Annotated in this window: 235 protein-coding genes, 8 tRNA genes and 6 pseudogenes (1 of these 249 only partly in view); 91 read left to right on the top strand and 158 right to left on the bottom strand. The window is 39.3% G+C overall.

Going from position 1 to position 230686, the window contains the following annotated elements; genetic code table 11:
• The first annotated feature begins 7 nt into the window (after positions 1-7).
• Positions 8-1180 carry an acyl-CoA dehydrogenase family protein gene (locus AC52J8_RS02270; RefSeq protein WP_017386981.1) on the top strand — a complete coding sequence of 391 codons (1173 nt, stop codon included), beginning with the start codon at positions 8-10 and terminating at the stop codon, positions 1178-1180.
• 50 nt (positions 1181-1230) lie between these two features.
• Here AC52J8_RS02270 and AC52J8_RS02265 read toward each other — a convergent pair whose 3' ends face one another.
• From AC52J8_RS02265 to AC52J8_RS02120, 30 genes and pseudogenes are all read right to left on the bottom strand, one after another.
• A complete protein-coding gene (locus tag AC52J8_RS02265) occupies positions 1231-2721 on the bottom strand; it encodes a flavin-containing monooxygenase (RefSeq protein WP_002116796.1) in 1491 nt (496 codons plus the stop codon).
• A 181-nt stretch (positions 2722-2902) separates the two neighbouring features.
• Positions 2903-3280, bottom strand: coding sequence for a 50S ribosomal protein L17 (rplQ, locus tag AC52J8_RS02260; protein ID WP_002049717.1), 378 nt, complete (start codon positions 3278-3280; stop codon positions 2903-2905).
• An 18-nt stretch (positions 3281-3298) separates the two neighbouring features.
• Positions 3299-4306, bottom strand: a complete 1008-nt coding sequence (locus AC52J8_RS02255) for a DNA-directed RNA polymerase subunit alpha (protein WP_002116730.1) — start codon at positions 4304-4306, stop codon at positions 3299-3301.
• Between the two features lie 17 nt (positions 4307-4323).
• Entirely contained in the window at positions 4324-4950 is a 627-nt protein-coding gene (rpsD, locus tag AC52J8_RS02250; protein WP_000135204.1) for a 30S ribosomal protein S4, read from the bottom strand.
• A gap of 12 nt (positions 4951-4962) precedes the next feature.
• On the bottom strand, positions 4963-5349 hold the full coding sequence (gene rpsK / locus AC52J8_RS02245; protein ID WP_001040166.1) for a 30S ribosomal protein S11: 387 nt from the start codon (positions 5347-5349) through the stop codon (positions 4963-4965).
• A gap of 19 nt (positions 5350-5368) precedes the next feature.
• Positions 5369-5725: a 30S ribosomal protein S13 gene (gene rpsM, locus AC52J8_RS02240; protein WP_000090816.1), complete on the bottom strand. Its 357-nt coding sequence runs from the start codon at positions 5723-5725 to the stop codon at positions 5369-5371.
• Positions 5726-5831: 106 nt separating this feature from the next.
• Positions 5832-5948 (bottom strand): 50S ribosomal protein L36, encoded by a 117-nt coding sequence (rpmJ, locus tag AC52J8_RS02235; RefSeq protein WP_000867907.1) that lies wholly within the window; start codon positions 5946-5948, stop codon positions 5832-5834.
• A gap of 20 nt (positions 5949-5968) precedes the next feature.
• The gene (gene secY / locus AC52J8_RS02230; protein ID WP_014207743.1) at positions 5969-7288 is read right to left on the bottom strand and encodes a preprotein translocase subunit SecY; all 1320 of its coding nucleotides are present in this window, start codon (positions 7286-7288) and stop codon (positions 5969-5971) included.
• 45 nt (positions 7289-7333) lie between these two features.
• Entirely contained in the window at positions 7334-7774 is a 441-nt protein-coding gene (rplO, locus tag AC52J8_RS02225) for a 50S ribosomal protein L15 (protein WP_002116985.1), read from the bottom strand.
• 3 nt (positions 7775-7777) lie between these two features.
• On the bottom strand, positions 7778-7954 hold the full coding sequence (gene rpmD / locus AC52J8_RS02220) for a 50S ribosomal protein L30 (RefSeq protein ID WP_000849088.1): 177 nt from the start codon (positions 7952-7954) through the stop codon (positions 7778-7780).
• A gap of 6 nt (positions 7955-7960) precedes the next feature.
• Positions 7961-8458, bottom strand: coding sequence for a 30S ribosomal protein S5 (rpsE, locus tag AC52J8_RS02215; protein ID WP_001141025.1), 498 nt, complete (start codon positions 8456-8458; stop codon positions 7961-7963).
• A 2-nt stretch (positions 8459-8460) separates the two neighbouring features.
• Entirely contained in the window at positions 8461-8811 is a 351-nt protein-coding gene (gene rplR / locus AC52J8_RS02210) for a 50S ribosomal protein L18 (protein WP_002049741.1), read from the bottom strand.
• A 14-nt stretch (positions 8812-8825) separates the two neighbouring features.
• On the bottom strand, positions 8826-9359 hold the full coding sequence (rplF, locus tag AC52J8_RS02205; RefSeq protein WP_002116801.1) for a 50S ribosomal protein L6: 534 nt from the start codon (positions 9357-9359) through the stop codon (positions 8826-8828).
• A gap of 13 nt (positions 9360-9372) precedes the next feature.
• Entirely contained in the window at positions 9373-9768 is a 396-nt protein-coding gene (gene rpsH, locus AC52J8_RS02200) for a 30S ribosomal protein S8 (protein WP_002049732.1), read from the bottom strand.
• A gap of 11 nt (positions 9769-9779) precedes the next feature.
• Positions 9780-10085, bottom strand: coding sequence for a 30S ribosomal protein S14 (gene rpsN / locus AC52J8_RS02195; protein WP_002049689.1), 306 nt, complete (start codon positions 10083-10085; stop codon positions 9780-9782).
• Positions 10086-10094: 9 nt separating this feature from the next.
• Positions 10095-10631, bottom strand: a complete 537-nt coding sequence (rplE, locus tag AC52J8_RS02190; RefSeq protein WP_002116961.1) for a 50S ribosomal protein L5 — start codon at positions 10629-10631, stop codon at positions 10095-10097.
• A gap of 15 nt (positions 10632-10646) precedes the next feature.
• Positions 10647-10964 (bottom strand): 50S ribosomal protein L24, encoded by a 318-nt coding sequence (rplX, locus tag AC52J8_RS02185; RefSeq protein WP_002116820.1) that lies wholly within the window; start codon positions 10962-10964, stop codon positions 10647-10649.
• Positions 10965-10973: 9 nt separating this feature from the next.
• Entirely contained in the window at positions 10974-11342 is a 369-nt protein-coding gene (gene rplN / locus AC52J8_RS02180; protein WP_001982634.1) for a 50S ribosomal protein L14, read from the bottom strand.
• Between the two features lie 92 nt (positions 11343-11434).
• Complete coding sequence (gene rpsQ, locus AC52J8_RS02175) at positions 11435-11692, bottom strand: 30S ribosomal protein S17 (protein WP_002116661.1); 258 nt, start codon at positions 11690-11692, stop codon at positions 11435-11437.
• Entirely contained in the window at positions 11689-11886 is a 198-nt protein-coding gene (gene rpmC, locus AC52J8_RS02170; RefSeq protein ID WP_000849928.1) for a 50S ribosomal protein L29, read from the bottom strand. Before rpmC ends, rpsQ begins: the two co-directional genes overlap by 4 nt.
• Positions 11886-12299, bottom strand: a complete 414-nt coding sequence (rplP, locus tag AC52J8_RS02165; RefSeq protein ID WP_002049688.1) for a 50S ribosomal protein L16 — start codon at positions 12297-12299, stop codon at positions 11886-11888. The genes rpmC and rplP overlap by 1 nt, the downstream gene beginning before the upstream one ends.
• Positions 12239-13055, bottom strand: a pseudogene (gene rpsC / locus AC52J8_RS02160) (30S ribosomal protein S3). Before rpsC ends, rplP begins: the two are co-directional and overlap by 61 nt.
• A gap of 1 nt (position 13056) precedes the next feature.
• A complete protein-coding gene (gene rplV / locus AC52J8_RS02155; RefSeq protein WP_001982638.1) occupies positions 13057-13386 on the bottom strand; it encodes a 50S ribosomal protein L22 in 330 nt (109 codons plus the stop codon).
• A gap of 11 nt (positions 13387-13397) precedes the next feature.
• A complete protein-coding gene (rpsS, locus tag AC52J8_RS02150; protein ID WP_001138119.1) occupies positions 13398-13673 on the bottom strand; it encodes a 30S ribosomal protein S19 in 276 nt (91 codons plus the stop codon).
• 13 nt (positions 13674-13686) lie between these two features.
• Positions 13687-14511 carry a 50S ribosomal protein L2 gene (rplB, locus tag AC52J8_RS02145; RefSeq protein WP_002049686.1) on the bottom strand — a complete coding sequence of 275 codons (825 nt, stop codon included), beginning with the start codon at positions 14509-14511 and terminating at the stop codon, positions 13687-13689.
• 11 nt (positions 14512-14522) lie between these two features.
• Complete coding sequence (gene rplW / locus AC52J8_RS02140; RefSeq protein WP_002049693.1) at positions 14523-14843, bottom strand: 50S ribosomal protein L23; 321 nt, start codon at positions 14841-14843, stop codon at positions 14523-14525.
• On the bottom strand, positions 14840-15442 hold the full coding sequence (rplD, locus tag AC52J8_RS02135) for a 50S ribosomal protein L4 (RefSeq protein WP_002049755.1): 603 nt from the start codon (positions 15440-15442) through the stop codon (positions 14840-14842). The genes rplW and rplD overlap by 4 nt, the downstream gene beginning before the upstream one ends.
• An 11-nt stretch (positions 15443-15453) precedes the next feature.
• Positions 15454-16092, bottom strand: a complete 639-nt coding sequence (gene rplC / locus AC52J8_RS02130) for a 50S ribosomal protein L3 (protein WP_002117051.1) — start codon at positions 16090-16092, stop codon at positions 15454-15456.
• Between the two features lie 58 nt (positions 16093-16150).
• Positions 16151-16462: a 30S ribosomal protein S10 gene (gene rpsJ / locus AC52J8_RS02125; RefSeq protein ID WP_000070912.1), complete on the bottom strand. Its 312-nt coding sequence runs from the start codon at positions 16460-16462 to the stop codon at positions 16151-16153.
• A 253-nt stretch (positions 16463-16715) separates the two neighbouring features.
• Entirely contained in the window at positions 16716-17444 is a 729-nt protein-coding gene (locus tag AC52J8_RS02120; protein ID WP_044099980.1) for a type 1 glutamine amidotransferase, read from the bottom strand.
• A 168-nt stretch (positions 17445-17612) separates the two neighbouring features.
• Here AC52J8_RS02120 and AC52J8_RS02115 point away from each other — a divergent pair, with 168 nt between their 5' ends.
• From AC52J8_RS02115 to AC52J8_RS02085, 7 genes are all read left to right on the top strand, one after another.
• The gene (locus tag AC52J8_RS02115) at positions 17613-18803 is read left to right on the top strand and encodes a PLP-dependent transferase (protein WP_032036725.1); all 1191 of its coding nucleotides are present in this window, start codon (positions 17613-17615) and stop codon (positions 18801-18803) included.
• A 42-nt stretch (positions 18804-18845) separates the two neighbouring features.
• Entirely contained in the window at positions 18846-20393 is a 1548-nt protein-coding gene (locus tag AC52J8_RS02110) for a helicase HerA-like domain-containing protein (protein WP_086399325.1), read from the top strand.
• Positions 20383-20535 carry a hypothetical protein gene (locus tag AC52J8_RS02105; RefSeq protein WP_014207750.1) on the top strand — a complete coding sequence of 51 codons (153 nt, stop codon included), beginning with the start codon at positions 20383-20385 and terminating at the stop codon, positions 20533-20535. The genes AC52J8_RS02110 and AC52J8_RS02105 overlap by 11 nt, the downstream gene beginning before the upstream one ends.
• Positions 20536-20537: 2 nt before the next feature.
• Positions 20538-21302, top strand: coding sequence for a globin domain-containing protein (locus tag AC52J8_RS02100; protein ID WP_014207751.1), 765 nt, complete (start codon positions 20538-20540; stop codon positions 21300-21302).
• Positions 21303-21389: 87 nt separating this feature from the next.
• Positions 21390-21827, top strand: a complete 438-nt coding sequence (locus AC52J8_RS02095) for an RrF2 family transcriptional regulator (RefSeq protein WP_002116968.1) — start codon at positions 21390-21392, stop codon at positions 21825-21827.
• A gap of 100 nt (positions 21828-21927) precedes the next feature.
• Complete coding sequence (gene yihA / locus AC52J8_RS02090) at positions 21928-22704, top strand: ribosome biogenesis GTP-binding protein YihA/YsxC (RefSeq protein ID WP_002116788.1); 777 nt, start codon at positions 21928-21930, stop codon at positions 22702-22704.
• Positions 22705-22828: 124 nt separating this feature from the next.
• The gene (locus AC52J8_RS02085; protein ID WP_080973545.1) at positions 22829-23779 is read left to right on the top strand and encodes a metal-dependent hydrolase; all 951 of its coding nucleotides are present in this window, start codon (positions 22829-22831) and stop codon (positions 23777-23779) included.
• Between the two features lie 45 nt (positions 23780-23824).
• Here the strand turns inward: AC52J8_RS02085 and AC52J8_RS02080 are convergent, their stop codons facing one another.
• Positions 23825-25090 (bottom strand): dicarboxylate/amino acid:cation symporter, encoded by a 1266-nt coding sequence (locus tag AC52J8_RS02080; RefSeq protein ID WP_032006483.1) that lies wholly within the window; start codon positions 25088-25090, stop codon positions 23825-23827.
• Between the two features lie 109 nt (positions 25091-25199).
• Entirely contained in the window at positions 25200-26072 is an 873-nt protein-coding gene (locus AC52J8_RS02075) for an acyl-CoA thioesterase (protein ID WP_002116924.1), read from the bottom strand.
• Between the two features lie 275 nt (positions 26073-26347).
• Here AC52J8_RS02075 and plsB point away from each other — a divergent pair, with 275 nt between their 5' ends.
• Positions 26348-28921 (top strand): glycerol-3-phosphate 1-O-acyltransferase PlsB, encoded by a 2574-nt coding sequence (plsB, locus tag AC52J8_RS02070; protein ID WP_032004809.1) that lies wholly within the window; start codon positions 26348-26350, stop codon positions 28919-28921.
• A gap of 46 nt (positions 28922-28967) precedes the next feature.
• On the opposite strand, the gene AC52J8_RS02065 is transcribed toward plsB, so the two are convergent.
• Together AC52J8_RS02065 and AC52J8_RS02060 are read right to left on the bottom strand one after the other, a co-directional pair.
• A complete protein-coding gene (locus tag AC52J8_RS02065; RefSeq protein WP_032006482.1) occupies positions 28968-29951 on the bottom strand; it encodes a putative solute-binding protein in 984 nt (327 codons plus the stop codon).
• Positions 29952-30030: 79 nt separating this feature from the next.
• Positions 30031-30846, bottom strand: a complete 816-nt coding sequence (locus AC52J8_RS02060; RefSeq protein ID WP_086611357.1) for an NAD-dependent epimerase/dehydratase family protein — start codon at positions 30844-30846, stop codon at positions 30031-30033.
• 20 nt (positions 30847-30866) lie between these two features.
• Between AC52J8_RS02060 and recG the strand changes: the two genes are divergently transcribed.
• Positions 30867-32912, top strand: coding sequence for an ATP-dependent DNA helicase RecG (recG, locus tag AC52J8_RS02055; RefSeq protein ID WP_046811835.1), 2046 nt, complete (start codon positions 30867-30869; stop codon positions 32910-32912).
• Positions 32905-33534 carry a ComF family protein gene (locus tag AC52J8_RS02050; protein ID WP_032006478.1) on the top strand — a complete coding sequence of 210 codons (630 nt, stop codon included), beginning with the start codon at positions 32905-32907 and terminating at the stop codon, positions 33532-33534. The genes recG and AC52J8_RS02050 overlap by 8 nt, the downstream gene beginning before the upstream one ends.
• Before the next feature lies 1 nt (position 33535).
• Here the strand turns inward: AC52J8_RS02050 and AC52J8_RS02045 are convergent, their stop codons facing one another.
• Positions 33536-33937 (bottom strand): NUDIX hydrolase, encoded by a 402-nt coding sequence (locus tag AC52J8_RS02045; protein WP_002116701.1) that lies wholly within the window; start codon positions 33935-33937, stop codon positions 33536-33538.
• Positions 33938-33951: 14 nt separating this feature from the next.
• Entirely contained in the window at positions 33952-34533 is a 582-nt protein-coding gene (locus tag AC52J8_RS02040) for an LOG family protein (RefSeq protein WP_005804599.1), read from the bottom strand.
• A 158-nt stretch (positions 34534-34691) separates the two neighbouring features.
• On the opposite strand from AC52J8_RS02040, the gene AC52J8_RS02035 reads away from it, so the two are divergent.
• Positions 34692-35705, top strand: a complete 1014-nt coding sequence (locus AC52J8_RS02035) for a magnesium and cobalt transport protein CorA (protein ID WP_002116978.1) — start codon at positions 34692-34694, stop codon at positions 35703-35705.
• Positions 35706-35777: 72 nt separating this feature from the next.
• On the opposite strand, the gene AC52J8_RS02030 is transcribed toward AC52J8_RS02035, so the two are convergent.
• The 9 genes from AC52J8_RS02030 to dxs form a co-directional block, all read right to left on the bottom strand.
• Positions 35778-36065, bottom strand: a complete 288-nt coding sequence (locus tag AC52J8_RS02030; protein WP_005078357.1) for an STAS domain-containing protein — start codon at positions 36063-36065, stop codon at positions 35778-35780.
• An 11-nt stretch (positions 36066-36076) separates the two neighbouring features.
• On the bottom strand, positions 36077-36718 hold the full coding sequence (locus tag AC52J8_RS02025; RefSeq protein ID WP_002116826.1) for an MlaC/ttg2D family ABC transporter substrate-binding protein: 642 nt from the start codon (positions 36716-36718) through the stop codon (positions 36077-36079).
• Between the two features lie 26 nt (positions 36719-36744).
• Entirely contained in the window at positions 36745-37425 is a 681-nt protein-coding gene (mlaD, locus tag AC52J8_RS02020) for an outer membrane lipid asymmetry maintenance protein MlaD (protein WP_005067241.1), read from the bottom strand.
• A complete protein-coding gene (gene mlaE, locus AC52J8_RS02015) occupies positions 37425-38201 on the bottom strand; it encodes a lipid asymmetry maintenance ABC transporter permease subunit MlaE (protein ID WP_002117010.1) in 777 nt (258 codons plus the stop codon). The genes mlaD and mlaE overlap by 1 nt, the downstream gene beginning before the upstream one ends.
• The gene (locus AC52J8_RS02010) at positions 38198-39016 is read right to left on the bottom strand and encodes an ABC transporter ATP-binding protein (RefSeq protein WP_002116999.1); all 819 of its coding nucleotides are present in this window, start codon (positions 39014-39016) and stop codon (positions 38198-38200) included. Before AC52J8_RS02010 ends, mlaE begins: the two co-directional genes overlap by 4 nt.
• 90 nt (positions 39017-39106) lie before the next feature.
• On the bottom strand, positions 39107-39316 hold the full coding sequence (locus AC52J8_RS02005) for a hypothetical protein (RefSeq protein ID WP_005067237.1): 210 nt from the start codon (positions 39314-39316) through the stop codon (positions 39107-39109).
• Between the two features lie 106 nt (positions 39317-39422).
• Positions 39423-41285: a DEAD/DEAH box helicase gene (locus AC52J8_RS02000; RefSeq protein ID WP_016143582.1), complete on the bottom strand. Its 1863-nt coding sequence runs from the start codon at positions 41283-41285 to the stop codon at positions 39423-39425.
• A gap of 406 nt (positions 41286-41691) precedes the next feature.
• Positions 41692-42522, bottom strand: a complete 831-nt coding sequence (locus AC52J8_RS01995) for an inositol monophosphatase family protein (protein ID WP_005078362.1) — start codon at positions 42520-42522, stop codon at positions 41692-41694.
• 121 nt (positions 42523-42643) lie between these two features.
• Complete coding sequence (dxs, locus tag AC52J8_RS01990; RefSeq protein ID WP_086399327.1) at positions 42644-44548, bottom strand: 1-deoxy-D-xylulose-5-phosphate synthase; 1905 nt, start codon at positions 44546-44548, stop codon at positions 42644-42646.
• A 303-nt stretch (positions 44549-44851) separates the two neighbouring features.
• Between dxs and ribA the strand changes: the two genes are divergently transcribed.
• The 3 genes from ribA to aroE all read left to right on the top strand — a co-directional run bounded on the left by ribA (position 44852) and on the right by aroE (position 47501).
• Positions 44852-45454: a GTP cyclohydrolase II gene (gene ribA / locus AC52J8_RS01985; RefSeq protein ID WP_002116908.1), complete on the top strand. Its 603-nt coding sequence runs from the start codon at positions 44852-44854 to the stop codon at positions 45452-45454.
• A 128-nt stretch (positions 45455-45582) separates the two neighbouring features.
• Complete coding sequence (gene hemF, locus AC52J8_RS01980) at positions 45583-46533, top strand: oxygen-dependent coproporphyrinogen oxidase (RefSeq protein WP_086399328.1); 951 nt, start codon at positions 45583-45585, stop codon at positions 46531-46533.
• Between the two features lie 179 nt (positions 46534-46712).
• Positions 46713-47501, top strand: coding sequence for a shikimate dehydrogenase (gene aroE / locus AC52J8_RS01975; protein ID WP_086399329.1), 789 nt, complete (start codon positions 46713-46715; stop codon positions 47499-47501).
• 46 nt (positions 47502-47547) lie between these two features.
• On the opposite strand, the gene AC52J8_RS01970 is transcribed toward aroE, so the two are convergent.
• The gene (locus tag AC52J8_RS01970) at positions 47548-49896 is read right to left on the bottom strand and encodes a hypothetical protein (protein ID WP_086399330.1); all 2349 of its coding nucleotides are present in this window, start codon (positions 49894-49896) and stop codon (positions 47548-47550) included.
• 257 nt (positions 49897-50153) lie between these two features.
• On the opposite strand from AC52J8_RS01970, the gene AC52J8_RS01965 reads away from it, so the two are divergent.
• A complete protein-coding gene (locus tag AC52J8_RS01965) occupies positions 50154-51977 on the top strand; it encodes an acyl-CoA dehydrogenase C-terminal domain-containing protein (protein ID WP_086399331.1) in 1824 nt (607 codons plus the stop codon).
• A gap of 69 nt (positions 51978-52046) precedes the next feature.
• On the opposite strand, the gene AC52J8_RS01960 is transcribed toward AC52J8_RS01965, so the two are convergent.
• On the bottom strand, positions 52047-52694 hold the full coding sequence (locus tag AC52J8_RS01960; protein WP_078224980.1) for a hypothetical protein: 648 nt from the start codon (positions 52692-52694) through the stop codon (positions 52047-52049).
• A gap of 248 nt (positions 52695-52942) precedes the next feature.
• Between AC52J8_RS01960 and AC52J8_RS01955 the strand changes: the two genes are divergently transcribed.
• On the top strand, positions 52943-53197 hold the full coding sequence (locus tag AC52J8_RS01955; protein ID WP_002116779.1) for a PspC domain-containing protein: 255 nt from the start codon (positions 52943-52945) through the stop codon (positions 53195-53197).
• A 63-nt stretch (positions 53198-53260) separates the two neighbouring features.
• Here AC52J8_RS01955 and AC52J8_RS01950 read toward each other — a convergent pair whose 3' ends face one another.
• The 4 genes from AC52J8_RS01950 to AC52J8_RS01935 all read right to left on the bottom strand — a co-directional run bounded on the left by AC52J8_RS01950 (position 53261) and on the right by AC52J8_RS01935 (position 57082).
• Entirely contained in the window at positions 53261-54361 is a 1101-nt protein-coding gene (locus AC52J8_RS01950) for an HPP family protein (RefSeq protein ID WP_002117107.1), read from the bottom strand.
• Between the two features lie 132 nt (positions 54362-54493).
• The gene (locus AC52J8_RS01945) at positions 54494-55291 is read right to left on the bottom strand and encodes a TIGR03915 family putative DNA repair protein (protein ID WP_086399332.1); all 798 of its coding nucleotides are present in this window, start codon (positions 55289-55291) and stop codon (positions 54494-54496) included.
• 2 nt (positions 55292-55293) lie between these two features.
• Positions 55294-56556 (bottom strand): putative DNA modification/repair radical SAM protein, encoded by a 1263-nt coding sequence (locus AC52J8_RS01940; RefSeq protein ID WP_086399333.1) that lies wholly within the window; start codon positions 56554-56556, stop codon positions 55294-55296.
• Positions 56557-56665: 109 nt separating this feature from the next.
• On the bottom strand, positions 56666-57082 hold the full coding sequence (locus AC52J8_RS01935) for a lysozyme inhibitor LprI family protein (RefSeq protein ID WP_019767444.1): 417 nt from the start codon (positions 57080-57082) through the stop codon (positions 56666-56668).
• Positions 57083-57111: 29 nt separating this feature from the next.
• Between AC52J8_RS01935 and AC52J8_RS01930 the strand changes: the two genes are divergently transcribed.
• From AC52J8_RS01930 to AC52J8_RS01915, 4 genes are all read left to right on the top strand, one after another.
• Complete coding sequence (locus tag AC52J8_RS01930) at positions 57112-57537, top strand: hypothetical protein (RefSeq protein WP_080777121.1); 426 nt, start codon at positions 57112-57114, stop codon at positions 57535-57537.
• An 89-nt stretch (positions 57538-57626) separates the two neighbouring features.
• Positions 57627-58604, top strand: coding sequence for a glycine--tRNA ligase subunit alpha (glyQ, locus tag AC52J8_RS01925; protein WP_002044989.1), 978 nt, complete (start codon positions 57627-57629; stop codon positions 58602-58604).
• The gene (gene glyS / locus AC52J8_RS01920; protein ID WP_086399334.1) at positions 58604-60673 is read left to right on the top strand and encodes a glycine--tRNA ligase subunit beta; all 2070 of its coding nucleotides are present in this window, start codon (positions 58604-58606) and stop codon (positions 60671-60673) included. The genes glyQ and glyS overlap by 1 nt, the downstream gene beginning before the upstream one ends.
• A 223-nt stretch (positions 60674-60896) precedes the next feature.
• Positions 60897-61727, top strand: coding sequence for a hypothetical protein (locus tag AC52J8_RS01915; RefSeq protein WP_032036677.1), 831 nt, complete (start codon positions 60897-60899; stop codon positions 61725-61727).
• A 57-nt stretch (positions 61728-61784) separates the two neighbouring features.
• On the opposite strand, the gene AC52J8_RS01910 is transcribed toward AC52J8_RS01915, so the two are convergent.
• Positions 61785-62069, bottom strand: coding sequence for a YciI family protein (locus tag AC52J8_RS01910; RefSeq protein ID WP_086399335.1), 285 nt, complete (start codon positions 62067-62069; stop codon positions 61785-61787).
• A gap of 67 nt (positions 62070-62136) precedes the next feature.
• A complete protein-coding gene (locus AC52J8_RS01905; protein ID WP_086399336.1) occupies positions 62137-63039 on the bottom strand; it encodes a DMT family transporter in 903 nt (300 codons plus the stop codon).
• 108 nt (positions 63040-63147) lie between these two features.
• On the opposite strand from AC52J8_RS01905, the gene AC52J8_RS01900 reads away from it, so the two are divergent.
• The 3 genes from AC52J8_RS01900 (at position 63148) to AC52J8_RS01890 (ending at position 65111) form a co-directional block, all read left to right on the top strand.
• Positions 63148-64014 (top strand): LysR family transcriptional regulator, encoded by an 867-nt coding sequence (locus AC52J8_RS01900; RefSeq protein WP_086399337.1) that lies wholly within the window; start codon positions 63148-63150, stop codon positions 64012-64014.
• A gap of 147 nt (positions 64015-64161) precedes the next feature.
• Positions 64162-64581 (top strand): hypothetical protein, encoded by a 420-nt coding sequence (locus tag AC52J8_RS01895; RefSeq protein ID WP_017481690.1) that lies wholly within the window; start codon positions 64162-64164, stop codon positions 64579-64581.
• A gap of 95 nt (positions 64582-64676) precedes the next feature.
• Positions 64677-65111, top strand: coding sequence for a hypothetical protein (locus AC52J8_RS01890; RefSeq protein ID WP_068530122.1), 435 nt, complete (start codon positions 64677-64679; stop codon positions 65109-65111).
• 102 nt (positions 65112-65213) lie between these two features.
• Here the strand turns inward: AC52J8_RS01890 and AC52J8_RS01885 are convergent, their stop codons facing one another.
• Positions 65214-66569, bottom strand: coding sequence for a S8 family peptidase (locus AC52J8_RS01885; protein WP_057068771.1), 1356 nt, complete (start codon positions 66567-66569; stop codon positions 65214-65216).
• Between the two features lie 35 nt (positions 66570-66604).
• The gene (locus tag AC52J8_RS01880) at positions 66605-66913 is read right to left on the bottom strand and encodes a hypothetical protein (protein ID WP_046811856.1); all 309 of its coding nucleotides are present in this window, start codon (positions 66911-66913) and stop codon (positions 66605-66607) included.
• Between the two features lie 586 nt (positions 66914-67499).
• Between AC52J8_RS01880 and AC52J8_RS01875 the strand changes: the two genes are divergently transcribed.
• The gene (locus tag AC52J8_RS01875; RefSeq protein ID WP_086399338.1) at positions 67500-68261 is read left to right on the top strand and encodes a hypothetical protein; all 762 of its coding nucleotides are present in this window, start codon (positions 67500-67502) and stop codon (positions 68259-68261) included.
• A gap of 60 nt (positions 68262-68321) precedes the next feature.
• Here the strand turns inward: AC52J8_RS01875 and astE are convergent, their stop codons facing one another.
• The 8 genes from astE to AC52J8_RS01835 all read right to left on the bottom strand — a co-directional run bounded on the left by astE (position 68322) and on the right by AC52J8_RS01835 (position 79973).
• A complete protein-coding gene (astE, locus tag AC52J8_RS01870) occupies positions 68322-69296 on the bottom strand; it encodes a succinylglutamate desuccinylase (RefSeq protein ID WP_496538858.1) in 975 nt (324 codons plus the stop codon).
• A gap of 12 nt (positions 69297-69308) precedes the next feature.
• Complete coding sequence (gene astB, locus AC52J8_RS01865; protein ID WP_086611355.1) at positions 69309-70652, bottom strand: N-succinylarginine dihydrolase; 1344 nt, start codon at positions 70650-70652, stop codon at positions 69309-69311.
• A gap of 18 nt (positions 70653-70670) precedes the next feature.
• On the bottom strand, positions 70671-72140 hold the full coding sequence (gene astD / locus AC52J8_RS01860; RefSeq protein ID WP_086399341.1) for a succinylglutamate-semialdehyde dehydrogenase: 1470 nt from the start codon (positions 72138-72140) through the stop codon (positions 70671-70673).
• Complete coding sequence (gene astA, locus AC52J8_RS01855; protein ID WP_002116871.1) at positions 72140-73171, bottom strand: arginine N-succinyltransferase; 1032 nt, start codon at positions 73169-73171, stop codon at positions 72140-72142. The genes astD and astA overlap by 1 nt, the downstream gene beginning before the upstream one ends.
• Before the next feature lie 18 nt (positions 73172-73189).
• Positions 73190-74404: an aspartate aminotransferase family protein gene (locus AC52J8_RS01850; RefSeq protein WP_086611354.1), complete on the bottom strand. Its 1215-nt coding sequence runs from the start codon at positions 74402-74404 to the stop codon at positions 73190-73192.
• 136 nt (positions 74405-74540) lie between these two features.
• Positions 74541-75812 (bottom strand): Glu/Leu/Phe/Val family dehydrogenase, encoded by a 1272-nt coding sequence (locus tag AC52J8_RS01845; protein ID WP_017481698.1) that lies wholly within the window; start codon positions 75810-75812, stop codon positions 74541-74543.
• A 1036-nt stretch (positions 75813-76848) separates the two neighbouring features.
• The gene (locus tag AC52J8_RS01840; protein ID WP_086611353.1) at positions 76849-78282 is read right to left on the bottom strand and encodes an amino acid permease; all 1434 of its coding nucleotides are present in this window, start codon (positions 78280-78282) and stop codon (positions 76849-76851) included.
• A gap of 413 nt (positions 78283-78695) precedes the next feature.
• Positions 78696-79973, bottom strand: a complete 1278-nt coding sequence (locus AC52J8_RS01835) for a hypothetical protein (RefSeq protein WP_086611352.1) — start codon at positions 79971-79973, stop codon at positions 78696-78698.
• Between the two features lie 127 nt (positions 79974-80100).
• Between AC52J8_RS01835 and AC52J8_RS01830 the strand changes: the two genes are divergently transcribed.
• The gene (locus AC52J8_RS01830; RefSeq protein ID WP_086611351.1) at positions 80101-80889 is read left to right on the top strand and encodes a class I SAM-dependent methyltransferase; all 789 of its coding nucleotides are present in this window, start codon (positions 80101-80103) and stop codon (positions 80887-80889) included.
• A gap of 26 nt (positions 80890-80915) precedes the next feature.
• Positions 80916-81446, top strand: a complete 531-nt coding sequence (locus tag AC52J8_RS01825; protein WP_086611350.1) for a hypothetical protein — start codon at positions 80916-80918, stop codon at positions 81444-81446.
• Between the two features lie 53 nt (positions 81447-81499).
• Here the strand turns inward: AC52J8_RS01825 and AC52J8_RS01820 are convergent, their stop codons facing one another.
• Together AC52J8_RS01820 and AC52J8_RS01815 are read right to left on the bottom strand one after the other, a co-directional pair.
• Entirely contained in the window at positions 81500-82063 is a 564-nt protein-coding gene (locus tag AC52J8_RS01820; RefSeq protein ID WP_086611349.1) for a hypothetical protein, read from the bottom strand.
• A 139-nt stretch (positions 82064-82202) separates the two neighbouring features.
• Positions 82203-82670, bottom strand: a complete 468-nt coding sequence (locus AC52J8_RS01815) for a Holliday junction resolvase-like protein (RefSeq protein WP_046811866.1) — start codon at positions 82668-82670, stop codon at positions 82203-82205.
• A gap of 158 nt (positions 82671-82828) precedes the next feature.
• Between AC52J8_RS01815 and AC52J8_RS01810 the strand changes: the two genes are divergently transcribed.
• The 4 genes from AC52J8_RS01810 (at position 82829) to yccS (ending at position 87765) form a co-directional block, all read left to right on the top strand.
• Positions 82829-83473 (top strand): ParA family protein, encoded by a 645-nt coding sequence (locus AC52J8_RS01810; protein WP_005804567.1) that lies wholly within the window; start codon positions 82829-82831, stop codon positions 83471-83473.
• A gap of 124 nt (positions 83474-83597) precedes the next feature.
• Positions 83598-84716: an AI-2E family transporter gene (locus AC52J8_RS01805; protein WP_032006332.1), complete on the top strand. Its 1119-nt coding sequence runs from the start codon at positions 83598-83600 to the stop codon at positions 84714-84716.
• Between the two features lie 125 nt (positions 84717-84841).
• Entirely contained in the window at positions 84842-85411 is a 570-nt protein-coding gene (sodC, locus tag AC52J8_RS01800) for a superoxide dismutase family protein (RefSeq protein ID WP_081309682.1), read from the top strand.
• A gap of 203 nt (positions 85412-85614) precedes the next feature.
• On the top strand, positions 85615-87765 hold the full coding sequence (gene yccS, locus AC52J8_RS01795; protein WP_086611348.1) for a YccS family putative transporter: 2151 nt from the start codon (positions 85615-85617) through the stop codon (positions 87763-87765).
• Positions 87766-87805: 40 nt separating this feature from the next.
• On the opposite strand, the gene craA is transcribed toward yccS, so the two are convergent.
• Together craA and AC52J8_RS01785 are read right to left on the bottom strand one after the other, a co-directional pair.
• Entirely contained in the window at positions 87806-89035 is a 1230-nt protein-coding gene (gene craA, locus AC52J8_RS01790) for a chloramphenicol efflux MFS transporter CraA (RefSeq protein WP_005067162.1), read from the bottom strand.
• A gap of 368 nt (positions 89036-89403) precedes the next feature.
• Positions 89404-89772 carry a hypothetical protein gene (locus AC52J8_RS01785; protein ID WP_081309085.1) on the bottom strand — a complete coding sequence of 123 codons (369 nt, stop codon included), beginning with the start codon at positions 89770-89772 and terminating at the stop codon, positions 89404-89406.
• Between the two features lie 237 nt (positions 89773-90009).
• On the opposite strand from AC52J8_RS01785, the gene AC52J8_RS01780 reads away from it, so the two are divergent.
• Both AC52J8_RS01780 and AC52J8_RS01775 read left to right on the top strand, forming a co-directional pair.
• Positions 90010-90597 (top strand): NAD(P)H-dependent oxidoreductase, encoded by a 588-nt coding sequence (locus tag AC52J8_RS01780; protein ID WP_002117050.1) that lies wholly within the window; start codon positions 90010-90012, stop codon positions 90595-90597.
• Between the two features lie 13 nt (positions 90598-90610).
• Positions 90611-90925 (top strand): putative quinol monooxygenase, encoded by a 315-nt coding sequence (locus AC52J8_RS01775; RefSeq protein WP_086394127.1) that lies wholly within the window; start codon positions 90611-90613, stop codon positions 90923-90925.
• 46 nt (positions 90926-90971) lie between these two features.
• Here AC52J8_RS01775 and AC52J8_RS01770 read toward each other — a convergent pair whose 3' ends face one another.
• Both AC52J8_RS01770 and AC52J8_RS01765 read right to left on the bottom strand, forming a co-directional pair.
• Entirely contained in the window at positions 90972-91340 is a 369-nt protein-coding gene (locus tag AC52J8_RS01770) for a hypothetical protein (protein WP_057068796.1), read from the bottom strand.
• 93 nt (positions 91341-91433) lie between these two features.
• On the bottom strand, positions 91434-92843 hold the full coding sequence (locus tag AC52J8_RS01765; protein WP_002116692.1) for a D-2-hydroxyglutarate dehydrogenase: 1410 nt from the start codon (positions 92841-92843) through the stop codon (positions 91434-91436).
• 378 nt (positions 92844-93221) lie between these two features.
• Between AC52J8_RS01765 and serA the strand changes: the two genes are divergently transcribed.
• From serA to AC52J8_RS01750, 3 genes are all read left to right on the top strand, one after another.
• On the top strand, positions 93222-94454 hold the full coding sequence (gene serA, locus AC52J8_RS01760) for a phosphoglycerate dehydrogenase (RefSeq protein ID WP_068526928.1): 1233 nt from the start codon (positions 93222-93224) through the stop codon (positions 94452-94454).
• A gap of 98 nt (positions 94455-94552) precedes the next feature.
• Positions 94553-95437 (top strand): EamA family transporter, encoded by an 885-nt coding sequence (locus tag AC52J8_RS01755; protein ID WP_069037134.1) that lies wholly within the window; start codon positions 94553-94555, stop codon positions 95435-95437.
• A gap of 90 nt (positions 95438-95527) precedes the next feature.
• Complete coding sequence (locus tag AC52J8_RS01750) at positions 95528-96391, top strand: EamA family transporter (protein WP_005067148.1); 864 nt, start codon at positions 95528-95530, stop codon at positions 96389-96391.
• A gap of 7 nt (positions 96392-96398) precedes the next feature.
• On the opposite strand, the gene AC52J8_RS01745 is transcribed toward AC52J8_RS01750, so the two are convergent.
• The 3 genes from AC52J8_RS01745 to truB form a co-directional block, all read right to left on the bottom strand.
• The gene (locus AC52J8_RS01745) at positions 96399-96842 is read right to left on the bottom strand and encodes a hemerythrin domain-containing protein (protein ID WP_001019905.1); all 444 of its coding nucleotides are present in this window, start codon (positions 96840-96842) and stop codon (positions 96399-96401) included.
• 210 nt (positions 96843-97052) lie between these two features.
• Entirely contained in the window at positions 97053-97829 is a 777-nt protein-coding gene (locus AC52J8_RS01740; RefSeq protein WP_000525218.1) for a sulfite exporter TauE/SafE family protein, read from the bottom strand.
• Positions 97830-97848: 19 nt separating this feature from the next.
• Entirely contained in the window at positions 97849-98754 is a 906-nt protein-coding gene (gene truB, locus AC52J8_RS01735; protein ID WP_086399352.1) for a tRNA pseudouridine(55) synthase TruB, read from the bottom strand.
• 153 nt (positions 98755-98907) lie between these two features.
• On the opposite strand from truB, the gene AC52J8_RS01730 reads away from it, so the two are divergent.
• Together AC52J8_RS01730 and AC52J8_RS01725 are read left to right on the top strand one after the other, a co-directional pair.
• A complete protein-coding gene (locus AC52J8_RS01730) occupies positions 98908-99939 on the top strand; it encodes a lipase secretion chaperone (RefSeq protein WP_086399353.1) in 1032 nt (343 codons plus the stop codon).
• Positions 99940-100054: 115 nt separating this feature from the next.
• Complete coding sequence (locus tag AC52J8_RS01725) at positions 100055-100996, top strand: lipase family alpha/beta hydrolase (RefSeq protein WP_080777126.1); 942 nt, start codon at positions 100055-100057, stop codon at positions 100994-100996.
• A 52-nt stretch (positions 100997-101048) separates the two neighbouring features.
• Here the strand turns inward: AC52J8_RS01725 and rplS are convergent, their stop codons facing one another.
• The 13 genes and pseudogenes from rplS to ispH all read right to left on the bottom strand — a co-directional run bounded on the left by rplS (position 101049) and on the right by ispH (position 112432).
• On the bottom strand, positions 101049-101417 hold the full coding sequence (gene rplS, locus AC52J8_RS01720) for a 50S ribosomal protein L19 (protein WP_002116654.1): 369 nt from the start codon (positions 101415-101417) through the stop codon (positions 101049-101051).
• A gap of 219 nt (positions 101418-101636) precedes the next feature.
• Entirely contained in the window at positions 101637-102392 is a 756-nt protein-coding gene (trmD, locus tag AC52J8_RS01715; RefSeq protein WP_086399354.1) for a tRNA (guanosine(37)-N1)-methyltransferase TrmD, read from the bottom strand.
• A gap of 42 nt (positions 102393-102434) precedes the next feature.
• Positions 102435-102983, bottom strand: coding sequence for a ribosome maturation factor RimM (gene rimM / locus AC52J8_RS01710; protein WP_002116736.1), 549 nt, complete (start codon positions 102981-102983; stop codon positions 102435-102437).
• 20 nt (positions 102984-103003) lie between these two features.
• Positions 103004-103255, bottom strand: a complete 252-nt coding sequence (gene rpsP, locus AC52J8_RS01705; RefSeq protein WP_000260334.1) for a 30S ribosomal protein S16 — start codon at positions 103253-103255, stop codon at positions 103004-103006.
• 147 nt (positions 103256-103402) lie between these two features.
• Positions 103403-103828, bottom strand: coding sequence for a type IV pilin protein (locus tag AC52J8_RS01700; protein WP_014207809.1), 426 nt, complete (start codon positions 103826-103828; stop codon positions 103403-103405).
• The gene (locus AC52J8_RS01695; RefSeq protein ID WP_086399355.1) at positions 103825-104307 is read right to left on the bottom strand and encodes a type IV pilin protein; all 483 of its coding nucleotides are present in this window, start codon (positions 104305-104307) and stop codon (positions 103825-103827) included. Before AC52J8_RS01695 ends, AC52J8_RS01700 begins: the two co-directional genes overlap by 4 nt.
• Before the next feature lie 10 nt (positions 104308-104317).
• Positions 104318-107329, bottom strand: a pseudogene (locus AC52J8_RS01690) (pilus assembly protein); the annotation flags it as partial.
• A gap of 444 nt (positions 107330-107773) precedes the next feature.
• A pseudogene (locus AC52J8_RS01685) lies at positions 107774-108466 on the bottom strand (hypothetical protein); the annotation flags it as partial.
• An 11-nt stretch (positions 108467-108477) separates the two neighbouring features.
• Positions 108478-109287, bottom strand: a complete 810-nt coding sequence (locus tag AC52J8_RS01680; RefSeq protein ID WP_068526925.1) for a PilX N-terminal domain-containing pilus assembly protein — start codon at positions 109285-109287, stop codon at positions 108478-108480.
• Positions 109284-110285: a PilW family protein gene (locus tag AC52J8_RS01675; protein ID WP_005804547.1), complete on the bottom strand. Its 1002-nt coding sequence runs from the start codon at positions 110283-110285 to the stop codon at positions 109284-109286. Before AC52J8_RS01675 ends, AC52J8_RS01680 begins: the two co-directional genes overlap by 4 nt.
• Entirely contained in the window at positions 110285-110845 is a 561-nt protein-coding gene (pilV, locus tag AC52J8_RS01670) for a type IV pilus modification protein PilV (protein WP_078210318.1), read from the bottom strand. The genes AC52J8_RS01675 and pilV overlap by 1 nt, the downstream gene beginning before the upstream one ends.
• A complete protein-coding gene (locus tag AC52J8_RS01665) occupies positions 110839-111312 on the bottom strand; it encodes a pilus assembly FimT family protein (RefSeq protein WP_005067119.1) in 474 nt (157 codons plus the stop codon). The genes pilV and AC52J8_RS01665 overlap by 7 nt, the downstream gene beginning before the upstream one ends.
• A 169-nt stretch (positions 111313-111481) precedes the next feature.
• Positions 111482-112432 (bottom strand): 4-hydroxy-3-methylbut-2-enyl diphosphate reductase, encoded by a 951-nt coding sequence (gene ispH, locus AC52J8_RS01660; RefSeq protein ID WP_002116992.1) that lies wholly within the window; start codon positions 112430-112432, stop codon positions 111482-111484.
• Positions 112433-112554: 122 nt separating this feature from the next.
• On the opposite strand from ispH, the gene gmk reads away from it, so the two are divergent.
• The 5 genes from gmk (at position 112555) to AC52J8_RS01635 (ending at position 116380) form a co-directional block, all read left to right on the top strand.
• Positions 112555-113184: a guanylate kinase gene (gmk, locus tag AC52J8_RS01655; RefSeq protein ID WP_005804544.1), complete on the top strand. Its 630-nt coding sequence runs from the start codon at positions 112555-112557 to the stop codon at positions 113182-113184.
• A gap of 72 nt (positions 113185-113256) precedes the next feature.
• Positions 113257-113535, top strand: coding sequence for a DNA-directed RNA polymerase subunit omega (rpoZ, locus tag AC52J8_RS01650; protein ID WP_002116990.1), 279 nt, complete (start codon positions 113257-113259; stop codon positions 113533-113535).
• Between the two features lie 38 nt (positions 113536-113573).
• Positions 113574-113729, top strand: coding sequence for a hypothetical protein (locus tag AC52J8_RS01645; RefSeq protein WP_014207816.1), 156 nt, complete (start codon positions 113574-113576; stop codon positions 113727-113729).
• A 15-nt stretch (positions 113730-113744) separates the two neighbouring features.
• Positions 113745-115850, top strand: coding sequence for a RelA/SpoT family protein (locus AC52J8_RS01640; protein ID WP_002116807.1), 2106 nt, complete (start codon positions 113745-113747; stop codon positions 115848-115850).
• 146 nt (positions 115851-115996) lie between these two features.
• Positions 115997-116380, top strand: coding sequence for a RidA family protein (locus AC52J8_RS01635; protein WP_002116996.1), 384 nt, complete (start codon positions 115997-115999; stop codon positions 116378-116380).
• Here AC52J8_RS01635 and AC52J8_RS01630 read toward each other — a convergent pair.
• Positions 116370-116497, bottom strand: a pseudogene (locus AC52J8_RS01630) (hypothetical protein). The gene AC52J8_RS01635 and the pseudogene AC52J8_RS01630 overlap by 11 nt on opposite strands.
• 102 nt (positions 116498-116599) lie before the next feature.
• Here AC52J8_RS01630 and AC52J8_RS01625 point away from each other — a divergent pair.
• Positions 116600-116794, top strand: a complete 195-nt coding sequence (locus AC52J8_RS01625; protein WP_000289091.1) for a bacterioferritin-associated ferredoxin — start codon at positions 116600-116602, stop codon at positions 116792-116794.
• A 243-nt stretch (positions 116795-117037) separates the two neighbouring features.
• Positions 117038-117502, top strand: a complete 465-nt coding sequence (bfr, locus tag AC52J8_RS01620; protein ID WP_044103194.1) for a heteropolymeric bacterioferritin subunit Bfr — start codon at positions 117038-117040, stop codon at positions 117500-117502.
• Positions 117503-117545: 43 nt separating this feature from the next.
• Here the strand turns inward: bfr and AC52J8_RS01615 are convergent, their stop codons facing one another.
• From AC52J8_RS01615 to AC52J8_RS01540, 16 genes are all read right to left on the bottom strand, one after another.
• Positions 117546-119174, bottom strand: a complete 1629-nt coding sequence (locus AC52J8_RS01615; protein WP_086399357.1) for a PglL family O-oligosaccharyltransferase — start codon at positions 119172-119174, stop codon at positions 117546-117548.
• Between the two features lie 290 nt (positions 119175-119464).
• The gene (locus AC52J8_RS01610; RefSeq protein ID WP_000993727.1) at positions 119465-119974 is read right to left on the bottom strand and encodes a pilin; all 510 of its coding nucleotides are present in this window, start codon (positions 119972-119974) and stop codon (positions 119465-119467) included.
• A 349-nt stretch (positions 119975-120323) separates the two neighbouring features.
• Positions 120324-120884, bottom strand: coding sequence for a TPM domain-containing protein (locus tag AC52J8_RS01605; RefSeq protein ID WP_086399358.1), 561 nt, complete (start codon positions 120882-120884; stop codon positions 120324-120326).
• A complete protein-coding gene (locus tag AC52J8_RS01600) occupies positions 120878-121960 on the bottom strand; it encodes a TPM domain-containing protein (protein ID WP_086399359.1) in 1083 nt (360 codons plus the stop codon). Before AC52J8_RS01600 ends, AC52J8_RS01605 begins: the two co-directional genes overlap by 7 nt.
• Positions 121961-121984: 24 nt before the next feature.
• Entirely contained in the window at positions 121985-122575 is a 591-nt protein-coding gene (locus AC52J8_RS01595; RefSeq protein ID WP_002117090.1) for a LemA family protein, read from the bottom strand.
• 130 nt (positions 122576-122705) lie between these two features.
• Entirely contained in the window at positions 122706-123593 is an 888-nt protein-coding gene (locus AC52J8_RS01590) for a metal-dependent hydrolase (protein ID WP_086399360.1), read from the bottom strand.
• 174 nt (positions 123594-123767) lie between these two features.
• Positions 123768-125189, bottom strand: coding sequence for an FAD-dependent oxidoreductase (locus tag AC52J8_RS01585; RefSeq protein ID WP_086399361.1), 1422 nt, complete (start codon positions 125187-125189; stop codon positions 123768-123770).
• 69 nt (positions 125190-125258) lie between these two features.
• Positions 125259-129734, bottom strand: a complete 4476-nt coding sequence (gene gltB / locus AC52J8_RS01580; protein ID WP_171293773.1) for a glutamate synthase large subunit — start codon at positions 129732-129734, stop codon at positions 125259-125261.
• A gap of 461 nt (positions 129735-130195) precedes the next feature.
• Complete coding sequence (locus AC52J8_RS01575; RefSeq protein ID WP_086399363.1) at positions 130196-131065, bottom strand: hypothetical protein; 870 nt, start codon at positions 131063-131065, stop codon at positions 130196-130198.
• A gap of 16 nt (positions 131066-131081) precedes the next feature.
• Positions 131082-132164 carry a 3-dehydroquinate synthase gene (gene aroB, locus AC52J8_RS01570; protein ID WP_005067096.1) on the bottom strand — a complete coding sequence of 361 codons (1083 nt, stop codon included), beginning with the start codon at positions 132162-132164 and terminating at the stop codon, positions 131082-131084.
• Between the two features lie 28 nt (positions 132165-132192).
• Positions 132193-132762: a shikimate kinase AroK gene (gene aroK, locus AC52J8_RS01565; protein WP_002116987.1), complete on the bottom strand. Its 570-nt coding sequence runs from the start codon at positions 132760-132762 to the stop codon at positions 132193-132195.
• Positions 132763-132773: 11 nt separating this feature from the next.
• Positions 132774-134939, bottom strand: a complete 2166-nt coding sequence (locus AC52J8_RS01560; RefSeq protein WP_086611346.1) for a type IV pilus secretin PilQ — start codon at positions 134937-134939, stop codon at positions 132774-132776.
• Between the two features lie 62 nt (positions 134940-135001).
• Positions 135002-135529, bottom strand: coding sequence for a pilus assembly protein PilP (locus AC52J8_RS01555; RefSeq protein WP_086399364.1), 528 nt, complete (start codon positions 135527-135529; stop codon positions 135002-135004).
• A 10-nt stretch (positions 135530-135539) separates the two neighbouring features.
• Positions 135540-136292 carry a type IV pilus inner membrane component PilO gene (locus AC52J8_RS01550; protein WP_060464993.1) on the bottom strand — a complete coding sequence of 251 codons (753 nt, stop codon included), beginning with the start codon at positions 136290-136292 and terminating at the stop codon, positions 135540-135542.
• Positions 136289-136930, bottom strand: coding sequence for a PilN domain-containing protein (locus AC52J8_RS01545; protein ID WP_086399992.1), 642 nt, complete (start codon positions 136928-136930; stop codon positions 136289-136291). Before AC52J8_RS01545 ends, AC52J8_RS01550 begins: the two co-directional genes overlap by 4 nt.
• Positions 136930-137988 (bottom strand): pilus assembly protein PilM, encoded by a 1059-nt coding sequence (locus AC52J8_RS01540; protein WP_005067078.1) that lies wholly within the window; start codon positions 137986-137988, stop codon positions 136930-136932. The genes AC52J8_RS01545 and AC52J8_RS01540 overlap by 1 nt, the downstream gene beginning before the upstream one ends.
• Before the next feature lie 161 nt (positions 137989-138149).
• Between AC52J8_RS01540 and ponA the strand changes: the two genes are divergently transcribed.
• Positions 138150-140711 carry a penicillin-binding protein PBP1a gene (ponA, locus tag AC52J8_RS01535; protein ID WP_032052651.1) on the top strand — a complete coding sequence of 854 codons (2562 nt, stop codon included), beginning with the start codon at positions 138150-138152 and terminating at the stop codon, positions 140709-140711.
• A gap of 53 nt (positions 140712-140764) precedes the next feature.
• Here ponA and AC52J8_RS01530 read toward each other — a convergent pair whose 3' ends face one another.
• From AC52J8_RS01530 to AC52J8_RS01490, 9 genes are all read right to left on the bottom strand, one after another.
• Positions 140765-141589 (bottom strand): putative RNA methyltransferase, encoded by an 825-nt coding sequence (locus AC52J8_RS01530; RefSeq protein ID WP_086399991.1) that lies wholly within the window; start codon positions 141587-141589, stop codon positions 140765-140767.
• Positions 141590-141591: 2 nt separating this feature from the next.
• Complete coding sequence (locus tag AC52J8_RS01525) at positions 141592-141924, bottom strand: DUF7709 family protein (RefSeq protein WP_068563962.1); 333 nt, start codon at positions 141922-141924, stop codon at positions 141592-141594.
• 59 nt (positions 141925-141983) lie between these two features.
• The gene (gene mraY / locus AC52J8_RS01520; protein ID WP_002116751.1) at positions 141984-143102 is read right to left on the bottom strand and encodes a phospho-N-acetylmuramoyl-pentapeptide-transferase; all 1119 of its coding nucleotides are present in this window, start codon (positions 143100-143102) and stop codon (positions 141984-141986) included.
• Entirely contained in the window at positions 143102-144502 is a 1401-nt protein-coding gene (locus tag AC52J8_RS01515; protein ID WP_086399990.1) for a UDP-N-acetylmuramoyl-tripeptide--D-alanyl-D-alanine ligase, read from the bottom strand. The genes mraY and AC52J8_RS01515 overlap by 1 nt, the downstream gene beginning before the upstream one ends.
• A gap of 8 nt (positions 144503-144510) precedes the next feature.
• Entirely contained in the window at positions 144511-146010 is a 1500-nt protein-coding gene (locus tag AC52J8_RS01510; protein WP_086399989.1) for a UDP-N-acetylmuramoyl-L-alanyl-D-glutamate--2,6-diaminopimelate ligase, read from the bottom strand.
• 3 nt (positions 146011-146013) lie between these two features.
• On the bottom strand, positions 146014-147846 hold the full coding sequence (ftsI, locus tag AC52J8_RS01505; RefSeq protein ID WP_002117016.1) for a penicillin-binding protein PBP3: 1833 nt from the start codon (positions 147844-147846) through the stop codon (positions 146014-146016).
• A gap of 11 nt (positions 147847-147857) precedes the next feature.
• Positions 147858-148190 carry a cell division protein FtsL gene (ftsL, locus tag AC52J8_RS01500; protein WP_002116847.1) on the bottom strand — a complete coding sequence of 111 codons (333 nt, stop codon included), beginning with the start codon at positions 148188-148190 and terminating at the stop codon, positions 147858-147860.
• Positions 148190-149113, bottom strand: a complete 924-nt coding sequence (rsmH, locus tag AC52J8_RS01495) for a 16S rRNA (cytosine(1402)-N(4))-methyltransferase RsmH (RefSeq protein WP_002116998.1) — start codon at positions 149111-149113, stop codon at positions 148190-148192. The genes ftsL and rsmH overlap by 1 nt, the downstream gene beginning before the upstream one ends.
• A 231-nt stretch (positions 149114-149344) precedes the next feature.
• A complete protein-coding gene (locus AC52J8_RS01490) occupies positions 149345-150346 on the bottom strand; it encodes a sulfate ABC transporter substrate-binding protein (protein WP_086399987.1) in 1002 nt (333 codons plus the stop codon).
• 399 nt (positions 150347-150745) lie between these two features.
• Here AC52J8_RS01490 and AC52J8_RS01485 point away from each other — a divergent pair, with 399 nt between their 5' ends.
• From AC52J8_RS01485 to AC52J8_RS01450, 8 genes are all read left to right on the top strand, one after another.
• On the top strand, positions 150746-151045 hold the full coding sequence (locus AC52J8_RS01485; protein WP_016142869.1) for a hypothetical protein: 300 nt from the start codon (positions 150746-150748) through the stop codon (positions 151043-151045).
• Positions 151046-151161: 116 nt separating this feature from the next.
• The gene (gene gltX, locus AC52J8_RS01480; protein WP_208753412.1) at positions 151162-152670 is read left to right on the top strand and encodes a glutamate--tRNA ligase; all 1509 of its coding nucleotides are present in this window, start codon (positions 151162-151164) and stop codon (positions 152668-152670) included.
• 57 nt (positions 152671-152727) lie between these two features.
• A tRNA-Ala gene (locus tag AC52J8_RS01475) sits at positions 152728-152803 on the top strand.
• Positions 152804-152828: 25 nt separating this feature from the next.
• Positions 152829-152904 (top strand) — tRNA-Glu (locus AC52J8_RS01470).
• Positions 152905-153032: 128 nt separating this feature from the next.
• Positions 153033-154454, top strand: coding sequence for an amino acid permease (locus tag AC52J8_RS01465; RefSeq protein ID WP_496538857.1), 1422 nt, complete (start codon positions 153033-153035; stop codon positions 154452-154454).
• A gap of 120 nt (positions 154455-154574) precedes the next feature.
• On the top strand, positions 154575-155474 hold the full coding sequence (locus AC52J8_RS01460; RefSeq protein ID WP_208753414.1) for a PGAP1-like alpha/beta domain-containing protein: 900 nt from the start codon (positions 154575-154577) through the stop codon (positions 155472-155474).
• Between the two features lie 121 nt (positions 155475-155595).
• A tRNA-Glu gene (locus tag AC52J8_RS01455) sits at positions 155596-155671 on the top strand.
• A gap of 28 nt (positions 155672-155699) precedes the next feature.
• Positions 155700-155775 (top strand) — tRNA-Glu (locus AC52J8_RS01450).
• A gap of 90 nt (positions 155776-155865) precedes the next feature.
• Here AC52J8_RS01450 and AC52J8_RS01445 read toward each other — a convergent pair.
• Positions 155866-156813, bottom strand: coding sequence for a hypothetical protein (locus AC52J8_RS01445; protein WP_199977039.1), 948 nt, complete (start codon positions 156811-156813; stop codon positions 155866-155868).
• A 273-nt stretch (positions 156814-157086) separates the two neighbouring features.
• On the opposite strand from AC52J8_RS01445, the gene AC52J8_RS01440 reads away from it, so the two are divergent.
• On the top strand, positions 157087-157425 hold the full coding sequence (locus AC52J8_RS01440; protein ID WP_002117013.1) for a hypothetical protein: 339 nt from the start codon (positions 157087-157089) through the stop codon (positions 157423-157425).
• A gap of 20 nt (positions 157426-157445) precedes the next feature.
• On the opposite strand, the gene AC52J8_RS01435 is transcribed toward AC52J8_RS01440, so the two are convergent.
• The 9 genes from AC52J8_RS01435 to AC52J8_RS01395 all read right to left on the bottom strand — a co-directional run bounded on the left by AC52J8_RS01435 (position 157446) and on the right by AC52J8_RS01395 (position 166520).
• The gene (locus tag AC52J8_RS01435) at positions 157446-158402 is read right to left on the bottom strand and encodes a cation diffusion facilitator family transporter (RefSeq protein ID WP_208753415.1); all 957 of its coding nucleotides are present in this window, start codon (positions 158400-158402) and stop codon (positions 157446-157448) included.
• Positions 158403-158535: 133 nt separating this feature from the next.
• Complete coding sequence (locus tag AC52J8_RS01430; RefSeq protein WP_208753416.1) at positions 158536-161694, bottom strand: efflux RND transporter permease subunit; 3159 nt, start codon at positions 161692-161694, stop codon at positions 158536-158538.
• Entirely contained in the window at positions 161684-162889 is a 1206-nt protein-coding gene (locus tag AC52J8_RS01425; RefSeq protein ID WP_199992208.1) for an efflux RND transporter periplasmic adaptor subunit, read from the bottom strand. The genes AC52J8_RS01430 and AC52J8_RS01425 overlap by 11 nt, the downstream gene beginning before the upstream one ends.
• Positions 162889-164298, bottom strand: coding sequence for a TolC family protein (locus AC52J8_RS01420; RefSeq protein WP_208753417.1), 1410 nt, complete (start codon positions 164296-164298; stop codon positions 162889-162891). The genes AC52J8_RS01425 and AC52J8_RS01420 overlap by 1 nt, the downstream gene beginning before the upstream one ends.
• Before the next feature lie 57 nt (positions 164299-164355).
• Positions 164356-164748 (bottom strand): cation efflux protein, CzcI-like, encoded by a 393-nt coding sequence (locus AC52J8_RS01415; protein ID WP_333725059.1) that lies wholly within the window; start codon positions 164746-164748, stop codon positions 164356-164358.
• A gap of 196 nt (positions 164749-164944) precedes the next feature.
• Positions 164945-165118, bottom strand: a complete 174-nt coding sequence (locus AC52J8_RS01410; protein WP_204085560.1) for a hypothetical protein — start codon at positions 165116-165118, stop codon at positions 164945-164947.
• A gap of 144 nt (positions 165119-165262) precedes the next feature.
• Positions 165263-165880 (bottom strand): methyltransferase family protein, encoded by a 618-nt coding sequence (locus AC52J8_RS01405; protein WP_086399978.1) that lies wholly within the window; start codon positions 165878-165880, stop codon positions 165263-165265.
• Complete coding sequence (locus AC52J8_RS01400; protein WP_005067033.1) at positions 165871-166065, bottom strand: hypothetical protein; 195 nt, start codon at positions 166063-166065, stop codon at positions 165871-165873. The genes AC52J8_RS01405 and AC52J8_RS01400 overlap by 10 nt, the downstream gene beginning before the upstream one ends.
• 56 nt (positions 166066-166121) lie before the next feature.
• On the bottom strand, positions 166122-166520 hold the full coding sequence (locus AC52J8_RS01395; protein WP_197738961.1) for a cation efflux protein, CzcI-like: 399 nt from the start codon (positions 166518-166520) through the stop codon (positions 166122-166124).
• 147 nt (positions 166521-166667) lie between these two features.
• Here AC52J8_RS01395 and AC52J8_RS01390 point away from each other — a divergent pair, with 147 nt between their 5' ends.
• Positions 166668-167360 carry a YidX family protein gene (locus tag AC52J8_RS01390; protein WP_086399976.1) on the top strand — a complete coding sequence of 231 codons (693 nt, stop codon included), beginning with the start codon at positions 166668-166670 and terminating at the stop codon, positions 167358-167360.
• 340 nt (positions 167361-167700) lie between these two features.
• Positions 167701-168084 carry a tetratricopeptide repeat protein gene (locus tag AC52J8_RS01385; RefSeq protein WP_002116715.1) on the top strand — a complete coding sequence of 128 codons (384 nt, stop codon included), beginning with the start codon at positions 167701-167703 and terminating at the stop codon, positions 168082-168084.
• Positions 168085-168127: 43 nt separating this feature from the next.
• Here the strand turns inward: AC52J8_RS01385 and ettA are convergent, their stop codons facing one another.
• The gene (gene ettA / locus AC52J8_RS01380) at positions 168128-169789 is read right to left on the bottom strand and encodes an energy-dependent translational throttle protein EttA (RefSeq protein ID WP_005067029.1); all 1662 of its coding nucleotides are present in this window, start codon (positions 169787-169789) and stop codon (positions 168128-168130) included.
• Between the two features lie 295 nt (positions 169790-170084).
• Here ettA and AC52J8_RS01375 point away from each other — a divergent pair, with 295 nt between their 5' ends.
• Together AC52J8_RS01375 and AC52J8_RS01370 are read left to right on the top strand one after the other, a co-directional pair.
• Complete coding sequence (locus AC52J8_RS01375) at positions 170085-171362, top strand: O-acetylhomoserine aminocarboxypropyltransferase/cysteine synthase family protein (protein WP_017481748.1); 1278 nt, start codon at positions 170085-170087, stop codon at positions 171360-171362.
• Between the two features lie 274 nt (positions 171363-171636).
• The gene (locus tag AC52J8_RS01370; RefSeq protein ID WP_002116932.1) at positions 171637-172527 is read left to right on the top strand and encodes an SDR family NAD(P)-dependent oxidoreductase; all 891 of its coding nucleotides are present in this window, start codon (positions 171637-171639) and stop codon (positions 172525-172527) included.
• A 69-nt stretch (positions 172528-172596) separates the two neighbouring features.
• On the opposite strand, the gene AC52J8_RS01365 is transcribed toward AC52J8_RS01370, so the two are convergent.
• Together AC52J8_RS01365 and AC52J8_RS01360 are read right to left on the bottom strand one after the other, a co-directional pair.
• Positions 172597-174783, bottom strand: coding sequence for a SulP family inorganic anion transporter (locus tag AC52J8_RS01365; RefSeq protein WP_086399975.1), 2187 nt, complete (start codon positions 174781-174783; stop codon positions 172597-172599).
• A 296-nt stretch (positions 174784-175079) separates the two neighbouring features.
• Positions 175080-177428 (bottom strand): Tex family protein, encoded by a 2349-nt coding sequence (locus tag AC52J8_RS01360; protein ID WP_032036587.1) that lies wholly within the window; start codon positions 177426-177428, stop codon positions 175080-175082.
• A 657-nt stretch (positions 177429-178085) separates the two neighbouring features.
• Here AC52J8_RS01360 and ompR point away from each other — a divergent pair.
• The 5 genes from ompR to AC52J8_RS01335 all read left to right on the top strand — a co-directional run bounded on the left by ompR (position 178086) and on the right by AC52J8_RS01335 (position 182593).
• Positions 178086-178850 (top strand): osmolarity response regulator transcription factor OmpR, encoded by a 765-nt coding sequence (gene ompR / locus AC52J8_RS01355; protein ID WP_000060753.1) that lies wholly within the window; start codon positions 178086-178088, stop codon positions 178848-178850.
• Positions 178851-178867: 17 nt separating this feature from the next.
• Positions 178868-180325 (top strand): ATP-binding protein, encoded by a 1458-nt coding sequence (locus tag AC52J8_RS01350; RefSeq protein WP_086399974.1) that lies wholly within the window; start codon positions 178868-178870, stop codon positions 180323-180325.
• Positions 180326-180358: 33 nt separating this feature from the next.
• Positions 180359-180481: a hypothetical protein gene (locus AC52J8_RS01345; protein ID WP_014207857.1), complete on the top strand. Its 123-nt coding sequence runs from the start codon at positions 180359-180361 to the stop codon at positions 180479-180481.
• A 35-nt stretch (positions 180482-180516) separates the two neighbouring features.
• Entirely contained in the window at positions 180517-182031 is a 1515-nt protein-coding gene (gene scpC, locus AC52J8_RS01340) for a succinyl-CoA:acetate CoA-transferase ScpC (protein ID WP_002116671.1), read from the top strand.
• 130 nt (positions 182032-182161) lie between these two features.
• Positions 182162-182593: a GNAT family acetyltransferase gene (locus AC52J8_RS01335; RefSeq protein ID WP_017481752.1), complete on the top strand. Its 432-nt coding sequence runs from the start codon at positions 182162-182164 to the stop codon at positions 182591-182593.
• Positions 182594-182760: 167 nt separating this feature from the next.
• Here the strand turns inward: AC52J8_RS01335 and AC52J8_RS01330 are convergent.
• The 3 genes from AC52J8_RS01330 to AC52J8_RS01320 form a co-directional block, all read right to left on the bottom strand.
• A tRNA-Phe gene (locus AC52J8_RS01330) sits at positions 182761-182836 on the bottom strand.
• A gap of 126 nt (positions 182837-182962) precedes the next feature.
• Positions 182963-183038 (bottom strand) — tRNA-Phe (locus AC52J8_RS01325).
• Positions 183039-183144: 106 nt separating this feature from the next.
• On the bottom strand, positions 183145-183528 hold the full coding sequence (locus AC52J8_RS01320; protein ID WP_002116928.1) for a GNAT family N-acetyltransferase: 384 nt from the start codon (positions 183526-183528) through the stop codon (positions 183145-183147).
• A 102-nt stretch (positions 183529-183630) separates the two neighbouring features.
• Between AC52J8_RS01320 and hisB the strand changes: the two genes are divergently transcribed.
• The 5 genes from hisB (at position 183631) to hisA (ending at position 187093) form a co-directional block, all read left to right on the top strand.
• Positions 183631-184224 (top strand): imidazoleglycerol-phosphate dehydratase HisB, encoded by a 594-nt coding sequence (hisB, locus tag AC52J8_RS01315; protein ID WP_002116767.1) that lies wholly within the window; start codon positions 183631-183633, stop codon positions 184222-184224.
• Positions 184224-184841, top strand: a complete 618-nt coding sequence (gene hisH, locus AC52J8_RS01310) for an imidazole glycerol phosphate synthase subunit HisH (protein ID WP_060465017.1) — start codon at positions 184224-184226, stop codon at positions 184839-184841. Before hisB ends, hisH begins: the two co-directional genes overlap by 1 nt.
• A gap of 149 nt (positions 184842-184990) precedes the next feature.
• Positions 184991-185539, top strand: coding sequence for a DUF805 domain-containing protein (locus AC52J8_RS01305; RefSeq protein WP_086399973.1), 549 nt, complete (start codon positions 184991-184993; stop codon positions 185537-185539).
• Between the two features lie 86 nt (positions 185540-185625).
• Complete coding sequence (locus AC52J8_RS01300) at positions 185626-186267, top strand: 3'-5' exonuclease (RefSeq protein WP_086399972.1); 642 nt, start codon at positions 185626-185628, stop codon at positions 186265-186267.
• A gap of 94 nt (positions 186268-186361) precedes the next feature.
• Positions 186362-187093 (top strand): 1-(5-phosphoribosyl)-5-[(5-phosphoribosylamino)methylideneamino]imidazole-4-carboxamide isomerase, encoded by a 732-nt coding sequence (hisA, locus tag AC52J8_RS01295; RefSeq protein ID WP_000905538.1) that lies wholly within the window; start codon positions 186362-186364, stop codon positions 187091-187093.
• Between the two features lie 54 nt (positions 187094-187147).
• Here the strand turns inward: hisA and AC52J8_RS01290 are convergent, their stop codons facing one another.
• Complete coding sequence (locus AC52J8_RS01290; protein ID WP_206235890.1) at positions 187148-188839, bottom strand: ATP-binding cassette domain-containing protein; 1692 nt, start codon at positions 188837-188839, stop codon at positions 187148-187150.
• 206 nt (positions 188840-189045) lie between these two features.
• A complete protein-coding gene (locus AC52J8_RS01285; protein ID WP_197738998.1) occupies positions 189046-189597 on the bottom strand; it encodes a helix-turn-helix domain-containing protein in 552 nt (183 codons plus the stop codon).
• A gap of 97 nt (positions 189598-189694) precedes the next feature.
• Here AC52J8_RS01285 and AC52J8_RS01280 point away from each other — a divergent pair, with 97 nt between their 5' ends.
• Positions 189695-190597: a DMT family transporter gene (locus AC52J8_RS01280; RefSeq protein ID WP_086399969.1), complete on the top strand. Its 903-nt coding sequence runs from the start codon at positions 189695-189697 to the stop codon at positions 190595-190597.
• Between the two features lie 35 nt (positions 190598-190632).
• Here the strand turns inward: AC52J8_RS01280 and AC52J8_RS01275 are convergent, their stop codons facing one another.
• The 4 genes from AC52J8_RS01275 to AC52J8_RS01260 are packed head-to-tail and all read right to left on the bottom strand — an operon-like array spanning position 190633 to position 192963.
• Complete coding sequence (locus tag AC52J8_RS01275) at positions 190633-190938, bottom strand: antibiotic biosynthesis monooxygenase family protein (protein WP_086399968.1); 306 nt, start codon at positions 190936-190938, stop codon at positions 190633-190635.
• A 3-nt stretch (positions 190939-190941) separates the two neighbouring features.
• Positions 190942-191334 (bottom strand): DUF4870 family protein, encoded by a 393-nt coding sequence (locus tag AC52J8_RS01270; RefSeq protein WP_005078529.1) that lies wholly within the window; start codon positions 191332-191334, stop codon positions 190942-190944.
• A 36-nt stretch (positions 191335-191370) separates the two neighbouring features.
• A complete protein-coding gene (locus AC52J8_RS01265; protein WP_046812843.1) occupies positions 191371-192000 on the bottom strand; it encodes a DUF1294 domain-containing protein in 630 nt (209 codons plus the stop codon).
• Positions 192001-192012: 12 nt separating this feature from the next.
• Positions 192013-192963, bottom strand: coding sequence for a homoserine kinase (locus AC52J8_RS01260; RefSeq protein ID WP_086399967.1), 951 nt, complete (start codon positions 192961-192963; stop codon positions 192013-192015).
• 112 nt (positions 192964-193075) lie between these two features.
• Here AC52J8_RS01260 and hisF point away from each other — a divergent pair, with 112 nt between their 5' ends.
• The gene (gene hisF, locus AC52J8_RS01255) at positions 193076-193834 is read left to right on the top strand and encodes an imidazole glycerol phosphate synthase subunit HisF (RefSeq protein ID WP_000880078.1); all 759 of its coding nucleotides are present in this window, start codon (positions 193076-193078) and stop codon (positions 193832-193834) included.
• 40 nt (positions 193835-193874) lie between these two features.
• On the opposite strand, the gene AC52J8_RS01250 is transcribed toward hisF, so the two are convergent.
• On the bottom strand, positions 193875-194513 hold the full coding sequence (locus AC52J8_RS01250) for a hypothetical protein (protein WP_086399966.1): 639 nt from the start codon (positions 194511-194513) through the stop codon (positions 193875-193877).
• A 109-nt stretch (positions 194514-194622) separates the two neighbouring features.
• Between AC52J8_RS01250 and AC52J8_RS01245 the strand changes: the two genes are divergently transcribed.
• The 3 genes from AC52J8_RS01245 to AC52J8_RS01235 all read left to right on the top strand — a co-directional run bounded on the left by AC52J8_RS01245 (position 194623) and on the right by AC52J8_RS01235 (position 196655).
• Positions 194623-195627 carry an AraC family transcriptional regulator gene (locus AC52J8_RS01245; RefSeq protein WP_086399965.1) on the top strand — a complete coding sequence of 335 codons (1005 nt, stop codon included), beginning with the start codon at positions 194623-194625 and terminating at the stop codon, positions 195625-195627.
• A gap of 132 nt (positions 195628-195759) precedes the next feature.
• A complete protein-coding gene (gene aqpZ, locus AC52J8_RS01240) occupies positions 195760-196449 on the top strand; it encodes an aquaporin Z (RefSeq protein ID WP_001045987.1) in 690 nt (229 codons plus the stop codon).
• A gap of 41 nt (positions 196450-196490) precedes the next feature.
• Entirely contained in the window at positions 196491-196655 is a 165-nt protein-coding gene (locus tag AC52J8_RS01235; RefSeq protein ID WP_086399964.1) for a hypothetical protein, read from the top strand.
• 10 nt (positions 196656-196665) lie between these two features.
• Here AC52J8_RS01235 and AC52J8_RS01230 read toward each other — a convergent pair whose 3' ends face one another.
• The 3 genes from AC52J8_RS01230 to AC52J8_RS01220 form a co-directional block, all read right to left on the bottom strand.
• Positions 196666-196908 (bottom strand): hypothetical protein, encoded by a 243-nt coding sequence (locus AC52J8_RS01230; protein ID WP_000476055.1) that lies wholly within the window; start codon positions 196906-196908, stop codon positions 196666-196668.
• Between the two features lie 45 nt (positions 196909-196953).
• The gene (locus AC52J8_RS01225; protein ID WP_198912092.1) at positions 196954-197553 is read right to left on the bottom strand and encodes a LysE family translocator; all 600 of its coding nucleotides are present in this window, start codon (positions 197551-197553) and stop codon (positions 196954-196956) included.
• Between the two features lie 98 nt (positions 197554-197651).
• Entirely contained in the window at positions 197652-198731 is a 1080-nt protein-coding gene (locus tag AC52J8_RS01220) for a DNA/RNA non-specific endonuclease (protein ID WP_025469778.1), read from the bottom strand.
• Between the two features lie 255 nt (positions 198732-198986).
• Here AC52J8_RS01220 and AC52J8_RS01215 point away from each other — a divergent pair, with 255 nt between their 5' ends.
• Positions 198987-199430, top strand: a complete 444-nt coding sequence (locus tag AC52J8_RS01215) for a hypothetical protein (RefSeq protein ID WP_060465025.1) — start codon at positions 198987-198989, stop codon at positions 199428-199430.
• 55 nt (positions 199431-199485) lie between these two features.
• On the opposite strand, the gene AC52J8_RS01210 is transcribed toward AC52J8_RS01215, so the two are convergent.
• Positions 199486-201363, bottom strand: a complete 1878-nt coding sequence (locus tag AC52J8_RS01210; protein WP_032038678.1) for a potassium transporter Kup — start codon at positions 201361-201363, stop codon at positions 199486-199488.
• 118 nt (positions 201364-201481) lie between these two features.
• On the opposite strand from AC52J8_RS01210, the gene AC52J8_RS01205 reads away from it, so the two are divergent.
• The 3 genes from AC52J8_RS01205 (at position 201482) to elbB (ending at position 203271) form a co-directional block, all read left to right on the top strand.
• A tRNA-Ser gene (locus AC52J8_RS01205) sits at positions 201482-201571 on the top strand.
• A 135-nt stretch (positions 201572-201706) separates the two neighbouring features.
• Positions 201707-202519 (top strand): helix-turn-helix transcriptional regulator, encoded by an 813-nt coding sequence (locus AC52J8_RS01200; protein WP_086399963.1) that lies wholly within the window; start codon positions 201707-201709, stop codon positions 202517-202519.
• Between the two features lie 89 nt (positions 202520-202608).
• Positions 202609-203271, top strand: coding sequence for an isoprenoid biosynthesis glyoxalase ElbB (gene elbB, locus AC52J8_RS01195; RefSeq protein WP_044099760.1), 663 nt, complete (start codon positions 202609-202611; stop codon positions 203269-203271).
• A 60-nt stretch (positions 203272-203331) separates the two neighbouring features.
• Here elbB and AC52J8_RS01190 read toward each other — a convergent pair whose 3' ends face one another.
• A complete protein-coding gene (locus AC52J8_RS01190; protein ID WP_001017478.1) occupies positions 203332-203673 on the bottom strand; it encodes a DHCW motif cupin fold protein in 342 nt (113 codons plus the stop codon).
• Between the two features lie 152 nt (positions 203674-203825).
• Positions 203826-204383, bottom strand: coding sequence for an NAD(P)H-dependent oxidoreductase (locus AC52J8_RS01185; RefSeq protein WP_086399962.1), 558 nt, complete (start codon positions 204381-204383; stop codon positions 203826-203828).
• Positions 204384-204499: 116 nt separating this feature from the next.
• On the opposite strand from AC52J8_RS01185, the gene AC52J8_RS01180 reads away from it, so the two are divergent.
• The 3 genes from AC52J8_RS01180 (at position 204500) to AC52J8_RS01170 (ending at position 205511) form a co-directional block, all read left to right on the top strand.
• On the top strand, positions 204500-204835 hold the full coding sequence (locus AC52J8_RS01180; protein WP_009392553.1) for a winged helix-turn-helix transcriptional regulator: 336 nt from the start codon (positions 204500-204502) through the stop codon (positions 204833-204835).
• Positions 204836-204862: 27 nt separating this feature from the next.
• Positions 204863-205081 carry a DUF6500 family protein gene (locus tag AC52J8_RS01175; protein ID WP_086399961.1) on the top strand — a complete coding sequence of 73 codons (219 nt, stop codon included), beginning with the start codon at positions 204863-204865 and terminating at the stop codon, positions 205079-205081.
• A 76-nt stretch (positions 205082-205157) separates the two neighbouring features.
• Complete coding sequence (locus AC52J8_RS01170) at positions 205158-205511, top strand: hypothetical protein (protein ID WP_086399960.1); 354 nt, start codon at positions 205158-205160, stop codon at positions 205509-205511.
• A gap of 28 nt (positions 205512-205539) precedes the next feature.
• On the opposite strand, the pseudogene AC52J8_RS01165 reads toward AC52J8_RS01170, so the two are convergent.
• The 6 genes and pseudogenes from AC52J8_RS01165 to AC52J8_RS01140 form a co-directional block, all read right to left on the bottom strand.
• Positions 205540-205698 (bottom strand): annotated as a pseudogene (locus tag AC52J8_RS01165) (glutathione transferase); the annotation flags it as partial.
• Positions 205699-205729: 31 nt separating this feature from the next.
• Positions 205730-207334: an IS66 family transposase gene (gene tnpC, locus AC52J8_RS01160; RefSeq protein WP_130120076.1), complete on the bottom strand. Its 1605-nt coding sequence runs from the start codon at positions 207332-207334 to the stop codon at positions 205730-205732.
• Between the two features lie 69 nt (positions 207335-207403).
• Complete coding sequence (gene tnpB, locus AC52J8_RS01155; RefSeq protein ID WP_004691519.1) at positions 207404-207739, bottom strand: IS66 family insertion sequence element accessory protein TnpB; 336 nt, start codon at positions 207737-207739, stop codon at positions 207404-207406.
• On the bottom strand, positions 207736-208119 hold the full coding sequence (gene tnpA / locus AC52J8_RS01150) for an IS66-like element accessory protein TnpA (RefSeq protein WP_004762545.1): 384 nt from the start codon (positions 208117-208119) through the stop codon (positions 207736-207738). Before tnpA ends, tnpB begins: the two co-directional genes overlap by 4 nt.
• Before the next feature lie 85 nt (positions 208120-208204).
• Positions 208205-208462 (bottom strand): annotated as a pseudogene (locus tag AC52J8_RS01145) (VOC family protein); the annotation flags it as partial.
• 157 nt (positions 208463-208619) lie between these two features.
• Positions 208620-209168: a TetR/AcrR family transcriptional regulator gene (locus tag AC52J8_RS01140; RefSeq protein WP_086399958.1), complete on the bottom strand. Its 549-nt coding sequence runs from the start codon at positions 209166-209168 to the stop codon at positions 208620-208622.
• A gap of 704 nt (positions 209169-209872) precedes the next feature.
• On the opposite strand from AC52J8_RS01140, the gene AC52J8_RS01135 reads away from it, so the two are divergent.
• The 3 genes from AC52J8_RS01135 to AC52J8_RS01125 all read left to right on the top strand — a co-directional run bounded on the left by AC52J8_RS01135 (position 209873) and on the right by AC52J8_RS01125 (position 212816).
• Positions 209873-210676, top strand: a complete 804-nt coding sequence (locus AC52J8_RS01135) for a GNAT family N-acetyltransferase (RefSeq protein WP_086399957.1) — start codon at positions 209873-209875, stop codon at positions 210674-210676.
• A gap of 123 nt (positions 210677-210799) precedes the next feature.
• Positions 210800-211702 carry a helix-turn-helix domain-containing protein gene (locus tag AC52J8_RS01130; RefSeq protein ID WP_086399956.1) on the top strand — a complete coding sequence of 301 codons (903 nt, stop codon included), beginning with the start codon at positions 210800-210802 and terminating at the stop codon, positions 211700-211702.
• Between the two features lie 112 nt (positions 211703-211814).
• Positions 211815-212816, top strand: a complete 1002-nt coding sequence (locus tag AC52J8_RS01125) for an aldo/keto reductase (RefSeq protein ID WP_086399955.1) — start codon at positions 211815-211817, stop codon at positions 212814-212816.
• Positions 212817-212981: 165 nt separating this feature from the next.
• On the opposite strand, the gene AC52J8_RS01120 is transcribed toward AC52J8_RS01125, so the two are convergent.
• From AC52J8_RS01120 to AC52J8_RS01110, 3 genes are all read right to left on the bottom strand, one after another.
• On the bottom strand, positions 212982-213809 hold the full coding sequence (locus AC52J8_RS01120) for a hypothetical protein (RefSeq protein ID WP_044099773.1): 828 nt from the start codon (positions 213807-213809) through the stop codon (positions 212982-212984).
• A gap of 1 nt (position 213810) precedes the next feature.
• The gene (locus AC52J8_RS01115) at positions 213811-214215 is read right to left on the bottom strand and encodes a hypothetical protein (RefSeq protein ID WP_086399954.1); all 405 of its coding nucleotides are present in this window, start codon (positions 214213-214215) and stop codon (positions 213811-213813) included.
• Between the two features lie 357 nt (positions 214216-214572).
• Complete coding sequence (locus AC52J8_RS01110; RefSeq protein WP_044099776.1) at positions 214573-215316, bottom strand: hypothetical protein; 744 nt, start codon at positions 215314-215316, stop codon at positions 214573-214575.
• Positions 215317-215545: 229 nt separating this feature from the next.
• Between AC52J8_RS01110 and AC52J8_RS01105 the strand changes: the two genes are divergently transcribed.
• The gene (locus tag AC52J8_RS01105) at positions 215546-216433 is read left to right on the top strand and encodes a DMT family transporter (protein ID WP_086399946.1); all 888 of its coding nucleotides are present in this window, start codon (positions 215546-215548) and stop codon (positions 216431-216433) included.
• On the opposite strand, the gene sxtR is transcribed toward AC52J8_RS01105, so the two are convergent.
• Positions 216430-217350 carry a multidrug efflux pump transcriptional activator SxtR gene (gene sxtR / locus AC52J8_RS01100; protein ID WP_086399945.1) on the bottom strand — a complete coding sequence of 307 codons (921 nt, stop codon included), beginning with the start codon at positions 217348-217350 and terminating at the stop codon, positions 216430-216432. The two genes, AC52J8_RS01105 and sxtR, sit on opposite strands and share 4 nt — an antisense overlap.
• 139 nt (positions 217351-217489) lie before the next feature.
• On the opposite strand from sxtR, the gene sxtP reads away from it, so the two are divergent.
• Positions 217490-218734, top strand: coding sequence for a multidrug efflux MFS transporter SxtP (gene sxtP / locus AC52J8_RS01095; RefSeq protein ID WP_086399944.1), 1245 nt, complete (start codon positions 217490-217492; stop codon positions 218732-218734).
• A gap of 124 nt (positions 218735-218858) precedes the next feature.
• A tRNA-Thr gene (locus AC52J8_RS01090) sits at positions 218859-218934 on the top strand.
• Positions 218935-219107: 173 nt separating this feature from the next.
• Here AC52J8_RS01090 and AC52J8_RS01085 read toward each other — a convergent pair.
• From AC52J8_RS01085 to AC52J8_RS01075, 3 genes are read right to left on the bottom strand one after another with little or no spacing between them, the layout of a single operon-like run.
• On the bottom strand, positions 219108-219986 hold the full coding sequence (locus AC52J8_RS01085) for a hypothetical protein (protein ID WP_086399943.1): 879 nt from the start codon (positions 219984-219986) through the stop codon (positions 219108-219110).
• Positions 219967-221172, bottom strand: coding sequence for a DUF2515 family protein (locus AC52J8_RS01080; RefSeq protein ID WP_086399942.1), 1206 nt, complete (start codon positions 221170-221172; stop codon positions 219967-219969). Before AC52J8_RS01080 ends, AC52J8_RS01085 begins: the two co-directional genes overlap by 20 nt.
• A gap of 38 nt (positions 221173-221210) precedes the next feature.
• Positions 221211-221564: a hypothetical protein gene (locus AC52J8_RS01075; protein ID WP_086399941.1), complete on the bottom strand. Its 354-nt coding sequence runs from the start codon at positions 221562-221564 to the stop codon at positions 221211-221213.
• 72 nt (positions 221565-221636) lie between these two features.
• On the opposite strand from AC52J8_RS01075, the gene AC52J8_RS01070 reads away from it, so the two are divergent.
• Together AC52J8_RS01070 and AC52J8_RS01065 are read left to right on the top strand one after the other, a co-directional pair.
• Positions 221637-222284 (top strand): Ntn hydrolase family protein, encoded by a 648-nt coding sequence (locus AC52J8_RS01070; protein ID WP_086399940.1) that lies wholly within the window; start codon positions 221637-221639, stop codon positions 222282-222284.
• A gap of 256 nt (positions 222285-222540) precedes the next feature.
• Positions 222541-222924 carry a hypothetical protein gene (locus AC52J8_RS01065; protein WP_086399939.1) on the top strand — a complete coding sequence of 128 codons (384 nt, stop codon included), beginning with the start codon at positions 222541-222543 and terminating at the stop codon, positions 222922-222924.
• A gap of 535 nt (positions 222925-223459) precedes the next feature.
• On the opposite strand, the gene AC52J8_RS01060 is transcribed toward AC52J8_RS01065, so the two are convergent.
• From AC52J8_RS01060 to AC52J8_RS01045, 4 genes are all read right to left on the bottom strand, one after another.
• On the bottom strand, positions 223460-223882 hold the full coding sequence (locus AC52J8_RS01060; protein ID WP_017387537.1) for a GFA family protein: 423 nt from the start codon (positions 223880-223882) through the stop codon (positions 223460-223462).
• An 8-nt stretch (positions 223883-223890) separates the two neighbouring features.
• Positions 223891-224718, bottom strand: a complete 828-nt coding sequence (locus tag AC52J8_RS01055; protein WP_086399938.1) for an SAM-dependent methyltransferase — start codon at positions 224716-224718, stop codon at positions 223891-223893.
• A gap of 4 nt (positions 224719-224722) precedes the next feature.
• A complete protein-coding gene (locus AC52J8_RS01050) occupies positions 224723-226021 on the bottom strand; it encodes an FAD-dependent oxidoreductase (RefSeq protein WP_197738960.1) in 1299 nt (432 codons plus the stop codon).
• 441 nt (positions 226022-226462) lie between these two features.
• The gene (locus tag AC52J8_RS01045; RefSeq protein ID WP_005078590.1) at positions 226463-227335 is read right to left on the bottom strand and encodes a pirin family protein; all 873 of its coding nucleotides are present in this window, start codon (positions 227333-227335) and stop codon (positions 226463-226465) included.
• Between the two features lie 277 nt (positions 227336-227612).
• Here AC52J8_RS01045 and ycaC point away from each other — a divergent pair, with 277 nt between their 5' ends.
• Both ycaC and AC52J8_RS01035 read left to right on the top strand, forming a co-directional pair.
• Entirely contained in the window at positions 227613-228239 is a 627-nt protein-coding gene (gene ycaC / locus AC52J8_RS01040) for an isochorismate family cysteine hydrolase YcaC (protein WP_002052204.1), read from the top strand.
• 20 nt (positions 228240-228259) lie between these two features.
• The gene (locus AC52J8_RS01035; RefSeq protein WP_086399936.1) at positions 228260-229234 is read left to right on the top strand and encodes a LysR substrate-binding domain-containing protein; all 975 of its coding nucleotides are present in this window, start codon (positions 228260-228262) and stop codon (positions 229232-229234) included.
• A 103-nt stretch (positions 229235-229337) separates the two neighbouring features.
• Here AC52J8_RS01035 and AC52J8_RS01030 read toward each other — a convergent pair whose 3' ends face one another.
• Positions 229338-230686: the 3' portion of an NAD-dependent succinate-semialdehyde dehydrogenase gene (locus AC52J8_RS01030; RefSeq protein ID WP_086399935.1), read on the bottom strand. It continues 100 nt past the right edge of the window; 1349 of the gene's 1449 nt are visible here — the last part of the coding sequence; the start codon falls outside the window, past its right edge — the gene reads right to left on this strand; it ends in the stop codon at positions 229338-229340.

Raw genomic sequence — 230686 nt, 5'->3', positions numbered from 1 at the left:
AATACAAATGCAATCTGGTGCCATCCGTCCTATTCCAAATATGTTACCAAGACAATTATTCAATGAAGAACACGAAGCCTTCCGTGAGACAGTGCGTAAATTCTATGAAAAGGAAGTCGTTCCCAATATAGAAAAATATGAAAAACAGCAACATGTTGACCGAGATCTTTGGAATAAAGCTGGAGAATTAGGTCTTCTTTGCACCACAATGCCAGAGGAATATGGTGGCTCTGGGGTAGATCGCCTATACAGTATGATTCTTATAGAAGAACAAGCATATGCGATGGACTCAAGTACTGGTTTTTCTCTACATTCCGATATTGTTGCTAATTACGTTAATAATTTTGGTAATGAAGAGCAAAAACAAAAATGGTTACCCAAAATGGCAACTGGAGAAGTTGTTACTGCTATTGCAATGACGGAACCAGGCACTGGTTCAGATTTACAAGCGGTAAGAACAACCGCCGTACTTGATGGTGATGAATATGTCATTAATGGCTCTAAAATTTTTATTACGAATGGCTACTTATGCGACATGGCCGTAGTCGTTTGTAAGACTGGCAATAGTGATAAAGGTTCGGCGAACTTATCCTTAATTATTGTAGAAGCAGATCGTGCTGGTTTTAGTAAAGGTAAACCTCTAAACAAAATTGGTATGAAAGGCCAAGATACCTGCGAATTATTCTTTGATAATGTTCGCGTTCCTAAAGAAAACCTTTTAGGCATGGAAGGTATGGGCTTTATCATGCTCATGAAAGAATTAGCATGGGAACGAATGTTAGTTGCTATTATTTGTCAGGCAGGTGCTGAAGCAGCATTTGCACATACTGTTCAATATACAAAAGATCGAAAAGCATTTGGTAAACCTATTGGTGCATTTCAAAATACACGTTTTAAACTTGCTGAACTTAGAACAGAAATCGATTTCTGCCGGACATATTTAGATCGTTGTATGGAATTACAACTTGAAGAAAAATTAAGTGTAGAAGCTGCAGCTGCTGCTAAATATAAAATTTCTGATATGTTCTCGAAGATTGTAGATGAGTGCCTTCAATTGCATGGTGGTTATGGCTATATGCTTGAATATCCAATTGCACGTGCATACATTGATCATCGAGCAAATCGAATTTATGCAGGTACAAATGAAATCATGAAAGAATTAATTTCAAGAACACTTTAATAGTTTCATAAGAAAAGGGGCATTACGCCCCTTTTCTTATTTAATACGACTTAAGATACTAATTTTGGTTTACGCTCATTCGCTTCAGAACGCTTATGGAAATGAAGAATGCCATCTTCAAATTTTGCATTTTTCAAAGATTTTCTATCTTCTAAATAGTTATTAGTCACCTGCCATGGAGCACGCTTACCTTGTTTAGGAAGTTCATGTGCTGCACGGTTAATATAACCTGAAGATAGTTTACCCATTACAGTATCTTCTTCCATCACAGTCTTATCACCCGATGGAATCACTTCATCATAACTATTTTTGTCCATATAGTTTAATAAGCGACAAATATATTCGGCAGCGATATCTACTTTGAGTGTCCATGAGGCATTCACATAGCCAATAATCATAGCCATATTCGGCACATCACTTAGCATTATGCCGTTATAAAGCATATGTTCAGATGAGTTGATTGGTTTCCCATCAAGAGTCGCTTGGACTCCACCCATAATCTGAACCTGTAATCCTGTTGCAGAAACAACGATATCAGCATCAAGATGTTTGCCAGATTTAAGTAAAATACCTTTTTCAGTAAATTTCTCGATCTGATCAGTTTCTACACTTGCTTTGCCTTCACGTAAAATCTTAAACAAGTCCCCATCTGGCACTACACATAAACGTTGATCCCAAGGATTGTATGAAGGTGTAAAATGCTTCATATCAACCTTACCTTTAAGCTGCACTTCAATTGCTTTTAAAAGTAAACGACGTACAGTTTTAGGATGTTTCTGAGACAACGCATAAATAGCGCGCTGCATACCAATGTTGCGGGCACGGGTAAATTTATAAGCTGCCTCTTCAGACATAAATTTACGCGTTTTTTCATAGATGAAATCGATAGAAGGAACGCTAGCAATATAGGTTGGTGAACGTTGCAACATGGTCACATGACCTGCCCCACCTTTAGCCATTGCTGGTACTAAAGTAATCGCTGTTGCACCACTACCAATAATAACCACCTTCTTACCTGTGTAATCTAAGTTTTCAGGCCAATGCTGTGGATGAATGAGTTGCCCTTTAAATGCTTCTTGATTTGGGAAAGAAGGCGCATAACCCTGATCATAATTATAGTAACCTGTACAACCTACAACAAAGTTGGCAATCCAAGTCTGCTGTTTTTTATTGCTATCTTCGACTACAACCTGCCATTTTTTTGAAGCCGAATCATAATTAGCAGAAAGTACGCGATGACCAAAATGAATTTTTTCTTTTAATTTAAATTCATTAATTACTTCACCTAAATATCCTTTAATAGAAGCACCATCAGCTAATACATTCGCTTTACACCATGGCTTAAAGTTGAAACCAAAAGTAGACATATCTGAATCTGAACGGATACCAGGATAACGGAAAAGATCCCATGTTCCACCAAAAGACTCACGACGTTCTAAAATCTCGAATTGTCTTTGAGGTGAATTTTTTGACAAATGGGCAGCGATTCCGATTCCTGAAATACCTGCGCCAATGATTAAAATATCAACTTGCTTTTCCATTTTATTTTTATACCCATTGTTGAGAATATAAGTTTATTAAAACACAATTTTGACAATACACAATGTCAAGTTTGACCGTTTATCTGCTTTTTTATGTCACTTGAGGACATTTTTATAATTTATTTTGTGACTAGAAATAAAAAAGACCGGTATAAAACCGGTCTTTTTTGAATAAAATCAATTATTCAGCTGAAGTGTTTACTTCACGATCTACAAGCTCAACGTAAGCCATCGGTGCTGCATCACCAGCACGGAAGCCCGCTTTAAGAACACGTAGATAACCGCCGTTACGTTCTTTGTAACGAGGGCCGAGTACGGTAAATAATTTACCAACAGTTGCAGCATTACGAGTACGAGCAAATGCTAAACGACGATTTGCTACAGTATCGTTTTTTGCTAGAGTGATTAAAGGCTCAGCAACACGACGTAATTCTTTAGCTTTAGGCACAGTTGTTTTGATCAACTCGTGTTCAAATAAAGAATTAGCCAAGTTTTGGAACATCGCTTTACGATGGCTGCTTGTACGGCCTAATTTCACACCACTATTACGATGACGCATGGTGATAGTCCTACTTAATTAACGGCTACGATAGGCAAAACGGTCGTCCATACGAAGACTAGCTGGTGGCCAGTTTTCAAGACGCATACCGAGTTGTAAGCCTTTCGATGCCAAAACATCTTTGATCTCTGTTAACGATTTTTTACCAAGGTTAGGAGTTTTTAATAACTCAACTTCAGTACGTTGAACAAGATCACCAATGTAGTAAATATTTTCTGCTTTCAAACAGTTAGCAGAACGAACAGTAAGCTCTAGATCATCTACTGGGCGAAGCAAGATTGGGTCAACTTCTTCACGAGGCTCTTGAGCAACTGGAGTTTGGTCTTTCTGAAGATCAACAAAAATTGCAATTTGTTGTTGCAGAATTGTTGCCGCTTTACGGATTGCTTCTTCAGGATCAACCGTTCCATTTGTTTCGAGGTCGATTACCAGTTTATCTAAATCGGTACGTTGTTCTACACGCGCATTTTCAACGGTGTAAGAAACACGCTTAATCGGACTATAAGAAGCATCTAATTGCAAACGACCAACAGGACGTGTTTCACCTTCAGGGAAACGAGAATCAGATGTTTCATAACCGCGACCTTGAGCAACTTTCAAGCGCATTTTTAATGAGCCTGAAGCACTTAAAGTACCGATTAAATGTTCTGGGTTAACCACTTCAACATTATGAGGTAAACGAAGGTCAGCAGCAGTAATATCGCCAGGACCTTGTTTTTCTAATGTTAAATATGCTTCATTTTGATCGAACAGCTTAATAGACAATCCTTTTAGGTTCAGCAAGAGCTCGACGATGTCCTGCTGCAAGCCTTCTAAAGTACTGTACTCGTGCTCGACACCTTCTATTTCTACTTCAACCACAGCAGCGCCAGGTAAAGAAGACAATAGAATGCGACGTAAAGCATTACCTAGAGTGTGGCCAAAACCACGCTCTAAAGGTTCTAGAATCACTTTTGCCGAGGTCCCGCTTACCGCTTCGACCTTGATCGCTTGCGGAGTTAGAAACTCGTTTGCAGTACGCGTCATTATTGCTACCTCAAGGATTATTTAGAATACAATTCTACAATCAAGCTTTCGTTGATTTCAGCAGGTAAATCAGAACGATCTGGTGCAGCTTTAAACGTACCTTCAAGCTTAGAATGATCAACTTCGATCCAAGCTGGAATACCACGTTGTGCAGCTAACTCAATCGCGTTTTTAATACGCAATTGTTGTTTAGCACCTTCGTGAACCGCAATTACATCACCAGCTTTAACTTGAATAGATGCGATGTTTACACGACGACCATTCAAAGTAATGCTACGGTGACTTACTAACTGACGAGCTTCTGCACGTGTAGAACCAAAACCCATGCGATAAACAACGTTATCAAGACGGCTTTCAAGCAATTTCAACAAGTTCTCACCTGTTGCGCCTTTAACACGAGCTGCTTCTTTATAGTAGTTACTAAATTGACGTTCTAACACACCGTAAATACGACGGACTTTTTGTTTTTCACGTAATTGTAGTGAATACTCAGATTGCTTACCACCGCGTGCCTGACCATGTTGACCAGGTGCTTTGTTAGCTTTTTTAGTTTTGACGTCAAATGGTTTAACGCCAGATTTAAGTTGCAGGTCTGTCCCTTCGCGGCGAGAGAGTTTGCATTTTGGACCAATATAACGAGCCATGAATGTTTCTCCTTACACGCGACGTTTTTTAGGTGGACGGCAACCGTTGTGAGGAATTGGAGTCACATCGGTAATGCTGTTAATCTTATAACCCACTGCGCCTAATGCACGAACCGCAGACTCACGACCTGGACCAGGACCTTTTACAAGAACATCCAGATTTTTCAAACCGTAATCTAAAGCTGCTTTACCAGCAACTTCAGCAGCTACCTGAGCAGCAAACGGAGTTGATTTACGTGAACCACGGAAGCCTTGTCCACCTGAGGTGGCCCAAGCCAATGCATTACCTTGACGATCAGTAATCGTAACAATGGTGTTATTAAAAGACGCGTGAATGTGTGCAACACCTTCAGAGACGGTACGAGTGACCTTCTTGCGTGTGCGAGTATCTTTAGCCATCTTTTAGCTTCCAGAAATCTTACTTTTTAATCGGTTTGCGCGGACCTTTACGGGTACGTGCGTTAGTTTTGGTGCGTTGACCACGGACAGGCAAGCTGCGACGATGGCGAAGGCCGCGGTAGCAACCCAAATCCATTAAACGTTTAATGTTCATGGAAATTTCGCGACGTAAGTCACCTTCGGTAGGAACCTTAGCAACTTCTGCACGAATCGCATCAAGCTGAGCATCGTCCAACTCACGGATCTTAGTAGTTTCAGTAATACCAACTGTAGCTAAGATATTCTTAGCAGTGTGGCGACCGATACCAAAGATGTAAGTGAGGGAGATAACAGCATGCTTGTTATCCGGAATGTTTACACCGGCAATACGAGCCATTCACTTTCTCCAAAAAGGCAGTAGAGATAATCAACCGCCCCACAAAAATCTTGAGGGGCGGATATTAACCCAATTCGCCTACTGAAATCAACAGGTCTTGATTAGATTAACCTTGACGCTGCTTATGACGAGGTTCTGCGCTACAAATTACGCGAATAACCCCATTACGACGGATAACTTTACAGCTACCACAAATTTTCTTTACAGAAGCTTGTACTTTCATGATGAAACCTCTAAGTGCGCTTATCCCTTAGGATGAGCAGTCGTTTTTCTCATTAATGTTTGATTATCATATTGATGAGATGTTAAATGCGCTTGTAGCTGAGCCATAAAGTCCATAACCACGACAACTACGATCAATAATGAGGTACCACCCAAATAGAATGGAATCCCAAAAGAGCTTTGTAGAATCATTGGCATTAAACAAATGACCGTAATATAAATCGCACCAATAAACGTCAAACGATTAAGAATATGATCTAAGTAACGAGCAGTTTGCTCACCTGGGCGAATACCAGGCACATAAGCTCCGCTGCGTTTTAGATTTTCTGATACTTCCTTAGGGCTAAATACTAAAGCCGTATAAAAGTAACAGAAAAAGATAATTAACGCACCAAAGAGCACCAAATACAAAGGCTGTCCAGGCGACAATACTAAAGCTAAATCTTGTAAGCTGCTTTTAATAAAACCAGCATTTGGATCTGCACTTCCCACCCATTGACCAAGACTTGCTGGGAACAAGAGTAAAGAACTTGCAAAAATCGCAGGAATAACACCAGCCATATTAATTTTTAATGGCAAATGCGTCTGCTGTGCTGTAAATATACGACGCCCTTGTTGCTTTTGCGCATAGTTTACTGGAATGCGACGTTGTGCTTTTTCAATAAACACAATAGCTGCCAATACACCTAAAGACAAAAGACCAAAAATTACAAGACCAATTAAACTTGTCTGACCATTATCTACAGAAGAAACTGATTGCATAATTAGTTTAGGCAAACCAGCAACAATACCTGCAAAAATAATCATTGAGATACCGTTACCAATACCTCTTTCAGTGATTTGCTCACCTAGCCACATTAAGAACATAGTTCCAGCGACAAGTGAAGTTACTGCTGGGATATAAAACGCAAGACCAACTGACAGAGTAATACCCTGACCAATCAAACCTGCGCACATACCAACTGCTTGAACCACTGCAAGCAACAATGTGCCCTGACGCGTATACTGATTAATTTTACGCTTACCTTGCTCACCTTCCTTTTTCAAGGCTTCAAGTGATGGAATTACAGTAGACATTAACTGCACAATAATTGACGCAGAAATGTACGGCATAATCCCTAAAGCAAGAATAGACATTCGCTCTAAAGCACCGCCAGAAAACATATTGAATAGCCCAAGAATAGTTCCTTGGTTCGCATGAAATAAATTTTCTAACGCAGCATTATTAATGCCTGGTACTGGAATATGCGCTCCTAGTCGAAAGACCAGCAATGCACCGATTAGAAAACTCATCCGGCGAATAATTTCACGGTATTTCACATGAAATGGCTGACCTTTCATCATGTTGACATGACCTGAAGAACTAGGAGACATAGACACTCGAGATTACTCCTCGACTTTACCGCCAGCTGCTTCAATCGCAGCTTTAGCGCCTTTAGTCAATGCAACACCTTGAACAGTGAATGCACGAGTGATTTCACCAGAAAGTACGATACGAGCACGAATTTGGTCACGACGAACAACATTCGCAGCTTTCAAAGTTTCTAGGCTAACGATGTCGCCTTCAACTTTGCTTAACTCAGATAAACGTACTTCAGCAGTTTTTAAAGCGATTTGGCTAGTGAAACCGAATTTAGGTAAACGACGATAAATCGCAGTTTGACCGCCTTCAAAGCCTGGACGAACGCCACCACTTTTACGTGATTTTTGACCTTTGACACCACGGCCACCAGTCTTACCAACGCCAGAACCGATACCACGGCCTAAACGACGGTGTTCACGTTTTGCACCTTCTGCAGGCGCAAGTTCATTTAAACGCAGAGTCATGGCTTATTCCTCTACACTAACCATATAGTAGACTTTGTTGATCATACCGCGGTTAGAAGGCGTATCTTGCACTTCTACAGTATGACCAATACGACGCAGACCTAAACCTTGTAAGCAAAGCTTGTGATTTTTCAAGCGATGTGAAGAAGATTTAGTCTGGGTAACTTTAATCGTTTTCATGATTGATTACCCTTGAATTTCTTCTACTGATTTACCACGTTTCGCAGCGACTTTCTCAGGAGAAGTCATATCACGCAAACCTTTGAAAGTTGCGTTTACTACGTTTGCAGCATTAGTAGAACCATAACATTTAGCAAGTACGTTATGTACACCTGCAGCTTCTAGAACGGCACGCATAGCGCCACCAGCGATTACGCCAGTACCTTCAGAAGCAGGTTGCATATATACACGGCTTGCACCATGACGAGCATTCACAGGGTGTTGTAAAGTAGTACCTGCAAGGTCTACAGTAATCATGTTGCGACGTGCAGCTTCAAGTGCTTTAGAAATAGCAGCTGGAACTTCACGAGCTTTACCACGACCAAAACCAACACGACCATTACCATCACCCACAACAGTTAATGCTGTGAAAGAGAAGATACGACCACCCTTAACAACTTTGGCTACACGATCAACGGCAACCAGCTTTTCAACAAGACCTTCGTTTTGTTCAACTTTAGCCATGATTAGAACTCCAAGCCGTTTTCACGAGCAGCATCAGCCAAGGCTTTGATACGACCATGATATTTAAAACCAGAACGGTCAAATGCAACTTTAGTTACACCAGCTGCTTTCGCACGCTCTGCGATTAAAGCGCCTACTTTAGTAGCCGCGTCTACATTACCTGTAGTACCGCTACGTAAAGATGCATCCAAAGTTGAAGCTTGCGCTAAAACTTTGCCACCATCTGCTGAAATAACTTGAGCATAGATGTGACGCGGAGTGCGGTTTACACACAAACGAGTCGCACCCAATGCACGAATGTGCAAGCGTGTGCTTTTCGCACGACGCAAACGGGATTGTTTCTTTTCGTTCATAAGAACCTCGCGCCTTATTTCTTCTTAGCTTCTTTACGAAGAATGACTTCATCCGAATAACGAACACCTTTACCTTTATATGGTTCAGGAGAACGATATGCACGGATTTCTGCCGCTACTTGACCTAACAACTGCTTGTTTGCTGATTTCAAAATGATTTCAGTAGCAGTTGGAGTTTCCGCTGTTACACCTTCAGGTAAAGCGTAGTCAATTGGGTGTGAAAAACCAAGGTTAAGGTTTACAACAGTACCTTTAACCGCAGCTTTATAACCAACACCAACTAGCTGCAACTTACGTTCGAAGCCTTCACTAACCCCTTTAACAAGGTTATTCAATACAGCGCGAGCAGTACCAGCTTGCATCCAAGCATCTTTCGATTCTTTAACTGGAGCAAGTTGAAGTTTACCTTCTTCCTGTTTTAGCTCGACCAGCGCATGCAGGTTGAAAGACAATGTACCTTTGCTGCCTTTCACTTCGACCTGCCGGCCGTTCTGAGTAACTGCTACACCATTAGGTACAGTTACTGGGGCTTTAGCCACACGAGACATGAGGAATCACCTATTAAGAAACAAAAGCAATAACTTCACCACCAACGCCCGCAGCACGTGCAGCGCGATCAGTCATGATGCCTTTGCTTGTAGAAACAATTGCAATACCTAAACCTTGCTTAACGCTTGGAAGTTTATCTTTACCACGGTATTGGCGAAGACCTGGACGGCTTACGCGTTTAACCATTTCGATAACTGGTTTGCCTTCGAAATATTTTAAAGTAATTGTCAAAGTAGATTTTGTCTCTTCTTGAGCAACTTCTACATTTGAAATATAACCTTCTTGTTGAAGTACGTTTGCAATTGCAACTTTCAACTTAGAAGAAGGCATAGAAACAGTTTGTTTCTTAGCCATTTGTGCGTTACGAACACGTGTTAGCATGTCGGCAACGGTATCTTGCATACTCATTTAGTCGCTCCTTACCAGCTTGCCTTAACAACGCCTGGTACATCACCCTGCATTACTGTGTCACGTAATTTGTTACGGCTTAAACCGAACTTACGGAAGTAACCATGAGGACGACCAGTTAAACCACAACGGTTACGAAGACGTACCGGAGATGCATTACGTGGCAATGCTTGTAACTTTAACATCGCTTCGAAACGCTCTTCTTCACTTGCATTTACGTTTGCAATCGTAGCTTTTAATTCAGCACGTTTTGCAGCGTATTTAGCAACTGTTTTTTCGCGTTTCAATTCGCGATTAATCATACCTTTCTTAGCCATATCGACCTCTTATTTGAACGGGAAGCCGAATGCACGCATAAGCGCACGGCCTTCGTCATCGGTGCGAGCAGTCGTAGTAATAGTAATATCCATACCACGAATACGATCAATCTTATCGAAATCGATTTCAGGGAAAACGATTTGCTCTTTCAAACCCATTGAGTAGTTACCACGACCATCAAATGATTTCGAAGAGAAACCACGGAAGTCACGGATACGAGGGATTGCGATTGAGATCAAACGGTCCAAGAATTCGTACATTTGGTCGCCACGTAAAGTAACTTTACAACCAATCGGCCAACCATCACGGATTTTGAAACCAGCGATAGATTTACGAGCAAGTGTAATTACTGGTTTTTGACCAGCAATTAATTGCATGTCGACTACAGCGCCATCTAATAATTTCTTATCAGTTGCAGCTGCGCCTACACCCATGTTTAGGGTAATTTTTGTGATGCGTGGAATTTCCATCACGTTCTTAATGCTAAGTTCTTCTTGTAACTTCGCTTTAAGTTCTTCGTTGTAACGTGCTTTAAGTCTGGCCATTGCCTTTTCAACCTATTACTTCGCTACCGCCACTGATTCACCATTTGATTTATAAACGCGAGTTTTCACGCCATCAATCACTTGGTAACCAACACGGTCAGCCTTCTGGGTTGTAGCATTTAAAATTGCCACGTTTGAAATATGAAGCGAAGCTTCTTGAGTAACGATACCGCCTTCAGCGCCAGTTACACGATTCGGCTTTTGATGCTTCTTCACTAAGTTAAGGCCTTCAACCTTAACGCGGTCTTCAGAAACAGACAATACAGTACCCTGTTTGCCTTTTTCTTTACCTGCGATCACGATAACCTGATCGCCTTTTTTAATCTTAGCCATGATTGCCTCTTATAGAACTTCAGGAGCCAATGAAATGATTTTCATGAACTGTTCAGTACGAAGTTCACGAGTCACTGGTCCGAAGATACGAGTAGCAATCGGAGCTTTGTTGTTGTTCAGGATAACTGCAGCATTATCATCAAAACGGATCACAGAACCATCTGGACGACGAATGCCGAATTTAGTACGAACTACAACCGCATTCATCACGTCACCTTTTTTAACACGTGCGCGTGGGATTGCTTCTTTTACAGTAACTTTAATAATGTCGCCAACAGAAGCATAACGACGATGTGAACCACCAAGTACTTTAATACATTGTACGCGGCGAGCACCACTGTTGTCTGCTACGTCGAGCATAGTTTCGGTTTGAATCATTGCCCTACTCCAAAACCGAGCATCACCGGTCACAATTTCGAAAGGCTCAAAGAGTACTCGAAATTGACCGATGATGCAACAAGAACGTCGAATTACTCAGCAGCTGCTTCAACTACTTCCACTAAAGTCCAAGCTTTAGTTTTAGAAATTGGGCGGCTTTCTTTAATGGTCACAACATCGCCAAGTTTAGCAACATTGTTCTCATCATGAGCGTGTAACTTAGTTGAACGGCGAATTGATTTGCCATACAACGGGTGTTGAACGCGGCGTTCGATAAGAACAACAATAGACTTGTCCATTTTGTCGCTTACTACTTTGCCGGTTAACGTGCGGACTGTTTTTTCACTCATTGTCCGTTCCCCTGTTTTTCGGTAAGGAGTGTCTTAATACGAGCAATTGTCTTACGAGCAACTTGCACTTCATGCGATTTACCCAACTGACCAGTTGCTTTCGCCATACGAAGACGGAATTGATTAAGCTGTTGCTCATCAAGCAAAGCTTTCAACTCTTCTACCGATTTTTCACGTAGATCTTTAGTTTTCATTACATTACCGTCCGAGTCACGATAGTGGTTTTAAACGGAAGTTTAGCAGCAGCTAAAGCAAATGCTTCACGCGCTAATTCTTCGTTCACACCTTCAATTTCGTACAGGATCTTACCTGGTTGGATCTGGCAAACCCAGTACTCCACGCTACCCTTACCTTTACCCATACGCACTTCAAGAGGCTTTTGAGTAATTGGTTTATCCGGGAATACGCGAATAAAGATTTTACCACCACGCTTAATACGGCGGCTAATAGTACGACGTGCAGCTTCAATCTGACGAGCAGTCATACGACCACGTTCAGTTGCTTTGATTGCAATCGAACCAAATGATACTGTACTACCACGATGCGCTAGACCAGTATTACGGCCTTTGTGCACCTTACGGAATTTGGTACGTTTAGGTTGCAACATGGATTATTCTCCCTTGTCAGCAGCACGGTCACCGCGACGACCACGACGCTCTTGACCTTCACCACGACCACGACCACGTTTAGCTGGACGATCTTCAGCAGGAGCAGGGTTCATGACTTGTTTCATGCCACCTAAAATCTCGCCACGGAAAATCCAAACTTTAACACCAATCGTACCGTAAGTTGTTTCTGCACGCATAGTTGCATAGTCAATGTCTGCACGTAGCGTATGTAAAGGTACACGACCTTCACGATACCATTCTGTACGAGCAATCTCTGCACCACCTAAACGGCCAGACACTTCAACTTTGATACCTTTAGCACCAGCACGCATAGTGTTTTGAACCGCACGCTTCATAGCACGACGGAACATTACACGCTTTTCTAATTGAGAAGCGATTGCTTCAGCAACTAAACGCGCATCTAAGTCTGGGCGATCAATTTCGTTGATACTTACTTGCGCTGGAACACCCATAATGCTGGTAAGTTCGCGCTGTAATTTCTCAATATCTTCGCCTTTTTTACCGATTACGATACCAGGACGAGCTGTGCTAATAGTTACTTTAGCAGCGCCTGATGGACGTTCGATAAGAATGTTGCTTACCATCGCATTCTTAAGTTTTTTAGTTAAAAACTCACGAACTTGAAGATCTTTAAGCAAGTATTCAGCGTATTGTTTCGGATTCGCATACCAGTTAGCGTTATGACGTTTCACAACACCTAGGCGGATACCGATTGGATGAACCTTCTGACCCATATCAAACCCCTACCTTAACGGTGATGTGACAAGTACGCTTAGTAATACGATCTGCACGGCCTTTAGCACGTGGCATAATACGTTTAAGGCTCATGCCTTCGTCAACGTAAATCGTAGATACTTTAAGATCGTCAACATCTAAACTGTTATTGTGTTCAGCGTTTGCAATCGCAGATTCCAATGCTTTTTTTACTAAAACAGCAGCTTTTTTATTGCTGAAGTTTAAGATATTTAAAGCATGCGCAACAGATTTGCCGCGAATAAGATCTGCAACCAAACGTGCTTTCTGTGCCGAGATAGCGGCACCGCGTAATTTAGCAGTTACTTCCATCATGACACCTATTAACGTTTAGATTTCTTGTCAACACCGTGACCACGATAGGTACGAGTTGGCGCGAATTCACCGAGTTTATGACCAACCATATGCTCAGTAACAATTACTGGAACGTGGTTACGACCATTATGAACAGAAATTGTTAAACCAACAAAATCTGGAAGGATCATCGAACGACGAGACCAAGTTTTAATCGGCTTGCGAGAGTTACTAGCAACAGCCGCTTCAACCTTAGCGAACAAGTGCGCATCGACGAATGGGCCTTTTTTCAGAGAACGAGGCATTAGTCAGATTCCTTTACTTGACGCGACGGTCGCGAATAATCATCTTAGTCGTACGCTTATTGGTACGTGTCTTGTACCCTTTAGCTTTTTGACCCCATGGGCTTACAGGTTGAATACCTTTGTTACGCCCTTCACCACCACCGTGCGGGTGATCAATCGGGTTCATCGCCATACCACGTACGGTAGGACGAACACCACGCCAGCGCGAAGCACCAGCTTTACCCAATGAACGAAGGTTGTTTTCTTGGTTAGAAACTTCACCAATTACAGCGCGGCATTCAACATGTACTTTACGCATTTCGCCTGAACGAAGACGAATAATTGCGTAAGAACCATCACGACCCAACAACTGAACAGAAGCACCAGCAGAACGCGCTAATTGCGCACCCTTACCAATTTTAAGTTCAACGTTATGAAGTGTAGAACCGATCGGCATATTACGAAGTGGCAAGCAGTTACCTGGACGAATTGGAGCATCGTTACCAGATTGTACTTTATCGCCAGCACGTAAGCCTTTAGGTGCGATGATATAACGACGCTCACCATCAGCATATTTCAACAAAGCAATATGTGCTGTACGGTTTGGATCGTATTCAATACGCTCTACAACAGCTGGGATGCTGTCTTTGTTACGTTTGAAGTCAACGATACGGTAGTGTTGTTTATGACCACCACCAACGTGACGAGTAGTAATGTGACCGTTGTTATTACGACCACCAGTACGTTTTTTAGCTTCAACCAACGGTGCGTAAGGAGCGCCTTTGTGAAGATGGTCATGAACCACTTTCTCTACAAAGCGACGTCCTGGAGACGTTGGCTTACATTTTTGAATCGGCATAATTTTCGTCCTTATTCCGCTGCGCTTTCAGCGGTATCGCCCAAGTCAGCCATTTCAACATCTTGGCCAGCTTTCAGGGTGACGTATGCTTTTTTAACATCAGAACGGCGTCCCAATGTACGACCAAAGCGCTTAGTCTTACCTTTAGTAATAGTTGTGTTAACTTTAACAACTTCTACACCAAAAAGTTTTTCAACTGCTTTTTTGATTTCAAGTTTAGTAGCATTGATGTCTACTTTAAATACTTGAACACCAACAGTATCACCTAATACTTGTGCCTTTTCTGAGAAGACTGGTCCTTTTAGGACTTGATAGATACGTTCGTTGTTCATCCGAGTTCTACCTCAATTTTCTTAGCAGCAGCTACAGACATCACAACTTTATCAAACGCGATCAAGCTTACAGGATCGATTGCAGTTGCATCTACCACATCTACATGTGGAAGGTTGCGTGCTGCAAGATATAAGTTCTCATCTACAGCGTCAGTAACGATTAATGCACGAGCAGCATTTAAGTCGTTAAGCTTTGCAAGCAATTCTTTAGTTTTTGGAGCTGCAACAGCAAACTCTTCAACCAATACAAGACGATCTTGGCGAACAAGTTCAGCTAAGATACATTGCATTGCACCGCGGTACATCTTACGGTTTACTTTTTGAGACCAATCTTGTGGACGAGCAGCAAAAGTTTTACCACCGCCAACCCAGATAGGGCTACGAATAGAACCCGCACGAGCACGACCAGTACCTTTTTGACGGAATGGCTTTTTACCACCGCCAGAAACGTCTGCACGTGATTTCTGAGCACGAGTACCTTGACGACCACCTGCTAAGTAAGCAGTAACAACTTGGTGTACAAGAGCTTCGTTAAATTCACGTCCGAAAGCAACTTCAGACAATTCAACAGCAGAGCCGGAAACAGTTTTCAAATTCACGGTATTTCCCCTCAGGCCTTGATGGTAGGACGTACAATCACGTCGCCGCCAGTTGCACCAGGAATTGCACCTTTAACAACTAAAACAGAACGTTCAGCGTCAATAGATACGATTTCAAGACCTTGTACTGTTACGCGTTCATCACCTAAGTGACCAGCCATTTTCTTGCCTTTGAACACGCGTCCAGGAGTCTGGTTTTGACCTGTAGAACCTAATACACGGTGAGAAACTGAGTTACCGTGAGTAGCGTCTTGGGTACGGAAGTTCCAACGTTTAACACCACCTTGGAAACCTTTACCTTTTGATTGACCAGTTACGTCAACTACTTGACCAACTGTGAACAAATCAACGCCAATAGTACCGCCAACTTCACGGCCTTCAAGCTCAGCTTCAGTAACACGGAACTCTTTAACTAAACGACCAGCAGCAACACCAGCTTTCGCGAAGTGACCTTTCTGAGCGTTAGTTACGCGAGATTCGCGACGTTCACCAGTAGTTACTTGAACAGCTTGATAACCATCAGTTTCAAGTGTTTTGATTTGCGTAATGCGGTTTGGATCGACTTCGATGACTGTAACAGGTACAGAAACACCTGCATCTGTAAAGATGCGAGTCATACCACATTTGCGACCGACTAAACCAATAGCCATGTGCATAAACCTCTAAAAAAGCGGCCTAATTAACTTAGAAGTTAATCAACCGAAAGCCTTAACCCAAAGCGATCTGAACATCAACACCAGCCGCAAGATCTAATTTCATCAATGCATCAACAGTTTTATCTGTAGGTTGAACGATATCGATCAAACGTTTATAGGTGCGGATTTCGTACTGGTCACGCGCATCTTTGTTAACGTGCGGTGAAGTAAGAACGTTGAAGCGTTCGATGCGAGTAGGCATCGGAATTGGACCACAAACTTGTGCGCCAGTACGCTTAGCGGTTTCTACGATCTCTTGAGCAGATTGATCAATCAGACGATGATCAAAAGACTTCAAACGGATACGAATTCTCTGGTTAGACATACCAGTAAACTCCAAGCCAAACATATAAAGAATCACCCTTGACGCATCTCACCCATTGGTAAGTGTCAAAGGCAGTGAAAATCACTAAGGTCATGATCGATGCCACGACTGTAATGCACATTTACTACTTTCTTCGCAGTAAATGCCCCTCCTTTTGAGGGTCGCCCATTATAACGATTGTTTAAGTCTTATGCAATTCTCTTTTTCTATTTTTTGTTCAAAACACACTTTAACCTAGTATTCTCAACTCACTCTAGGCGTTTATAACAAATTCAATCGCTTTATTTAAGAGTTGATTACCTTGTTCAAATTTTTGTGCTTCTGAATATTGTAGTTCACTCACAGGCTGCACATATTCTCCATTAAAAATAGATAGCTCTTCTTCATTTTCAAGTAAGAGTTCTAAAGCTGCCGGTGTCATTTCTGGATGAAATTGAAAACCCAGTACATTTTTTCCAATTTGATACATCTGATTACGACAAGCTATATTCTCGGCTAAGTGTATGGCACCCTTGGGTATTTCAAATGTTTCGCTATGCCACTGCATCACCTTTATCTTTTCAGGCAATGGAAAACTGTCTTGAGGTAAATTTGCCACCCTCTGAACTGTTGACCAGCCAAGTTCCTGATAGCGGTTTCGACTGACTGCGGCGCCTAGTGCATTAGCAATTAGCTGCCCACCCAAACAGAGACCTATAGCAGGCTTTCCTGCTGCTAAATAACGACGCAACCATCTTTTCTCTATCTTAAGCCATGGATAATTCGCTTCATCATTTACACTCATGGTACCACCCATGACTAATAATAAGTCAACCTCATCAATTTGTGGTAAAGCTTCTATTTCAAGTGACCGATCAACCGGAAGTGCAAAAAACTCCGTAGAACTAATAGTCGCGTGGTGAGCTTTTAAAAATGAATAACAACTCCCAAAACCCTCACCCGCGATATGTTGAAAATAATGAACTCTTAAATGCGACTTCATGCGCTTAAACCTATTGTTGTTAGAATGTTGTAGTGGTCTTTGCAAAAATAAAGCCAAGTTTTTGTTTTATAGGTCTACTGTAACGAAACCTCTTACAAAACTTTATAAATCTAGCGAAGAGTTTAAATTTCTCTTAATCTAACTTTATCATTTAAAACATAACGCACTATGAAAAAGCATAACGATTTCCAGACTCGCCTCATTCATGCCCCAAGAAAGGCTCCGCAATTCATTGAAACAGTGCAACCTCCCTTATTTCGCGCATCAACTATTATTTTCAAATCAACTTCGCACCTTTTTGATCGTCATTGGACTGATAAGTATGACTATAGCTATGGAACACATGGCACCCCTACCACATTCACCTTAGGCGACAATATTGCGCAAATTGAAGGTGGCTTGCATTGTTTACTTGCACCGAGTGGCCTATCCGCAATTAATATTGTGAACTCAGCATTTTTAAGCACTAATGACGAAGTATGGGTTCCAGACAATATTTACGGTCCAAATCTAGAGCATTTAACTTATCTACAAAGTCAATATGGCATTATTGTTAAAGTATATAACCCCATTGACGCTGCAAGTTTTCAACCCACCGAAAGAAGTAAACTATTATGGTTAGAAGCTGCAGGTTCAGTTACTTTAGAATTTCCTGATCTTAAAAATCTAGTCAAAAAAGCTAAAAAAAATGGTGTATTGACTGCTCTAGATAACACCTGGGGAGCGGGGCTTGCGTTTAATGCTTTCAATTTTTCTGATGAACATCTATCTGTTGATTTAACCGTTCACGCACTAACCAAATATCCAAGTGGTGGTGGTGACATTTTAATGGGTAGCATTGTAACTCGTGATGAGAAACTTCATCACCGCTTATTCCGTACGCATGCTATTTTGGGCATCGCAATCTCTGGAGATGATGCAGCTCAAGTTCAACGCAGCCTTGCTCATATGTCTTTACGCTATGAACAACAGTCAGCCAATGCTCACACTCTACTTAAATGGCTAAAGAACCAGCCTCAATTTGCACAAGTTCTACACCCAAGTGATGAATCCTCACCAGGCCATCAATATTGGCAAGAAATCTGCATAGACGGTCAAAGTGCTGGCTTAGTGAGTGTTATTTTTAAACCTGAATATGACATTACAGCAGTACGTCGTTTCTGCGATGCATTAGAGTTATTTAAGCTCGGCTTTAGCTGGGGTGGACCTGTTAGCCTGATTATGCTTTATGATTTAAAAATGATGAGAAAACTTGAGAATACACATTTACAACAAGGATTATTGGTCCGATTCTGTATAGGACTAGAAGATCCGCAAGATTTGATACAAGATATCGAAAATGCACTGAAACAACTGTAAAACGACAAGATTATAGTGACTCAAACCATAGGATAAAAATATATGGGTACACCGATTGTTATTGCTAAAAATATTAAGGACACATCAAAAGAAATTGTTTTACTTCCCCAGTTTGCTAACCGTCATGGACTTATTGCAGGCGCGACAGGTACAGGTAAAACAGTTACGTTAAAAGTTCTAGCAGAGAGTTTCTCTCGAATCGGTGTGCCGGTATTTCTTGCCGATGCTAAAGGCGATGTTTCGAGTCTTGCAAAAGCTGGTGAAGCTTCGGATAAATTTAATCAACGCTTAAAACTTTTACAAATTGATAGTGTTCCATTCTCAGCGAATCCAGTTGTTTTTTGGGATTTATTTGGTCAGCAAGGTCATCCTATCCGAACCACCATTTCTGAAATTGGGCCAATTTTATTAGCACGCATACTCAACTTAAATGATACCCAAGAAGGTGTTTTATCTGCTGTATTCCGTATTGCAGATGACCAAGGTTTACTTTTAGTCGATTTTAAAGATTTAAAAGCCATGATCACTTTTGTGAGTGAACATGCAGCTGAGTTTAAAGCCGAGTATGGTAATTTATCTCCAGCCAGCCTAGGTGCCATTCAGCGCAACTTACTCGCTCTTGCCGACCAAGGTGGAGAACAGTTCTTTGGGGAACCAGCTTTAAATATTCTGGATTTTATCCAAACCGATGCAAACGGACACGGTTATATCAATATTCTTGCTGCTGACAAGCTCATGAATACACCTAAGTTATATGCCACTTTCCTCTTATGGATGCTTTCAGAGTTATTTGAACAGCTACCAGAAGTGGGTGATATGGATAAGCCTAAACTCGTGTTTTTCTTTGATGAAGCTCACTTGTTATTTGATAATGCCAGCCAAGCTCTACAAGACAAAATTGAACAAGTGGTACGTTTAATCCGCTCCAAAGGGGTGGGTATCTACTTTATTACTCAAAACCCCCTCGATTTACCCGAAAGCGTTCTTGGTCAACTTGGTAATCGCGTTCAACATGCATTACGTGCATTCACCCCTAAAGATCAAAAAGCTGTAAAAACCGCAGCAGACACTTTCCGTGCTAATCCCGAGTTTAAAGTTGATGAAGCTATTACCCAACTTGGTGTTGGTGAGGCACTCATTAGCTGTCTAGATGAGCAAGGTACACCACAGATTGTAGAACGTGGTTGGGTTATGCCTCCGTACTCTGCATTTACACCGATCACTCCAGAAGAGCGTCAGACTTTAATCTCGCAAAGTATTATTGCTGGGGTTTATGAACAAGCTGTAGATCGTGATAGTGCCTATGAAATGCTACAGAATAAAGTTGCTGAACGCGAACAACAGCAGCAAGACGCCGAACTTGCAAAACAACAAGCTAAAGAACAAGAAACTTTAGCAAAACAGCAAGCTAAAGAGCAGGAACGTTTGGCACGTGAGCAATTAAAAGAGGAAGAAAGAGCAGCCCGTGAACGAGCTAAACTCACACAAGACATTGTGGGAACTTTTGCCAAAAGTGCTGCACGCAGTTTAGGAGGAAGTACCGGCCAAAAACTCGTAAGGGGCTTGCTCGGCTCTTTATTTGGTAAATAAAAATATTAAAAAAATTGCGTTAATTTTAGGGGATTTTATATCCCCTAATTTTTTTATGGTTTTTTATAAAAAAGTTATTGCCATTAATTTTTTAAAGATGTATTTTAAATACATCTTATATAGCCAGATAAATAAGGTCTAGCCATGACTCCACAACAAATTGAACTTGTTAAATCTACTGTACCGGTTTTACGTGAACACGGCGTTACGCTGACTACATACTTTTATAAGCGCATGCTTAATAACAATCCCGAATTAAAAAATGTTTTTAATTTAGATGACCAAACCAGCTTACGTCAGCCACGTGCTCTTGCAGCTGCTGTACTTGCTTATGCAGAAAATATTGAGAACCCTACCGTGCTCGCTAAAGCGGTAGAACGCATCACTACTAAACACGTGAGCTTAGATATTCAACCAGACCAATATGCAATTGTTGGGGACAACTTGCTTCATTCAATTAGTGAAGTACTCAACGTGCCATTCGAATCAGAGCTTATTGAAGCGTGGAAACAAGCATACTTACAGTTGGCTGATATCTTGATTGGTGTTGAAAAACAAAAATATGAACAACTTGAAAGCTTAAAAGGTGGATGGGCTGGCTGGCGTTCATTTGAAATTACTCAAATTGATCCTTTGGAATCTGGCAAACGCTTCACTTTAAAAGCAACTGACCATGAAGACGTACTGACTAGCCCAGCAAATGCCTTTATTTCAGTTAAAGTACAAGTTCCCGAGCAACAACTTGAACAACCGAAAGCTTTTAAATTTACTGAAGCTCAAGAAGATAACTCGTATCACTTTGAAGTGCAGCCTGAAGAAAATCATACTGAGTTTTCAGTTGCTAATATTCTACTTGAGCATTATAGAGTTGGTGATCAAGTACAGGTTTCAGCCCCTTTAACGCTGTAATGTAAAAACCTCTTGCCTGAAAGTTTTCTTATTTAGACTTTCAGGCTAAGATGATCATCCTTTTAATCTCTTCCATTTTTGGTGATCATGCAGCTTAATAAATTTACCGATTATGCATTACGACTCTTAATGTATGTTGCACGCCCAAGTGATGCACCCTACACGATTGCAGAAATCGCGAAAGATTTGCATGTTTCACAAAACCATCTAGTTAAAGTTGTTCACTTCATGGGCAAGCAGGAATGGATTATTACCATTCGTGGAAAAGGCGGAGGAATTCGCTTAAATCCAGATGCACTTAACTCAAATTTAGGTTCAATCGTTCGAATATTACAGGGCGACAATCAAATCGTTGAATGTAATACACCACCTTGTGTATTACGCAGTCACTGTGGTTTAAAAGGTATTTTAGATCAGGCTTTAGAAAGCTTTTATCAAAGTCTAGACCAATACACACTCGGAGAAGTTTTGCAGCAATCAAAATCTGCTCCTGCCAACTCCCCTATTGCATTTTTACAAATCTAAGCTCTACTGATTTTGATAAGTCGACTTATTGAAAATTAGCAAGAATACCCAAGCTCCTTTATACTAGGCGCGAGCCCTCTCATTTAAAAAGTTATTTTTTATGCGTCGTAGTGAAAAATCGAAAGACACCAAAGCCAGACTCGCACCCAAGCAAAAGATCAGCTATGAAAAGAAACCAGATCCAGCGATCACGGCATATGCTGTGCAATCACTCAACTGGTTACGCCAAGCTGAGTTTCTAATGAGTGCACCTAAATTGGCACTTTGTGTTGAAGATAGTGGCTACGAGATCGCTTTTGCAGGACGCTCAAATGCCGGTAAGTCCAGTGCTATCAATGCACTAACCAACAAAAAACAGCTAGCACGCGCCTCTAAAAAACCTGGCCGTACTCAGATGATTAACTTCTTTAGTCTAGGCAACCCCGATCAACGTTTAGTCGATCTTCCTGGCTATGGCTATGCAGCCGTACCTGAAGATATGAAACGAGTATGGCAAAAAGAATTAGAGAACTATTTAATCCATCGTAAAAGCTTACAAGGCTTAGTATTACTTATGGATATTCGCCATCCTCTACAGCATTTCGACATGATGATGCTAGAGTGGGCTTATTCACGTCATCTCTTTGTTCATATTCTCTTAACGAAAGCAGACAAACTTAATCGTGGCCCTGCAAACAAAGTGCTATTAGAAGTTAAGCAACAACTGAAAAAAATGAAGCTTGATTTCTCGATTCAACTTTTCTCCTCACTTAATAAGTTAGGTTTAGAAGAGCTAGCAAGTGTTATGGCTGGACGCCTGCATTTTACGCTTGATCAAGAGCCGGAATTTGACGTTGACGCGATCCCTGAAGCATCAGATGAGGATACTGAAGAGTAAATCGTCAAAACAGATACAATTTCCTTATTAAATTTATTTTCAAATTGGCCCCTATTGCTAAACACAAATGTAGGGGCTTTTTTTATACTCGTTATAACTTCATCGAGTTAAAAATCAGGACTAAATGATGAAATTGTTATCTTTTTTGAAGAACAAGGCTTTAGGTTCTTCTATTGACTATAAAATTCTTCCACGTAAAGTAAAATTTGACTGGAAAGATACCCCTGTTGACTGGATTCCAAATCAGCCTTTCGCAAGTTATTTTATTAATGAAATTAATAACATCTTGCCTGCCGGAGAATTCTGGTTTTGCCGTTTGTACAATAAAGTTTTACCACAAATTAAAGATGAAAAACTTAAACAGGATGTGCAAGCATTTATCCGCCAAGAAGCTATGCATGCCAATGCGCATACTTCTGCCAATAAAGAATATTTAAGCGCACGTAATATTGATATCCAGCGAAATCTGGACATTATGAATTATCTATTTACCACTGCCTTAGCAGATAAACCATTCGACAAAGAAGTCCCTCAATTTCTACAAGGGCAATGGGACCTTTTCCGTTTAGGCGTTATTGCAACTGTTGAGCATATGACCTGTGTATTAGGGAAATATGCACTCTATAACGAGCGTTGGGAAGAATTAGGCGCTGACCCTGAAATGGTTGATCTGGTTAAATGGCATGGTTCAGAAGAAATTGAACACCGTACCGTTGCTTTTGATTTATATCGCCATTTGGGTGGTGGATATATTCCACGCTACTATTTAAGCCTTGCAGTGATTGTACTGGTGCTTGGATTATGGGTAGATGGCGCTGCACATATTATGAAACAAGATCCACGTTTTGCTGATGCTGCTAAATCTAGATTTTTCCCAGTATGGGTTGCTGTAGAATGGTTTAAGATTAGTCGCAAAGATAACCAAGTGCTACCAAATCCATTTTGGCTGATTGCCCAACAAATTGATTACCTCATGCCTTGGTATGATCCAGTTAAAGAAGGCAGCACTGAAGATGCGGTAAGTTATTTATCGCAATCTCCAGCAGCAAAAAGAGCCGAGTTACAAGCGGCTTAAAAATAAAAAAGCAGGATTTAAAATCCTGCTTTTTTATTTAGGAGATTAGACACTGATATCTTTATCTTTTGTATAACGGTCAACAACCACGCTAATCATCATATCACCCTGCACATTTACCACTGTTCTTACCGTATCCAATAGGCGATCAATCGGAAGTAAAATTGCAATTGCTTCAGCCGGTAAACCTACAGACTGTAAAACCATAATCATGGTAACCATACCTGCACTTGGAATGCCAGGGGCCCCTAGTGATGCAATCATTGCTGTTAAACACACAATAATTTGTTGTGTCAGGTTTAAGTCTAGCCCCACCAAATTTGCGACAAACAATGCAGCAGCTGCTTCATATAGTGCTGTGCCATCCATATTAAGCTGTGTACCTAAAGGAATTACAAAACCAGCTGTTTGCGGACGAACCCCTAAGTTTTCCTGTGCGCATTTCATACTAAGGGGCATTGTGGCAGAACTAGAGCTGGTTGCAAATGCTGTAATTAGCGCTGTACGTGTTCCTTTGAAAAAAGCCCAAGGACTCATGCGGCCAAAAATCCAAAGTAGTAACGGTAAAACAACAGCGCCATGAAAAATGGTAGTCCCTGTCACTACAACAGCAAACTCAGCCAAACGACTGAGTACCGAAATATCTTCCGTTGCCATTAACTTTGCTAATAAAGCAAAAATACCCAAAGGTGCTAGCTTCATTACCCAGCCGACTAGCATCATCATCATTTCAAAAAATTGATGACTTAATAAGCGAATACTTTTAAAACGCTCACCGCCATGGACTAAAGCAACACCAATAAATAGCGCAAACACCACAACCGCTAAAACGTTACCATCGCTAAACGCTTTAAATGGGTTGATTAATGTATTTTGAATAAAATTAGTGAAAAAACTTGCAGGATTTAAACTATCTGGTGCCTGATAGTTTTGCATAGACGTTTGGAAAATAGAGATATCTATACCGCGCCCTACTTCAAATAGATGAGCACAACTTATACCTAAAATTAAAGCTAATGTTGTTGTAGTCAAACAACATAAAAAGGTAATTTTCCAGACTGGACCTAACTGCCCTCCCGCCTGCAAATTAGATACACCCACAACAATCGAGCTAAAAATCAAAGGCACCAACAACATTTTAAGCAGCCCAATAAAGACACTACTTAATATGCCTAACCCATATAAACTATGTTTTACAAACGCAGTATCGGGATACAACGTTAATATAAAACCAAAGGTTAAGCCTAAAATGGCAGCAATAAGAATTTGTGTGTTTAAGTTCATATCAGCATTATTTTTTTCAGTTGGCAATCCTTTTGCAAATATGACATGAGCTTGCTTTTCATACGAGCAATTTTTTGTCACATCGTTTCAATTAAAAATAAAAAAGCCATCTAATCAGATGGCTTTATAAATAAGCTTATTGTGTTTCAATTTCCCGCAAACGAATTAAACCCTCTTGCACGGTACTGCATACAAGTTGGCCATTTTGCCACATACGGCCAAAGTTCAAGCCGCGAGAGGCTGCGCTAACGGTTGCTTCCATATCGTAAAGCATCCATTCATCAGCACGCAGCGGGCGGTGAAAATAGATGGCATGATCAATACTCGCACACTGTAAACTTGGAGAAATATAGCTGAGCCCATGCGGTCTCAAAGCAGTTGTCATTAAGGTAAAGTCTGAATAAAACGCAACAATCGCTTGATGGAGGGCAATATCATCTAATTGTTTTGGAATACGGTCATGTGTGCGGATATAGTGCGCATTATAAGGAGCTTCAGGTTGCGGTTGAAACGGATTTACCGGATCAATTGGGCGAATTTCCACATGGCGCTCACGCATGAAACTAGCACGAACATTTTCAGGTACGAAATTTAAAATACCTTCTTTGAGTTCATTTTCAGATTTAAGAGTCTCTGGTGCAGGATACTCTGGTTCTTGATGTTGATAGTTCAAGCCTTCTTCGGGGTTAGCAAAAGAAACCATCGCCGAGAATATAACTCGTCCATGCTGAATTGCACGAACCTGACGACTTACGAAACTCTTTCCATCACGTAAACGGTCTACTTCATAGATAATTGGAGCATTAATATCACCGCCATACAAAAAATATGCATGCAAAGAATGCGCTGGACGATCGGTTGTATAAGATGCCGCACGTAAAGCCTGACCCAAAACCTGTCCACCAAAGACACGTTTACCGACAAGATTACGGCTTATGCCACGGTAAATATTTTCTTCTAACTTTTCTAAAGTGAGAAGATCGACTAGTTCTTGGGTTAACGCATTCATGAGAGATACCTTCATATTTCAGGTAAAAAATCGTATTAAAGTACAGATGTGTAGAATCTATTGTGCCATAAAAAACTATTTGAACATGGAACAATCAGTCAACTTCTGACGAACATTGCTCATATAACAGCTAAAAATACGATTTTTAACGATAAAATATGCCAAAAGCATTATAATTTATAAGAAAGTAGCATATTGTTTTTTTAATAAATGCCGCAAAATAATTACCCTCTGCATTTGGTGCTGGGATTTGTCTTTAAGAAGTAGGAGTTCTTATGTCCAAGAGTGGGTTTGGTCAAATGTATCGTCGGCTTTCGAGTAAACTACTTGACCTCGTGGTAACACCACATGTTCTTGGGGAAGTTCCTACTGAACCAGTATCAGAAACAACAGAAACAGAAGCAAAAACTGACCGCCAAAAAGTGGTTTGTTACGTCTTACAAAACCACTCTCGAAGCAATGCTCTGGTGGTTGATGGAGAAACGCGTCGTTTAAATTTAAAACCTGCGTTAGATCCATTAGTTGTTGGCACTCATCAGGAAAAAGCATCAGTTTTATTTTTACAGCACAATGATGAAAATAATTTACTGAATCCGCCTCCTCATGCTTTTCCACCGCGTTTAATAAAACTGATTGAAGTTTTACAAGAAAACCCTGAACTTGATATAGAGCTTGTTCCGGTTACAGTTTTATGGGGCCGTTCGCCAGATAAAGAAGATTCTTGGTTTAAATTATTATTTTCAGACACATGGGCAACACCAAGCACAGTTAAGCAGCTGGTTAATATTGGTTTGCATGGCCGTCAGTCTTATTTAGAATTTCATGAACCACAATCGCTACGTGAATTGGTTGAATATGCACAGCAGCATTATCCAAATCTTTCACCAGCAACTTATATTGTAAGTACGTTAAATGATTATTTAGACCGTCAGCGTGAAGTCGTGTTAGGCCCCGATTTGTCGGATCGCCGCAATGTCATGCAATCGGTTGTTAAATCTCGTGATGTGCAAGAAGCAATCCGCCGTGAAAGTATTCGCGGAAAAGTGAGCATGCTTGAAGCTGAACGCCGTGCGATTGGCTATGTGAATGAAATCGTATCGGATTATTCACACTCAGCAGTGCGCTTTGCCGATCTTGCCTTAACACGCCTATGGACCCAGCTTTATGACGGCGTAGAAGTACATAACTTTAGTACCGTTCGTGAACTAGCGAAAGACTATGAAGTTGTCTATACACCGTGCCACCGCAGTCACATTGACTATTTACTATTGTCATATGTCATCTATAAACGTGGCTTAATGGTTCCATATATTGCTGCGGGCGATAACTTAAACTTACCTTTTGTTGGACAGCTTCTACGTGGTGGCGGTGCATTCTTCATTCGCCGCTCTTTCCGTGGAAATGGACTCTACACTACTGTATTTAAAGAATATCTATATAGTATTTTGTCACGCAACACGCCTCTTGAATACTTTATTGAAGGTGGACGTTCACGTACTGGACGTTTATTACCGCCTAAAACCGGTATGCTTGCCATGACAGTTCACAGCCATTTACGTGGCCGTGCTAAACCGATCGTTTTCTTACCAACTTATATTGGTTATGAACGACTCATGGAAGGCTCAACTTACGTAGGCGAAATGCAAGGTAAGCCAAAAGAAGCCGAATCTATTTTTGGTATTGTGAAAACCTTACGAAAAATTGAACGTATTTTTGGTAAAGTCCACGTGAACTTTGGTGAACCTGTTTTCCTTGATGATCTGCTTAAGCAACATAATGCAGAAAACGTTTATATCGAGAAAAATGACGACCCAATTCCTCAAGCTGTTTCAGATGCAGTAAATAGCTCTGCACATGCAATTTTAGAAAACATTAACCGAGCTGTGGTGATTAACCCCGTCTCTTTACTTTCTATTATTTTGCTTGCAACTCCAAAGCATACACTTGATGAAGAGATCTGTATTAAGCAGCTTGAAGCTTACCGCAACTTGGCATCAAACTTCCCATATGACCAACGTATGGAAGTAACACCACTTTCTGGTAAAGAAATTATTGCGTATGGTTTAAAGCTTAAACTCATTAAACGTGTTCAGCATGCACTTGGTGATATTATTGCAATTGAAGATAACCAAGCGGTTCTTCTGACTTACTTCCGTAATAACATCTTGCACGCCTTTGTTTTACCTTCTCTAGTAGCATCACTTGTTGAACATAATGGAAAAATCAGTCGTTCAGATTTAACTAATGTCATCTATACGCTCTATCCATTCTTGAAAGCTGAGTTATTCCTTAAATGGAAGAGCAGCGAGCTTAAGGCACAAGTTGAGCAATATGCAGATGCTCTAGTTCAATCTAACCTTATTCAACAAGACGATGAAGGTAATTTGATTAGCTCTGCGCCAAATACTGAAGAGCATAATCAGCTTGTTGTTTTAGCAACGCCAGTTAAGCAAAGTCTTGAGCGTTACTACATGACACTTGCGCTCATTACTCAACGTGGTTCAGGTAATATCTCTGCTAAACAAGTTGAAGAGTTAAGTCATTTATTAGGACAACGTTTATCAGTTCTATATGAATTTAATTCGCCAGAGTTCTTCGACAAAGCTTTATTCCAAAGCTTCTTAAAAGTACTTACTCAGCAAAATTACATTCGTACCAATGACCAAGGCCAAATTGAGTTTGATGACAACTTCCGTCAAATGGCTGCTGGCGCACAGTTGGTGCTTGATGAAGTAACCTTGCAAATGTTGCAGCATATCACCACCTTTACTGACGAAGAATTGAAAGATGCTCTTGAAGCAATGGCATCTCAACAAGCTAAACGCCGTTTAAAACGCAAAAAAGCTTAATGTCTTCAGTCAAAATAAAAGGCAACTTCGGTTGCCTTTTATTTTATTAGCGAATTGGACATTCAAAATAACGTGGATCATCCATACAACGTAAGCGCTTCATAAGCTGAACGAAATAAGCATCGTAATAACCTGAAAGAACGTACTGATTACGTATTTTGGCAACCATTACGTCATAACTTTGCTTCTCATAAAAAGAGACATCTACCCAATAATAAGCAGGTAAATGATTTTCCCATTGTGTCGCACGATTCGTCAGCAATTGGCTATTTTGAACGAACCATCCTCGAATTTTCCGGCCAAAATTAGTAGGATAAGCTTGCGGCTTAATAATTAAATTGACACCAAAATATGCCAAAGGAAAATTAATGACTTGAGTATCTGGTCCAAATTCTTTTTGTAAGTTATACGGCAATAATCCATACACTGGGGCAGCAATAATATCGATTTTATTTTGCTTAAACTGCGCAATCGCGTTAGATAAATCGACATAAACTGGCTGAGCACCTACACTTCGTACCAGTGCTTGTTGTGGTGGATTGTTGGGTAGCACCCCAATACGCTGATTTCTTAATTGAGCGACTCTAGAGAGGTTCTTATTTTTTAGAACCATGTAAGCAGTTCCAATTGGAATCATTCCTATAGCTTCATAATTCTTAGAAACTAACCTTTTCTCGATTGTAGGATGATTTAAAAGCTGCAAAAAGCTTTTGGCCGTACGGTTATTAGGAATAAGTCCTATACCCGCGGTACTTCCCATAAATTGGTTATAACGATAAGTATTGAAATTGGATGCAGCTAAACCCGAACATTTCCCATCATCAAAAGCTTGTATAGCCTGCTGTTCTTTTTGATAGGTAACTACTTTAAATTTGACTTGATATTGCTGGGCATATAGCCGAATGTCATTTAAACGGCGAGTAATATCCCCTTGGGACCCGATAGGATCATAGGCACACCACACCTGATCCTCAGCCCAACTCGCAACAGCTGTTATGCTCAAGATAAGAGCTAAACAAATTTTTTTCACTTTCAACCTTTTTATCTTTATCGGCAATTTGACTGCCTCATCAGGTATTTATGTTCTTATTTAAAGTTTAATCAAAATTTCATTTAGTGCTATGAACATTTAAACATAATAAATAGTCATTAAAGCAAATCGGATGCTCTAATTGAAAACCCGTTGCTGGCAAATGTTTTGCATAAATTCTTTTACCTGAAATTTGGTTTGATTCTAAAGTTAATTCTGGCAATCCCAATTGTTTTTGAAACCACACAATAATTTCATGCAAAGGCAATGGTTGATTATTAGTCACAATATAGCTTGCTTGATGATTTGCATAATCAGCCATAAAAGCTAAAAATCTTGCTAAATCATCAATATGTATTCGATTGCTATAATGTATATTTGGATAACTTTGATGATTTTCAGCCATTTTTTTTAAACGGGCAATGGAAGTTCCATAAATACCTGTAGGGCGAACAATTACAGATTGAGTTGGATAATATTTTTGCCAGAGTAACTCCATATTAAGCAATATATGGCCTTGAGCATCATTTGGATGAATTTCACTAAAATCATCAATAATCTCTCCTGCATTTTCACCATATACCCGCGTAGAGGAGACAACGATTATTTTTTTCACTGGATGTATTTTTAATGCTTCTCGAATCGGTTCAACACTATCAACATAAGTTTGCTGATAGCCCTCAACCGTACTCTCATTTGGAGAAAGTAAAATATATACGACATCTACAGGTTCAATTTTACTTAAATCGAGCGTAAAAATATCCTGAACAAGATGCGTTGCGTAACTATCCGTTTTTACACTACGGCTGATTGTGGTAATTTGATGTTCTTTCTCAAATAGTTGTTTAGCAACACGCTGAGATGTTTTACCATAACCGATAAATAATATATGCATAGAAAACTCGTTGAGGGGACATGACTTCAGTCCATCAGTTACAAGGCGTTGGATCGGCTTCAGCAGCCCTGCTCGAAAAACTAAATATTTTTACCACAGATGATTTACTGTTTCATCTGCCACGTGATTATGAAGACCGCAGTACGATTATTCCAATGAATCAACTTGTGGTTGGGCGGAGCTATTTACTCGAAGGAGAAGTCAAATCAATTGATTTCCCCCCGGGAAAAAGAAAATCTATGGCAGCCTTGGTGCAAGATGAATTCGGTAAAGTCACCTTACGCTTTTATCATATTTATAAGAACCTGACTGATAAAATAAAACCCGGTCATCGCTTACGCATTTTTGGTGAAGTCCGTGTGGGTGCTCGCGGCCTTGAGATGTATCATCCTGAAATTCAGCTCATTCATGAACATACACCTCTACCAAAAACTCAGCTTACAGCAATTTATCCAAGTACCGATGGGTTAACTCAACCTAAATTACGCGAATACGTTAAACAAGCTTTAAAGCATCATAGTGACGCCTTACCAGAGCTACTCCCAAAACAATATACCAATGGCTATGCGCTTAAAGAGGCTTTATATTATATTCATGAGCCTCCCGTTGATGCCAATATGCTCCAATTGGCTCAAGGCTCGCATCCTGCTCAGCAACGGCTTATTTTTGAAGAGTTGGTTGCGCACCAAATTAGTTTACTTAACCGCCGTGCTTATATTCGACAAATTGCGTCACCTGCTTTTTCAAGCAGTAAAGTATTAGCTAAAAAACTATTAGAAGCTTTACCATTTCAAATGACCAATGCACAAAAACGTGTATCTAAAGAAATTTTAAATGACTTAAAACAACACCAACCTATGCTACGTCTAGTACAAGGCGACGTAGGGGCTGGAAAGACCCTAGTTGCAGCTGTAGCCGCTTGCCATGCTTTAGAAGCAGATTGGCAGGTTGCATTAATGGCTCCAACTGAAATTCTTGCAGAACAGCATTATTTAAACTTTAAACGTTGGTTTGAACCATTAGGTGTAACCGTGGCATGGTTATCTGGCAAACAAAAAGGTAAAGCCCGTGCCCAAGCAGAACAACAGATTAAAGAAGGCCACGCGGAACTTATTGTCGGTACCCATGCCTTATTTCAAGATAATGTTGGCTTCGCTAAATTAGGGCTAGTAATTATTGATGAACAACATCGTTTTGGTGTAGATCAACGCTTAGCTTTACGCAATAAAGGTGCTGAGCAGTTCACCCCACATCAACTCGTGATGACGGCAACCCCCATTCCAAGAACTCTAGCAATGAGTGCTTATGGCGACTTGGACACATCCATAATTGATGAATTACCACCAGGCCGTACCCCAATTCAAACAGTTACGATTCCTCTTGATCGTCGCGAAGAAGTACTTCAACGAATTGCTTCGAATTGTAGAGATGGGAAACAGGCCTATTGGGTATGTACACTGGTTGAACAATCTGAAACTTTAGATGCTCAAGCCGCCGAAGCAACTTACCAAGAGATGAAAGAACGTTTTCCTGAGCTCAACATTGGCTTGGTGCATGGCAAAATGAAAGCTGATGAAAAGCAAGCCGTCATGCAAGCATTTAAAAATAATGAATTACAACTTCTTATCGCAACGACAGTGATTGAAGTTGGAGTAGACGTTCCTAACTCTTCCATTATGGTGATTGAAAATGCCGAGCGTTTAGGGCTTTCTCAGCTACACCAATTACGAGGTCGCGTAGGTCGAGGTGCTCAAGCTAGTTTTTGCGTACTTTTATATAAAACACCTCTCTCTCAAAATGGACAAGAGAGACTTTCTATTTTAAGAGAAAGTAATGATGGCTTCGTGATTGCAGAAAAAGATCTGGAATTACGTGGACCGGGTGAATTATTAGGGACTAAACAAACTGGGGATATGGGATTTAGAGTGGCTCGTTTAGAGCGAGATGATCACCTACTGAGTCAAGCCCACTATGTGGCACAGCAAGTTTTAAAAGATTATCCAGAACAGGCAGATGCTCTATTAAAGCGTTGGCTTCCTGAGGCGCCTCGCTACGCGTATGTTTAGTTTTTTAAACTTCCAACCTCTTATTCAGTTATTTTCACCTTGCTCACTGTGCGAGTTAGGTGCGCGAGAAAAATATTCACTTTGTAAAGACTGTTGGGAACAGCTGCCTTGGCTTAAACAAACGATTCAACGTAATAATCACTCTGTTCTTGTGGCCTGTAATTATGCTTATCCAGTTAACCGGATTATTCAGCAGTTTAAATATGAACAAAAGTTACATTATCAAATCTTATTAGGTGAAATTTTAAAACAATTAAAATTTCCCAAGGTACAAGCTATTGTACCCATGCCTATTTCCAATCAGCGTTTAATCGAGCGTGGTTTCAATCAATCATTACTACTCGCCAATATATTAAGCAAACACTTAAAAATACCTGTTTGGCAACCAATTCAACGCTTAAATGAACACTCTCAAAAAGGACTTTCTCGGCTAGAACGCTTTGAAAATATCGAACAACAATTTTTACCTCATCATCAAGAGAAACGACGTTATCGCCGCGTTCTCATTATTGATGACGTGATAACCACGGGAAGCTCTGTTCATGCGCTCAGTCAGGCACTTAAACAATTAGGCTGCACATCCATTCATACCGTGTGCCTAGCAGCGACGCCGAAGAGTTAGGCTATTGCACCGTAGATAAATACTCTTCACACCAAGGAATGACAATTTCTCGGGTCAATGGTGCAAGTTGAGTTTCCGAATCATTTAAATCTATCCACTTCATTTCTGCAATTTCGGCTGCAATTTTAGGTGCTTGGTCGAGCTGAACAAGGTATAAATGACTCACCAAAATATGATCTGGCTCATTGGCAGCTGCTGTTTCGAAATGACCAATAAATTGCTCAATCACACAAGAGCTTCCGACTTCTTCTAAAATTTCTCGCTGCATGGTGATCTCTGGTGCCTCATTAGGTTCCAGCTTGCCACCCACTTGCATAAAAGCGTGTGTATTACGCTTTCTTACAAGCAACAACTGATTTTGCTCATTTAAGATCACTGCGGCAGCGACCGTAATTGTTTTCACCTATTTAACCTCGTTTATGGTTGGACATCTGCATTTGTCCATTTTGGAGCAGGAGCCTGATATTGCTCAAATTGTTGAAGAATATCTTCAATTTTGTCTGATGCGATCAATTTATCAACGAACCGTGCTTGGCTGAATCCATTATCCACCGTTCCTTGAATCATTTTAAGTAAATCTTCATAAAAGCCCGCTACATTTAAGAAAGCACAAGGCTTTTGATGAATCCCTAATTGCGCCCACGTCCATTGTTCAAAGATTTCTTCCAATGTACCAGCGCCACCCGGCAAAGCAATAAAGCCATCTGAAAGATCCGCCATCTTGGTTTTACGCTCATGCATATTTTCAACCACATATAATCTGGTTAGACCCGGATGAGCTAACTCACGATCAACTAAAGCACGAGGGATCACGCCAATGACTTGTCCACCTGCTTGTAAGGCGCTATCGGCCACCACACCCATTAGGCCTGAGCGACCACCACCATAAACCAAGGTCTTCCCTTGTTTTGCAATAGCCTCGCCTGTAGCTTGGGCAATTTGTTGGAAAATTGGATTTGAACCAAGAGATGAACCACAGAAAATACAAATTGATTTCATAGTGTAAAAAACCGTTTTATTGAACTGTCATGCTGACAAACTAAACTATTGATAGAGTTTTTTTTTGCAAAATAGCGTATTGGCAAGTGTTTTTCGGCAAATCCTTGTCTAAAATACACCCATCCATTTCCATCAGACTGCGTGAGGAAAAAAGACACATGCTTGAAGCCTTTTATGCCACAGAACGCGGAAGTCTGGAAGATGCCACCATCAATGGTGGATTTGATCTACATCCCGAATTAGTCTGGCTTGATCTTATTGCACCCTCGCAAGAAGAGCAACAATGGGTATTAGATGCCTATGACCAAAATTTACCAACACTAAAGTCGCTTGAAGACATTTCATCTTCTGCACGATTTTACCGTGATGATGACGGTATTTTGCACATCAGTACTTATTTTTTAACGAAAAATAAAAATTATCAGGTGGATGGCGACGCTGAAGAGTCATCACATATGCTTGCCATGGTGCAAACCGTAGCTTTCATTTTACATAAAGACCGCCTCTTTACGATGCGTGGAGAAAAACTAGTTGCGTTTCGTGCCTTTCGTGCCCGTGCTCGCCGAAATGACTATGACATGGACTATAAAGATCCTACCTGGATCTTATTAGGCCTTCTTGAAGCAAAACTCGATGAGCTTGCGGATATCTTAGAAGATATCCACAAAGATTTAGAAAAATACTCCACCGAGGTTCTTAATAACCACCAACGTGAAAAAATTCTAGATCTCGATGACATGATTACACGCCTAGCTCAACAAGAAGATATGCTAGGAAAAGCACAGCTTTGTCTCATTGATTTACGACGTGTACTTACTTTCTTATCGCGTCCACGTGCATTAGGCAGTCATATTTATGATGCAGACATTCGAGAGCTCAGTGAAGATGTACGCTCACTGGTAGAACATGATGCGTTCTTATTCCAAAAAGTACGATTCTTACTTGATACGACGTCTGGATTCATTAACACAGAACAGAATGATACGATTCGTCGATTCTCGATCTTACCAAGTATGTTAGCTCCTCCGATGCTTATTGCCAGTATTTACGGTATGAACACAGACGTATTACCTTTTGCACATGGTACGACCAGTTTCTTCGTTGTTTTGCTGATTATTATGGGTTTCTTTATTGGGCCGATCATTTATTTCCGCTGGAAAAAATGGATCTAAGCTTTGTAATAAAATGCTAATTTCGAGCATAAAAAAGCACCTAAATATAGGTGCTTTTTTACATCAACAACATCAGATCATTTGCAGATCATCCTGCAAATGACAGGCTTGAATGATCTTCAGCATTTTTTCAGGGACATTTTTAAAATGCAAACCAGTATTTTTTGGAGTCTCTCGTAACCATTGAACTAAAACAGCCAAGGCCAAGGTACTACCATGCTCAAGCTCAGTTAAATCCACCACAAGTGGGAAGCTTTGTTGCTTCTTTATGATAGCTAAACCTGCTTGATACTGTTGTTCCGCATTTTCAAAATCAATTTTTCCCGAAACAACCAATTGTTGGTTGAGATACTGAACCACACGTCACCTACTTATTTCTTTTTGTTTTGATTAACAGCTGCGTCTGCATCAGGTTGGAACGTAGCAATTGCTTTATTTAAATCACCGCCATTGCGTTTCACTGTTGCAGCAAACTGATTACGGAACTGTAATCCTAGATCAATACCAGAAACATTGATATTACGGATTTTCCATTGAGTACCTTTGTCAGCCAACTGGAAAGAAACAGGAATTTTTTCACCATTGTGATTAAAGTCCAATGTCACTACAGGGTTTTTACCCGCAGTTGCCTTGTAAGGACGCATGGTATAGCTTTGATTTGTATATTTAGCAAATGCGCTACCGTAATTTTCAATTAATGTATTACGGAAGTTTGTTTCAAACTGAGCACGCTGTGCAGCTGTACTATACTGATTCGTCGCATAAGTACCCATCACAATACGAGTGAACGCTTGTGAATCAACATATGGGTCTAAGTTCTGACGTACAATTGATTTTACTAAAGCAGGATTGTTCTGCAACTTAGCATGATCTGCTTTTAAACGAGCGATCAAGCCATCAGCAACGCGCTTAATAAAATCAGGCGGTGCTTCTGAAGGTGCAGCAAAAGCTGTACCTGCAATCATAGTAGACAAAAGACTTGCTGTCAGGGTTTGTTTAAACAACGTATTCACCTGGAACCACTCCTTCAAATAAACTCTTACTCAACAAATGACGGCTGTGCACTGCTGTCGGTACTTGCAGGAGCTTTTTCTTCTGCTGAGGATGAACCAGCGGCAACTTTACCTGCGCCACCACCAGTAATAAATTTACTAATTAAATCTTCTAAATCCATGGTTCCTTGGGTATTTGAAATTGTATCGCCACGTTTAAGATAGTTTAAACCACCACCTGGAACGACTTTCAAATATTTCTCACCCAACAAACCATTGGTTGCAACCATTATATAAGCATCTTCATCAATACTGGTGATGGAGGACATGTTACTGATCAGTTGCTGTTCCATTGCTTTTTGTTGCTCTGGAGAAGCCTGCGTATAATCAGAACTATAACGTAGTTCATCTAAAGCATTTTTTTGAACTTCTTTTAGCTGCTCAGCATTAAAGCTTGTCAATTTTCCATCTAAACCAAAGGTTACCGTAGCCAAACGCGTAACTGGATCAAGGGTAATTGAATCAACACGACCAATTGTGACACCGCTCATCGTTACTTTAGCACGAGGCTTTAAACCATTGACGTTATCAAACTGAGCCTTCATGGTATAACTATCATTTAAATTAGTACCAACAAGGCCACTAACTTTCATGGCTAAAAAGAACAAGGCAATACCGAAGATAATAACAAAGATACCTACGGCCAGCTCACTACTACGTGATTTCATTAAATCCCTCCGAACATGACCGCAGTCAACACGAAATCAAAACCTAAAACACATAATGAAGAATATACAACTGTTCTCGTCATTGCAGTTGCGATTCCTTCTGGAGTTGGATCACATGCATATCCTTGATATACCGCAATCCATGTACATAACAAAGCAAACACAATACTTTTGATAATGCCATTTACGACATCATGCCCAAATTGCACGTTGTTTTGCATACCGCTCCAGAATGAGCCTTCATCGACGCCAAGAAAATCGACACCTACCATTTTACCGCCCACAATACCAATCGCAGCAAAAATGACAGTTAGCATCGGTAAACTGACCACTCCCGCCCAAAGACGTGGTGATACGATTTGTTTTAATGGGTCAACCCCGATCATTTCCATGCTGGCAAGTTGTTCACTTTGCTTCATTGAACCAATTTCTGCTGTTAATGCAGAACCTGCTCGACCAGCAAATAATAACGCAGCAACCACAGGTGCCAATTCACGCAGCAATGTTAAAGACACCATGGTGCCTAGCATTGATTCACTGCCGACGTTCACTAAAATTGAATATCCTTGTAAACCCAATACCAAACCAATAAATAGGCCCGATACAGTAATAATTAACAAAGACATCACCCCTACCCGATGCATTTGGTAAATAAATCGTCCAAACCCACCAGATGAAGGAAAAGAAAAAACAATTTGTAAGAGCATTAGTGCCGCAACACCAATCCCTCGAATCCGCTCAATAACGAGTCTACCTAACCAGGCAATCGTATTCATGGACGAACCTCGTTATCTAAATAGGCTTGATGACTAAATTGGTATTCAACTGGTCCTTCTGCCGAACCTGTTAAGAATTGGCGCACAAATGGAGAAGCATATGCCTGTAATTCTTCTGGTGTTCCTTCCCCCTGAATTTTTCCTTCTGCTACAACATAAATGTAGTCAGCAATAGAAAGGGTTTCGGGAACATCATGCGAAACAATAATAGTGGTTAAATCTAAAGCTTCTCGCAATGAACGAATTAAACGTGTCAACACGCCTTTTACAATTGGGTCTTGCCCTGCAAACGGTTCATCGTACATGATTAAATCAGGGTCAAGTGCGATCGCACGTGCTAAGGCAACACGACGGTTCATACCACCTGAGAGTTCTGTAGGCATTAATTGTTCAGAACCACGCAAGCCTACTGATTCCAGTTTTAATGCAACCAGTTCAGCAATTAGATTTTCAGGAAGCTTGGTATGTGCTCGAATCGGAAACGCCACATTTTCATAGACCGACATATCCGTAAATAAAGCACCGCTCTGAAATAACATTCCCATACGTGCACGGGCTGAAAAAAGTTCCTGACGGGACATTTTTGCAATATCTTTACCGTCGAGCAAAACTTCGCCCTGATCAGGAACTAATTGTCCACCGATCAGACGTAATAATGTTGTTTTACCTGTACCAGAAGGTCCCATAATGGCCGTAATCTGGCCACGACGTATATTTAAACTAATATTGTCATAAATGACGCGTTCCCCTCGATTAAAACTCAAATTTTTCACTTCAATAAGTGGTTGAGTCGAGAGAGGAGTTTTATTATTCATAATGGCAATCGTTCCTGCACTTTTATGCACGCATACTATAACACTGAAAATTGGCAAACTTGTTGTTATTTTGACAAAAGCAAAGGTAACTTAGTTGGTAGAAATAGAAGAGGTATGTTCGTAAAAAGAGGTTAATTCAGAAATTTGAAACTGCTCAATAGAACTTCCAGTTATAAAAGCATAGGCAAAATAAACCCCATTACACAAAACAAGTGCAATAAAAAGATAAGGCAAACCATGCTGAACTAATAAGTTCTTCAACTGTGCCATTATTGTTTCTTTTCGTTTACTTTTACTCATTATTTAATAAAAAATTGAACCAATTCACACTTTGTTATTTTATAACAAAACTGAAAAATAAAAAAGGCCAGTATTTCTACTGGCCTTTCTTTAAACGAACTTTTGATTAACGGTCGAATTTACGACGCGGTTTATCATCAAAACTACGACGTGGACGATCTTCACCACCGAAGCTACGTTTTGGACGATCTTCGCCACCAAACGCTGGACGCTCACCACGTGGTTTATCATCAAAGCTACGACGCGGTTTATCATTAAAACCACCTTCGCGACGTGGACGATCTGAGTTGAACTCACGACGTGGACGATCTTCGCCACCAAATGATGGACGCTCGCCACGAGGTTTATCATCAAAACTACGACGTGGACGATCTTCACCACCGAAACTACGTTTTGGACGATCACCAAAACCATTTTCACGACGTGGTTTGTAATCTACGCGGTTACCACGGTTGTCATCATTTGAGTCAAAACGCGGTTTATCGTTGAAACCACCTTCACGACGCGGACGATCTGAGTTGAACTCACGACGTGGACGATCTTCAAAACCACCTTCACGACGTGGGCGATCTGAATTGAACTCGCGACGTGGACGATCTTCACCACCGAATGGACGTTCACCACGTGGTTTGTCATCAAAGCTACGACGTGGACGGTCATCACGACCACCTTCACGGCGTTTGAAGTTGCTTTCGCCTTCAAAACGACGACCACCGCCAAAACCGCCACCACGACGACCATCACGACCACCGTTGCCGCCACGACCACGGCCACCGCCATCACGACCTGAACGAGCAGGAGGTGGAGATGGCTCTAAGCCTTCAATTTCAGAAACACTTAAACGTGCATCTAAATAGTCTTCAAGCGCACGGATTTTACCGCGTTCACGATAAGTCGCTAAAGTAATTGCTTGACCTGTACGACCAGCACGACCTGTACGACCAATACGGTGTACATAGTCTTCATGTTTCATTGGTAAACCGAAGTTAATTACATGTGAAATTGTCGGTACGTCAAGACCACGTGCAGCAACGTCAGTTGCTACCAAGATTTTTGCACGACCTTCACGAATACTACGTAAACGACGGTTACGAACTGTTTGCGGCATTGCACCGTGAAGTGCAACTACAGAGTGACCTGCTTCTGCAAGTTCTTCAGCCAACATATCTGTATCTTCTTGAGTACTCGCGAATACAACCGCTTGATCAAGAGTTTCATCAGCCAACCAGTGAGTCAGAAGTTTCTTCTTATGTTCGAAACCATCTGTCCAGTGTAAAGTTTGGGTGATGTCAGTGTTTGTACTGTGACCTGTTTCAATTGCAATACGCTCAGGTTCATTCATCATGCGCTCAGCAAGACGAATAATACGGTCAGCGAAAGTTGCAGAGAACATTAATGTTTGACGACGATTACCAGCTAAATCGCTGATCGCTTCTAAATCTTCAGAGAAGCCGAGGTCTAACATACGGTCAGCTTCGTCAACGATTAAAGCTTCAACTTTGTCTAACTTTAATTGACGACGGTTAACTAAATCTAATAAACGACCAGGAGTCGCAACAATAACTTGCGCGCCTTTAAGCTGTTGGATTTGCTTACCAAAAGGCATACCACCCATGATTGCAGCAATACGAACACCTTTCATGTGACGTACGAAAGCAATCGCATCTTGGCTAACTTGTTGAGCCAATTCACGTGTTGGGCATAAAACTAAAATGTTAGGTTGGGTCACAGCTTTCATGCGTTCTTTGAACGGAACAAAAGTTTCTTGACCAGCTAAATTATGTAATGTCGGTAATAAAAATGCCGCAGTTTTACCAGAACCAGTCTGGCTAGATACTAGAAGGTCTTTTCCTTCTAAAGCTGCAGGAATAGATTGTTCTTGCACAGGAGTCGGGGTAGTAAAACCTAAACCTTCAAGCGCTTGTTGTAAGGTTTCATGCAAAGAAAATTCGGCAAAAGTTTTGCTCATAGAGAGTTTCACCCTAGTGGGTGCTCCATTTTTAATAAATACAAAATAGACATCGGCACAAAGCGGCAAAGCAAAGTTAACTGAAACGTTTTTTTCAGCAGCAATCCGAGTAACGACGATGTGGACTAAACGCACGCTTGATTACGGCCGAACCTGAAGAATCGCTGAGCGATCGGGGCGCAAGAAATGGTCCTCTCTATGGACAGCGTGCGCTTACAATGAATAGAACAGAATGTTCAGGTAATGAACGGAAATTTAAGTGCGTGGGCGGATTATAGCAGAAAGAAATTAAAAGTCATGTGTTTTAATCAACTTTCTTCATATTTATTGAACTAACTAAAATTTACCAATCACTTAAAAAATAAAACCCTCTGATAAAAGAGGGTTTTATTTATAAATAATTAAATTATTTTGCAGCTTGAGCCCAAGCTGGAACTACAGTTTGCATTAAAGGTTTTAGCATTTTGAGTGAACTTGCAAGCACTTGACCGTTTTCAAGAGACTCATTACCACCACGTGCGTCAACCACTACACCGCCCGCTTCTTTAATAATAAGCTCACCGGCAGCGATATCCCATGGTTTTAAACCAAGTTCAAAGAAACCATCAAAACGACCAGCAGCAACATATGCTAAATCTAGAGCAGCTGAACCACCACGACGAATTTGTGCGCCTGCTTGAGTAACAGCTAATAATGAAGCAAAGTGTTGTTCTGCATAAGATACGATCTCACCAGCACGTTTAGCACGGTAAGGATGGCCTACTGCCAAGAATGTATTTTCTAAAGTATCTTTTACATTTACACGGATACGGCGTTGGTTCATAACTGCACCGCGACCGCGACTTGCAGAGAATAATTCGTCACGTACTGGGTCGTAGATTACGCCGTGTTGAGTAACGCCTTTATGCTGAACTGCAATAGAAATACAGAAATGAGGGAAACCATTAATAAAGTTTTGCGTGCCATCAAGCGGGTCGATTACCCAGCACCAGTCTGCATCGTGACCTTTGCCTTCTTGCAAACCGAACTCTTCACCTAAGAAGCTATGGTTTTTATAACTTTTACGTAATGTATCAATCGTCAATTGTTCCAAATAACGATCTACACGTGTTACTGGGCCATCAATGCCTTTCTCTTCAACTTGCAAATCGAGTTTATGACGATTTTGATGCGCTTTTAAAAGCTCTTGACCAACTGTTTGAGCCGCACGCGCAGCCATAACCACCATAGGTTCCATTGAACACCCACTACAATACAAATTTGAAGATTTTGACAAAGAATAATGCATAAAAGCGCATACATTTTAGCAAATGAATGCGCTTTATGGGAAAAAATGTTTCAAAAATTTTATTAAAGGCTTAAACCACCTGATTTAGCTTAAGCCAAGCTCGTTCAATTGAGCTCAAAATACCTTTAGCATCTAGCCCACAATCTTGTAGCATTTGACCATGTGACGCTTGCTGCAAGAACAAATCTGGCAGACCTAAATTAATGATAGGTTTAACAATTTGTTCTTGTGCCATGAACTCATTTACTGCACTGCCTGCACCACCCATAATTGCGTGTTCTTCAACAGTTACAAATAATTGTGTATGTTCAGCCAAATCACGAATAATTTTTTCATCCAATGGTTTCACAAAACGCATATTTACAACACGCACGCCAACATCATGTTTTTGTGCAAACTGCTCAGCAGCTTCTATGGCAACCATAACGCGACTACCAAACGCTAAAATCGTAATCTGCTCATCACAAGCAGATTTAATTTCAGCAACTACTTCTGCCTTACCTAACTCAATAGCAGTTAGCTCTTGCTGAATTTCAACGCCTACCCCAGCACCACGAGGATAACGTACTGCTGCTGGTCCATTATAAGCATAAGCGGTATGTAGCATTTGACGACATTCATTTTCATCTTTTGGCGCCATGATGACTATGTTTGGTACTGTACGCATATATGCATAGTCATATGCACCTGCGTGAGTTGGTCCATCTTCACCCACCAAACCAGCACGATCAATCCCGAAAGTTACATCAAGATTTTGTAATGCAACATCATGAATAAGCTGGTCGTAACCACGCTGTAAGAATGTTGAATAGATCGCAACAACAGGTTTTAACCCTTCACACGCCATTCCCGCTGCAAGTGTTACTGCATGCTGTTCGGCAATTGCAACATCGAAGAAACGTTTTGGAAATTCTTTAGCAAACTTAACCATGCCCGAACCTTCACACATGGCTGGGGTAATCGCTAATAAACGTTCATCTTGTGCAGCTTCGTCACACAACCATTGACCAAATACATCAGAATATTTTGGTGGTGTTTTACCTGCAGAAGTTGCATTAATTTTGCCAATTGCATGATAGGTAATAGGGTCTGCTTCTGCCGGAGTAAAGCCTTTACCTTTTTTAGTATAGACGTGGACTAAGCGTGGACCTTTACGTTTTTTTAATGCGTTAAATACTTGAACAAGTTGATTTACATCATGCCCATCGAAAGGGCCGAAGTAATCGAAACCAATCGCTTTAAATAAATTATCGGCCGCATCTGTTGCTGATTGATGTAAACGAGAGTTGTACGTCCATTTCGGATGTGGCTGTACATACGCCTCACCATGTTCATCGACGTTAACTAAATGGCCTTTTTCCCAAATTGCAGCTAAATGCTTAGCAAAACCACCTGTACTGCAAGAAATCGACATGTCATTATCATTAAGTACAACAATTAAATCGGCATCGTGTGCCACAGCATCGTTCATGGCTTCAAATGCCATACCTGCTGTCATTGCGCCATCACCCACAATACAAACGACTTCACATGGGTCATTTTGATAGCGACGTGCTAAAGACATTCCCAAACCTGCCGAAATTGCAGTTGATGAATGCCCTACACCAAAAGTATCAAAAACTGATTCTTCTCTAGCTGGAAATGCTGCTAAACCGTTCTTAGCACGGATTGTTATCATTTGCTCACGGCGACCAGTCAAGACTTTGTGTGGATACGCCTGATGTCCTACATCCCAAACTAATCGGTCATTTGGAGTATTAAAGCAATAATGCAGCGCAACCGTCAGCTCAACCACGCCGAGGTTAGCACCGAAATGGCCACCACTCTGGCCTGCTGCATATAAAATATATTGACGCAACTCATCAGCCACTTGAACCAATTGGCTATGCTCGAGCTGACGTAATTGTTGAGGATGATCAATTGCATCTAACAATGGCGTAACAGGGCGTTGAGTTGGAATTTCGGTATACAACATATGTGGCAAAGCCTTTATAAGCCTGGCAAATCCTAAGCTGGGTCAAAATGGGTCGATCATACAATCGAATGAAGTCACCTTCAATCAGCCACATTTGCGAACGAGGTCATGCAAAGCAGTCTCTCATACAGTATGGGTATGGTTGGCAGATTATCCTGAATAATCTGACTATTTATCAACTATTATCGTCTTCTTTATACAAAAAAGAAAACCTTAGTGCTCAAAATGATTATGACAATTCGACCAATCTCCCAGCATTACGCTATACTTTAAACCGTTTTCGGTTAAAAGATGAGTTAATCTGTGCCTATAGAGTTCATTGCAACATCAAAACTCCCGACCGCTTTTGGTGAATTCAATATTTCTGTGTTTCAAGATCCAGTATCAGGTGAAGAACATGTGGCACTTTCTAAAGGGTTAGAAAATCCACCCACAGGCCCTGTTTTAGTACGTGTTCATTCAGAATGCTTAACAGGTGATGCTTTTGCGTCATTAAAATGTGACTGCGGCCCTCAATTACAGGCAACTCAAAAGCTCATTAACGAAGCAGGTCAAGGCGTTATTTTATATTTACGTCAAGAAGGCCGTGGTATTGGACTTACAAATAAAATTCGTGCGTATGCCTTACAAGATCAAGGTCATGACACGGTAGATGCAAATTTACTTTTAAATTTGCCAGCTGATGCGCGCCGTTATGACATGTGTAGCATTATGCTTGATCATTTAAAAGTAAAAGAAGTTAAGTTAATTACTAACAATCCTTTGAAAATTCAGGCACTCAAGGATCAAGGTATTAATGTGGTTGGTCGTGTTCCATTAACGGTTGGACGTAATCCTTTTAATGAACAATATTTAAAAACTAAACGTGAACGCATGGATCACCTTTATCAAAAAGATGACTTCTAAAATAAAATTATAAATTTAAAAATAATTGGAAGGGATTTTTAAGACATTTCTTAAAAATCCCTTACTTTTTTTATGGTTTTGTGTTTTGATGTATCTATCTCCTATCTCAATCATCTTTGAGGGTCACTATGCAACATCCGACTTCAACAGATATTCAACGTGTCCGCGAATTTCTCCTCGATTTACAAGCCCGTATTTGTGCTGGTTTAGAACAACAAGAAAAAGCTGGCGGTGGTACGGGTGAATTCATTATTGATGATTGGGAACGTCCAGAAGGTGGTGGTGGTCGTTCACGAGTTTTACAAAATGGCACCGTGATTGAAAAAGGTGGTGTGATGTTTTCTCACATCAACATTAGTAAACTGCCTGCTTCTGCTACAGAAAGACATCCTCAAATTGCTGGCGCTAAAGCACAAGCGCTTGGTGTGTCATTAGTCATTCACCCAAAAAACCCAAACATTCCAACCTCCCATGCCAATGTACGTTTATTCGTTGCAGAACTTGAAGGACAAGATCCAATTTGGTGGTTTGGCGGTGGATTTGACTTAACACCGTTCTATCCAGATGAACAGGATGTTATCGATTGGCATCAAGCCGCATATGACCTATGCCAGCCTTTTGGTGACAATGTCTACGCTGAACATAAAAAATGGTGTGATGACTATTTCTATCTAAAACATCGAGATGAACAGCGTGGTGTCGGTGGTTTATTCTTTGATGATTTAAATTGCTGGGATTTCGAAACCTGCTTTAAATATATCCAAGCTGTAGGCAATGGTTATTTAAATGCCATTTTGCCAATTTTTGAAAAACATCGTGAACAGCCTTATACCGAAGCTCAACGAGAGTTCCAGCTTTACCGTCGTGGTCGCTATGTCGAATATAATTTAGTCTATGACCGCGGAACATTGTTTGGCTTACAAACAGGTGGACGTATTGAGTCTATTTTAGTCAGCCTGCCTAATCTTGCAGCTTGGTCATATCGTCCAGAATGGGATGAAGACTCACCAGAGAAACGTTTAACCGACTATTACTTAAAACCACGTGACTGGTTAAACCTAAAAGAAAAAGTCGCTTAATTTTTTGCTTTTTGGAGATTCTTTGGCTTCCACCCTAAAGAATCTCCTTTTTTATTTCCAATTTTCTGAATCTCATTCAAATATTTTTTCTTATTAAAATTTGGCTTATAGTGAGGCCTGCTGAAAATTCAGTACAGACCTTATCTGCCTCATGCCATTTTAAAATTTTGGATATAAGAATGACCAAACAGTTTGCAGTAATTGGCAACCCCATCGAACAATCACGCTCTCCTGAATTGCATCATGCTTTCGCTCAAAAAACAGGTATTGACCTAGACTACCAAAAACGTCTTGCCCCTCTTGATGGTTTTGAGCCGAGTATGCGTAGTTTCTTTGAAAATGGCGGGAGTGGCATGAACGTTACCGTGCCGTTTAAAGAACAGGCATTTGCTTTGTGTGATGTGCTGACTGAACGTGCTCAAATTGCCAAAGCTGTAAATACACTTTGGATGGAAGATGGCAAATTGCATGGTGACAATACAGATGGCCAAGGCTTAGTTGCCGCAATTCAAGCTTTAGATTGGAACTTAGAAAATACGACTATTTTAATTTTAGGAGCTGGTGGTGCAACTCGTGGTGTTATTTACCCGCTTGTACAAGCTGGTGCTAAAAAGATTGTGATTGCAAATCGAACTTTCGCTCGTGCAGAGCAACTTGTAGATGACCTAAAAGCATCAGTCCCACAAGCTCAATTACAAGCAATTTCTCTAAATGAGCTAGAAGGGGAATTTGATATTGTAATTAATGCAACTTCTGCAAGCCTATCTGGTGATGCATTACAACTACCAGAAAGTCTAGAGTTCAAATATGCCTATGAGATGGCCTATGGCAAGCCATCTAGCTTCCTTGATCAAGCGAAACAACGCAATGTGCCTTATGCAGAAGGTTTTGGCATGCTCGTTGGTCAAGCGATTGAAGCTTTCTATATCTGGAATGGCATAAAGCCAGAATTAAAAGATTTTCTATAAGTCAAAAAAGAACCTACACGAAGTAGGTTCTTTTTTATCTCAGCTATTATTTTTTAGCTGTAACCATCTGCTTATAAACATCTCGGAAAATCTCATAATCAATAAATTCATTATGTTCAGGTTTTAAATTCTGAATTGTTTTTTCCGTAAGTTGCTGTTTGCGTGCAGCGACATAGGCTTTACCTAAAATATCAGCTGTTTCTGACAATAAGTGTTTTTCTTCATCAGAAGTACCATTTTGTTTTTCAAACTCTAATTGATACTGTTTTGAGAAAAGCTGTTCAGGTTGCTTATATTGTTTCTGTAGTTTTTGCCATGCTTCACGCCCAGCTTCACCTTGTATTGTTGTGATCACAATATGGTCCACAGCTCGGCCTAAGTCATTATCAAACTGATCTTCTTGCTCAAGATGATGTTTTTTCTGTAACGCCTCAATACGTTCTAAAGCTTTCCCTTGAGGGTTATAAGTTTCCTCTTCAGAGAACCAATAAGCATAAACCTCGGCAATTTCTTGCAACTGTTGAACTGAATAATAATGAATATATGACGGTTTTTCGGCAGTCAATTTTGCAATAAACACAGCCTTATACGTCTTGTCATAAGCATGTGTTGCATCATAAGTTTGGTTAGCCAACAGTGCCAGAGTCGAGTCTAAATCTTGTACATCGCTATGTGCACCAACTGGATGCTCAGAAACATCACCCTGCCCAAGTTTTTCACTAAATCCTTTTACGAAGTTTTCAAATAAAGAACCTTTGCTTGCCTCTGCAACTGATTTAGCTTGTTTAAGCTGCTGCTGATTAATTGGAGTCGCTTTACCATAATTGAGAATTTGCATGTCTGCTTTAATATTAAAGCGATGGTTAAATTCAGCTGGTGTATACGCAATATCATAATCCGCGTTGACTAAACGGCCCTTTTCATCCAGTCCGACATCAATCGCAACCGGATTTCTTTGTTTTGGTAAAGCTTGTTCAATTTCTGCCTTATGCTTGTTCCATAGAGCTTTGAATGCTTCATCATCAACAAACTGGTTTTGATCATAAGCAGCAAAAGTTTGTTTCAACGCAGCTTGACGAGCTTTAATCTGAGTTTTTTCGGTATTTCCAGCGCTCTGATCAAGCACATCAATACCGTAAATTTGACAGTAATTAATATCACCTAAGGCAACGGAACTTTTTTGAGACTGTAATTCGACACACTGATCTTCTGTAAGTGAAGCCACTTCTTCATCTTGTGTGACTTCTTCAGCATCTGCTACAGCAATATCTTCGGCTTGTTCGGCTTGGGCCGTATCAGAAGCTTCCTCTTCGTCTGCCCCATCTTGAGCTGCACTTGATCGGTCTTCATCATGCTCAGAATCTAAGGCATTACCAAAATGAGCATTAATAAGTGAATAAAGTTGCTGGCTAACTGCGGCTGCATCTTCAGAAGAAACTTTTTGCCCATCAGCATTACCTTCTTTACTCTTCGCTTCCGAAGCAGCTAATTCGGTTGCTATAGTTTCGGCAATCTTTTCTTCATCAAAACCGAAAACATTTTTTTGCAGATATTTAGCATTGACCTGACTATAGAGCTCCGATTGTAGCAATAACGCTTCAACCGTATCTTTTAAACGAATTTTTTCTACAATCCCCGCTTTACGCTCAGCGTCACTAACTGATAAACGCTGTAAATTTTGTGGTTCAGCCAAACGATAAGATACAGCACCAGAAGCTTTCGCATATTCAACGAATTTCTTCATATCGACATTCGTAAACAGATTTTTATACTTTGAAAAATCGACATATGCCAAATTATTTTGATTATCTTTATTGACCAAATAAGGCATTAATCCGAAATAATTAACGTAAAATTTATAATCCTTCAGATCAAGTACCATTGGCAATTTTGCCTGTACCAAAAGTGTCGGTTTTTCATACCTTGCTGTAAGGTTTAAAGACCCCATTTTTTGACGATAATGAACCGAACCATCGTAATTAAATTGAAGATCATTTAATAAATTAATTAATACGGCGTTTACTTTTTCTGAGCGTGATTCACCAGAAATGCCCGAGTCCGCTTGCTCATTTGCAATTGCGGCATACAGCGCCTGCTTCTGTTTTTTATTCAAATTAATTTTTTGTTCACGTAAATATTGATCTACTTTTTTTTGCACTGCAGCATCTAGCTGCACTGTTTTTTCTACATTATTTATTTTTTTTGACTGATTTGGATCAACACTAACTTTAAAATGCCCACGATAGTCATAGCTTGGGTATTCATATATTGCATTCATACCCTGAATGACTTTTTGATCTAACTGAGTAGATGCTACCGATGGACGTAGGTTATGCTGCGCACAAGCGGTCAAACCCAAACTAAATAAACATAAACTGAGATATTTTAGATGCATAACCTTTTTTAAAACCTTATCGCTTTATCTTTTTAACAAAACTTGCTAAAAATAAGAAAATTAGTTGTTTTTTCACATAAAAGTATAAGTCCTGAATGTAGCAGAAATTATAATTTCAGGTGTATTTATTTTCGACAAAATTCGCTTTTCTGACATTTCTTTCGGGTGCGATTAACATTGTATTTTTATCATGCGAGTGAATAATCAAATCATCGATACAGATAATCCCACAATGATTCAAAATTAGGATTAAAGCCATGCCAGCATATAAAGCCCCGCTACACGATATCCGCTTCTTAATGAATGAAGTACTAGATTACCCTGCTCACTATAAAACTTTATCAAATGGTGAAAATGCAGATCCAGATACTGTTGATATGATTCTTGAAGGTGCGGCAGATTATTGTGAAAACGTATTGTCGCCACTTAACCAATCTGGTGATGAAGAAGGTTGCCATTTTGACAACGGCGAAGTAACTACGCCTAAAGGCTTTAAAGAAGCTTATGACCAATTCTTAATGGGCGGTTGGCAAGGTCTTTCTTACCCAGAAGAATTTGGTGGTCAAGGCCTACCAATGTCTTTAAACCTGATTAAATCAGAGATGATGGGTACTGCAAACTGGTCATTTACCATGTACCCAGGTTTAAGTTCTGGTTGTATGAACACTATTTTGCAATTCGGTACTGATGAGCAAAAACAAACATATATGCCTAAGCTTGTTGAAGGCACTTGGAGCGGCACAATGTGCTTAACCGAACCTCAATGTGGTACAGACTTAGGTCAGGTAAAAACTAAAGCTGAACCTCAAGCAGACGGTAGTTACAAAATCACCGGTACAAAAATCTTCATTTCTGCTGGTGAACATGATTTAACTGAAAACATCATTCACATCGTACTTGCACGCCTTCCAGATGCACCTGCTGGTACTCGCGGTATCTCATTATTCATCGTACCAAAATTCATGCCTACAGCTGATGGCAGTGTTGGTGAACGTAACACAGTCGCTTGTGGTTCAATCGAACACAAAATGGGGATCCGCGCATCTGCAACTGCGGTACTCAACTTTGATAATGCAACTGGTTATTTAATCGGTGAAGTGAACAAAGGCCTACATGCAATGTTTACCTTCATGAATACAGCACGTATTGGTACTGCTGTTCAAGGTATTGCACACGCTGAGTTATCTTTCCAAGGCGCATTACCATATGCCAAAGATCGTATGTCAATGCGTGCCCTTTCTGGTAAAAAAGATCCAGATAAAGTTGCTGATGCAATCATTCACCATGCAGACGTACGCCGTATGCTGTTAACTCAAAAAGCAATCGCTGAAGGCGGTCGCTCTATGATTTACTACGCTGCTCAAATCGCTGACAAGATGACAGATGCTTTAGCACGTGGTGACCAAGCTGCTTTTGAAGACTACGATGATAAACTTGGTTTCTATACACCAATTTTAAAAGGTTTCTTAACTGAACTTGGTTTAGAAGCTGCTAACCACGGTATGCAAGTTTACGGTGGCCATGGCTACATTAAAGAATGGGGTATGGAGCAAATTGTACGTGATGCACGTATTGCGACTTTGTATGAAGGAACAACTGGTGTTCAAGCACTCGACTTGATTGGTCGTAAAGTGTTGTTAAGTTCAAAAGGTAAAGTAGTTCGTGAATACACTGCTGAAATCTTAAAATTCTGTGCTGCACATGCACGTAATAAATATTTACGTCGTTTTGCATGGGACTTAACTAAGCTTTGTGCTCAATGGAACACTTTAACAGTTCGTATCATGCTTGCTGCACGTAAAGACCGCGACATCGTATCTTCTGCTTCTGTAGATTTCTTGATGTTCTCAGGCTACGTGATGATGGCTTATTTCTGGGCTCAACAAGCTGTGGTTGCTTCTGAAAAATTAGAAGCAGGTAACGGCCAAGAAACTGCTGAGTTCTATAAAGCAAAAATCAAAGTTGCTGATTTCTACTTTGATCGTTTATTGCCACGCGCTCAAGGTCATGCAGAATCGATGGTGACTACATCTCGCACATTAACATCATTACCAGTTGAACACTTTAGCTTCGACTACTAATGATTTTTAAGTCATAAAATAAAAAGAGCGCAATTTAATATTGCGCTCTTTTTTATATTTATCGGATATCTATTCTTTAGTTAAAACATAAGCCCGATTTGGAACAAAATAGTTTTGCTCTAAAAATTCACGATTTTTTCCATAGTCGCTATAAAGTAATTTTTCTAAATTTGTGACCAATCTTTTATTTGAATCAATATTAAAATAAAAATTAACTTTAGATAATGGACATTGAATCGTTAACTCACGCTCTTTTTCATCCACTTTCCAATTTAGAGTAGGACATAATTGATTTACAGCGGCACTTTTAGCCCCGTCTTTACTGCCCACACGACCAAAATGAACAACATTCCAATAAGCCGACCCATTTGGTAATAAATTTAAAATGTACTCTGCTTCGCCTGATTCACAATCAGCAAAAGCATCCTCGCATGAAATACGAGTATGATATCGCCCTACATATTGCAATGAGGCTGCGTTTAATTTTTGGGTTTGATCTGAGGTATCTTCAGGTAAGAAAGTTCGTCCAGCGACATAATCCAATGTTTTTATAGATGTACTACTTTTTATTAAGTTTTCTTCATGATTAGAACTAGAACTTGTAGTCGAGTGATCTTTTGAATTGGTATGGTTTATATCGCAAGCACTCAGTGTCATGCACATCGCAGCCACTACAACCACATGCTTAACTGAAAAACGAGACCACTTCAAAGATATATACATTATTCACAGATAACAGCAACAGCTCTATTTACACTTCAAATCAAGTATTAGCTGATTGCCGCTTTAAACTCTTAAGCCCTGAAAAGGTGCATTTTAGTAGATGTTGGTTTCGTTCCTTTCAATCCTTTACATATTTTAACTATTTTACTTTTTAAAGGACTTTAAACCCGTTATTTCGTCTCCATATTTTTATTAAGCAAGAGCAATAGCTTCTTGTAACTTTTATCTTTAAGGAGAATTAGATGGCCAGTTCTGGTTTATATCGCTCGAACCGACACAGCATGATCGCCGGTGTAATGGGTGGTATTGCTGAACGTTTTGGTTGGAACGTAACTTTACTACGTGTCATTTTTGTTTTGATCTCAATTATGAGTGCTGCCTTTCCAGGAATTTTAGTTTATCTGGTTTTATGGTTAGTGATTCCGAAAAAACAGCCAGAACATATTGAAGGCTATCGACAATCCGTCCGAACAGTAAATGAAGAACAAGTACGTTAATTCATAACTTTGGTCGCTACGGTTGCATCCCCTAATCAACCGTAGCTTTTTTTATTCTAAAAATTATAACTTTCGATTTAACTGTTGCTGTAATGCAGCAATCATATCTGCACGGCTAATCATTCCTATAAGCTTACGATCTTCAACAACAGGAATGTAATTAAAAGACTTTTCAACAAAGTATGGCACTAAATCTTGAATAGGTTGAGTTGGCAGTACGGTAACCACTCGACGGCTCATAATTTGTTTTACATAATGCTGCCAAGAATTCCTCGGGTCGGCTGCACCTTTAAACCACTCTACGACTTCATATAACGCTAAAGTTCCGACCAAATGGTTTTCTGCATTTACTACAGGTAGGCTCATTAAGTTCACTTGTTTAAACTTATCGAGTGCCTGATGAATATCATCATCTTCATGTAGTTTAATCACATCACGGCTCATAATATCCTGACAGATATATTGATTTACCATACGCTCATTGGCATGTTCCTGAGCTTCTAAAATGATTTTTTCTAAGTCGTATTGGCTAATATCTAAAAGTTCAGTGTGATGGCCTAATGCATACTCAATATCTTTCGGCTGAATTGATACTTTTTGAGTTGGCGTTGGGTCTTTACTTCGCTCATTTAAATGCGCGGTAACCGGATAATGTCGCCCAATCAATCGATTAAAGAAAACAGCGAACCCAAGTAGAAGTAACGAATTGAGTAAAACTGGATAAAAAATAAAGTAAAAGCCCAACTTATGAATTGCTGCACCACCCAACACAGCCGTAATTGCGACTGCACCACTCGGCGGGTGCAAAGAGTCGGTGGTCATCATTAAAAATATAGCAAAACCCACAGCCACACTAAAAGCTGTGGTTAAATCTGGAATCCACTGTGCACAGGCAACACCAATAATTCCGGCTAACGTATTACCAACAATTACATTCCATGGTTGGGCCAAAGGACTGGTCGGCACAGCAAAAAGAAGAACAGATGAGGCGCCCATTGGGGCGATGTACCATGCATTAATTCCACCCAGAACATACCAGCTAATTAAGGAGGAAATTGCTAAACCACACAACGCTCCAATACCGCAAAGTAACCGTTCTTTTAAGGGTAAAACCTTAAAATTTGGCTTTAAAATCTGTAACCATTCTCGCTGTATAACACTCACAGTACACCTTAGGGGATATGCCGTCATTTATAACGGGCAAAAGTATACGCCCAAAGCCACATAAAGTGCATTTAAATTATACCTTTCAACAATAAGAAAACTGGCTGAACTATTTTTTATGATTTTAAAACTTTAATATTCCATCAATTTTTCATTTAAATAACGCCAGTAACGCTTCGGCAAATATTGCACATGAAGTTTTATATTTTGGCGTTCACTAATATTTACGCTATTAAAATAATCCTTCCAAAGCTGATCATATAAAACTTCCTGCTCATCAAGCTCAAGCTGAAAGCTTTGGCTCATTCCATTTTTTAAATTGCGGTCAACTTCAGAGGCTTCGAGTGAAACTTCATGTATTTCTTGCAAATCATAATATAGTCCGAATTTACGTTTCTCATCATAAATAAGCCAACGCTGATCTTGATAACGCCGTTTAAAATGGGGCTGAATAAGCGGCAAAACATTAAAATCGGGACGTACTAGACTCAAAAAAAGCTCATTTTTGGTTTTCTTAAACCGAATAAAAGCTTCCATCCGATGCTTCTCTCGCCCGACCTTTTTCGTCCATTGTGCAATCGCTAAAACACTAGGATTTGAATAATCTTTTTCTATGGAAACATGACTAGTAAACACATAGATACAGTAATTAAATAAGTGCTGATAGGCATCTAAAGATTCAGATAAAGAGGCAAAATAAAATTGTTTTAATGAAGAAGATGAAAGCTTTTTTTGTAGCGCTGACCAAACACGCTCGGCATGTTGCTCATTATTTGAAACCTCAATTTTATCAGCAAATAAGCCATGTTGAGCTGCATCATTCAAGCAAAGCCTAACCTGTAATTCTTTAAATTGAAATGCACGAAAAACACAGCTCAGCAGCCCAACCATCGAACCATCAAAATAGTAAGCTACTTCATCATTAAACATGACTAAAACCCAAGGCTTAATTGTGGCGAGAGTTGCTGCACATATTTCGAAGATCCCTGCGTTAAAATCTGCTGCCGAATAAAACTTGAGGATAATTCTTTTTGGAATTTAGGACTGTCTTCACAGCGAATAAAGAATTTTGCACGTTGGTAAGCCACGCCTAGTTTTTTAAGTAAATCGATATGAATTTTTCCAAAACGGCGAGCCTGCACAATTTTCTTAGCCGATTTCACACCAATGCCCGGTACACGCAAAATTATTTGATAATCGGCACGATTTAAATCTACTGGAAACTGTTCAGGATGCCTTAAAGCCCAGCTTAATTTCGGGTCTACATCAAGATCTAAGTTTGGGTGTTTTTCATTGACGATTTCATTAACCTCAAAACCATAAAAACGCATCAACCAATCGCTTTGATAGAGTCGATTTTCACGCAGTAATGGCGGTGCAGAACCAACGGCGGGCAAGTAATTATTTTCGGTATTAATTGGGATATAACCAGAAAAATAGACGCGTTTGAGTTTAAATTCTTTGTAGTGCTTATCTGCCATAAACAAGACGTCTTGATCTGACTCTTGATGAGCACCTACCACCATTTGCGTAGTCTGCCCCGCTGGTACATATTTCGGCACATGCTTAATGATTTGGCGTTCATCTTTAAGCTGAATGAGCCTGTCACGGACCAAACCTAAATCTTTTTGCACTTCCTGATGTGATTTTTCGGGTGCAAAAGTTTTTAGCCCAACCTCGGTCGGCATCTCTAAATTAATACTCATCCGGTCAGCATATAAACCTGCTTCATGAATCAGTTCAGGCGATGCTCCCGGAATCGTTTTTAGATGAATATAACCATTAAAGTTTTCTTCAAGGCGCAACTTCTTTACGACTTGAAGCATACGCTCCATCGTATGATCTGCCGATTTAAAAATGCCAGAGCTTAAAAATAAGCCTTCGATATAATTACGACGGTAAAAATTAATGGTTAAGTCTACAACCTCTTGCACCGTAAATGCTGCACGCTGGACATCATTAGAACGGCGTGAAACACAGTAGGCGCAGTCAAAAATACATACATTACTAAATAGAATTTTTAAGAGAGATACACAGCGGCCATCTTCGGTATAGCTATGGCAAATTCCTGAATGGCTGGCATCTCCTAAACCTTTATCTTTATTTTTACGGTCACTGCCACTTGATGAACAAGACACATCATATTTAGCAGCATCAGCAAGAATCTGTAGTTTTTCCCGAATGCGATCAGACATATCAAACGACTCATTTATGGCATCGTTCAAAAAATATCATTTTGCATTCTTAAATTTAATCCAGTGAAGTATGCTAAGCGTCATGAGGTGACGTTTAAAATAATTCGTCTTAATTAATGTATTCTTCAAGCTGTTTTACACGCGCTGCATACTCTTGCATTGGGCAATACGAATACATCGGTGAGCCAATGTATGAGCCTGCATTACTACATTCCTGATCTACATAAGCTTTCCAAAGTCGCTGAGATTTTAAAATATCTTGATAACGCTCTGGCTGTTTATATTCTTCGCTTTGTGTGCGAATTTGATCAATGAGAGCAACAATTTTTTCTTCATAAGTCTTTTTAGCTTGTTCAGAACAGCTATGCACGACCATGTTGTTAATACTCTCAAGCTGCATTTCTTTAATGGTCTGTTCTACACATTGGTTGTATTCATCTTGCTCATCAGTTTCCGTCTGCGCGTAAAGCCATGGACTACAAAAAAGGCTGGATAAAACAATGAGTTTGCAGCAAAATTTCAGCATAATTTATTCTCGATTCTATAATTTTTAATATGCTTCAATATAACAAAAAAATGATTATTCGCGCACTTGCGCTAGCTCCCATCCCTTTGTTGAGTATATCTGCCTTAGGAATAATCATCTTCAATACGGAATTTAATCTTTATTCGGTTGCAGTTATTTTTCTAGCCCATTTCTTATTTTATTTACTTTTTTATGGCCTTCTGGTTATTCCTTTCGCATATATCACTTCATATTTTCTCGCGCGTAAAAATCGTTTAAATCTGATAAGTATTTTTATCTGCGCAACTGTCATCTGGATTTTGATTAGCCCTATTACGCGCTTAATTTTTGTCGGTTCATTCCCTTCTCCTTGGTGGCATATTTATAAGATTTATAGTTTTTATCTTATGATTTTATTTACCAGCTTTTGTTACTGGTTAGGCTTGGAATGGCTGAGGCGAAAACAAATCGGCTAAACACATATTCCTGTGATTAAGCCTTTGCCACTCCCCCACAAAATCCTTATACTTAGTGGCAATTTTTCTCATAAATTCGTGGATGCTACATGAGTCGCGCCATCTCGCACATTGATACATTTCAGGGCTTAATTCTTGCTCTACAAAACTATTGGGCCGAACAAGGCTGCGTCGTACTACAACCTTACGACATGGAAATGGGCGCTGGAACATTCCACACCGCAACATTCTTACGTGCTTTAGGGCCTGAAACTTGGAATGCTGCATACGTTCAACCTTCACGTCGTCCAAAAGATGGTCGCTATGGTGAAAACCCAAACCGTTTGCAACACTACTACCAATTCCAAGTGGTGCTTAAGCCAAATCCAGACAACATTCAACAGCTTTATCTTGATTCTTTAAAAGCAATCGGGATTGATACGCTTACTCACGACATTCGTTTCGTAGAAGACAACTGGGAATCTCCAACCCTAGGTGCTTGGGGCTTAGGCTGGGAAGTTTGGCTTAACGGTATGGAAGTAACTCAGTTCACTTACTTCCAACAAGTCGGTGGTGTTGAATGTTACCCAGTAACAGGCGAAATCACTTACGGTTTAGAACGTCTTGCAATGTACCTTCAAGGTGTTGACTCGGTTTATGACCTTGTTTGGACCAAAGGCCAATTCGGCACGGTAACTTACGGCGACGTATTCCATCAAAATGAAGTTGAACAATCGACTTATAACTTTGAATACGCTCCAGTTGAAAAACTATTTGAACTGTTTGATTTTTACGAATCAGAAGCAAACCGTTTAATTGAAGCAAAACTTTCCCTTCCTGCTTATGAGCAAGTCGTTAAAGCGTCTCATACCTTTAACTTGCTTGATGCACGTGGCGCAATTTCTGTGACTGAGCGTCAACGTTATATTTTACGTGTACGTACTTTGGCTCGTGCAATTGCACAAAGTTATGTACAAGCACGTGCAGAGCTTGGCTTCCCAATGGCAGAACCACACTTACGTGATGAAGTATTGGCACAGTTAAAAGCACAAGCTGAAAGTGAAGCAGCAAAGGCGGAGAAAAACTAATGAGCAAACATACTGTTTTATTCGAACTTGGCTGTGAAGAGCTTCCACCAAAAAGCTTGAAAACTTTACGTGATGCTTTACAGGCAGAAACGGTAAAAGGCTTAAAAGATGCGGGCTTAAACTTCGCATCAATCGAAGCTTATGCAGCGCCACGTCGCTTAGCCCTTAAAATTGTTGATATCGATGCTGCACAAGCTGATACACAAAAACGCTTTGATGGCCCTGCTGTTCAAGCGGCTTACGATGCGGAAGGCAAACCAACTAAAGCACTTGAAGGCTTTATGCGTGGCCAAGGCATTACAGTTGATCAGCTTTCTACTTTCCAAGCAGGTAAAGTTGAAAAAGTTTGCTATTTAAAAGATGTGAAAGGTCAAAGCCTTGACGCTTTACTTCCACAAATTTTACAAACTGCATTAGACAACTTACCAATTGCTAAGCGTATGCGCTCTGCTGCAAGCCGTACCGAGTTTGTACGTCCAGTGAAATGGGTTCTTTTACTCAAAGACGATCAAATTGTTGACGCAACTATTCAAGATCATAAAGCTGGTAACGTGACTTATGGTCACCGTTTCCATGCACCTGAAGCTGTGACGTTAGCGCATGCAAATGATTATTTAGCTGCTTTAGAAAAAGCTTACGTTGTTGCAAACTTTGAAAAACGTCAAGCAACCATTCAAGAACAAGTGAAAAAGTTAGCTGATGAAGTGAACGCAACTGCGATTGTTCCAGCTGATTTACTTGACGAAGTAACAAGTCTCGTTGAATGGCCAGTGGCGTTACGTGCAACTTTTGAAGAACGCTACTTAGCTGTTCCGCAAGAAGCTCTTATTACGACGATGCAAGACAACCAGAAATATTTCTGCTTGATCAATAGCGAAGGTAAATTACAGCCTTACTTTATTACTGTTTCAAACATTGAGTCTAAAGACCCGACTCAAATTATTGAAGGTAACGAAAAAGTTGTTCGCCCTCGTTTGTCTGATGCTGAGTTCTTCTTCTTACAAGATCAAAAGCAACCGCTTGCATCTCGTAAAGAAAAATTAGCAAACATGGTATTCCAAGCACAGCTTGGTACGCTTTGGGACAAATCAACACGTATTGCAAAACTTGCAGTTGCATTGTCTTCAATCACTGGTGCAAACCCAGCCGATACTGAAAAAGCTGCATTACTTGCTAAATGCGACTTAACCTCTGAGCTTGTTGGTGAGTTCCCAGAACTTCAAGGTATTGCAGGTACTTACTACGCGCGTATTGAAGGCGAAAACACTGAAGTTTCAGAAGCTTTAGGTGAGCAATATTTACCAAAATTTGCGGGTGATGTTTTACCTAAAACTAAAACAGGTACAACCATTGCACTTGCTGACCGTCTAGATACGTTAGTTGGTATTTTCGGTATTGGACAAGCACCAACAGGTTCTAAGGACCCGTTTGCTCTTCGTCGTTCAGCAATTGGTATCTTACGTTTAATCATTGAAAACGAATTAGATGTAACGATTGAAGAATTAGTGAATCTTGCGCTGCAAGGTTATGGCGATATCGTTAAAGACCACGACAAAACTCGTGCTGACGCGGTTGCATTCTTGGAAGGTCGTTATCGTGCTAAGTATGAAGACCAAGGCGTTGCTGTTGACGTACTTCAAGCCGTTCAAGCACTTGCACCAAAATCTCCACTTGATTTTGACAAGCGCGTAAATGCTGTTAACCACTTCCGCACATTACCTGAAGCTGCTGCACTTGCTGCTGCAAACAAACGTGTTGCTAACATTCTTGCAAAAGAAGCAACACCTGAAGGTTCTGTAGTTGAAGCAAACTTGGTTGAAGACGCTGAAAAAGCATTATTTGCTGAACTTCAAGCAGTGACACCTGTGGTTGAACCATTACTTGCAGCAAAAGACTATACTGCTGCCCTTTCTAAGCTTGCAGCACTTCGTGCACCGATTGATGCATTCTTTGATGGCGTAATGGTCATGGCAGATAATGCTGACCTGAAAGCAAACCGTTTACGTTTATTGGCTCAGTTACGTAACTTGTTTACTGCTGTGGCTGATGTGAGTGTGTTGCAGGGTTAAAATTATATAAAAATTAATTTTTGTATAATTAAGCTTTAATAAAAACCATGTTTTCACTCTAGTTGGAAACATGGTTTTTTATTGAAGAATTTCATTCAATATAATTATAAGTGATTATTTTACATTCAATTAATAAATAAGAATTATTTACTTCCTTCACTTTTTATCCACAATTCAATAAACTAAAACAAATAATTACCAAACTTAACAAAGTCCCATTGCAATGAAAAACTTAAATTTATTACTCATATCAACATTACTATTCACTGGATGTGCAACGACCAAATCGATTCAATATCCAGCAGCGGGTAAACAAACCTCTCTTTCTGTTTCTTCAGAACAACTTTCTTCAATGACTGAATCAGGTGCAGGTGATTACTTTGTAAAGGAAAGCCAAATATTAGTTGGCGATGCAAGTAGTGCTTCAGCCAGTCCAGTTTCTGGAATGTTTGGCCTTATCGGAGTAGGTGTTGCAATGGCAATTGATAAAAATGCAAATAGTTCAGCCATTGAAAAAAGCTCTCTCAATCAACCTATTAAATTTGACCAGTTAATAAATCAAAAAATTAACGATTCTCTCGCCAAAAATAAAGCAGATCCTACTCTAAAACTTCTAAGTTTAAATCAGGCATCTGAAATTAAAATTGTGCCTTATTCACGCCTTTCTTTCCGTGAAAAGCCAATTGTAAAAGTAAATTTTGGTTTAAAGACCCAATTTAAAAATGCGGCAGACAATAATGCAGATACAAAACGCTTATATCACTATGTAAGCAAAGAACGTATTTCTTTAGCTGAATGGGAAGCTCAAAATAATTTATTATTTATGAAAAAAGCAGATCAAGCATTTAGCGCTCTTAGCCAAGTATTCACTTTAGATTTGCAACATCAATTAAACTTAAAAGCATTTGATGAGAACAAGCAAAAAAACTGTAAAACTAATGCAGATACATCCTTAGTTTCTTTTATCCAAACTCCTGACAATTTATGTGTTGGTGTAGTTAAAACGAGTAAAGGAGATGTATTCGAAAATAGTATTTATATTGTTGAGCAATAATAAATATTAACCAAAAGACTAGAGAACTACTTAAATTTAAGTAGTTCTCTAATGTAATCAAACAAAGTCTTTAATTTCTTCTAAACTTTTCGACGGCTCAAACCACATAAAATCATAATCAGCCACATCATGAATATAAAACGGATCATTTTTCATAATTTCTTCAGCTTCTTGAATCGAAGAGCTTAGAACTAAAATTACCCCACCTACTCTATTTTCTCGGCGCCCCGACGCTAAAAACTTCTTTTGCTCATAGTAATGATTTAAAAATGCAATATGTTCTTTCAATACAGCATCAGCTTCGGCTAATGGTTTTTTATAGGTCAAGGTAACAACAATCATCTTATTCTCTTAAAGCAAGTAGCGTATGACATAGCATTAGTCTATAGATAGTTTAATGATCTATAGATTATTCGATAGTACGCCTATTCCCCCAATTCATCCACACCAAACTCCCCACAATAATTACTCCACCAAGCAGCACCATTATTGACGGTTTTTCATTTAAGAAAACAACTGCCAGACCCATTGCGACAATGGGCGAACAATATAAAAAATTCGATGCAATCGTTAACGGCATATTTTTAAGTACATAACCCCAAAGCACATAAGCCATCGCACTTGGGAAAATACCCAATAAGACAACCGACATATTGGCTTGCCAAGTAGCATGTAAAACTTCATTGGGTAAATTGGCACTATAAAATAGTAAAGGAATGGTTCCGAACCAGATGATGTAACACATCATGCTCAAAGCATCATAATTTAAAGCAAATTTCTTATATAAATTAAAGTAGAGACCCCATGCAATTGCAGCTAGAACAATCAATAAACTATAAGGACTCGGTACACCAAAACCATGGTCACCACTGACCACTAACACGGCGCCGCCCAGTCCCAACAAAATACATAACCATTGTTTGAAACTGATTTGTTCCTTAAAAAGCAAAGCTGAAATAATAAATGTAAAAAACGGAATAGATTGACTTAAAATGCTGGAGGCAACCGCAGTCACATATTGCTGCCCTGTATTTATCAGCAAATGATGCAGAGTTACAGAGAAAAAACCTAATACAGCAAGTGCAGGAGCATCTTTCCACTTTAAAGGCTGAATGCCTTTTTTCATGACCAAAAGCAGCAAAAAAAACGAAGCAATCAAAAAGCGGAGCAAGGCAATGTGCTGCGGTGTATATGAATGCAAAGCACTATGTACTCCAATAGGTGAATAGCCCCAACAAAAGACGGTCACAGCAATACATAAATAGAGCTTAAATGCGGGAGGCTGGGTTTCGGCAGCAAGAGAAATTGCCATGTTAAATCTGCACTAATGAAATGGAACTCTTTCATCATATGCACATAGATAGTTGAATAAAATTAACTTATATTGAGTTAACTATTCATTAAAAGTGAATGATAAAATATGGATATCGCTCAGTTAAAAATGTTCCAAACCGTGGTTGAGTGCGGAACAATGGCTAAGGCATCAATGCAACTGCATTGCGTACCATCCAACATTACAACGCGTATTAAACAACTCGAAGAAGAACTAGGCACACCGCTGTTTTATCGAGAAGGAAAAAGTTTAAACCTCACCCCATCAGGAGAAATCTTTCTCGATTATTGCCATAAAATTTTAGCGCTATGCGATGAAGCGAAACGAAGTATTCATCCTGATGCACCACCCTCTGGCCCATTAAAAATTGGGGCGATTGAATCTTCCGCCACGACTCGCCTACCCAACTTACTGGCGAAATATCATCAACGCTATCCTGAGGTTTCCATTCAAATTATTACAGGCACATGGAAACAGCTATTAGTTGATATTTCTCAGCACAAACTTGATGGTGCAATTGTCGCGGGCAATATTGAGTTTCCGATGCTCAATAAGCTCGGTATTTACCAAGAAGATATGGTCTTAATTGCATCTCACTCTTTGGGAGAGATTCATTGCCAAGAAGACCTGATTGGTAAAGAAATTTTTATGTGGACTGAAGGCTGTCCTTACCGTGCAGCCCTTGAAGAATGGCTTAAACTGAAGAATATCTCTCTTCCCATCACCAGCATTACCAGCTATGCCACGATTATTGGCTGTGTCAGTGCAGGCTCAGGGGTGGCTCTGGTGCCCAAGAGCATTTATGAGCAATATAAAAATTTGGCCCATATCCAAAGTTATAAATTTGAATATCTTGCTTTTATGCAAAATCACTTTTTCTGGCATAAAAATGTGAGCAACCATAAAGCCAGAGACATGTTTATAGAATTGATTAAGACTGAATTTAGTTTATGAATCATTGCAATGATTCGTTTAGCGCTATTAAATGATGATTTATCGTAATCAAATCGTATGGGTTTTATCTCATTGCAGTACAAGCTTTATTTTTAACAGTAAGATCACCACTTCATGTTTTGATTCTGGTTGGGGAGATTGATCCATATGAAAACCTTACAAGTGTTATGCGTTGCAAGTTCTATATTGGCTTCATCAACCTTATTTGCAGAAACAACACAGCCACAGCAAGTTGTTGAAACGACACCTAAAACACAACCTTATGGTGACAATCCTAGCTTAGGGCGCGTACTGTTGTATAAAACAGGCAAAGGTATACAAAATTTAGGAAACTCTATTCAAGGTGCTTCTGAAAAAACATCGAATAAAATTAGTGAGAAATGGCAAAATACCAAAGAATTCACTGCTGAAAAAGCAGAAGTGGTTCAACAAAAAGCAGATACCGCCAAAGTATTTACCGAACAGAAAATAGAGCAAGCCAAACAAAATATTACCAGTAGCCGAAATGGTGAAAATATTCCGATCGAGCAAGGTGAATTAAGTAAATCGAGCACAACAGCTAACTAATTTTTTGGATAGCGCGATAACTTCGCGCTCTTATAAACACAGATATTCATCTAGAAATAATGTCATTAACTATAAGAAAGTTGGGAATCTGCCTTATGAATAGTCAAAAACTCCTCTTTACAACACTATGCTGCTTAGCATTAACTGCATGTGCGACCTCTACACCTCCTTCTTCATCTTATTCTCAGGCACAAGTTTTAGAACAAGATACAAATATCGAGGCTTATCCCTCTACCACAGGTAATGTAGCCAAACTCATTAAACAAGATAAACAGGCTTGTATGATTGAATTTACTGGCTATTTAGGGGGCGGACATGTAACTGAGCACTGGACTTTTAATAATAATGGTCTGATTTCAGCGACCTCATCGACTATGCAGTATCCTGATGAATCAGGCATATTAAATCAGGCAACCAACTCTACAACCAAAAGCTCAACGACATTTAATATTCAAGATCCAGAAATTCAGAATAATTTCAAGAAGCTCCAAAACAACTTTAATCCAGCAAATCTAGCAAAGTGTAATTAATACTTTTACATAAAAAGCCCGTTGCAGAAGTTGCCCTTTGCAACGGGTTATAGCCATTTATAAATTTCTTGGACCTAATTTAAAAAATTATAAATAAGCTATTTAATTAATAGTCAAACCATTTGTTGCAGCCAGTAAATCAATACGAGGGAAAACCAATCCCGTTCTTGGATCAGTAATTGGTTTACCGGTCGTTTTTAAACGACTAATCGTTTGATCAATACTTTCTGTCGGACTCACACGATTTGCTCGTAATAAAGCAATTGCACCTGCCACATGTGGTGTCGCTTGAGATGTACCCCCCATGGTGTAACCACCCGCCGTGATCATTGCTCCCGGTGCCAATAAGGTCACAAGACTACCACCATTACTAAAGCACGCCACTTTGTCTGCCGCTGTGGTTGGGTCGGAACATTTCACTGGATTCCCCCATGACACACCACCAATATTACTATCATAAACAGCACCTACTCTTACTGCACCAGCTACACAAGCAGGAGATGAGATACCATCTGAAAATGCATCATTACCTGAAGCGACTACAGGCACCACACCAGCAGCTCGTGCATTGGCAAATGCCGTTCCATAACTGCTATCACTACACTCAGAGGTATATTTAACACCCGGTACGCCAAGGCTCAAGTTAACTGCTTTAATATTATAGGTTTGTGCATTATTTACAGCCCAGTTAATCCCTGCGAGGATATCACTATCATAAGCTGTGCTTACCCATTTACCTTGGGATCTCACTTTTCTAAAGACATCAATGCCTATAATTTTGGTCTTGGTAGCAACCTTAGATACGATCCCTGAAACATTACTACCATGCCCATCATCATCTAAAGCGCCATCATCTGGTGCACTATCAAATGAATAAACCACTCGACATGTGTTTGATGGTGTATTTACTGCCGTACAGCCAAAATCAGAGTGAAGATAATTCACACCTGTATCAATCACCGCCACACTAGAGCCTTCGCCCGTAAAACCATTGGTATTGGCTTGTGGTTGATTAATTAAAGGTAAACTTTCATTGGTCGTAGTCTGGTTAATACGGTTCGGATAAACCGCTTTAACATTTGGATCATTTAATAAAGTCACCAAAGCTTCGCGATTACTAATTCGATAGAAAGCTAAAGGCAAATTATTGTAGTCCCGAAGTACTTGTACACCACCAGCACGGTTAAACCTTGCCTGTATATTCTTTTTATTTGTTGCAATATAACTCCGCCGTTCTAAACCGGAAGGCACACTCACCGAAGGAATATTGTATTCGACGATTAAATCATTCGAATCATTATTAACCAAGGCATCCAAATCGATTTTGCCCTGAAATACTTTTTGTTTTGCTGCTTGATTTAACCGCTGTTTAGCACCTTTAGAGTCCAAAGGAAGAGCGGATGCAGTTGTACTTAATATTGTACATAGACCTAATAGAAATAACGTTTTACTTTGCATTATTTTTCTCCGTAGTTTTTCAACTAACAATTTGCTTATTTCGCTTTTATTTCATTTGCTGGATCTTTTTCTGGATCAATCGGTTGAATAGAAAGATCACTTTTTGTGTCATAAAAAGGGACGGTATCAGCTGATACCGATTGAGGATGAGTTGAATGTTGAGATAGATTTTTAGGTTGAGTAGGCTCCTTAAGTTTAGAAAGAAAGGACGCGGTGTCTGGTTGTGGCGAATTCGACTCATGTAAAGCAGAATTGAACACATCAGATGCACCACTTGTTGGCTTAAGATAGAGAACAACGGCGACCAAGCCGACCAATACAAGAAGGGAAGCAATAATTTTCATCTGTCATATCTCTGTTTTTTTGTTTATAGATATCTATTTTTATTTTTGATTATTCGAAATAAAGTGCCATTTCTTTCAATATATTTCATGTGAAATTTCTATTTCATGAAATATACAAACCTGAGAAAAGCCAAAGTACCTTTTCCCGAATAAGCAAAAATACAGTTCTGCCCTGTACATTTATATTTCTGGCAGAAGATGGTTCAAAAAAGTGCTAAAAAAGCACTCCATTCTCATAATAAGCAATAATTATGCCGTTTCCTCTAATAAATAATTAGATTCACATCACATTTAAAGATATACAGAACAAGTCAGGAAAAAACGAAAGAGAAAAAATTAAAGGATATTTTTTAAAAAAGGAAAGACAAGCGAGCTTAATTAGAATATCTAACAAATAAATGTTCTTTTTCACTTTATTATTAATTTTTATTAATCTTCACAATTTATCCCTAGTCTGTTTACTCAACGTAACACTGTTGTAACATTTTGATGAAGTTAGTTCCCAAGCCCATATTTCCTTGGCTATGATTCGTTTGCGTTTATGAAATACCTCACTAAAAGGGTATATTCTTTGAAGGATATCGCAATGAAAATGATGAAAACAGCTATCGTTACTGCAAGTGTTCTTGCTTCTGCCTCTATTTTTGCACAAAGTGCGGGCGTTAATGCAGGTGCTTCTGCTCAAGTAAATGTACAACCGGGTGGTCTTGTTAGTGGCGTAGCCAATACAGTCAAAAATACTGCACATACTGTGGGTAGCACAGCAAAGCATGCTGGTCATGTAGCGGCTGACACTACAGTTAAAGCTACAAAAAAAACAACGGGCAAAGTGACTGAACTTTCTTCTAAAGCTGCAAATGGTACAAAACATTTTGCTGCCGAAGCTGCGACAGGTACTAAAAATGTAGCAACTAAAGCTGCAACTGGTACTAAAAATGTAGCGACTAAAGCTGCAAACGGTACTAAAAATCTAGCAGTTGAAGCGAAAGCTGATACAAAAGCAAGTGTTGATGCTGTAAAAGCTAAAGTTGCAGAAAAACAAGCAGACCAAAAAGAATTTACTGCTGAAAAACAAGCTAATGCTCAAGCACATGTAGATACTGTAAAAACTCGTGTAGCTCAAAACCAAGCCGAGCAAAAAGAGTTTGTAGCTGACACAAAAGCAGATGCTCAAGCGAAGTTAAATGCAGCTCAACCAGCTCATGGAGTTAACGCTCAAACAGGTGTAAACGTTGGTGTTAATGTTGCTGGTATTAATGCAAATGCAAACGTAAATGCAGGCGCTCAAGCGACTACACAAAAAGCTGAAAAGAAATCTTGGGTTAAAGGTCTTTTTGGTACTAACTAATCAGTTATAAATAAAAAAGGGCAATTAATTGCCCTTTTTTATTTACCAAAAATCAAGCATTCAGCTCGTTTCAGTTAAAACTAAGCCTGCACGCAAACCAAGCTTCACATTTGGGTTTGGAAATAAAATCCAGACTTGATCTTGCTCAACGACATAATTACCAGAAGGTTGAATTGCAATGATTTCACCTTTGGTAAAAGTTGAAAAATTCGGAGCTTCAGCAGATAAATTCATCTGAAAGTCTTCATCTTTTTTAATTAAAGAATCAGACACCTTAAAGACTCGAATTTTTGTTTTATTGCGTAGCGGTAAGGCTTGCTCAGAAACTACATTACGAATAACTTCATCAATTGCAGCAAATTGGCTCAAGTCATTTTGCCCAAATGGTAAGGCTTTGCCTAACTCTAAAGTTGCGCTCGCCGCTTTAAAATTCTCACTCGTAAAATATGTAAACGTTTTACCTACTGCATTGTGATAAACCAAAGCATCTAAATCGGCTGCTTCAAGACTTGCTGTTAAATCAGCAACATAGCCATGCGTTTGATAGGGAAATAAAGCAAACGTTGGTAACAATGAAGCACGAATTGCTGTATGTAAATCATAGTGATAGCGTTTAGCGTCACTTGCACTTTCTTGAAAGAAAGTCGTGACAACTTGCTCTAAAACTTCAGCACGCTTTGATTCTTCAGTCACGGGTAGAGTTTTATACCCGCCACAAAACATTCGATTTACATCATCATACACATAACGTTTGCCTTGACGCATTGCATAGGGGTTAGCCAATACAAGCAGCAACCTCACAGCAAGGTTTAAACGCCCTGCAAATAAATCCGTGCAAAGATGAGATAACAATTCAATTGGTGCTGTTTCATTACCATGCACTCCAGCTGACAGTACGACAGCTTTGTCGTACTGTGCGTTTGGGGTGCATTCAAGAAGTCCTTCACCCAACCAACGCCAAGAAAAATTATTTTGTTTTCCTTCGCGAGTTGTAGGCTGCTCACCTTGTAAGGTTAGTGCTAGAAAATCTTGCATGTCACCTCCTCATTATTTTTGGAAAGGATAAACCGAACCCAAACCTAAAATTTTAGTCAGTTCGTCAAGTGCCATACGGCTTTCCATTAACAAATGTGGATCAGCCAAATCTTCTTGTGCTAAACGATCACGATAGTGTTTATCTACCCATTGATTGAGTGTGCCAAACAATTGATCATTCATTAGAACTTTTGGATTTACGGCATTCAACTCAGTTTCGTTCAAAGCTACGCGTAAACGTAGACAAGCTGGACCACCACCGTTACGCATACTTTCACGTAAGTCATATACCTGAATAGCATCAATTGGTGTGCCCATTTGAATCATGTCATTTAAGTAGCCCCACACTGCTGCATTTTGACGAGACTCTTCTGGTACAACAATGGTCATTCCACCATCTGGACGAGTCAAAATTTGACTATTAAATAAATAGGTTGCTACGGCATCGTCTACAGTAACGCGATTTTCAGGCACTTCAATCGAAATAAAATCTTCACCGATGCTTGCCATTTTTTGACGAATTTCTGCAAAAGCTTGATCTTGATTTAAAAAGGCATGTTGATGATGGAATAAAACCTGTTGGTTACTTACCGCGATCACATCGTTATGGAAAACGCCCTGATCAATTACATCCGGATTTTGCTGAACAAAAACGGTATGTGCATCATCTAAACGGTGCAAACGTGCAATTGCTTCACTTGCCTCGCGCGTTTGTCGAGCCGGATAGCGTTTTGGTCCCGGCAAGCCATTATTTAAATGTTGTTGACCATAAACAAACACCTGAACACCGCGCTTAGCATAATCACCCCCTAAGCGGTTATGATTGGCTGCACCTTCGTCACCAAACAAAGCCACTTGTGGCAATGCTTCGTGGTGTACAAAGTGGCGTTCATTTTTAAAGATCGCTTGTAAAACTTGGCTTGTAGTTTCAGCTTCAATTGAACGGTGAAACTTATTGTTCAGGTTCGCTGCTGTGAAATGCACACGCTCATCTTGGCTATCTGCCGAAGGTGAAACAGTAGCCGCATTGGCAGTCCACATTGGAGAAGCTGAACTTAAAGATGACAATAGTTCAGGTGAATGACGCATTGCTTGAGCAATAACGCTAATGTCATCACCTGTAAAGCCTAAACGGCGTAACATTGGAACATGTGGACGCTCATGCGGAGCAAGTACACCTTGTTTCATTCCCATGTCAGCCAAGGCTTTCATCTTTAGCAAACCTTGTTTCGCTGCTAATTTTGGATTCGAGATATTATTACGGTTTTTTGTCGATGCTTCATTACCAAACGACAAACCCGCGTAGTGATGTGTTGGTCCCACTAAACCATCGAAATTTACTTCATATCCTTTCATTTTTTCTTTCCCTAGTGTTTAAGGCAACACAATCCCTGGAGATAATTTTTCTGGCAAGGTTAAGCTGTCACTTTCAAGTGATGCCATTGGCCAAGCACAATAGTCAGCAGCGTAAAAAGCACTCGCGCGGTGATTACCTGATGCCCCTACACCACCAAATGGTGCAGCACTTGAAGCCCCAGTTAATGGCTTGTTCCAATTCACAATACCGGCACGTGCTTCAATGAGTAAGTCATCAAACAGTTCGCGTTTTGGTGAAACCAAACCAACTGACAAGCCAAAACGAGTTGCGTTAGCAATTTTTAATGCTTCATCAAAGTTGTCATAACGTTGAATAGTCGTAAGCGGACCAAAATATTCTTCATCCGGAATATCTTTCACACCTGTTACATCAACAATACCCGGAGTAAGTAGCGAGCTGTCTTCTTGAGGACGTGTCATGGCTAATAAACTTTTTGCACCCAACTCAAGTAATTTTTGCTGAGCATGCATCATATTTGTTGCAGCAACTGACGAGATTACCCCACCCATAAATGGTTGTTGTTCGTCGTTCCAACGACCAACTTTTAGGTTTTTAGCAACCTCAACAAAACGTTGAATAAATGCATCACCTTCAGCACCATTTTTTACCAAGATACGACGTGCACATGTACAACGCTGACCTGCCGAAACAAAAGCAGATTGAATGGCAAGATTAACTACTGCATCGACATCAACAATTTCATCAATAATCAATGCATTATTGCCGCCCATTTCAAGCGCAAGAATTTTTTCAGGTGCACCTGCCATTTGCTTATGTAAGTGATAGCCAGTGTTTGCACTTCCAGTAAACAATAAACCATCAATTTCATGTGAAGCAGCTAATGCTTCACCCGTGGTACGTCCACCTTGCACCAAATTCATCACACCATTTGGCAGGCCAGCTTGCTGCCAAAGTTTTACAGTTTCTTCAGCAGTCCATGGCGTTAATTCACTTGGTTTAAATACAACTGTGTTGCCAGCAAGTAATGCAGGAACAATATGCCCATTTGGTAGATGGCCCGGGAAGTTATATGGGCCGAAAACCGCAAGTACACCATGCGGACGATGACGTAAAGATGCTACACCATCGGCCATTTCAGTTGAGCTTTCGCCTGTACGCTGGTGGTAAGCACGAATCGAAATCGCAACCTTGCCAATCATTGATTGAACTTCAGTTAATGTTTCCCAAAATGGCTTACTGGTTTCTTGGCTAATGACTTCTGCTAAATGCTTTTTATTTTCTTCAAGCAAAGCGGCAAATTTTTCAACAATCGCTACACGTTCTGCAAGTGGTAAACGCGCCCAAGCTGGAAACGCAGTACGCGCTGCCTGACAAGCTTGCTCTACATCAGTAGCAGTAGCCTCGGCACCTGACCATACAGTTTGGTTATCAACTGGATTTGTTTTTTCAAATGTTGCACCGCTGCCTTGTAACCAGACACCGTTTATAAATAAAGAGTTTGACATCAGGATACTTCCATTGGATTTAGTGATAACACACGAACAACGTGACCTTCTTGTACACCGAGTTTTTCAGCTTGTTCATGTGTTAAATTTATTGTGTTATCAACAAGATCAAGCTTTAACAACATTGCCTTATAGTCATGATAATTATCATTGGCAATGAGATATTGGGTCTTACCGACCGCAGCCTCACTTGTAATTTTGACGTTTAGTAACTGACTTTCTTTTACTGCTCGCAATTCATCAATATTGGCTTCAATGGTTGGACCAGCATCAAAAATATCGACATATCCTTGATAGCGTAAGCCTTCCGACTCAAGCACATGATAAGCAGGTAAAGTTTGTGGATGCATTTTTCCAATTACCTCTTGCGCATCTTTTGGCAAGAGATCTACATAGACTGGGAAACGTGGCATAAGCTCTGCAATAAATACTTTTTGCCCAATTCCACTCAAATAGTCTGCTGTTGAAAAATCCATATTAAAGAAATGGTGACCAATCGCATCCCAAAATGGAGAACATCCATTTTCGTCTGAGAAACCACGCATTTCAGCAATTAACTTTTTCTCGAAATATTGCTTAAAGGCAGCGATAAACATAAAACGGATCTTCGATAAGAATTTACCGTTTTGGTTTTCACGACGCTCTGGATCTAAAAATAATGTACAGAGTTCGCTACTACCTGTTCTGTCATTACTTAAAAATAAAGTAGGTAATGACTTATAGACATTTAATGCTTTTGAAGCGTGTACTTGAGTACCAACATGAAAGTTGTACCAAGGTTCAATGAGCCCTACAGCAACTTCAATTGCACTTAACCCAATAACACGTTGAGCTTCTGTATCTTCAAGAACAAACAGATAGCCTTGTTCACTTTTATGGACATTGCCATTTAAGGTATTGCGAGTACGTGAAATTCGAGCCGAAAGTGTATCCATATTTTGTGGCAAGGAAGTCAGGCCTACACCTGACTTACCTGCTAATTTATAAATATCTTCAAGGTCTCGAAACTCGGCATGACGGACGATCATCATGGCTAGCTTTCCTTTTTTTTATTTAGCCAACTTTGCCAATGCGCGTTTTAAACGAGCAATTCCTTCATCAATATCTTGTTCAGGAATAATCAGAGATGGTGTAAAACGAACCACGTTAGGTCCTGCGATTAAAGCAAGTAAACCTTCTTCGCCTGCCCATGTGGTAATGTCTTTCGCTTTCCCTGCATATTCAGCTTTTAATACACAACCAATGAGTAAGCCTTGACCACGAATTTCTTCAAAAATCTGATGTTCAGCGTTTAATGCATTTAGTGCATCGACGAAATATTGATGACGATGCTTCACACCTTCGAGTACTTCAGGCGTATTAATAAACTCAAATACTGCACCTGCAACTGCACTTGCTAACGGGTTACCACCATAAGTCGTACCATGTGTACCGACAGAAAAATGCGGAGCAAACTTATCTGTTGTTAACATTGCACCCACTGGGAAACCACCACCTAGTGCTTTTGCAGTCGTTAACACATCTGGAATAACACCAGAGTTCATGTAAGCATATAGTGCACCTGTACGGCCAACACCGGTTTGTACTTCATCAAAAATAAGTAAGGCACCAAACTCATCACACAGTGCACGTAAACCCTTTAAAAATTCGATGTCAGCAGGAATAACGCCGCCTTCACCTTGGATCGGCTCAACAATAACGGCACATGTTTGTTCATTAATGACTGCTTTGGCAGCTTCTAAATCATTAAAGGCAACATGGTTAATACCGTTTGGAAGTGGTGCAAAGTCTTGTGAATATTTAGGTTGACCACCTGCTGAAACGGTAAATAAGGTACGGCCGTGGAACGCATTGTTAAATGCCACAATGCCACTTTTGCCAGCAACGCCGCTATCTAAACCAACTTTACGCGCCAGTTTTAATGCCGCTTCGTTCGCTTCTGCACCTGAGTTACAGAAGAAAACCTTGTCTGCAAATGTATTTTCGGTGAGTTGTTTTGCAAGGCGCAGAACGGGTTCATTTGTATAACCGTTGCCTACATGCCAAAGTTTTGTTGCTTGTTCTGTTAAAGCATTCACTGCCACTGGATGCGCATGACCTAATGCGTTTACTGCAATCCCGCCTGCAAAATCGATATATTCTTTATTTTCTTGATCCCAAATACGTGAACCTTCGCCACGTACCGGAATGAAATTTGCCGGTGCAAAAACTGGAACCATCCAGTCGTTAAAGTTGCTTCGAGTTACAGAAATTGGCTGTTCCATGCTTACCTCAGTATTTATTTAATATATTCGATAACACTTAAATTTGAATAATTCAGAAAAAAGGGAATGAGCAAATAAACCCTATAACATCCTTTATATTTGCTCAAACCACTTTTTCTAAAGTAATTTCCGCAGATTAGCCTGGGAAAATACCGCGTTCTTTACGAGCTTTTAAGATACGCTCACATGCCAAGATGTAAGCTGCTGTACGTAAAGTACAAGCGTTGCTGTTCGCTGTATTCCAAACGTCATCCATAGCTTGAACCATCAACTTGTCTAAACGCTCGTTGATTTCTTCTTCGCTCCAGAAGTAGCTCGCCATGTCTTGAACCCATTCGAAGTAACTTACAGTTACACCGCCGGCGTTACATACCACGTCAGGAACTACAACAATGCCACGCTCAACTAATACATCTTCAGCTTTAGGATATGTCGGGCCGTTTGCGCCCTCTAAAATCAACTTAGCTTTAAGTTTTTGAGCACGTTCAACAGTGATTTGGCCTTCTAGTGCAGCTGGAACAATAATGTCAACTTCAGCTGTCCAGAAATCTTCGTCAGCAATTGATTGCGCGCCAGCAAAGCCACCAACACCTTGGTTTGCATTTACGTGATCACGTAATGCTTCAAGATCAATACCATCAGCATTGAAAATTGTGCCAGTGTGGTCTTGAACGTGTGTAACTTTCGCTTTTGATTCAACAAATAAGAAAGCTGCTTCACTACCTACGTTACCAAAACCTTGAATAGCAACTTTCGCGCCTTCAATTGGTAAATTAATTTTTGCTGCTACTTCACGACCTGTAACGAATACGCCACGACCAGTTGCTTTCACACGACCTAAAGAACCGCCTAAGTGAACTGGTTTACCAGTTACAACACCAGTTACAGTGTGACCTTGGCTAGTAGAATAAGTATCCATCATCCAACCCATGATATTGGCATTCGTACCAACGTCTGGAGCAGGGATATCTTTTTGAGGCCCAATAATATGACCAATTTCAGTCGTATAACGACGAGTCAAACGCTCTAATTCACGAGTTGATAATTTACGTGGATCAACACGGATACCACCTTTTGCACCGCCAAATGGCAAGTTCAAAACAGCAGTTTTAATTGTCATCCATGCAGACAACGCCATTACTTCATTCAAATCAACATTTGGATGGTAACGAACACCGCCTTTACCCGGACCACGAGACAAGTTGTGTTGTACACGGTAGCCTTCAAAGTGCTGGATCGAACCATCATCCATCACGATTGGCACGTCAACAATAAGCGCACGCTTAGGACGTTTTAAAGTATCAATATAATCAGCTAAGTGTTCTAAATATGGCGCTACACGGTCAATTTGTGCCAAGTAAGTTTGCCATGCATCGCTATGTTCGTTTACGTATGAAAGATCTGACATCTTTTTTCCTATATACCTTCATAGACTCAGATTTGATAAATCCGTAGTCTTTATTATTCAGCAACTAAAACCTTGCAATAACAAAGTCTTAGTTTATTTACTAAACCTTCTGCTCTTCTAAAGCATTAGGTTTTTTAAATTCCATTTGTTGATACTAAAAGTATGATCTACTTTTATATATCGATATCTTTTACAAGCTTTCTTTCATTTAACTTACTGTTTATAAAGCTATCTTTATAAAAGCAAAGTTTAACCACAACCCACTTAATCCAGTCGGCTGAAATATAAATACAAAAGAAATGGCATAACCGTTTGGGAGTTAAAAAGAACGATGATTTATAAAAAAATCATATGTCCATAAAAATTATTTTGACTAATCGATAGATCCCTCCATTAGTCTTTTTAAAAATAAACATTGTTCAATAATGCTACAGATTAATTATCTCTACACATACCGCTTAAAATTAAGCCGGAACATAGCTATAAAATCTTCCAATAAATATAGCATAGAGCACACTCATTTAGAACATTTTAAAATAAATAAGCAGAGAAAAAATAATCAAATCGCACTAATCCTTATAATAAAAAAAACAACAAATATTAAAAAAACCTTAACTTTAATAAAAAAATTTTATAGGAAACATAAAATCATAATTTAAAAAAATATAAAAAATTAAAACTATAAATAACAATAACTTAAAAATTAATCACCTTCGTAAAATTGTCAAAAAACTATACCCTCTCTACATTAAATCTATAATAAGTCCATTTCTAATTCATATTTCATAAAATCCCAAAAACCTCTTTATCAAATAACCAAGCTAAACATAGACTTAATCAAATATTAATAATAAATAAATATTAATAAGAATCCGATAAATGGTAATTTTACAAAACAATATTTGTTTTCATGATCAAAAATAAAACTTCATTTTTAAAAAAAATATATAAATTCCTTCTTTTTAAACTTCCAGTAAGACACAAAAAAGGCCCCTTACGGGACCTTTAAAAAGACATTCTTTAGACTCTAGAAAGCTCAGCTCTGCACCAGATCTTTCTTTCGATAAAAAATGAAATAGCTTGCATAGCATAGAAGTATAAAAACAATACAACAGATAAAACCAACTTGCATGGATGGGTCAAAGACCATACTGATGCAGGTCACGAGACAGAACAACCCACCCACAATTGGGGTAAGAGGGAAAAGAGGTGCCGCGAAACGCAAATCTTTTGCTGTTTTTCCTGACTTATACCACTGTCTACGAAAGTTAAACTGCGAAATACAAATCGCAATCCAAACCACAACCATCGTAAAAGCTGCAACCCCCAATAGATTCTTAAAAATTGTTTCTGGTGCGAATTTTTCTGAAAGTAATCCTGGAATTGCACCAAACATAGTTACAGTAATGGCAACAATCGGTGTTCCAGAAGGAGTTAATTTAGAAAATATTTTTGGTAATTGATTTTTCGCCGAAAGCGACCACATCATACGTGAAGCAGCAAACAAACCAGAATTTGCAGCAGAAAGTAAAGCCGTAATAATTACAAAGCGGATAATATCTTCTGCATATGGAATACCAATATAGTTAAATACCGTCACAAAAGGACTATTACTTACTTCATTTGCACTAAGGCCTGCAAGTTGGAACGGCAGTAATGAACTAATCACCACAATTGTACCAACAAAGAAAATTAGTAACCGCCAAATAGCCGCATTGATTGCTTTAGGAACTGTCTGTGCTGGATTCTCAGCTTCCCCCGCCGCTACCCCAATTAATTCTGTGCCCGAAAAAGCAAAGTTAACAATAAGCATAGTGGCAAAAATTGGGAAGAGACCGTTTGGGAACCAACCGTGGGCAGTCAGGTTACTAAATAATGGCGCTGTTTCATGTCCGTGGTAAGGAATAAAACCAAAAATTGCCAGTAGACCCAAACCAATAAAACAGATGATTGTAATAACTTTAACGAGTGCCAACCAGAATTCAGATTCGGCAAATAATCGAGTTGAACTGATATTAAGGAAAAAAACTAAGGCACCAAAAAAAAGAGTCCAAGCCCATACCGAGGTAGATGGAAACCACTCCTGCACCAATAAAGCCGCTGCAGTAAACTCAGTCCCTAAAGTTGCAGTCCAAGTTAACCAATAGAGCCAAGTAATCATATAGCCCGTACCCGGACCAATATAACGACGTGCGTATTCACCAAAAGAGCCTGATTCCGGCACATGAACCGCAAGTTCACCAAGGCATAACATCACGGTATAGGCAATTAAACCGCCCAAAAAATAAGAAATAATTGCGCCAATTGGGCCTGCTTGGGAAATTACATCACCAGACCCTAAAAAAAGACCTGTACCTATGGCACCGCCAAGGGAGATCATCACCAAATGTCGAGTACTCATTGCTCGTTTCAAAGGTGCAGAACTTCCATGTTGCGATGCATCATTATTCCGATAATTTAATGATTGCATATAAAAAACTGTAACGACAATTTAGTAAAAAATCATTTTAGGAGAAAAAAATAAATATGCAATTATCTTTGAATAGTGAACTTATTTTAACCAAGTTCTTCAGGTAAAAATAAAATATATAGTAAAAACATTTATTTATATTTTTTTATAGCTATAACTGTATTTTAATTAATCTTATATTATTTCTATAATTTATGTATTAGTAAAACCCATTTATTTTTAAATATAATATTTATATACATTACTAGTTATGCCTACTTTAAATACAGCAGATCACTATATAATAAACCTACTATTTATTTAAATAATGAGCTTTAAAATAATATACAAATAAGTTTATAAAAAAATATTTTTTAAGCAAAAAATAAAGCCCAAACCTAAAGGTCTGAGCTTTATTTAGACACTATAAAGTTTTAATAGCTGATGGTGCTCAACTGTTCGGTAGATTGAATTGAACCTTCCGTAAACTCACACAGCCCTTGTTCATCACAAGATAAATTTAATTGCTTATAGCTAATCGCTAAAGAATCCGAATATTTTTTGATTACAAACGGACCCATATCCGATGTTAAGGGCTCTTCACGCTTGAACAATTTAATAATCTTACGATCATTCATCGCTAACAAATAAATTTCATTATTTAATTCAATGTGCACTACACCAGTTTGCTCAGCCACAATTGGAACCAAATAAGATTTATTCGCCAGTAGAGTATCTACTGTATAACTTTCAAACTTTGAATTGATGAGGTTAAATACCAAAATTAAACCAAAGCTAGTCTGCAAGCCTTCTTTATAATTTGCATCTTCTTGAATTCGCTGTACTTTAATACCGAGCTTTTGAAAGTCCAACTCAGTTGCTTGATTTGTTTTTATCAGACTATGTGTAATAGCCTGTTTAAGTGGGTTATCAAAATAACGTTCATCTAACTGAAAATCATTTTGACGCAATATTTTTAACAACATTTCATCATGTTGAGTAAGAACATGCGCAAGTACATTACGGAAGTAAAACTTACTTTGTTTTTTGACCTTACGAACTTGCTGATAAAAATAGATTTCATCGAAATCATGTTCAATAAAATCATGTAATAAACTTGAACTAGCCAATACAGACAATGCTTCATGACCAGTAAATGGCAAATGAATCGTATGTAAGCTTGGTAACAGCTCTTTTATTTTTAAGTAATGTTCACGGTCAATTGAAAAGTAAGGGTCATAAACAATAATGTATTCACGCGCTGTATCGACATCTTGTGGCTGAATCTGCATGTCTTTATTTGCTATAGCATCAAAAAACTCAGCGTAACGTCGGTCTTCAACATGCTCTGGATCAATTGAATATTGAGGCACAAATGCAATCACACGGTTCATATTCAATAAATTAGAATATTTGATTGCCGCATAGCCGCCCATTGAACCGCCATAACCCACAATATTTTTAAAGCCTTCTAGAATAGGCGAAATTGCTTTTGCCAGCTCAACCATGCTTGCTTGAGGAAACCATGATTTTTGTTTTGGCATTACCCCAATAACATTATATTGGTATTTAATTAGAGACTTTTCAGCATTGATAGATAAGCCACTCGCTCGGGTAATCAAATCGCCAAAAGAGAGAACCAATGTATTAGAATCGCCTGGTAAAAAAATGGCTCTAATGTGTTCGTCTTCAAAAATAATTTGCTTATCCATGCTCACACCGAAAGAAAATTTACTCCCACATACAACGTCAAAAATGAAACAAAATAGGTGTTTTGCCAATTTATGATTGCGGAGTATCTTATTTTATAGATGCCAGTCAGATTAAAAAGCGCAAAATATGACACAATCCTTACATCCTGCCGCTCAAAAAGGCTTCAGTTCAGCTGCTGAACTATATCAGCAAGTTAGACCCAATTATCCCGCAGAAATAGTAAGTTGGCTGCAAAATTGCCTACAAATACAGGAAAACTCTACTGTTATTGATCTTGGATCGGGTACTGGCAAATTCTTACCCTACTTAAAACAAACGCATGCAGATGTTATTGCAGTTGAGCCAATTGGCGAGATGTTACAGCAGCTTCAACAAGTTTATCCTGATATCAAAACATTACAGGCTTTTAGCCATTCAATTCCTGTAGCAGATCATAAAATTGATGCCATTGTTTGTGCGCAATCTTTTCACTGGTTTGACAACCTTGATACCCTAACAGAAATGCATAGAGTATTAAAACCAGAAGGACATTTAGGGCTAGTTTGGAATCAACGAGACGAACGTACAGATTGGGTCAAGGCTTTAGCTGACTTCCTACTTCCACTTGAAGGTGACACACCTCGTTATCATAGTGAAAAGTGGAAACGCGTATTTGAACAACAAGATTTATTCGTATTTGATAGCCTACAAACATTCACACAGTCACAACACGGTTCTGTCGAACAAGTCGTAAGCAAACGTTTACTCTCTACGAGCTTTATTGCTGCAATGACTGAAAAAGATCAATTACAACTCAAAGCACAGTTTGAAAAAATTGTTTATGATTTTACGGGATTAGGTCCTCTAGATCAGATTGATTTTCCATATGTTACGTATGCATATCACTTTCAAAAAAGTACGTTACCCGTTAAATAATTAGTGAATAGGTTTGGTTGAAAGTTATGAAGAAAACACCTCAAATCATATTAATGTCTTTGCTTTGCTCTAGCCTATTTCTGACTGCTTGTAAAAAAGCGGATGAGCCTGCTAAGACGGAGCAACCTTCTGTCACCTCATCTACCGATCAGGTTTTAGAAAAACTAAATGAAAGACCTGTTAAGACCTTCCCTGCCACTGCTGATGATGCACACGATATTGCGCTCTTAGAGGATTATGACCGCCGCTTTACAGAAATGAGTGACGAGATGGAAAGTGAATTAGCAAAAATGCATGAAGCTGGAACCCTCACTACAGAGTTTGAGCAACAGCGTACTCTCGATAATGTGCGCTCTTCTTTGACCATGTTAAAAGATTTAGATTTAAAAACTGAGCAAGGTCGTTACATTCAGGGTCTACTTTATCAATATTGGGAAAACCAAGAAAAACACTTGAGTGATAAGCAAGCCACTAAAGATGAACAGATCAATGATCTTGCCGACTATTTACAAGCGCAAAATCAATTAAAATATTGGAAAGCATCGCAACAGAAATAAGCAATGTCTTGGTTATAAAAAAGCCTTCAAACTTATGAAGGCTTTTTTTTAAATTATATATTTTGCTTTTCAACCCAATGAATTGCCTGAACGCGGAATAACTCACATGCACCATCACCCGTATCAGTCGGCGTAAGTGAGGATTTCCAAACTAAGTTTTTGTCCTTAATCTCGACAAGATCACCTTTTAGATAAACTAAATCACCACGTTTAACCTGTTTAATCTGCTGAGCAATTTCAGGATTTGCAGGAATGATGTGCATGTTAGATACCATTTGCATCGCTTGCTCTGCTGGAACAGGTAATTTAGGAATTTTCCAGTTTAAATAACGGTCATATTGTTTCACTGAAATATGACGTGCGATTTCAGGCTTTGCAAACAATCCCCAACTTACTGCATAGTCGATAGGAGAAAACTTAGCTTGTTCATCATTTTGATAAACTTTTGAACCCAAGATTCTGAAGTTTCCTTGAAAAGGTTGTAATACAGAAATAGATTGATCTTTTTCTATCGGGCTCAAACCATTGGCAATATTATATTCACTTGAGGTCGATGCAAATGTTGAACTCATGCCAATCACGGCGAGTAAGCCCATCATCAAACGTTGTTTTTTCATCGTGTTACACCTCAAATATTGCTAGATCAAAGTGAATAGATCTTCAATTTATAATAGCTTTAAGCGATGAAAAAAATATCGAAATTTAGTAACAATACAGATCAATTTCGTCTATTTTTGTGCTGAATTAAACAGCTTGTTAATCTTCGAAATCTATTCTCAACGTTTCGAAACGAACCTTACCTTGTTGAACAGCTTGGGCAATTGCTTGTTGACCTTTCGTAAGTCTAGCTCCACCACTTTTTACATCAAGCAAAATAATATTGATGTCTTCTGCCGTACCATCGCCATCACGGAAATCGGTATATCCATCAAAAATAATATAGTCCACCGGATCGCCCATGAATTTTGCATCACTTGGTAAATACTGAAATTCAGGTAAAACGGGAGCAAATTGTTCTGCCATTTTTCCTTTCAACACCGCACGACTTGTATTTACACTTCTCTTTTGTGCTTGAGTAAGCGCCTGTTGATGCTCTAGTTCAAGTTCAGCAATATATTGCTCATATTCAGCCTTAATTCGTCCATTACGTGTATTTGATAAAATAATAGTAGTGATGATAATACCAATGCCAGCACCAATAAGCATGGCAAGCCATACAGACATAAATTTTCCTTAAAAAGCGCGAATTAAGATTACAGCTCTAATCATATCTAAAATAACGAAACAGCTTAAACTTTTGTCAAATGCAGTCATCTACTTCTCACAAAAAGATGCTAAGGTATAAAACATAAACAAATGTGCTGCTGAAAATAATTGGATTTATGAAAACGATACTTATTGCAAATCAAAAGGGCGGATGCGGAAAAACCATGACAGCCATTACGTTAGCAACGGCATTGGCACAAAAAGGATATAAAGTAGCATTAGCAGATTCGGACAATCAAAAATCGGCCTTACAATGGTTAAAACAGCGCCCTGATACTGTTGCAACGATTCAAAGCCTAGACTGGCGTCATGAAAAATCAATTGGTGATGCACCCAAAAATCTGGACTATTTAATTATTGATGCGCCTGGTGCTCTGTCAGGTGAGCATGCTGAACAGCTTATTAGTGAAGCGCATGCCATTATTACTCCACTTCAACCTTCATTTTTTGATATAGACAGTACTCGTCGTTTTTTAAAGCATTTACAAGATATTAAACGTATTCGTAAAGGTAAAGTTCAGATTTTACTTCTTGCAAATCGTGTAAAACCAAACAGTGCAAGTTCAAAAGATATCCAACAGTTTTTTGAAAAAATTGAACAGGAACCTGTTGCATGGATTGCTGAGCGCACTGCGTATGGCAGCTTAGCAATGCAAGGTTTAAGCATTTTTGATAAACCGCAAAAGAACTTTATTAGTATCCAAAATCAATGGCAACCGGTTCTAAACAAGTTAATTGAAGATAAAGCTGAGTGGTTTTAATTAACTTTTAGCCTCTAAAAAGAGTTGTATAAGGTTTTTTACATTGTGACCTTAAAATTTGCCTCAGGTTATTTTTCAGTTAATATGACTTTATTCTACGTAGAAAATTAGAGAAATATTGTTCGTGCATCCATACGCTCCTAATTTACAGCGCGTTTTATTGTTTGGGCTGTTTTTTATTTTGATTTTTTTAGGATTTAATATCCTGAAATACTTTATTGTTCCTGTACTTTGGGCTGCCATCATTGCATATATGACTTGGCCTATTTATTTAAGAATTCAGCGCTTTTTTGGAGAAACCCGCAATACTTTAAATGCAACTCTAATGATTAGTCTGGTCATTTTGGTTGTTGGTGTACCGTTTACATGCGCTATTTTCATTTTGCAGCATGAAGGACGCAACTTATATTTTGACTTACAACGTCAGGTTTTTTCGGGCCATTTAAGCGTTCCAGATTTTATACGCGAGCTTCCTTTTGTAGGAAAAGAAATTTCTCGTACACTCAATGAGTTAAACAACGATCCTAATAGCACCATTCAAAATATCGCAGCTTGGGTACAAAGTCATTTAAGTTATGGCCGTGTACTGCTCGGTGAGATTAGCAAAAATATTGTCAAACTTGGCTTTGCTGTATTTAGCCTATTTTTCTTCTACCGTGATGGTCAAATGATTTTGTCTCAAGTGAGTAAAGCTTTAGAAATGGTCATTGGCCCTCGTATTCATCACTATCTTGATACGATTTCCGAGACAACTCGTGCAGTAGTCTATGGCGTAGGTTTAACTGCAATTGCTCAAGCCGTTTTAGCTGGATTAAGTTACTTCGTAGCAGGTGTACCAAACCCTATGGTTCTCACTATTGCTACGTTCTTATTGGCTTTAATTCCATTTGGCACCCCAATTTCCTATTTAGGCGTAGGTTTATGGTTGTTCTCTCAGGGACAAACCATGGAAGCTATTGGCGTTGTCGTTTGGGGCGTGGTGATTGTCAGTAGCTCAGATAATGTGATTAGACCACTCGTCATTTCTGGCGCCACCAAAATTCCGTTCTTATTAATTATGTTTGGTGTATTAGGCGGTATTGCGAGTTTCGGCTTGGTCGGTTTATTTATTGGTCCTGTAATTTTGGCTATTTTACTGGCAATTTGGCGTGAATGGTTACATGAAACGATTGAACCTGAACCTATGCCAAAAACGACTATGATTTATGATTCTGAAAGTGAATCGTCCAATGACAAAGAGTGACATAGTTATTTAATTTAAAAATGTTTCTAGATACAAATTAACTATTTAAATTAACTTGTAGGTCAGACCTCTGTTTGTTTGAATCAAACGATCATATATATTTATAAGGACATCCAATCATGCAGATGTTTAATAAAATTAGCGCAGTTTGTGCGCTTACAGCCCTTTTTACGGTTGGCTGTAGTTCGGTAACTAAAACTGTATCTGACACAGCTCAAGCATTAACCTCAATGCATACTAAAAAAGTGGTCGACGTAAATGAAGTGACAGCTAGCGGTATTGGAAAAAAAATAGGTACGATTAGCTTTCAAGATAGCGACAAAGGCTTAATTATTACCCCTGCTCTTGCTGATTTACCAAGTGGTACTCGTGGTTTCCATATTCATGAAAACGCTTCTTGTGCACCTGCCGTAAAAGATGGAAAACCTGGCGCTGCTTTAGCTGCGGGTAGCCACTATAACCCGAACCAAGCTCCTCATCATGGTACTCCAACCACTGGCCATTTAGGCGATCTACCTGTTTTAGTTGTCGATAATACAGGTGTTGCAACAACTGCCGTAATCGCCCCTCGATTGAAACTTGCTGATATTCAAGGTCGAGCGATTATGATCCACGCTGGTGGCGACAATTATTCAGACTCACCTCAACCTCTTGGCGGTGGCGGAGCACGAATTGCGTGTGGTGTGATTAAATAATTTATGTGTTTTTCAAATTGTGGGTATCTAAAAAGATATCCACAATTTTGTTAATTTATTGATCGTTACAACTTGATTTAAGTCTAATAAAATCTTAAAAAATGACTGACTTTTGTAGATAAAAAGAATAATATTTTTGAAGTAATAAAAATTTAAAGTTACATACTGCTTTCTCACGTATTCTCTAATTTAGAACAAAAGCCGTGAATTATCTGACCCAAATATTTAATAGCTTTAAGACAAACTCTATTTTAATTTATTGCCTGCAAATTCTGATTGTACTCACTGGCACAACTTTAGGTTTGCTTTGGCTGGGCTATAATCAACTTATTGTTCCTGTAACATTAGGGGCAATTGCAGCAGCATTAACAGACTTTGATGATCGCTTAAGTATTCGATTACGCAACTTGGTCTATGTCTGCCTGTTCTTTTTTACAGTCAGTAGCATTCTCGGTTTTTTAGCACCTTACAAAATTTTCTTTATTTTATATCTCTCTATCTCAAGCGCTTTTTTTATTTTACTAGGCGCTTTAGGGCAACGTTATGCCACGATTTCTTTTGGCACTATTTTGCTCTCTATTTATAGTATGTTCGGTTTAGGCGAATATACACATTGGTATCAACAACCTACTTATTTTATTTATGGTGCTCTCTGGTACGGTTTAACTTCTATTTTATTTTTTATTATTAAACCGACACTCCCCTTACAAGATAAGCTCTCACAAATTTTTAAAGAAATTTCTGTTCTACTACAAGCAAAAGCTCGTTTGTTTGATCCGGACAATAAAGAGAATGTTGAGCAGCTTTTATATGAATTATCTCTACAAAATACGCAAGTTGCCCAAAGTCTCAATCAAATACGCAGTTCTCTACTTACTCGGCTCAAAGCTTCCAGAGTCAGTAATAAAAGTATCTATTGGTTAAACCTATACTTTTTCGCACGAGATATTCACGAGCAAGCCACTTCAAATTATTTACATTACGAACATATTCAACAGAATTTTAGCCGTAGTGATCTTATTTTCCGTTTCCAAAAAAACCTGCGTCTACAAGCACAAGCATGCCAAGACTTAGCTCAATGTATTTTATATAACCAACCATATCAGCCTTCGCAAGAAAGTCAGAAAGTATTAGGACATTTAGAAAGTTCTTTAAAAGATTGGATACAACAACATCCACAAAATTTTGAAGTTAAAAATTTAAAACTTATTTTTGATAATTTAAAAGGAATGCATGAACAGTTTGAACAACTGCAATATGCCCAACCTGTTCCTGAAAATAGCACTCAAACAAGACAAGAACACTTAAATTTACTTGATGACGATATTCAAGGATTTTCAGATCTTATCTTAAAGCTGCGGCAACAACTTACGCCACAGTCAGCGCTGTTTAGGCATGCCATACGAATTGCTGTGGTTTTTGCCGCAGGTTACGCAATTTCACTGTTACCCTTTGCGCAGCATGGCTACTGGATTTTACTCACCAGTTTGTTTGTCTGTCAGATTACTTATTTTGCGACTAAAAGCCGTCTTAAATTAAGAACGATTGGTACATTACTCGGGGTTTTATTAGGAATACCAATTTTATATTTTGTACCGAGTATTGAAGGCCAGCTCATCATTACAATTATTTGTGGAGTCTGCTTTTTTTACTTACGTCAAAAGAAATATGCTTTGGCTACGCTCATGGCCACCCTTATGGTGCTATTAATTTTCAACTTAAAAGGCGCTGGCTACAGTATTATTTTACCTCGACTGATAGATACCTTATTAGGCTGCTTTATTGCATGGCTTGCCGTAAACTTTATTTGGCCCGACTGGAACTTTCGTAACATCCCCAACAATATTAATAAAAGCAGCAAAGCGACCTTAGATTATTTCAATGTGATTGTTGAGCAATATCAATATGGCAAAAATCAAGACATCGAATATCGTAGAATTCGTCGTGCTGCGCATAACGCTCAGATTGAGCTATCCAACATGATTTCAAGCTTAAGTGCTGAACCGAATCCGAACCCTCAACTCATCCATTATGCTTTTCGTTATCTGGTTTATAGCCACAGCCAACTGAGTTACGTAGCAGCGTTAGGAAGCCAACGACAGAAAATTGATGATCAACAGGTATTACAACTCTTACTGGATTGTCAGCAAATTCTTAAACAGAGCTTATTTGATCCGGCTTATATTGATTTCAATTTCCTTGAGCAGACTTTAGCGCAAATTCAAAGCCTAACTACTCATGAGCACTTTTCAGAGAATTACACACTCGTGTTAAAACAAATCAGTTTATTGCTAGAAACCTTGCCAGAATTATTAACACTTAAAGACAAACTTTTAGAACAAGAGATTAAGTAGAATAAAAAAATACCGGAATATCAATTCCGGTATTTTTTATTTAATTGTTGCCTTGTTGCAGTCTTTCTTGCATTTCCTGCTTCAAAGCACTTCGCGGTTGGCTAAACCAAAGAGCAATAAAGGTAAATGCAGACAATGCAAAAGCCCATAAATGAAATTGTGTATAGAGATAACGTACAAGCTCAATCATTGCAAAGAAGCTCATCATCAGTAACATTGAAACTGCTGCTGCAACTGTTCCTTTTGATACCTCAGATGACATGAGTGCAAAGCGATATAAGACTGAAAAGCTAATTCCCTCACCAAAACAGATGAGCGTCATGCCTGTAAGCAAACATGGTATGAGATAGGTTTGCCACACTACACCTAATATTAAAATGAGTGTACCGGTTAGCATAATCGGCAAACCCATCATGACGGTTTTACCCAAAGGCAAACGGTCAATAATTTTGATTAAGACAATGTTGCCTACAATTAAACCCAAAAATACGGGGAATTGAGCTAAGCCATATTGCACACTGGTGAGCTTTAATTCATCTACTAAAATGATTGGAGATAAAGCAATCCATAGCATTAAAGGCATACCCACTAAAGGTAATGCGAGACTTAAACCTAAAAAACGGCGGTTGGCAAACACCTTTTTAAAATCATCAAAAAGATAACTAAAAGGTTGCTTGGTTACACTGACTTGCTGGCTTGGCATCTGTTTTTTCAACCCGATCCAACTGAGTAATGCCAATACTGCGATGGCGACAAAGCCCCAGTGCCATGACACATAATCAATTAAGAAAGCGCCAAGTACAGGTCCTAGCAAGGGTGCAAGTAATGAGATATTTGCCATGAGTGCCATGACTTTAATCGCATCACGTTCAGCAAAGCTTTCTTGAATAGCCGCATATCCAACTGCTGAAATTACGGTTAAGCCAATTCCTTGCAAAAATCTTAAAGCTAGAAATTGCTCGATTTGCGTCGTCAGTAAAATTAAAAAACAGCATAGAGCAAAGAATAAAACTCCTGCTAATAGTACTTTTTTACGTCCGAGACGGTCCGACAAAGGACCAAGTAACCATGCAACAGATGCGCCACCTAATAAATAAAATGACATCGAAGACGGTGCCCAAGTTGCACTTACACCAAAATCTTCAGTAATTGCCAACATGGCTGGCTGAATCAGGTCATTACCAATATAAACCGCAAATTCAAATAGCACTAAGGCCAAAGGAAACATCAACGTTGTACGGTTCAACGTTGTCGTTTGAATATTTTTCATGAGTTGTACACTTCAAAATAGCGGCCATATGTCTGTACGACTATCTATAAAATAAGATGTAGTCATGACGATGACATGTATGGTCAATCAATCTTTAGTTAAGTTGTTATATGCCGTGAGAGTGCATGTTTAGAGTGTGAAACACCGTATTCACAAGGTGTCTAAAACGAGAAAAAATATATGACGTGAGATTCGGTAATTTTTACCAATTGGCACAATTGCCGAGCGCAACAATAGCACTTTTTAAATTGATCAGCAATCATGCAATTTCAAGAAGCTTAAATTTCAGATTTTTACACAAAAAGGCATGCAAATTATAGTTGTGTACAAACTCAAAGTTATCCACATATTCGATAAAAAATTAAGCATCATGGGCAAGGGTTAACTTGAAAGTCTGTGGTTTCATCTCCTTTTGTACATTGATAGCTTTGCTTTTTATTCACAATTTTCCAGATTTGCTGATCTCGTTTTAATAAATATTCAGTACGTGTTTTCGACACCGCATCTGGACTAGGTTCTGTTTGCAAAATAGTAACTTGAGCATTGGAAGGATCATCCGAAGCATTCATTTGCTGTGAAATATCTAAATTGCTTGCATCATTTAAAAGATCTGGTTGATCGAGTAATACAGCCTGTATAGGACTATCAGCAAGTTGAGCAGAAGAATTTTGAGGTGGAGCACAAGCTGTTAATATGCTTAAGCTGAAAATAATCAACAAACCATTCTTTTTCATCACTCTTCCCCTCTATTTACTCAAAATTAATGCTAAAGATAATAGGCCACTTTTTCTTTTTGAGCTTTGTAAATAGTTATAAATTTATTGATATTAATGAGATAGATTAGTTTTAAATAGAAATCCAATAATAATTATTGATTTTTTATCAACAATATTTTTCCTATTCATGCATTTTTCTACAACAGTAAATCTCATAGAGTATGCGTCAAATACAGGAATTTAATGAGAGCAACCTCCATGAGTAAGATTTTAGTGATTAATGGTGCTAAACAATTTGCCCACTCAAACGGTGAATTAAATGACACATTAACCACCCTAGCAACCACACACCTCACGGAACTCGGCCATGAAGTCCAAGTCACCCGTGCAGACAGCAACTATGATGCTGAAAGTGAGGTTGAAAAATACTTATGGGCAGATGTTGTTATTTATCAAATGCCAGGCTGGTGGATGGGCGCACCTTGGACAGTCAAAAAGTATATTGATGATGTCTTTACCACTGGTCATGGTTCACTTTATGCAAGTGATGGCCGTAGCCGTTCTGATGCCTCAAAAAAATATGGTTCAGGTGGTCTAATTCATGACAAAAAATATATGCTGTCATTGACTTGGAATGCTCCAATGGAAGCATTTGAAGATGCAGATCAATTCTTCCACGGCGTAGGTGTAGATGGTGTTTATTTACCATTTCATAAAGCCAATCAGTTCTTAGGCATGAGCACCCTTCCGACATTTATCGTAAATGACGTAATTAAAATGCCTAACGTTGATAGTTATGTTGAAGAATATAAAGCACACTTAAATACTGTATTTGCAGCAGCCTAATAAGGAGAAATCCATGCTAACCATTATTGCGGAAATTCGTACTAAATCGGGTGGACAGCATCGCCAGAACGTATTGGATGCCTTTCAGAAAATCATTCCAACTGTTTTAGCAGAAGATGGTTGTCATGGTTATGAACCTTTAGTTGATCACAAATCAAATGCGAGCTTCCAAACTCACGAGCCTGATACGATTGTCATGCTAGAAAAATGGCAAAGTGTTGCCCATCTTGAAGCACATTTAGCGACGCCTCATATGCAAGCGCATCATGAAGCCGTTAAAGATGATGTAGTTGACGTCAAAATTAAAATTTTAGAAAGCGGCGTATAATTTAGACTATAAAAAAAGACGATATATTTATCGTCTTTTTTTATTTTTAAGAGCAAAGCTGGGTTTGAAAACCTCTAGAGCCTTTCCCTCTCGCGCATTGATAGCTCTTTTGCTTATTTTGCAATTGCCACTTTTCATCAACCAATTTGAATGAATATTCTGTTCGGATTGCAGAAACAGAATCATCCATTAAACCTGTTTGGATAACGGTAATACGGGAAACTGTTGGAGATTCCGCTCGGTTAAATACTTGCTGAACTGAGGTATTGTTATGCTCTTTTACGATCTCAGGCTGGGCTTTAAGTACTTGTTGCATCGGAGTTTCCGAACCCACAAAAGGAATTAATTTACTGGTCGTCGCACACCCAGTGAAAAGCCCAGCACAAAGCGCTGAAATTAAAAATAAACGTTGCATTTTTATCACCAAAACAGAAGCCATAGCTTTATGATGCTATGGCTTTGTCGGTTACTCTATAGAAACTATGTAGTCCTACAAAATAGATCTAATTTAAAGATCGAATAATTTACCTGGGTTCATCAAACCATTCGGGTCAAATACTTTTTTCAAAGCTTTCATATATTCAATTTCTTCAGGCGAACGTGAATATTCCAAATATGGCTTTTTCGTCATACCGACACCGTGTTCAGCAGAGATTGAACCGTCGTATTTTTTAACGGTATCAAACACATATTTATTTACCACCTGACACTTCGCAAAGAACTCATCTTTGGTTAAGTTTTCAGGTTTTAAAATATTTAAGTGCAAGTTACCGTCACCGATATGACCGAACCAACAAATTTCAAAGTCTGGATAGTTTTCTTGAACAATCGCATCAATCTCACGAATAAATGCAGGCACGTGTGTAATTAATACTGAAATATCATTTTTATATGGAATAAATGGCGCGATTGATTCAGAGATATCTTCGCGTAAACGCCATAAGCTTTCTACTTGGTCAAGGCTCTGGCTCATTACGCCATCAAGTACCCAACCCTGCTCCATACAATGCTCGAAAATTTCCATTGCTTTATCGAGAATCGGCTCATATGGAGCTTCAAACTCAAGTAATACATAGAACGGGCATTGAGTTTCAAATGGGCGTTGTACATGTCCATGATCTAAAACTTTTTGCATTGCAAGTTCACCAAAGAACTCAAATGCAGTTAAGTCGATGTCTTTTTGGAAAGCATGTAACACAGGCATTACTGCATCAAAGTCAGGAACACCTAAAACTAAAACTTGTAAGTTTTGTGGTTGACGCTCAAGTTTAATTTCTGCTTCAGTCACTAAACCTAGTGTGCCTTCACCTCCAATAAACAAATGCTGTAATGCATAACCAGTTGCATTTTTAACCATGCCTTTGTTTAAACGCAGGATATCACCTTTACCAGTCACTACGGTTAAGCCAAGCACCCAGTTACGTGTCATGCCATATTTAATAACTTTAATACCACCAGCATTGGTACCAATATTACCGCCAATCTGACTAGAACCCGCTGAAGCAAAGTCCACCGGATAATACATGCCTTGTTCTTCTGCATAATTCTGCAATTGCTCAGTCACAACACCAGCTTGCACTCGAACCATACGATCTGCCGGGAAGAACTCAAGAATTTGGTTCATTTTGTCCATGCTAATGACAATTTCACCATTGGTTGCTACCGCACCAGCAGAGAGACCAGTACGACCACCCGATGGTGTAATCGCAACATTAAATTGGTTCGCAAGCTTCACAACCGCCTGAACTTGTTCAGTCGTTGACGGAAAAACGATGACCGATGGGTTCGGATTAAAATGCTTGGTATGATCTTTACCCCAGTTTTCGAGACTATCAGCATCAGTTTTAATACGGTTTTCACCGACAATTGCTGTTAATTGGGTGAGTAACTCAGGTGTTAAAGCGACTGGAGCATTCATCGTTTGCAGACCTAGCAAGAAGTAAACTGTGGTGGGACTATGACCTCATAATTCTCAAGGTTCTCACCTGAGCAAAGCCATAATGTTCAAGGAACTTCTATATTCTACATGTATCCGCGCAAGCGATAAAGTTCAGAATAGAGATACTGTCACTACAAAACATGTTTAACGTAAATAAATACTTTCTATGGGGCTTTCAGAGAAAAATCACATTTATCCCCCTACCAAGCATATTTTAAAATGCTCGACAAGCCATAAACAGAAGTGATTAGAGATAGATAAAATTGCCATAAGGCGATGGTATAAACGAAATATCTATAGCACCGCCCAGTATGTTATTATACCGCCACCAAATTTGGCCTTTGTAGCGGAGCCGTAATGAGCCAACATCTTTCACTACCTAAAGATAAAATCCGTTTCCTTTTGTTAGAAGGCGTTCATCAAAACGCAGTCGATACTCTAAACGCTGCGGGTTACACCAATATTGACTATCGTAAAACTGCTCTTGAAGGCGAAGCGCTTAAAGAAGCAATTAAAGATGCTCACTTTATTGGTATTCGTTCGCGTACCCAATTGACTGAAGAAGTTTTCGAAGCTGCAAATAAATTGATCGCAGTAGGTTGTTTCTGTATCGGAACAAACCAAGTTGATCTTAAAGCAGCAATGGCACGTGGTATTCCTGTATTCAACGCACCGTATTCAAATACGCGTTCGGTTGCAGAGCTTGTACTTGCTGAAACGATTCTTCTTCTTCGCCGTGTTCCTGAAAAATCGGCGGCTTGTCATCGTGGTGGTTGGGACAAGTCTGCTGTCGGTTCTTTTGAAACTCGTGGCAAAACTTTAGGTATTGTGGGTTACGGTTCCATCGGTTCTCAACTTTCAGTTCTTGCTGAAAGCATGGGTATGCATGTTATTTATTATGATGCAGTAACGAAATTACCAATGGGTAATGCTCGCCAAGTTGGTTCTTTAGATGAACTTTTAGCAACTGCAGATGTTGTAACGTTGCATGTGCCAGATGTTCCGTCTACACGTAACTTCTTCACTAAAGAACAATTTGCGAAAATGAAAGAAGGCGCGATTTTCTTAAATGCTGCACGTGGTACATGTGTAGTGATTGAAGATTTAGCTGATGCAATCAGGTCTGGTCATATTGCTGGTGCAGCGGTTGACGTATTCCCGAAAGAACCAAAAGCAAATGGTGAAGAATTCCAATCTCCACTTCGCGGCTTAGACAACGTGATTTTAACTCCTCACGTTGGTGGTTCAACCATGGAAGCGCAAGCAAACATCGGTTTAGAAGTTGCAGAGAAATTTGTTGCTTACTCTGACAAAGGTATGACACTTTCTGCGGTGAACTTCCCGGAAATCGCGTTACCATTGACAGCTGGTCAACACCGTTTATTGCACATCCACAAAAACGTGCCAGGTGTATTGTCTAAAATCAACAACTTATTTGCTGAACAAGGCATCAACATTTCTGGTCAGTCACTTATGACTAAAGGTGACATCGGTTACCTCGTAATGGATGTTGACGCTTCTGCTTCTCAAGAAGCTTTAGATATGTTGCATGAAGTTGAAGGTACAATTCGTGTGCGCGTATTGTTCTAATACCAACTGTAAATTCAAAAGCCACAGCATTGTCTGTGGCTTTTTTATGGGTATTTACATTATCATGTGAAAAGTATACCAATTGATCAAATAATAAAATGTCCACTTTAAACCAGAAATCTCAGCTACATGCTTTGGGTTTTCTTATTCTTGCCATGTTAAGCGTTCAAAGTAGCGCATCTTTAGCTAAAATTTTATTTCAGAACTTCCCTGTACTGACTGTTTCAGCAATGCGCCTATGTTTAGGTGCAATTATTCTCGCCATTATTTTTCAAATTTGGCGAATTAATTTTAGTCAGGTCCGCTGGAAAGCAATTTTAGCTTATGGATTTGCGCTTGCAGGCATGAACGCACTGTTTTATCTGTCGATCGAACGCTTACCGATTGGGATCGCGGTTGCTTTTGAATTTATTGGACCTTTAAGTGTAGCGTTATACCACGCACGCCAAAAATATGATTTTGTTTGGGTCAGTTTCGCAATTATTGGGCTGATTTTACTTTTCCCTTTTAATCAGGCACATAGTCTAGATTGGATCGGCGTCTTATTTGCAATTAGTGCAGGGGCTTGTTGGGCGCTTTATATTATTGCTGGGCAAAAACCTTCTGGTATTTCAGGTAATCATACGGTGTGCTTGGGAATGAGTGTAGGTGCATGCATCTTATTACCCATTACCTTTTTTTCAGGCTCAATTGCACAAGTTATAGAACTTCCCTATCTTTTTTATTTTATTGGTTTGGCCATTTTAGCCAGTGCTCTTCCATTCTCTTTAGAAATGTTAGCACTGCGCAATTTGACACCTTTAAGCTTTGGAACATTAATGAGCCTAGAGCCCGCAGTTGCAGCACTATCTGGGTTTATCTTCTTGGGTGAATATCTTTTATGGAATCAATGGCTAGCACTTGCAACCATTATCACTGCTTCCGTTGGTTGTACCGTAACCACCCAAAAAGCTCGCCAAGAACGTGAAAAAGCAGCCAGTTAATTTAATAAAATCTGCCAGCTAAAACATAGTATTCGTTATAATTGTCCACCATTATTTTTAGACATCAGATGAAGCGCTAGAGTATTTTCCATGCAAAATCTTCCAATTATTGCTGTGCTGTATATGATTTTGTCGATGGTTTCGTATCAAATCAGCGCTTCATTTGCTAAGCAGCTCATTGCAACATTAGACCCTCTCACCGTTACAGTTTTAAGGCTGAGTTTTGCAACGGTTATTGTCGCAATTATGTTCCGATCTTGGAAAATCTGGTCACGCTTACCCTATTTAAAATGGCGTGATTTATTGATGTACTGCGCATCTTTAGGCTTAATGAATATCCTATTTTATACCTCACTTGGAAAATTACCCCAAGGTATTGCTGTTGGATTAGAGTTTATTGGTCCATTAGGCCTTGCGCTTCTTTCTATTAAACAAAAGAGTGACTACATTTGGGTAGCACTAGCCATGTTAGGCATTGCACTCATGGTACCTTGGCAAAACCCTATTCAACACCATTTCTCGTATGTAGGTGCAGCATGTGCGCTAGGCGCCGGACTTTGCTGGGCCTTCTATATCTATTTCGGTCATAAAGTTGTGACCCAAAATATCGGGATGCACGCCTTAACGATTGGGATCGGTGTATCTGCACTTGCCTTATTGCCAATTGGAATCTGGCACAATGCTCCTGCATTACTTGAAACACAGTACTGGGGTAAAGCATTACTTATTGCGGTGTTAGCGACTGCAATTCCATATGCACTCGACTTAATGGCTCTCAAACAACTTAATAAATTAACTTACGGAACTCTAACGAGTTTAGCACCAGCATTGGCAGCATTAACGGGTTTCCTATTACTTCACGAAGAAATCAGCATGCTGCAATGGGTGGCTTTGGCTTGCGTAATGCTGGCCTCTATTGGTGTTACTTTAAGAAGTACTAAAAAAGCTGCGTAGGTTTAATCTACTGCTGCTTTTTATACTTTTTATATTCTTTTAAATATTTATTGCCGAGTGTCTCCTTTTCGCTGTCTTTAAGAATTTTTCCGGCTTGCTGGAAAAATTTATGCTCTTCTTCTTTTAAATGATGATGGACTTTTTCACTCAACTGTTTGGCGGTTGCTAACCAACTCGGACTACTCATATCGGTTTTTTCAAGTTGTTCAACCAACTCATCCATTTCATGATGTTCAGATAAAGCATGTCTCGTAATATCTAAACCAACATCATCAAACATTAAAGGGATATATAAGTAACGGTCTTCGGCAACCGAATGAGCATATAATTCATTTTTTAATGCATCAAATAATTCTTTTCGTTCTTCGGTTAAACCGTGTGTCTGAATGAGTTGTTCAGAAAGGTTACGTTGATTTTCATGGCTTTCTCTTAATGCTTCGAAAATATTCATTCTCTTCCTCATTTTTAGCTAAAAAATCTTTTTTATTTCAAGGTTTATCATACGTTGAAATTTATAATGTTTAAGTAGCTTAAAATGAGACTATTTTTTACACAGTTCTCTTTCTAGTAAATTTCTGTAATGATTTTTATATTTATAGCTGTAAATGATACATAAAAGTATGAACTGTATTTTTGAGACAGCTCATACTTTCAATCTTATTTAACCCGTAACAAACATTTGATAGCCCAAACGGCAAATCAGAATACTCACCAAAATTAAAAAGATAATTCGTACAAAACCACTGCCATATTTAAGTGCAGTACGTACCCCAACAATAGAACCTAGCACGTTAGCCGCTGCCATCATTAAACCAATATGTAAAATAGCGTGACCAGTCGGGATGAGAAAACTCAGCGCAGCTAAGTTAGTCATAAAATTACCAATTTTTGACAAAGCTGAAGCATGCAAGAAATCAACTTGTAAAAAACGGATAAAGAAGAAAATAAAGAAACTACCAGTACCCGGCCCAAAAATACCGTCGTAGAAACCAATGGCCAAACTACCAATACCAGCTAAAATTAACATTTTCGTGGTAATTTTTTGCTCGGTATGAACTTGACCGAAGTTCTTTTTAACTAGGGTATAAATCGCAATCACAATCAACATCACGAAAACGAAAGGACGCAATACCGATTGAGGAATAAGTGATAAACATGCCGCGCCAGCAAAAGAACTAATCAAGGCACAAATGGCAATAACGGCTAAAAGCTTCCATTGCAACTTAACTTTTTTAGCAAATGTATAAGCCGCCGATGCTGTACCAAAAATGGATGAGACTTTATTGGTACCAATCACCGTAGCAGTCGACATGTTAGGAAAAGTGCTCATGATCCCCGGAATCTGGATAAGTCCACCGCCGCCTACAGCAGCATCAATTGCTCCTGCAGTAAACGCAAAAAAGATCAAACTAAGGATAACGTCCCATTCCATGCCCATGCTCTATACTCTACATCTACTACAAATTTAAGATACGCTTAGGTACCAACCGTTTTTTATCGGTAATCTCGGCTAAGCCTAAACAGCGCTCACCCGAAAACACCAAAACTTCTGCTTCTGCAGAATGCTCAATATTGCTTTCTAAACCGTTGCAAAAATATTTTTCACGCCCTTCCGGAACTTGAATTTTTAGGAAATGGTCAACTGGTGCATAAACTGGAAGTAGCAAAGCTTCTCTTTGCTCTTCTGTTAAACTTTCCAGATATTCAATGGTATAGCTCGGTATAAGCTCAAAATGTCCTGTTTGAGTCCGGTTCAGCATCGTTAAATGCCCACCACAACCAAGTGCTTCACCAATATCTTCACCTAGTACACGGATGTATGTCCCTTTAGAGCAGGTTACATCCAGAGTGATACTATTTTCGGTAAACTCAATAAGCTCTAAAGCGTAAATCGTGACTGGACGTGCTTCACGCTCAATCTCTATACCTTTTCTCGCCAGCTCATATAACGGCCTACCTTCTTTTTTCAAAGCCGAATACATGGGTGGAACTTGTTGAATATCACCTCTAAATTTTTCTAAGGTTTGTTCAATAAGTTCTTGGCTAAGCACCGGAATAGGACGCTCTTGTAAAATCTCCCCTTCCACATCACCTGTTGTTGTGGTCTGTCCCAATCGAACAGTGGTTTGATAACGCTTTGTTGAGTCCAGCAAATAATGTGAGAACTTGGTCGCCTCTCCCAAACAAATCGGAAGCAAACCTGTCGCCAAGGGGTCTAACGCTCCAGTATGGCCTGCTTTTTGGGCGCGATATAACCAACGCACTTTTTGCAAAGCCGCATTTGAACTTAAGCCTAATGGTTTATTTAATAGAAATACACCACTGATATGGCGACGAGAAATTTTTTGATTTTTTGTCGTCATTTTTACTGGAACACAAAGCTAGAAAAAAGTGCCGACATGTTAGCAAATTCGGCAAGATATTTTCACAATATTTAGGTGCCTTTTCACTTATTTTATGGCACATTAATGATCGAGTAAAAAAACAACAAATTAAAACTTAAGGAAGATATCTTTATGCAAGGGATGCAGAAGAAGGTATTGTGGTGCGTGCTCGGATTTTTTATTTTGAGCCTCATTGCATGTGTATATTGGTTAAGTCCTGACTCAAAAAACACATCAACCCAAGTCAGTGAAAAGACAGCTCAAAATTTAGCATCAGCTCCACCCATAAATAACTCAACGCTAAATGCAGATGCTTACCATAGTAAAAGTCAGCTAGATACCGAGGTTAACTGTCAGTTAAAAATTGATAGTTCCCAACATTTGGTCGTTAACAGTCAAACACGTGACTGCTTTGAATATTTTATTACCCAATATGGAGAAAATGATTTAGAGCAAATTAAAAATCACTTTGGACAATTTATTCAGGGAAAATATTTAGTGCCAGCTCGCTCACAGATTCTGGATTTATGGACCCGCTACTTAAAATACCGTGAACAGCTTGCTCAAATCCAAACGCCTCCATCAAAACAACAAGATAAAAATTATTTTCAAAAGATCTTTAATTCAATTCAAGATCTAAGAAAACGTTTCTTTTCGGCCACTGAAATTGATGGGCTCTTCTCAAATGAAGATATCTATCAGAACTACACACTAGATCGTATGCAAATACTTGAGGACTCTTCTTTAAGCGAAATTGAAAAGGCTCAGAAGCTTAAAGAACGCTTTGAACAACTACCTGAAGACTGGCAACAAAACCTACAAGAACTTTCTAAACTTGATGACTTACATGCACTGACCAAACAAATTAAAGCACGTCATGGTTCAGCAGAAGAACTTAGACAAATGCGTACGGCACTTGTTGGAGCCGAGGCGACTCAACGATTAGAAACTTTAGATACACAGCGTAGTGCTTGGCAGCAAAGGGTCACAAGTTACCTGAGCGGACGAGATGAAATTATTAAAAGCAATATGAGCGATAGTGCTAAAAACCAAGCTATACAACAATTACGTCAACAGCAATTTAACTCATCACAAGAACAATTAAGACTTCGAACTTTTGAAACGGTCCATGATCAGGGAGGTGAACTGCCATTTAATTATTAAGCCTTTTCTTTTAGGAACTGGCTAAACAAGCACTAGCAGTAAGAAGCTGCTTTTCATACAAAATAAAAATAGTGAGTAAAAAATGAAAAGGAAGTTAACGTTTTTTTGCGCTGCAATGCTCTCTGGATTGAGTATTTCAGCGGCCTATGCCACAAATGCTGAACAAGTTAAAAACTCGTTCGTCTATTCATCTTATGCACAAACCAAATATCCACTGGTTTTTAACCACGGTATGGCAGGTTTTAACCGAGTTGGGACAGATACACTTGGTCTCGATTACTGGTATCAAATCCTTCCGGATCTTGCTCGTAATGGAGGAAATGTCTGGGCAACCAGAGTGTCACCTTTTAACTCAACAGAAGTGCGTGGTGAACAACTTGCCCAGCAAGTAGAAGAGATCATTGCTATTACCGGTAAGCCTAAAGTCAACTTGATCGGTCATAGCCATGGGGGCCCGACAATTCGCTATGTGGCCGGTATCATGCCAGAAAAAGTTGCCTCACTCACTACAATTGGTGCACCTCACAAGGGATCACCAATGGCAGATGTGATCCTGAACGTTGAGGGTACTCCTCTGTCTGGACTGGCAACGTTAGTAAACTGGTTTTCAGCAGCCATTACTTGGGCAGGAGGCCTAGACCCAACAAGCTATCCGCATGACTCTTTAGCAGGTGCTCATAGCTTATCAACTCAAGGTTCAGCTCAATTTAATGCTCAATTCCCTATGGGTGTACCAACTACTTCTTGTGGTGAAGGGACATACCAAGAGAAAGGTATTTATATGTATTCTTTCTCGGGGAATAAAGCGCTGACCAACCCATTAGATCCATTTGATATTGCGCTTACAGGCAGTAGTTTAGTAGTCGATCCATTTGGTGATAATGATGGACTTGTTTCCCGATGCAGTGCCAAATTTGGTAAAACAATTCGTGATGATTACAACTGGAATCATTTAGATGAAGTGAACCAAGTACTTGGTATACGTTCTATTTTCGCTTCCGATCCTGTATCAGTTTATCGTCAACACGCAAACCGCTTGAAACTTCAAGGACTATAGTTTTTAAACAAAAAAATGCGCCAAAAGGCGCATTTTTTTACTCGCTATAAGCTTACGCTTTACGAGCTGGTAATTTTTCACGAATACGTGCAGCTTTACCAGACAAGTCACGAAGATAGTAAAGTTTAGCACGACGAACGTCACCACGACGTTTCACTTCGATTTTAGCAACAACTGGTGAGTGAGTTTGGAATACACGCTCAACACCAACACCGCTAGAAATTTTACGTACTGTGAACGCAGAGTTCAAACCACGGTTTTTCTTAGCGATTACAACACCTTCAAATGCTTGAAGACGTTCACGATCACCCTCTTTTACTTTTACTTGAACGATGACAGTGTCACCAGGAGCAAAAGCAGGGATATCAGATTTTAACTGTGCATTTTCAACAGCTTGAACTAAAGGATGTTTACCACTCATTGTGGGAATCTCCAATATGTGCGGAGTCAGAAGAGGTCTGAATTTCCGCTGGGGATAGAGGCTAAAGCGCATATCAACCCGTTTATCTTTCCCTTTACGACAATATGTCTATAAAGAGCCTATAAATTTACATAAAACTATTCATTAAATAGTTTTATGCTTTAACTCGAAGCATTGCTTCTCGTCTTGTTGCAGAACTTTCGTTCTTGAGAATAACGATTAAGAGTTACCGTTATTCACTTGCATATCTTTTAGCCATTTCTTTTGCTGCTTAGTCAACTCAACCTTTTCGACCAACTCAGGTCGACGCTCTAGAGTTCGTTGATATCGCTGCAAAAAGCGCCATTTTTCAATGTTGCCATGATGTCCAGATTTTAATACCTCTGGCACATCCAGCCCTTCAAAATGGTCAGGCTTTGTATATTGCGGACAATCTAAAAGACCATCAACAAAAGAATCTTGTACTGCTGATTGTTCATCTGACATTACATTCGGCAAACGGCGAATAATACTGTCAAGTAACACCATAGCGGGCAGTTCACCACCAGATAGAACATAATCACCAATTGACCATTCTTGATCAACATAATGCTGGATCAAACGTTCATCTACCCCCTCATAACGTCCACACAGTACAATTAAGCCGTCATAATCAACAAACTGCTGTACTGCCTGTTCATTTAAGGTTTTGCCTTGTGGGGACATATACACCACAGGAACATGAACACGTCCTGCTTGTAAGGCAAGCTGTTTGGCATGTGCAATTGCTTTCGCCAAAGGCTCAGCCATCATCACCATACCTGGGCCACCACCAAATGGACGTTCATCCACTCTTCTGTAGTTTCCCTCAGCAAAATCACGAGGATTAATACAAGTGACTTGTACAATATCTCGTTTTGCCGCACGTCCGCTGATGCCGTAGGCTGTAATCGCTTCAAACATTTCAGGAAAAAGCGTAATGACTGCAAAAAACATCACAGACTCCTCTATTTTCCTGCTGTATTAATCCTAAAAGGATTAATAATCTACGCCCCAATTGACGTAAATACGACCAGCTTCAAGATCAACACGTTGTACTACATCTTTATGCCAAGGAATCATGCGCTCTTCTGAATCAATGCTGTCTGGGGTAGCATGCACCACCATCACATCATTAGCTCCAGTTTCAAACAACTCATGAATTTTCCCTAAGTTTACTTCCTGTTCTTCTTCATCAAGACCTAACACGGTTAAGCCCTTTAAATCTGACCAGTAGTATTCATCTACATCTGCTTTTGGCAGTTGAGACTTAGCAATCCAGATATTAGCGCCAACCAAGCTTTCCGCCCCAGTGCGATCACTCACACCTTTCAACGCAACAACTAGGCCTTTGCCATGTGGTTTCCAACGTTTTACATCTATTGTTTGCCAACCGGCCTTGGTCTCAATGTACCAAGGCAGGTAGTCAAACATGTTGCTCATAGGTTCTGTATTTGAATACACCCAGAGCCACCCATTCAATCCATAAGCTGAACGTAACTGTCCAATCTGAATACGATCTTCGGGAACATTCTGTGTTGATGTCATGGGCTACCTACTACAAAAAATTATGCAGTAGCTTTTTTAGCTTGAGCAGCTAAAGAAGCAACACGTTCAGAAGGTTGAGCACCTTGAGAAACCCAGTGAGCAAAACGGTCTGCATCTAAACGAAGTTTTTCTGCTTGACCTTGTGCAGTCGGGTTAAAGAAACCGATACGCTCGATAAAACGACCATCACGTGCATTGCGGCTGTCAGTCACAACGATTTGATAGAATGGACGTTTTTTTGCGCCGCCACGTGCTAAACGAATAACAACCATGATAAAAGCCTTATAATTCTTACGGATTATCCCTGCACCGACCATCGGCAACACTTCAAACCCCTTTCATAGAGGGCGACATTCTACGTGATTTTCGCCCTGAAAGAAAGATTATTTTTTGAGTTATCCGCAGTTTTGAATTTAAAATTACTGTAGCCAATTTGATGTGGCAGATAACGCACAATCAGTTGCACCTTTTGCCCAGAATTTTTGCCCTTGATCATTAAGACAAATGATCCCATCACCAGCTTGAGAACTAGTAGCAATAGGTGTAGCAGTTAACACCCAGCTTGAATCAGTTATGCTAGAAAAAGCTAAGTTATATAAGGCTTGGCCTTGTTGAGGACTGACACTAGAACCATAAATCGAAGTAATCGTCGCATTCGACGGATAACGATTGTGAACTACTTTTTCTGATTCTAATGTTTGGGCAATATTCATCATTTCAGACTGAACAGCTGTACGATGCCCTTTGCGTAAATACTGCAAATACGAAGGTGTCGCTATAGCTGCTAAAATTGCAATTATTGCTACTACAATCATGAGTTCTATTAAGGTAAAACCATTCTTCATTGCCAATTCTCACTATTTGTTTCACATACATTGCAAGTGACTGTTCCACCACAGTCATTATCAACAGCTGTAGCTGTTAAACTTTGGCAGCGCAAACCTGAATTCTTAGCAATAAAATTAAAGTTTCTTGAATCTGTAGTTGTCGCTTTAATGACCCATGTTTGCCCATTTGCAGCAGCATTCGTCAATAAATTTCCTGTCGTCGTATCATCACTAATTTCAATCGTATAACCACCCCGTGGCAAAGTTACAGATGTGGTGGTAAATCCTCTATAGGTAAAGTTCTTGGATTTATGCCGTTCCAACTGTTCTGCCAATTTTAGAATTTCACCTTTAGCAGCAGAAGCCGTCGCTCTACGGCTATAACTTTGATATGAAGGGATAGCAATCGAAGCAAAAATAGCGACAATCACGATGACAACCATGAGCTCAATCAAGGTAACCCCCTGATTAAACCGCAGAACATAATATTTATTCATCAGTCATCCCTTAACGATAACGCTCATACCAACGCGTAGGAACTAAATGACTCGTACATTGCCACTGTCCAGTCCCTTGCTCATTACCAGACAGCTTTAATTTCCCACAACTATTAGTCGCAGGTGGGTTATCCTCCGTTGGTACAAATGTTACGCCACGAATACCAGAGCCAATAACATTTTCATTACATTCAGAAACTCCTACTGGGCAGGTATTCCCCGTTTGTGTTTCAAACCCACTGTGATTCTCTTTATTTTGATCGATTGACCCATCAGAATTAAGGCACGCGCCAAATGGTAAACAGAACGTCTGCTGGTCAGTTTCACCTACTACACGGGGTAAACATGGGTCTGCCGCTACAATACCTGTTCCCTGTGGATCATAAACAGGCACAATTAAAGTCCCTGTAATTGCCATAGGCTCTTCAAAAGCTTTCAGTCCACCTTTAATACGGAAACTATTATTAGCTTTCTCTGTGCCATCGCTCATACTAGAAAGCGAGCGATACCAACCGTTTTGTCCCGTCCCAGTGTTTGGAAAGAAAATCTGTGCTACTCGTGTTTCCCCAGACCGTAAAATTTGTGGATTTTTTCGAAGCGTTGATCGAGTAATATCTTTCGTTTCAAGCTGGCTATCTGTTAAAAACATTAAATTCTTTTTAATAAAGTCTTTGTCGATAATTCCATAAACGTTGTTTACAGGTCTTCCGCTTAATGCTGTGCTCGGTGACATCCCCTCACGACCTGTAAGCGGATAAACATCTAAAGGTGTACTACGGTCACCTGAAGCAATACCGACAGTAATAAAAGTGCGGATTCCATAATCATGAATTGTCACTGTTGGCGGTTCATAAAAACGCGGCGCATTCCCAGCGGTATAGTCGTTCGAGGCATCATAAGTTGAGTCATTCGTTGCTAAATTGGCTAATCGAACAACTCGAATACCGAAACTGCTATAAGTTGAATTTGTTTTTGTCTGGTTATTATTAAGATCGATACGGAAAATTTGTCCGCCTAAATCGCCAAAGTATAAATGGTCTACCAAACCATCAGCATCTCGATCCAAGGTACTAATGCGACTAACAATACTGTGCTTCATATTAGAGTTATCTATATTAGAGCCTGTATCACTAGTCCACCATAAGCGCTCTCCAGTTTTAGCATCAATAATATAAACAGCATTCCCTTTTGCTTTTCCATTCGTAAAGCAAGAGTTACTCAAGGTAATATTCGGGTTTTCATAACATTGGTCGTAGCCACCACCAACAATCATGACCCGTTTAATCACCCCGTTATAACGTATATTTGCAAGTACAGGTTTAGACCAACTCTGCCCCATACGACTATAATCAGTTTGGTCTGCTCCTACTCTAAAGAGGAGCTTAGGTGAAGCAGGATTTAAGACATTTAAGCCATAATAACTGCTGCCCCCCATTCGCATACCACCATAAATATTCATTTGCTTTGCAGTTACTTTTGATACTGCTGAACTACCGCTTACCGTTGTAGTAATACTATATGCAGGGTCAGATATCCAAGCTCCATCCATACCGTGAGCAGGGGCTGAAGCATCACTTTGACCAACCACTAAAGCTTTTGATGCAACTGGATTATTTAATATATCAGCGGGAACGAAAGCCATTTGTTCTACACCAGTTGAGGCATCCACAATATGCAGACCACCTTCCATCGTTCCATAGAGAATGGATTGTTCACGCGCAGATGTTAAATTCCCATTTTCATCTAATGTTCCATTATAGGTAAGCTGTACCGGTAAAGAGTGAATACTACCGCCCATCGATAAATATGGTTCATTCGATGTAACTAATGAAGAAGGTAAAGTCGTAGCGCTAATATCAGTTGAGTAACCTAGATAATTTAATATTTTTAATTTCAAGCTAATTGGGAAAGCTTTTAAAATATCTTGTCCCGTTGATGCATTAAATTTTCCTAAAACATAACTTGCTGTATTAGCCACACTATCAAAAGGATTAGTTCCTTCTGGTGGAGTAGCTGGAATTTTTAGCAAATTAGTTCCAGAAGTTGATAGCTTCGTTAAGCTACCATCTGATGCGACGGCGGAAACATCAGTAAATAAGTTGCGGATTTTAGTTTGTACTGCGTAATAATATTTTGTGATATTTCCTTCTTCATCGCGTGTTTCATTTTGTCCAGCAATTGGTAAAGGAACTTTTGCATATGAACCGCCAAAAAAGACTTTACCTCCATCATTATAAGTAGAGCTATTCCAATAATCTTTTGTACCCGTTCTAAATGCCCCAGTTGCGTTATAAACCAACCCACCAGTATTAGCTTCAAAAGCACCAGCATTTGTTCCCGATAAAACAACATGATATTTCTTTAAATTTCCTCGCCATGTTAAGTAGGTGTTAGCCGGGTTTGGCTCAAAAGCACGTAAGTAACCATATTCCTGTAAATTTTTAGGATTTAGTGCATCATAAGGAACAGAGATCACACCTGTTGTTAACGGTGCTAAAGGTGCTGCACCCAAGTTATTAATAAATGCGATAACACTATCAGTCACACCTTGTGGTGTTTGCGTTGCAAAAAACCCTCCATTACCATAACCTGGATTAGCAATTGCGTTTGTTCCTTGATTCGGCGAACAAGCATCATCACCTGCGCGATCTGTTTGAGTTCGGGATGTCAATTTACATGCATTAACGACATCACTAGATCCTAAACTTGTAAAGTCATTACCAAAACCCACAAAAGCAGTTTGTATGGGAACATTGACAGGATTCGTCGCATTAGCAACTATGCTTTGGATTACACCACCATTAAAAAGTCTTTTCGCATAGTTACTCATACAATGCCAATCGTTAGTACTACTTAGTGCACCTGATGCAGCGCAATCAAAATTCGTACTACTCAGACTAGCATTCATAACAGAATTAAGGGTCGAATCAGTCTTATTTGTCGGCTCACCATCAGATAGAATATAAACTCCTTGACCATCACAACTTACTCGATCAGCAGCCGCTGGCAGTGGTGAGGCGTAACTAAGTAAGTCTGCTTTTTTAGAGTCAGAAATAGAACTACTAAAACCACTATACGAGTTAGCTCCTAGTTGCATTTCCTGTTTGTAATAAATAGTATTGTTTCCGTCAGTATAATAACCATCTTGAGCAAGATTAGATGGAGCCGTTCCCCCTAAAGAAACCCAACCATTAAAACGACAAGTCTGTATTTCATTACTAAAATCTGTAGCATTCAAGCTATCACATCTATAGTAAGTAGTTATAATAGGACCATATACTGGTATAGCTTCGGTACTATTACCTCGATATGGTTGAGATCTCCAAGACTCATATCTTTCATAGCAAAGCGGCGGTGCCACATTGGTTCTCAAATAAGGATAGCTGCTGCTAGGACATTGATAACTACTTATACTTCTTGTTTCTTCCTTTCTATAAACATCAACTGCAATTTGTACTGGTGCGTTAGTTGTTGTTCCCATCAAATATGCAGCTGCTTCAGCATATGCAGCGGCTGTAGGTGTTCCTCCACTTGCAGTCAGCCCCATCACAGCTGTACGTATAGCATTCCTTTGGGTTGAATTAGTAGCACCAAGAGTAGCGGCTGGTACTAATATCTTTCCTGCATTTCCTGACCCATTGACGGAATAATGACCCAATCCCACCCGGACATTTGTTAAGCTGGAGTTATTACTATCCAAAAATGCAAACATACCATCCTTTAGCCTTGATATTCGATCATAGCATTTCAAGGAATCTGTTCGAGCGCTATAACTACCATCAGCATTTTTATTAGGATTGTAACACTTGTCCTTTAATCTTTGATAATTCGACGAAGTTGAAGTCGAATAAGCCACCGAGCAGTACGTTCTGGAATATGTATACGACCCGCTCCCTCCACTATCAGTTTGCACAGTTGTACGATCTGAACACACTCCATAATCTGCATTAATTGAATTACTACTACTATTTACCCCCATTGAACCGGAGGTATCCAACATCATCACAATGGTTTTTTTACCCGCTGTAGGTGAAGCATAAATTTGTAAATCACTCGCCTGCACCACGGAGCTTGTCATTAGCCATGTAAAAGCAACCGAACTCGAACAGATGGCATACCATAAATTATTTGGCTTAAAATTCTTCAATTTTAGTTTCACGATATTCCCCGTTATGAACCTGGTGCCGTAATTTGAGTGAGTTTATTGGTATAGTTAAATTCTTGAACTTGAGTACTAAAAGGCACGTTATGATTTGCCAAACACTCCGCCAATGTTTGTTTAGCCGTTAATGCGGTATCAAAATTGTCGCTAATTTTTGCCGAACTTGTGCTTAAGCAATCGCTTTGTAAAGTTTCAATAGAGGTAGATGCATAGGCTGGCAAAAAAGCAGTTGTAATCACTCGAATACGTTGTGTAGACAACATGCTTTTAGGTAGTTGCGTACCTTCCGAGGTGTTTGTTCCTCGTGGTAAATTTGAGCCAGGAATATCGCTAGCAGCATCTGTTGGAACACTTACAGCAACTTGGGTAACCACTGCTTGACGATTACTACCATAGTCACTTGTTAAATCGCAGAAACCCGCCACTCCGCCATCTTCAACAACCGCATTATTAGCACTTCCTGCTCGAAGTAAACTTGCGCCTCTGGTCTGAGCAAAATTTGTTGCTGTAGAAACAGGCTTATAACAAAAGTTGTATTCCGCACCAGGATTACTTTCATGCTCTTTAAGCGCGGCACCAATCACATTGGTAATATTAGTTAGGGTGGTAGGATTCATCTGCACAATGAGTTCTAAAGGTGTGTCAGATGACTGAAAATTTAATTGGCTCACTTGACTATTGGTAGCAACTTTTAAAGAAACAATAGCCACTCTTATTGCTAAAACACCTACAGAAATAACAATCAATAAAATAATAAGCACAACAATAAGGGTTGCCCCTTTTTCCTTAGATCTACTTTTATGAATTAAATGGGTCATAGACTTTCCCCCATCGCGTTGCGTAGAGCAATTGTTAAGTTATAAGTGCGGCGTAAGAATCGAGTTGTATTATCAGAAGCATGTACGGTTTGATCTAACATAAAAAAAGATTGCTCAGGATCTATTGCTTTGCTTTGGGCATTATTAGTAGAGCGCGCTAATACAGATATTTGTATTGAAAGAATTCGTGGCGGCATCACAGATGGCGTGGCATCTCGGGCAGCCTGTGCAGCAGCGCGATATTGGGGAATGGTATAATAAGCAAAATTGCCAGCCGCATTTTTTGCACCAAACAGCACATGGAAATGATCAATACGCGGCAATACAATTTGACCAGCGTCGCCTAACCCAGCAACAGTGGTCGGTTGAGCTGTGGCTACAGCAGAGGGAGTATTTGCATCACATGCAAGTGCATAATCTTGCTGGGAACTACCATTGCTATCCAGACGTAAAAAATAACGCTCTACAATTAAATCACCTGCAAGTACATTTACACCTTCACAATTGGTCATATTCGTAGGTGCAATAAATTGGATAGTCAGCTGATCACTTTGCACAGCAGCATCTGAACTGTTCTGTATATTTGAAAGACCTTTCCAGTGATTACTCACAGTACTCACCGTATCCCCTGCACCACGACTAAGTAATGTGTCAGCAATATAAGTATTTGTTCCAACGTTAGGGACAAAATTAACATTGTTGTTATTGGTTGCAGTTGAAGCAGTTAATACAACACCGCCCCAAGGGGTCGTATCAGTTAATATTGGGTTGGTTACATTTCCATAATTTAGAAGGCGTATATCACGGGCAATATATTCCAAGCCAAAAATACCGCTATCTTGTATTTCAGCATTTGCTTTTTGTAGACGACTTGATAGAAGTCCACCAATAAATAATTGAGTTGCCGCGGCTACTAAAATTAGACCTAAAGCCAATGCAACCATCAGCTCAATTAATGTAAAGCCTCGTTGTTTCCATAATACAAATGAGTGAGCCATTAATATGCCTCCATCATTAAACAGTTCGAATTATTGACATAAACACCATTTGTACTCATACAGCTCGACACATCCGCGCTCGTGACTCCCTCATTTGTTGTAATTACTGGAGCGGTTTTTCCCCAAAAAACAAAAAGACATTGCCTCTGCTGGGCCATCGTGCTTGTAACCCCTGGGCAATTTGTCATTGTGATTTTCATGCCAAGTTGATCAGCATTTTTTGCTGCTTGATATGCATCAAATTGGGCAAGCTGAGAAGGTGTACAAGCTGTATTGAAACACAACGTAGGAGCTGCGGTGGTAGATGAATAATTGCTATAACTACGGACAAATGCGGGATACTGACTAGCTTGAGAACTATTTACGCGAATGTTTTCTGCTAATCCTCTCATGATCATAATCGCTTGAGATTTGCTTAATGCCTCTGAAGAAGCATCCATAGCCCGAACTTGCAAGGCAACATATCCTAAAACCCCTATCGCAATTAAAATTAAGGCAACCAACACTTCTAATAAACCCACCCCGACTTGAGCTTTTTGTTTAGAACCCTGCATTAACATGTCTCCTCAGCTTTAAAAATTAATGTGCCAAGCTTTGTTAAAATAAGAATTTTCTTTTTATTTATTTTTGAATTACAGATAGATAAAAGTGTGTCTTGGGTGATATTGGTTATTACCCCATTCGCATTAAAAGTTAAAGTCGTCGCTGTTAATGAACTCTGCGTACCATCAGCAGCGATATTTTTAAGTTCAAGACTGTTATTGGAATCAGCTTTCCAATTCAAGGAAGTGGGAGTATTTAAAGCTGTTGAATTCAGATTAATAGAAACGTCTTGTCGACCAAGTATGGCTTGGCTCTTTGCTTCCGATAAAGTATTGATTAGATCTCGTTGATTTCCATCTAGTCGTTTGCTTTCTAATAAATTCGACATAGATGGTGCAGCCATCATCGCGATAATAGCCATGACCGCAATCGTCACCATAAGCTCAACCAAGGTGAACCCGTCTTGCGGAATAATTCCCCTCATCCCCACACCCCAAATAAACTTTAAAATTTTTTATTTATTAATTAAATTTTACGTCTTATGTTTACAAAACAAATACAAAGCAGATAAAGGGTATAAAAAAACAGATAACTGTCATATCAACAATTATCTGTTTAAATTTTTAAAATCAGTATGTTAAATACATCACACTTTACGCTTGAGTCACATGAATGCGTAATTCTTTAGGAAGACTAAAAGTTATGTTCTCTTCACGCCCATCTAATTCTTTCGGTGCTTGAGCACCCCAATCTTGTAAACGTTGAATCACTTGTTTAATCAAAATTTCTGGCGCAGAGGCACCAGCAGTAACACCAATTTTACATGTCTCATTGAACCATGACTGCTCTAACTGATCAGCATTATCTACAAGGTAAGCGGCTTTACCCATACGCTCTGCAAGCTCACGTAATCGATTTGAGTTTGATGAGTTAGGTGAACCTACAACTAAAACCACATCACACTTTTCAGCTAAATCACGCACAGCATCTTGTCTGTTTTGAGTTGCGTAGCAAATATCATCTTTACGCGGACCTTGAATATGCGGAAATTTTGCACGCAAAGCATCAATAACTTTAGCTGTATCATCAATAGAAAGCGTTGTTTGTGTTACGAAAGCAAGTTTTTCAGGATGTCGTACGGTAAGTGCAGCAACATCTTCTTCATCTTCAACCAGATAAATATCACCGCCTTTTAATTTGTCATATTGCCCCATTGTACCTTCGACTTCCGGGTGCCCTTCATGACCAATTAAAATAGCTTCAGTACCTTCACGCGCATATTTAGTCACTTCAATATGTACTTTAGTCACCAATGGACAAGTCGCATCGAAAACTTTTAAGCCTCGACGCTCTGCTTCTTGCTGAACTGCTTTTGAAACACCATGCGCACTGAAAATTACAATAGAATCATCTGGCACTTGGTCCAGCTCATCAACGAAAACAGCCCCTCTTTGACGCAGGTCATCTACCACAAATTTATTGTGTACAACTTCATGACGTACATAAATAGGAGGATTGAAACATTCTAAAGCCCGATTGACGATTGCTATGGCTCGATCAACACCGGCACAAAAACCACGCGGATTAGCTAACACAATTTCCATAACAGCCTCAAAATTAATAAAACAGGGGAATTTCTCTTGAATATTTGCAATTAAAACTATTCAGTTTAAACGCACGGTACACTACAATAGCGAAGATATTTTATCATATCAGGAAAAATATCATGTCGGGTCTATTGTTTGTCGTTTCTGCTGCATCAGGAACGGGCAAAACATCTTTGGTGAAAGCCCTGCTTGACCGTGTGAGCAATTTACATGTTTCAGTCTCACATACAACCCGAGGTCAACGTCCCGGTGAGTTAGATGGTGTTCACTATCACTTCACTACAAAAGATGAATTTCTAGACCAAGTCAACCATGATGGTTTTATCGAATACGCTGAAGTATTTGGTAACTACTATGGCACTTCTCAAGCTACGGTAAAACAACAGTTAGCTCAAGGACACGATGTCTTACTTGAAATTGATTGGCAAGGTGCAGAACAAGTCCGCAAGCTTTTCCCTGAATCCAAGCAAATATTTATTTTACCTCCAACTCAATTTGATCTACGTCAGCGTTTATCTAATCGCGGCACTGACTCAGTTGAAGTCATTGAGCATCGTTTAAGCTGTGCAGTAGAAGATATGCAGCACTACACGAACTTTGATTACATCATTATTAATGATGATTTTAATAAAGCCTTACATGAGCTTGAAGCTGTAATTACAGCAAACCGTTTGGTGCTATCTCAGCAAGCAAAACGTCATCAAGCTTTAATTCAGGACTTGATTACTCCTCAACCAAAACAGGAATAACTTGAGTCTAGATCGAAAGCCTTTTATACTATTTAGTCTGTTCAAATTCACCATTCCAAAACGAGAACTTTTATGGCACGCGTCACCGTTGAAGATTGTTTAGATCATGTAGACAACCGTTTTGAGCTTGTGCTCGTTGCAAGTAAACGTGCTCGTCAATTGGCACGTCAAGGCATGGAGCCAACTGTAGAATGGGATAACGACAAACCGACTGTAGTTTCTTTGCGCGAAATCGCGGCAGGGCACGTTACGAAAGAAATTCTTAAACAACGTGAGCAAGATTACCAAACTTCTAGTCTTGATCTTGCCCTTTCTACAAACAGCTTGAATTTAGAAGGTTTTTCTTTCTAATTCACCCTGTTTCATAAAAAAACCATCGTTTTTCTGCGATGGTTTTTTATTTGGCTTTGCGCCATATTCAAACATATTGGGAAAAGCAATTATTTTCATTGAAAAAAAAATACACTTTTTCAAATGAAAAAATTGACAAGTTCCGCAATATGCTTTTCATTAAGAAGCAGATAGATTTAGTTTTTCAGCAATAGGAAAAAGGGTGATTTATGCCAGGCGAAGAGGTCAGCCAAGCCAAGCAACAGCTCAAATTAATTATCGACCCTTACTTATCGGTAAGCGAAGTCGAAAAAGTGCTTGCTGCCTGCGATTTTGCCGATCTAGCGCACACTGGCATTACGCGTAAAAGTGGCGAACCCTATATTCTGCATCCGATTGCTGTAAGCTGTATTCTTGCAAACATGCGTTTAGATGCTGAAACTTTAATGGCAGCACTTTTGCATGATGTTATTGAAGATACTCAATATACAAAAGAAGATATTATTGAGAAGTTTGGCCTAACCGTTGCAGAGCTAGTCGACGGTGTAACTAAACTTAGCCAATCAAGCGATAAAGAATACAATAAAGCAGCTTCATTCCGAAAAATTCTGCAAGCGACCTTACAAGATCCACGTGTCATCATTATTAAATTAGCAGATCGCTATCATAATATGACAACTCTAGGTGCTTTACGCCCAGATAAACGAGCCCGTATCGCTCAAGAAACTTTTGATATATTTGTACCGATGGCAAGATTAGTCGGCATGAATGAAATGGGCGATAATCTAGAGAATCTCTGCTATCAAAACCTTGACCTTGATATGTTTGATAACGTTCAGAATGCTCTGCTACAGACAAAGCCAGAACGCTGTAAATATCAAAGTATTTGGGAACAAAACCTCGCTGAACTTCTGCATAATTATCATATTCAAGGCCGTATTAAAAAGAAAAATAACAATATCGAATTATTACGCCACTTCGTTAAAAACGAGATGGATCTCCAAGAGCTTACCCATAGTCATGCTTTTGAAATTGTTCTACAAAGCATTGCCGACTGTGACCGCTTAGAAGAAGCATTAAGAGAAAACTTTCAGGTTATCCAGTACCAAGATCATATTCGTCGCCCACTACCTGGCGGTAATCAGTCTTTACTGATAAAGCTTAAAGGCGAAAAAACAACACTATCTCTTACCATTCAAACCGAGCTCATGCGTAAAGCTGCCCGTTTTGGGGTGGTTTTAGGTGAAAATGCACCGCAAACTTGCCGCTCTGCCATTCAGGCTTCAATGCAGAACTTAAATACATTGATTGACGGCGAATGTGCTAAAACAACTTTTAATGATTTGCTGGATTATCTACATCAAGAAAAAATCTGGGTATATACGCCTCATGGCCAACTGCATGAGCTACCACAAGGCGCTACCGTAGTTGATTTTGCTTATTCAGCAAGTTTATTTTTAGGTAACCATGCAGTTGGTGCAAAAGTCGATGGAGAGATTAAACCACTCTCTACCCCACTAGTTAGTGGTCAGGTTATCGAAATTATTACGGATGTTTTAGCGACACCAAACCCAGACTGGCTAAGCTTTATTAATACGCAAAAAGCGCGTCGTGCATTACAGCATGTGCTTAAAGATCAAGATATCGAAGAACAACGTCTAGTTGGTGCACAAGCCCTTTCTCGAGCATTGAAACTTTTTAATCGATCAATCAATGATCTTTCTGAAGCTGACTGGTTAGATCTATTGCAATGGCGTCACATCGATAATAAAAATACATTGTTTGAACAAATTGCGGTTGGCGATTTACTACCTCAACTTGTAGCAAACCACCTGTTTGCTCATGACAAACATCCGCAAGTAGAAAACTCAGATCGACTTATTCAAAGTACGGAAGGAGTCGACGTTAAATATGCACACTGTTGCAATCCAATTTTAGGCGATCCAATTCAAGGACATTTAACACGTCGAGGGTTAATTGTGCATCGAATTCGCTGTCATAACTTATTACATGAACAACATTTACATCCTGAAAATATCATGCCGCTTCAATGGAAAGCAGATGATGTAGATGATGTACGTTTTACAGCCTACCTCGCTATTTATATGGCAATGAATGATGAACAAGTATCAGACCTAATCTATCAATGTCGTAAAAATAACGCTGGGGTAGAGATGGTTCACTCAAATGAGCAAAGAACTTTTGTGAATATTGTAGTGAATAACCGTAAACATATTGCAAAAGTCATTCGTGATTTACGCATGCACTATGGTTTCCCACGGATTGAACGTTTAGACGCTCCTGCTCCACAAATGGAAATTTCAAAAGTAAGTTAAATCTTTATAGAGACTATTGGTTATAAATTTTTGTTTCCTTAACAAAATCAAACTTTCCAAATTCACTTAATCAATTAAATCGATGATACTTTTGTCCAAAGCTATCATCGATTATGATGGAAATAGATTTAATCAAGGAGAACCAAATGTCCCGCCAAGTCATTCATACTGAAAATGCCCCTGCTGCTATCGGCACATACTCTCAAGCTATTTTAGTAGACAATACGCTATATCTTTCAGGGCAAATTGGTTTAGACCCATACAGTATGGAACTTGTAGAAGGTATTGAAGCTCAAATTCGTCGTGTATTTGATAATTTAAAAGCAGTTTGTGAAGCTGCTGGTGGTTCACTTGCAGATATTGCTAAGCTCAATATTTTTTTAACTGATCTATCAAATTTCCAACTCGTAAACCAAATTATGGGTGAATATTTTGCTCAGCCCTACCCTGCACGTGCAGCTCTTGGTGTAGCAAGCTTGCCAAAAGGTGCATTAGTGGAAATGGACGGAATTGTAATTATTAATCAATAAGATATAAATTTTCAAACTATCCAATTTTAAATATTTAGTTTTTAAAAAACGAACCACCTTGGCATAAAAATCTAAATTCTTTTTAGATTTCCGCTTAGGTGGTATTTTTTTATCCAAAATCCCAATAATGATAAATGAGATTTTAAATGAATTTCATTGACAAACGATAATAATTATCAATAATATCAATTATCGCATTTATATTTGGGGATCACTCCCATGTACGTTTGCTTGTGTCGTGGCATTACCGATCAGGATATTAAAGACGCTATTGAAAATGGCGCTGAAAGCTATCGTGAAATTCGCGATTTGCTTGATCTTGGTACATGCTGTGGACGCTGTGCACCAGAAGCTCGCGCTATTATTAGCGAAGAATTAGCAGAAATCGCTGCTCGCATTTCTGTAGCTGCATAATAAAAATTAATATTTAACAAAATTTATTGACTCCTCCACCGCTTTTTGCGGAACCTTTATAGTTCCTCATTCAAGCGGTTTTTTTTGACATAAAAACCTCCTTTTTAATATTGTGTTGTTTTTGATTGCGATTTTCATTTGCTGTTCCATAAATTACTCGCCATCTCCATGATTGTTCACTAAAATGGATTTATAGATTGCCTTAATTAAGTTTGAGGCAGAAATTGTTTTGGAGTAGCTACAATGAAAGGCAATCGTGATGTCATTAATCAGCTTAACCAAGTGCTGTATCATCATTTAACTGCAATTAATCAATACTTTTTACATTCACGCATGTTTAATGACTGGGGAATTGAGCAGCTTGGCTCTGCTGAATATAAAGAATCAATTCGTCAAATGAAGCATGCAGATAAAATCATTGAACGTATTTTATTTTTAGAAGGACTACCTAACCTTCAACATTTAGGTAAGCTTTATATTGGTCAACACACAGAAGAAGTTCTGCACTGTGACATTCGTAAAGTAAAAGAAAATATAGAAGCAATTCAAAAAGCGGTTGCTTTAGCTGAAACAGAGCAAGATTATGTCACTCGTGACCTTGTTCAAGAAATTCTAGAAAAAGAAGAAGAATATTGGGACTGGCTAGAAACTCAAATTGATCTTATTGGCAATGTTGGTATTGAAAATTATATCCAAAGCCAAATGTAATTTCTCATAAAAAATCCCCTTATACTTAAGGGGATTTTTTTTATTACTTCTCTTTTAGTAATTCCGATAGCGTTATTTTCTGTCTATAGAGATGCTGCAAAATAAATATCTGCTGTTGTGCCTGCTCTAGTTTCCCATTGTAAGCGAGCAATTTTGCGTATTTACGTAAGTTATATGGAGTAGGCTTATTCTTTATAAAATTTGCCCATTCAATCAAATCACCTTCAGATAAAACATTTTGGGGATTAAGTTCAATCCACTTTAAACGCTGCTCAAACTGCGTTAAAACAAAAATTTTACCGCTTCCCATAAATTCAGCGTTTGGACGTTTATTATTAAAAAGCAAATTACTATTCAGAACATAGACATTGTAATCACGTAGAATTGCAATAATAAGCAATAAACTTACAACCCATGATAATCGAAGAAGATGTTTGTTGAGGATAATTCCCTTAAGTACAGTAGTTTGTGCTTGTACAATACCCAGTAGGAATCCACAAGTAAGTAAGAAATAAGCATAGCGCTGTGGAAACTCTAGCATGGCATGAATAAGTACTGTACATACCATCATAATTGCAATAATTGAGATGGTATTTTTAGCTTGTTGGTTTAACCAAATAAACCAGCAAGTAAAGTAGGTAATGATTACAGTACCCAGTGGAATACCATTCCAGATAATTAAATCGAGCAGCACATTATGAGCACTAGTCGTCCACTCTCCTGTTGGGAAAGCATGATAAACCGTCATTTGTGCCACACTGGTTTGATTCCAACCATAACCTAACCAAGGGTGCTGCTGTACAGCAAGCAACATTTGTGACCAGATATTAAAACGCAAATAACCAGAGCTTGCTCTTTCAACCAAACTACTTGCTTCGGTTACATCAGTACTTGACCAGGCTTCAATTAAATTAGTAGCAAATGGTAGAATTACACCAGCCATTACGAAAAAACCGACGCACCACAAAAAACCTTGAAAAACTCCAAATCTTTTTTGTTTCCCAAATTGTTTAAGTATCCAGTAAATGAATAAGAATGGAAAAACGATCCATGATGTTCGTGATTGACTTAGAGCAATTGTGAACAAAATAATCAGTGCTGAAGGCAATAACAACCAAAGTTTTACTTTATTCTTTTCATATAAGTATAAACATCCTAACAACCCAATAATTAAGAATGTTGCCATGTTGTTGGGTTGACCAAAATTTCCGTAAGGACGGTTACCAATCAGATGAAGGATATAAATTAAATGTGATTCAATATTCAACCATTGAAAAATTGCTATAAGACTAGTTAATAGCGATATAATAATTACTAATAAGCTAAAACTTGAAAAAATTTGATCTCTCTTTTTTTGATCTAAAGATAGGTTGTAGCCAGCCAAGACCATAAACCAAAAACCTAATAAGTAAAATGAACTTAATAAGGCTGTACTTAAATCAAAAACTAGGCCAAAGCCCCACTGTGCTATCGGAATTAAAGTAAATGGCAGCAACAATAGTTGTGCTCTAGGAATTTTAATATTTTGCTGATTTAGAGCGACTAATACGCATAATCCAGCCCCAAAAGTACTCACTTCACTCGAAAACATAACCCAAGGGCTATAGTGAAATGGAGACAACCATGCAAAACCTAACAGAATTGCAGCGAGGAATAGGAAGAATACTTGCATAGTGAGAGGTTAGAGACCAAAACTGGAAAGAATTATACATGGAAGAGAGGAGGAAGAATTCGTTTCCATTTATATCTTTCCGTTCCATTTAGAAACTTGTTCATATGACAATAAACTTAAATAATTTTTATCATTGGTTTAAATTTTTACTATTGTATTTATTTTATAAAATTTCAATATATAATTTGGAGTAGTATCTATGTCCTAAAAAATACATAAGAAAATATCTAATAATCTTTTTAATTAAAAAAATGCACTCTAATTGAGTGCATTTTTTCTTAAAAAGTAACTTATGACGCAGCTGTTAATGCTGAAACCTTTGAACAGGACTTAGCTGCATATTTAGCATCAATTGTTGTTTCACAAGTCCATGTACCATCTTCTGCACGATGCAATTGAACTTTATTACCTTTAATACCCGGATTACCTGTATTGAAAGTAATAACAATGTTACCAGTACCAGCCGTTGTTGATTTCTGTTGAAGCTCAATCGTACCGAAAGATGGCTGAACAATACCAATCCCTTCTTTTAAACGCTGATCAGGGATGAATGGTGTTGTAACCACCCCATTCGTTTTCACTTCTGCCTGTTCTGCTGTTTTTCCATCGGGGAAGAAGCCATTTTCCATTACGTAATTTTCTAAACCAGTTTTGTTTGATGTCAATGTTTGTACTGCAGCTGCCACATTTGAACGACCAACATAGTTCTGATACTGTGGAATCGCGATTGCTGCCAAAATACCAATAATGGCAACCACGATCATAAGCTCAATTAATGTAAAACCTTTTTGTGCATTCATAGCCTTTTCCCCAAAGATTGTATGTATGTTTTTATATAAGCTTTTTCAGCTATCAACTATATTGCAGCATCCATGCCAACTTTTATTTTAATTAAAAAACAAATACTTATATCAGACCCCATTATTCTTAAATATTAAATCGGTGTAAGTAATTGACAAAAATTGTCATATAACTTTTTATAAAAACACTTCACGTATTAAAAAAAATAAAATACACAATTCAAAGTTTATATTTATTTATGTGAACAAAATCTCTTTAGAAATAAATAAGTAGGTGACATTTTTTGTCAGTCATCTTTAAAAGTAAAAATTATGAAACTTAACTAATGTAGGAATGCGACAAGGCAAATCAATTAAGAATAATCGGAGTATTTTCTAATTCATTGGATTGATCAGGCATGTTTTCGTCATAAAACCGTGACATCACCTCTCCAATTTGTTGTACGCCCATCACTACAGCTTGTTGATATTTTTTTTGTTTAAGCTTCTGTACTATTGCTTCACAAATCTGTTGCCAGACTTGATCGTTAGTCGCATTTCTAATACCACGATCAAATATAATTTCTACTGTTCGCTCACATAAATTTAGGTATAACAATACACCACTATTTAATGCAGTATCCCAAACACCTAATTCTGCAAATAATTGCTGTGCTCTTAAACGCGTATTTTGTCTGTAGGCTTGTGATACTGGAATATGGCCTTCAATTACAACCTGTATTTCTCCAACATGGCCATGTTCTGCCTGTTGTACAGCATCGGCAATAGCTTGCTTATCTTGTTTTGAAAAATAACGACTACTAGCAGGTAAATAGCATAGATGTTTAAACCAACGTTTTATGCTTGGCTCTACAGATTCCTCAATTTTTGGTTGAGTAATAATTTGTGTTGTTTCTGATGTTGTTACCATGAGCCTGAAGCACCTCCACCGCCAAAACGGCCTCCGCCGCCACCATAGCCTCCGCCACCTCCGCCGAAGCCTCCTCCACGTCCACCGCCACCAGAACCACTCAGAATGGCCTGTAAAATAAATTGGGCAATTGATGTAATGAGTAAAAAGAAAATACCAAAACCAAGTAGTAAGCTAGTGACTAGCCCTGCTCCATTTACGAATCCTGCTACTGCAGCAGCAACACCAGCTGTAGATGCACTAAGCGGACGACCGACAATAAATGAACCCACAATTCCAGCAACAAGAATAAATAAAGCCATTGTCAGCGTTGTCTGCTTGGCTTGCTGTTCTTCTGCAGCTTGATGCTGACGTTCTTTTAAATCTTGAGCAGCTTGCTGTGCTACTTCTGGGTCAAGATTTAAAATTCTTCCGATTTCATCGATACCTGCACTCAAACCTTGTGCATATTGGGCTTGTTTAAAATAAGGTGTAATTTGGTTTCGAATGATCCGACTTGCCACAATATCTGGCAACACACCTTCTAGGCCATAACCAGTTAGTATTTGTATACGGCGGTCATTTACAGCGACTGCAATGAGTAATCCATTATCACGTTTAGATGATCCCAATTGCCACTTTTCACCAACACGTAACGCATAATCAAAGATATCTTCTTGGCCAGTGGTAGGAACAATCACAATACCAATCTGCGCTTTGCCTTGTTGGTATAAACTTAGAATTTTTTGATTAAGTTGCTGCTTCTCAGCCTCGCTTAAGATATTGGCTTGATCAATAACAGGCTGGTTTAAAGTTGGCAAACCACGAATTGATTCCCCATCAGCCATATCATTAGTAAATTGGACTTGAGGAGCAAGACTTGAAGCAGCTTGCCCCTCTATTTTAGTTGCAGCAGCTTGAGTTTGTTGCTTTTGAATAATTTTGCCAGCAACTATTGCATCAGCCTCATCGGTAGCAGTTGCAATATTAGTTTCACTCCATGCCGTATTCTGAAAAAGAACACCACAACAGAGCAAAATTAAGGTCGAGATAAAGACCTTAATTTGCTTTGATTGAAGCAATAGAGTATTTCTCATACGGCACTCCTTTGATTTATAAAATTAATCAAAAGAAACTTTTGGAGCCTGTTGTGCAGATGCTTCTGCAGAGAAATTGGCTTTTGGATGCATACCAATTACTTTTGCTGTTACTGCCTGCGGGAACTGACGCACATATGAGTTATAGTCTTGTACTGTTGTAATATAACGATTACGTGCAACAGCAATACGGTTTTCAGTACCTTCAAGCTGAACTTGTAATTCTTGGAATTGAGTATTGGCCTTCAAATCTGGGTAATTTTCCGAAACAGCAATGAGTCGAGATAATGCCCCTGTTAATTGACTTTGAGCCTGTTGATATTTTTCAAGTAAAGCCGGATCTTCTAAAACTTCTTTATCAACTTTTAAACCTGCAACATTAGAACGTGCCTGAGTTACTTCGGTTAATACTTGCTCTTCGTGCTTAGCATAGCCTTTAACGACGTTTACAAGGTTTGGTACCAAATCTGATCGACGTTGATATTGGTTCTGTACTTCAGACCACGCTGCTGTTACAGCCTCATCTTTTACTTGTAGAGTGTTATAGCCACATCCCGAAAACAGTAAGGTACTGGCAAGTGTTGTTGCGATTGCAAATTGTTTCAACGTTTTCATCGTCACATTATCCTCAAGTTTTTCTTTATATTTTTAACCTCTTTACCTGATTGTATGATGAATTAGGCATTATTGTGTTGCTTTTATTTTATTGATTTAAAAAAACCGGACTTTTAAATCCGGTTATCTATTAGCTCAATCGCTGATCTTTTTCTTGTTCAAAACTTGCCATTTGATATTCTTCTGCTAAAGAGCTTTTCCAATAATTAACCATCCTGCCATAATCTTTTTGACTCGGATGAAAGTCTTTTTTGTAATATGCGAAGTATTCCGGCATTAACTGAACAAGCATCTTCATCAGCAAATATAATCCAAATAAATTACCCCCAATTTTAGGTAAGCTATTCCATTTATCTTGCCAAAATAAACGAGTTGTCCCATAAAAAGCGAGACTCGCAAATCCAGTAGTGACGCTACGCATGAGTAAGCGACGGATACGATCATCACCATATACATGTTGATAAACATCAAATGCAACCGAACGGTGTTCAATTTCTTCAATCGCATGCCATACCCAAAGTTTTAGCGCATCTTCATCTAGGGTTTTTAATAACTCTGGATGTTGTAAAACATATCCCCCGAGTAAAGCAGTGAAATGTTCAAATGCACAGGTGAGTGCCAATTGCAGCTTAGGTGGAATTGTTCTTAAATATTTATCGCGCTCATTTAGCCAATTTTGAAAACTGTCCAGATTATAATTATCCCGTCGCCAAGCTTCATTAAACTCACCATGTGCTTTGGAATGCATGGCCTCTTGTCCGATAAACGCTGCAATTTGTGCTTGTAGCTGAGGATCTGAGACTTTATCACGCACATTACGGACGCTATTTACAAAAAACTGCTCTCCTACAGGAAATGTTGATGAGAGTGCAGTTAAAAAATGCGACATGAGGGGTGAATTTGCAAAATAGTGCCGCTTAATCGCCTTTGGATTAAATTCAAGACGACGCACTGTAATACCCAACGCTTTTCGACGATTTAAATATGATTTTTCTGCCGTCATACCTGCGATGTTCATATTCAACACCCACTGTATTGAAGAAGGAAGTTTCGAGTATGTCGCGAGCTTTAAACGCTAAAAAGGGCAAAAAAGCTTATTATATTTGCCAAAAACATCAAAGTGACTAATGGTAGACAATAAAAAAGCCTACTTGACGTAGGCTTTTTTTCAGTTATTTAACAAATTAATTTATTAAACACCAAGATAATCCAAAATGCCTTCGGCAGCTTGACGACCTTCCCAGATCGCAGTCACGACAAGGTCTGAGCCACGTACCATATCACCACCAGCAAAGATTTTCGGGTTTGATGTCTGGAATTTGAATTCTTGCTTTTCAGCTGCAACAACACGGCCTGAACCATCAAGATTAATATTCACATTAGCAAACCAGTCTGCTGGGCTTGGGCGGAAACCGAAAGCAAGTAAAACTGCATCAGCTGGTAATACTTCTTCAGAACCTGGGATTGGCTCAGGACTACGGCGGCCACGACTATCTGGTTCACCCATTTGTGTCGTTACTACTTTTACGCCTGTCACCTTGCCATTTTCACCAACAATTTCGACCGGTTGACGATTGAACAGGAATTTAACGCCCTCTTCATAGGCATTTTTTACTTCGCGCGCAGAACCTGGCATGTTGCTTTCATCACGACGGTATGCACAAGTTACATCGTGAGCACCTTGGCGTAAAGAAGTACGGTTACAGTCCATAGCGGTATCACCACCACCTAGAACAATCACTTTTTTACCATCTAAGCTAATGTATTCACTTGGATCTTTTTCCCAACCTTGGCAACGGTTCACGTTAGAGATTAAGAAATCAAGTGCATCATAAACACCATCAAGATCTTCACCTGGGAAACCACCTTTCATGTAGGTATAAGTTCCCATACCCATGAATACCGCATCATATTCTGCAAGTAATTCATCAATCGTGATGTCTTTACCAATTTCAGTATTTAAACGGAATTCGATGCCCATACCTGTGAAAATTTCACGACGGCGTTTCATTACATCTTTTTCCATTTTAAATTCTGGAATACCGAATGTAAGTAAGCCACCAATTTCAGGACGCTTATCAAATACAACTGGTTTAACGCCGCCACGAGCTAGAATATCCGCACAGCCTAAACCAGCAGGACCCGCACCAATAATTGCAACTTTTTTGTCAGTCCATTTTACGCCTGACATATCTGGACGCCAGCCTAAAGCAAAAGCTGTGTCATTGATATATTTCTCAGCATTACCAATGGTTACTGCACCAAAACCATCATTTAAGGTACAAGCACCTTCACACAAACGGTCTTGTGGGCATACGCGACCACATACCTCAGGTAGTGTGTTGGTTTGATGACAAAGCTCAGCAGCTTGGAAAATTTGGCCTTCAGCGATCAGTTTTAACCAGTTTGGAATGTAGTTATGTACAGGACATTTCCATTCACAATATGGGTTACCACAGCCTAAACAACGGTGAGTCTGATTAGTGACAGTTTCCGATGTAAAAGGTTTATAAATTTCCACAAATTCTGCTTTGCGGACAGTAATATCTTTTTTCTCTGGATCTTGGCGTGGTACATCCAGAAATTGAAAGTCATTATTTAGGCGTTCTGCCATGTCTCTCTCCGTGGGTAGGCGCGGATTTCCTTGTTGCCCGCACCTGCCTATGTCTTTGCAGTCGTGGAATTATTGTGGGTCAGCTTGTGTTGTTTTCAAAAGCGTTTGCAAATTAGCAGCTTTTGGTTTCACAAGCCAGAATTTACGGCTGTAGAAATCGAACTCATTGCGGATTTTATAAGCCCAAGCACTACCAGTTTCTTTGATATGCTCATCGATAATACGCAACAAGAACTCTTTATGATCTTCCATAGATTCTGTTGAAATACGATTTAAATCAATTAACTCGTGGTTGTAGTAATCTACGAAGTCATTATCGAGGTCAAGTACATAAGCAAAACCACCAGTCATGCCCGCACCAAAGTTATGGCCTACTTTACCAAGTACAGTCACAACACCACCTGTCATGTATTCACAGCAGTGATCACCCGCACCTTCGATTACAGCAAATGCGCCAGAGTTACGAACTGCAAAACGCTCACCCGCTGTACCTGCTGCAAAAAGCTTACCGCCAGTCGCACCATACAAACAGGTATTACCAATAATTGCTGTGTTTTGTGTTTGGAAAGGCGAACCTTGTGGTGGGAAAATCGAAATACGACCACCCGCCATACCTTTACCTACATAGTCGTTTGCATCACCTTCAAGACGGATGTGTAAACCACCAGCATTCCAAACACCAAGAGACTGACCAGCTGTACCAGTTAAGTTCATTACAACTGGATGTGCTTCCATACCCAAGTTGCCGTAGCGACGAGCAATTTCACCCGAAACACGAGCACCAATTGAGCGGTCACAGTTCACGACGTTGAAGTTGAACTGACCACCAGCGCTTGACTCAATTGCAGGAAGCATTTCAGCGACCATTCTCTCAGCCAATATACCTTTATCAAATGGTGCATTACCTTCTACTTGACAGTATTGTGCTTTACCTTCAGCAGAAGGATGAGAAGTTAACAGAGCACTTAAATCAAGGTGAGCATGTTTTTCAGTTTCACCTGGTAATACTTCAAGCAAATCAACACGACCAATTAAGTCTTTCAATGAAGAAACACCTAATGCAGCCAACCATTCACGAGTTTCTTCCGCAATAAAGTGGAAGAAGTTGATGAGCATTTCTGGCTCCCCAATATAGTGCTCTTGACGTAAATGATCTTGTTGAGTTGCAACACCGGTTGCACAGTTATTTAAGTGACAAATACGGAGGTATTTACAACCTAGAGCGATCATTGGTGTTGAACCAAAGCCGAAACTTTCCGCGCCTAAAATTGCTGCCTTGATCACATCAAGACCAGTTTTTAAACCACCATCAGTTTGTACACGTACTTTTCCACGTAAGTCGTTTACACGAAGTGCTTGATGCGCCTCGCTAAGACCCAATTCCCATGGAGAACCTGCATGGTGAATTGAAGAAAGTGGAGATGCCGCCGTACCACCGTCATAACCAGAAATAGTAATGAAGTCCGCATATGCTTTAGCAACACCTGCTGCAATTGTTCCTACACCCGGCTCAGATACCAATTTCACAGATACCATTGCTTTCGGGTTAACTTGCTTCAAGTCAAAAATTAACTGAGACAAATCTTCGATTGAGTAAATGTCATGGTGGGGTGGAGGTGAAATTAACGTTACACCCGGTACCGAGTAACGTAAACGTGCAATTAAACCATTTACTTTACCACCTGGTAACTGCCCGCCCTCACCTGGTTTTGCACCCTGAGCAACTTTAATTTGCAATACTTCAGCAGAAGTTAGGTATGCAGGAGTTACACCAAAACGACCAGATGCGATCTGTTTGATTTTCGAGTTACGAATTGTTCCGTAACGAACAGGATCTTCACCGCCTTCACCAGAGTTTGAACGACCGCCAATCGTATTCATCGCGATTGCAATTGCTTCATGTGCTTCTGGAGAAAGAGCACCTAAAGACATACCTGCCGAGTCAAAACGAGGCAAGATATCTTCAACTGATTCAACCGATTCAACTGGAATTGAGTTCGTTGTTTTTAACTTAAATAAGTCACGAATAGTCGCTACTGGACGGTGATTCACCAACTCAGCATATTCTTTAAAGTCTTCGTATTTACCAGAGCGAACGGCTTTGTGTAATGCGTTAATCACATCTGGGTTGAACGCATGGTACTCTTTATCAAATACAAATTTAAGTAAACCACCTTGATCAATTGGCTTACGATTTGACCAAGCTGTCGCTGCTAATTTTTTCTGGTCTTTTTCAAGGTCAGCAAATGTTGCACCCTGAATACGGCTTGGAACACCTAAGAAGCACTGATCTACCACTTCTGATGATAAACCTACTGCTTCAAAAAGCTGACCGCCACGATAAGAAGCAACTGTAGAGATACCCATTTTTGAAAGAACTTTTAATAAGCCTTTCTCAATACCTTTACGGAAGTTTGCTTGCGCATGAATTGGGTCACCTAAAAGCTCACCTTTAGCGATCAAATCATTGATCACATCATATGCAAGATATGGGTAAACTGCGGTTGCACCAAAACCAAGTAATACCGCAAATTGATGCGGATCACGTGCAAAACCAGTTTCAACCATGATGTTTGCATCAGTACGCAAGCCAGTTTTAATGAGGTAATGATGTACCGCACCTGTTGCAAGTGCTGCGTTTGCAGGTAATAAACCTTGGCGGATATTTTTATCAGTTAAAACAATTAAAGTTTTACCATCACGAACCGCTTGCGCCGCTTCTTCACAGATACGCGTGATCGCAGCTTGCAAACCCTCTTCTTCGGCATAGTTTAAATTGATATCAACTGCTTCATAACCCGGACGCTCAATGCTACGGATTTGCTGCATTTTTGAATTTGACAATACAGGGCTAGAGATGATGATACGATCAGCATGCTCAGGGCCTTGCTCAAATACATTCTGCTCACGACCTAAACAGGTTTCAAGCGACATTACAATTGACTCACGTAGCGGGTCAATTGGCGGGTTTGTCACTTGAGCAAACTGTTGACGGAAGTAATCTGTTACGTGGCGTACTTGACGAGACAATACAGCCATTGGGGTATCATCACCCATAGAACCAACAGCTTCTTGTCCACTTTCAGCAATAGGACGTAGCAATTGATCACGCTCTTCAAATGTCACCATAAACATTTTTTGAGCCGCTTTTAAAGCATCGCCAGTTAAGCCTTTATCGACTAATTGCTCTTCAAGTTCTGGGTTTGCATTTAAACGAATCGCATGATCACGCAACCACTCACGGTACGGACGCATGTTTTTCAAATGTGTACTAACATCTTTAGTATCAAGTACTTTGCCTGTTAAGGTATCAACTACCAAAATTTGGCCAGGACCTACACGACCTTTAGAAACTACATCTTCAGGCTCATAACCCCAAACACCGATTTCAGATGCCAAGGTAATGTAATCATTTTTGGTAATTACCCAACGCGCAGGACGCAAACCGTTACGGTCAAGCATACAGATTGCATGACGGCCATCTTGAATAACGAGACCTGCTGGGCCATCCCAAGCTTCCATGTGTTTAGAGTTGAACTCATAGAATGCGCGTAAGTCTGCATCTAAAGTTTCTACGTTTTGCCAAGCTGGTGGTACGAGCATACGTAAGGCACGGAATAAATCCATACCACCACCTACTAAGATCTCAAGCATGTTATCTAAGCTTGAAGAGTCCGAACCTGTACGGTTAACGATTGGGTTAAGCTCAGTAAGACCCGGTAATAATGGGTTTTCAAATTTAGGAGTACGCGCCAACGCCCAGTTACGGTTTGCTGTAATTGTGTTGATTTCACCATTATGAGCAAGGTAACGGAATGGTTGAGCCAACGGCCAACGCGGTAATGTATTAGTAGAGAAGCGTTGGTGGAATACCACGATATGTGATTTTAAGCGCTCATCTGCTAAGTCTGTATAGAACTCAGCAATTGCAGCCGGCATCATCAAGCCTTTATAGCTGATTACTGTCGAACAAAGCGTAGTCACATAGAATGACGGATCATTTTGTAATTGTTGTTCTGCACGACGACGTGCCAAGAATAATTTACGGTTAAATTCAACTTCAGTTACGCCCATTGGACAGTTCACAATGACCTGTTCAAAAGCTGGTAAAGATTGAAGCGCAATTTCACCTAATGCATCGTTATTTGTAGGGACAACACGCCAAGCCAGTACACGTAGGCCATCTGACTCGATTTCTTTCGTTAAAATATTTTTAGAATGTTGCGCTAATGCCGGATCAGTATTTAAAAAAACAGTACCCACAGCAAAAATTTCACTCAGTGTAATATCACTCAGTTTTTTTGCTTCATCACGGAAAAATTGCTTTGGCATCGCCAATAATAAGCCGCAACCATCTCCCGTCTTGCCATCTGCGGCAATACCACCACGGTGCGTCATGCAACTTAAACTGTGAATCGCGGTTTCAACTAGATGATGACTTGATTCACCCTTCATATGGGCGATCAGTCCAAAACCACAGTTATCCTTAAACTCATCAGGTTGATATAAACCTTGAGCGGGAGCTACAGTATTAGGCGATGGCATGTGCATAGCGTACCCTTCTTTCAATAAGGCTCTTTCGAGCGTCAAACAAACAACTTCTTTTTGCGATAGTGCCTACGGACGACAGTTAGCTCAATGTTTCACAAAAAAAATTTTTGGGCTGATAAGCCAATATACGCTGTTCCATTTTTACGTACACTGGTTTTTGCTAGAAAAATGTTTTGACTTATTTCGCACTCTTTTAAAGCAGTTCGACCCCTCGACTCTGCATAGAATTTACTCTTTAGAGCGCTAAAATAGTTTACAGCACATTAATAAGCACAAGAATAAAGCAAAAACTATGCCAATGTTATTTTTTGCAATTAAGTATTTATAATTATTGAAAATAGATCGATTTTATTCGCGTTATCATTTTAATAAATGACTAAATATGCACCACAGGTGATCAAAAAATATATATAACCATTATTATTGCACCATATTTGTGCGATATATCCTTATAATTAATTACCTCTTGTGCCCTCATTTGTTGCATTTTTTACTGTAGGCTCTGTTGTACGATTCTGTTGAGCCTTTTTAGCCACATCAACTGCCGAATTAGACTGATGTACATCTACAACATTCCCCTCAGCATCTCGACGAATAATCGTTGTACGAGTTGTAGAGTTTGTTGCTGGAGCCGCCACTTTAGGTTGAGTAGCCACACCGCCTTCTATGAGTAAGGACTCATCAATTTTAGGCAGAGCAGCTGGACGTAACCGCACTTCATAAGTTTGGCTAATACCACCTTTCATTTCATCCGCACCTAAATCATTGACTAATGCCGCATAGGTCGAAAATTGTTGCGGTTGAGGTTTAATTGATTCAGGTAAATCAAGATTAAGTTGGGTTAACTGCTGAATTGCATCTTCAGAACGTTTAAATACACCATATGTCAAAACATATTGTTCAGATTGCTTATCTCCGCTTAAACGGAAGTAGATAAATTTATTCCGTTCTGGACGATTTTTTAAAAAGTTTTTAATAATATCTTCATCAGACGCACGGAAAAGCTCAAGCGTCCATTGTTTCTTGTTTTCATTAATAAATTTTGTACCGCGGAACTCTGCCTCATGCTGACCAGAAGCAACCGTACGGGTTGTTAAATCAAGAGGTCTAACTTCATCAGCTAAAGCCCCTAAATTAGCCGTTGTTGCTACCTTCTCTGGCTGAATTTGCACTGGGGCATCTGAATCAGCTGATTTTTCAACTTCAACCAGCTTTTTACTATCGGTCATTACCCAAAAAATAAAAGCCAGCAACAAGCAGACGATACCACCCACCAACCAGATATATTGTTGAACATTCTGCCAAAGTGTACGTGATACAGTCATGTGTTACCTTAATTTATTATCCGTGTTGATTTGCCAAAATAGCTTGTTTCATGAGTTCAACATCAAAGTCTTTAGTAATTACTGCTTGCCCAAGTTGCTTTAACAGCACTAAACGTAATTGACCATTGAGAACTTTTTTATCATGCGCCATATATCCAAGGAATTCATCCAATGGAATTTTTGGACATGATATCGGCAAATTAGCGCGTTGAATAATTTTTTTTGTACGCTCTACATCATCGCTTGAAATCCAACCTAAACGTTGTGATAAATCAGCCGCCATCACCATGCCTGTCGCTACTGCTTCACCATGCAACCAAGTGCCATAGCCAAGGTAAGATTCAATCGCATGACCGAAAGTATGACCCAAGTTGAGTAAAGCTCGTTCGCCTTGCTCTTTTTCATCGTTAGCAACAATACGCGCTTTATGAGCACATGAACGATAAACAGCTTCTGCTAAAAGTTCAGCATCTCGCCCAATTAACCCATCCATATTCTGCTCTAACCAAACAAGAAAATCAGCGTCACCCAACAAGGCATATTTAATGACTTCTGATAATCCAGCAGATAACTCTCGATCTGGTAAAGTATCGAGTTGAGCCATATCAGCCAAAACAACTTGAGGTTGCTGAAATGCGCCCAACATGTTCTTACCAAGAGGATGGTTAATCCCCGTTTTACCACCCACACTTGAGTCTACTTGTGAAAGAAGTGTAGTCGGAACCTGAATAAAATAAACACCACGTTGGAAACATGCTGACGCAAAACCAGCCATATCTCCGATAACACCACCACCCAAAGCTAAAACCGTACAATCACGATTAAAACCAGCTTCAAGTAAAGCATCAAAAATTAAATTTAGATGTTGAATATCTTTATATTTCTCACCATCTGGCAAAATACAAGTCGCTACAGTTTTACCCAAACTTTTTAAAGCTTCTTGATAATGAGATAAGTATAAAGGAGCGACCGTTTCATTACTCACGATCATGACCTGTTGACCATGAATATAAGGCTCAAGCAACTGCTTAGGATCAAGTTGACTGCCAATAAAAATAGGATAACGGCGTTCGCCTAATTCAACATGTAAAGTTTGCATGAGTTTATAAAACCACAAGTAAGTTTGGCTATTTTAGCGGGTTGGACAAAATAAGTTGCAAAATCTTTTGAGCAAGATCACGAGCAGCCCCCTGATTGGTTTCAATCGTGTAATGCGCAACTTCACGATATAAAGGATCACGTATTTTTAACAAATCACGTAATTTTTGTTCAGGGTTTTCAACTTGTAATAGAGGTCTATTTTTATCGCGGTAAGTTCGTTGTAATTGTAGTTCTACAGGAGTGTAAAGATAAACAACAATACCACGTTGCTTTAGAAATTCGCGATTGGGTGCTTGAGTAATCGCACCTCCTCCCGTCGCCAACACTAAGGCTTTACGGGAAGTCAACTCATTTAACACTACGGTTTCACGAGTACGAAATCCAAACTCCCCTTCTTTCTCAAAAATCCAGGGAATAGTGGCACCTGTTTTGCGTTCAATTTCATGATCACTATCTAAAAATTCACGCCCTAATAGTTCGGCTAAATGACGTCCAACGGTTGTTTTTCCTGCCCCCATGGGCCCTACCAAATAAATATTTGGCAGGGTTTCAAACGCTTTGCTTGGCAAGGCGCCACCTATTTCAATTGCTTTCATTAAAAAATATATTAATGATTTCTCACCAAAGTGTCATTAACAATTCGTGGCGTAACGAAAATCAGTAACTCTTGCTTATCATCAGATTTCTGATCTTTCCTAAATAGGCGTCCAATTCCCGGTAAATCCCCAAAGAAAGGAACTTTGGTTTGAGAGTTAAGGGTTGTCTGCTCAAACACCCCTCCTAAAATGACTGTCTCACCATTATTCACCAACACATTTGTCTTGATATTATTTTTATTTAGGATCAATTCACCATTAGGAGCCGCACCCGAAACCGAATCCTTTGAAATATCCAATTTCATTTGAATTTTACCATCAGGCGTAATGCTCGGGGTAACATCTAGGCTTAATAGAGCATCTTTAAAAGAGGTACTTGCTGTAGCACCAGCAGCAGAATTAGTTGTAGTTTGATATGGGACCTGTTGACCTGTTGCAACTTTTGCAGGCTGTTTATCTGCAGTCATTACTTTAGGGGTAGAAATCACCTCACCATAGCCATCAGCTTGTAATGCAGAAAGTTCAAGATCAAGCATAAAATCAGACATACTAATCAAGCCAAAGGCAATACTCCCAGCCGGATTGGTTACACCTAAATCGACATTTAAGTTATCTGGACGTTCAATCGTGTATTTATAACCACCCGTAGTCTCATCCTTTTTGGGCTCTCGTAAATTCCACAAGGTCGTTTCACTACCACCAACTAACAAATTATTATTGTTAGTGATCCCTTGCGATAATATACCCCATTTAACACCGAGCTCTTTGGTAAAAGAAGTAGATGCTCTTACAATTCGCGCCTCAACCATAACCTGTTTAACTTGTACATCCAACAGATCAATCATTTTACGAATTTGATCAATCGACTGAGCCGTATCATTAATAATTAAGGTATTGGTACGATCATCTTGAGTAATTGTTCCACGGGGACTCAATAAACTTCCTACATTATTACCTAAACTATCAACACCAGTATTTAAATTAGTAGATGTAGAATTTCCACCATCAGATGTGCGCTGCATACCATTGCTATTATTTGAGCCTTGAGTAATTAAACTCATAATATCCTGAGCTTGCGCATATTTAAGTTGAATATACTCAGTTTGTAATGGGGCTAATTTCACGCTCTGTGCAACAGCTTTTGCTTCTTCTTCTTCAGCCTTGATCAGTTCCGCAACTGGAGCAATCCAAATTACATTTCCATTTCTGCGTTTATCTAAATTTTTAGTTTTTAAAATAATATCAAGAGCTTGGTCCCATGGTACATCTTTTAAACGCAAAGTGATATTACCTTGCACACTATCAGCCGCGACCATATTAATACCAGTAAAATCAGCAAGTAACTGTAAAACGCGACGAACTTCAATATCTTGAAAATCGAGAGAAAGCTTATTACCAGAGTAATGAGGTGTTTTATATAAAGAGGTTACATTTTTGTCCTGCGGACGCTTGAGGCTAATGGTTAATTTATTTTCTGCCTGATAAGCCATATATTCATAGCTACCAGTAGATTGAATCGTAATAACGCCATTGCCTTTTTCATTATAAGATTCAATTGTCGAAACAGGCGTCGCAAAATCATTTACATTTAAGCGTTTAGCTAGATGTGTAGGAATTTTAGAGCCTAACGTTCTTACTACAACTTTGCTACCTTGTTGTTGCACATCAACAGGGGTATTACCTCCCAACAGGTCAATAACGATAAGGCCTTCCCCTTGACTACCGCGTTGGAAGCCGATGTTTGAAACACCTTGGGTTTGCATTGCACTTGCTGATACAGGTTTAGCTACAGCTTGCGCAGAATTAATCTTTAAAATAAAAGTGTTGCCTTCAATACGAGTAGTAAAAGCACCTGCCTCTTTCAAATTTACAGTTAAACGTGAACGCTGATCATCGGAGCTTACATCGACCGAACTCGCTTCATTCGTTCCAATCGCTACTTTTGACTGTATTAAATTCTGCTGCGCTTTATTAAAATCTAAAATCAAACGTGAAGGATTCTCAAGCTGATAGGCCTGTGGTTGCGGTGGCAAGCCATTAAATATCACTCGAATTTCTGTTCCCTGACCCGCTATTTGCATCGGTACAATATTAGTCATGCTGACCTGTGCAGACGCAACCTGCATAATTGCAATCGCCACAGCTCCCATAGAAAACTGACGGAATACGTGATTCATTGTCTAACCATCCCCAATAAATAATCTTTAAAAATAATTTTTTCTTTGTTATTCCCTAAATTTTAGGGTGCGGGTCCAATTAACACTAAGGTTCTTGGTCTCTCCACATAGCCTTCTCGCCCATCAGGGACAATCTCCACCAGATCAATCTGAGTAGGACCAATATGGGTAATTCGACCTTGATTCATCCCGATATAGTTCCCTATCTGCACTCGCTCAATTTGATGATCAGGTGTTTGGATTAGAGCCATGACTTGCCCGCGGCTGTTACGCATACTTCCTTTCATATTTAAGGACTCTAATGCATAGCTTTCGAGTGGCTGTGGTGCACGTGAGAAATTCGGATATACTCGTTTCCCCGCCATAATTTTGAGCTCAGCAGCAAGTGAGCTTGGTAAAAATGGGCTCTTTAACTGATGGGCTGCATAATTAAATTGTGGCACAGGCGTAAAAACAGGCGCTGGTTCTATGGCTTGTGGTGGCTGATTACGTATATCGGCCATTTGCTGATTTACGGCGTCGATTCTAGAGTCGCATCCAGCTAAAGCTAAACATGCCAAAATAGAAAGAGAAAATTGTTTAAGTTTCATCGTAATTCTCCTATTTCGGCTGTGTGTTAGCAGTAGAAGAATCAGGTGCTACCGAGGAAGCCGAAGCATTTTTTTCCTGATGTTCAGGATTTTCTACAGCACCCATATAGCGATAAGTTTTTGCTTTGATAGAATAATTAAGCACAGGAATATCTGATTTACCATCCTTAACAGGAGCAGCTTCAACAATAAAATCATGCATCGTCACAATACGTGGTAATGCCGCAATACTGCTAACAAAAGCACCGAAAGCGTGATAATCCCCAGTTGCCTCGATAGTAATAGGCTGTTCAATAAAAATTTCCTGCTTCACTTCATCTTCTAAGCGGATATTTTTAAACTTCAGACCAGAATTCACCCCCGTTAAGTTAATATCTTCAACTAAACTTGGAATTTCGGTTTCTTTTGGCAATTGTTCTAACTGCTGATTGAAGTTGGCTTGCATCTCTTGAAGTTGAAGCTGGTATTGCTGCAAGTTGCGTAATTTTGAGTCTTTTTCTCGAAACTCATTTAATAAATTACTTTCTTGTGCTTGAGCATTATCTATTGCTTGTAGCTTTGGCTGAATAGCAACAAAATACCCCAAAGCCAATACAGCAAAGAAAATAAAAATCCAACACGTAATTTTCACAGATAATGGCCAGCTGCCATAACTGTTCATATCGAGCGTGTTAAATTGCTGAAGAAATTTTTCTAAGGTGATCTTTTTTTTCTTAGATGGAGCTTGTTCTAAAGACAGCTCATGAAGTTCATCAGGACTCATTTTGCCACCTCTTTATTCATATCTACAGATGTATTGGCGGTATCATCTGTTGTAGTCACCCCCATTTCCCCTACATCAACAGTAACAACAAAACTGCCATAGCTATCTTCAACTCTAGGAAGCAAAGAACTGATAGCCTTATCTTTTTTCTCTTCGGTCGCCAAGAAAGAACTCATAAAAGCGTTGCGATACCATGGCGATGCTTCGAGATTACGTAATAACTCTGCAACTGTATTTGGACTTTCCGCTTTACCTTCAATCGTAAATTTATCTCCGGTTCGACTGAATTTAGTCAAATACATGGCTGCCGGGGTCACACGTACTAATTCATCCACCAAACGTACAACGACCGGACGCTGGCTTTGCAAACCTTGAATGAGCTTCATACGCTCAATAATTGCATCCCGCTGTTCTTGCAAGCCATTTAAGGTTTTAAGTTGTTGATCTAGATTCTGGTTTGTACTGATGATGAGCTGATTTGCTTGTTCTTGATCATTTAATTTTTGATTCAAATAAAACCACCCTGCAAATACAGTGGTTATCCCCAAAACAACGACCCCAAAACATAAAATAATAAATTGTTTTTTACGCTGCTCCCTAAGCCCATCACGCCAAGGGAGTAAATTAATTGTTGCCATTAATCAAAACTCCTTAAAGCCAAGCCACATGCAACCATTAATGAAGAAGCATCATTTTCAATTTTTTGAACGTCGACTTGAGGAGAGAAACCCATTTGTAAAAATGGATTGGCAATAGTGACTCGGTAACCGAGTTTCTGCTGCAACAATTTAGCAAGCCCTGGAATGTTGGCATTGCCACCCGCTAGCAAAATATGGTCAATTTCATTGAATTGGGATGAAGAGAAGAAAAATTGTAGAGATCTAGCAGCTTGCTGAACTACAGCATCTAAAAATGGTTCTAAGATTTCGATGTCATAATCATCTGGCAAAGAACGTTCTTTTTTAGCGCGTCCCGCTTCTTCTAATGACAAACCGTAACGGCTTTGAATTTCCAAAGTAAGCTGTTTACCGCCAAAGACTTGTTCACGGGTATAAATGATTTTGCCATTTTGCATAACCGATAATGTGGTCATGGTATGGCCAATATCTAAAATGCCAATGGTATTTGCACCCATGGGTAAGCTATCAGCAAACACACTAAAAGCACGCTCGACAGCATAACTTTCAACATCAGCAAGCTTAGGCGTTAAATCAACCAGTTCCAGTACTTCTACGCGTGTTTCAACATTTTCTGTTCGTGTTGCGACTAAAAGTACATTCACACGATTTGGATTCGGCAGTCGATCTGGTAAAACCTCAAAATCAAGGCTCACCTCATCTAAAGGGAACGGTATATATTGCTCCGCATCTAATCGAATCTGAACTTCACGTTCATCATCGTTCATATCTGCATCCATTTCGATGGTTTTATGAATAACCGTCGATGTTGGAACAGCAATTGCAGCGTTAGTGGTGTGGGGATTTGCTAAATTCATCGCCCGTTCCAAAGCTTCTGCAACTGCTTCTGGATTCAAAATATTTTTTTCAACTACACTGTTCTCAGGTAAAGGCGTTAAAGCATAGCTTTCTACCCAATATTTACCGTTCTTAACAGAGAGCTCTAACAACTTAACAGAAGTCGAACTAATATCGACGCCCATTAACCCCTTATTCGGTTTACGATATAACCTGAGCACACTATTGTCCTATTATTTTTTTATCCCCAAAAAAAATTACAAACCAATAATCTAGGTCTTTATTTTTACACGGATACAATATCTCATCTAACAATCCGCATGTCTAAAGGCTATACTGACCACAATTAGTTTGTATTCGATCTTATTAAAGCTTACTTATCATGAAAAAGCTATCCAGTTTGGGCTTCGTGCGTCCAATTTTTTTGATCATTATTATTATCTTAGTCTCACTTCCGATGGGCTTTTATGGCATGTATCTCTATATCGCCCCATCGCTTCCAGAAATGAGTTCACTAAAAAAAGCACCCCTCTTAAAACCATTACAGGTCTACACTTCAGACAATCAACTGATTGCCGAGTACGGTGGTAAGCTTTCTATTCCGGTTGAATACAAACAAATTCCCCCTGCTTTTATTCATGCATTTTTAGCAGCAGAAGACTCTTCTTTCTTTGAACATAGCGGGATCAGTTTTAAGGGTTTAGGTCGTGCTTTGAGCGAAAGTGTGACGGGTTCGGATGTGCAAACTGGTGGTTCAACGATCACCATGCAAGTTGCAAAGAACTATTATTTGAGTCCAGAAAGAACTCTAAAACGTAAAATAACCGAAATCTTTTTGGCTCGAAAAATTGAGCAAAATTTATCCAAAGAAGAAATTCTCAGCCTCTATGTGAATAAAATCTTCTTAGGGAAAAATGCGTATGGTATCGCGGCAGCAGCCAAAATTTATTATAACAAAAGCATTAATGAGCTCAGTATTGCTCAAATGGCAATGATTGCAGGTTTGCCAAAAGCACCTTCTAAATATAACCCTGTAGTTAATCCTGAGCGCGCACTCGAACGACGCAACTGGATTTTAGGCCGTATGTTACAGCTGGGTTATATTTCTCAAGCAGAATATCAAAAAGCAGTTGCAGAGCCGATCAATTTAAATATGCCCAATCGGGATTTAAATAATATTCATCCCTATGCTGGGGAAATGGTTCGTTCAGAACTTGTAAAGCATTTCGGTGAACAAGCCATTGATTCTGGTTATAAAGTCTACACAACAATTAATGCTAAACGCCAAGCGATTGCAGAAAAAGCTGTGCAAGATGGCCTTGAAGCTTATGACCGTCGCCATGGCTGGCGTGGTGCAGAAGCACATGACAAACCGTTAACTGAATTTAGAGCATATGCCAACACCTATCCTGCACAAGTTACTAAGGTAAATAGCAGCTCTTTTGAAGCATTAATGCAAGATGGCTCAACCGTTACGGTTCAGTGGTCCGGCATGTCATGGGCACGCCCCTATCGCAATGCAAATAGCGTAGGTGGCGCTCCTTCACGTGCGTCCCAAATTGTTAAAGTTAAAGATATTGTTCGTTTACGCCCAAACGATAATAAAACAGCATGGTCTTTAGTTCAGGTTCCAAAAGTTCAAGGTCAACTCATTGCAATTAACCCTAATGATGGTTCAATTGAAGCAATCGTAGGCGGCTATAACTTCTATCAATCAAAATTTAATCGCGCCTTACAAGGCTGGCGTCAACCGGGTTCTACAATCAAGCCATTCCTCTATGCTTTAGCATTAGAAAGAGGTATGACCCCGTATAGCATGGTGAATGATAGCCCAATTACGATTGGCAAATGGACACCACGAAACTCTGATGGCCGTTACTTAGGTATGATCCCATTACGTCGTGCTTTATATTTGTCTCGTAACACCGTATCAGTAAGACTTCTACAAACAGTAGGGATTGAACGTACTCGCCAATTATTTATGGATTTTGGTTTACAAGAAGATCAAATTCCTCGTAACTACACCATTGCCTTAGGTACTCCTCAAGTATTACCAATTCAAATGGCAACTGGTTATGCAACGTTTGCAAACGGCGGCTACCGTGTTCAACCGCATTTCATTCAACGTATTGAAGATGCTTACGGCAAAGTCATTTATGAAGCCAAACCAGAATACGCATGTATTCCATGTATTAATGCACCTGACACGACAGGTGATGAACAAAAACCTACAACGACTGATGATGAAGTCATTGAAGTTACGAATAAAGACATAGAACAGAAAGAAAACGCAGCTAAGCAGCTTAATCTTAAACAGACTGACAAAAACAACAGTCAATATCGCCAAGCTCAACGTATTTTAAAGTCAAGCTCTGCTTATGATATGGCGAACATCTTACGTGATGTAATTGAGCATGGTACAGGTCGTGCTGCACTTAAAATTGGCCGTAGTGATTTAGGTGGTAAAACAGGTACTACAAATGATGCAAAAGATGCATGGTTTGCAGGCTTCAACGGCAAGTTAGTGACTGTAGCATGGGTTGGATTTGACCAACCGACTACGCTTGGCCGTCGTGAATATGGTGGTATTGCTGCATTACCGATCTGGATTAACTTTATGGGTCAAGCATTGCAAGGTACGCCAGCAGCTTGGGTCCGTTTAGATAAAGATGCTAAAGGTCCTATTTCACGTGACCAACAAGAAACGGTGACAGAAGTAGCCGATAAGAAAACTTATCGTGCGGCTCCACCACTAGCACGTCCGCTCTATCGACCAGCACCGCCACAACCAAAACTAAGCAATGACAATGACTTTTCCGATTTACCAGGTGAAGAAATTGTTATTCCGTCAAAAGCTGCGCCTCCTGCCATGAGACCTTCACAGGAGTCCGCTCCTAAGCGAGAAAAAGATGAATTAGAAAATCTGATTAATCAGATTGAATAGCAAAAAAGAAGCCATCATCAGATGGCTTCTTTTTGCGCTCTTAAAATAGATCGTTAGATGGCATTTTTATTGCGCTTCTGAAAGACATAAATTTGAAAAGATGCAGTTATTTCTAATTGTGACTGCTGCTCTAACTGCGAACGGCGCTCAGGAGAAGCTTTATAAGCATAAGGCGTCATAGCAATCAGATTTTTTAGAGCCTGTTGATCAAGCACAAAAGGTGCATCAATAATCTGCTCTTGCTTTAACTCAAACAAATCTTGTAGTTGCTCTACAAACTTTTCTGGTGTGTGAGGATTAACTTGCTCAAATAAAGCCTCACGCATGGCATACAAATGTTCAGAAGCAGGCGTGACAACCATTAAATAGCCTTTATCTTTTAAAACACGCGCAATTTCTGCTTGCGGAATTGGGCTAAATAAACTGGTGCAAGCATCCATGCTATGGTCTAGCACCGGTAAAGTCGCCCCTGTTCCTACAACCCAAGTTACTTTAGGATTGAGCTTTGCCGCACGCTGTACAGCAGTTTTTGCAATATCAACACCAACACAGTGCTCAACGACTTGCTGCATGGCACTTGTATAGTAGCCCTCACCACAACCAATATCGAGTATCGCTTTTACATTGAGTTGCTTTAATAAATCGACTACAGCCTGCTGTAATGGCTGATAGTAACCACTTTGTAAAAAAGCTCGGCGCGCATCGACTGACTCGGGCGTATCCCCTGGGTTTTTACTATGTTTATGTTGCACAACATGTAAATTGACATAGCCTTGTTTAGCCACATCGTAACTATGCCCTTGCTCACATCGCCAAGTTCGTTCAGTTAAATTTAGGGGCTGACGACACACAGGACACATTAAAATTTGCTTAGCCACTTTTAATTATTCTCTTGTTCTTTTTGTTGTAAATAAGTCTTTGCGTGTAGTCCAACAAAGGTGCGGCCTGCATTTGTACCATTAATCCATTCATCTACCTGAAACAAATCAAACAGACCTACTTTGACTAACGTTGGAATTGCTATCTTTAGCTCTTCCTCAATTTGTCCTCTTTGCCCAGTATTATACAATTCAATATTGTGCAGCATTGTCGCTACAGTTCCTGTTTGAACCTGACTTCCATCTTTAAGTACAACTTGAGGTAATACTTCGCCCTCTCCAACTACTTTTTGATTAATCACAGATAATTGGTCTAGACCAGCAACTTTTGTCATTCACCTCTCCAATAAAAAAAGCCAGTAGAACTGGCTTTATATTGACACTAAAATAAGAACTATCGCAATTTTAAAGTCATTAGACCTAAAACTACTAATATAATTGTAATAATCCAAAAACGGATCACAACTTGCGTTTCTTTCCAGCCCTGCTTTTCATAGTGATGATGCAGCGGCGCCATTAAGAACACACGTTTATTACGCATACGCAAGGAGCCGATTTGTAAGAATACAGATACTGCCTCCATTACAAATACACCACCCATAATTGCAAATACGATTTCTTGACGAACCATAACTGCAATTGTTCCAAGCATCGCACCTAAAGCCAAAGCACCGACATCCCCCATAAATACTTGAGCAGGATGCGCGTTATACCAAAGGAATGCCAAACCAGCACCAATCATGGCAGAACAGATTACTACGAGTTCAGAGGTATATTTCACATATGGAATATGTAAGTAGTTAGCGAAACGAATGTCACCAGACAAGTAAGCAAATACGCCTAAGCCTGTAGCTACCATGACAACCGGCATGATTGCCAAGCCATCTAAACCATCTGTTAAGTTAACAGCGTTAGAAGCACCATTAATCACCAGATAGGTAAATACAATAAATGCCAAACCTAAAGGAACAATTGAGAGTGGAATTGAAAGATTCTTAAAGAATGGAATCAATAAATCCAACATGTTTGCGGTATGTTCTGCATTGGACTGTTGAGTTGCGATTAAATATAACGCAATACCAGCACCCAGCGATGCAACAGAAGTCCAGAAAAACTTCTTACGTGCAGGTAAACCTGCATTGTCTTTATAGCGAATTTTAATCCAGTCATCTGCCCAGCCTACAGCACCGAATACAACCATTACACCAAGCACAATCCAGACATAAGGGTTAGATAAATCAGCCCATAGTAAAGTACTAATACCAATTGAAAGCAGAATTAAAATTCCGCCCATCGTTGGTGTACCCATTTTTTTAGCATGATTTTCAGGAGCAAACGAACTTACTGCCTGACCGTATTTTAACGCTTGTAATTTACGAATCATGATCGGCCCAAGGACCAGACCAATGGTCAGTGAAGTTAATACACTGAGTAAAGAACGTAATGTTAAATAACGAACGACCTGAAACGAGCTGTGATAGCCCGCAAGTTGTTCAAACAACCATAACAGCATTAAAGTTTCTCCATCAAATCAGCCATCAACGTTTCCATATGAGTAAAGCGAGAACCTTTAAACAGGAAACTCATGGACTGGGGTTGATGTGTTTGGATTAGATTGATTAAAAATGGAAGCGCCTCAGCTTGTGTCTGAAATGCTTTCACTTTATTAGAATGAGAGTCTGCACCCTCGAGAGCAGCTGAAGCGAACTGTCCAACTGCAATAATATGATCTAAAGGAAGTTCGGCAAGATCACGACCTAAATCATGATGCTCTTGCCAACTGCTATCACCTAACTCACCAATATCCCCCATCACCATCACTTTTACGCCTTGTTGCTGCAACAACACTTGTGCAGCAGCGCGCATAGAAGTCGGATTGGCATTGTAGGTATCATCAATAAATAAGTAAGGTGACTTTTGAATAAAGTTAAGACGACCTTTCGCTCCCTGAGCTTGCTCTAGTCCTTGGACAATATCTTCTAGTCCAATCCCAATTGCTAAAGCAAAAGCTACAGCTGCGGTCGCATTTTGAACATTATGCTCACCCGCAAAAGGAAGCTTAACTGCACTGCTAGCTTGCGGTGTATGAAGGTTAAAATTCGTTGATTGAGGCAATAACTCCACATCTGTTGCATAGACATCGCCTCCTACACCAAATGTAGAAATACGATGAGCTTTTGCAACATCAAGAATTTCGGCAGTGAAGTCATCTTGTTGCGGCACGATTGCAACGCCATTTGGTAAAATATGACGATAAATTTCCGATTTTGCGCGGCAAATACCTTCACGACCACCAAACTCGCCTAAATGAGCTGTACCAATATTTAATATGCCCGCAACATGAGGCTGAACGAGTTTTGATGTGTAATCAATCTCACCTTGATGGCTTGCACCCAACTCCATCACCGCATATTGATGTTCCTTGCGAAGCTCTAGCAACATCATTGGTACACCAAGGTCATTATTTAAATTGCCTCGGGTGATTAGTGTCGGTGCTAAGCGCGACAATATACTTCCCAGCATTTCTTTGGTTGTAGTTTTACCACTACTCCCCGTTAAGGCAATCACCTTTAATTGTGAGTTTTGCTCACGGCGATAAGCACCGAGTTGCCCTAAAGCCAATCGGGTGTCAGCAACAACGAGTTGTGCAATATCTACATCTAGAGGACGTTCAACAATAGCTATTTGACAACCATTTGCAGCAACTTGCGCAACGAAATCATGCGCATCGAAACGCTCACCTTTTAGTGCTAAAAAGGCATCCCCAGTTTCCGCATGACGAGAGTCCGTCAAAATACGTTTAATTTCAGTTTGAGGGATTTGGTCTTTATGCCAGTAGCCCTGTGTTGCCTGTTGTAATTGTTGAGCTGTCCACGGTTCCAAAGGCACGGTACTGGTGGTTGAAGTATGCATAATTTGTCCTATTGTGCAGGGTAAGCAGCGTCTACAGTGTGATGTTGTGCATCAATCGCAGAACGCACTTCAACAACATCATCAAACCAGTGACGTACGCCATTAATTTCTTGATAATTTTCATGTCCTTTACCGGCAATCACAACAATATCACCAGCCTGAGCCTGCTGTGCAACAAATTTAATTGCTTCACGGCGGTCATGAATTTCATGCATACGGTGCCCTGAAAAATCGATTCCTTGCTTCATGTCAGCAAAAATTTGTTCAGGGTCTTCTGTTCTTGGGTTATCCGACGTCAAAATAACTGGATTTGCGCCGTCTAAAGCTGCTTGAGTCATTAATGGGCGCTTACCGCGATCACGGTCCCCGCCACACCCAAATACAGCCCAAAGTTGATTCGAAACATGACGTTTTAATGTTTTAAGCACTTGAATTAATGCATCTGGTGTATGCGCATAATCAACAACAAATAAACGCTCACCATCACGAATAACTTGCATTCGACCTGGAGCACCAATTAGTTTAGGAACGAAAGCTACTAGCGCTTTTAAATCAAAACCTGCTTGCTCAGTAGCAATAAGAGCTGCAACCAAGTTTTCGACATTAAAATGCCCTAACAATGGACTTTGCACAGCAAAAGAACCTTGCGGGCTCACTAAATTAAATGTCGCCCCCGCTAAACTGTAACTCAGGTCAGTAATATAATAATCAGCAGTATTTTGAGTAAGTGAATACGTTAAAATTTTCGGTTGAGCAGGATTTTGCTTTGCTGCATTAATCATGAGAGCTGCATGCTCATCATCTAAATTAATAACGGCTACTTTTAAAGAGCTAAAACGGAATAAAAGAGCCTTCGCTTCTGCATAAGCCTCTAAAGTGCCGTGGTAATCCAGATGGTCACGACTCAAATTGCTATAAACAGCAATCTCAATCGCACAACCATTTAAACGACCTTGTTCCAAACCATGTGAGCTTGCCTCTAAAGAAGCAAAAGTCGCACCTTGTTTTGCATAATCATGCAATGCATTTTGCAGTTGTAAAGCATCAAGCGTAGTGTGCGTTGAGGGTGTTAAGTCTGGCAAAATACCATTGCCTGTAGTACCCATCACAGCACAGCGCTGTTGTTGAGAGCTAATTAATTCAGCCACTAGACGCGAAATTGTGGTTTTACCATTTGTACCAGTCACTGCAATAATACGCACTGGTACTACGGGATCTATATGCTGTAAATAACGTTCTTGCCATTCACCCATACGTTGACGCACATCAGAACATACCCACTCATTTGCTACGCCCAACTCCGTCTCGCTAATAATGGCAAGTGCACCATTCGCTAAAGCTGACTCAGCAAAAGCGCGTGTTTTTTCAGGTTGGCTATAACTGGTCAAAGCGATAAAGATCTGGCCTGACGCAACCTTACGACTGTCTAAACTAAAGCCTTGAAAAGGCTGTTTAGACCACTGTGCATCGATCTCAACTGGATTAATTTCTTGGAAAGAAACAGACATAGCTTACCTGCGAATAGGATTTTCTGGAGTATCAAGGGGCTTATCAAGCGGCACATTCATTAAGCGCAATGATTCTTGCATAATGCGTGCGAAAACAGGGGCCGCAACCAAACCACCGTAATAACGACCTTGTGGATTTTCAACAACTACGATAACCGCTAAACGAGGATCACTAATCGGAGCTACGCCTGCAAATAAAGCACGGTATTCATTATTTGAATAACCTTTACGGTCTGCACGAAGTTTATGAGCTGTACCTGTTTTGCCACCAACGCGATAACCTGGAATATTAGCTTGCTTTGCAGTACCGCCCGGCATCGTCACCTGCTCAAGCATAAGCAAAACCTGATCAGCAATTTTTGGAGCAAGAACTTGCTCACCTTTAGGTGCTTGATCGAGTTTATGCAAACTTAGAGGCATTTTTACCCCATGGTTTGCAAGCATTGCATAGCCTTGCGCCAACTGAAGAATAGTTGCATTTAGACCATAACCGTAAGCCATGGTACCAATTTGGGAAGAGTTTAACTTGCTTACAGGAAGTACTAAACCAGAGCTTTCACCAGGGAACTTCACAGCAGAACGCTTACCAAAGCCAGCACGGTTAAAGAAGCTTGGCAATGTTTCCTTAGGAAGTGACAACGCAATTTTTGCCGAACCCACGTTTGATGACTTAATAATTACGCCACTAACAGTCAAAGCACCATAGTTATGCGTATCACGAATAGTATGCCAGCCTAAACGCATTGAACCTGGCGAAGTGTTGACAATCGTATTTGGGGTATATTGTCCAGTTTCGAGTGCAGCAGAAACTGTAAAAGGCTTCATGGTAGAACCCGGCTCGAACATATCAATCGCACCGCGGTTACGCATGGCATCTTTATTAGATAAACCGTTTTTATCATTCGGGTTATAAGATGGCCAACTGGTCATAGCCAGAATTTCGCCTGTTTTAACATCTACAGCAATTGCTGTCGCCGAACGGGCGTTATTTGCAACACCAGCAGCAGTCAACTCACGGTACATAATATATTGCAAACGAGAGTCGATACTTAAAGTGATGTTTTCGCCTGGCTCACCTTCACGAATAACCTCAGAAACTTTTAAGCGGTTACCACGTTTATCACGAATAATTTTTTGTTCGCCATCTACCCCAGACAGTTGTTTATTCAACTGCATTTCCAAGCCTTCAATCCCTTGGCCCTCACTATTGGTTAAACCAATAATCTGAGCATTTGGCTGCGGTTGAGGATAATAACGTTTATATGTTTTCTCAGCATAAACGCCCTGGAAGTTACCCTTTGTAATGAGATCTGCCTGCTGTGGCGGCACTTCTTTTTTCAAAACCAAATAACGAGAACGTGGACGCGCATTCATCTGTTTTTTTAGATCTGCACGATCTAAACCAACCACATCCGCTAACTCATCAAGGTTTAGGTTTTTATCTGGTAATTGTCGTTTTAACTTACGATTATTTGGATCTTTTTTTAATTCCGCTGTAATTTCGTCATATAAATGCTTGGTATCAAAGTAATCACGTGGATCAATGACAATTTTCATAATAGGCGTACTAATGGCCAAAGGCACACCATGACGGTCGCTAATAACCCCACGCATTGCCTCAATACGTTCAGTACGCAAAATATTGGCATTGGCCTTGTTTTGTAAAAAGTCTTTATTAATCACTTGCACATAAAATGCACGTGCAATTAATACAACAAAACAGAGCAGTACTGTTGCCCAGAGCAGATAAAACCGCCACATATCGAAGGCAAGAGTTGGTTTTTCCGAAATAGACTGCTGTTTTTTCCGTGTTTGCTTTGTTCGCTTATCTACCATACAGCAAGGCCTTACTTATTTTGCTCTGAGGTCATCGGTAAAGAAATTACCACCGTTTCTGCAGCAGGTGGCGAAAACATGCGTAGTTGGGTTACAGCACGCGTACCAATCTGTGCTGTTGCACCGAAGGTTTGTTGCTCAATAAGCAAACGCCCCCATTCAGCATTGAGATCATCACGTTCACGCATATAAGAGCTAAGCTCTCTATAATCATGACGATATTCAAATACTTGAAATACCACCATCATGGCACTGATAAAAACAAGCGCCACTAATACGGTGTATGCCACAACTTTTTTGACCACTTTATTTTCGGTGGTTTCAATTTCATCACTGCTTTTCATTACGCGCCTTTTTGTTCCAAGCGTTCAGCAACCCGAAGCCATGCACTACGTGAACGTGGGTTCGCTTTTACTTCTTCTTCACTCGCACGAACCCGTGAAATTTTCTTTAACCTTCTTGTATCTACCTGTTGCTGAGGCATTCCCCAGCCAATATCTTCTGCCAAAGTCGATTCTTTTTGAATAAATTGTTTGATTAAACGATCTTCAAGAGAATGAAAGCTAATCACAGACAAACGCCCTTTTGGTTTTAGTAAGTCTACAGCTTGTGGTAAAAATACTTCAATATCATCTAGTTCTTTATTAATAGCAATACGAATTGCCTGAAATGTACGTGTTGCTGGATGTTTATGTTTTTCCCATTTTGGATGAGCTGTTTTAACAAGTTCTGCCAATTGGGCTGTTGTATCTAGTTTTCCAGCTTGTTTAATCGCTTTTGCAATACGTCGACTATAACGTTCTTCGCCATATTGATAAATAATATTTGCTAATTGTTCTTCTTCAATTTCAAGCAACCACTCAGCTGCGGTTAACCCCTTAGAATTATCCATTCGCATGTCTAGAGGACCATCCTGCATAAAACTGAAACCACGCTCAGCTTGGTCGAGTTGAGGAGATGACACCCCTAAGTCAGCCATAATGCCATCAACACTCATCACACCAATTTCCTGCATTTTTTCTTTAATATCAGCAAAACTGGCATGAATAATGGTAAATCTCGGGTCTTCTTGCGCCAAAGCAGCTGCAACTTCCAAAGCTTGAGGGTCTTTATCAAATGCATATACTCGTGCATTTTCATCAAGTTTCGAGAGCAATAAACGTGTATGCCCACCTCGTCCGAAGGTTGCATCGATATACACCCCTGTTGTGCGATCTGCCAATAAGCTCTCAACGGTCTCAAAAAGTAAGACAGAAATATGCGACATAGGTGTTAAATCATTGCGTAAAAATGTAACTGCACATTATCACCTTGTTTATGACCAACGCCAAACGGCTTTTTGTAGGAAAATATTAATTTTTCATAGATAAAACCGTTTTGTTAGCATTTTTTAAGCAAAAAAAGAAAGCAAGCTTACTTTTTTAAGTTTGCTTGCTTTCTTTATGAATATTTAACTTCTAAGTTTTCTTTTTGGACTATTGTTTTTAGATCATTTTATTTACTGCTTGCCATCATAAATTTGATCAAAAATAGCACCGTTTGCAAAGTGAGTTTTCTGAGCTTTAGCCCAGCCACCAAACACATCATTAATGGTAAATAATTTAATTTTTGGGAATTGCGCTGCATATTTCGCAGCCACTTGAGCATTACGCGGGCGGAAATAATGTTTAGCAGCTAATTCTTGGCCTAAAGGTGAATATAAAAAGTTCAGATAACCTTTTGCCAAGGTCCGGTTTCCATCTTTATCTACGGTTTTATCTACAATCGCTACAGATGGTTCTGCCAAAATTGAAACTGATGGATAAACAATTTGATATTTATCCTTATCAGGTCCTTTCGTCGCCAACAAAGCTTCATTTTCCCAAGACAACAAAACATCACCAATGCCACGTTCGGCAAATGTCGTAAGTGAACCACGAGCTCCCGAATCTAGAACTTTCACATTGTGATAAAGCTTTTTCACCAACTCTCGAGCCTTAGCATCATTTCCACCCGGCTGTTTTAAAGCATATCCCCACGCAGAGAGATAAATCCAACGCGGTGCACCACCTGTTTTAGGGTTAGGGGTGATAATTTCCACACCTGGTTTTGTTAAATCATTCCAGTCGCGTATATTTTTCGGGTTACCTTTTCGTACTAGAAACACGACAGTTGACGTATAGGGGGCAGAATTATTTGGGAATTCTTTTTGCCAGTTCGGCTGAATAAACCCAGCTTTCACAATCTCATCAATATCATTCGCTAATGCTAACGTTACTACATCAGCTTCAAGTCCCGTGGCTACCGCGCGGGCTTGTTTTCCAGATCCACCATGTGACTGTTTAAATTCAACATCTTGCCCTGTTCGCTGTTTCCAAAACTTACCAAATGCTTGGTTATATTCTTGATAGAACTCTCGAGTAGGATCATAAGAAACATTTAAAAAAGAGGTCGCTGCTTGAGCCGCTGTTGTCACCATTCCCACATATAAAGCGACCGCTACTATTGATATTTTTTTCATTTACAAAATCCATCATTCGTTTTAGTTTAACTATATTTTTAATTTTATTTTTTACAATCAATTACTTATATTTATATCTTTTTTATTAATCTTTTTTAGATATATAGCTTAGAACGTCGAAGTTATTTCATTTTTGAAAAATTTTGTAATTATTCTTACAACTTATTTAGGGCCTTCACTTTATCTACACATTAATTTGTTAAATAATGAAGCGTAAAGGATACATATGGTCTACATTTGAGTCGACCAATTTAAAATATAGGTAAATTTTGTAAAAAGTGTGACACAGTTCCACTTTTTTATTAATATTTATGTTTAAATCGTAGCATTACCGTAATTTTACATTTTGTTAAACTCAAAAAATAGATGAAATGTAATGAACAGAGGGGATGATTAACAATGAAAATTCATTATGGAAAAGCTTTAAGCTTAAGTTTGGTGCTGGGTTTAGCATCACAGTTTTCTGCAGCAGCAGTACTTAAAGACACTCCAAACAAAACAGGTTCAGATAAGCAAACTTCGCTTATTGAAAAAGCTTTAGATCAGCAGAAACGTAACCCTATCGTGTTACCTTCTACAAATGATGAGCTTAAGGTTCTTAATACTATTCGCGTTACTCCAACCCAAAATTTTCTTGCTGCACAACACGAACGTTTTTCACGTTTTGTTCAGGCAATCTTTCAGCCCCATGCTTCTTAAAATCTGAAACACCCCCTCTACGTTTCAGTTTTAGCCCAGACTGACGTTAAATAAAACGTCAGAATACTGGGCTTTTTCGTTATAATAGTTTCAATTTTTATTCTGACCCCTTATCTATGAAAGTTCGTACTCGTATTGCACCTTCCCCTACTGGTTTTCCTCATGTTGGCACAGCCTACATTGCTTTATTTAACATGTGTTTTGCGAAACAACATGGTGGAGAATTTATTTTAAGGATTGAAGATACAGACCAACTTCGTTCTACACCAGAGTCTGAAAAAATGATTTTGGATTCATTACGTTGGTTAGGTTTGAATTGGTCTGAAGGTCCAGATGTAGGTGGCCCACATGCACCATATCGCCAATCTGAACGTATGGGAATTTATAAGCAATACGCATTAGAACTTGTTGAAAAAGGTCATGCTTTTTACTGTTTCGCAACAGCAGAAGAACTTGACCAAATGCGTGCTGAACAACAAGCACGTGGCGAAACACCAAAATATGACGGCCGCGGTTTAAAACTTTCTCAAGAAGAAGTGACTCGACGTCTTGAAGCGGGTGAACCTCATGTCATTCGTATGAAAGTGCCTGAAGAAGGTGTTTGTAAATTTAACGACTTGCTACGTGGAGAAGTTGAAATTCCTTGGGCTCAAGTCGATATGCAAGTCCTTCTTAAAACAGATGGTTTACCAACTTACCATTTAGCTAACGTTGTTGATGACCATTTAATGGAAATCACTCATGTATTGCGTGGTGAAGAATGGCTTCCTTCTGCACCAAAGCATCAGTTGCTTTACCAATATTTTGGTTGGGAAATGCCAACTCTTTGCCACATGCCACTGTTACGTAACCCAGATAAATCAAAACTATCTAAACGTAAAAATCCGACATCAATTAACTACTACCGCGATATCGGTGTATTACCAGAAGCCTTACTCAACTATTTAGGCCGTATGGGTTGGTCAATGCCAGATGAAAGAGAAGTTTTCACATTACAAGACATGATGGATAACTTTGACATTCAACGTGTATCACTAGGCGGACCAATTTTTGACGTTGAAAAATTGAACTGGTTAAATGGTCAATGGATCAAAGGTTTAACACCTGGCCAATTATTAGACCGTTTATTAACATGGAAGAGTGATCGCAACACTTTAGAAGACATTGCTGCCGCTATTCAACCACGTATTAATTTACTTTCAGAAGCTGTGAATTGGGCTGGTTTCTATTTTAACCATATGCCACAAATTACTGCTGAAATGTTTGAAAGTAAAAAATTGACTCAAGAGCAAGTTCGTCAAAGTTTACAATTTGCAATTTGGCGTCTTGAAGGTCAGTTTACTTGGAATAATGACACCGTTAGCCAAACCCTAATGGAACTTGCGAATCAGATGGGCATTAAACTACGTGATTTCATGCCAGCGTTCTTTATCGCAATTGCCGGTTCAACGAGTTCAACACCAGTGATGCAATCAATGGTTACGCTTGGGCCTGATTTAACTTTCGCTCGCTTACGTCATGCCTTAGAAATTGTGGGCGGACCGAGCAAGAAAGAAGTTAAAAATTGGGAAAAACTCAATGAGAGCTTAAAATTGCCGAAAAATGACGCAACTAGCGAAGTTTAATTCATTTTTTTGTTGACGTGTGAGCGCATTCACCCTAAGATTGCGCTCACACAAACTGGGGTCATAGCTCAGTTGGTAGAGCGCTACAATGGCATTGTAGAGGTCAGCGGTTCGATCCCGCTTGACTCCACCACGCTCCTTTGTGTTTGCCTCATCAAGTCCCTATCGTCTAGAGGCCTAGGACATCGCCCTTTCACGGCGGTAACCGGGGTTCGAATCCCCGTAGGGACGCCATATTCTGCTTTAAAAATTATAAAAAGACTCTATCGTCACCTTACTGTTTATTCTTTATCTCTTTCTAGATTGCACATTTGTCTATTTTATCTAAAATAGCGTCTTTCTTAATTCTCTCAATGTGTAATATGCAGCCATCTGACAATCAACTAGATGCTCATCAGCATCAGAACAGTACTGCACCTTTAAAAAGAGCCATGAGCACTCGCCATCTTGTGATGTTATCACTGGGCGGAGCGATCGGAACTGGTCTATTTTTAGGTTCAGGGGAAGTCATTTCACAAACTGGAGCTATTGGCGCAATTATTGCCTATATTCTTGGTGGCGCGATCGCTTACATGGTCATGCTCTGCCTAGGAGAACTCGCTGTACACATGCCTGTTTCAGGTTCTTTTGGTGCCTATGCCAAAAAATATATCAGTCCAAGTACTGGTTATATGATTTCTTGGATGTACTGGCTCACCTGGACTGCAACGCTTGGAACCGAATTCACTGCCGCAGCCCTACTCATGCAAGAATGGTTTCCACAGATTTCTATGTGGATTTGGACAATTATTTTTGCAGTTACTATCTTTGGCTTAAATATTAGTTCAACGCGTATTTTTGCTGAATCTGAGTTTTGGCTGGCTCTTGTTAAAGTCGTTACTGTCATTGCCTTTATTGTGCTCGGCCTATTAGCAATTTTTGGTTTAATTCCATTCCATGGTGCCCAAACTGCTCCACTATTTAGCAATCTTACGGCTCAAGGCTGGTTCCCTCATGGTTTAATTCCTATTTTTACGACCATGTTAATTGTTAACTTTGCATTCTCAGGAACCGAATTAATTGGTGTAGCAGCTGGCGAAACAAAAGATCCGGCTCAAAATGTACCAAAAGCGATTAATGCCGCGATCTGGCGCCTCCTTATTTTCTTTGTGGGTACCATCATTGTTATTAGCGCTTTACTTCCTTTCCAACTTGCAGGTTTAGGCGGTGACGGTGTAAGTAGCAGTCCTTTCGTGACCGTATTTAATTATATTGGCATTCCATATGCGGATGACATTATTAGGTTTGTAATTATTACTGCTCTACTTTCAGCAGCAAATTCTGGCTTATATGCAGCTTCACGTATGATGTGGTCTCTGTCAGAAAAAAAATTACTACCTAGTGTGTTTGCGACTTTATCAAAAAGTGGAACACCAATCGTAGCTCTAGTTGTAACCATGTTCGGTGCAATTCCAGGTTTGCTATCAGAGCAATTTGCACCTGAGACTATTTTTAAGAATCTGCTTGGTGTAGCAGCTTTTACCATGGTGATTGTATGGATGAGTATTTGTTTAAGCCAGTTCAATTTCCGCCGCCAATGGTATAAATCAGGCCATACTGTTAAAGACTTACAATATGCTGCGCCTTTCTTTCCTATTGTGCCAATTTTAGGTTTTATTTTCTGTTTTATTACTTGTTTAAGTATGGCAGCAGACCCTGAAATGCGAGCTGGCTTTGTAGGCTGTCTCATTTTCACAGCTTTATGCTATGCCAGTTATTTCATTTTTTATCGTAATAAAGACTAAAACTGTCGTTATTCAATTAAAGTGTAGCAAAAAGCTACACTTTTTTTTGCCTACATACTGGTTTTATGTATCAGACCACGGTAGATTAAAATTTATATTAAAAACAATTCTTTGTATAGAATGAAAATTATATTTATCCATGGGATGAATCAACAAAACTACACAGCACATCGCTTGAAAGAGCATTGGTTAAAAGTGTTTAAGCTCGGCCTAAAACAAATGCCTTGCAGAGTTAATATCCGTGATCTTCATATTCACATGCCATTTTATGGCGACTTAATGACCAAATACCAATTAAGCAATCAATTAGACCTTAACACGTTGTTACCTAAATCATTTTTTAATAATTATTTCCCTATTAACGTACACCCAAGTAATCCCCCACCTAAAGAGCACACTCCATTTGTTCCGTTGTTACGTCCCTCAACCGATCAAGCTGAGCAAAGCTTCTCAGAACGACTTTATCTCACTTCTCAACTAGTTAAAGATCGCGTACTGAAAGAACTAGTTGTTCTATTAAATAACTTTCCTAAACTGCATGAAAGTTTGATTCAACAATTCCTTATCGAAACCTATATGTATTTATCTAATCCAGAGTTCATGCAGGAAGTACATCAAAGAATTTTAAAGAAAATGCGAGAAGAAGAAGATTATATTGTGGTGGGACACTCTCTTGGTTCAGTTATCGCTTTCCAATTATTATCAGATCCATCTTATCAATTCTCAGTTAGGCGTTTTATTACCCTAGCTTCGCCTTTAGCTTTTCGCGTGATTCAAAGTAAGCTCCCGAATCCAATTTCCAGACCGCCATGTATTTACGGTGATTGGTTTAATTTTTACTCTCAGGACGATTTTTTGACCGCTTTTCCCTTATGCGAAGCTCCATTTAATTTTGATCCAGCCATTATCAATCAGAAAATTTATACCTTTGCCAACCAACCGCATGAAATTTTAGGATATTTACAACATCCGTCGGTCATAAAGGCAATTATTGAACCTTTTCAGAAAAATGAGGGCTAAATGTATATACTTTCTACAATTTGAGTTATTTTTAATCGCTTGATTGTTTTTTTTAATATTTCTTCAGAAAACTATTTGACACTTTTATTAAATCGACCTAATATACGCCCACCTCTGAAACGTCCCTATCGTCTAGAGGCCTAGGACATCGCCCTTTCACGGCGGTAACCGGGGTTCGAATCCCCGTAGGGACGCCAATATTTTTCAGATGTATGCCTCATATAAGTCCCTATCGTCTAGAGGCCTAGGACATCGCCCTTTCACGGCGGTAACCGGGGTTCGAATCCCCGTAGGGACGCCAAATTCTAAAAAGCCACTGCATAACGTCAGTGGCTTTTTTCTTGCCTAAAAAATAAAAAGCCAATCAATGATTAACTTTTTATATGCTCTATCAACCCGCAATTCCTACTTGTACTTCAAGACGACCTGACTGCACTCGCAGTCCTCTAATTTCAAACTGATCTACGAGCTGCTGCACAAGCTCGCGACTTTCTCTCAAAATATTCAAGCCTGGTAAAATACTAAAATCAGTCAAACTTAAAAGCTTTTCAACCATCCATGAACGGTTGTTAATAAAGTCAATAAACCCTGCTTGCTCTAGGTCAATAAACCACATGCGATGCCCATCGCGTTGGATTCCGGGAATATCGCCAATCAAGTGATTAATGAGTGATGGAATAGGCAACATATTTACGACTTCGAAACCAACTCGACCAATACGGCGCACAGCCCAATTTGACAAGGTGCCGCCATGTCGAATCTGAACATCAAGACTTTCATCCATTTGTCGCAAGCGTAAGAATTTTTCCTGCCCAATACGACATTCCAATACTTTAAAATCTAAACTCAAACGATACATGAAGCGATGATAATGCCCATCGATCTCGACTTGGAAACTGTCATTGCCGCACTTGATTTTAATATCATCAATTTCTGAGCGATCAATGCGCTTACGAATTTGATTATTTAATAACATTTCGGGTAAGTACAACGTTAAGGTACTTTTGCCCAAAAAAGTTCGCGCCATAATCAACGCGACTTGGCGTGCTGTTTCACTGGTTTCAGACACCATATCTCTTACCGTGCCTGCTGCCAGATTTGTCATTCCGACAACTCCACGTCGTGTATGCGTAGTTACTTGATCGAGCGCGTCCAAAGCAGCATCAGCAACCTCTGCAATATTACGTGTCGTGTCGCTAGCAAACCCAACTGCATCTTGGGCATGTTGCAATGTCTTATGCAGTAATCGACGAGATAATGACGGTTTAGCGGTATCTGGGGTAGCTAAAACCGGTGCTGTCGTTGTAGGCTGCGACTTATTGTCATCTTGTTGACCCAAGTCCCTCTCTCCTTTTTATATTTATCCCACATCCTATTCGAGTATTTAAGCTCATTTATTGTGCTAATCACACTTCATTTTTCTGTAGATTAGCATGCTCTACAATATTATTTTATTTTTTATGTGTACGGATAAATCATCCGTTTTTTATATTTCTTTGTTTATCCATAAGTAATTTTTCTGCTAACTCAATGCATTTCATCGATATATTACAAATTTTTTTCTTTCTGCACATTTCCGTTAGAATAGATTCAAACTAAATGTGGAGTTCCCATGCAATATCGTTGCCCTAAATGTCAAAGTGTTAAAATTATGCCTGTGAGCCAAGGCGTTAACAGCGCAAAACCTGTCGTTCCTAAAAGTCTGGTTATCTTGATTCCTGCAATTTTTGTGCTTTTACTGTTAGTAGTCATTAGCATCTTTATGTGGATTTTTGGCAATGGTGCAGGTAGTTCTCTTCAAATCGCAACAGTAGTTGCATTTGTGGTTACTGTAGGGGCAGGTTTTATGTTCTGGCGTGATTTGCCTGATTTCAAATTGTCTATGCAAGCATTTATGCAGTCACAAAAACACTGGAAATGCCGTGACTGCAATAACGAATGGGAAATTTAAAAAAAACTGTTCACATCAGCTCAATGCTGATGTGAATGTGCATTATCTGCATCATCATGTTTATGCGAAGCATGTTGAGCAATATGCTGACAATTGATCTCAGCATCGTCCTCAATTTGCAATGTCACTTCACCAATACCATGTTCATGGGAAAGCATTTCAACAGCATCTTGATACAACTTGGTACGATCAGCTTCAGGCGCAAATAAGTGCACTGTTAAATGGATGTTTTTAGAAGTGATCGCCCATACTTTGAGTTGGTGAATACTTTCCACACCATTTAAAGAAAGTAAATCTGCACGTAGCTTCTCAATATCGACCTCTTCTGGCACACCTTCGAGCAAAATGTTAATACTTTGCTTAAGTAAAACCCATGTTCTTGGCAGCACCCAAAATCCAATCAGTACCGCAATAAGCGTGTCAATCCAGTACCAATTAGTGAAGTAAATAATAATTGCACCAATAATAACGCCTACCGAACCTAGTGCATCACTCAATACTTCTAGATAAGCACCTTTCACATTTAGGCTGTTATTGGCACTCGACATCAGGATTTTCATTGAGATGAGGTTAATTACCAAACCAATAGTCGCTACAACCAACATTCCCACACTTTGAATTTCAGGTGGCTTAGAGAATCGGATATAGGCTTCATATAAAATATAAATTGCCACCACGAACAGCATGAGTGCATTAAATAAAGCGGCCAGAATTTCAAAGCGTTGATAACCAAAAGTACGCTTATTATCAGCGGGACGTTTTGAAATCTGAATTGCGACCAGAGCAATTGCCAAAGCAGCTGCATCTGTAAACATATGCGCAGCGTCAGAGAGCAACGCCAGACTTTGCGTGATTAAACCTGCAATAACCTCAACAATTAAAAATGTCGTAGTAAGCGCCAAGGCAATCGTTAATTTCTTGGCATTACCTTCAGTCATTACAGCATGACTATGGTCATGACCATGTTGTCCACCCATTTTGCGGACTCCTTATTATTTATCTTTATGGTGAGGTAAAAGTAACCATGAATTCATGTTTACCTTTACCTGTTTCAAATACTTTTCTGACTCAAACTTTTTCATCAAAAAAAGATATCTCAAATCGATGACATTATGAATGCCCAACTTTATTCGTCTTGCTTTCATTCATCCATCGATAAATGACTGGCAATAAAACCAGCGTTAGTATCGTAGATGAAATAATGCCACCGATTACTACCGTTGCCAAAGGTCGTTGTACCTCTGCACCCGTTCCAGTTGCCAAAGCCATTGGAATAAAACCGAGGGAAGCAACGAATGCCGTCATTAATACAGGGCGTAATCGCAGTACAGCACCTTTCCAAGTTGCAGCATGAACATCTAGAGTTGCTCTTAGCTCTTTAATGAATGTGAGCATTACCAGACCATTCAATACCGCAACACCTGATAGAGCGATAAACCCGACTCCAGCAGACATAGAAAGCGGAATATCTCTCAGCCATAAAGCCACTAATCCACCAGATAAAGCGAAAGGAACCCCGCTAAAGACAAGTAAACTATCTTTAAAGTTACTAAATACCGCCATCAGCAATACAAAGATCATGATGAGCGCCATCGGTACGACGATTTGCATTCTTGCAGTGGCAGAAGCAAGGTTTTCAAATTGTCCTCCATAACCCAACCAATAACCGCTAGGTAGCTTTTGCTGCGCCAGTTTACTTTGCACCTCTTGTACAAAAGACCCAAGGTCACGATCACGCACATTTGCCGTCACAATCACTCGGCGTTTGCCATTTTCACGGCTCACTTGAGCAAGGCCCAGAATATTCTCAACCTTAGCAACGTCTTGTAACTGGATCAGACCGCCGTTTGGTAAGCGAATCGGTAATTGTGCTAGCTGCTGAGGCGTACGCATGTTTTCCTGTAAGCGAATCACGAAATCGAAACGTCTATCACCCTGTAAAATTTGCCCTACGCTTTGTCCTCCAATATTCGTAGCGACAATATCCTGAATAGACTTGACTGATAATCCATATTGAGCAGCTAGTGCATGATCAACATCTACATTCAGTAGTGGTAAACCATCAGTCTGTTCAACTTTGACTTCACTAGCACCTGGAATGCTACGTAACTGTTGGGCTATTTTTTCCGCTTCCTGATTGAGGACCTGCATATCATCCCCAAAAACTTTCACCCCGATATCACTACGTACACCTGAAATGAGTTCATTAAAACGTAGTTCAATCGGTTGCGAGAATTCACTGTTATTACCAGGAATCTGATTCACGAATTGCAGCATTCTGGTACGCAATTCATCTATCGTTTCTTTAGGGTTTGGCCATTGATCGTGTGGTTTTAATAGAACAATACCATCGGAAATATTAGGAGGCATGACATCGGTAGCAACCTCGGCTGTTCCTGTTCTTGCAAAAATGGCTTTAATTTCGGGAAAAGCTTTCAGTAACTGCTTTTCCACATTCTCCTGAATCTTAAGTGACTCTTCTATGCCTGTGCTCGGTGCACGCATGAGTTGTAGTGCAAAATCACCCTCACTGAGTTGAGGTGCGAACTCACTCCCCACTCTTGTTGCAATAGCACTTGTCAAAATTAAGATGCTGACCGCTGCTGTGACAACAACATATCGAAAGGCATATGCTTTATCGAGTAAGTCTGCATAACCTTTTTTCAGTGACATCATCCAGCGGCTTTCTTTTTCCTTCACCTCACCTGTAACAAACAAAGCGACAGCTGCCGGTACAAAGGTCACGGATAAAATAATCGCTCCCAATAAAGCTAAAACAACGGTCATTGCCATAGGGTGGAACATTTTTGCTTCTACGCCTGCCAAAGCAAAAATCGGCAAGTACACGACCATAATGATGATCTGACCAAATATTAATGGTCGTCGCGCTTGTTTAGCGGCTAGAAAGACCTCAGTGAAACGTTCTGAACGTGTTAATAAACGACCTTTTAAATGCTGCGCTTCAGCCAAACGCCGAATACAGTTTTCAACAATAACAACAGCCCCATCAACAATGATCCCGAAGTCCAAAGCGCCCAGACTCATCAGGTTGGCACTGATTTTTTGTTCTGCCATACCTGTTAAGGTAAAAAGCATTGCCAATGGGATAATACAAGCAGTGATTAAAGCAGCACGAAAGTTTCCTAAAAAAATAAAAAGGATAACGATGACTAAAATCGCCCCTTCAATTAAATTTTTAGCTACTGTTTTAATTGCTTTATCTACGAGACTACTACGATCATAGACTGTTTCAATCACAACGCCCTGAGGGAGCGATCTTTGAATTTCCTGAACTTTGTCATCAATCGCCTTGGCAATGGTTTTACTGTTCTCACCCATCATCATCATGGCGATACCTAAAACAGTTTCCTGTCCATTATAGGTAGCACCACCCGTACGCAAATCATGACCAATCGATACTGATGCAACATCTGCAACCCGTATGGGTAAACCGTTTTTAGTGGCAACCGTAACGTTCTGGATATCTTGTATTGATGTCAGCATACCGGGAACACGAACTGTGAGTTGCTGGCCATTTTCTTCAATAAATCCAGCACCACGGTTTTCATTATTATTTTGAAGCGCATCCTGTAAATCAGTGAGTGGAATTTGCAACTGTTGTAACCGTGTCAGATCTGGAGAGACCACATAGGTTTTGTTATATCCACCAATGCTATTAACTTCTGCCACTCCTTGTACGCGTTGTAACTGGGGCCGAATAATCCAGTCCTGAATTTCGCGCAAGTCCATCGCGCTATAGGCTGAACCATCTGCCTTTTTAGCATTTGGCTCTGCTTTTACAACCCATTGATAAATCTCACCGAGTCCAGTTGAAATTGGAGACATTTGCGGATCAATGCTATCTGGTAAAGCACTCTTTGCTTCTTGTAAACGCTGGTTAATCAGCTGTCTTGCCCAGTAAATGTCTGTGCCATCTTTAAAGATAATCGTGACCTGAGAAAGGCCATATCTGGAAATTGAACGAGTCTGTTCCAGATTTGGAATACCAGACATGGCATTTTCAATCGGATAAGTAATCCTTTGCTCAACTTCCGGCGCAGTAAAGCCATTAGCCTGACTATTGATTTGTACCTGTACATTGGTGATATCAGGCACGGCATCAATTGAAAGTTTTTGGTAGCTATAAATTCCGACACCAATCCAAGCAATGACAAACATCATGACCCAAATGGCGTTGTTAATTGAAAACTGAATAATTCGATCAAACAAACCTTCAGCCTTTGGCAAATCAGGTTTATTAATGTCCATGCTCAGCCTCCCCTTTTTCAAGTTCGGACTTGAGCAAGAAACTACCTTGAGTCACATATTGCTGCTTTTCAGTAATTCCAGATTTAACCTCTACCCATTGTGCATCTGAAGAATAATTGCCTAACTCTACCGCAACAGGAGCAAAATGAATTTTGTCCTTCTCCTGTTTTGCAATAAAGATGACATTCTTGCCATCAATCTGTTGTATCGCTGTCTTATTAACTCGTAATACAGTCGCTGCATTATTTTGTTTCAGTAACACATTGACCATTAAGTTAGGGCGTAATTCTTTTGAAGGTGTGAGTACCTTGGCACGAACCTGTAGACGACCAGTTTGAGTATCCGCTTCTGAAGTTAAACTTTGTACCTGTGCTTTAAAAATGTTGTTCGTTTGCAGTGATTTAAATTCAATTTCCTGATTAGGCTGAATATTGGTATTTGCACTTGGTAGCACAAATTCGACCCATAACTGATCTAGGCGATCAATAACAAATAATTGTTTTTCAGGACCAATTTGCTCACCAATGACAATATCTTTATTACTGATTACACCGCTTAAAGGCGCAGTTAAAACATATCGGCCTTTACTTGAGCGATTCGCTCCCAAGGCAGATAAACGGCTATTTGCAGCTTGTACCTGAATTTGTGCCTGACGATAAGCATTGTAAGCACGCTGATAATCTTGACGTGCTGAAACACCTTGTTCCCACAATTGCTTTTCACGCTGATAATCTTGCTGCGCTAATGTCAACGCTTCTTGTGCCATGCTTAAATTGGCTTGTTGATCGACCAAATCCGGTACAAATAAAGTTGCAAGCGCTTGACCCTTTTCAACTTGTTGTCCCAACGCAACATTTACGCTATCTACACGCGCAGAAAACGTTGAAGAGACATGTGCTTGCTGGTCTGTATTTACAACCAGTTTGGCAGGATAAGAGAGGCTCTGTTCAACTTCTCCACGTCCTACTTGCTCTAACTTCACTCCATATTCAACCAGTTGCTTAGAAGTTAGGTTTAAACTTCCTTCCTCTTTTTCAGATTCTTCATGACCAGCTTCACCCTCTGCATGCTCTTCTTCACCTTCAGTATTAGGCTGTTTTTTTCCAGAGAAAAATAACCAAGCACTTAAAGCAAGGCAGACAATCAGCAGCAAAATAGCAATAAACCATTGGTTTTTCATTTTTTTAACTGACATTACTCTACCCCTCCAACTGTCGGCAACTTATAGGTGTCTTGCCATAAATTTTGATTAATTTGATTTAATGCATCTCCAGACATCACCATATTTGGATCGATCCCGAGAGCTAAACTTTCTGCCTCAATTGCTTTTTGCCAAGCAGATTTAAGGAGTTGAACTTTCTTCAAACGTTGTTCTTGTAATTGAAGGGTAGATTGCTGAACATCGGTAATTGCAAATTTACCGACTTTAAAGCCAAGCAACATTTTCTCTTGTACCGTCTCTGATAAAGGGATTTGCTGCTCATTCATTAAATTATATTGCTGCTTTAAACCCGCTAACTCGTACTGTAGAGTACGAATAGAATTCTGGCTTTGCTTTTTATAAAAGCTTTGCTGCTGGTCAATTAAATCGAGTTTGCTTTGTGCAACTTTTAGGGCATATTGCTGGCGATTAAAAATGTTTAAAGGAACTGCTATACCTACTCGAATCTGATTTTCGGTACTGCTCGTTTCTGCGGTTTTACTACGAACCACTCCCATATTTACAGTAGGCGTAGGCCGATTTTTTGCCTTTAAATAATTAATTTCAGAATTTTGTTGTATTGCTTGAAGCCGCAGGGACTGTTCTAACAAATTCTGTTTTAGATATTGATCGATATCATCTTCATTTTTTAAAAGCCATGCACTTTTTATATCTGGACGTAATGTGAAGCTATCTTCTGTCTCACCCCATAAGTTAGCCAATTTTCTTTTAGCACTACTCAGTGATAATTCAACTTCCTGATATAAACGCTGATTTTCAACATGCGTCATGAGAGTTCGATCTAAATCAACCTGAGCAATACTGCCTGCCTGAAAGCGTAAGCGGGTAGCATCAAGAAGATTTTTACTCGTTCTTAACTGGGCTTTAGCAACTTCATGTTCAAGCTCTAAAATAGATACTTGTGACCATAAATATTTTACCGCCAGCTTCAGTTGAGCCTGATATAAAACCTGATTTAACTCAACTTGATTTTGCTGAACACTTGCCAGTTTTTTTGCTGCGGAACGTACACCAAAAATATCTAGTTTTTGCGAGATCCCAAGTTCTAATTCCTGATCTTTTCCAGATTTAAAACCCGTTTGCTGTACAGAAACCGTCGGATTTTCCCATAGCTGACTCTGTTTGATATTGCTCTCGGCGATATCTTGTTGAGTTTGCCAAATTCCTGTTTGAGTCTGAAACTGCTTAACCTGATCGAGCACCTGTTCAAACGTTAAAACATTCTGTACTTGCTGCAGTTGAGTATTCTGCGTGAGGTTTTGATTTGAACTAGCAGCAGTTGTTATAGCGCTAGTTGAAAGCGCAACTGCAACAACTAATGATTTAAGTACCCAAGACGTACTCAGACTAACGAAACTTTTTTCGTATAAAAAAATAGACATAAAATAACCCTATGAAATAAATAATATTTCTGGTGGGCTAATTTTCGGCTACCCCACCTATAGCAGGGTTAAAACAGGAGGCGGGTCTTGTTTAGAGATATGAGGGGACTTATAAGAATTGGACCAATAATATTGTTGTTTTGGCTCAGATGACTGTATTAACGGTGAAACAAGTTTTTCTTGTGCTTCTACAATCACAACATGAAAACATGAAGGCAAATGGTCATGATGATCGGACAAGTTTAAGGGAGCTTTATGAGTCCCCGCGATATCTGTCTTTTCCGTATGGCTATGCTGTGAAGCTTCATAACTCAACGCTGCATGATGACCAAAATGATGTAATGCCTTTTCCTGATTTTCATGGGCGCAAAATGCCGCTGCCACATTCCATAAACTTTGGAATATAAGCAAACAGAATAAGACGGACATGAAAAGTGCAGAACGTGGCAACAGCACACCATTAAACTAAGAAGTTGAACAAAGCCACTATAGCAGGCAGTGGGCATGTAATAAAATTACATCTATAAGTAGCAGTATAGAAGCGATTCTAATCTCGCCTGAGTAAAGATAAGAATAAATCATTAAGAATCTCTATCTTTACTCATAGGAAACTAATTATTAAGTAATTAGTTTCCTACAAAAGAAATTATTTACGCTTACAAGTTAAATGAGGGTTCTTACTTTCTTCAGCTTTAGCTTTTGTTTCTTGCTGAGCCTTAATATTCTTTTCGAGGAATATTAACCCTCCATCAGCATGAGCCAAACTTGTTGAAAGAAGTAAAACCATCAAAACCGATTTTGTATTTAGTTTAATAGACATAATAATCACCAGATCTAAATATTCATAATTTATTTAAGGACTTAACCCAGAAATAAAATTAATTTTTCGCATGCCTTTGTTAATCAATTCAGGACAAATCTTCTGAGTCTCTAAGAAGCATGCGGATATACTTTCATTTCATTTTTAGAACCAACTAAACAATGAAGGGAGAACACCATGCAGTCGCAACTCATCAAAAAGTTGGACTAAGGCCGCAACCCAGATAAACCACACCACCTGCGTCAAAAAAATACGGAAATGCTTCGGTGAAACCTGATAGAACTCAGGCTCTTTAAAATTTTTGAAACTTGGTAAAAAGCGTGGAATTGTCTTTATATAATCTGAATATGCAGTTCCATATTTTTCACTCAGGAAGGCTTCTTCTTGGCGTATAACAAAATGGTAGTAACAGAGAAAATAAAACGTGAATACTATTGGAAAGATAAACGTCTCTGTAATCAACATGATCCCGACTCCACCCAGATAACTAAACAGATAGAGTGGATTTCTACATAAAGAATAGGGACCGTCTGTCACCAACTTGGCATTTTTAAATCCGGAAATGTAAAGGCTGCACCATATTCTTCCCATTACTCCGATGCCCACAAAAAACCATCCAAAGAACCATAAAATATGTTCTATAAATGCCGCCTGGAAATGCCATTTACTAAAACTTAAAGCAAGAATAATAGCTAAAATCAGCCCAATCACTCGGGAGCTCACAGTTCTAACACGGGGGGTAAATAAAATATTCATTTCCATAAACCTCCATCACTGTGAATCATCAGAGATGAGATAACCGATTCATTAAAATGATATTTTTGTTTTCCGGAAAGATTTGACAGAACCTTATATCCCGCCTTGTCATTAACATAAAGACGTGAATGTTTAAGCGAGTAATCTACATAGAAGATTGCTGCGCTTTGTTTGCACATATAATTAAGCATAAAATAACCCTTTGAAATAAATAAATTTCTGGTGGGTTATTTTTCGGCTACCCCACCTATAGCAGGGTTAAGACAGGAGGGGGATTTAAAGAGCCAAGATACGGAGACTGATAAGAATTAGACCAGTAATAGATTTGTGAAAGCTCATGTACACGCACAAAAGGTTCTTGAGCTTGTTGTGCATTTTCAGTCATCACTACATGAAAACATGAAGGTAAATGATCGTGATGATCTTGCCAGCTTAATGGAGCATTATCAGAATTTTCTACAATACCCACATGTTCAGTCTGCATATGGTCTGAAGATTGATATACATTTAAATCTGCATGATGACCGAAATGTTGTAATGTCCTTTCCTGATTTTTATGGACGCAAAATGCCGCTGCCACATTCCATAAGCTTTGGAATATAAGCAAACTAAACAAGACGGACATAAAAACTGTAGAACGTGGCAACGGTACACCATGACAGTAAATTGCACAAAGTCACTATAGCAAGCGATAGCAATGTAATAAAATTACAAAATGATTTTTGGTTAATTTATCGCTGTTTTAAAAAAGTTTTTTCTTTAGAAAAATTAATTTCCTGTTTGAGTTCCTGCAATGTATAAAATATTTTCCACCCTACTCGTTGTCGTCTGTTTAAATTTGAGTGCTTGTGCCACGACATTACTTTCAGAAGCTTTACCTAACGAAACCACAAAAACCGAGAAAATCATTTTAGCAAAAGATCAAATCATTGCTTTAGGACAAGCTGTTCAAAACCAGCAAGAACAAGGGATCGTCTTTGTAGGTCAAGATTTTAGTTATTTAATGACCGAGGGAAGCGCTGAGCTATCAAAACTTCTTCATGCAATCCCAGCAGATCAGCGAAGTCTGACCAATCCGTCCCCACTGGTACTGACCATGGATGACCCAAATCATTTTCATGGTGTTTTACAAATACGCTATAACACGCGTATGGTTGATTTAAATGACTCGCAAAAAGACTTATTAAAATCCCTCGGCTTTAGACAAAATTTCGATATTATTCAAAATCAGCAAACAGCACCTTATCCCTATATCAATATTTTCTTTAAAGGCCAGCTTTATCAATCACAGGGAACTAAAAAAGTCGAAAAAACCTTAGCGCAACCTTATCCAATTATCCTGCAACAGGAAAATAAAATTACCAAAAAACATCCTTTGAAAAAGGCGACCCGTATGGCACTTTATCCGTTAGCGATGGCATTTGATGTGGTCACGGTGGCCCCTTCTCTGATCTGGGCAGACTTACGAGGTAACTTTACAAAATAGAAGTTCCTGGGCAAAACTAATTAACTAGCTCTTAAGCTAGTTTTGTTTAAAGAAATTTCTTTTGTTTGATATTTATAAATTTTCTCAAAAGTCTTTTGCGTTAAATAATAGCTATTTTTTAATTTTAAAAGCTCTAATTTCCCTTAAGAATGCCACTATTCTCATAGTAGTTTCACTTAGCGTAAAAACACGTGTAACTTTTATGTAAGCCAAAACTTCATTATTTTTCATCCAAATGCGCTATATCACATTTACAAAAAAAAACATAATATTTCAATATAAGGGACTAGCTTAAAAGTGTGAGTCAATTCAATTAAATTGAGGAACAAGGGAGACTATCATGAATATGAAATCAATCAAGTATAGGCTTAATCACTTGTTTGCTTTTGAAAACTTACCTTCTGATATGCATTCACAAGCAGTTGATGAAATTGAACAGGGTTTACGCTTTGAGGAACTAGCCGAGCAAGACCATGAACGTATGCAAAATTGGTTAGATGTAACTCCTAATGACCGAAATGCTATGTGGTGCTACTTACGAGCAGCTTTACGTGGTAGCTCTGATGCTTCTTTTAAGCTTGGTATTGGTTATCTAAATGGCCAATTTGGATTAGATAAAAATTATCGTGAAGCTGAAAAATGGCTACAAAAAGCAGCAAGTCAGGGGCATCCCGATGCTGAACGCTGCTTACAAGAAGCGTTTAGCAAGCTCGCATTTTCTTAAAATAAAAAACCAGCCCTTAGGCTGGTTTTTAAATTATCAGAGATTATCCGCTAATTTTTTTGTATTTAGTACGTTTTTGAACAGCGTCTTCACCTAAACGTGACTGACGGTATGCTTCATATTCTGCATAGTTACCTGTGTAGAATTCTGGCTGTTCATTTTCAAATGACAAGATGTGTGTCGCGATACGGTCAAGGAACCAACGGTCATGCGATACCACCATTACCGTACCCGGGAATACAAGAATTGCATCCTCAAGCGCACGTAAAGTTTCAATATCCAAGTCATTTGATGGCTCATCCAGTAAGATAACGTTTGCACCTTGCTGTAAAATTTTCGCAAGTTGTAAACGGTTACGCTCACCACCAGACAATTCGCCTACGCGTTTTTGCTGGTCTTGGCCTTTAAAGTTAAAGCGGCCGATATAAGCACGTGAAGCAATTTCATAATCGCCCACTTTCAAAATATCTAAACCACCAGACACTTCTTCCCAAACAGTTTTGTTATTGTCTAGAGTGTCACGAATCTGACCCACGTAAGCCACTTTAACTGACTCACCTAAAGTCACAGTACCTGTATCAGGTTGCTGTTCGCCAGTCATCATACGGAATAAAGTCGTTTTACCCGCACCGTTTGGACCAACGATACCTACAATTGCTGTTGGAGGCACAGTAAACGATAAGTTTTCGTACAATACGCGGCCGTCAAATGATTTGCTGATACCTTCCACTTCCACAACTTTATTACCCAAACGAGGGCCAGGTGGAATGTAGATTTCAGACGTTTCATTACGTTGCTGGAATTCTTTAGAGTTAAGCTCTTCAAAACGCTCCATACGTGCTTTGTTTTTCTTTTGCTGACCTTTCGCATTTGAACGAACCCATTCAAGTTCTTTTTTCAATGCTTTAGCAAAAGATTCTTCTTGTTTCTGCTCTTGTTCTAAACGAGCATTTTTTTGCTCTAACCAAGAAGAATAGTTACCTTGGTAAGGAATACCGTGTCCACGGTCAAGCTCCAAGATCCACTCGGCAACGTTATCTAAGAAATAACGGTCATGCGTAATCGCAACGATTGTGCCAGGGAAATCTTTCAAGAAGCGTTCTAACCAAGATACAGATTCTGCATCCAAATGGTTCGTCGGTTCGTCAAGAAGTAGCATGTCTGGCTTTGAAAGTAATAAACGGCACAGTGCTACACGACGGCGTTCACCACCTGAAAGCTTAGTTACGTCTGCATCCCAAGCTGGTAGGTTCAACGCATCTGCCGCGATTTCAAGCTGGTTATTTAAGTTATGTGCATCCCAAGCATGGATAATTGATTCTAATTTTTCCTGCTCTTTTGCAAGTGCGTCAAAATCAGCATCCGGGTCTGCATACTCTGCAAATACCTGATCAAGACGTTCTAAAGCATCTAAAGCTTCACGCACGCCATCTTCAACGTTACCACGAACGTCTTTAGTCGGATCAAGAGGTGGCTCTTGCTCTAAATAGCCGATTTTAATTCCAGGTTGTGCACGAGCTTCACCAGAGAAATCTTTATCTACGCCAGCCATAATACGAAGCAAGGTAGATTTACCTGCACCGTTCAAACCGAGCACACCAATTTTGGCACCCGGGAAAAATGATAAAGAGATGTCTTTTAAGATTTCGCGCTTTGGCGGAACCATCTTAGACACTCGGTTCATCGTATAAATATATTGGGCCACGCAGGACTCCTCAATTGAAAAACCAATACATCGCATAAGCGATAAATAATCGCGCGTATTATACGCTGAAAACCCCAACAACTTGAAGTTATGATTTCCATCGTACGGATTTATCAAACAATTTTCTTTTTCAATAAGTTGCAAAATGTTTATGGATAAGATTTATACAGCTTTTCAGCGTATATTTTTCTATCTTTATTCCTAAAATTAGAAAACAAACCAGAATTTCTGCAATTTTGTACATAAATTTTAGGCTAGACTCGCTCAATATTTAACTCACGAAGATGAAGTAATCATGACTTATAAAGATGAAACATTAGCAATTCACGCTGGCTATTCACCCGAAGCAACAACAAAAGCGGTTGCGGTCCCTATTTATCAAACAACTTCGTATGCATTTGATAATACACAGCACGGCGCTGACCTTTTCGATTTAAAAGTTCAGGGCAATATTTATACCCGGATTATGAACCCGACTACTGCTGTACTTGAGCAACGCCTTGCTGCACTCGAAGGCGGAATTGGTGCTTTAGCCTTGGCTTCTGGAATGGCAGCGATTACCTATGCTGTCCAAACGATTACAGAAGCAGGAGACAACATTGCCTCCGTCTCAACTTTATATGGCGGAACTTATAATTTATTTGCCCACACCTTACCAAAACAAGGCATTGAAGTTCGCTTTTTTGATTATCAACAGCCTGAAAGCTTACGTAATTTAATTGATGATAAAACTAAACTTGTTTTTGTTGAGTCGATTGGTAACCCACTCGGAAATATTATCGATTTAGAAGCAATTTCAAAAATTGCACATGAATATGGCGTACCTGTCATCGTCGATAATACGGTTGCCACCCCTGCCTTATTAAAACCATTTCAATATGGCGCCGATATCGTTATTCATTCTCTTACTAAATATATTGGTGGTCATGGTAATAGCATTGGTGGTGCGATTATCGATAGCGGCAAATTCCCTTGGGGTAAATATCCAGAGCGTTTTAAAGTTTTAAATACACCAGACCCAAGCTATCACGGAGTTAATTATGTCGAAGCATTAGGTGAGGCTGCCTATATAGCACGCGCTCGCGTAGTGCCATTACGTAATACAGGTGCGGCAATTAGCCCACTGAGTGTTTTCTTAATTTTACAAGGATTAGAAACTCTAAACCTCCGCATGGAACGTCATACTGAAAATGCGCAAAAAATTGCGGAATATTTACAGACCCATCCAAAAGTAAAATGGGTGAACTACGCAGGTTTAAAAGATCATCCACAGCACCAACTTGCTCAAAAATATGTAAAAGGCAAACCTTCTGCAATTTTATCTTTCGGGGTGCAAGATGGACGCGAAGGAGGTACTCGATTCATCGATGCACTCCAGCTATTTACTCGTCTTGTTAATATTGGCGATGCTAAAAGTTTGGCTTGCCACCCTGCAACTACAACTCACCGTCAACTTAATGAACAAGAACTTAAATCTGCTGGTGTAAGTGAAGATATGGTTCGTCTTTCCATTGGAATTGAGCATATTGATGACTTAATTGCCGATTTAGAACAAGCACTTTCAGCTGTATAACTTTTAAACTATTTATCAAGCCTCTGGAAATAGAGGCTTTTTTCATTTTTTTGTTCATTATATAACTAAAATAATTAATGGATTAAGATACTATTTTAGAGTTTTTACTCTAAATAAATTGTTAAATTTCATATATTTACAGACTAGACAATTTTTAAACATCTATTAAGATAAGAACAACATTTATGAGTTCATTTGGATGAACCTACGGTTGTAAAAAATAAAAATTACATACCGGAATAAATAGTCCCTGCCCCTACTTAGGTAAAATGCTGTGAATAAAAAATTAGAAGCTCTGTTCCAGGAAAAGGTACAAGATAAAGTCATTTTAGTGACAGGCGCCTCGAGTGGAATCGGATTAACGATTTCAAACAAACTTGCTGATGCTGGTGCCCATGTTTTACTGGTTGCCCGTACTCAAGAAACTTTGGAAGAAGTAAAAGCAGATATCGAAAAACGTGGCGGTAAGGCATCAATTTTCCCGTGTGATCTTAACGATATGGAAATGATTGACCAAGTATCTAAAGAAATTTTAGCGACTGTTGATCACATTGATATTTTAATTAATAACGCAGGTCGCTCTATTCGCCGTGCTGTACATGAATCTTATGATCGTTTTCATGACTTTGAACGCACGATGCAATTAAATTATTTTGGCGCGGTTCGCCTAGTTCTCAATATCTTGCCGCATATGATTCAGCGTAAAGATGGACAAATCATTAACATTAGCTCGATTGGTGTTTTAGCAAACGCTACTCGCTTCTCTGCATATGTCGCGTCTAAAGCAGCGCTTGATGCATTTAGCCGCTGTCTATCTGCCGAAGTTCATGCACACAAAATCGCAATTACTTCAATTTATATGCCATTGGTTCGTACCCCAATGATTGCACCAACTAAAATTTATAAATATGTACCAACACTTTCACCTGAGCAGGCTGCTGACTTAATTGCTTATGCAATTGTGAAACGTCCAAAACGTATGGCAACCAACTTAGGCCGCTTAGCTTCAATGACTTATTCTGTAGCGCCAGGCATTAATAATATGTTCATGTCGATTGGTTTCCGTTTATTCCCAAGTTCAGATGCAGCGAAGGGACAAAAAACCGAGAAATTAAACTGGGCGCAAAAAGCATATGCACGTATTTTCCCAGGTGAACACTGGTAATTTTGAATTAATCACATAACGAATAAAAAGCGCCTTAAATAAGGCGCTTTTTTTTAACTAAAGAACTGATCAATCGAGAAACTGAACGTGCCCTGTTTTCACATCGTAAATTGCACCCACAACTACGATCTCACCTCGATCAACCATATCTTTAAGCACACTACTATTATTAATAATGTACTGGATGTTGTAATGAACATTCATTGCTGTGACTTGACTAATAAAAGCATTACCTAATTCACGTGGTTGCATAATGTCATATACGCTATCAACCGAATGCATTAATGGTCCAAGTACATATTGAATGTGTGGCATTTCCTTCACATCCGATACTTGTTTTTGTTCTAAACGCAATTGACATGCACTCGTCACCGCACCGCAATCAGTATGTCCTAAAACAACGATTACTTTAGAACCTTTAGCCTGACACGCAAATTCAAGTGAACCCAATACTTTTTGCCCAGCAATATTACCTGCAATTCGCAAGCTGAACAGATCACCAATACCCACATCAAAAATCATTTCCGTAGGAGCACGTGAGTCCATACACCCAAGGACTGCTGCGATCGGATGTTGCCCTTCATCTGCAGTCACACGAATTTGTCGGTAAATATCACGTTGAAGGCGTTCATTTTTTACAAAACGCTCGTTCCCCTCTTTAAGTAGGTTAACGACCTGTTGTGGACTCAACTTTTGTTGCAAATCATGTGTACTAATATCAATATCAAGTACCGCATCATCAACGTCTTGATAGTGCTGTTTGAACCCGACCAATTTAAGATTTACTTGGCGTTTAATAGCCGTTTCACTTTGATAATCTTGAATAACTTGATAGATATCAGGATCGATCGAATCACATTGGGTTGCATCAATAATGAGTTGTTGATGTTTATGCACATGTTCTAATGCCGAAATAAGTGCAGAACGGTTAAGAAAGGTGACTTGGGAAGGAAGCTCAATACGAGTCACTACGCCATGCAAACGCTTCTCTCTATAAACACGAATACCTTTATTAAAATTGCCATAGAGAATAAAAGCACTACTGGTGAACAGACCAATTAAAATTCCCATTAAAAGATCGGTCAGTAAAATTGCAACCAAGGTAATAATAAAAGGTAAAAACTGTTTCCAACCTTTTTGATAAAGCTGTTTGAATAGTTTTGGATGGGTAAGTTTAAAGCCTGTCACGATGAGGATCGCAGCCAATGCAGACAGAGGAATCATGTTCATTAATGGCACGAAGAATAAAACCGCTAACAGCAACAATACCCCATGAATAATGGTAGAGCATTTACTACGCGCGCCTGTATTCGCATTCACCGAACTTCGCACAATCACTGAAGTCACGGGCATGCCACCTATTAAGCCCGATACGATATTCCCTGTACCTTGTGCCCAGAGTTCACGATTCGGCGGAGAAGAGCGTTTTTGAGGATCGATTTTATCTGCTGCCTCTAAATTCAATAACGTTTCTAAAGATGCCACAACAGCCAGAGTAATTGCCCCTGTGTAAATCATAGGCTCAGCTAAATAGCTAAAATCAGGAAAAATTAATACATCTTCGGGTGCTTGTAAGATATTCGGCAATTGGATGAGGTTATCAATTTGCACTGCCCATGAAGAGCCCATACTCACTAAAATAAAATTTAAAACTGCTGCGAGTACAACCGCAATCAAAGCAGAAGGTAAAGCTAATTTTTTAAGCGGACTGCTATCCCACGCTAAAATTAAAAATAAACTGAGCAAGCCAATAAGCGCAGCACCTCCATCAAAACGTTGAAGGAATGCATCTGGTGTTGAAGTCCAAACCTGTTTCCATGAAAAATCAGAAAGTCCAAACAGATAAGGTAATTGCGTGGCAATCAGAATCACGCCAATAGCGGCTAGTAATCCCAAAATGACATTATTTGGAATAAAGTTCGCAAAAAAACCTAACTTAAATAATCCAAATAGAATTTGTAGGACACCGGCAAAAATAATACATAATAAAAAGGCGGCATAATTGCCGCCTAATTGTTCTAACTGTACAAGGATGACAGCAGTCAGCCCTGCCGCTGGGCCTGCAACGCTAATGTGAGAACCACTTAGTAGACCTACAATAATACCGCCCACAATACCTGCAATAATACCAGAGATGATGGGAGCACCTGAGGCTAAAGCAATACCCAAGCATAGTGGTAATGCCACGAGGAATACGACAACTCCGGATAAGAGGTCTTTTAAATGAAATCTATTTTTCAGGTTTAAAACCGACATAAAACAACCATTTATAATAAAAAGAAATAAGCAAAGTTGTACTATTACAGCCTGAAAGTGAGTAAATGCTTCAAGGCTGGGTTGATGATGTCGAACAACTGAATATCATTAAAGTTTAGTTATGCTATAACGTTGTGTATTTAATTGTGTATTTAACAACGATTTGTTGATCTTAAGATTCACCTCATCTTTACGACTGCTTTTTTCTTATTTTGCTTTTATATAGTTATTGAAAACATAATATTTAACCCATAAAAAAGCCTCCAATTGGAGGCCTTTTTATCAACTAAAGACTCTTATTTAGAACCTTTAATTCCCGCTTGTAATAACAATGCACCTAAACCACCAATCTTTTGTTCTTGTGGCTTCTCTTGCTTGCTACGCTGAGGACGTTCAGCTTGATCTTTACGCGGTTGAGGACGTTTACCTTGAGGCTTACGCTCAAAACGCTGTTCTGTATTTTGTTCACGGCGTGGTGGGCGCTGTGCTTTTACAGGTGCAGAACCTTCAGCACGCATACTTAAGTTCACGCGGTTACGTTCAACATCAACCTGCATAACACGCACTTGTACGATCTGGCCCGGTTTTACAACTTTATGCGGATCAGAAACAAACTCATTCGCTAATTCAGAAATATGAACTAAACCATCCTGATGCACGCCAATATCAACAAAGGCGCCAAAGTTTGTGACATTAGTAATCACACCCTCAAGTTGCATACCTTCAGTTAATTGACCAACTTCAGTGATATCTTCGCGGAATTTAGCAGTACGGAACTCTGGACGTGGGTCACGACCCGGTTTTTCAAGTTCAGCTAATACGTCTTGAACCGTTGGCAAACCAAATTTGTCATCAACAAATTCATCAGCTTTTACTTGGCGAATGATTTCAGTATTACCAATGATGTCTTTCACAGTTGTCGCTTTTGCTGCAACAATTTTCTCAACAAGACCATAACTCTCAGGGTGAACAGCAGAAGCATCTAAAGGTTCAGAACCATTTTGGATGCGTAAGAAACCAGCCGCTTGTTCAAACGTACGCTCACCTAAACGTGGTACGCTTTTCAAAGCTTGACGGTTATCAAAACGACCATGCTCTTTGCGATATTCAACAATTTGCTGAGCAATGGCTTTATTCAAACCTGCAATGTAAGCCAAGATTGCTGGCGATGCTGTATTTACATCAACACCAACAGCATTCACACAGTCTTCAACTACCGCATCAAGTGTTTTAGCCAAACCAGTTTGATTTACGTCATGTTGATATTGGCCTACACCAATTGATTTCGGATCAATCTTAACAAGTTCAGCAAGTGGATCTTGTAAACGGCGAGCAATCGACACTGCACCACGAATTGAAACATCAAGCTCTGGAAGTTCTGCCGCAGCAAGCTCACTTGCAGAGTAAACAGATGCACCCGCTTCACTTACAGTCACACGTGTTAATTTAAGGTCTGTATTAGCAGCCATCATTTCAGCCACTACAGCTTCTGTTTCACGGCTAGCTGTACCATTACCAATAGCAATAAGCTCTACATTATATTCACGGCATAGACGTGCAAGTTCAGTAATAGAACCTTCTTTATCTTCTTTAGGTGCGAATGGGTAAATCGTGCTATGGGCAAGTACATCACCTGCATCGCTTACTACCGCAAGTTTCACACCAGTACGAATACCAGGGTCAACACCTAAAGTAGTACGACCACCCGCTGGTGCTGATAATAATAAATGACGAAGATTTTCAGCAAATACCTGCATTGCTTCTGCTTCGGCAGTAAGTCGTTTCTCTGTTAGCAATGAATGCTCGATTTGAGGACGAACTTTACCTAACCAGAATAATTTTGCAGTTTGTTTTAAGAAATCTTGACGTGCTTGAGGTTGAATTTGCTCAAGGTTGTATTCAGTTTCAATACGCGCTAATGGCGCATCATCTTCACCATCAACTTTTAAACCTAATACATTTTCTTGACGACCACGCAACATCGCCAATAAACGGTGTGAAGGTAATTTGTTTAAACCTTCAGAAAATTCAAAGTAATCACGGAATTTTTTACCGACTTCTTTCTTTTCTTCAGAAGCAACTGTACTTTTTAAAACCGCAGTTTTTGCAAAAGTTGCTTTTAATTCTGTAGTAAGCGCAATATTTTGTGCCCAGTCATCAATCAGAATATGCTGGATCGCATCTAACTGACTTTCAACATCTGGATAGTCTTCATGACTAAAACCAGCCAATGCTTCTGTCGGGTCAACTTGTTCTGCAATAATTTTTTCAGCAATCGGTCCTAAACCTGCTTCTTTTGCTTTAAAAGACTTACTTGTACGCTTAGGACGATACGGTGCATAAATTTCTTCTAAAGCATTTTTTGTTTCGGCTGCATTCACCCGCGCCAACAAGTCATCATTCAATTTATTCTGTTCTTGCAATGACTGAATGACCTTTTCACGGCGCTCATATAAATCACGTAAATACGCTAAACGAGTATCTAATTGGCGTAACTGCGTATCATCTAAACCTTGTGTTACTTCTTTACGGTAACGGGCAATGAATGGAACACTGGCACCTTCGTCAATTAAGCGGATGGCAGCTTCTACTTGGTTTGGACGTACGGCAAGCTCACTTGCCAACTGCTGAACTAAGTCAGTCATCGTGTTTGATCCCACAAGGATAAAGTTTAAAAGCACTGATTATAAAGACCAAGCCCATAAAATCCACACTTGTTTGCGTATTCAAAACGTTTTTTTGTATTGACTCTGAATATTTATACTTTTTACGACTACTAGAGCACATAAAAACAGTGATTTAAGTATGAAAAATTTGAGAGCGAACCCTCCCTTTTAATCTTTAAAAAATATAAACGTATGACTTGTGTCATGAACGTGACAAAAAATTAATATAATTTATGAGAAATTGATCATATTGATACATAGCCCAAAAGACAAAAATATTAAGGTTGAGCACTACTTTATTCTTCTAATTTGTTATTTACTCAGTTTTTTTATCTTATTCAGCAATCAAAAGTATATTATATTTATTTCAAATAACTGATTTGAAACAATTAGTTATTACTATTGAGTAATTAGAAATTTATTGAAAATTTAACTATTTGTTGTTTTAGATCTATCTTTGCTAAATTATGGGCTTAAGATGTTGTTTTTTGGTTTCAAACCACCTTGAAAATTGTAATTTTGAGCAAATTGATACATAGTCTAAACAAGAACATCGGCATTATACTGAGGGCTTGTTGGCAATAAGCCTATCCGACCCAATAATATATAAATTATGACTTTAAAAGGGAGTACATCATGAGTTTAGTTGTACCTGCTGAACATCCTGAAACCGTACACAACGAAACGGATCGTGTCGAACGTATTTTAGTGGTCGATGACGATGTGCGTTTACGTACCCTCTTGCAACGTTTTTTGGAAGATAAAGGCTTTGTTGTAAAAACTGCCCACGATGCTTCGCAAATGGACCGCCTATTACAACGTGAGTTATTTTCACTTATCGTACTCGACTTTATGTTACCGGTTGAAGATGGTTTAAGTATTTGCCGTCGTTTACGCCAATCAAATATTGATACGCCAATCATCATGTTAACAGCACGTGGTAGCGATTCAGACCGTATTGCTGGTCTTGAAGCTGGTGCAGATGACTACTTACCAAAACCATTTAACCCAAATGAGCTTTTAGCACGTATCCGCGCAGTATTACGTCGCCAAGTTCGTGAAGTTCCGGGTGCACCAAGCCAACAAGTTGAAGTAGTAAGCTTTGGTCCATGGTCTTTAGACTTGTCTACCCGCACACTGACACGCGAAGGGCAAATCGTTACCTTAACAACTGGCGAATTTGCTGTATTAAAAGCATTGGTACAACACCCACGTGAACCATTAACACGCGATAAATTGATGAACTTAGCGCGTGGCCGTGAATGGGGTGCAATGGAACGTTCAATTGACGTTCAAGTTTCTCGTTTACGTCGTTTAATTGAAGATAACCCTGCACGTGCACGTTACATCCAAACGGTATGGGGTGTGGGCTATGTGTTCGTTCCAGATGGTGCTGAATAAGCTTGAGATAAGATAGAGTGAGTTTAGAACCAATCGCCCCACAGAACTTTACCGATTACGTGACCTATTCAGAGCGTAAACGGACTCGATGGGAACGTTTTCTCGACAAAATAAAGCCACGTTCTGCTGCCATGCGTACCACTATTTTGGTACTGCTGGTAGTGTTCTTTAGCTTATTTATGTCTTTATGGTTCTTTTGGCGCACTCTTTATTTACCTGAAATTCAACAGCACGCCCGTTATCTTGCGGTCGAGCTTGAGCTCGTCAATAATCCTGATATACGAATTTTTCATCGTGAAAATGAAGTAGATATTGATGCGTGGTTGCGTAATCGAGTCGGTATTGAATACGTTACCAACCCCAAAGAATATCCAAGTGTCCGAGAAAAGGTCATTGCCGAGTTTTTTACCAATCATGTCGAAAAAAAGCTGGCAAATGAGATTGGGACTAAAGACGTTACCGTTTACTTTCAGTTTAAACCGAGCCCACGCATTTGGATTCAAACACCTGAAATGCATGGGAACTGGGTTCGTGAGCCTTTAAAAACCTATGCCAACTACAGTCCTGAACTTTTAGTGGGTTGGGTCGTGGGTGTTCCATTACTGTCGGCTATCATTATTTTAATTTTGGTTCGACAGATGAACCGCCCTCTGCGTCGTTTGCAGAATGCTGCCAATGAATACAGTAAATCCGGAACAGCGCCGTATCTTGATACCAACCACGGTCCATTAGAAATTCGTCAAGTAAACCAAGCCTTTAATCGTATGGTCTATACACTCGATCAGACTGAGCGTGAACGACGTATTATGTTGGCAGGTATTTCACATGATTTACGTACCCCTCTTACACGCATACGTTTAACAGCAGAGATGCTGCCTGATGAGTTTTTGCGTGAAGGTTTGGTTTATGACGTAGATGATATGGATGCAATTCTTAATCAGTTCATTTCGTACATGCGCGATGGTTCAGATGAGGAGTTGAAAGACACCAATATCAACATGCTTTTGCAAGAACTTGTTGTGCAATTTAAACCTCTCGATATTCAATTCGAGATGCAGAATGTACCTATTATTCCAGCACGTAGCCTTTCTTTAAAAAGATTGATTGCCAACTTGATTAATAATGCAAAACGCTATGGTGCTGAACCAATAGAGCTCAGTGCAAAAGTTGAAAATGAATGTATTTTAATTACCGTTGCTGATCATGGTGAAGGCATTCCGGCAGATCAAATTGAAGAGTTAATGCAACCTTTTGTTCGCGGTGACTCAGCAAGAACCATCCAAGGCAGTGGTCTTGGGCTGGCTATTGTTAAACGCATTGTCGATATACATCATGGTGAGATTCAAATTCATAATCGTGAACAAGGTGGTTTAGAAGTTATTATTTCTTTGCCAATCCCAAAACCGAGTACCGAAGAAAATACCACGACGAATCCTTTGGAAAAAATAAAACAAACTTTAAGTGAGCGCTTTTAATTTGATCAATCAGCAATTAAAAGCCTTGTTTTAATGACAAATAAAAGCAATAAAAATCAATTAAATAAAAACCATAAATATAATTTATACCGCCATTTATTTACAAAATTAGACCTTAGCCTAACACCTATGCACTTTTCAATTTTTCATAGCTAAAATCCCGTATGTTTTGACAATATTGAGGATGTCCAATGTCTTTAAGTCGTATTCGCCTAGCTTCTCTTCATGACAAGGTCATCAGTGCTGAACAAGCTGCGCAATTCATCGAAAATGGAATGACCGTTGGTATGAGTGGTTTTACTCGTGCCGGTGAAGCTAAAGCTGTTCCACAAGCACTTGTAGAGCATGCAAAGAAAAATCCGTTAAAAATCACGTTAATTACGGGTGCTAGCTTAGGTAATGACTTAGACAAACAACTCACGGAAGCAGGTGTTTTATCTCGTCGTATGCCATTTCAGGTAGACAACACTTTACGTCGTGCGATTAACAACGGCGAAGTTATGTTTATTGATCAACATTTATCAGAAACTGTTGAGCAAATGCGTAACCAGCAACTTAAACGTCCAGACGTTGCGGTGATTGAAGCAATTGCGATTACTGAAGATGGTGGCATTATTCCAACAACTTCTGTAGGTAACTCTGCAAGCTTTGCTATTTTTGCCGAAAAAGTTATTGTTGAAATCAACACATCTTTAAGCGAAAGCTTTGAAGGTTTGCACGACATCTATATTCCGACTTATCGCCCAACACGTACTCCAATTCCATTAACAAAAGTGGATGAGCGTATTGGTACAACCGCAATCCAAATTGATCCTGCAAAAATTGTAGGTATTGTATTTAACGATACACATGACTCACCATCAACAGTAACTCCTCCAGATGATGAGACTCAAGGCATTGCAAACCATCTAATTGCTTTCTTTAATAAAGAAGTTGCAGAAGGTCGTTTACCGAAAAACCTTGGTCCATTACAAGCAGGGATTGGCTCCATTGCCAATGCTGTATTAACAGGTTTAAAAGATTCTGATTTTGAAGACCTCATCATGTACTCAGAAGTACTACAAGACTGTACTTTTGAACTCATTGATGCAGGCAAAATGAAATTTGCTTCTGGTAGCTCAATTACCCTTTCTGCAAAATGTGGTGAAAAAGTTTTTGGCAATATCGAAGCTTACAAAGACAAATTAGTGCTTCGTCCACAAGAAATTTCTAACCATCCTGAATTAGTTCGTCGTTTAGGGATTATCGGCATTAACACTGCTCTTGAGTTTGATATTTACGGTAACGTGAACTCAACTCACGTGTGCGGTACTAAAATGATGAACGGTATTGGTGGTTCAGGTGACTTCGCTCGTAACGCTCACTTGGCGATCTTTGTAACCAAATCAATTGCTAAAGGCGGCGATATTTCTTCTATTGTGCCAATGGTGAGCCACGTTGACCACAGTGAACACGATGTTGATATTTTAGTGACAGAGCAAGGTTTAGCTGACTTACGCGGTTTAGCGCCTCGTGAACGCGCTCGCGCTATTATCGATAATTGTGTACACCCACTTTATCGTGATGCATTAAATGACTACTTTGACCGTGCATGTGCTAAAGGTGGACATACTCCTCACTTACTTCGTGAAGCATTGTCTTGGCATGCAAACTTCGAAGAAACAGGTCAAATGCTTCAAGCAGCACCAGTTGCAAAATCAGCTTAAATCACTGGTTTAATTCAAGCACTCCTTCGGGGGTGCTTTTTTATTTGTTTAAATTATTAATAAAAAACTGCTCAAGCCCGAATTTTTATTTTATCTTTTCAGCACATCAAAACAAAAAGTAGAAATCCATATGTTTATTATTCGTCAATTTACAAATGCAGATCTGGATGACGTCGTTATTTTATGGGAAAACTGTGGTCTGACCCGTCCTTGGAATAATCCTGAAACCGATATTTTCAGAAAAGTCTCACAACAGGATGATTTGTTTTTAGTTGCTATTAAAGATGAGCAACTGATTGGTACGCTTATGGGCGGCTACGACGGCCATAGAGGCTGGATTAACTATCTGGCTGTTCACCCCCACCAACAACGCTTAGGAATCGCTACAGCGCTCGTTCAGCAGCTTGAGAAGCGCCTCATTGCTCGCGGCTGCCCAAAACTTCAATTATTAGTCCGTAAAGACAATTTGAATGTGTTGAACTTTTACGAACAGCTTGGCTATGACGAGGTAGAAGCCGTGTGCTTAGGAAAACGACTTATTCGTGATAGTTCTCATGATTAGACCCAAGTTTCGGTTGGGCTATTTTTAGAAAGTTAAGGCGATATTGGGGATAAACCTGTTTGCTTGTGGATAAAATGAGATTTATACACAGGTAAGACTTAATATTTTTATTAAATAAACAGGCATGAAAAAAGCCCCATACATTATGTATGGGGCTTTTTCGAATATGGTGGCGAGACCCAGGATCGAACTGGGGACACACGGATTTTCAATCCGTTGCTCTACCTACTGAGCTATCACGCCGATGGCCTGTATTAAGCCGTATCTCAGAACAATAGTCAACAACTATCCTGAGTTTCTGATTTAAATGAGTATTTTTTATACTTAAAAAAAATCCCTGATGGGATCAGGGATTGAAAACACAAATAATGGTGGCGAGACCCAGGATCGAACTGGGGACACACGGATTTTCAATCCGTTGCTCTACCTACTGAGCTATCACGCCGAAGTGGGCGTATTAAACAATGTTTATAAGAAGACGTCAAGCAACTTCCGTTTTTTTTGTAACAAGTGATTATTTTTAAATCACAATCACAAAATAATAGAAGCTTTTAGTGATGTAGTTTACCAATGTGAGCCAAACAGCGATGAATCGCGCCACAGCCTGGTTCAAAAGTTTTAACACCTTTTGACTCTTCTATACGGCAAGCTTCTTCGACTAAGCGCTCAGCTACCCCACGACCACGGTTCGCAGGGTGCACAACAATATATTCAAGAACCTTGCTTTCGCCTTGTCCTGAAGACCAAATTGCACCTATAATTTTGGTGTTAAATTCGGCAGTGTATAGCGTGGTATACTGTTGTAAATCTTGTTCAAGTTGTTCAATCGCATCGTGCCCGTCACCAAACTCCGGACTTGTATCATACAGTCGCTCAAGCTGATCGCGGATCTCTGAATTATCTAGAGAACTATAAGCATGTACGGTAATAGGCATTGATTAACCCTCCTGAGCAAACTATGATGCTGTCACGAATTCGTCACAGCGAAATTGTCGTTAACATCCAATCATTTTTGACGTTTTTTGAGGAACGTGTCCATGACGCAACGTATCAGTGAAGTGGTTAGAAATACCAATGAAACCAAAATTCGAGTTCGTTTAAATCTCGACGGTACTGGTCAAGGCACACTAAACACTGGAGTTCCATTTTTAGACCATATGATTGATCAAATCAAGCGACATGGCTTATTTGATATCGATATTCATTGTGACGGAGACCTCGAGATTGATGACCACCACACCGTAGAAGACTGTGGTATCACGCTTGGACAAGCTTTTGCACAAGCTTTAGGCGATAAAAAAGGTTTAAAACGCTATGGTCATTTTTATGCACCATTAGACGAAGCTTTATCTCGCGTTGTTGTAGATTTATCTGGTCGTCCGGGATTATTTATGGATATTCCATTTACTCGTGCACGCATCGGTACCTTTGATGTCGATTTATTTTCTGAGTTTTTCCAAGGTTTCGTAAACCATGCGCTTATGACCTTACACATCGATAACTTAAAAGGTAAAAATAGCCACCATCAAATCGAAAGTGTGTTCAAAGCACTTGCTCGTGCTTTACGTATGGCATGTGAAGTTGATCCACGTGCAGAAAACACGATTGCATCGACAAAAGGTAGCCTCTAATGACACGTATCGCGTTACTTGATTATGGCATGGGCAATCTACACTCAGCGGCTAAAGCACTTGAGCATGTGGGCGCTACAGTCGATGTGACCAATGATCCAAAGTTAATTGCACAAGCCGACAAAATTGTTTTTCCAGGTGTGGGTGCAATGCGTGACTGTATGCAAGGTATGCGTGAAGCAGGTATTGATGAAGTTGTACGTAAAGCTGCTTTTAATAAACCTGTTCTTGCGATTTGCGTAGGCATGCAAGCATTACTACAAAGTTCTGAAGAAAATGGCGGTGTAGACGCATTAGGTATTTTTGACGGTGTCGTAAAACATTTCCCTCAAATGGAAGGTTTAAAAGTACCACACATGGGCTGGAACCAAGTTCACCAAATGGACCCAAGCCATCCAATGTGGAATAACATCGAACAAGATGCTCGCTTCTACTTTGTACATAGCTACTATGTCGAACCAAAAGATGAAAGCGTTGTGGCTGCGACTTGTGAGTATGGTGTGAATTTCTGCACAGCAATTCATAAAGATAATTTATTCGCGACTCAATTCCACCCAGAGAAAAGTCATATTGCTGGTTTGCAGTTACTTAAAAACTTTGTGGAATGGAATATTTAAACTGATTTAAAACTGAAAAAGATCAGGTCTAGATGGCCTGATCTTTTTTTATTTACAATGATAACTAATCATTTATAGAATGATGTTTTATTCAACAAAATATTGAATATTTATACTTTTAAATAAAACCAAATGATCAGGAAAACAAAATGAATTCACCTTTCGAAAATCAACCACTTCAACAAGACTCCCCCTTTAAAGCTAGTGGTCGTTTTGGGCGACTCTCTTATGCTGCTTGGACATTCTTATTTTCACTCGTCATCGGTATCGCCGTTGTCATCATCGCTTTTACTTTTGGGTTTACATCTAGTCAGGAACTAACGGGTCTTTCTACGGCAGGCATGATTGTTATCGCCATTCTTTATATTGTTTGCCTCTATGTAAGTTTTGTATTTACCATCCGCCGCTTGCACGACCGCAATAATACAGGATGGCTATCGTTACTGATGCTGATCCCTGCCGTAAACCTGATTTTTATGATTTATCTCTTTGCGGCGAAAGGTACAGAAGGCAATAATGATTACGGCCCAAAGCGCCCTACTCTTGGTTGGGAACGCGTTTTAGGCTGGATTTATATTATCCTAATTCCACTTGCTTTGGTTTTTGCTGTCGTTGCCACAATCATGTCTCCAACCTATGAAGGCTATGTCGAGAAAAGTGAAAGTGTAGTCATTGGTACACCTTCTCAGTCTCAGTAATTTTTAAAGACATTCATAAAGCCTAGTCCTCTAGGCTTTATTCATATATAAAGTGAATAGCCCAATTCATTTGTACGCTGTTAAATATGTCCGAAGCCGTTGCCCTCCTTGATAAAGCCTCTATTCAGCAGCTTCCTCCTTTTGAAAATCTTAACCACCATAATATTGTGGTGATTGAAAATATTGAGCAATGCAAAAGTATTGAAGAAGAATTAAAAAACGCTGCAATTTTGGGATTTGATTCTGAGTCTAAACCTACATTTAAAGTGGGTGAAATCTCAACTGGTCCACACTTAATTCAACTTGCTACAATACAAAAAGCCTATTTATTTCATGTCAATTCATCGACTTTAAAATTCTTACAGCCCATTTTATCTAACCAGAAGCAAATTAAAGTCGGTTTTGGCCTTAAAAATGATAAGCACATTTTTCATAAAAAAGGCATAGAGCTAGAAAGTTGTATCGACCTTGCTAAAGGTTTTAGTCACTTTGGTTTTAAACAGCAAATGGGCTTACAAAAAGCGGTGGCACTGTTATTTGGACAATATCTGGCAAAGTCGAAAAAAGTCGGAACTTCAAACTGGGCAAGAAAGCCACTTACATCTCAGCAAATAAATTATGCCGCTGCTGATGCTTATGCGGCATTACTCGTATTTGAAGAGCTCAGAAACCAAAAACTATTACCCGCTCACATTTCACAAACTATTCAAACCGCACTTCAAGCGTAAAGTAATAAAAGTCTTTTCTAAGGCTTAGCGATTGATCAATACTTTGCTAAGATGTGCACAATTTCATAAACATGATGAAGCAAGGAGCGGAAGCATGCTAATCATTCCAGCAATTGACCTGAAAGATGGTAAATGTGTGCGTTTAAAACAAGGGCGTATGGAAGACGATACTGTTTTCTCTGACGATCCGGTTGCAACTGCCCAGCATTGGGTAAATGAAGGTGCGCGCCGTTTGCATTTGGTTGATTTGAATGGCGCTTTCGCAGGTACTCCAATTCATAAACCTGTTGTTGAAGCGATTGCTAAAGCTCAGCCAGAATTACCAATTCAAATTGGTGGTGGTATTCGCTCATTAGAAACGATTGAACACTATTTAGAAGCTGGCGTGACTTTTGTCATTATCGGCACTAAAGCTGTTCAAGAACCTGAATTTGTAGAAGAAGCTTGTAAACGTTTTGCAGGCCACATCATTGTTGGTATTGATGCCATGAATGGTATGGTTGCAACTGACGGCTGGGCAAACGTTACTGATGTGAAAGCAACTGATTTAGCGAAACGCTTTGCTGATGCAGGCGTGTCTAGCATTGTTTATACAGACATTGCTCGTGACGGTATGATGCAAGGTGTAAACGTTGAGCAAACTGTAAACTTGGCTCAATACTCAGGCTTACCAGTAATTGCTTCTGGTGGTGTAACCAACCTTGATGACGTTCGTAACTTAAAAGGTCAACCGGGTATTTTAGGTGCGATTACAGGCCGCGCAATTTATGAAGGTACTTTAAACCTTCGTGAAGCTCAGCTTTTGTTGGATGAAAACCGTCTTTAATTCTTAAGATGTAAAAAAGAGCCTGATTAGGCTCTTTTTTATTTTTGATTATCTTTAGTTTAATAAATTTTCTAAATCGATTACCTCATCCGCAATTTCCATTGCATAGGGCGAATGCGTAATCATGATTACAGATGGAACAACCTGCTGAATATATTCAAGTATATTTTTTGCAGTATCTACATCCAAGGCAGCAGTCGGTTCGTCTAGGATAAGGAGCTGCGGACGAGCTAAAAGACCTCGAAGAATACAAATTCTTTGCTTTTCTCCTCCTGAAAAATTCTTATAAATTTCAGTTAAATCATCATCGAGCGTTAGTTGATGCTTTTTCAAAATATGTAATAGATTAAATTGATCAAGCATCTGAAGTAAGTAAGAATCCTCATATATGTGCGAGGAGTTATAAACTAAATTATCTCTAAGGGAATAAGGGAAAATAACTGGTTGCTGTGCAACGTAAACAACCTCATCAAAAATATGTTTAGAGAAATTTTGGCTAATATCAATATTCTTATAGCAAAGCTGCCCTGATTGAATCTGGTACACGCCCATTAAATAATTCATTAGAGAAGTCTTTCCCAAGCCAGTTGGCCCAATCACGACATACGTTTTATTGCCTAATATTGTTAAATTAAAATGATCTACGGCTCTTTTCCCAAGTAAAAATTTAGCATTTATAAATTGAAAGAGAACATTGGAGTCTTGAACGATAGAATGTGTATAATTTTCTTTATTGAGATCAAAGTATTTTCGATATTTTGCTAAGGCTACAAAGTTACCATTTAAACGCATCAAGCTTTGAGAAACCGCTAAAAATGGATTGGTGAGTTGAATAATATAAGTACTTATCAACACGAAAGCACCCGGTGTAAGCTGCTTTTTAGTTGAAAGAAATACGGTAAATAACATAAAAAATAGTAAAAACAAAAAGATCAGGAACAATTGAGAAATCATCAATAGCCCTATTTTTTTATTCCTATCTTTAGCCGTTTTGATGAATGAGTCTAATGTGGTATTAAATTTTGACAATTGAAACGGTACTGCATTTTTTACTTTAATTTCATATGAATTTGAGATCTGATGTATCAAATCGCTATTTACCTGATTATCTTGTTGATACATCGAATTGAATAAAGGACTACTTCTTTTATTTATATGAAAGGAAACTAAAAAAATAACGATAGCTACCAATAAAAAACTGATACTAAAAAGTAAGCTAATAGTTGTAAATAAAACGGCAAAGATCATAACCAATTGAAAAATGATTGGCCCCAAATGAAGCAGTAATGTTAGATTTATCTCACCAAAAGCAGAACTTCCTCTCGCAAGATCACTGATGACTGTTCCAGCTTCAATTTGATCTTGCTCATCTTTTTTAAGATTTAAATAATTTTTTAACCCCGCAAAAATTAATGCTCCTTTGAAATCAACCATCAAATAAGCACTAAAAATATTTTTCGTCCAATTACACAACTCATTCGCTAACCATGCTGCAGCATAAGCGAGTACGATTAGATATAAGAAATTAAATGGAAGTCGAATATCTAGTGGAAAGTTATATGCCTGTGCAGAGTAATCAATAATAATTTTTAATAGGTATGGCAATAATGTCGTAAAGAATGCTGTAAACATTACTAATAAAAACATGAGAAACATACTACCTTTCTGCTTCTTATAATTTTCTTTAGAAACCTGCCATAAAAATTTATAGTTTTGAATATCTTGTGAACTTAATAAGAACTTCATTTCTGTATCTTTTTTCTATTAAAACGAGTTAAAAATAATTTCATTACACACGAAATATTATAACTTGCCTTATTTATTCTTATTCGTATTTTTTGTTTAAATTGAATTCACAGGTTTTTAAGATAGGTCATATACATCATATATGCCTTCAATAAACTGCATAAATTTTAAAAATATATATTTTATTAAAAAGCTTAAATTCCAAATCAATACACCACATTACGAGTAAATTTAAGCACTTGGTTACCACTATTGATATAGGTATAAGTAACAGAACTTTCAAAAATAAAAGATGAACCAGCTGGTATTATTTTTTTGCTGTCAGTAAATTGTATGGTCAACTCACCTTCTAATACGTAAATAATTTCCTGCCATCCGTCTGCATCTGCTTCCGCCACGTAAGACTCTCCCACTGCCAAAGACCATATCCAAAGCTCAACTTGGGAACGAGATGGAACTGAAGCGAGCAAGGTTGCTTTACTTTCTTCATCTTTACCCTGCCAAGCGAGTGCATTTACTACAGCATGTTCTTTATGCTCAGGTGCACTCACAATCGTTTTAAAATCCACACCCAACACTGCTGCAATCGCATCGAGTTTGGCCAAACTAATATTGACCTGCCCAGTTTCCAAAGCAGCAATGGTTCGTCTACTCACACCTGCCTGATCTGCCAAATCTTGTTGACTCAAATCTCGTTCATCTCTTAATAAACGAATATTTGTGCCTACGTGCTGTAAAACGGTACTCGACTGGCTCATAAAATGGATTAGCAAGAAAATTTGAGCAATATATTGCACAAAATACAAGAATAGCGCAATATGTGCAGTATATTGCACAATTTAATTTAACTTGAGTATGTCACCAATTTCTCTGAGTTCAAGCAAAGCCCCACAGTTAGCCCTCATTTTGATTACGATCATTTGGGGTGGAACATTTCTTACTGTGCAGTATGCACTGAGTTTTTCATCGCCTATGTTTTTTGTAGGCTGTCGTTTTGCTGTAGCAGCTCTTACTTTGCTTCTTATCTCATTAAAAAGCATAAAAGGCGTCACGTTAAAAGATTTAGGTGCTGGTTGTGCGATTGGTCTTGTGATTGCGGCAGGCTACGGCACCCAGACCATTGGCCTGCAAACCATTCCGAGTAGTGAATCAGCATTTTTAACAGCGCTATATGTTCCGCTTGTTCCTATTTTAATGTGGCTCATCTTTAGAAAAACTCCCCATATCATGACTTGGGTGGGAGCAGTCCTTGCTTTTGCTGGCCTTGTTTTATTAACGGGTAATGGTTTTGAGCAAATTTCCTTAAGTTTTGGGCAGCTTTTAACAATCCTAGGTGCCTTTGCGATTGCTTTAGAAATTATTTTTATTAGCTACTTTGCTGGAAAGGTAAATTTACGCCGCGTCACAATCATTCAACTTGGTGTCGCTTCTCTACTTTCTTTCGCGATTATGCCTGTGGTGGGTGAACATACGATTCCAGCATTTTCATGGCCCCTAGTACTGATTGCTGTTGCATTAGGTTTAGCGAGTGCACTTATTCAATTTGTTATGAACTGGGCTCAACGTGTGGTTGATCCTTCACGTGCTGCAATTATCTATGCAGGAGAACCTGTTTGGGCAGGCATTATTGGTCGAATTGCAGGTGAGCGTTTGCCATTGATTGCCCTTTTTGGGGGTGCTTTAGTGGTCTTAGGCGTTTTAGTCAGTGAGTTAAAACTTAAGTTACCCATTAAAAAAACTAAAAGAATTCGAGAATAAAAAAGAGAGCTTAACGCTCTCTTTTTTACTATCTATTATTTTTTCTTCAATGAAATACAAGGCTGGTAGTACTCAACCGTCGGCATTGGGTCATAAAATGGATGGAGCAAACTCTTCCACTCCTGATAAGCTTCCGACTTTCTAAACCCTTCTGTATGATTTTCAATTTCATCCCAGAAAATCATTAAAATATAATGATGGGGATCGGTTGCATGCTTAATCAGTTGGACAGCATTAAAGCCTTCCATTGGATAAACAATATGTTTAGCCTGCTCGAATGCTTCAAGAAATGCTTCACTTTGCCCAGACTTTATACTCAAATGTACATGTTCAATAATCATAATTTATTGATACATCGGACGGTTATCATTTAGCGCAATCAAGCCGCGAATTGCACGATATACAATCCAGATCCACGCAGCACCAATTACGCCCACACAGAATACGGTCGATGAAACGGCAACGCCTGCAAATAGATTAGTATTTTCGCCCGTAAAGAACAGGAAAATAAACGGCAGAAAGGCAATAATATTCCAAGCCAGATACCACCAGAATGTTCTGATTTGCCATGTAAAGTGGCTCGCGAAAATCGAGCCTTGTACATCAGAACGTTTTACGTAGTTAATAATTAAAGCAATAACCGCAAGTAAGCCGCCTGTAAAAATGGCAACAATATAAAGTACATATAAAATAAGTGTTAAAGTACGATTTGGATCTTGGTCGATAGAACTATTCATTTTTATACCTCTCAAGTTTATTAAAACGATTTACTTTTATGAGCCCCGCAATACGTTTAAGGGAGAAATTAGCCACAAAATCAAAAGTAAATGAAAGAATATGGTACAAAAATAAATCTTACGAAAGGGTTGTTTTTGTGTTTTATGTCTCAGTTTTTGTTGTGCCCACCATGCAGCTGGCCAACCTCCTAAAAAGCTAACAATGTGCAGTGTTTGTTCAGGCACACGTCGATTACCCAATTGTGCGGCTTCTTTATCTTGAGAATAGAGCCAATAACTTAAGGCATTCATCATTAAAACAAATAACAAGGTATAAGCTGGCAAAATATGAATAAAACTCATAATTCCCATTAAAACGAAATAAAACACGATCCCCATTTGCATTGCAGACCAAGGGCTGGCCTGAAAAGAAGATTCTGCTTTTGCAGGCTTGGACGCTTTTCGGGTTTGAGATGCTTTTAAATAGGTGACCTGCTGAGCACGAAAACGGCCTCGTTCATCGAGGATCACCCGATATTCCAGTGCACAGCCAATAATTGGCCGAGGTCCGGGGCGTGCAAAATCTTTGATATGCAAAAAGACTCGCTCTTTTTCAGCATCATCCGGCTGAATAAAGCCATAACCTTTTTCGTCGAACCATTCGACTAAACGCCCCTGATCTCGCATCTTTATTCCCTTTTATGCTTTTACATGACTTAAACGGTCTTGCATCATTGCTCGCATTTCTTGCGGGTCTTTTTGCAAAATGTCATCGCCGGTACGTCCTTCTTCTTTATTTTTTTGAGCAACTTGCAAACGCATTGACCAAAAACGGCACGCTGCCATTGCCAAGAACACATCTAAACATGCAAGCTCATCTGATGTAAGCGTACGAACTTTTTGGTATGCCTCTAAATAAGCAACTACTTTGTCGGGGTTTAAATGTGCTGCTGGATATTCGGTACAAAAATCATTGATGGTAATCGCAATATCAAATAGCAATTCATCTTGATTTAACTCATAAAAATCTAGAATACCTTGTAATTGCTCACCTTCAAACAAAGTATTGTCACGGAACAAATCTGAGTGAATAAAACCTGTTGGTCGATTTGAATACTGCGCTGTTTTCGCATTAAAAGCTTGATAGACCTGCTCAAGTAACGTTTGGTCATCTTGAGTCATATTTGGTTTAAGCTGCTCTGCAACACCTGTCCAGTATTGGTGATCACGTCGATACTCACGCTCAAGCGGAAAATCTTGTAAAGCCACATGCAGTTTCGCCTGTGCATCGGCAATCGCTGCAACTTGCGCTACTGTGGTTTGCATGGGATGGTGGCCCATAAGACGTGGTGCAATTTGTGCAGGTTTACCCGCAATAAAATGAACCGCTTGGCCGCTGTGCTTTAATGGCACGGCAACGGGTACATGATGAGTCCCCAATTGCTCAAGCACAGGAATGAGTTCGCCCGCCCCTTGTGCATCTAACTCTTCAAACACGGTGAGTACATATTGTTTGCGGTTTACATCAACCAGAAAATAATTGGTGTTTTGAATACCTCCCTGAATTGGGTTCAGCTCCAACACCTCTAATCCATAAGGTGCAGCAAAGGTGCGAACTTCATCTAAACTCAACGGGGTATAAACCGACATGGAAAACCTGCAAAAAACATCTGTGAAGTTTGATAGAATACCTCTTCCCTCCATGAAGGTGTAGCGCCTGTGTAGGAACTTTCACCAACGGCGATTATTTTTGGAAAAAGCTATGCTTGCTAAACGTATTATTCCTTGCCTAGACGTTGATAACGGACGCGTAGTTAAAGGCGTTCAATTCCTCGATATTCGTGATGCTGGCGACCCTGTTGAAGTGGCACGTCGCTATAACGAACAAGGTGCAGACGAAATTACTTTCTTAGACATTACCGCTACACATCATGGCCGCGATACCACTTACCGTACTGTTGAACGTATGGCCGAGACCGTATTTGTGCCCTTAACTGTCGGTGGTGGTGTACGTAAAGTTGAAGATATTCGTGCGTTATTAAATGCAGGTGCAGATAAAGTGAGTATTAACTCAGCTGCCGTATTTAATCCGGAATTTGTTCAAGAAGCTTCTCAGCACTTTGGCGCACAATGTATTGTGGTTGCGATTGATGCCAAAAAAACTGGCGATAACAAATGGGAAATCTTTACTCACGGTGGCCGTAAACCAACAGGTATTGATGCCATTGAATGGGCTGTAAAAATGGCTGACTATGGTGCGGGCGAGTTGCTGATTACCAGTATGGACGCGGATGGTACTAAAGCGGGTTATGACATTGCTTTAATGCGTGCCATTAATGACCGCGTTACCATTCCAACCATTGCCTCAGGCGGTGTGGGCAACTTACAACATCTTGCAGACGGTATTCTACAAGGTGGTGCAGACGCAGTATTGGCGGCAAGTATTTTCCACTTTGGTCAATATACGATTCCAGAAGCTAAACAATATTTAGCTGAACAAGGCATCGAAATGCGTTTGTAAGCTTATTCATAATTAAAGGGGCAATATGCCCCTTTATTTTTTATGCAGCGCCATCTACCGTATTTATGTCACTAACCAATTGAGGCTTCTCTTTTTTCTCGACCCATTTTGCTGGAAAGATTTTTTCTATAGCTTGAGTTAACGGTTTAGCAAATACAGCAGGCAACCGAATACCCAAAGGATTTTGTTCTTTTAAATCTGCCGAAGACACCACACGTGTTCCCATTACATAATCAAACCAAGGTTTGGTCACACACCAATTGGCGTCTTGATTAGAGTTCATGTGGTGGTCGTAATGCCATGGAATTTTATGCTTTGCCCAGTCAGGCTCTAAATGTGCACGGCGATGAATATAATAATAATTTCCAGCACTGTACCAAGCTGCGAGTGCCATGCCTTTTGAAAATGGATAGAAAATTGCGCTTGAAACGGTTGCCACCACAGCAAGTGAAATTAACTCATTTTTAGTTCGCCAGTTTCCAACGCCTTCCACATAGCAATCATCATGAAATTGTTGTTTACGGACTTCACGATGGTGTGCCCAATGAGATTCCATGCTTTTTGGTACTGGGCTATAACGTGGTTTTCCAGCACGGTGTACACCATGCAAAATATATTTGTGTGCTACCCATTCAAATGCATTGGCAACTGCAATTCCGGCAATAAACCCTTTTAACATCACCTAACTCCTTTTTCTTTTTATTGAGCATATAAAATTCGTTATGCTAGGTATTGACCAGAATTTATGGTTTCATTGACAAATCACGACAAGAAAGAGGTGGTTAGGGATGCCACAACTAAAGAATTATACAGGCTCAGTGTATGGAGGGCTGGGACATCTATTAAAAGCTTATTGCGAAGCCAATCATTTAGCTATTCCAGAACAATTAGAACAAATTCAAAATCTGGAACGCTTTGACTACGTCGTTTGGCGTGATCTATTAGAAGTGATTTATAAACTAGACCCGAAGCCAGGTTTAGGGCTAGAAATTGCCAAATATGTGCAACCCAAACACTTAGGGATTATGGCTTACCTCGCGCTCTCTTGCGACAACTTAGGTGAAGCCTTAATTCGCTATCATGATTTTCACCGTCTGATTTATGACGGGAGCCCATTAGTGGTTGAGCTACAAGGGAGATATGGTTCTATTCGCTGGGAAGCGACTGAGCTACACCCTACCCAGCTTACCGATGAAATCGCGATTGCGTTGGTGATTCAGTTCTTACGTCTTTTTATGTCTCATGAAGACGTGCATTTACATGAAGTACGTTTCTTAAATGCTGCCCCTAAAAATATCAGAGTCTATGAACAATACTTTCAATGTCCCGTTCGTTTTAGCCAGCCACGTACAGAGTTACTCATTCCAATTACAGAAATTAATAAGCCACTTAGCAGCGCTGACCACACGTTGCAGCAACTATTGGTTCAGCAAGCACAAGCACTTTTAGAACAATTACCAAATTCAACCCAACTTGATCAGCGTTTACAGCATTCAATTTTGACTGGGCTACAAAAGAATCAATATCAAATTGAGCATATTGCCACTCAATTAGGCCTATCAGTTCGACAACTCCAACGACACTTACAACAACAAGACACCACCTTTCAGGAACGCGTTCAACAAGTGCGCTTTATGCTCGCAACCGAGTATTTAAAAGATCCGCATTTAAGCTTACAAGAGATCGCACTTTTACTTTGTTATTCAGAACAAAGTGCTTTTCAAAGAGCATTTAAACATTGGACCAATCAAACACCCCAGCAATGGAGGGATCAATTTTTAGACAAAGAATAACCAACCAAAACTTACAAATCTTTTCTTGATTAAAACAACACTGAAAACAAAAATTTCATATAGTCACATGCTTAATTTTTTGTGACATATTTCACACTAATTAAAAAATACATCAATAGATGAGTAATCACAATGAATAAATATTTTGCTGAATTCCTAGGTACGTTTTGGCTAGTCTTTGGTGGTTGTGGTAGCGCAGTTTTAGCCGCAGCTTTCCCTGAACTTGGTATTGGCTTTGCAGGTGTAGCCCTTGCCTTTGGTTTAACCGTACTCACAGGTGCTTATGCTCTAGGGCATATCTCAGGTGGCCATTTTAATCCCGCGGTAAGTGTTGGCCTTTGGGTCGGTGGCCGCTTCGATGTTAAAGATTTAATTCCCTATATCGTTGCTCAAGTGGTCGGTGCGACTGCTGCTGCATTTGTTCTCTATATTATTGCTCAAGGCCAAGCAGGCTTTAGCGGTGTTGGTGGTTTTGCTACCAACGGTTTTGGTGACTTATCACCAAACAAGTTTGGCTTAGGTTCTGCTTTCATTATTGAAGTGGTTCTTACAGCTTTCTTCTTAATCATTATTTTAGGTGCAACTGATCGCCGTGCGCCTGCTGGCTTCGCTCCTATTGCAATTGGTTTGGGCTTAACGCTCATTCACTTAATCAGTATTCCGGTGACGAACACTTCGGTAAACCCAGCACGTAGTACAGGTGTTGCATTCTTTGCTGAAACGGCTGCATTAAGTCAGTTGTGGTTGTTCTGGGTGGCACCGATTTTAGGGGCGGTGATTGGGGCAATTATTTATAAGGTGGTAGCTGGAGATAAAGATTAACTCTTCTTAGACTCAATCTACTATCGCGGAAGGTGACATGGATGTCACCTGTTGAGCAGGGGTACATGGATGTACCCTCTGATCAACAAAGCCTTTTGTTTACTTTTGGGCTTTCAAAAGTAAAAAATGTCTATACACATTCAATAAAGTCTAACGTGGTATTAAAGACTGTATGGCAGCATGACCATACTAAATATTACGCATAGCATGCATAAATTATAAAAACGGATTATTAATTTCTTGTTCAGCTGGACGTTCAATTTTCTCAGGCAATTCTTCTTTTTCCAAAGCCGCAACAACATCATTTAAAAAGCTCTGCAATGCCTTTGCCTGTTCTAACCCGACTTTATCTTTGGTAATTTGCAAGTTGCCATAAATACTGACGCAATCTACATCATTTTCTAATGTTAAATCTTCAATTGATGAAGACTCTGTACCCTTTTCAAATGGTTTAAACATAGGTCTTATCTCGTTGTTATATCTTCACAGTGTAATACGATCAATTTAAAAAAAATCGATCAAAATTAAAAGAGCCGATAAAATTAAAAAAGCGCCCATCAAGATATTAAAATATTTCAAACGGTTGCCCTGATTGAGCACCACTGAAAATTTATCACCACAGACCCCCCAAAAGAACAAACACGCGTAGCACGTGAAGAAATAAATAACGATAAAGATCGGCAACGATTGCGGGTTTTCAATGCTAGTAAACATGGTAATGCCTGACACACAAGCCAACCACGCTTTGGGATTCAGCCATTGTAATAAGAACCCATCTTTAAAATTGGGAATAATCATTTGCTCTACAGGAACACTGGAAATAGAAATATTTGCGGCAGAAAGAATAATTTTAATCCCGATATAGCAAACAAATAGCGTTCCACAAACTGCGAGAATCTTTAATACAACAGGAAACTGAGTTAATAAACTCTGAAGACCAAATGCCATAAAAATTAAAAGCAGGGTAAAACCAATTGTGGCGCCTGAAATATAGGGAAGCGATCTTTTTAAACCGTGATTTAAACTGGTCGATAAAATGACAGTATTTACTGGCCCTGGGGTAATAGACATTGCAAACGAAAAAAGAAACATCGAGGCAAACATTGTTATTGTCCTTATTAAAATAAGATCCATAGACAGATCTGTCTATGGATTCTATTTTAATCAATTATGGTGTTGCAATAACAATCAAAAAAAGCTGCTTATTTCATTATTTGCAAGAAATAATTCACTAAGGCTTCTACCAGTTGTTTCACAATCGCTTTTCTCGTTTCTTCGTCAATTGTTGGAACTTTTGCTTCCATTGGCTCCGAAGAACCAGTTTTTTGCTTTTTAAATTGGTCTTGTAGCGCTTGAATTTGGTCAGCGTTTAAGTCTTGCTCACACTGACTTTCGCCATCCCAATGTAAATAGTCTAGCTTTTGATTTGGCTTAACTTGGCTCGCTGTTAAAGGTAGACGATAAACATTGCGCTTTTGTTGCTCGGTTAACTGTGGGAACAGGTTAACGCCTAAGCGCTCCTCAAGGTAGCAAACACTCACAACCTTCACTTGTAGGGAGTTATTGTTTGGTGCGTAGTAAGCCCCAATAGCGCCAGTTTTTGGCATATACACCGCTTTATAAACTGCGGTAGGAACAATGACACCCTGCCCAATCGTCTTAAGACGTTTGCCTTCAAAAACAGGACCTGTCACCACATAAACATCTTGTTTTTGTTTAGTGGCAATAGCACGGGTCGCTTCTTCGAGCTTACGCCAGACTTCTTGGTTATTTTTAGGCGCTTGAGGCACCATGTTACTGAGCGAGAAACTATCAGATTGGGATTCTTTATTTGGCATATCACCATTTGGCGCCATATGCCCACGGTCATAGCCTGAACCGCGATAGTCACTTAACAGTGCCCGATGTTTTTGATCAACGCGGGTTTCTTCATGGAAGTTATCTTCACGCTTAATTTTGACACTTAAACGTTCTGCATTTAAATGCTCTGCCGACCATAACGGCGTTTTAGAAATACCTGAATACAAAACGTTAAAGCCATTAAAGCAAAGTGGATAACTGTCTTTTTTTAGGCTGTCTTTATTTAAAGCAGGTGGAACTTCTCGATAGAACTGATTAAGACAAGTCGAGTTAGTCGTTAAAGGTGAAAACCACTGCGAAATCTTTTCACTGCCAAAAGCAATCGCAAAACTTCCCGCAGCAATACAAGCAAGAATAATCTTGCCAAAATGCTCACTTAGAGAGAAAGAGTTTGTACCTTTACTACGTTTTTTACTTGCCATGTTTCTATCAATACCACTGTCCACACGCAGCTTAACAATCCTGCTTTTTTAAGTATATCTCTTATCTTTCAAATGGTTAAAACATGGTCATCTTTTTTGTAACTCTATTCCGTTTTACGTAACAGTCTGTTGGAATTATGAGAGCCTTTGGCTATTGAATTGCGCCAATTGCGTATCTTTCGTTGAAAAACACTGATTGCTTATGACATGGTTAGCTCCACAAATTTGGATAAAAATATAATCGGAGTCCACTTAATGATCCATTCAAAGATTATTGGTATTGGCGTAATCACGGGATTATGTAGTATGGCCGCTTTGGCTGAGCCAGCAGTCCAGCCAGGAGATACTTTAGAAAGTTTGTCTAAAGTAAAAGTAACCACAACCGTAAATGGCCAACCAGGCTCTATTAGCGATTTAGTCAATAGCGGACAAGTACAGCAAGTTTCTGCTGCACCAACAAATGCAGCGCCTACAGGTGCTCCTATTCCTGCGGACGTTCCACCAGCGCCTCCAGCAGGCGGTGAAATTGCGCCACCAGCAGCACCAACTGATGCAGTACCACCTGCACCGAACCAAGCGCCTCCAGCGCCACAAGATCCGAACACTCCACCGCCTCCGGCAGATCCAAGTCAGTCGGCAGACCCGATGGCAAAAGATGGTGCTTTACCAGCAGATGCACCTATGCAACAAGCTCAATAATCAGAGCCATAAAAAAACCAAGACTTATGTCTTGGTTTTTTTATTACATCAATTTTTATATTTCGATTTGACTACCTAACTCAACCACACGGTTGGTTGGAATCTGGTAGAAGTCACTCACCGGACTGGTATTACGCTGCATAGAGATAAACAGTTTTTCTCTCCATGGAGACATACCATCGCCCACCGAATGAACAATACGATCACGGGAAATGAAGAAGCTGATGTGCATCAAGTCATATTCAAGACCGAGCTGTTCATAGGCTTGCATCAATGCTTTTGGTACATTCATTTCATCTTTAAAACCGTAGAAGATTTTAATACGGAAGAAATGTTCAGCTAAAGTTTCTGTCGTAATACGCTCTTCTGGCGCAACGAATGGTACATCTTCAATCACTACAGTGACCAAGATATTACGCTGATGCAGTACCTTGTTGTGCTTGATGTTATGCAGCATGGCATGTGGCACAACGTTCGGTGTACCTGTCATAAAGACAGCATCACCCGGCACCCAGTGCACACTATTACCAATACTTTTCACAAACAAATCTAGAGCCAAAGTGTCATGTTCAAGCTTAGCAAATGTAAGCTCACGACCACGTTTCCATGTCATTAAGATGGTCACGGCAATCGCACCAATGAGTAATGGCACCCAACCACCCGACAAGATTTTAAGTGAAGTGGCACCGACCAATACCGACTCTAAAACAAAGAATGGAATAATCAGGAGCAACACTTTTGGCAGGCTCCACTTCCAAGCCGAGTAGATAAATACGGCAACCAAAATCGTGTCACAGAGCATCGTTAAGGTCACAGCTAAGCCATACGCACTTGCAAGGTTCGAACTGCTTTTGAAGATCAAGATTAGGATAATAATTGCGATTAAAAGTAACCAGTTTAAGAAAGGGATATAAATCTGGCCTTCTTCAGACTCAGATGTATGTTTAATACTTAAACGTGGTAAATAACCCAATTGAATCGCTTGGCGTGCAAGAGAAAACACCCCAGAAATTACAGCTTGAGAGGCAATTACCGTTGCCATGGTTGCCATAATAATCATTGGGTAAAGTGCCCATTGCGGAACCAATAAATAGAACGGATTTTCAATTGCCGCTGGATCTCTGAGTAATAATGCGCCCTGTCCTGCGTAGTTTAAAACCAAACATGGCAACACGACAAAGAACCAAGCTAAACGAATCGGCACTGGTCCAAAATGCCCCATATCAGCATAAAGTGCTTCACCACCAGTCACTGTTAACACTACAGCACCCATCACAAAGAATGTCATGATTGGATGGTGATAGATAAACTGAATGGCCCAATGTGGACTGAACATGCCTAACACAATAGGCGTCTGAATGACGCTGTGAAGACCTAATAATCCTAAAGATAAGAACCATACCATCGTGATTGGGCCAAAAAACTTACCGACAAAGGCCGTGCCATGTTTTTGTACCAAAAACAAAGAGATGATAATGGTAATCGCAATTGGCATGATGAACGGGTCAAACACATCGGTGGCAATAGACAAGCCTTCAACAGCTGACAATACCGAAATGGCTGGGGTAATAATACCGTCACCAAAAAACAGCGATGCACCGATAAAACCAATGGCAATCATGTAGATTTTTTTGTTGTCGGCAATTTTGGCTTTACGTAAGTTCAATGCGAGTAAGGCCATGATCCCGCCTTCGCCGTTGTTGTCTGCACGCATGACAATGGCGACATACTTGATGCTGATGATCAGCATTAAGCACCAAAAAATAATAGATAAAATTCCTAATACGTTTTCAGGCTGAATTCCTAACCCATGCGCTGCATGGAAGGACTCTTTCAAGGCATAGAGCGGACTTGTTCCGATGTCTCCAAAGACCACTCCAAGAGCTGCCAAAGCCGTGGCAGGCAAGGTCGCTTTTTTGGCCGTATTTTGCATTGTGTAATTAAACCAATATGATTTTTAGCGCAATCTTATCACCTCTATTATTTTTTTTCTGTAATGCTCGTCTTAAATCTTGGCAGGACTCGTTTTTTTAGTTACTATCGCACGCCTTGGTGAGGTGTCCGAGTGGCTTAAGGAGCACGCCTGGAAAGTGTGTATACGTTTGCGCGTATCGAGGGTTCGAATCCCTCTCTCACCGCCAGAATTCGAATTTAAAGAAGCTTAAACTTAATCGGTTTAAGCTTTTTTATTGGCTCAAACATTAGAAATAGCCAAAAAAATATTGATAATTTTACATCCATCACAACATCTAAATTTTATTAAGCATTTAAATTCAATGCAGAATCTTATTTCTTTAGCTAAAAAAAGCCTGCTCGAGCATAGCAACTTAAACCTGCCTTTTGCGGTCTATTCAGCGTACCAAGAGCAAAAAATCACAAACGTTCCCATTTCTAAACCCTTACTGATTATTGTGTTAAGTGGTTACAAAGAACTTGGAAAAACTGAAAATATTAAGTGTGATGCTGGTTCTTTTATTTTTTTAGCCAACAGCTCCAGCATTGATATGCGTAATATTCCAGATCAAGAAGAATATTTCGCTCTTCTTATCGAGTTTGATTTTGAAGATTTTAATGACTTGCCTCAAAACGCGGGTACTTCTCAAAACTATGTTCAAGGCCAACTTAATTCTCTTTTAGAAAGTGCCCTGCATCAGTTTATAGACTTCTCTTTAGTTGCTCCTCCTTCTGCGTTTAAGTTTAGAAAAAGGGAGCTTTTAGAGCTTATTTATTATTCGGGCTATACCAACATTGCTAAACTCAACATGAATACAAGTTTGAGTGAAAAAGTTCAGGCCTTTATTTCTGATCATTTGTCTACAGAACTCACCGCTGAATTTATCGCGGCTCAACTTTTTATGAGTTCATCGACGCTACGAAGAAAACTTAAAAGTGAAGGAAACAGCATTCAGGGCATTCGTAATAGAGTAAGACTGGGACACGGATTACATTTACTTCAAACCACCAATAGCAGCATTGGGAATATTGCTTTTGAATGTGGCTATCAATCTCAATCTCGATTTACTGAAAAGTTTAAAAATTTATTTGGTATTACTCCACGCGAGCTACGCAAAACTAGAATGCTTACTTAGGGCGAATTTATGGCAAATCTGCGTATAAAAAATTTTTAGAAGAAAACTTAAGATCTTTTACACATTTAAAAAAGGTTTTAAGAAAGCAAATGAAAAAAGTAGCAGTCATTTTATCGGGTTGTGGTTATTTAGATGGTTCTGAAATTAGAGAGTCTGTTTTAACCCTACTAGCTTTAGATACAGTACATATTGAATATCAAATTTTTGCACCTGATGAACCTTTGTTTCATGTCATCGACCATGTGAGTGGCGAAATAAACATGACTGAGCGAAGAAATATTTTACAAGAAGCAGCAAGAATTGCCCGTGGTGAAATTTCACTACTGCATAAGCTGGATGCAAATGAATTTGATGGTCTTATTTTGCCAGGTGGTTTTGGTGTCGCAAAAAATTTATCAACGTTTGCCTTTAAAGGCGCAGAGGCACGAGTACATGGTACAGTGGTTTCAATTTTAAAAGCGTTTCATCAGAGCAAGAAACCTATTGGAGCCATCTGTATTTCGCCTGCTCTTTTAGCGCTTACGTTTGGAGAGTTACACCCAACTATTACGTTAGGGTCTGACGTTAACACTGCTAAGGAAATTGAAAAAACGGGTTCAATTCACCATGTTTGTCAAACCTCAAGCTGTGTGGTCGATAAACAAAACTTATTTGTTACTACGCCTGCCTATATGGATGATCAAGCTGGCTTAAAGGATGTCTTTCTAGGAATTACAAGTTTAGTTACTGCCATGACAATTTTGGCAAATTAAGATATGTGATTAGGGATAGAGATTGCTATCCCTTTATTTAATTACATTCTTTGTATAAATCTAATCAACGATAAGTAACTTCGCCCCATTCAGGCTAAAAGACTGATGTGGTTCTGAATTATCTCCGACTTGATAACTCATTCCTGAAGTTAAAGTAAATGTTCGGCCGTCTTTCAATCTACTTTCTAACTCACCTTCTAGGCAAAATAGAATATGCCCTTTTTCACACCAATGGTCTGCTAAGTAATTTGCTGAGTACTCGACAAGTCTTACTCTTATTTTATTTCCTTCTTCACCAAAAAATTGAGTTTTCCAATAGGCTTTTCCAGTTTCACCACTATATTCAGTGACTTCAATTTCTTCCCAGTTTGTAATTTGAAATGGAAAAGGCGCGATATTCATAATTTTTTCCAAAGACATATTATTGTATTTTTCAACTTATAGACAAAATTGGTTTTTGCAAACTATTTATTCAAAAATCAGAAAGATAACAAAACTATTTTACACTTTGAAAAGACCCAAACTTCACGTTTAGGCCTGTCCCATCTTTAAACTTACTCAGACAACGCTAACAACTTCTGAACATACTGAATTGCATTATTGTCTATGTCTTGGTGCGTCGGAACATCATCGTCTTCTGAAGGGTTTGTGTCTAAACCATAAAATGCATGAAGCGGTTGATAGACTGCCCCAACATATAAAGCTGTTAGTTCAAATGGGGTAAAAATCTTCTCTAAAGAAATTTGATACTCTCCGCTTTCTGAATAAACCTGTTCTTGCCCACCAGCAGATAAAGCCAACATAAACTTTTTATTTTTGAGCTTGTCGCCTGTTGAGCCGTAAGCCCATCCGTACGCCAAAACTTCATCTAGCCATTGTTTTAATAGCGGTGGGCAGTTAAACCAATACACTGGAAATTGAAATACTAAATTTTTGTGTTCTTCTACAAGCGCTTGCTCTTTCGCAACATCAATCACCCCGTCTGGGTAGGCTTCATAAATTTGGTGAATCGTAAATTGATCGGGATGTTTTTGTAGTTCCTCAATCCATCTTTTATTTACAACAGACTGGTCTATGTGAGGATGCGTAACAATGACTAATGTCTTTTTCATTATGAAAACACTCTTATCGAAAAGTAGATAAATCGATTATAGAAGTGTGCTTTCCTAAATATAAGTACGGTAATTTATGTTATATACTATACTAAAAGATAGTGTAGATTTTAAAAATGGACGACTGCATTCCAACTTATACGCCATTAGAAGATACGGGTTTTGGCTACACCCTTTCTTTGATTAATGGCAAATATAAGATGATTATTATGTATTGGCTTTATGGAAAAACCGTCATGCGTTTTAACGAGCTACAACGCTGCATTGGCAATATTTCGTTTAGAACACTTAGCAATACACTCAAAGAATTAGAAAGAGATGGACTAATTCATCGTAAAGAATATCCTCAAATTCCGCCAAAAGTTGAGTACCGTCTTTCAGAAAGAGGACAGTCTTTGATTCCTTTGTTAGATATGATGTGCCAATGGGGCGAGCAGAATAAGCCGTCTTAGTTTTATAGACTTGAAGTGATACTAAATATGAGAAATGAATTAAGAGAAATTTTTATTAAGGGATGCGACGATAAAATTGAAAAAAAGGGAGACAATGTCGGTCTGTCTTTTTACGCGTTTTTTAGAAATAAGAATGATAACCCTGAGTTACTGATGGAAGCAGCTCATTGGTGGATTATGTTGCATAAGCTAGATCACTTTGAGAAAGCTGTGAAGATTAAACAATTGGTTTTGAGTGAACAATAAAAGTTAGAGGAAAAGACTATCGAGAATAGTATAGTCTTTAATTCCTATACTAGAAATAAAGTGAGAAAGGATAAAAATGTTTATAAATACTTTATCTAGTTTGCTTGAAAAATTAGCCTCAGAAGAAGATTTAGATGAATGGTACTTGTCTAACTTCATTGATGAAAATGTTTATTCGCTATTAGCAGCAGAAGCTTTTGAATTTTCTTCACATGTTATAGAGCTTCTTAAAGATGAGGCCCAACCAGACTATACATATGAATTGCTCACCATTTTATTAGCTCTACAACGTCAGTCAGACACAGCACAAATACCTGACATTCTAAAAAATAGCTCTAATTTTTTTGATGAAATTATTAAAAAAAATCCCGAAAAATATATTCTAAATTTAGCTCATGATTTAGCTCAAAACTATCGAATGAAATTATAAACTTTAGTGACTCAAAGTACTTTAATAACTATTCATCAAAAAAAACCATTCCTTCATAAGGATTTTTTTTACAGCTCTCCAAACGACTAGATAGATTACCTACATGTGCCTCTAATTTATGACCATCAGGATCTAAAAAATATATAGATTCTCCTTCACTTTGATTATTTTTCCACTCACGTATATTGTAAGCGTCCGCTGAACCCCATGCCTATTTTTTAATTTGAGTTGGATTTCCAGCGATGTGGCAGTAATTCTTCTATTTGGGTCGCTTTATGCGTCGGCAGCCTTTTCAGCACATCACTTAAATAGGCATACGGATCCAGCCCATTCAGCTTTGCTGACTGGATTAAAGTCATGATATTGGCTGCTCGTTGGCCACTGCGCAGCGAACCTGCAAATAGCCAGTTCTTTCGTCCCAAGGCCCAGGGGCGCATTGAGTTCTCTGCCCAGTTATTGTCAATGGGTAGATTGCCATCATCCAGATAGCGGCTTAAGGCTGGCCAACGCTTCAGACTGTAATTGATGGCCTTGGCGGTTGGAGAACTCGATGGCACCGTCAGATAATGTTGGTTGAGCCATTCATACAGTTGTTGCATCACCGGTTGGCTGTGCTGTTGTCGGTATTCGCGGCGGTGTTCTGCTGTACTATCGGTCTTTTTCCTGAGTTCGGCTTCTATCGCATACAGTTTCTGAATCATCAGTAATGCCTGTTCAGCGATCTGACTTTTCCCAGTCACATGTAGCTCATGGAATTTACGACGTGCATGCGCCATGCAGCCCACCTCAATGACATCGCCTGATTTAAAGCGTGCTTTATAACCACTGTAATCATCACAGACCAGATGGCCCTGCCAGCCATTCAGGAACTCTTCTGCATGCTGACCTGAACGGCTATCCTGAAAGTCATAGATCACCGCTTGAACTGGATTGTACTGTGTAGTGGCATAGGCCCAGACATAACCTTTCTTCGGTTTTTTCTCATCATCACCCATCCGCATGATGGTGACCGGCGTTTCATCGGCATGGATCACCCGCTGTTGCAGCACCACCTGTTTTAAGGCATTGGCCAGAGGTTCCAGTTCCACACCGCAGCGACCAATCCAGTCAGATAAAGTAGATCTGGACAGATCAATGCCCGCCCGCTGATAGATCAGGCGCTGACGGTACAGCGGCAAATGATCGGCATACTTCGATACCAGCACATGGCTGAGCAGTTCAGGTGAAGCAATGCCTTTATCAATCACATAGGCGGGCATCGCTTGCTGAGTCAGGGTGTCACACTGATCACAGACCCATTTGCCACGCACATGCTGTTCCTTATAGAACTGTGCCGGTCTGAAATGCAGTTTTTCACTGATATCTTCGCCGATACGACGTAACTGGCAGCCACAACTGCATTGGGTTGATGCAGGTTCATGCTCAATACGGATGGTGTGTAAATGATCCGGCAGCAGTCGACGTTTAGGTTTGTTGACTGTGGCTTTCTCTGTCGCTGCATCGGTTTTATCTGCATTCAGCCGCTCCAGTTCCAAATCAACTGCTGCGATATCCTCTTCAACCGCTTCGTCCCACAGATGGATTTGTTTTGCGGTGAGATGTTCGTTTTTACTGCCAAATTTGTGCTGTTTAAATAGTGCGAGCTCATGCTCGTATTTTTGCGTGAGAATGGAAAGATGTTGAACTTTGGCATCCAATTGCTGGTTTGATTTTTCTAATTCTTGATTTGATTGTGCCAGAGACTGATGCTGCATTGCCAACTGTCTGGTAAATTCCAGCAGTTGTTCATGGGTCAGTTGGCTTAAGTCTGGCAGCGTATTCATGACCGCAGTATGCCTGAGGTCATGACGCAGAGGAAATAGAACGTTTGGAGAATAGCAGAATGGACCAGTTTAGAGCATCGTCACCACCTGCTGTCGTCCAATGCGCTGCCAAGGTAAACCCTGGATCAGTGCCTGTAACTGTTCCGGACTGATCGCCATGCTTTCACCCTGGTGAACCTGCGCCCAGTGGAATTTTCCCTGTTCCAGCCGCCGGGCACACAGCCAGATGCCCAGTCCATCATGTACCAGCACTTTCATGCGATGGCCACGTTTATTACAGAACAGGTAAGCACAATGCGGTTTAATGTAGCCAAAGGCTCTCACCACCTGAGCCATGATAGTATCCATCCCTGCTCGCATATCCAGAGGTTGGGTAGAAAGCCAGATTTCATCAATGCGGATCATGTTGCAAGTGCCTTGAGTAATTCTGCTAAAGCAGATATTTCTGATACTTGCCATTTCAAGCCAATTTCTGCTTTTGAGTGGGGTAAAGTAATTTGAACCGTTAACATGTCAGTAGGAGTAGGATCTAATGGTGCAGAGCAAGATAAGGCAATAAATGCAGGTTTATTCGGTAGTGGTGAGCGATCATTCCCTGGCTTACCATCAATTAAGCGAATCCATTTGGATACAAGATTTGTATTCAATCCATGTTGCAAAGCGACCGAAGCAATTGAAACGTCCGGTGCTTTACAAGCCTGAACGATCTGCTGTTTAAATTCAGCACTGTATGTTCTTCGTTTTTTCGCAAGAGATGCGATGGATGTCTGGTGATTTGTAGTCATAAATTTTAGTCCCCACTTGTTTTTAAGTGGGGACTAAATTAAGGCTTATAGGATGAATTCATAAGGTGTGTTCAGCGGACGCTTACCGTATATTCATCAGTTTAATTTTTTGACGGAATTCATCTATATGATCTTCACTAATACTAAAACAGTAATGTGTATAGTCTGAACCGATACTAACCTCATCAAGTGATAGACAAAGCCATAACTCTCCAAGGCTCAAATAAGCGCCTTTATTCCACTTGGCTTTGGGAGTAAAACCTAGAACATCCTTATAAAAACTAAAACTACGTTCAACATTTGCTACTGAAATAGTTAAATGATTCAATCCATTTAATTTCATAGACATTATTCTCTTTTTAAATGGATTTTATTTGCATTAGAGGCTACATAATCTATAGAAGAGTATAATTCTGATCAAAGAAAGAGAACTATAAAATTCTTAGTAAGAATATAATTTTTAGTATAAAAGCCCAACTCTCGTCAGGCCTTTTCCCCCATCAAACCCGACTTAAAAAATAGTCGAGCAACACATCCCTTTCATCGGTGTTATTGGTCCCCAAAAGCTGAACCATCGCGCCATCAATCACAAATAAAAACATGTGCGCATCTTCAACTGTAGCGGCAGGTTTTACAGTTAAAAGGAGTTTATGAATTTCTTTAATGAACCAGTTTCGATAGTCAATGACGAGCTTATATGCTGCTGGATAGATCTTTTCAATTTCAAAAATTGCTTTAAATGGCAACCGATAAAAGCCCTCTAAGTTCGCATGTAAAAGGTAAATTTTCTTGAGTTTATCGAATGCCATGAGTTCACGGTAGGAATGAATAATTGAAAACACCTCATGTTTTAATGCATCTATTTGAAAAGTTAAGCTCATCTGAATGAGCCTTTCTTTGGAGTGAAAATAGTTATAAAAAGTGGCTTTGGGGATTTTGGCTTCCTCAATAATTTGATCTATCCCGATGTAAAACCCATTTTGATTAAATAAATCTTTTGCCGCGTGGAGCACGCTTAATGCTCTAAATGAAGCTTCTAAATTTGGCATTTTTATACCGTTTAAAATAATTTTTTGTTGTATGTAAAAGAGATAGAAATGCCGTCACTCTTAAATTGAGCGCTAAAAACAGGCATGCGAAAACGACACAAAAATGGTGTGCTCGCCTATCTCGGGTTTTATTGTTGCTATGATTTTTTAGTCGTAATGACCTATGGCTTAAAACCTAGAGTCGGTTAAACCTTTTTAAAGACCAGTGCGATATAGACGTAAAGATTTTGGCAAAGGTTGCCAATGAGAGAGATGAAATAGTACGCATATGACGGATTCCTGTACAAATAAGGATTCTGCCTATCTCTGCTAAAAGATGGTGGCAGAACGAAAGGGGGTTAGCAGACTGGGTACAGAACCAGCACACCCGAAGGTGTCCCCCCTCCGCCCTACCATAACGTAACGTCAGGGAGACGAGTGGAATACAAGCAGATTCCATCCTCAGAAGGATTAAATCTGATGCACTGTACCGCGGTCTGCTAAAACCGGCTGGCAATGTAGGCCAGCAGGCAAAGGATAATCCGCGCATTTTTGAGTGTCAATGTAAGGTTGAATAGAAATTGGTTAAATAATTATTGTTGTTTATTCAATTAGATATTTAAGCTAAACAGTCATTCAATTTAAATTTAACGATATCATGATAATAATAAAAATGTAGGATAGTGAATTATGATTGAGTCCATCTTTTGAATAGGTAATGAATAATGATAATAAAGGGACCTCCCACCAGTTCAGAAGAATACCAACTTATCTTTCAATGGCTTGATGAACGATTCCATTATTCTATTGGGGCAATGGCTTTTCTTAATCAAACACAAGTTACCAATACCGAGTGGCAACTCTTACGGTTGTACCACCCACAGAACTCCAAGCAACTTTTAGGAGTCGCGGTCATCCTTGCTGGGGGCACCTGTTTCTGGGTTCCAGCAGAGAAATCTTCATCTGGAGCATTGCTCTGCACTTCAATTTTAGAGCTTCAACCGCGTCGGATTGTAACCACCGCAATCGGGCGAGACTTATTAAATGCCCAGATCAAACAAAAAGGGCATATTTTAAGAGAATATGATCAATGGATCATGGTTTGCTCACTCCAATTTTCTCAAGCTCAAGGCCGCTTGGCTGAACTCTCGGACATTTTCCGTCTTAACGAATATCAACATCAATACAATAAAGAGCGCTCAGTGAATGAAGCACCTAATTGGGAATCTCTGATTCAACAACAAAAAATTATTGTGCTTGAAGCAGACGAACAAATCGTTTCGATTGTGCGTTTGGGAATAGAAACCGATCGACTCGTTTCTATTGGTGGCACATATACCTTTCCTGCTTATCGTCGAAAAGGTTTTGCCGAACGCGTCTTAAAATTTGCAGTTAATCGGATTGTTGCAACTGGACGGATTGCTCACTTAATTGTCGACGTTGATAACACCCCAGCGGTTACGCTTTACCGCCAAATGGGCTTCGAATGCATAGAGTCTTCTTACATTGGTTATCCAGAGTATTTATAAAAAATCATTCATTTTCAAACCTGCTTAAATGAATCGATTGATCGCACTATAAATAAAAGCTACAGTAAATAAAGTTTGAATTTTATAACTTTAAATAAATTGATAACGCATGCAGGCAGAAACATGGAAACCATACATGATTTTTATCGCCGCTTTTCTTTAACCAGAGATAGCGATTACTCGGTTCCATCGACTTCGTTTGGACATTTTAACGTGTTCCAACGCGATGCCTGCTCGTTTCTCACGCCTTATAGCCGCCGCGATTATTATAAAATTTCATTGGTTTTAGGCACAGGCGACCTTCACTACGCCAACCGCTGGATACGGGTAGACCGCCCTGCTTTACTGTTTTCAAACCCGATGGTTCCCTATGCATGGGAAATTAATTCGCCCGAACAGGCAGGCTGGTTTTGTCTATTTACCGAAGAGTTTGTAAACCAAGAGTCTCGACAAAGCTTTTTAAAAGACTCTCCATTGTTTAAAGTCGACGGCGACCCGCTATATTTTTTAAACGACCAACAAGTTGACGAAATTTCATTTGTTTTCAAAAAGATGATGACTGAAATAAATTCAGACTATATTCATAAATACAACGTTTTAAGAAACTATTTGCACCTGATTGTGCATGAAGCCATGAAAATGCAACCGACCCAACAGTTTGAAAAACATAGTAATGCTGCGGTTCGGATTTGCCATTTGTTCTTTGAATTATTAGAGCGCCAGTTCCCAATCGACTCCCCCCATTTTCAGCTTAAACTCAAAACGGCAAATGACTATGCCTATGGCCTGTCGGTGCATGTAAACCATTTAAACCGAGCTGTAAAAGAAGCAACAGGCAAAACCACATCTGAGCATATTAGCTCGCGCATTACGCAAGAAGCCAAAGCGCTGCTACAACACACCAGTTGGAATATTTCCGAAATTGCCTATAGCTTAGGCTTTGAATATTCAGCGTATTTCACCAACTTCTTTAAGAAAAATACCGGATTTTCACCTAAAAAGTTCCGTGAAGACTGTGTGGCCTAAAAACAGATTGTTTGAATTTTATAATTATTGGTTTGAATGTTATACGTCAGTTTGAGCCAAAGCATTTTATAGTTTTTCTACTCAAGTGATTTTGCAAAAAAGAGTGTGAAAAATGAAATATAGAACTTTAGGACAAACAGGCGAAAAAGTATCAGCACTTGGTTTAGGTTGCATGGGAATGAGCTTTGCCTATGGTGCCTCAGACGACACACAAAGCATTGCAACCCTAGAAAAAGCCTTAGACCTCGGCATTAACTTTTGGGACACAGCCGACATGTACGGCAACGGCGCAAACGAAGTTTTGCTCTCAAAAGTTTTAGAAAAACATCGCGACAAAGTGTTCTTGGCAACCAAATTTGGCTTTCGCTATAAAGAAGATAACCTCAACCCACAAAACTCTTTAGAGTCTTATATCGACGGTTCTCCAGAGTGGATTAAAGTTGCGGTCGAAAACAGTTTAAAACGCTTAAATACAGACGTGATTGATTTGTATTATGCACACCGCATTGACCCGAATATTCCAGTTGAAGACACCATTGGCGCAATGGCTGACTTGGTCCAACAAGGTAAAGTTCGCTATTTAGGACTCAGTGAAGCTTCGGCTGAAACCATTCGTAAAGCACATGCGATTCACCCGATTGCAGCGGTTCAACATGAATATTCGCTACTCACACGTGAGTTTGAGCAAACCCATTTGCAAACCATTCGCGAGTTAGGCATTAGCCTTGTGCCATATTCACCGCTATCACGTGGTTTAATTACCAACACGCTCGATGTGGGCAACCTAGAAGAAAACGATTTCCGTCGCCAATTACCGCGTTATCAGGGCGATAACTGGAAAAATAACCAAAGCTTGGCGCAAGCATTTAGCGACTTTGCCCAAAGCAAAAACGCGACTGCGGCTCAACTGGCTTTGGCTTGGATTTTGGCGCAAGGTGAAGACATTATTCCAATTCCGGGCACGCGTAAAATCGAGCGACTTGTAGAAAATGCGGGTGCTGTAGACCTTGATTTAACAGCGGCAGATTTGGCAGAAATCGACGCAATTATTACGAGATACCCAAACATGGGCGCACGCTATAACGCTGAGCAACTTGCTGCGGTCAATCATTAATTAGGTAAGATCTTTAATATTTAGGATAAGCTTGGAGAAATAGACTCCGAGCTTTTTAAAAAATTTTAACTTATTGAAAGTAAAAATTATATTCCGATATAAAAGAAAATCCATTGCTCACCATTAGCTTGATCGAGCAATGGATTTTTAAGTCTTCAATCATTCCTATTGCGAATCAATAATTTTATTTGCAATATGAATCAATTGATCTGGCTGCAAGTTTTGTCCATTAATTTGATAATAATTACTGTTATATACAAATGTTACTTTATCTATTAAGTCAGAAGGTAATCTTTCATATCTTGCAGGAGTATTATTATTTAACTCAAAATTCATCGACTCAGTAATAAATTGATGACTTGATTCATTAGGTTTTAGAAATGATTGTTCAATTTCAACTTTTTGATTATTATTTTCATATAGTTTATAAACACTATTCCAACCATTATCACTATCATAACGACCAAATGCTTGTGCTCCTGTAAGTTTCAAATTATAAGCATTTAAAATACTATCGTTAACTCCTTTAAAACCATCTAATTTAGACTCTATATTTTTAATTCCTTCTTCTTTTAACGTTTCTCTAGCCTTATCTAGCTCTTCAAACTCTTGCTGTTTTATTCCCCCAGTTAAACTACCTTTTTCATTTAAATTTCTCAAAACCCTCTCAGCATCTCTTCTACTTATCGGATCAAGCTCAGAAATTGATACGTATACAACACCATTATTTTTAGCACCCTTTTCCATAATCGAGTTAAATTTAACTTCAGACATAAAATACTCTTCTTGAGAAGCTGTATTTTTTGCAGTGTTCATTTTTTGCTGCGTTAGGTCATTAACCTTAGTATTATTCGGTTTATTACTATGAAAAACTATGTTTTTTTCTGTAGGTACCGATTTGGTAGTTTCTATGTTTGAATTACTACTATAAAAATAAAAAATCAAACTAACTAATAAAATTAGACCAAAAATTATAATTATATTTTTTAACATCTTAACTCCAAGGCCAACCTTGACCTAAATTGCATGTTGTTGCACTTGTCGTAGATGTTCGTATATCCATAAGAGAAAATCTTATGGCATGATGTCCATTAACAGTCCATGACGTATAGATTTTTGAATCAACATATCCAGCGTATGCTCGCCAAGTCCATTCATAAGCGTAGGCAGAATCGATTGATCTTACAGCTCCCCCTTTTGACCTTTGAAATGATCTCACCCATAAATCGTGGGAATCATTTACATAATAACTTATAGATTCATTATGCTCGCCAAAACCTACAGGAGTTACTGCAAAGCAATTTCCTCTACTTGCCATAATAGGAAGTTTTCCCATCGGTGCTGCTTGGATTACTTGAGTAGTTATAGCTAGAGTTAAACCTAAAAATAATTTTTTCATACTTAATCCTAAAATTTCTATAATTATATTTTCAATATTTTAAAGTTTTTTAATATTATATTTTCATATAAACAATTACAAGTTAAAACCATGCATAAACCATTGCAGCAAGAAGAAAATCAGAATTATTAAAACAATAATAACAATTAAAATTTTTTCTATAGTTTTCATAATTAATACCTATTTACTTTAAAGTTTTATTAAATACACTTCAAACCATGTTACTTTATTATCCTTTAAAGGCACAATATCATCTATAAAACAATTATTAGTTACGAATGACTGAGACATATGCCATTGTATATATCTCAGTTTATTTACATTTAAATAAAATAATCCATAAAAATCATTATTCTCTTATTTTCCAGACTCAACTTTTAAAAAAGTTCCATCAGCATATACGTTATGCCCAAAGCCACAACCCGCGTTACCCTCATTTTGTTTGACCTGAATATAATTGCCTAATTTTGCGTTAGATTTAAAATCGAGCTGAATGCGGCAGTCTTCATTTTTATAAACCGTTTGCTTTTTATTAGTCGGCATTTTGGTGTCAAACTCACCCATATTTGGGCCATAGATCAAGCTTCTAAGTCCCATATATAAACCAGCATAGCTGATTGCATATTGGCCCTGTTTACGACTTACCGTGATGTGATCCCACTCACCAAAACCAGAGTAACGGACGTATTCACCTGACAAATCATTTGAGGCTTTAGGTGTAGGTAATTGCTTAAGATTAAACTGACTCGACTTTGATTTTTCATCGAGCATAAACCACGATCTTGCCCAAAGTGGCTGACCCAATTTGGCATAGGCTAAGCCCACATTATTGTTGGCAACTTCAATATCACGGTCGGTAAATTTAACTGTGGTTTCGTCTGCATTGGCTTTACAAAATGCAGTCCAAGAGGCTTGATTCTGGAAATTTTCGAGCGCTTTTTTATATTGTTTTTGGTCGTAGAATTTCTTACCTAAACTCGCGTATTGCTTCACTTTATTACAGCTTTGTTGTAGCTCTTGTTCATAAGAAAACTCTGCATGCGTGACCGCCAAAGCTGAAAGTGTAAGAACCGCGCAGCCTGTAATAATTGATTTAATCATTTTTAAAATTCTTTAATAATTAACTAATTATATAATATGAGCTGGCGCTCTAAATCACAATTCTCTGAAACAAAAGTCTATAGAATGCCTTTAGTCTTAAATAAAAATTTATTAAATCAATTCAAAATAAATCATTGAAAATATTAAGCGTTAATTGGTTATTTTTGTTGAATATTCATCCAAAAAATATTGTAGACTGCATGCGTAAAACTTAGGAAGAATTATAAGAGTGAATAATCTAATTATTGGAAGCCTATTTGCGCTTTGTGCAGCTGCACTCAATGCCTCTATTGGTGTAATTAGTAAATTACTCATGCACAGTGGTTTAAACCCACAAGACATTGCCTTTTTAAAAACCATTATCGCCTTTTTCTTTTTAAGTGTGTTTTTATTTAAAGTCCCTGTTAGCCAAAAGATTGCTTTTATTAGCAGCACGCCAAGTAAACTCAGCGTTTTTACTCAAATTGCCATATGTGCTTTTTTAGGGATTTTCTCTTTATTCTTTTTCGAGACCATTGCCTATAACCACGGTGCTGCGGCTAATGTGGTAGTGGTACTCATGGCTTCGGCTGCCATCTCTGCCCTATTTTTTGGTCGGTTCATTTTAAAAGAAAGCATCTACATTCATTCGCTTATTGGAACATTATTGGCTGTCGCGGGGATTAGTATCATTTCATGGAAAGGTGAAAATAGCCTTTTAATGCTGATCAACGCTTCTATTGCCGGTACAGGTTATGGCCTATTTTCGGTTTTAGTGAAAAAGTTCAAATTAAACGGCGGACTATTTCTGACTAAATACTTACTGCTGTTTGGTAGCATTTATCTTGCGGTTCCGTTTTTAATTAATTTTCACAGCATTAATTTTAATAGTGACATTGTTTTAGGTTTGATTGGTTTAGCTGTTCTGCCGACCATCCTCGGCTTTTTCTGTACCACTAAAGCGTTGTCTTATATGAGTGCGGCCAAGGTACAGGTGACCGAGCTTTCTGAACCTATTTTCGCAGCGCTTATGGCTTGGGTTTTCATTCATGAACAGCCGACTTTATCGTTTTTATATGGCGCGATTTTTATTATTTTCGGCATCTTTTTAATGAACAGAGCGCCGAAATCAAACTAGCTGATTTCATTTATTTCGTTGGCGTGGTGACAAGCCACTTGCACCACACTGGCAAAATTAATTGCCATTTGCGAAGGGGCATGTTTCTTATAAGCAAGCCCTAAACCCACCGTAGGGACAGGGGCTTTCAAAGAGCGATAAGCAACGCCTTGTATTTGCAGTTGTTTGGTCGACTCAGGAACCAAAGACACCCCTAAATTTGCAGACACCAACGATAAAATTGACACAATTTGCGGAGCATTTTGTCCAATTTTTGGTTCAAAACCACGCTCATGACAGGCTTGTTTAATCGCATCAAAAAGCCCTGCACTAATGGATGGTGGCGAGACAATAAAATCAAGCTCTCGGAGTGCCGTTAAATCAATTTCTGGTGATGCATCGTCGAGTTGAAAAGACTCTGAAGGTAAAGCCGCAATGAGTGGTTCTGCTAATAATTCTTGAAGAATGAGACTATCTGGAATGTTACGTGGTGAGCGAATAATCGCGACATCTAAGCGGTCTTCAAGCAATAAATCGATGAGTAGTAAGGTGTTGGCTTCTTCAAGTTTTAAATTCACTTTTGGATATTGCTGCTGAAAATAACGAACACATTTAGGAATTAGAGGGTTCAACATTGAAGTGCCTGTAAAGCCTAATCGCAATTGGCCAACTTCGCCATTTGCCACTTGTTTAACAAGGTTTGCTGCATCTTCTACACGCTGCTGTACGGGCTGAATTGCATTTAAAAAGGCAAGCCCTGCTTCGGTCAGTTCTACCCCATGAGGTGATCGAATAAATAAATCTGCACCCAGCTCTTCTTCTAAGTCTCGTATTTGCATGCTTAAAGGCGGCTGGCTCATGTTTAAGCGTTGCGCAGCTTTGGTAAAGTTTTTTTCTTCTGCTACCGCTAAAAAGTAGCGTATATGTCTTAGTTCCATCGCTATATATAAAACATATCATGACCCATTGTTAAATATATTAGAAAAATACCATTCAAATTGCTAATTTTAATTTATCGAATTTTCTCGATGCAGCACGCCTTCAAGCACTGCACTTTCTTTCTGTCATGGTCATGATATGAGTTCTTCATCTACACCCAGTACTTTAAGTACTGAGGCAACTTCTGTTCTTTCCCGTGAGTGGATTCACAAAGGGACTAAAGCCTATAAACACGCAGGATTTGCTTTATTCCTCGTAGGTTTTGCCAGTTTCTCACTGATTTATTGTGTACAGCCACTCTTACCTGCATTTAGCCAAAGCTTCCAGATTAGTCCTGCGAGTAGCTCTTTAGCACTGTCATTAACGACTGCCTTTTTGGCGATTTCGATTGTGCTATCGAGTGCTTTTTCACAAGCCCTTGGCCGCCGCGGCGTGATCTTTACGTCAATGCTGTGTGCCGCAATTTTAAATATTGTCTCGATGTTTACACCGAACTGGCACAGTTTACTGATAGCACGCGCTTTAGAAGGTTTACTGCTCGGCGGCGTGCCAGCAGTGACAATGGCTTGGATTGCCGAAGAAATTGCACCTGAGCACCTAGGTAAAACTATGGGTTTATATATTGCAGGTACGGCTTTTGGTGGCATGATGGGCCGTGTCGGCATGGGTATTTTGGTTGAATATTTTTCGTGGCGCACAGCCTTAGGCTTACTTGGGGCAATCTGTTTTATTTGCTCAATTGCTTTTTTAAAACTGCTTCCTGCTTCGCGTAATTTTGTACAGAAAAAAGGGCTAAATTTAGATTTTCACATGCAAATGTGGCGCGCTCATTTAAGCAATACAAAATTATTACGCCTGTTTGCCATTGGGTTCTTGCTGACTAGTGTTTTTGTCACCTTGTTTAACTATGCCACTTTCCGTTTAAGCGGCACGCCTTATTTACTGAGCCAAACACAAATTAGCCTTATTTTCTTATCGTATAGCTTTGGTATGGTGTCTTCATCATTGGCAGGTAGCTTAGCCGATCGCTTGGGTAAAAAAACCATGATGATGAGTGGCTTTGCCTTAATGATTGTAGGGAGCCTCATGACCCTGCTCACTTCTCTTTTCGGCATTATTATTGGTATTGCATTTATTACCACGGGTTTCTTTATTACCCACTCACTTACCAGTAGTTCTGTTGGCGCTGAAAGCAAACAAGCGAAAGCTCATGCTAGTTCGCTCTACTTACTTTTTTACTATATGGGTTCAAGTATTGTCGGCTCAGCAGGCGGTTGGTTCTGGCTACACGGTGGTTGGAGTGCAATTGTAGGCTTAACTGTTGTACTGTCATTACTTGGGATATTTTTAGTCATTTATACAAAACATGCGAAAGCGCATTAATGTGTTGAAACCCTAACTTTTTCAGGCTAAACCCTATGAGAATTTAAAAATGATATGAAAAAATTTAAATGCTCATTTTTTGGCTTGTAATTTTTTTAAGAAACTGTAAAATTCACTCCACGTTGCCGGCATAGCTCAGTTGGTAGAGCAACTGACTTGTAATCAGTAGGTCCACAGTTCGAATCCGTGTGCCGGCACCATCATTAAACCTCATGAATATTTGATTTATGGGGTTTTTTGTTGTCTGTAGGTTTTGGAATGCAAAATTTTATTTAAAAAATAAAAACTGCTATAGCAATATTATCTCTATAGCAGCTCGAAAATGGATAATAACTTAAGTTTAAAAAGGGTTAGGTATTGAATTTAACTTAATTTATTTTACATACTGCCAAACATCAGGGTCCTGATATGACTCATCAATATGGAAACCTTCTTTTTTGGCTTTAATTTCAGCTTTCCTTCTTTCTTTTTGATCTACTAATACCATTTCATCGAAAGCACTTTTTAACTCAGGTCCTGTTAATTTATACCCATTTTCAATTGAGTTTTTCGTTACGTATCTAATTGTTTGTATTGCAAATCTTAGCATATATTGTTTTTTATTATTTTCTGATTTTGTTTTATCTATACTTAACTCTATTAATACACCATTAGCATATAATCGAGTAGTAACAGTTGGGATGTTATTAAAAAAATCACTCCACTCTGTAAGTGTTAAATAATTATAAGGATCTATAATAAGACCATCCTCAATCATAACCTTCATGTTATCTTTTTTTGAAATTCGGGATAACCCTGGGAAAAAATACTGCTTCCATCCGGCTTTTTCTAGCTGACTAAATAGCTCCTTATACGCCATATAAGCCTGTTCTTGACTAACAAACTCTTCCTTATTTAACCCTGCAGTTACATCAATAATTTGGATACCTTCATTTTGCTGGGCATAGTCAATTCGCGTACCCATTGCCGAAAATACATTTTTAATAACAAAACTATTCTCACCTAAATCTATTTTTATATTTGCTAAATGCGGAGGTTCCCACGTAAGGTCAAAAAAAGACATCCCCGCGGGTTGCTGGTCTACACCTGTTTGCATATAAGATTTAAACTTTTTTTCACCCTCTACACCAAAAGTCAATGAGTAAAGTTCAGGTTGAGAAGACATTTTTTGTTCCTTTTGCTGTGCATGGCACGCTTGTAAATTTAAAAAAATAAAAATTAAAAATATATAACTAACCACCTTTTCCATCATTTGACTCTTTTCCTATTTTAATAAATAACTTATCGAATCGACTTAGACCGTCATCCCATTTACTGGTATTCCAACCAGCAATTGTGCGTAGCTCTTTTTCTAAATAGGGCCGTCCAACATCACTCAACATTAAGCGATGATATTTTTGAGCTGCTAAATTAATCCAGCGCATACGACTATCTTCATTTTCAACTAAGGTACCACTTGGTGGTGTACTGATTGGAGATTCAGGTAACGACTTGACCTTTTTTCCAAATTCAGTTTCATACGGATAAACATTGCCGCGAACAGCATGTATTTTTTTTATTGTTCCATCATATTCACTGGAGAGAATCAATTCAGCCTTTGGGATGCCAGCTTTACGTTGAACGTCTGCACCGTTTCGTACAATTGGATCATTCCATACGATTTTTTGTAAAATATTGACCTGTTCTTGATTAGCAATTTGTAATAAATGATACATCAAAGAATTAGCCGCATACTTAAACTTGTTTTTTCTCAAGCTATTAGCTGCAAATATTCCTTCTATACGTGGTAAAGTATTTTCAAATGCATTATGAATTTCTGTTGTTGCTTTAAGATTATTAACTGTTGTTAAGCAGCTGGACCATGGAAAATTATATAAAGAGCTTTTAACTTTTTTATAAGTTGTTGTATCTCTGCTACCTACGCAGATTTTGAAATCTGCAGATGATTTAGCCCAAACAAAATGCCAAACACTAATATCCATATAGAGCCATAGATTGCCTTTTGCAAAAGTATGAATACCAGCAACACCAAAACTATTTAGATTAAAATGATCAGAACTGATCGCTTTAATTAAAGCATCTGCATTTGACCCAGTCTTAGAAACAATATGATCAAATACAGCAGCAACTGTTTTTGATGCAAAAGCACCTAGGCCCATCCAATAGAAACGGCCACTATAGGTCGCTGCAGTAGCAGATTGATTCGGTGTAAAAGGAAACATTTCTAAATAAATACGAGCGTAGATCGATGCAATTCGTCTAGCACGGGCCTCATAACCAGGTTCTATACGATAATTTTGATTATCTTTTTTATTAGATAATAGGGTCATTGCCATCTGTTGGTAATATTCCCATATCGTAGTACAGTCACAATTTACTGATTTACAACTATTTTCAATATTATTTGTTGTACTAGACCAATCAAGAGAACCAGCCATTTTAAAATTTATCCTTTTAAATGATGAATAAGAAATAGTTATTTCACAGGGTCATTTTCGTCAGGTTCAAAATTCAACCAATTTAAATCAACATCAAGTTGTTCAGCCTCTTTAGTATTTATCCTTTTAGTTTTCCCTTTCACATCAGTTTCTGCCATAAAACTTTGATTATTAGATTGAATGTTATAACTCACATTAGTTAAAGGTTTGCCAGAAGGGAGGAATAAATTAAACTTTTCATCATACTTTTCATAAGCAGGCAAACCTTCCAGATTTACTCCAACTTCTGCACCACCTTTAAAGATATGCTGTCCCGCTTTTACTTCGAACTTAGCGGGTGTAATAACCGTAATACCACTCTTATTAATAATGATTTGTGAACCACCAGCCATGATTTACCTATTATTTTATGCAAACTAATCTATAATTAAGTTAATATTTTAAACTGTTTAACTTATTTATACATGACCTTTATTGTTGCTATTCAATTAAACGATAGTATTATTGTTGCATCAGATAATAAAAGAGTTAGCCAACAAAAAGATGGGATAATTAAATTTTCACCTGAAAAAATCTTGAAAATGCATTCATGGCAAAATGGTATAATTACTGGATCTGGTGAATATCAAGTTATAAGCCGGGCTGTTAAACTTTTTAAAACTCTGCCCACTCCCTCTATAGAAGATCTGCCCCATTGCTTACTTATTTCTAGAATTATTAGAGAATCAGAAATTGGAAATGGTCTCTATCAAGTAGAGAATAGTAAACTGCTATGTTCAAGCTCTAATGACAAGGGAGCACAACTCTATAAAATTGAAAAATTTTCGCCCCAACAAGATTATTTTTCTACTCCATTAGAACCTAATGAAATTATGATTTGGCTTGTCCATCCTAACATTGATGTGATCGTAAGTAATCTACAATCGTTATATGCAGGACTTAAAGACTATTCAGCTTTTTCAAATAAAGCTGACTGGATGAATTACTACATTAAACAATTTTCACCTATTTTTAAGATACAAAGCCAAATTGATCCATTAATGAGTCAAAGTTTTGATATTTTTTTACAATCAAGAAGCGAATCCCTTCTTAATCATGTGCCGAATATATAGAATTATCAAATAGCATCTAGACAAAGATATTTTTAAATTTCGATAAAAATTCATTATAAACTCGAGCTTCAAAATTTTTTTCTAAAACCAATTTATTCTTTTAACAGAAAAATATACGTTCTTAATTTATTAAAAAATATAATTTTAAAATAAGAAATATGAAAAAGATAAGATTATAATGCGCCACCAAATAAGGTCATATAAATAAGACCTATTTTATAAACTTTAATTCATTAAGATACCAATACGGAAAAGTATGAAACTTCGCTTTATTTTATCTGCTTTATTTCTAGCATTCCCTTTAACAACATATGCTCAAGAAACTACATCTCAACCTCAAATTCAAACCACTACAAACCCATCCATTTGCTTAATTGAAGGTAATCCTTCAGCAGAGCACTATAAATCTATTAAACGTATTAAAGCCGCAAAAGGAACCTATGGTGGCTTTGAAGAAGTAAAACCTAAATTAGCTAACGTTGCCCGTAAGTATGGTGCAGATGTGGTGATTAATTATCACCAAAGCCAAAGATTTGGTTTCTGGCCTTGGCGTATTGTTCGCCCAGTACTCACAGGTACTGCTGTGAAATGGAATACACCATTTAACTGTGCTGCCTTAGGCGGTAAAGAAATTCGTTAATAAGAAATGAAAAAAGCCCAACATCCTGTTGGGCTTTTTTCGTATTTCGTTACTAGGTACACTTCCTGTAATACCTCACGTCCTGATGCTTAAACTTATTATTGTTGTTTTACGTTTCGGAACTTCCTGTTCCTGATGAGTTCATCATAGGCAATTCATCACGTCATAAAAAGACGCCAATTCCCCGAATGTATGTACGAAAAAGCGTACATGGTTCTTTTAAATTTAAAACTTGATTTACTATCATTGAAATAAAAATATGAATTTATAAACAAGTTCTGTTCGTCAATTAAATAAGAAGACGATATAATGAGTTTATTACTTTATTTCTAAAATAAATTTAAAAACAACAAGGAACGAGATGTTTACTTTGCCATTAAATATTTTTCAGCCCTTAGCGCTCATACTCGCCTGCCTTATTTTCATTGTAAGTAAAATGCCGCAGCTAAAATATAGAAAAACTATATTATTTCTAGCTATTGGTAGCCTTACTTTAGTGATTATTTTAGGGATATTTGGCTTTTTTAATTAAGCTTTATTTCTTGCTCTTCTCTATCATTTTTTCAAAATGTCTAAGATTTGGGTTGAGCGTATCCCAAGCATAGGCTTGGCTCACAAACACCTCTGCTCTAGGCTGGTAGAGACTCGGGTCATCTAAAGTACCTGCACGTATTGAAATCATTTCAGGGGCAATTTCAGGTAAGCCAAAAAGCTGAGAACCACACGTCGGGCAAAACGCTCTTTTAATAGCTCGGCCAGAAGATCCTAAAGTCTCAAAGTATTTAAGTTCACCACTTACTTTCAATTCAGATTGGTGAAAAAAAGCGATTGGAGCATATGCTGAACCTGTTGCCTTTTGACAATCTCGACAGTGGCAATTAAAACTATAACGTGGCTCTGCTTCACTTTGGTAGCTCACAGCTCCACATAAACACGATCCTTGATATTTGGCTGACATGGTTCATCCTATTTTTTTATTGCTGTGATTTGAATATAACGTACATATCCATTTTGGTAGAGTTGTTGGCATAACTTTGCAGTCATTTGAATTTTAAAATTTGCCAATCCTCGGCTTTGCTTTTGTCCTTGTTGATTTTGAATATATTGCGAAAAACCGAGTAACACTTGCTCAGATAAATCTTCAATTTGAATATCGACAAAACCTTGTTGTTCCAAGGTAGTTCTCAGCATTTTTTCATTTGGCACAGCATTCCAAGTGACATTTGCTGCTTTGAGTAAATAACGATGCTTTTGTTCTTGTAGAGCGGTCATGTTTTGACATGAGTCGGCACGCATTAGGTAATGAAAGCCTAATCGGCCTTTTGAATTTAAAACTGGAGCGATGGAATCTAGAAATAAATTTAAATTGCTGTGATAAGCGGCATCAATACACATCACCACATCGAAGTATTGTTTAAATTCAAATTGTTTTAAATTTAAAAATGAACCGCAAAAAATCTGGCTTATTTCGGGAATAAGATTTTGAATTTTATGAACACAAGGGACTTGTAACTCAACTGCACTGAGGCTTTTAGGCTGATAATGCTGGAACCAGTGCAACAAACTTGCACCCTGTCCGCAGCCTAAATCCAAGAGATGATCTTTTGAATTTAAATTGACAGCTTGTGCCAAGTGGTCAGCCAATTGGCAACAAGCTTCACGGTAGTTTTGAGTATTTTTCCAAAAACCCAAATTTGTCCAAGCAAGCTCCCCATCATCCCCTAAGCTTGATGCATCAATTGCATATTTATGAGGAATGTATCGAGAGAGAGCTGCTCGAACTTTTGTTTTCACAATTTTAGTAGCCGAGTTCTGGGGCAACTTCCACCTTAGGTTTTAAGCCTACAAATGGTAAAGGTGCACCTAAAATTTCAGCAATATGCATGGCAGAAGTAACTGCTGACTCTAAAATTGGCAAGCCATCGCACGACCATGAACCACAGTAGAATACTTTACGGTTTGGGTCTAAATGACGTTGTTGCAATTCTTTGTTTAAAGCAACCGTTTGTGAGTCTACAACCGCACGCGTTAAAGTGACTTTTGAAATAACTTTTTTAGGGTCAATATCAACCACTGGACGCCAAGTTTGGAATACAGGATTTTTACCCACGAGTGTTGGCTCAACCGCATTCATCCAAACTGTAAATTGCTGACGCGTAAACTTACGGTCCATCATGTAGCTCAGTACTGACCAGTCTTTACGGCGTGGCGGCATGACTGTCGCATCGGTATGAATCACAAGATCGCCTTGTTCAAAGCGGAATTGCTTAAGCAAGTTCATATCTTCTGCAAACTGTTCAGGATTTAAAAACTCATCGATTTTAGACGTTGGCGTTGCAACAATCACTCGATCAAATAAGTTTTGTTCACCTTGGCTGTTTTCAACCAGTACTTTTTCGCCTTGTTGCTCAACTTTCTTAATTGCCGATCCGCTATGAATATCGATGTCTTTAATCAAGCTATCTACAAATGCAGGTGTGCCACCTTTCATGCGCAATAACATGTCGCCATCAGTTAAGTGACGTAAAAACTCAAGTAAGTTTTTTGCAGGCCAATCGCCAATTGTTTTCGGATTACACGTACAGATTGTATAGAGCACTGGCATAACCACACCATGCCAGAATACTTCCTCAATATCGTTCTGATTAATAAATTCAGCGAGGGTAATATCTTGATTTTTAGATTTGAAAAACTGGTGAATCGCAGTTTTTAATTGCAACATCCCTTTCACAAGACGCCAGCCATATTGCTGGATGCCTTTACGGTTATTAATAATCGGGAAATTACCAATACGGCTACGAGATGTCGTTAACCATGTTTCCGTACGATCTTCGAATAACCAGCTGCATGACATATAAGTACGAACCGGGAAGGTTTTAATACCTAAATGAGCAGCAAGGCTGAGTGTATTTTTCCATAAGTGAGGATTCATCACACGTAGCGGTGCATCAATAATTCCACCATCGAACTCAATGCTATGGCTATCCATTCCCCGGCCAGGAAGTGCTTCAAATATCGTGATCGTATGCCCTGCATCTTTCAGAATTCTTGCTGCCGCAAGACCTGCCATTCCACTGCCAATAATTGCGATATTCAAAATGATGTCCCATTTTTCGAGAATTTTTTTGATTATCACTCATACCCCAAAAAAACACCGTATTAAAAACTACCAGATTTTTATTTTTTGCATCAATTTATATAGAAAATATTTAGCTACTAATCAGATCAAGTTTTTATATTTTTTTACAAAATCAGAGAAGCCGATAAAACCTTATATTTTTTGAAAATTTAAAAAAAAATCTTTTAAATAAAGTAAGATAATTTAACTATTTTTATATCATTTGTTTTACAAGAATCTTTTTTTAATATATTATTAAGTCATAATAATGAGAAGCAAATCACATAAAACAATGTCGCAACAACAATGAAAACCATCATAAAAACAGAATCTTTACAGCGAAAAAGCCCGCTATTCACACTTGATAGCGGGCTTTTTATTACTTTGTTTTTAGAGGTTATTCAAATGCAATTCGGTAATTTATGCTTCTTGCATGATTGAACCGAATTTTCCACGATTAAAATCATTAATCGCTTCCATAATCTCAGCTTTGGTATTCATGACGAATGGACCATAACCTTCGATTGGTTCATTGAGTGGTTGACCAGTCAACACTAAAAATTTAGTGTCTTCTTCTGCATTTAAACTAAACTCAACACCCTCACGAGATAAAATCGCAACGGTTTTACCTTCCAGACGATTTGCATCATTGACCACAACCGCGCCATCTAATATCACAACAAGCGTGGTGTGACCTTCAGGTACATAGAGGGTATGTTTTTGGCCTTTAACCAATTTACCGTCCCATACATTTAATGGACTAAATGTAGTTGCAGCACCTTTTGCATCTGCATATTCACCTGCAATTACGCGCAAATGACTACCTTGTTCGTCTAGTGCAATGTCTGGAATATCTTTAGCTTCAATCGCTTGGTATTTTCCAGGCGTCATTTTTGAATGAGCAGGTAAATTTACCCACAATTGTACCATTTCAAACAGACCACCATGCTCTGCAAATTCAGGAGAATGGAACTCTTCATGCAACACGCCTGCACCCGCAGTCATCCATTGCACATCACCAGTTTTAATGGTTCCGCCGCCGCCGCTTGAATCTTTATGAGTTACTTCACCTTGGTAGGCGATGGTCACTGTCTCAAAGCCACGGTGAGGATGTGAACCTACACCTTGCTGTTCAGTTGTTGGCGAGAATGTATAAGGCGCTGCATAATCGAGTAGCAAAAATGGGCTTAGGGTTTGGCCTAAACGGTCATAAGAGAATAGGTTATATACAGGGAAACCATCACCCACCCAATGCATGTGGTTATTTTGATATGCACCAAGAAATTTCTTCATCTGATCTCTCCTATATATGTAGGATTTTCTTGAACTGGTATTGATTTTACGCCTCAATAATTGCAGTTTATAGATCAGGATTAGCAACACATTATTTCATCTATGAGACAATCATAGAATGTAATGTGCTCTTTTTAAGATCGTCCTATTTTTAAAATTCTTAATCCTATTTTTTAGACTTAATCACGACATAAAACTCAACTAGCATAATTTTAGGCAATAACGACCTACTCAATAATTTTTGATTATTTATTTTGATAACACGAGGACATAAAAAATGGCTCAAGATTACGTGCGTTTAGACAAGGATAATGCTGCGGTTCTTTTAGTTGACCATCAAGCAGGTTTACTTTCTTTAGTTCGAGATATCGACCCAGATAAATTTAAAAACAACGTATTAGCGCTTGCAGATGCAGCAAAATATTTTAACTTACCAACTATTTTAACGACCAGTTTTGAAAATGGTCCAAACGGTCCTTTAGTTCCAGAACTAAAAGAACTTTTCCCAGATGCACCATTTATTCCACGTCCTGGTCAAATCAACGCTTGGGACAATGAAGACTTCGTAAAAGCAGTTAAAGCGACAGGTAAAAAACAACTGATTATTGCAGGTGTGGTGACTGAAGTTTGTGTGGCATTCCCTGCACTATCTGCGCTCGCAGAAGGTTTTGAAGTGTTTGTGATTACTGATGCTTCTGGTACTTTCAACGAATTAACGCGTGATGCTGCTTGGGACCGTATGTCAAAAGCAGGTGCTCAGCTGATGACTTGGTTTGGTATGGCGTGTGAGTTACACCGCGACTGGCGTAATGATGTGGAAGGTCTAGGTGCGTTGTTCTCAAATCATATTCCTGATTACCGCAACCTGATGACAAGCTATAGCTTTAATACCTCACAAAAATAAGTTCTATTGACAAGATTAGAGTGCTTAAGCGCTCTAATCTTAAATTTAAATGGATTGATCGGACATTGATAAGCTCTTTTGATGATTTTTATTATTTTTATTTGGTCGTAAAACACGGCGGCTTTAGTGCAGCCAGTGATGTTGAAAATATTAGTAAATCTAAGCTCAGCCGACGCATTATTGACCTTGAAAATAAATTTAATGTCAGCCTGATTCAAAGGACAACACGTCATTTTAAGGTGACCGATTTAGGCCAAGAGTTTTATGAGGAATGCTGTAAGGTTATTACTCAAGTTGAATGTGCAGAAAACGTGTTATTAAAGCAAAAAAGTGAACCTCAAGGATTGGTCAAAATTAGTTGCCCACCTCTGATGATGCATTTTCAAATTAGAAAAATTTTAAATCAGTTTTTAAAAACCTACCCCAAAGTTGAAATAGCACTCGAGCTAACAAGCCGTCGAGTAGATATCTTGCATGATGATATCGACCTCGCGATTCGGACAAATTTTGAACCGAATGAAGATTCGAATTTAATTGTTCGTGATGTGATTAAAACCGATCATTGTCTGGTAGCTTCGCCTGAATTGTTGCAAGGTCGCATCATTGAACATTATTCAGAATTACAGGACTTTCCAAGTATTAGCTTAGGTACTCAAAAGCAAAATCCTATTTGGCATCTATGCAATATTCGTAATGGTGAAACTGTTGATGTGCCTTATCAACCAAGAATCAAAAGTAATGATTTGGCTGGTGTGTATTATGCCGTCATGGATGGTTTAGGCATTGCCGACCTTCCTTTTTTAACCGTCGAATCTGAAATTCGTAAAGGCACGCTTATCCATATTCTTCCTGACTGGAAGTCGAATATTGGTACGCTGCAATTGGTATATGTTTCAAGAAAAGGCCAGCGTCTGGTGGTTGAAAAACTCATTGAAACGCTGATTGATGAACTCAGGCGTTTGCCTGAAAGTCGTGATGGCTATCTATCGACTTAAAATAAAAACCGGTCATGAATGGGCATGACCGGTTTTTTGTGAAACATCACATACAGCATAACTGCATGTTTTCGTTCAGAACAAAGCGAACTCGCTTTATTCCTTACTCAGATAAGTCTACGCAGAGGTATTTCATTTCGACATATTCTTCGATGCCGAATTTTGAACCTTCACGGCCTAGACCAGACTGTTTTACGCCACCAAACGGAGCAACTTCGTTTGAAATCGCGCCCGTGTTAATGCCGACCATACCGTATTCGAGTGCTTCACCCACTCGCCATTGACGAGCTGTGCTTTGAGTAAATAAATAAGCAGCTAAACCAAACTCGGTATCGTTCGCCATCACCACTGCTTCATCTTCAGTTTTAAAGCGGAATAGTGGTGCAAGCGGACCAAAAGTTTCTTCTTTAGACACTTTCATGTCTTGCGTTACGCCAGTTAAAACTGTTGGCTCAAAGAATGTGCCGCCAAGTGCCGAGCGTTGACCACCAATACGAACTGTTGCGCCTTTCTCAGTTGCATCTGCAATATGAGACTGAACTTTTGCAATCGCATCTTCATCAATTAAAGGCCCTTGAGTTGAACCTTCTTGACGGCCATCGCCAACTTTAAGCTTAGACACAGCTTCAACCAAACGCTCTGCCAATGCATCGTAAATACCATCTTGAACATAAATACGGTTAGCACAGACACAGGTTTGACCGCTATTGCGATATTTACTTGCCATAATGCCCTGAACAGCTTGTTCAAGATTGGCATCGTCAAATACCACAACTGGTGCATTACCACCGAGTTCAAGTGAAAGCTTTTTAATGGTTGGCGCACATTGTTGCATCAAGATACGGCCAACTTGAGTTGAACCTGTGAAGCTTAACTTACGGACAATATCGCTTTCACATAGGGTTTTACCAACTTCAACCGCATCACCACTAATGTTAATTAAAACATCAGTTGGTAAACCTGCCTGTAAAGCCAATACTTCAAGTGCATAAGCGGTTAACGGCGTTTGCTCTGCCGGTTTAACCAACATTGAACAACCCGCAGCAATCGCTGGACCTGCTTTACGCGTAATCATGGCAGCCGGGAAGTTCCACGGCGTAATTGCGGCAGTTACCCCAATCGCTTGTTTAATCACAAGCAAACGTTGGTTTGGCAACGTAGGAGTTAAGACTTCTCCATCAATACGGCGAGCTTGTTCGGCAAACCAGCGTATGAAAGATGCTGCATAACCAATTTCACCACGTGCTTCTGCTAATGGCTTACCTTGCTCAGCCGTTAAGATTTGAGCCAGATTTTCTTTGTGCTCAAGCATGAGGTTGTACCATGCCAATAACACATCAGCACGCGCCAAAGCAGTTTGCTTTTTCCAAGCAGCCTGCGCTTTTGCTGAACGGTTAATTGCGGCTTCAACCCCTGCACGGTCATAGGTTTTTACCCATGCCAAAGTTTCAC

The sequence above is a fragment of the Acinetobacter sp. S-1 genome (genome assembly GCF_059579785.1).
The sequence above is the reverse complement of the archived record's forward strand: the minus strand, read 5'-3'. Positions and strand labels throughout refer to the sequence as shown.

Bases quoted from the DNA above. Each gene is read 5' to 3' on its own strand.
- AC52J8_RS02270 (WP_017386981.1), top strand. From the start codon at position 8: ATGCAATCTGGTGCCATCCGTCCTATTCCAAATATGTTACCAAGACAA.
- AC52J8_RS02265 (WP_002116796.1), bottom strand. From the start codon at position 2,721: ATGGAAAAGCAAGTTGATATTTTAATCATTGGCGCAGGTATTTCAGGA.
- rplQ (WP_002049717.1), bottom strand. From the start codon at position 3,280: ATGCGTCATCGTAATAGTGGTGTGAAATTAGGCCGTACAAGCAGCCAT.
- AC52J8_RS02255 (WP_002116730.1), bottom strand. From the start codon at position 4,306: ATGACGCGTACTGCAAACGAGTTTCTAACTCCGCAAGCGATCAAGGTC.
- rpsD (WP_000135204.1), bottom strand. From the start codon at position 4,950: ATGGCTCGTTATATTGGTCCAAAATGCAAACTCTCTCGCCGCGAAGGG.
- rpsK (WP_001040166.1), bottom strand. From the start codon at position 5,349: ATGGCTAAAGATACTCGCACACGCAAGAAGGTCACTCGTACCGTCTCT.
- rpsM (WP_000090816.1), bottom strand. From the start codon at position 5,725: ATGGCTCGTATTGCCGGTGTAAACATTCCGGATAACAAGCATGCTGTT.
- rpmJ (WP_000867907.1), bottom strand. From the start codon at position 5,948: ATGAAAGTACAAGCTTCTGTAAAGAAAATTTGTGGTAGCTGTAAAGTT.
- secY (WP_014207743.1), bottom strand. From the start codon at position 7,288: ATGAAAGGTCAGCCATTTCATGTGAAATACCGTGAAATTATTCGCCGG.
- rplO (WP_002116985.1), bottom strand. From the start codon at position 7,774: ATGACTCTGCGTTTAAATGAACTTGCGCCTGCAGAAGGTGCAAAACGT.
- rpmD (WP_000849088.1), bottom strand. From the start codon at position 7,954: ATGAAAACGATTAAAGTTACCCAGACTAAATCTTCTTCACATCGCTTG.
- rpsE (WP_001141025.1), bottom strand. From the start codon at position 8,458: ATGGCTAAAGTTGAACAAAACGAAGGTCTTGTTGAAAAGCTGGTTGCC.
- rplR (WP_002049741.1), bottom strand. From the start codon at position 8,811: ATGAACGAAAAGAAACAATCCCGTTTGCGTCGTGCGAAAAGCACACGC.
- rplF (WP_002116801.1), bottom strand. From the start codon at position 9,359: ATGTCTCGTGTGGCTAAAGCCCCAGTAACTGTACCTAATGGTGTAGCA.
- rpsH (WP_002049732.1), bottom strand. From the start codon at position 9,768: ATGAGTATGCAAGATACCGTTGCCGACATGCTAACACGTGTTCGTAAC.
- rpsN (WP_002049689.1), bottom strand. From the start codon at position 10,085: ATGGCTAAGAAAGGTATGATTAATCGCGAATTGAAACGCGAAAAAACA.
- rplE (WP_002116961.1), bottom strand. From the start codon at position 10,631: ATGGCCAGACTTAAAGCACGTTACAACGAAGAACTTAAAGCGAAGTTA.
- rplX (WP_002116820.1), bottom strand. From the start codon at position 10,964: ATGGCTAAGATTAAAAAAGGCGATCAGGTTATCGTGATCGCAGGTAAA.
- rplN (WP_001982634.1), bottom strand. From the start codon at position 11,342: ATGATTCAAACCGAAACTATGCTCGACGTAGCAGACAACAGTGGTGCT.
- rpsQ (WP_002116661.1), bottom strand. From the start codon at position 11,692: ATGAGTGAAAAAACAGTCCGCACGTTAACCGGCAAAGTAGTAAGCGAC.
- rpmC (WP_000849928.1), bottom strand. From the start codon at position 11,886: ATGAAAACTAAAGATCTACGTGAAAAATCGGTAGAAGAGTTGAAAGCT.
- rplP (WP_002049688.1), bottom strand. From the start codon at position 12,299: ATGTTGCAACCTAAACGTACCAAATTCCGTAAGGTGCACAAAGGCCGT.
- rplV (WP_001982638.1), bottom strand. From the start codon at position 13,386: ATGGAAGTAACTGCTAAATTACGCGGTGCCGCTATCTCGGCACAGAAA.
- rpsS (WP_001138119.1), bottom strand. From the start codon at position 13,673: ATGCCTCGTTCTCTGAAAAAAGGCCCATTCGTCGATGCGCACTTGTTC.
- rplB (WP_002049686.1), bottom strand. From the start codon at position 14,511: ATGCCGATTCAAAAATGTAAGCCAACGTCTCCAGGACGTCGCTTTGTA.
- rplW (WP_002049693.1), bottom strand. From the start codon at position 14,843: ATGAACAACGAACGTATCTATCAAGTCCTAAAAGGACCAGTCTTCTCA.
- rplC (WP_002117051.1), bottom strand. From the start codon at position 16,092: ATGGCTATTGGTTTAGTCGGTCGCAAATGTGGTATGACTCGCATCTTT.
- rpsJ (WP_000070912.1), bottom strand. From the start codon at position 16,462: ATGTCTAACCAGAGAATTCGTATCCGTTTGAAGTCTTTTGATCATCGT.
- AC52J8_RS02120 (WP_044099980.1), bottom strand. From the start codon at position 17,444: ATGAAGTCGCATTTAAGAGTTCATTATTTTCAACATATCGCGGGTGAG.
- AC52J8_RS02115 (WP_032036725.1), top strand. From the start codon at position 17,613: ATGAAAAAGCATAACGATTTCCAGACTCGCCTCATTCATGCCCCAAGA.
- AC52J8_RS02110 (WP_086399325.1), top strand. From the start codon at position 18,846: ATGGGTACACCGATTGTTATTGCTAAAAATATTAAGGACACATCAAAA.
- AC52J8_RS02100 (WP_014207751.1), top strand. From the start codon at position 20,538: ATGACTCCACAACAAATTGAACTTGTTAAATCTACTGTACCGGTTTTA.
- AC52J8_RS02095 (WP_002116968.1), top strand. From the start codon at position 21,390: ATGCAGCTTAATAAATTTACCGATTATGCATTACGACTCTTAATGTAT.
- yihA (WP_002116788.1), top strand. From the start codon at position 21,928: ATGCGTCGTAGTGAAAAATCGAAAGACACCAAAGCCAGACTCGCACCC.
- AC52J8_RS02085 (WP_080973545.1), top strand. From the start codon at position 22,829: ATGATGAAATTGTTATCTTTTTTGAAGAACAAGGCTTTAGGTTCTTCT.
- AC52J8_RS02075 (WP_002116924.1), bottom strand. From the start codon at position 26,072: ATGAATGCGTTAACCCAAGAACTAGTCGATCTTCTCACTTTAGAAAAG.
- plsB (WP_032004809.1), top strand. From the start codon at position 26,348: ATGTCCAAGAGTGGGTTTGGTCAAATGTATCGTCGGCTTTCGAGTAAA.
- AC52J8_RS02060 (WP_086611357.1), bottom strand. From the start codon at position 30,846: ATGCATATATTATTTATCGGTTATGGTAAAACATCTCAGCGTGTTGCT.
- recG (WP_046811835.1), top strand. From the start codon at position 30,867: ATGACTTCAGTCCATCAGTTACAAGGCGTTGGATCGGCTTCAGCAGCC.
- AC52J8_RS02050 (WP_032006478.1), top strand. From the start codon at position 32,905: ATGTTTAGTTTTTTAAACTTCCAACCTCTTATTCAGTTATTTTCACCT.
- AC52J8_RS02040 (WP_005804599.1), bottom strand. From the start codon at position 34,533: ATGAAATCAATTTGTATTTTCTGTGGTTCATCTCTTGGTTCAAATCCA.
- AC52J8_RS02035 (WP_002116978.1), top strand. From the start codon at position 34,692: ATGCTTGAAGCCTTTTATGCCACAGAACGCGGAAGTCTGGAAGATGCC.
- mlaD (WP_005067241.1), bottom strand. From the start codon at position 37,425: ATGAAATCACGTAGTAGTGAGCTGGCCGTAGGTATCTTTGTTATTATC.
- mlaE (WP_002117010.1), bottom strand. From the start codon at position 38,201: ATGAATACGATTGCCTGGTTAGGTAGACTCGTTATTGAGCGGATTCGA.
- AC52J8_RS02010 (WP_002116999.1), bottom strand. From the start codon at position 39,016: ATGAATAATAAAACTCCTCTCTCGACTCAACCACTTATTGAAGTGAAA.
- AC52J8_RS02005 (WP_005067237.1), bottom strand. From the start codon at position 39,316: ATGAGTAAAAGTAAACGAAAAGAAACAATAATGGCACAGTTGAAGAAC.
- AC52J8_RS02000 (WP_016143582.1), bottom strand. From the start codon at position 41,285: ATGAGCAAAACTTTTGCCGAATTTTCTTTGCATGAAACCTTACAACAA.
- AC52J8_RS01995 (WP_005078362.1), bottom strand. From the start codon at position 42,522: ATGGAACCTATGGTGGTTATGGCTGCGCGTGCGGCTCAAACAGTTGGT.
- dxs (WP_086399327.1), bottom strand. From the start codon at position 44,548: ATGTTGTATACCGAAATTCCAACTCAACGCCCTGTTACGCCATTGTTA.
- hemF (WP_086399328.1), top strand. From the start codon at position 45,583: ATGCAACATCCGACTTCAACAGATATTCAACGTGTCCGCGAATTTCTC.
- aroE (WP_086399329.1), top strand. From the start codon at position 46,713: ATGACCAAACAGTTTGCAGTAATTGGCAACCCCATCGAACAATCACGC.
- AC52J8_RS01970 (WP_086399330.1), bottom strand. From the start codon at position 49,896: ATGCATCTAAAATATCTCAGTTTATGTTTATTTAGTTTGGGTTTGACC.
- AC52J8_RS01965 (WP_086399331.1), top strand. From the start codon at position 50,154: ATGCCAGCATATAAAGCCCCGCTACACGATATCCGCTTCTTAATGAAT.
- AC52J8_RS01955 (WP_002116779.1), top strand. From the start codon at position 52,943: ATGGCCAGTTCTGGTTTATATCGCTCGAACCGACACAGCATGATCGCC.
- AC52J8_RS01945 (WP_086399332.1), bottom strand. From the start codon at position 55,291: ATGTTTAATGATGAAGTAGCTTACTATTTTGATGGTTCGATGGTTGGG.
- AC52J8_RS01940 (WP_086399333.1), bottom strand. From the start codon at position 56,556: ATGTCTGATCGCATTCGGGAAAAACTACAGATTCTTGCTGATGCTGCT.
- AC52J8_RS01935 (WP_019767444.1), bottom strand. From the start codon at position 57,082: ATGCTGAAATTTTGCTGCAAACTCATTGTTTTATCCAGCCTTTTTTGT.
- AC52J8_RS01930 (WP_080777121.1), top strand. From the start codon at position 57,112: ATGCTTCAATATAACAAAAAAATGATTATTCGCGCACTTGCGCTAGCT.
- glyQ (WP_002044989.1), top strand. From the start codon at position 57,627: ATGAGTCGCGCCATCTCGCACATTGATACATTTCAGGGCTTAATTCTT.
- glyS (WP_086399334.1), top strand. From the start codon at position 58,604: ATGAGCAAACATACTGTTTTATTCGAACTTGGCTGTGAAGAGCTTCCA.
- AC52J8_RS01915 (WP_032036677.1), top strand. From the start codon at position 60,897: ATGAAAAACTTAAATTTATTACTCATATCAACATTACTATTCACTGGA.
- AC52J8_RS01910 (WP_086399335.1), bottom strand. From the start codon at position 62,069: ATGATTGTTGTTACCTTGACCTATAAAAAACCATTAGCCGAAGCTGAT.
- AC52J8_RS01905 (WP_086399336.1), bottom strand. From the start codon at position 63,039: ATGGCAATTTCTCTTGCTGCCGAAACCCAGCCTCCCGCATTTAAGCTC.
- AC52J8_RS01900 (WP_086399337.1), top strand. From the start codon at position 63,148: ATGGATATCGCTCAGTTAAAAATGTTCCAAACCGTGGTTGAGTGCGGA.
- AC52J8_RS01895 (WP_017481690.1), top strand. From the start codon at position 64,162: ATGAAAACCTTACAAGTGTTATGCGTTGCAAGTTCTATATTGGCTTCA.
- AC52J8_RS01890 (WP_068530122.1), top strand. From the start codon at position 64,677: ATGAATAGTCAAAAACTCCTCTTTACAACACTATGCTGCTTAGCATTA.
- AC52J8_RS01885 (WP_057068771.1), bottom strand. From the start codon at position 66,569: ATGCAAAGTAAAACGTTATTTCTATTAGGTCTATGTACAATATTAAGT.
- AC52J8_RS01880 (WP_046811856.1), bottom strand. From the start codon at position 66,913: ATGAAAATTATTGCTTCCCTTCTTGTATTGGTCGGCTTGGTCGCCGTT.
- AC52J8_RS01875 (WP_086399338.1), top strand. From the start codon at position 67,500: ATGAAAATGATGAAAACAGCTATCGTTACTGCAAGTGTTCTTGCTTCT.
- astE (WP_496538858.1), bottom strand. From the start codon at position 69,296: ATGCAAGATTTTCTAGCACTAACCTTACAAGGTGAGCAGCCTACAACT.
- astB (WP_086611355.1), bottom strand. From the start codon at position 70,652: ATGAAAGGATATGAAGTAAATTTCGATGGTTTAGTGGGACCAACACAT.
- astD (WP_086399341.1), bottom strand. From the start codon at position 72,140: ATGTCAAACTCTTTATTTATAAACGGTGTCTGGTTACAAGGCAGCGGT.
- astA (WP_002116871.1), bottom strand. From the start codon at position 73,171: ATGATGATCGTCCGTCATGCCGAGTTTCGAGACCTTGAAGATATTTAT.
- AC52J8_RS01850 (WP_086611354.1), bottom strand. From the start codon at position 74,404: ATGGAACAGCCAATTTCTGTAACTCGAAGCAACTTTAACGACTGGATG.
- AC52J8_RS01845 (WP_017481698.1), bottom strand. From the start codon at position 75,812: ATGTCAGATCTTTCATACGTAAACGAACATAGCGATGCATGGCAAACT.
- AC52J8_RS01840 (WP_086611353.1), bottom strand. From the start codon at position 78,282: ATGCAATCATTAAATTATCGGAATAATGATGCATCGCAACATGGAAGT.
- AC52J8_RS01835 (WP_086611352.1), bottom strand. From the start codon at position 79,973: ATGGATAAGCAAATTATTTTTGAAGACGAACACATTAGAGCCATTTTT.
- AC52J8_RS01830 (WP_086611351.1), top strand. From the start codon at position 80,101: ATGACACAATCCTTACATCCTGCCGCTCAAAAAGGCTTCAGTTCAGCT.
- AC52J8_RS01825 (WP_086611350.1), top strand. From the start codon at position 80,916: ATGAAGAAAACACCTCAAATCATATTAATGTCTTTGCTTTGCTCTAGC.
- AC52J8_RS01820 (WP_086611349.1), bottom strand. From the start codon at position 82,063: ATGAAAAAACAACGTTTGATGATGGGCTTACTCGCCGTGATTGGCATG.
- AC52J8_RS01815 (WP_046811866.1), bottom strand. From the start codon at position 82,670: ATGTCTGTATGGCTTGCCATGCTTATTGGTGCTGGCATTGGTATTATC.
- AC52J8_RS01810 (WP_005804567.1), top strand. From the start codon at position 82,829: ATGAAAACGATACTTATTGCAAATCAAAAGGGCGGATGCGGAAAAACC.
- sodC (WP_081309682.1), top strand. From the start codon at position 84,842: ATGTTTAATAAAATTAGCGCAGTTTGTGCGCTTACAGCCCTTTTTACG.
- craA (WP_005067162.1), bottom strand. From the start codon at position 89,035: ATGAAAAATATTCAAACGACAACGTTGAACCGTACAACGTTGATGTTT.
- AC52J8_RS01780 (WP_002117050.1), top strand. From the start codon at position 90,010: ATGAGTAAGATTTTAGTGATTAATGGTGCTAAACAATTTGCCCACTCA.
- AC52J8_RS01775 (WP_086394127.1), top strand. From the start codon at position 90,611: ATGCTAACCATTATTGCGGAAATTCGTACTAAATCGGGTGGACAGCAT.
- AC52J8_RS01770 (WP_057068796.1), bottom strand. From the start codon at position 91,340: ATGCAACGTTTATTTTTAATTTCAGCGCTTTGTGCTGGGCTTTTCACT.
- AC52J8_RS01765 (WP_002116692.1), bottom strand. From the start codon at position 92,843: ATGAATGCTCCAGTCGCTTTAACACCTGAGTTACTCACCCAATTAACA.
- serA (WP_068526928.1), top strand. From the start codon at position 93,222: ATGAGCCAACATCTTTCACTACCTAAAGATAAAATCCGTTTCCTTTTG.
- AC52J8_RS01755 (WP_069037134.1), top strand. From the start codon at position 94,553: ATGTCCACTTTAAACCAGAAATCTCAGCTACATGCTTTGGGTTTTCTT.
- AC52J8_RS01750 (WP_005067148.1), top strand. From the start codon at position 95,528: ATGCAAAATCTTCCAATTATTGCTGTGCTGTATATGATTTTGTCGATG.
- AC52J8_RS01745 (WP_001019905.1), bottom strand. From the start codon at position 96,842: ATGAATATTTTCGAAGCATTAAGAGAAAGCCATGAAAATCAACGTAAC.
- AC52J8_RS01740 (WP_000525218.1), bottom strand. From the start codon at position 97,829: ATGGGCATGGAATGGGACGTTATCCTTAGTTTGATCTTTTTTGCGTTT.
- truB (WP_086399352.1), bottom strand. From the start codon at position 98,754: ATGACGACAAAAAATCAAAAAATTTCTCGTCGCCATATCAGTGGTGTA.
- AC52J8_RS01730 (WP_086399353.1), top strand. From the start codon at position 98,908: ATGCAAGGGATGCAGAAGAAGGTATTGTGGTGCGTGCTCGGATTTTTT.
- AC52J8_RS01725 (WP_080777126.1), top strand. From the start codon at position 100,055: ATGCTCTCTGGATTGAGTATTTCAGCGGCCTATGCCACAAATGCTGAA.
- rplS (WP_002116654.1), bottom strand. From the start codon at position 101,417: ATGAGTGGTAAACATCCTTTAGTTCAAGCTGTTGAAAATGCACAGTTA.
- trmD (WP_086399354.1), bottom strand. From the start codon at position 102,392: ATGTTTTTTGCAGTCATTACGCTTTTTCCTGAAATGTTTGAAGCGATT.
- rimM (WP_002116736.1), bottom strand. From the start codon at position 102,983: ATGACATCAACACAGAATGTTCCCGAAGATCGTATTCAGATTGGACAG.
- rpsP (WP_000260334.1), bottom strand. From the start codon at position 103,255: ATGGTTGTTATTCGTTTAGCACGTGGCGGCGCAAAAAAACGTCCATTC.
- AC52J8_RS01700 (WP_014207809.1), bottom strand. From the start codon at position 103,828: ATGAAGAATGGTTTTACCTTAATAGAACTCATGATTGTAGTAGCAATA.
- AC52J8_RS01695 (WP_086399355.1), bottom strand. From the start codon at position 104,307: ATGAATAAATATTATGTTCTGCGGTTTAATCAGGGGGTTACCTTGATT.
- AC52J8_RS01680 (WP_068526925.1), bottom strand. From the start codon at position 109,287: ATGACCCATTTAATTCATAAAAGTAGATCTAAGGAAAAAGGGGCAACC.
- AC52J8_RS01675 (WP_005804547.1), bottom strand. From the start codon at position 110,285: ATGGCTCACTCATTTGTATTATGGAAACAACGAGGCTTTACATTAATT.
- pilV (WP_078210318.1), bottom strand. From the start codon at position 110,845: ATGTTAATGCAGGGTTCTAAACAAAAAGCTCAAGTCGGGGTGGGTTTA.
- AC52J8_RS01665 (WP_005067119.1), bottom strand. From the start codon at position 111,312: ATGAGGGGAATTATTCCGCAAGACGGGTTCACCTTGGTTGAGCTTATG.
- ispH (WP_002116992.1), bottom strand. From the start codon at position 112,432: ATGGAAATTGTGTTAGCTAATCCGCGTGGTTTTTGTGCCGGTGTTGAT.
- gmk (WP_005804544.1), top strand. From the start codon at position 112,555: ATGTCGGGTCTATTGTTTGTCGTTTCTGCTGCATCAGGAACGGGCAAA.
- rpoZ (WP_002116990.1), top strand. From the start codon at position 113,257: ATGGCACGCGTCACCGTTGAAGATTGTTTAGATCATGTAGACAACCGT.
- AC52J8_RS01645 (WP_014207816.1), top strand. From the start codon at position 113,574: ATGGTTTTTTATTTGGCTTTGCGCCATATTCAAACATATTGGGAAAAG.
- AC52J8_RS01640 (WP_002116807.1), top strand. From the start codon at position 113,745: ATGCCAGGCGAAGAGGTCAGCCAAGCCAAGCAACAGCTCAAATTAATT.
- AC52J8_RS01635 (WP_002116996.1), top strand. From the start codon at position 115,997: ATGTCCCGCCAAGTCATTCATACTGAAAATGCCCCTGCTGCTATCGGC.
- AC52J8_RS01625 (WP_000289091.1), top strand. From the start codon at position 116,600: ATGTACGTTTGCTTGTGTCGTGGCATTACCGATCAGGATATTAAAGAC.
- bfr (WP_044103194.1), top strand. From the start codon at position 117,038: ATGAAAGGCAATCGTGATGTCATTAATCAGCTTAACCAAGTGCTGTAT.
- AC52J8_RS01615 (WP_086399357.1), bottom strand. From the start codon at position 119,174: ATGCAAGTATTCTTCCTATTCCTCGCTGCAATTCTGTTAGGTTTTGCA.
- AC52J8_RS01610 (WP_000993727.1), bottom strand. From the start codon at position 119,974: ATGAATGCACAAAAAGGTTTTACATTAATTGAGCTTATGATCGTGGTT.
- AC52J8_RS01605 (WP_086399358.1), bottom strand. From the start codon at position 120,884: ATGGTAACAACATCAGAAACAACACAAATTATTACTCAACCAAAAATT.
- AC52J8_RS01600 (WP_086399359.1), bottom strand. From the start codon at position 121,960: ATGAGAAATACTCTATTGCTTCAATCAAAGCAAATTAAGGTCTTTATC.
- AC52J8_RS01595 (WP_002117090.1), bottom strand. From the start codon at position 122,575: ATGAAAACGTTGAAACAATTTGCAATCGCAACAACACTTGCCAGTACC.
- AC52J8_RS01590 (WP_086399360.1), bottom strand. From the start codon at position 123,593: ATGAACATCGCAGGTATGACGGCAGAAAAATCATATTTAAATCGTCGA.
- AC52J8_RS01585 (WP_086399361.1), bottom strand. From the start codon at position 125,189: ATGGCAGAACGCCTAAATAATGACTTTCAATTTCTGGATGTACCACGC.
- gltB (WP_171293773.1), bottom strand. From the start codon at position 129,734: ATGCCATCGCCTAATACTGTAGCTCCCGCTCAAGGTTTATATCAACCT.
- AC52J8_RS01575 (WP_086399363.1), bottom strand. From the start codon at position 131,065: ATGACTGTATCACGTACACTTTGGCAGAATGTTCAACAATATATCTGG.
- aroB (WP_005067096.1), bottom strand. From the start codon at position 132,164: ATGCAAACTTTACATGTTGAATTAGGCGAACGCCGTTATCCTATTTTT.
- aroK (WP_002116987.1), bottom strand. From the start codon at position 132,762: ATGAAAGCAATTGAAATAGGTGGCGCCTTGCCAAGCAAAGCGTTTGAA.
- AC52J8_RS01560 (WP_086611346.1), bottom strand. From the start codon at position 134,939: ATGAATCACGTATTCCGTCAGTTTTCTATGGGAGCTGTGGCGATTGCA.
- AC52J8_RS01555 (WP_086399364.1), bottom strand. From the start codon at position 135,529: ATGAAACTTAAACAATTTTCTCTTTCTATTTTGGCATGTTTAGCTTTA.
- AC52J8_RS01550 (WP_060464993.1), bottom strand. From the start codon at position 136,292: ATGAGTCCTGATGAACTTCATGAGCTGTCTTTAGAACAAGCTCCATCT.
- AC52J8_RS01545 (WP_086399992.1), bottom strand. From the start codon at position 136,930: ATGGCAACAATTAATTTACTCCCTTGGCGTGATGGGCTTAGGGAGCAG.
- ponA (WP_032052651.1), top strand. From the start codon at position 138,150: ATGAAAAAGCTATCCAGTTTGGGCTTCGTGCGTCCAATTTTTTTGATC.
- AC52J8_RS01525 (WP_068563962.1), bottom strand. From the start codon at position 141,924: ATGACAAAAGTTGCTGGTCTAGACCAATTATCTGTGATTAATCAAAAA.
- mraY (WP_002116751.1), bottom strand. From the start codon at position 143,102: ATGCTGTTATGGTTGTTTGAACAACTTGCGGGCTATCACAGCTCGTTT.
- AC52J8_RS01515 (WP_086399990.1), bottom strand. From the start codon at position 144,502: ATGCATACTTCAACCACCAGTACCGTGCCTTTGGAACCGTGGACAGCT.
- AC52J8_RS01510 (WP_086399989.1), bottom strand. From the start codon at position 146,010: ATGTCTGTTTCTTTCCAAGAAATTAATCCAGTTGAGATCGATGCACAG.
- ftsI (WP_002117016.1), bottom strand. From the start codon at position 147,846: ATGGTAGATAAGCGAACAAAGCAAACACGGAAAAAACAGCAGTCTATT.
- ftsL (WP_002116847.1), bottom strand. From the start codon at position 148,190: ATGAAAAGCAGTGATGAAATTGAAACCACCGAAAATAAAGTGGTCAAA.
- rsmH (WP_002116998.1), bottom strand. From the start codon at position 149,113: ATGTCGCATATTTCTGTCTTACTTTTTGAGACCGTTGAGAGCTTATTG.
- AC52J8_RS01490 (WP_086399987.1), bottom strand. From the start codon at position 150,346: ATGAAAAAAATATCAATAGTAGCGGTCGCTTTATATGTGGGAATGGTG.
- AC52J8_RS01485 (WP_016142869.1), top strand. From the start codon at position 150,746: ATGAAAATTCATTATGGAAAAGCTTTAAGCTTAAGTTTGGTGCTGGGT.
- gltX (WP_208753412.1), top strand. From the start codon at position 151,162: ATGAAAGTTCGTACTCGTATTGCACCTTCCCCTACTGGTTTTCCTCAT.
- AC52J8_RS01465 (WP_496538857.1), top strand. From the start codon at position 153,033: ATGCAGCCATCTGACAATCAACTAGATGCTCATCAGCATCAGAACAGT.
- AC52J8_RS01460 (WP_208753414.1), top strand. From the start codon at position 154,575: ATGAAAATTATATTTATCCATGGGATGAATCAACAAAACTACACAGCA.
- AC52J8_RS01440 (WP_002117013.1), top strand. From the start codon at position 157,087: ATGCAATATCGTTGCCCTAAATGTCAAAGTGTTAAAATTATGCCTGTG.
- AC52J8_RS01435 (WP_208753415.1), bottom strand. From the start codon at position 158,402: ATGGGTGGACAACATGGTCATGACCATAGTCATGCTGTAATGACTGAA.
- AC52J8_RS01430 (WP_208753416.1), bottom strand. From the start codon at position 161,694: ATGGACATTAATAAACCTGATTTGCCAAAGGCTGAAGGTTTGTTTGAT.
- AC52J8_RS01425 (WP_199992208.1), bottom strand. From the start codon at position 162,889: ATGTCAGTTAAAAAAATGAAAAACCAATGGTTTATTGCTATTTTGCTG.
- AC52J8_RS01420 (WP_208753417.1), bottom strand. From the start codon at position 164,298: ATGTCTATTTTTTTATACGAAAAAAGTTTCGTTAGTCTGAGTACGTCT.
- AC52J8_RS01410 (WP_204085560.1), bottom strand. From the start codon at position 165,118: ATGTCTATTAAACTAAATACAAAATCGGTTTTGATGGTTTTACTTCTT.
- AC52J8_RS01405 (WP_086399978.1), bottom strand. From the start codon at position 165,880: ATGGAAATGAATATTTTATTTACCCCCCGTGTTAGAACTGTGAGCTCC.
- AC52J8_RS01400 (WP_005067033.1), bottom strand. From the start codon at position 166,065: ATGCTTAATTATATGTGCAAACAAAGCGCAGCAATCTTCTATGTAGAT.
- AC52J8_RS01390 (WP_086399976.1), top strand. From the start codon at position 166,668: ATGTATAAAATATTTTCCACCCTACTCGTTGTCGTCTGTTTAAATTTG.
- AC52J8_RS01385 (WP_002116715.1), top strand. From the start codon at position 167,701: ATGAATATGAAATCAATCAAGTATAGGCTTAATCACTTGTTTGCTTTT.
- AC52J8_RS01375 (WP_017481748.1), top strand. From the start codon at position 170,085: ATGACTTATAAAGATGAAACATTAGCAATTCACGCTGGCTATTCACCC.
- AC52J8_RS01365 (WP_086399975.1), bottom strand. From the start codon at position 174,783: ATGTCGGTTTTAAACCTGAAAAATAGATTTCATTTAAAAGACCTCTTA.
- AC52J8_RS01360 (WP_032036587.1), bottom strand. From the start codon at position 177,428: ATGACTGACTTAGTTCAGCAGTTGGCAAGTGAGCTTGCCGTACGTCCA.
- ompR (WP_000060753.1), top strand. From the start codon at position 178,086: ATGAGTTTAGTTGTACCTGCTGAACATCCTGAAACCGTACACAACGAA.
- AC52J8_RS01345 (WP_014207857.1), top strand. From the start codon at position 180,359: ATGACAAATAAAAGCAATAAAAATCAATTAAATAAAAACCATAAATAT.
- scpC (WP_002116671.1), top strand. From the start codon at position 180,517: ATGTCTTTAAGTCGTATTCGCCTAGCTTCTCTTCATGACAAGGTCATC.
- AC52J8_RS01335 (WP_017481752.1), top strand. From the start codon at position 182,162: ATGTTTATTATTCGTCAATTTACAAATGCAGATCTGGATGACGTCGTT.
- AC52J8_RS01320 (WP_002116928.1), bottom strand. From the start codon at position 183,528: ATGCCTATTACCGTACATGCTTATAGTTCTCTAGATAATTCAGAGATC.
- hisB (WP_002116767.1), top strand. From the start codon at position 183,631: ATGACGCAACGTATCAGTGAAGTGGTTAGAAATACCAATGAAACCAAA.
- hisH (WP_060465017.1), top strand. From the start codon at position 184,224: ATGACACGTATCGCGTTACTTGATTATGGCATGGGCAATCTACACTCA.
- AC52J8_RS01305 (WP_086399973.1), top strand. From the start codon at position 184,991: ATGAATTCACCTTTCGAAAATCAACCACTTCAACAAGACTCCCCCTTT.
- AC52J8_RS01300 (WP_086399972.1), top strand. From the start codon at position 185,626: ATGTCCGAAGCCGTTGCCCTCCTTGATAAAGCCTCTATTCAGCAGCTT.
- hisA (WP_000905538.1), top strand. From the start codon at position 186,362: ATGCTAATCATTCCAGCAATTGACCTGAAAGATGGTAAATGTGTGCGT.
- AC52J8_RS01290 (WP_206235890.1), bottom strand. From the start codon at position 188,839: ATGAAGTTCTTATTAAGTTCACAAGATATTCAAAACTATAAATTTTTA.
- AC52J8_RS01285 (WP_197738998.1), bottom strand. From the start codon at position 189,597: ATGAGCCAGTCGAGTACCGTTTTACAGCACGTAGGCACAAATATTCGT.
- AC52J8_RS01280 (WP_086399969.1), top strand. From the start codon at position 189,695: ATGTCACCAATTTCTCTGAGTTCAAGCAAAGCCCCACAGTTAGCCCTC.
- AC52J8_RS01275 (WP_086399968.1), bottom strand. From the start codon at position 190,938: ATGATTATTGAACATGTACATTTGAGTATAAAGTCTGGGCAAAGTGAA.
- AC52J8_RS01270 (WP_005078529.1), bottom strand. From the start codon at position 191,334: ATGAATAGTTCTATCGACCAAGATCCAAATCGTACTTTAACACTTATT.
- AC52J8_RS01265 (WP_046812843.1), bottom strand. From the start codon at position 192,000: ATGCGAGATCAGGGGCGTTTAGTCGAATGGTTCGACGAAAAAGGTTAT.
- AC52J8_RS01260 (WP_086399967.1), bottom strand. From the start codon at position 192,963: ATGTCGGTTTATACCCCGTTGAGTTTAGATGAAGTTCGCACCTTTGCT.
- hisF (WP_000880078.1), top strand. From the start codon at position 193,076: ATGCTTGCTAAACGTATTATTCCTTGCCTAGACGTTGATAACGGACGC.
- AC52J8_RS01250 (WP_086399966.1), bottom strand. From the start codon at position 194,513: ATGTTAAAAGGGTTTATTGCCGGAATTGCAGTTGCCAATGCATTTGAA.
- AC52J8_RS01245 (WP_086399965.1), top strand. From the start codon at position 194,623: ATGCCACAACTAAAGAATTATACAGGCTCAGTGTATGGAGGGCTGGGA.
- aqpZ (WP_001045987.1), top strand. From the start codon at position 195,760: ATGAATAAATATTTTGCTGAATTCCTAGGTACGTTTTGGCTAGTCTTT.
- AC52J8_RS01235 (WP_086399964.1), top strand. From the start codon at position 196,491: ATGTCACCTGTTGAGCAGGGGTACATGGATGTACCCTCTGATCAACAA.
- AC52J8_RS01230 (WP_000476055.1), bottom strand. From the start codon at position 196,908: ATGTTTAAACCATTTGAAAAGGGTACAGAGTCTTCATCAATTGAAGAT.
- AC52J8_RS01225 (WP_198912092.1), bottom strand. From the start codon at position 197,553: ATGTTTGCCTCGATGTTTCTTTTTTCGTTTGCAATGTCTATTACCCCA.
- AC52J8_RS01220 (WP_025469778.1), bottom strand. From the start codon at position 198,731: ATGGCAAGTAAAAAACGTAGTAAAGGTACAAACTCTTTCTCTCTAAGT.
- AC52J8_RS01215 (WP_060465025.1), top strand. From the start codon at position 198,987: ATGATCCATTCAAAGATTATTGGTATTGGCGTAATCACGGGATTATGT.
- AC52J8_RS01210 (WP_032038678.1), bottom strand. From the start codon at position 201,363: ATGCAAAATACGGCCAAAAAAGCGACCTTGCCTGCCACGGCTTTGGCA.
- AC52J8_RS01200 (WP_086399963.1), top strand. From the start codon at position 201,707: ATGCAGAATCTTATTTCTTTAGCTAAAAAAAGCCTGCTCGAGCATAGC.
- elbB (WP_044099760.1), top strand. From the start codon at position 202,609: ATGAAAAAAGTAGCAGTCATTTTATCGGGTTGTGGTTATTTAGATGGT.
- AC52J8_RS01190 (WP_001017478.1), bottom strand. From the start codon at position 203,673: ATGAATATCGCGCCTTTTCCATTTCAAATTACAAACTGGGAAGAAATT.
- AC52J8_RS01185 (WP_086399962.1), bottom strand. From the start codon at position 204,383: ATGAAAAAGACATTAGTCATTGTTACGCATCCTCACATAGACCAGTCT.
- AC52J8_RS01180 (WP_009392553.1), top strand. From the start codon at position 204,500: ATGGACGACTGCATTCCAACTTATACGCCATTAGAAGATACGGGTTTT.
- AC52J8_RS01175 (WP_086399961.1), top strand. From the start codon at position 204,863: ATGAGAAATGAATTAAGAGAAATTTTTATTAAGGGATGCGACGATAAA.
- AC52J8_RS01170 (WP_086399960.1), top strand. From the start codon at position 205,158: ATGTTTATAAATACTTTATCTAGTTTGCTTGAAAAATTAGCCTCAGAA.
- tnpC (WP_130120076.1), bottom strand. From the start codon at position 207,334: ATGAATACGCTGCCAGACTTAAGCCAACTGACCCATGAACAACTGCTG.
- tnpB (WP_004691519.1), bottom strand. From the start codon at position 207,739: ATGATCCGCATTGATGAAATCTGGCTTTCTACCCAACCTCTGGATATG.
- tnpA (WP_004762545.1), bottom strand. From the start codon at position 208,119: ATGACTACAAATCACCAGACATCCATCGCATCTCTTGCGAAAAAACGA.
- AC52J8_RS01140 (WP_086399958.1), bottom strand. From the start codon at position 209,168: ATGCCAAATTTAGAAGCTTCATTTAGAGCATTAAGCGTGCTCCACGCG.
- AC52J8_RS01135 (WP_086399957.1), top strand. From the start codon at position 209,873: ATGATAATAAAGGGACCTCCCACCAGTTCAGAAGAATACCAACTTATC.
- AC52J8_RS01130 (WP_086399956.1), top strand. From the start codon at position 210,800: ATGGAAACCATACATGATTTTTATCGCCGCTTTTCTTTAACCAGAGAT.
- AC52J8_RS01125 (WP_086399955.1), top strand. From the start codon at position 211,815: ATGAAATATAGAACTTTAGGACAAACAGGCGAAAAAGTATCAGCACTT.
- AC52J8_RS01120 (WP_044099773.1), bottom strand. From the start codon at position 213,809: ATGTTAAAAAATATAATTATAATTTTTGGTCTAATTTTATTAGTTAGT.
- AC52J8_RS01115 (WP_086399954.1), bottom strand. From the start codon at position 214,215: ATGAAAAAATTATTTTTAGGTTTAACTCTAGCTATAACTACTCAAGTA.
- AC52J8_RS01110 (WP_044099776.1), bottom strand. From the start codon at position 215,316: ATGATTAAATCAATTATTACAGGCTGCGCGGTTCTTACACTTTCAGCT.
- sxtR (WP_086399945.1), bottom strand. From the start codon at position 217,350: ATGGAACTAAGACATATACGCTACTTTTTAGCGGTAGCAGAAGAAAAA.
- sxtP (WP_086399944.1), top strand. From the start codon at position 217,490: ATGAGTTCTTCATCTACACCCAGTACTTTAAGTACTGAGGCAACTTCT.
- AC52J8_RS01085 (WP_086399943.1), bottom strand. From the start codon at position 219,986: ATGATGGAAAAGGTGGTTAGTTATATATTTTTAATTTTTATTTTTTTA.
- AC52J8_RS01080 (WP_086399942.1), bottom strand. From the start codon at position 221,172: ATGGCTGGTTCTCTTGATTGGTCTAGTACAACAAATAATATTGAAAAT.
- AC52J8_RS01075 (WP_086399941.1), bottom strand. From the start codon at position 221,564: ATGGCTGGTGGTTCACAAATCATTATTAATAAGAGTGGTATTACGGTT.
- AC52J8_RS01070 (WP_086399940.1), top strand. From the start codon at position 221,637: ATGACCTTTATTGTTGCTATTCAATTAAACGATAGTATTATTGTTGCA.
- AC52J8_RS01065 (WP_086399939.1), top strand. From the start codon at position 222,541: ATGAAACTTCGCTTTATTTTATCTGCTTTATTTCTAGCATTCCCTTTA.
- AC52J8_RS01060 (WP_017387537.1), bottom strand. From the start codon at position 223,882: ATGTCAGCCAAATATCAAGGATCGTGTTTATGTGGAGCTGTGAGCTAC.
- AC52J8_RS01045 (WP_005078590.1), bottom strand. From the start codon at position 227,335: ATGAAGAAATTTCTTGGTGCATATCAAAATAACCACATGCATTGGGTG.
- ycaC (WP_002052204.1), top strand. From the start codon at position 227,613: ATGGCTCAAGATTACGTGCGTTTAGACAAGGATAATGCTGCGGTTCTT.